This is a genomic window from Rhizobium glycinendophyticum (assembly GCF_006443685.1).
Taxonomy (GTDB): Bacteria; Pseudomonadota; Alphaproteobacteria; order Rhizobiales; family Rhizobiaceae; genus Allorhizobium; species Allorhizobium glycinendophyticum.
On sequence record NZ_VFYP01000001.1, the window covers coordinates 1,850,903 to 2,076,997 of the forward strand.

General features: G+C 60.9%; 222 protein-coding genes, 8 tRNA genes and 1 pseudogene (1 of these 231 running past the window's edge). 136 read left to right on the plus strand and 95 right to left on the minus strand.

The genetic code is table 11. From position 1 onward, the window contains the following. Positions 1-920: the 3' portion of a nucleoside hydrolase gene (locus FJQ55_RS09070; RefSeq protein ID WP_140827328.1), read on the plus strand. 43 nt of this gene lie to the left of the window's left edge; only the last 920 of its 963 coding nucleotides appear in the window; its start codon lies off the left edge, out of view; the stop codon is at positions 918-920. Positions 921-1,031: 111 nt separating this feature from the next. On the opposite strand, the gene FJQ55_RS09075 is transcribed toward FJQ55_RS09070, so the two are convergent. Beyond that, positions 1,032-1,178 carry a DUF1127 domain-containing protein gene (locus tag FJQ55_RS09075; RefSeq protein ID WP_082511230.1) on the minus strand — a complete coding sequence of 49 codons (147 nt, stop codon included), beginning with the start codon at positions 1,176-1,178 and terminating at the stop codon, positions 1,032-1,034. Positions 1,179-1,753: 575 nt separating this feature from the next. Here FJQ55_RS09075 and FJQ55_RS09080 point away from each other — a divergent pair. The 5 genes from FJQ55_RS09080 to FJQ55_RS09100 all read left to right on the plus strand — a co-directional run bounded on the left by FJQ55_RS09080 (position 1,754) and on the right by FJQ55_RS09100 (position 6,186). Beyond that, on the plus strand, positions 1,754-2,863 hold the full coding sequence (locus FJQ55_RS09080; protein WP_140827329.1) for a DUF2157 domain-containing protein: 1,110 nt from the start codon (positions 1,754-1,756) through the stop codon (positions 2,861-2,863). Next, positions 2,860-3,435, plus strand: a complete 576-nt coding sequence (locus FJQ55_RS09085; protein ID WP_140827331.1) for a GDYXXLXY domain-containing protein — start codon at positions 2,860-2,862, stop codon at positions 3,433-3,435. Before FJQ55_RS09080 ends, FJQ55_RS09085 begins: the two co-directional genes overlap by 4 nt. 149 nt (positions 3,436-3,584) lie before the next feature. Continuing rightward, a tRNA-Leu gene (locus FJQ55_RS09090) sits at positions 3,585-3,669 on the plus strand. 180 nt (positions 3,670-3,849) lie between these two features. Next, positions 3,850-5,325, plus strand: coding sequence for a trigger factor (tig, locus tag FJQ55_RS09095; protein ID WP_140827332.1), 1,476 nt, complete (start codon positions 3,850-3,852; stop codon positions 5,323-5,325). A gap of 111 nt (positions 5,326-5,436) precedes the next feature. Next, complete coding sequence (locus tag FJQ55_RS09100) at positions 5,437-6,186, plus strand: MBL fold metallo-hydrolase (RefSeq protein WP_140827334.1); 750 nt, start codon at positions 5,437-5,439, stop codon at positions 6,184-6,186. A gap of 20 nt (positions 6,187-6,206) precedes the next feature. On the opposite strand, the gene FJQ55_RS09105 is transcribed toward FJQ55_RS09100, so the two are convergent. From FJQ55_RS09105 to FJQ55_RS09135, 7 genes are all read right to left on the minus strand, one after another. Further along, positions 6,207-7,226 (minus strand): LLM class flavin-dependent oxidoreductase, encoded by a 1,020-nt coding sequence (locus FJQ55_RS09105; RefSeq protein ID WP_140827336.1) that lies wholly within the window; start codon positions 7,224-7,226, stop codon positions 6,207-6,209. 119 nt (positions 7,227-7,345) lie between these two features. Beyond that, positions 7,346-8,551: an MFS transporter gene (locus tag FJQ55_RS09110; protein WP_140827338.1), complete on the minus strand. Its 1,206-nt coding sequence runs from the start codon at positions 8,549-8,551 to the stop codon at positions 7,346-7,348. 148 nt (positions 8,552-8,699) lie between these two features. Continuing rightward, complete coding sequence (gene sthA / locus FJQ55_RS09115; RefSeq protein ID WP_140829175.1) at positions 8,700-10,124, minus strand: Si-specific NAD(P)(+) transhydrogenase; 1,425 nt, start codon at positions 10,122-10,124, stop codon at positions 8,700-8,702. Between the two features lie 155 nt (positions 10,125-10,279). Then, positions 10,280-11,146, minus strand: coding sequence for a RadC family protein (radC, locus tag FJQ55_RS09120; RefSeq protein ID WP_246085057.1), 867 nt, complete (start codon positions 11,144-11,146; stop codon positions 10,280-10,282). Positions 11,147-11,263: 117 nt separating this feature from the next. Continuing rightward, complete coding sequence (gene map / locus FJQ55_RS09125) at positions 11,264-12,088, minus strand: type I methionyl aminopeptidase (RefSeq protein ID WP_140827340.1); 825 nt, start codon at positions 12,086-12,088, stop codon at positions 11,264-11,266. A 40-nt stretch (positions 12,089-12,128) separates the two neighbouring features. Beyond that, positions 12,129-12,848 carry a DNA/RNA nuclease SfsA gene (gene sfsA, locus FJQ55_RS09130; protein WP_140827341.1) on the minus strand — a complete coding sequence of 240 codons (720 nt, stop codon included), beginning with the start codon at positions 12,846-12,848 and terminating at the stop codon, positions 12,129-12,131. Between the two features lie 19 nt (positions 12,849-12,867). Continuing rightward, a complete protein-coding gene (locus FJQ55_RS09135) occupies positions 12,868-14,697 on the minus strand; it encodes a PHA/PHB synthase family protein (RefSeq protein WP_140827343.1) in 1,830 nt (609 codons plus the stop codon). A gap of 162 nt (positions 14,698-14,859) precedes the next feature. Between FJQ55_RS09135 and FJQ55_RS09140 the strand changes: the two genes are divergently transcribed. From FJQ55_RS09140 to recJ, 4 genes are all read left to right on the plus strand, one after another. After that, a complete protein-coding gene (locus FJQ55_RS09140) occupies positions 14,860-15,264 on the plus strand; it encodes an SHOCT domain-containing protein (protein WP_140827344.1) in 405 nt (134 codons plus the stop codon). Positions 15,265-15,491: 227 nt separating this feature from the next. Further along, on the plus strand, positions 15,492-16,709 hold the full coding sequence (locus tag FJQ55_RS09145) for an LL-diaminopimelate aminotransferase (RefSeq protein WP_140827345.1): 1,218 nt from the start codon (positions 15,492-15,494) through the stop codon (positions 16,707-16,709). 62 nt (positions 16,710-16,771) lie between these two features. After that, positions 16,772-18,091, plus strand: coding sequence for a homoserine dehydrogenase (locus FJQ55_RS09150; RefSeq protein ID WP_140827348.1), 1,320 nt, complete (start codon positions 16,772-16,774; stop codon positions 18,089-18,091). 238 nt (positions 18,092-18,329) lie between these two features. Next, positions 18,330-20,135 carry a single-stranded-DNA-specific exonuclease RecJ gene (gene recJ, locus FJQ55_RS09155; protein WP_140827351.1) on the plus strand — a complete coding sequence of 602 codons (1,806 nt, stop codon included), beginning with the start codon at positions 18,330-18,332 and terminating at the stop codon, positions 20,133-20,135. Positions 20,136-20,172: 37 nt separating this feature from the next. Here recJ and FJQ55_RS09160 read toward each other — a convergent pair. From FJQ55_RS09160 to gloA, 5 genes are all read right to left on the minus strand, one after another. Continuing rightward, positions 20,173-20,247 (minus strand) — tRNA-Glu (locus FJQ55_RS09160). A gap of 180 nt (positions 20,248-20,427) precedes the next feature. Then, positions 20,428-20,502: transfer RNA gene (locus tag FJQ55_RS09165), tRNA-Glu, on the minus strand. Between the two features lie 167 nt (positions 20,503-20,669). After that, positions 20,670-20,744: transfer RNA gene (locus FJQ55_RS09170), tRNA-Glu, on the minus strand. A 164-nt stretch (positions 20,745-20,908) separates the two neighbouring features. After that, complete coding sequence (locus FJQ55_RS09175; protein WP_140827353.1) at positions 20,909-21,874, minus strand: hypothetical protein; 966 nt, start codon at positions 21,872-21,874, stop codon at positions 20,909-20,911. A gap of 108 nt (positions 21,875-21,982) precedes the next feature. Next, positions 21,983-22,423: a lactoylglutathione lyase gene (gloA, locus tag FJQ55_RS09180; protein WP_246085058.1), complete on the minus strand. Its 441-nt coding sequence runs from the start codon at positions 22,421-22,423 to the stop codon at positions 21,983-21,985. Between the two features lie 184 nt (positions 22,424-22,607). Between gloA and FJQ55_RS09185 the strand changes: the two genes are divergently transcribed. The 8 genes from FJQ55_RS09185 to FJQ55_RS09220 all read left to right on the plus strand — a co-directional run bounded on the left by FJQ55_RS09185 (position 22,608) and on the right by FJQ55_RS09220 (position 26,546). Then, the gene (locus FJQ55_RS09185; protein ID WP_140827356.1) at positions 22,608-23,186 is read left to right on the plus strand and encodes a cold-shock protein; all 579 of its coding nucleotides are present in this window, start codon (positions 22,608-22,610) and stop codon (positions 23,184-23,186) included. Between the two features lie 4 nt (positions 23,187-23,190). Beyond that, complete coding sequence (locus FJQ55_RS09190) at positions 23,191-23,679, plus strand: DUF192 domain-containing protein (RefSeq protein WP_140827357.1); 489 nt, start codon at positions 23,191-23,193, stop codon at positions 23,677-23,679. Between the two features lie 93 nt (positions 23,680-23,772). Next, a tRNA-Pro gene (locus FJQ55_RS09195) sits at positions 23,773-23,849 on the plus strand. Positions 23,850-23,935: 86 nt separating this feature from the next. Continuing rightward, positions 23,936-24,241, plus strand: a complete 306-nt coding sequence (locus tag FJQ55_RS09200) for an ETC complex I subunit (protein ID WP_140827359.1) — start codon at positions 23,936-23,938, stop codon at positions 24,239-24,241. Between the two features lie 24 nt (positions 24,242-24,265). Further along, positions 24,266-24,342: transfer RNA gene (locus tag FJQ55_RS09205), tRNA-Arg, on the plus strand. Between the two features lie 190 nt (positions 24,343-24,532). Then, positions 24,533-24,979 carry a GNAT family N-acetyltransferase gene (locus FJQ55_RS09210; protein WP_246085059.1) on the plus strand — a complete coding sequence of 149 codons (447 nt, stop codon included), beginning with the start codon at positions 24,533-24,535 and terminating at the stop codon, positions 24,977-24,979. Positions 24,980-25,343: 364 nt separating this feature from the next. Then, positions 25,344-25,643: a hypothetical protein gene (locus FJQ55_RS09215; RefSeq protein ID WP_140827360.1), complete on the plus strand. Its 300-nt coding sequence runs from the start codon at positions 25,344-25,346 to the stop codon at positions 25,641-25,643. Between the two features lie 177 nt (positions 25,644-25,820). After that, positions 25,821-26,546: a thermonuclease family protein gene (locus FJQ55_RS09220; protein ID WP_140827361.1), complete on the plus strand. Its 726-nt coding sequence runs from the start codon at positions 25,821-25,823 to the stop codon at positions 26,544-26,546. Between the two features lie 83 nt (positions 26,547-26,629). On the opposite strand, the gene FJQ55_RS09225 is transcribed toward FJQ55_RS09220, so the two are convergent. From FJQ55_RS09225 to FJQ55_RS09240, 4 genes are all read right to left on the minus strand, one after another. Further along, positions 26,630-27,403: an amino acid ABC transporter ATP-binding protein gene (locus FJQ55_RS09225; protein WP_140827362.1), complete on the minus strand. Its 774-nt coding sequence runs from the start codon at positions 27,401-27,403 to the stop codon at positions 26,630-26,632. Positions 27,404-27,419: 16 nt separating this feature from the next. Further along, positions 27,420-28,574, minus strand: coding sequence for an amino acid ABC transporter permease (locus FJQ55_RS09230; RefSeq protein WP_140827364.1), 1,155 nt, complete (start codon positions 28,572-28,574; stop codon positions 27,420-27,422). A 1-nt stretch (position 28,575) separates the two neighbouring features. Beyond that, positions 28,576-29,769: an amino acid ABC transporter permease gene (locus FJQ55_RS09235; RefSeq protein WP_140827366.1), complete on the minus strand. Its 1,194-nt coding sequence runs from the start codon at positions 29,767-29,769 to the stop codon at positions 28,576-28,578. A 115-nt stretch (positions 29,770-29,884) separates the two neighbouring features. Continuing rightward, positions 29,885-30,913, minus strand: a complete 1,029-nt coding sequence (locus FJQ55_RS09240; RefSeq protein ID WP_140827368.1) for an amino acid ABC transporter substrate-binding protein — start codon at positions 30,911-30,913, stop codon at positions 29,885-29,887. Positions 30,914-31,273: 360 nt separating this feature from the next. On the opposite strand from FJQ55_RS09240, the gene FJQ55_RS09245 reads away from it, so the two are divergent. Then, the gene (locus tag FJQ55_RS09245) at positions 31,274-32,464 is read left to right on the plus strand and encodes a cystathionine beta-lyase (RefSeq protein ID WP_140827369.1); all 1,191 of its coding nucleotides are present in this window, start codon (positions 31,274-31,276) and stop codon (positions 32,462-32,464) included. A 12-nt stretch (positions 32,465-32,476) separates the two neighbouring features. Here the strand turns inward: FJQ55_RS09245 and FJQ55_RS09250 are convergent, their stop codons facing one another. After that, positions 32,477-33,640, minus strand: coding sequence for an FAD-dependent monooxygenase (locus tag FJQ55_RS09250; RefSeq protein ID WP_140827370.1), 1,164 nt, complete (start codon positions 33,638-33,640; stop codon positions 32,477-32,479). A 25-nt stretch (positions 33,641-33,665) separates the two neighbouring features. Then, positions 33,666-33,911: a zinc-finger domain-containing protein gene (locus tag FJQ55_RS09255; RefSeq protein ID WP_140827371.1), complete on the minus strand. Its 246-nt coding sequence runs from the start codon at positions 33,909-33,911 to the stop codon at positions 33,666-33,668. A 165-nt stretch (positions 33,912-34,076) separates the two neighbouring features. On the opposite strand from FJQ55_RS09255, the gene FJQ55_RS09260 reads away from it, so the two are divergent. After that, positions 34,077-34,862 (plus strand): alpha/beta fold hydrolase, encoded by a 786-nt coding sequence (locus FJQ55_RS09260; RefSeq protein ID WP_140827373.1) that lies wholly within the window; start codon positions 34,077-34,079, stop codon positions 34,860-34,862. Positions 34,863-34,866: 4 nt separating this feature from the next. Here the strand turns inward: FJQ55_RS09260 and FJQ55_RS09265 are convergent, their stop codons facing one another. Next, positions 34,867-35,670 carry an enoyl-CoA hydratase-related protein gene (locus tag FJQ55_RS09265; protein WP_140827375.1) on the minus strand — a complete coding sequence of 268 codons (804 nt, stop codon included), beginning with the start codon at positions 35,668-35,670 and terminating at the stop codon, positions 34,867-34,869. Between the two features lie 72 nt (positions 35,671-35,742). Between FJQ55_RS09265 and cysE the strand changes: the two genes are divergently transcribed. The 8 genes from cysE (at position 35,743) to FJQ55_RS09305 (ending at position 42,023) form a co-directional block, all read left to right on the plus strand. Continuing rightward, positions 35,743-36,567, plus strand: a complete 825-nt coding sequence (gene cysE, locus FJQ55_RS09270; RefSeq protein ID WP_140827377.1) for a serine O-acetyltransferase — start codon at positions 35,743-35,745, stop codon at positions 36,565-36,567. 131 nt (positions 36,568-36,698) lie between these two features. Further along, positions 36,699-36,902, plus strand: a complete 204-nt coding sequence (locus FJQ55_RS09275; RefSeq protein WP_062283471.1) for a DUF3126 family protein — start codon at positions 36,699-36,701, stop codon at positions 36,900-36,902. Positions 36,903-37,106: 204 nt separating this feature from the next. Continuing rightward, on the plus strand, positions 37,107-37,454 hold the full coding sequence (locus FJQ55_RS09280) for a phasin family protein (protein WP_140827379.1): 348 nt from the start codon (positions 37,107-37,109) through the stop codon (positions 37,452-37,454). A gap of 242 nt (positions 37,455-37,696) precedes the next feature. Further along, positions 37,697-38,044: an ATP-dependent Clp protease adapter ClpS gene (clpS, locus tag FJQ55_RS09285; RefSeq protein ID WP_062283478.1), complete on the plus strand. Its 348-nt coding sequence runs from the start codon at positions 37,697-37,699 to the stop codon at positions 38,042-38,044. A gap of 9 nt (positions 38,045-38,053) precedes the next feature. Next, positions 38,054-40,534 carry an ATP-dependent Clp protease ATP-binding subunit ClpA gene (clpA, locus tag FJQ55_RS09290; protein WP_140827382.1) on the plus strand — a complete coding sequence of 827 codons (2,481 nt, stop codon included), beginning with the start codon at positions 38,054-38,056 and terminating at the stop codon, positions 40,532-40,534. Positions 40,535-40,614: 80 nt separating this feature from the next. After that, the gene (locus FJQ55_RS09295) at positions 40,615-41,394 is read left to right on the plus strand and encodes an AzlC family ABC transporter permease (protein ID WP_140827384.1); all 780 of its coding nucleotides are present in this window, start codon (positions 40,615-40,617) and stop codon (positions 41,392-41,394) included. After that, on the plus strand, positions 41,391-41,723 hold the full coding sequence (locus FJQ55_RS09300; RefSeq protein ID WP_140827386.1) for an AzlD domain-containing protein: 333 nt from the start codon (positions 41,391-41,393) through the stop codon (positions 41,721-41,723). Before FJQ55_RS09295 ends, FJQ55_RS09300 begins: the two co-directional genes overlap by 4 nt. A gap of 90 nt (positions 41,724-41,813) precedes the next feature. Then, positions 41,814-42,023: a hypothetical protein gene (locus FJQ55_RS09305; protein ID WP_140827388.1), complete on the plus strand. Its 210-nt coding sequence runs from the start codon at positions 41,814-41,816 to the stop codon at positions 42,021-42,023. A gap of 16 nt (positions 42,024-42,039) precedes the next feature. Here FJQ55_RS09305 and FJQ55_RS09310 read toward each other — a convergent pair whose 3' ends face one another. The 4 genes from FJQ55_RS09310 to FJQ55_RS09325 form a co-directional block, all read right to left on the minus strand. Then, complete coding sequence (locus FJQ55_RS09310; protein WP_167507728.1) at positions 42,040-42,465, minus strand: HIT family protein; 426 nt, start codon at positions 42,463-42,465, stop codon at positions 42,040-42,042. A gap of 63 nt (positions 42,466-42,528) precedes the next feature. After that, positions 42,529-43,728, minus strand: a complete 1,200-nt coding sequence (locus tag FJQ55_RS09315) for a GNAT family N-acetyltransferase (RefSeq protein ID WP_140827391.1) — start codon at positions 43,726-43,728, stop codon at positions 42,529-42,531. 23 nt (positions 43,729-43,751) lie between these two features. After that, on the minus strand, positions 43,752-44,483 hold the full coding sequence (locus tag FJQ55_RS09320; protein WP_140827392.1) for a glycerophosphodiester phosphodiesterase: 732 nt from the start codon (positions 44,481-44,483) through the stop codon (positions 43,752-43,754). Next, positions 44,480-44,950 carry a RidA family protein gene (locus FJQ55_RS09325; RefSeq protein WP_140827394.1) on the minus strand — a complete coding sequence of 157 codons (471 nt, stop codon included), beginning with the start codon at positions 44,948-44,950 and terminating at the stop codon, positions 44,480-44,482. The genes FJQ55_RS09320 and FJQ55_RS09325 overlap by 4 nt, the downstream gene beginning before the upstream one ends. 116 nt (positions 44,951-45,066) lie before the next feature. Here FJQ55_RS09325 and FJQ55_RS09330 point away from each other — a divergent pair, with 116 nt between their 5' ends. The 14 genes from FJQ55_RS09330 (at position 45,067) to lpxB (ending at position 59,309) form a co-directional block, all read left to right on the plus strand. Next, the gene (locus FJQ55_RS09330; protein WP_140827395.1) at positions 45,067-45,894 is read left to right on the plus strand and encodes a cell envelope integrity EipB family protein; all 828 of its coding nucleotides are present in this window, start codon (positions 45,067-45,069) and stop codon (positions 45,892-45,894) included. Between the two features lie 193 nt (positions 45,895-46,087). Further along, complete coding sequence (gene rpsB, locus FJQ55_RS09335) at positions 46,088-46,855, plus strand: 30S ribosomal protein S2 (protein ID WP_140827396.1); 768 nt, start codon at positions 46,088-46,090, stop codon at positions 46,853-46,855. A 250-nt stretch (positions 46,856-47,105) separates the two neighbouring features. Next, a complete protein-coding gene (gene tsf, locus FJQ55_RS09340) occupies positions 47,106-48,032 on the plus strand; it encodes a translation elongation factor Ts (RefSeq protein WP_140827397.1) in 927 nt (308 codons plus the stop codon). Positions 48,033-48,125: 93 nt separating this feature from the next. Continuing rightward, on the plus strand, positions 48,126-48,848 hold the full coding sequence (pyrH, locus tag FJQ55_RS09345) for a UMP kinase (RefSeq protein ID WP_140827399.1): 723 nt from the start codon (positions 48,126-48,128) through the stop codon (positions 48,846-48,848). A gap of 62 nt (positions 48,849-48,910) precedes the next feature. Beyond that, a complete protein-coding gene (gene frr, locus FJQ55_RS09350; RefSeq protein WP_140827400.1) occupies positions 48,911-49,471 on the plus strand; it encodes a ribosome recycling factor in 561 nt (186 codons plus the stop codon). 50 nt (positions 49,472-49,521) lie between these two features. Further along, complete coding sequence (locus tag FJQ55_RS09355; protein ID WP_140827401.1) at positions 49,522-50,265, plus strand: isoprenyl transferase; 744 nt, start codon at positions 49,522-49,524, stop codon at positions 50,263-50,265. 8 nt (positions 50,266-50,273) lie between these two features. Then, on the plus strand, positions 50,274-51,107 hold the full coding sequence (locus tag FJQ55_RS09360) for a phosphatidate cytidylyltransferase (protein WP_140829181.1): 834 nt from the start codon (positions 50,274-50,276) through the stop codon (positions 51,105-51,107). 73 nt (positions 51,108-51,180) lie between these two features. Beyond that, complete coding sequence (rseP, locus tag FJQ55_RS09365; RefSeq protein WP_140827404.1) at positions 51,181-52,305, plus strand: RIP metalloprotease RseP; 1,125 nt, start codon at positions 51,181-51,183, stop codon at positions 52,303-52,305. A gap of 195 nt (positions 52,306-52,500) precedes the next feature. Beyond that, positions 52,501-54,855, plus strand: a complete 2,355-nt coding sequence (gene bamA / locus FJQ55_RS09370; protein ID WP_140827407.1) for an outer membrane protein assembly factor BamA — start codon at positions 52,501-52,503, stop codon at positions 54,853-54,855. 50 nt (positions 54,856-54,905) lie between these two features. After that, complete coding sequence (gene lpxD / locus FJQ55_RS09375; RefSeq protein ID WP_140827409.1) at positions 54,906-55,970, plus strand: UDP-3-O-(3-hydroxymyristoyl)glucosamine N-acyltransferase; 1,065 nt, start codon at positions 54,906-54,908, stop codon at positions 55,968-55,970. Next, on the plus strand, positions 55,963-56,430 hold the full coding sequence (gene fabZ, locus FJQ55_RS09380) for a 3-hydroxyacyl-ACP dehydratase FabZ (RefSeq protein WP_140827412.1): 468 nt from the start codon (positions 55,963-55,965) through the stop codon (positions 56,428-56,430). Before lpxD ends, fabZ begins: the two co-directional genes overlap by 8 nt. Further along, positions 56,427-57,242 carry an acyl-ACP--UDP-N-acetylglucosamine O-acyltransferase gene (lpxA, locus tag FJQ55_RS09385; protein ID WP_140827414.1) on the plus strand — a complete coding sequence of 272 codons (816 nt, stop codon included), beginning with the start codon at positions 56,427-56,429 and terminating at the stop codon, positions 57,240-57,242. The genes fabZ and lpxA overlap by 4 nt, the downstream gene beginning before the upstream one ends. Positions 57,243-57,246: 4 nt before the next feature. Beyond that, entirely contained in the window at positions 57,247-58,134 is an 888-nt protein-coding gene (locus FJQ55_RS09390; RefSeq protein ID WP_140827415.1) for an LpxI family protein, read from the plus strand. Then, on the plus strand, positions 58,134-59,309 hold the full coding sequence (gene lpxB / locus FJQ55_RS09395) for a lipid-A-disaccharide synthase (RefSeq protein ID WP_140827417.1): 1,176 nt from the start codon (positions 58,134-58,136) through the stop codon (positions 59,307-59,309). The genes FJQ55_RS09390 and lpxB overlap by 1 nt, the downstream gene beginning before the upstream one ends. 130 nt (positions 59,310-59,439) lie before the next feature. Here lpxB and znuA read toward each other — a convergent pair whose 3' ends face one another. Beyond that, a complete protein-coding gene (gene znuA, locus FJQ55_RS09400; RefSeq protein ID WP_140827418.1) occupies positions 59,440-60,507 on the minus strand; it encodes a zinc ABC transporter substrate-binding protein ZnuA in 1,068 nt (355 codons plus the stop codon). A 100-nt stretch (positions 60,508-60,607) separates the two neighbouring features. Here znuA and FJQ55_RS09405 point away from each other — a divergent pair, with 100 nt between their 5' ends. Genes FJQ55_RS09405 through FJQ55_RS09415 form a run of 3 tightly spaced genes read left to right on the plus strand, consistent with a single transcriptional unit; the run spans position 60,608 to position 62,778 of the window. Further along, positions 60,608-61,561: an ATP-binding cassette domain-containing protein gene (locus FJQ55_RS09405; protein ID WP_140827420.1), complete on the plus strand. Its 954-nt coding sequence runs from the start codon at positions 60,608-60,610 to the stop codon at positions 61,559-61,561. Then, a complete protein-coding gene (locus FJQ55_RS09410) occupies positions 61,551-62,366 on the plus strand; it encodes an iron chelate uptake ABC transporter family permease subunit (protein WP_140827423.1) in 816 nt (271 codons plus the stop codon). The genes FJQ55_RS09405 and FJQ55_RS09410 overlap by 11 nt, the downstream gene beginning before the upstream one ends. Positions 62,367-62,370: 4 nt before the next feature. Then, positions 62,371-62,778, plus strand: coding sequence for a Fur family transcriptional regulator (locus FJQ55_RS09415; RefSeq protein WP_208758189.1), 408 nt, complete (start codon positions 62,371-62,373; stop codon positions 62,776-62,778). Positions 62,779-62,781: 3 nt separating this feature from the next. Here FJQ55_RS09415 and FJQ55_RS09420 read toward each other — a convergent pair whose 3' ends face one another. The 6 genes from FJQ55_RS09420 to FJQ55_RS09445 all read right to left on the minus strand — a co-directional run bounded on the left by FJQ55_RS09420 (position 62,782) and on the right by FJQ55_RS09445 (position 67,925). Beyond that, positions 62,782-63,309: a gamma carbonic anhydrase family protein gene (locus tag FJQ55_RS09420; protein WP_140827424.1), complete on the minus strand. Its 528-nt coding sequence runs from the start codon at positions 63,307-63,309 to the stop codon at positions 62,782-62,784. A gap of 15 nt (positions 63,310-63,324) precedes the next feature. After that, positions 63,325-63,543: a hypothetical protein gene (locus FJQ55_RS09425; RefSeq protein ID WP_140829185.1), complete on the minus strand. Its 219-nt coding sequence runs from the start codon at positions 63,541-63,543 to the stop codon at positions 63,325-63,327. Positions 63,544-63,642: 99 nt separating this feature from the next. After that, the gene (locus FJQ55_RS09430; RefSeq protein ID WP_140827425.1) at positions 63,643-65,145 is read right to left on the minus strand and encodes a D-alanyl-D-alanine carboxypeptidase; all 1,503 of its coding nucleotides are present in this window, start codon (positions 65,143-65,145) and stop codon (positions 63,643-63,645) included. 98 nt (positions 65,146-65,243) lie between these two features. After that, entirely contained in the window at positions 65,244-66,008 is a 765-nt protein-coding gene (locus tag FJQ55_RS09435; RefSeq protein WP_140827426.1) for a hypothetical protein, read from the minus strand. A 201-nt stretch (positions 66,009-66,209) separates the two neighbouring features. Next, the gene (locus FJQ55_RS09440; RefSeq protein ID WP_167507697.1) at positions 66,210-66,821 is read right to left on the minus strand and encodes a transglutaminase-like cysteine peptidase; all 612 of its coding nucleotides are present in this window, start codon (positions 66,819-66,821) and stop codon (positions 66,210-66,212) included. 492 nt (positions 66,822-67,313) lie between these two features. Next, complete coding sequence (locus FJQ55_RS09445) at positions 67,314-67,925, minus strand: PilZ domain-containing protein (RefSeq protein WP_062283581.1); 612 nt, start codon at positions 67,923-67,925, stop codon at positions 67,314-67,316. A gap of 164 nt (positions 67,926-68,089) precedes the next feature. Between FJQ55_RS09445 and FJQ55_RS09450 the strand changes: the two genes are divergently transcribed. Both FJQ55_RS09450 and FJQ55_RS09455 read left to right on the plus strand, forming a co-directional pair. Next, positions 68,090-68,872, plus strand: coding sequence for a rhomboid family intramembrane serine protease (locus FJQ55_RS09450; RefSeq protein WP_140827428.1), 783 nt, complete (start codon positions 68,090-68,092; stop codon positions 68,870-68,872). Positions 68,873-68,985: 113 nt separating this feature from the next. Continuing rightward, positions 68,986-69,420, plus strand: coding sequence for a CBS domain-containing protein (locus FJQ55_RS09455; protein WP_062283585.1), 435 nt, complete (start codon positions 68,986-68,988; stop codon positions 69,418-69,420). Between the two features lie 53 nt (positions 69,421-69,473). Here FJQ55_RS09455 and FJQ55_RS09460 read toward each other — a convergent pair whose 3' ends face one another. The 3 genes from FJQ55_RS09460 to folE form a co-directional block, all read right to left on the minus strand. Beyond that, positions 69,474-70,430, minus strand: coding sequence for a patatin-like phospholipase family protein (locus FJQ55_RS09460; protein WP_140827429.1), 957 nt, complete (start codon positions 70,428-70,430; stop codon positions 69,474-69,476). Positions 70,431-70,512: 82 nt separating this feature from the next. Continuing rightward, positions 70,513-70,965: a phosphoribosyl-AMP cyclohydrolase gene (gene hisI, locus FJQ55_RS09465; protein ID WP_140827430.1), complete on the minus strand. Its 453-nt coding sequence runs from the start codon at positions 70,963-70,965 to the stop codon at positions 70,513-70,515. 20 nt (positions 70,966-70,985) lie between these two features. Continuing rightward, the gene (gene folE / locus FJQ55_RS09470) at positions 70,986-71,591 is read right to left on the minus strand and encodes a GTP cyclohydrolase I FolE (RefSeq protein ID WP_140827431.1); all 606 of its coding nucleotides are present in this window, start codon (positions 71,589-71,591) and stop codon (positions 70,986-70,988) included. A 269-nt stretch (positions 71,592-71,860) separates the two neighbouring features. On the opposite strand from folE, the gene FJQ55_RS09475 reads away from it, so the two are divergent. The 5 genes from FJQ55_RS09475 to FJQ55_RS09495 all read left to right on the plus strand — a co-directional run bounded on the left by FJQ55_RS09475 (position 71,861) and on the right by FJQ55_RS09495 (position 76,221). Further along, positions 71,861-72,307 (plus strand): iron-sulfur cluster assembly scaffold protein, encoded by a 447-nt coding sequence (locus tag FJQ55_RS09475; RefSeq protein WP_208758190.1) that lies wholly within the window; start codon positions 71,861-71,863, stop codon positions 72,305-72,307. 3 nt (positions 72,308-72,310) lie between these two features. Beyond that, a complete protein-coding gene (gene yidD, locus FJQ55_RS09480) occupies positions 72,311-72,673 on the plus strand; it encodes a membrane protein insertion efficiency factor YidD (protein WP_140827433.1) in 363 nt (120 codons plus the stop codon). 64 nt (positions 72,674-72,737) lie between these two features. Next, positions 72,738-73,166, plus strand: a complete 429-nt coding sequence (locus FJQ55_RS09485; RefSeq protein WP_140827435.1) for a DUF2267 domain-containing protein — start codon at positions 72,738-72,740, stop codon at positions 73,164-73,166. A 115-nt stretch (positions 73,167-73,281) separates the two neighbouring features. Then, a complete protein-coding gene (gene thrS / locus FJQ55_RS09490; protein ID WP_140827437.1) occupies positions 73,282-75,279 on the plus strand; it encodes a threonine--tRNA ligase in 1,998 nt (665 codons plus the stop codon). Positions 75,280-75,381: 102 nt separating this feature from the next. After that, the gene (locus FJQ55_RS09495) at positions 75,382-76,221 is read left to right on the plus strand and encodes a lysophospholipid acyltransferase family protein (protein WP_140827440.1); all 840 of its coding nucleotides are present in this window, start codon (positions 75,382-75,384) and stop codon (positions 76,219-76,221) included. Between the two features lie 7 nt (positions 76,222-76,228). On the opposite strand, the gene FJQ55_RS09500 is transcribed toward FJQ55_RS09495, so the two are convergent. Beyond that, a complete protein-coding gene (locus tag FJQ55_RS09500; RefSeq protein ID WP_140829191.1) occupies positions 76,229-77,179 on the minus strand; it encodes a hypothetical protein in 951 nt (316 codons plus the stop codon). A 109-nt stretch (positions 77,180-77,288) separates the two neighbouring features. On the opposite strand from FJQ55_RS09500, the gene FJQ55_RS09505 reads away from it, so the two are divergent. From FJQ55_RS09505 to FJQ55_RS09515, 3 genes are all read left to right on the plus strand, one after another. Continuing rightward, positions 77,289-77,873 (plus strand): nitroreductase family protein, encoded by a 585-nt coding sequence (locus tag FJQ55_RS09505; protein ID WP_140827442.1) that lies wholly within the window; start codon positions 77,289-77,291, stop codon positions 77,871-77,873. Then, positions 77,873-78,487: a flavin reductase family protein gene (locus FJQ55_RS09510; protein ID WP_140827444.1), complete on the plus strand. Its 615-nt coding sequence runs from the start codon at positions 77,873-77,875 to the stop codon at positions 78,485-78,487. Before FJQ55_RS09505 ends, FJQ55_RS09510 begins: the two co-directional genes overlap by 1 nt. Positions 78,488-78,578: 91 nt before the next feature. Continuing rightward, on the plus strand, positions 78,579-79,718 hold the full coding sequence (locus FJQ55_RS09515) for a DUF2336 domain-containing protein (RefSeq protein ID WP_140827447.1): 1,140 nt from the start codon (positions 78,579-78,581) through the stop codon (positions 79,716-79,718). An 11-nt stretch (positions 79,719-79,729) separates the two neighbouring features. Here the strand turns inward: FJQ55_RS09515 and FJQ55_RS09520 are convergent, their stop codons facing one another. The 4 genes from FJQ55_RS09520 to parE all read right to left on the minus strand — a co-directional run bounded on the left by FJQ55_RS09520 (position 79,730) and on the right by parE (position 87,813). Further along, on the minus strand, positions 79,730-80,149 hold the full coding sequence (locus FJQ55_RS09520) for a hypothetical protein (protein WP_140827449.1): 420 nt from the start codon (positions 80,147-80,149) through the stop codon (positions 79,730-79,732). 138 nt (positions 80,150-80,287) lie between these two features. After that, complete coding sequence (locus FJQ55_RS09525) at positions 80,288-81,517, minus strand: AI-2E family transporter (RefSeq protein WP_425467511.1); 1,230 nt, start codon at positions 81,515-81,517, stop codon at positions 80,288-80,290. Positions 81,518-81,695: 178 nt separating this feature from the next. Then, positions 81,696-85,034, minus strand: coding sequence for a putative Ig domain-containing protein (locus FJQ55_RS09530; RefSeq protein ID WP_161596971.1), 3,339 nt, complete (start codon positions 85,032-85,034; stop codon positions 81,696-81,698). Positions 85,035-85,749: 715 nt separating this feature from the next. After that, complete coding sequence (gene parE, locus FJQ55_RS09535) at positions 85,750-87,813, minus strand: DNA topoisomerase IV subunit B (protein WP_140829195.1); 2,064 nt, start codon at positions 87,811-87,813, stop codon at positions 85,750-85,752. A gap of 222 nt (positions 87,814-88,035) precedes the next feature. Here parE and FJQ55_RS09540 point away from each other — a divergent pair, with 222 nt between their 5' ends. The 4 genes from FJQ55_RS09540 to FJQ55_RS09555 all read left to right on the plus strand — a co-directional run bounded on the left by FJQ55_RS09540 (position 88,036) and on the right by FJQ55_RS09555 (position 92,132). Continuing rightward, positions 88,036-88,911 carry a dienelactone hydrolase family protein gene (locus FJQ55_RS09540; RefSeq protein ID WP_425467530.1) on the plus strand — a complete coding sequence of 292 codons (876 nt, stop codon included), beginning with the start codon at positions 88,036-88,038 and terminating at the stop codon, positions 88,909-88,911. A 173-nt stretch (positions 88,912-89,084) separates the two neighbouring features. After that, the gene (gene tpiA / locus FJQ55_RS09545; protein WP_140827455.1) at positions 89,085-89,855 is read left to right on the plus strand and encodes a triose-phosphate isomerase; all 771 of its coding nucleotides are present in this window, start codon (positions 89,085-89,087) and stop codon (positions 89,853-89,855) included. 107 nt (positions 89,856-89,962) lie between these two features. Further along, positions 89,963-90,361 (plus strand): preprotein translocase subunit SecG, encoded by a 399-nt coding sequence (gene secG / locus FJQ55_RS09550; protein ID WP_140827456.1) that lies wholly within the window; start codon positions 89,963-89,965, stop codon positions 90,359-90,361. A 133-nt stretch (positions 90,362-90,494) separates the two neighbouring features. Further along, positions 90,495-92,132 carry a CTP synthase gene (locus FJQ55_RS09555; RefSeq protein WP_167507698.1) on the plus strand — a complete coding sequence of 546 codons (1,638 nt, stop codon included), beginning with the start codon at positions 90,495-90,497 and terminating at the stop codon, positions 92,130-92,132. A 103-nt stretch (positions 92,133-92,235) separates the two neighbouring features. Here the strand turns inward: FJQ55_RS09555 and FJQ55_RS09560 are convergent, their stop codons facing one another. The 6 genes from FJQ55_RS09560 to gltA all read right to left on the minus strand — a co-directional run bounded on the left by FJQ55_RS09560 (position 92,236) and on the right by gltA (position 99,290). Further along, positions 92,236-93,450 (minus strand): molybdopterin molybdotransferase MoeA, encoded by a 1,215-nt coding sequence (locus tag FJQ55_RS09560; protein WP_140827459.1) that lies wholly within the window; start codon positions 93,448-93,450, stop codon positions 92,236-92,238. Next, positions 93,450-93,947 carry a cyclic pyranopterin monophosphate synthase MoaC gene (gene moaC, locus FJQ55_RS09565; RefSeq protein WP_140827460.1) on the minus strand — a complete coding sequence of 166 codons (498 nt, stop codon included), beginning with the start codon at positions 93,945-93,947 and terminating at the stop codon, positions 93,450-93,452. Before moaC ends, FJQ55_RS09560 begins: the two co-directional genes overlap by 1 nt. Beyond that, the gene (gene trpC, locus FJQ55_RS09570) at positions 93,944-94,759 is read right to left on the minus strand and encodes an indole-3-glycerol phosphate synthase TrpC (RefSeq protein WP_140827461.1); all 816 of its coding nucleotides are present in this window, start codon (positions 94,757-94,759) and stop codon (positions 93,944-93,946) included. The genes moaC and trpC overlap by 4 nt, the downstream gene beginning before the upstream one ends. 10 nt (positions 94,760-94,769) lie before the next feature. Continuing rightward, complete coding sequence (trpD, locus tag FJQ55_RS09575) at positions 94,770-95,792, minus strand: anthranilate phosphoribosyltransferase (protein WP_140827462.1); 1,023 nt, start codon at positions 95,790-95,792, stop codon at positions 94,770-94,772. A gap of 25 nt (positions 95,793-95,817) precedes the next feature. Beyond that, complete coding sequence (locus FJQ55_RS09580) at positions 95,818-97,707, minus strand: peptidylprolyl isomerase (RefSeq protein ID WP_140827464.1); 1,890 nt, start codon at positions 97,705-97,707, stop codon at positions 95,818-95,820. A 293-nt stretch (positions 97,708-98,000) separates the two neighbouring features. Beyond that, positions 98,001-99,290, minus strand: coding sequence for a citrate synthase (gltA, locus tag FJQ55_RS09585; RefSeq protein ID WP_140827465.1), 1,290 nt, complete (start codon positions 99,288-99,290; stop codon positions 98,001-98,003). A gap of 276 nt (positions 99,291-99,566) precedes the next feature. On the opposite strand from gltA, the gene FJQ55_RS09590 reads away from it, so the two are divergent. Continuing rightward, positions 99,567-102,083, plus strand: a complete 2,517-nt coding sequence (locus FJQ55_RS09590; RefSeq protein ID WP_140827467.1) for a ComEC/Rec2 family competence protein — start codon at positions 99,567-99,569, stop codon at positions 102,081-102,083. Here the strand turns inward: FJQ55_RS09590 and lexA are convergent. Next, positions 102,077-102,790, minus strand: a complete 714-nt coding sequence (lexA, locus tag FJQ55_RS09595; RefSeq protein WP_140827469.1) for a transcriptional repressor LexA — start codon at positions 102,788-102,790, stop codon at positions 102,077-102,079. The two genes, FJQ55_RS09590 and lexA, sit on opposite strands and share 7 nt — an antisense overlap. Positions 102,791-103,009: 219 nt before the next feature. On the opposite strand from lexA, the gene FJQ55_RS09600 reads away from it, so the two are divergent. The 13 genes from FJQ55_RS09600 (at position 103,010) to lipA (ending at position 115,160) form a co-directional block, all read left to right on the plus strand. Then, positions 103,010-103,552 carry a DUF1003 domain-containing protein gene (locus FJQ55_RS09600; RefSeq protein WP_140827471.1) on the plus strand — a complete coding sequence of 181 codons (543 nt, stop codon included), beginning with the start codon at positions 103,010-103,012 and terminating at the stop codon, positions 103,550-103,552. 26 nt (positions 103,553-103,578) lie between these two features. Further along, the gene (locus tag FJQ55_RS09605; protein ID WP_140827473.1) at positions 103,579-104,472 is read left to right on the plus strand and encodes a VOC family protein; all 894 of its coding nucleotides are present in this window, start codon (positions 103,579-103,581) and stop codon (positions 104,470-104,472) included. Next, on the plus strand, positions 104,469-105,317 hold the full coding sequence (kdsA, locus tag FJQ55_RS09610; protein WP_140827475.1) for a 3-deoxy-8-phosphooctulonate synthase: 849 nt from the start codon (positions 104,469-104,471) through the stop codon (positions 105,315-105,317). The genes FJQ55_RS09605 and kdsA overlap by 4 nt, the downstream gene beginning before the upstream one ends. Positions 105,318-105,530: 213 nt before the next feature. After that, positions 105,531-106,805 carry a phosphopyruvate hydratase gene (gene eno / locus FJQ55_RS09615; RefSeq protein ID WP_140827477.1) on the plus strand — a complete coding sequence of 425 codons (1,275 nt, stop codon included), beginning with the start codon at positions 105,531-105,533 and terminating at the stop codon, positions 106,803-106,805. 144 nt (positions 106,806-106,949) lie between these two features. Further along, on the plus strand, positions 106,950-107,267 hold the full coding sequence (locus FJQ55_RS09620; RefSeq protein WP_140829197.1) for an FtsB family cell division protein: 318 nt from the start codon (positions 106,950-106,952) through the stop codon (positions 107,265-107,267). A 148-nt stretch (positions 107,268-107,415) separates the two neighbouring features. Then, positions 107,416-108,462 carry a pyruvate dehydrogenase (acetyl-transferring) E1 component subunit alpha gene (gene pdhA / locus FJQ55_RS09625; RefSeq protein WP_140827480.1) on the plus strand — a complete coding sequence of 349 codons (1,047 nt, stop codon included), beginning with the start codon at positions 107,416-107,418 and terminating at the stop codon, positions 108,460-108,462. Between the two features lie 15 nt (positions 108,463-108,477). Further along, entirely contained in the window at positions 108,478-109,884 is a 1,407-nt protein-coding gene (locus FJQ55_RS09630) for a pyruvate dehydrogenase complex E1 component subunit beta (RefSeq protein WP_113377518.1), read from the plus strand. Positions 109,885-109,899: 15 nt separating this feature from the next. After that, a complete protein-coding gene (locus FJQ55_RS09635; protein ID WP_140827482.1) occupies positions 109,900-111,255 on the plus strand; it encodes a pyruvate dehydrogenase complex dihydrolipoamide acetyltransferase in 1,356 nt (451 codons plus the stop codon). 16 nt (positions 111,256-111,271) lie between these two features. Further along, positions 111,272-111,910, plus strand: coding sequence for an SGNH/GDSL hydrolase family protein (locus FJQ55_RS09640; protein ID WP_113377520.1), 639 nt, complete (start codon positions 111,272-111,274; stop codon positions 111,908-111,910). Between the two features lie 111 nt (positions 111,911-112,021). Further along, a complete protein-coding gene (locus FJQ55_RS09645) occupies positions 112,022-112,288 on the plus strand; it encodes an HP1242/YdcH family protein (protein WP_140827484.1) in 267 nt (88 codons plus the stop codon). A 75-nt stretch (positions 112,289-112,363) separates the two neighbouring features. Next, a complete protein-coding gene (gene lpdA / locus FJQ55_RS09650) occupies positions 112,364-113,809 on the plus strand; it encodes a dihydrolipoyl dehydrogenase (RefSeq protein WP_140827487.1) in 1,446 nt (481 codons plus the stop codon). Positions 113,810-113,864: 55 nt separating this feature from the next. Then, positions 113,865-114,140 (plus strand): GlsB/YeaQ/YmgE family stress response membrane protein, encoded by a 276-nt coding sequence (locus FJQ55_RS09655; RefSeq protein WP_140827490.1) that lies wholly within the window; start codon positions 113,865-113,867, stop codon positions 114,138-114,140. Positions 114,141-114,179: 39 nt separating this feature from the next. Then, positions 114,180-115,160: a lipoyl synthase gene (lipA, locus tag FJQ55_RS09660; protein ID WP_140827492.1), complete on the plus strand. Its 981-nt coding sequence runs from the start codon at positions 114,180-114,182 to the stop codon at positions 115,158-115,160. 4 nt (positions 115,161-115,164) lie between these two features. Here lipA and FJQ55_RS09665 read toward each other — a convergent pair. Both FJQ55_RS09665 and FJQ55_RS09670 read right to left on the minus strand, forming a co-directional pair. Then, positions 115,165-115,362: pseudogene (locus FJQ55_RS09665) on the minus strand (type II toxin-antitoxin system RelE/ParE family toxin); the annotation flags it as partial. A 92-nt stretch (positions 115,363-115,454) separates the two neighbouring features. Continuing rightward, positions 115,455-115,700 (minus strand): type II toxin-antitoxin system ParD family antitoxin, encoded by a 246-nt coding sequence (locus FJQ55_RS09670; protein WP_140827495.1) that lies wholly within the window; start codon positions 115,698-115,700, stop codon positions 115,455-115,457. A gap of 85 nt (positions 115,701-115,785) precedes the next feature. Here FJQ55_RS09670 and FJQ55_RS09675 point away from each other — a divergent pair, with 85 nt between their 5' ends. Next, positions 115,786-116,355, plus strand: a complete 570-nt coding sequence (locus FJQ55_RS09675; protein ID WP_140827497.1) for a P-loop NTPase family protein — start codon at positions 115,786-115,788, stop codon at positions 116,353-116,355. 9 nt (positions 116,356-116,364) lie between these two features. Further along, positions 116,365-116,817: a type II toxin-antitoxin system RatA family toxin gene (locus FJQ55_RS09680; RefSeq protein WP_140827500.1), complete on the plus strand. Its 453-nt coding sequence runs from the start codon at positions 116,365-116,367 to the stop codon at positions 116,815-116,817. Here the strand turns inward: FJQ55_RS09680 and FJQ55_RS09685 are convergent. Both FJQ55_RS09685 and FJQ55_RS09690 read right to left on the minus strand, forming a co-directional pair. After that, a complete protein-coding gene (locus FJQ55_RS09685) occupies positions 116,802-117,308 on the minus strand; it encodes a CinA family protein (RefSeq protein ID WP_140827502.1) in 507 nt (168 codons plus the stop codon). The genes FJQ55_RS09680 and FJQ55_RS09685 overlap by 16 nt on opposite strands. Then, a complete protein-coding gene (locus FJQ55_RS09690; protein WP_140827504.1) occupies positions 117,308-118,516 on the minus strand; it encodes a bifunctional 2-C-methyl-D-erythritol 4-phosphate cytidylyltransferase/2-C-methyl-D-erythritol 2,4-cyclodiphosphate synthase in 1,209 nt (402 codons plus the stop codon). The genes FJQ55_RS09685 and FJQ55_RS09690 overlap by 1 nt, the downstream gene beginning before the upstream one ends. Before the next feature lie 158 nt (positions 118,517-118,674). Here FJQ55_RS09690 and dusB point away from each other — a divergent pair, with 158 nt between their 5' ends. From dusB to bchJ, 11 genes are all read left to right on the plus strand, one after another. Then, a complete protein-coding gene (gene dusB / locus FJQ55_RS09695; RefSeq protein ID WP_140827506.1) occupies positions 118,675-119,691 on the plus strand; it encodes a tRNA dihydrouridine synthase DusB in 1,017 nt (338 codons plus the stop codon). Next, positions 119,688-120,827 carry a two-component system sensor histidine kinase NtrB gene (locus FJQ55_RS09700; protein WP_140827509.1) on the plus strand — a complete coding sequence of 380 codons (1,140 nt, stop codon included), beginning with the start codon at positions 119,688-119,690 and terminating at the stop codon, positions 120,825-120,827. Before dusB ends, FJQ55_RS09700 begins: the two co-directional genes overlap by 4 nt. Next, positions 120,827-122,278: a nitrogen regulation protein NR(I) gene (ntrC, locus tag FJQ55_RS09705; RefSeq protein WP_140827511.1), complete on the plus strand. Its 1,452-nt coding sequence runs from the start codon at positions 120,827-120,829 to the stop codon at positions 122,276-122,278. Before FJQ55_RS09700 ends, ntrC begins: the two co-directional genes overlap by 1 nt. 181 nt (positions 122,279-122,459) lie before the next feature. Then, positions 122,460-124,724, plus strand: a complete 2,265-nt coding sequence (locus FJQ55_RS09710; protein ID WP_140827513.1) for a sensor histidine kinase NtrY-like — start codon at positions 122,460-122,462, stop codon at positions 124,722-124,724. Next, the gene (gene ntrX, locus FJQ55_RS09715; protein WP_140827516.1) at positions 124,714-126,078 is read left to right on the plus strand and encodes a nitrogen assimilation response regulator NtrX; all 1,365 of its coding nucleotides are present in this window, start codon (positions 124,714-124,716) and stop codon (positions 126,076-126,078) included. Before FJQ55_RS09710 ends, ntrX begins: the two co-directional genes overlap by 11 nt. 51 nt (positions 126,079-126,129) lie before the next feature. Beyond that, positions 126,130-127,506 carry a Trk system potassium transporter TrkA gene (gene trkA, locus FJQ55_RS09720; RefSeq protein WP_140827518.1) on the plus strand — a complete coding sequence of 459 codons (1,377 nt, stop codon included), beginning with the start codon at positions 126,130-126,132 and terminating at the stop codon, positions 127,504-127,506. Positions 127,507-127,519: 13 nt separating this feature from the next. Beyond that, the gene (locus tag FJQ55_RS09725; protein WP_140827521.1) at positions 127,520-128,383 is read left to right on the plus strand and encodes a D-amino-acid transaminase; all 864 of its coding nucleotides are present in this window, start codon (positions 127,520-127,522) and stop codon (positions 128,381-128,383) included. Between the two features lie 109 nt (positions 128,384-128,492). Beyond that, positions 128,493-128,744, plus strand: a complete 252-nt coding sequence (gene hfq / locus FJQ55_RS09730) for an RNA chaperone Hfq (protein WP_140827523.1) — start codon at positions 128,493-128,495, stop codon at positions 128,742-128,744. Positions 128,745-128,811: 67 nt separating this feature from the next. Next, positions 128,812-130,146, plus strand: a complete 1,335-nt coding sequence (hflX, locus tag FJQ55_RS09735; protein ID WP_140827526.1) for a GTPase HflX — start codon at positions 128,812-128,814, stop codon at positions 130,144-130,146. A gap of 101 nt (positions 130,147-130,247) precedes the next feature. Beyond that, positions 130,248-131,861, plus strand: coding sequence for a magnesium-protoporphyrin IX monomethyl ester anaerobic oxidative cyclase (bchE, locus tag FJQ55_RS09740; protein ID WP_140827528.1), 1,614 nt, complete (start codon positions 130,248-130,250; stop codon positions 131,859-131,861). Next, positions 131,845-132,609: a bacteriochlorophyll 4-vinyl reductase gene (gene bchJ / locus FJQ55_RS09745; RefSeq protein WP_140827530.1), complete on the plus strand. Its 765-nt coding sequence runs from the start codon at positions 131,845-131,847 to the stop codon at positions 132,607-132,609. Before bchE ends, bchJ begins: the two co-directional genes overlap by 17 nt. On the opposite strand, the gene FJQ55_RS09750 is transcribed toward bchJ, so the two are convergent. From FJQ55_RS09750 to FJQ55_RS09765, 4 genes are read right to left on the minus strand one after another with little or no spacing between them, the layout of a single operon-like run. Beyond that, complete coding sequence (locus FJQ55_RS09750) at positions 132,524-133,741, minus strand: FAD-dependent oxidoreductase (protein ID WP_140827532.1); 1,218 nt, start codon at positions 133,739-133,741, stop codon at positions 132,524-132,526. The two genes, bchJ and FJQ55_RS09750, sit on opposite strands and share 86 nt — an antisense overlap. Before the next feature lie 6 nt (positions 133,742-133,747). Further along, a complete protein-coding gene (mazG, locus tag FJQ55_RS09755; RefSeq protein WP_140827534.1) occupies positions 133,748-134,581 on the minus strand; it encodes a nucleoside triphosphate pyrophosphohydrolase in 834 nt (277 codons plus the stop codon). A gap of 14 nt (positions 134,582-134,595) precedes the next feature. Beyond that, the gene (locus FJQ55_RS09760; protein ID WP_140829199.1) at positions 134,596-134,976 is read right to left on the minus strand and encodes a VOC family protein; all 381 of its coding nucleotides are present in this window, start codon (positions 134,974-134,976) and stop codon (positions 134,596-134,598) included. A gap of 51 nt (positions 134,977-135,027) precedes the next feature. Further along, positions 135,028-135,615 (minus strand): deaminase, encoded by a 588-nt coding sequence (locus tag FJQ55_RS09765; RefSeq protein WP_140827536.1) that lies wholly within the window; start codon positions 135,613-135,615, stop codon positions 135,028-135,030. 263 nt (positions 135,616-135,878) lie between these two features. On the opposite strand from FJQ55_RS09765, the gene cysG reads away from it, so the two are divergent. From cysG to FJQ55_RS09790, 5 genes are all read left to right on the plus strand, one after another. Beyond that, complete coding sequence (gene cysG, locus FJQ55_RS09770) at positions 135,879-137,321, plus strand: siroheme synthase CysG (protein WP_140827540.1); 1,443 nt, start codon at positions 135,879-135,881, stop codon at positions 137,319-137,321. Between the two features lie 2 nt (positions 137,322-137,323). Continuing rightward, the gene (locus tag FJQ55_RS09775) at positions 137,324-137,638 is read left to right on the plus strand and encodes a DUF2849 domain-containing protein (protein ID WP_140827542.1); all 315 of its coding nucleotides are present in this window, start codon (positions 137,324-137,326) and stop codon (positions 137,636-137,638) included. 15 nt (positions 137,639-137,653) lie between these two features. Then, positions 137,654-139,324: a nitrite/sulfite reductase gene (locus tag FJQ55_RS09780; protein ID WP_140827544.1), complete on the plus strand. Its 1,671-nt coding sequence runs from the start codon at positions 137,654-137,656 to the stop codon at positions 139,322-139,324. 15 nt (positions 139,325-139,339) lie between these two features. Next, complete coding sequence (locus FJQ55_RS09785) at positions 139,340-139,852, plus strand: DUF934 domain-containing protein (protein ID WP_140827546.1); 513 nt, start codon at positions 139,340-139,342, stop codon at positions 139,850-139,852. Positions 139,853-140,018: 166 nt separating this feature from the next. Then, on the plus strand, positions 140,019-140,831 hold the full coding sequence (locus FJQ55_RS09790) for a ferredoxin--NADP reductase (RefSeq protein WP_140827547.1): 813 nt from the start codon (positions 140,019-140,021) through the stop codon (positions 140,829-140,831). Between the two features lie 84 nt (positions 140,832-140,915). Here the strand turns inward: FJQ55_RS09790 and FJQ55_RS09795 are convergent, their stop codons facing one another. From FJQ55_RS09795 to FJQ55_RS09820, 6 genes are all read right to left on the minus strand, one after another. Beyond that, positions 140,916-142,121, minus strand: coding sequence for an ABC transporter permease (locus FJQ55_RS09795; RefSeq protein WP_140827549.1), 1,206 nt, complete (start codon positions 142,119-142,121; stop codon positions 140,916-140,918). Then, a complete protein-coding gene (locus FJQ55_RS09800; RefSeq protein WP_140827551.1) occupies positions 142,111-142,857 on the minus strand; it encodes an ABC transporter ATP-binding protein in 747 nt (248 codons plus the stop codon). The genes FJQ55_RS09795 and FJQ55_RS09800 overlap by 11 nt, the downstream gene beginning before the upstream one ends. 8 nt (positions 142,858-142,865) lie before the next feature. Continuing rightward, positions 142,866-144,158 (minus strand): efflux RND transporter periplasmic adaptor subunit, encoded by a 1,293-nt coding sequence (locus FJQ55_RS09805; RefSeq protein ID WP_246085061.1) that lies wholly within the window; start codon positions 144,156-144,158, stop codon positions 142,866-142,868. A 201-nt stretch (positions 144,159-144,359) separates the two neighbouring features. After that, positions 144,360-144,695 carry a VanZ family protein gene (locus tag FJQ55_RS09810; protein ID WP_161596972.1) on the minus strand — a complete coding sequence of 112 codons (336 nt, stop codon included), beginning with the start codon at positions 144,693-144,695 and terminating at the stop codon, positions 144,360-144,362. Positions 144,696-144,853: 158 nt separating this feature from the next. Then, the gene (locus FJQ55_RS09815; RefSeq protein WP_140827554.1) at positions 144,854-145,051 is read right to left on the minus strand and encodes a hypothetical protein; all 198 of its coding nucleotides are present in this window, start codon (positions 145,049-145,051) and stop codon (positions 144,854-144,856) included. Between the two features lie 307 nt (positions 145,052-145,358). Continuing rightward, positions 145,359-145,434, minus strand: a tRNA-Lys gene (locus tag FJQ55_RS09820). Between the two features lie 185 nt (positions 145,435-145,619). Between FJQ55_RS09820 and FJQ55_RS09825 the strand changes: the two genes are divergently transcribed. Then, positions 145,620-146,366 (plus strand): cytochrome c biogenesis CcdA family protein, encoded by a 747-nt coding sequence (locus FJQ55_RS09825; RefSeq protein WP_140827555.1) that lies wholly within the window; start codon positions 145,620-145,622, stop codon positions 146,364-146,366. 41 nt (positions 146,367-146,407) lie between these two features. Beyond that, positions 146,408-147,370 carry an AEC family transporter gene (locus FJQ55_RS09830; RefSeq protein ID WP_140827557.1) on the plus strand — a complete coding sequence of 321 codons (963 nt, stop codon included), beginning with the start codon at positions 146,408-146,410 and terminating at the stop codon, positions 147,368-147,370. Here FJQ55_RS09830 and FJQ55_RS09835 read toward each other — a convergent pair. Continuing rightward, the gene (locus tag FJQ55_RS09835) at positions 147,347-148,552 is read right to left on the minus strand and encodes a UbiH/UbiF family hydroxylase (protein WP_140827558.1); all 1,206 of its coding nucleotides are present in this window, start codon (positions 148,550-148,552) and stop codon (positions 147,347-147,349) included. The two genes, FJQ55_RS09830 and FJQ55_RS09835, sit on opposite strands and share 24 nt — an antisense overlap. 190 nt (positions 148,553-148,742) lie before the next feature. Between FJQ55_RS09835 and pcsA the strand changes: the two genes are divergently transcribed. The 9 genes from pcsA to FJQ55_RS09880 all read left to right on the plus strand — a co-directional run bounded on the left by pcsA (position 148,743) and on the right by FJQ55_RS09880 (position 159,485). Beyond that, a complete protein-coding gene (pcsA, locus tag FJQ55_RS09840; RefSeq protein ID WP_140827559.1) occupies positions 148,743-149,471 on the plus strand; it encodes a phosphatidylcholine synthase in 729 nt (242 codons plus the stop codon). 149 nt (positions 149,472-149,620) lie between these two features. Next, positions 149,621-151,195, plus strand: a complete 1,575-nt coding sequence (locus FJQ55_RS09845) for an ABC transporter ATP-binding protein (RefSeq protein WP_140827561.1) — start codon at positions 149,621-149,623, stop codon at positions 151,193-151,195. After that, positions 151,185-152,279 (plus strand): ABC transporter permease, encoded by a 1,095-nt coding sequence (locus FJQ55_RS09850; protein ID WP_140827562.1) that lies wholly within the window; start codon positions 151,185-151,187, stop codon positions 152,277-152,279. Before FJQ55_RS09845 ends, FJQ55_RS09850 begins: the two co-directional genes overlap by 11 nt. Continuing rightward, on the plus strand, positions 152,276-153,193 hold the full coding sequence (locus tag FJQ55_RS09855; protein WP_140827564.1) for an ABC transporter permease: 918 nt from the start codon (positions 152,276-152,278) through the stop codon (positions 153,191-153,193). Before FJQ55_RS09850 ends, FJQ55_RS09855 begins: the two co-directional genes overlap by 4 nt. Before the next feature lie 38 nt (positions 153,194-153,231). Further along, on the plus strand, positions 153,232-154,305 hold the full coding sequence (locus FJQ55_RS09860; protein ID WP_140827565.1) for a BMP family ABC transporter substrate-binding protein: 1,074 nt from the start codon (positions 153,232-153,234) through the stop codon (positions 154,303-154,305). 149 nt (positions 154,306-154,454) lie between these two features. Further along, entirely contained in the window at positions 154,455-155,207 is a 753-nt protein-coding gene (locus FJQ55_RS09865; protein ID WP_140827567.1) for a FadR/GntR family transcriptional regulator, read from the plus strand. Positions 155,208-155,282: 75 nt separating this feature from the next. Then, positions 155,283-156,644 (plus strand): bifunctional UDP-N-acetylglucosamine diphosphorylase/glucosamine-1-phosphate N-acetyltransferase GlmU, encoded by a 1,362-nt coding sequence (gene glmU / locus FJQ55_RS09870; RefSeq protein ID WP_140827568.1) that lies wholly within the window; start codon positions 155,283-155,285, stop codon positions 156,642-156,644. Between the two features lie 137 nt (positions 156,645-156,781). Next, entirely contained in the window at positions 156,782-158,608 is a 1,827-nt protein-coding gene (gene glmS, locus FJQ55_RS09875; protein WP_140827569.1) for a glutamine--fructose-6-phosphate transaminase (isomerizing), read from the plus strand. A 142-nt stretch (positions 158,609-158,750) separates the two neighbouring features. Next, the gene (locus FJQ55_RS09880; RefSeq protein WP_246085062.1) at positions 158,751-159,485 is read left to right on the plus strand and encodes a DUF502 domain-containing protein; all 735 of its coding nucleotides are present in this window, start codon (positions 158,751-158,753) and stop codon (positions 159,483-159,485) included. Positions 159,486-159,491: 6 nt separating this feature from the next. On the opposite strand, the gene recG is transcribed toward FJQ55_RS09880, so the two are convergent. Further along, positions 159,492-161,597, minus strand: coding sequence for an ATP-dependent DNA helicase RecG (gene recG, locus FJQ55_RS09885; protein ID WP_140827571.1), 2,106 nt, complete (start codon positions 161,595-161,597; stop codon positions 159,492-159,494). A 95-nt stretch (positions 161,598-161,692) separates the two neighbouring features. Between recG and FJQ55_RS09890 the strand changes: the two genes are divergently transcribed. Then, positions 161,693-162,007, plus strand: coding sequence for an FAD assembly factor SdhE (locus FJQ55_RS09890; RefSeq protein ID WP_140827572.1), 315 nt, complete (start codon positions 161,693-161,695; stop codon positions 162,005-162,007). Positions 162,008-162,013: 6 nt separating this feature from the next. After that, on the plus strand, positions 162,014-165,520 hold the full coding sequence (mfd, locus tag FJQ55_RS09895) for a transcription-repair coupling factor (protein WP_425467531.1): 3,507 nt from the start codon (positions 162,014-162,016) through the stop codon (positions 165,518-165,520). Positions 165,521-165,537: 17 nt separating this feature from the next. On the opposite strand, the gene FJQ55_RS09900 is transcribed toward mfd, so the two are convergent. The 3 genes from FJQ55_RS09900 to FJQ55_RS09910 all read right to left on the minus strand — a co-directional run bounded on the left by FJQ55_RS09900 (position 165,538) and on the right by FJQ55_RS09910 (position 169,113). Next, on the minus strand, positions 165,538-166,473 hold the full coding sequence (locus tag FJQ55_RS09900) for a DMT family transporter (protein ID WP_140827575.1): 936 nt from the start codon (positions 166,471-166,473) through the stop codon (positions 165,538-165,540). A gap of 57 nt (positions 166,474-166,530) precedes the next feature. Further along, positions 166,531-167,202: a DsbA family oxidoreductase gene (locus FJQ55_RS09905; protein ID WP_140827576.1), complete on the minus strand. Its 672-nt coding sequence runs from the start codon at positions 167,200-167,202 to the stop codon at positions 166,531-166,533. Positions 167,203-167,307: 105 nt separating this feature from the next. Continuing rightward, positions 167,308-169,113, minus strand: a complete 1,806-nt coding sequence (locus FJQ55_RS09910; RefSeq protein ID WP_425467512.1) for an extracellular solute-binding protein — start codon at positions 169,111-169,113, stop codon at positions 167,308-167,310. 268 nt (positions 169,114-169,381) lie between these two features. Here FJQ55_RS09910 and FJQ55_RS09915 point away from each other — a divergent pair, with 268 nt between their 5' ends. Next, positions 169,382-170,014, plus strand: coding sequence for an invasion associated locus B family protein (locus FJQ55_RS09915; protein WP_140827579.1), 633 nt, complete (start codon positions 169,382-169,384; stop codon positions 170,012-170,014). Positions 170,015-170,107: 93 nt separating this feature from the next. Here the strand turns inward: FJQ55_RS09915 and hspQ are convergent, their stop codons facing one another. From hspQ to FJQ55_RS09935, 4 genes are all read right to left on the minus strand, one after another. After that, positions 170,108-170,437 carry a heat shock protein HspQ gene (hspQ, locus tag FJQ55_RS09920; RefSeq protein ID WP_062284430.1) on the minus strand — a complete coding sequence of 110 codons (330 nt, stop codon included), beginning with the start codon at positions 170,435-170,437 and terminating at the stop codon, positions 170,108-170,110. A 77-nt stretch (positions 170,438-170,514) separates the two neighbouring features. After that, positions 170,515-171,447 carry a DMT family transporter gene (locus FJQ55_RS09925; protein WP_140827580.1) on the minus strand — a complete coding sequence of 311 codons (933 nt, stop codon included), beginning with the start codon at positions 171,445-171,447 and terminating at the stop codon, positions 170,515-170,517. A 169-nt stretch (positions 171,448-171,616) separates the two neighbouring features. After that, on the minus strand, positions 171,617-173,026 hold the full coding sequence (glnA, locus tag FJQ55_RS09930; RefSeq protein ID WP_140827582.1) for a type I glutamate--ammonia ligase: 1,410 nt from the start codon (positions 173,024-173,026) through the stop codon (positions 171,617-171,619). Positions 173,027-173,088: 62 nt separating this feature from the next. Continuing rightward, positions 173,089-173,427 carry a P-II family nitrogen regulator gene (locus FJQ55_RS09935; RefSeq protein ID WP_006727717.1) on the minus strand — a complete coding sequence of 113 codons (339 nt, stop codon included), beginning with the start codon at positions 173,425-173,427 and terminating at the stop codon, positions 173,089-173,091. A 349-nt stretch (positions 173,428-173,776) separates the two neighbouring features. Here FJQ55_RS09935 and FJQ55_RS09940 point away from each other — a divergent pair, with 349 nt between their 5' ends. Further along, entirely contained in the window at positions 173,777-175,255 is a 1,479-nt protein-coding gene (locus tag FJQ55_RS09940) for an NAD(P)H-hydrate dehydratase (RefSeq protein WP_246085063.1), read from the plus strand. Positions 175,256-175,274: 19 nt separating this feature from the next. On the opposite strand, the gene FJQ55_RS09945 is transcribed toward FJQ55_RS09940, so the two are convergent. After that, positions 175,275-176,936, minus strand: a complete 1,662-nt coding sequence (locus FJQ55_RS09945; protein WP_140827583.1) for a Na/Pi cotransporter family protein — start codon at positions 176,934-176,936, stop codon at positions 175,275-175,277. A 151-nt stretch (positions 176,937-177,087) separates the two neighbouring features. After that, positions 177,088-177,891 (minus strand): DUF72 domain-containing protein, encoded by an 804-nt coding sequence (locus tag FJQ55_RS09950; RefSeq protein ID WP_140827584.1) that lies wholly within the window; start codon positions 177,889-177,891, stop codon positions 177,088-177,090. 65 nt (positions 177,892-177,956) lie between these two features. Between FJQ55_RS09950 and FJQ55_RS09955 the strand changes: the two genes are divergently transcribed. Together FJQ55_RS09955 and FJQ55_RS23535 are read left to right on the plus strand one after the other, a co-directional pair. Further along, entirely contained in the window at positions 177,957-178,229 is a 273-nt protein-coding gene (locus FJQ55_RS09955; protein ID WP_140827586.1) for a type II toxin-antitoxin system Phd/YefM family antitoxin, read from the plus strand. 162 nt (positions 178,230-178,391) lie between these two features. Then, positions 178,392-178,601 carry a type II toxin-antitoxin system VapC family toxin gene (locus FJQ55_RS23535; protein ID WP_208758193.1) on the plus strand — a complete coding sequence of 70 codons (210 nt, stop codon included), beginning with the start codon at positions 178,392-178,394 and terminating at the stop codon, positions 178,599-178,601. 13 nt (positions 178,602-178,614) lie between these two features. Here FJQ55_RS23535 and uvrA read toward each other — a convergent pair whose 3' ends face one another. Beyond that, positions 178,615-181,536 carry an excinuclease ABC subunit UvrA gene (gene uvrA, locus FJQ55_RS09965; RefSeq protein ID WP_140827587.1) on the minus strand — a complete coding sequence of 974 codons (2,922 nt, stop codon included), beginning with the start codon at positions 181,534-181,536 and terminating at the stop codon, positions 178,615-178,617. 281 nt (positions 181,537-181,817) lie between these two features. Between uvrA and FJQ55_RS09970 the strand changes: the two genes are divergently transcribed. Beyond that, entirely contained in the window at positions 181,818-182,357 is a 540-nt protein-coding gene (locus tag FJQ55_RS09970; protein WP_140827588.1) for a single-stranded DNA-binding protein, read from the plus strand. 150 nt (positions 182,358-182,507) lie between these two features. Here FJQ55_RS09970 and FJQ55_RS09975 read toward each other — a convergent pair whose 3' ends face one another. Next, positions 182,508-183,137, minus strand: coding sequence for a MarC family protein (locus FJQ55_RS09975; protein ID WP_140827590.1), 630 nt, complete (start codon positions 183,135-183,137; stop codon positions 182,508-182,510). 194 nt (positions 183,138-183,331) lie between these two features. Between FJQ55_RS09975 and gyrA the strand changes: the two genes are divergently transcribed. Next, positions 183,332-186,151, plus strand: a complete 2,820-nt coding sequence (gene gyrA, locus FJQ55_RS09980) for a DNA gyrase subunit A (RefSeq protein WP_140827591.1) — start codon at positions 183,332-183,334, stop codon at positions 186,149-186,151. A gap of 184 nt (positions 186,152-186,335) precedes the next feature. On the opposite strand, the gene FJQ55_RS23850 is transcribed toward gyrA, so the two are convergent. From FJQ55_RS23850 to FJQ55_RS23335, 3 genes are all read right to left on the minus strand, one after another. Then, positions 186,336-186,470 (minus strand): hypothetical protein, encoded by a 135-nt coding sequence (locus tag FJQ55_RS23850; protein WP_274533385.1) that lies wholly within the window; start codon positions 186,468-186,470, stop codon positions 186,336-186,338. A 61-nt stretch (positions 186,471-186,531) separates the two neighbouring features. Beyond that, positions 186,532-186,684 (minus strand): hypothetical protein, encoded by a 153-nt coding sequence (locus FJQ55_RS23330; RefSeq protein WP_156378729.1) that lies wholly within the window; start codon positions 186,682-186,684, stop codon positions 186,532-186,534. A gap of 84 nt (positions 186,685-186,768) precedes the next feature. Next, positions 186,769-186,927, minus strand: coding sequence for a hypothetical protein (locus FJQ55_RS23335; RefSeq protein WP_161596973.1), 159 nt, complete (start codon positions 186,925-186,927; stop codon positions 186,769-186,771). 209 nt (positions 186,928-187,136) lie between these two features. Between FJQ55_RS23335 and coaD the strand changes: the two genes are divergently transcribed. The 5 genes from coaD (at position 187,137) to tgt (ending at position 191,098) form a co-directional block, all read left to right on the plus strand. Continuing rightward, positions 187,137-187,631: a pantetheine-phosphate adenylyltransferase gene (coaD, locus tag FJQ55_RS09985; RefSeq protein WP_140827593.1), complete on the plus strand. Its 495-nt coding sequence runs from the start codon at positions 187,137-187,139 to the stop codon at positions 187,629-187,631. 27 nt (positions 187,632-187,658) lie between these two features. Next, positions 187,659-188,228, plus strand: a complete 570-nt coding sequence (locus tag FJQ55_RS09990) for a peptidylprolyl isomerase (protein ID WP_140827594.1) — start codon at positions 187,659-187,661, stop codon at positions 188,226-188,228. A 39-nt stretch (positions 188,229-188,267) separates the two neighbouring features. Further along, a complete protein-coding gene (locus tag FJQ55_RS09995) occupies positions 188,268-188,777 on the plus strand; it encodes a peptidylprolyl isomerase (RefSeq protein WP_140827596.1) in 510 nt (169 codons plus the stop codon). Positions 188,778-188,869: 92 nt separating this feature from the next. Beyond that, on the plus strand, positions 188,870-189,964 hold the full coding sequence (gene queA / locus FJQ55_RS10000; protein ID WP_140827597.1) for a tRNA preQ1(34) S-adenosylmethionine ribosyltransferase-isomerase QueA: 1,095 nt from the start codon (positions 188,870-188,872) through the stop codon (positions 189,962-189,964). Between the two features lie 3 nt (positions 189,965-189,967). Beyond that, positions 189,968-191,098 carry a tRNA guanosine(34) transglycosylase Tgt gene (gene tgt, locus FJQ55_RS10005; RefSeq protein WP_140827598.1) on the plus strand — a complete coding sequence of 377 codons (1,131 nt, stop codon included), beginning with the start codon at positions 189,968-189,970 and terminating at the stop codon, positions 191,096-191,098. A gap of 57 nt (positions 191,099-191,155) precedes the next feature. On the opposite strand, the gene FJQ55_RS10010 is transcribed toward tgt, so the two are convergent. Then, complete coding sequence (locus tag FJQ55_RS10010) at positions 191,156-191,578, minus strand: DUF4864 domain-containing protein (RefSeq protein WP_246085064.1); 423 nt, start codon at positions 191,576-191,578, stop codon at positions 191,156-191,158. Positions 191,579-191,924: 346 nt separating this feature from the next. Here FJQ55_RS10010 and FJQ55_RS10015 point away from each other — a divergent pair, with 346 nt between their 5' ends. Next, on the plus strand, positions 191,925-192,680 hold the full coding sequence (locus FJQ55_RS10015) for a metallophosphoesterase (protein WP_140827600.1): 756 nt from the start codon (positions 191,925-191,927) through the stop codon (positions 192,678-192,680). Between the two features lie 304 nt (positions 192,681-192,984). Here FJQ55_RS10015 and FJQ55_RS10020 read toward each other — a convergent pair whose 3' ends face one another. The 9 genes from FJQ55_RS10020 to FJQ55_RS10060 all read right to left on the minus strand — a co-directional run bounded on the left by FJQ55_RS10020 (position 192,985) and on the right by FJQ55_RS10060 (position 201,200). Next, positions 192,985-193,194, minus strand: a complete 210-nt coding sequence (locus FJQ55_RS10020) for a hypervirulence associated TUDOR domain-containing protein (protein ID WP_140827601.1) — start codon at positions 193,192-193,194, stop codon at positions 192,985-192,987. A 37-nt stretch (positions 193,195-193,231) separates the two neighbouring features. Continuing rightward, positions 193,232-193,534: a hypothetical protein gene (locus FJQ55_RS10025; RefSeq protein ID WP_140827603.1), complete on the minus strand. Its 303-nt coding sequence runs from the start codon at positions 193,532-193,534 to the stop codon at positions 193,232-193,234. A 167-nt stretch (positions 193,535-193,701) separates the two neighbouring features. Then, a complete protein-coding gene (locus FJQ55_RS10030) occupies positions 193,702-194,520 on the minus strand; it encodes an MBL fold metallo-hydrolase (RefSeq protein ID WP_140827604.1) in 819 nt (272 codons plus the stop codon). A gap of 10 nt (positions 194,521-194,530) precedes the next feature. Further along, entirely contained in the window at positions 194,531-195,316 is a 786-nt protein-coding gene (locus FJQ55_RS10035; protein ID WP_140827605.1) for a TatD family hydrolase, read from the minus strand. Positions 195,317-195,320: 4 nt separating this feature from the next. Continuing rightward, positions 195,321-196,937, minus strand: coding sequence for a methionine--tRNA ligase (gene metG, locus FJQ55_RS10040; protein ID WP_281285496.1), 1,617 nt, complete (start codon positions 196,935-196,937; stop codon positions 195,321-195,323). 123 nt (positions 196,938-197,060) lie between these two features. After that, on the minus strand, positions 197,061-198,086 hold the full coding sequence (locus tag FJQ55_RS10045) for a DNA polymerase III subunit delta' (protein ID WP_140827608.1): 1,026 nt from the start codon (positions 198,084-198,086) through the stop codon (positions 197,061-197,063). Next, entirely contained in the window at positions 198,083-198,772 is a 690-nt protein-coding gene (tmk, locus tag FJQ55_RS10050) for a dTMP kinase (RefSeq protein WP_140827609.1), read from the minus strand. The genes FJQ55_RS10045 and tmk overlap by 4 nt, the downstream gene beginning before the upstream one ends. A 128-nt stretch (positions 198,773-198,900) precedes the next feature. After that, complete coding sequence (locus tag FJQ55_RS10055; RefSeq protein ID WP_140829207.1) at positions 198,901-200,010, minus strand: D-alanyl-D-alanine carboxypeptidase family protein; 1,110 nt, start codon at positions 200,008-200,010, stop codon at positions 198,901-198,903. 122 nt (positions 200,011-200,132) lie between these two features. Then, positions 200,133-201,200 carry a septal ring lytic transglycosylase RlpA family protein gene (locus FJQ55_RS10060; protein ID WP_140827611.1) on the minus strand — a complete coding sequence of 356 codons (1,068 nt, stop codon included), beginning with the start codon at positions 201,198-201,200 and terminating at the stop codon, positions 200,133-200,135. Between the two features lie 258 nt (positions 201,201-201,458). Here FJQ55_RS10060 and FJQ55_RS10065 point away from each other — a divergent pair. From FJQ55_RS10065 to FJQ55_RS23855, 3 genes are all read left to right on the plus strand, one after another. After that, positions 201,459-201,548, plus strand: a tRNA-Ser gene (locus tag FJQ55_RS10065). Positions 201,549-201,808: 260 nt separating this feature from the next. Beyond that, positions 201,809-202,393 (plus strand): hypothetical protein, encoded by a 585-nt coding sequence (locus FJQ55_RS10070; protein WP_140827613.1) that lies wholly within the window; start codon positions 201,809-201,811, stop codon positions 202,391-202,393. A gap of 418 nt (positions 202,394-202,811) precedes the next feature. Further along, positions 202,812-202,937 (plus strand): hypothetical protein, encoded by a 126-nt coding sequence (locus FJQ55_RS23855; protein WP_274533387.1) that lies wholly within the window; start codon positions 202,812-202,814, stop codon positions 202,935-202,937. A gap of 34 nt (positions 202,938-202,971) precedes the next feature. Here the strand turns inward: FJQ55_RS23855 and FJQ55_RS10075 are convergent, their stop codons facing one another. After that, positions 202,972-204,426 carry a cobyric acid synthase gene (locus FJQ55_RS10075; RefSeq protein WP_140827615.1) on the minus strand — a complete coding sequence of 485 codons (1,455 nt, stop codon included), beginning with the start codon at positions 204,424-204,426 and terminating at the stop codon, positions 202,972-202,974. A gap of 244 nt (positions 204,427-204,670) precedes the next feature. On the opposite strand from FJQ55_RS10075, the gene FJQ55_RS23860 reads away from it, so the two are divergent. The 6 genes from FJQ55_RS23860 (at position 204,671) to FJQ55_RS10100 (ending at position 210,293) form a co-directional block, all read left to right on the plus strand. Beyond that, positions 204,671-204,799: a hypothetical protein gene (locus tag FJQ55_RS23860; RefSeq protein WP_281285482.1), complete on the plus strand. Its 129-nt coding sequence runs from the start codon at positions 204,671-204,673 to the stop codon at positions 204,797-204,799. Between the two features lie 637 nt (positions 204,800-205,436). Beyond that, positions 205,437-206,435 (plus strand): ABC transporter substrate-binding protein, encoded by a 999-nt coding sequence (locus FJQ55_RS10080; RefSeq protein ID WP_140827618.1) that lies wholly within the window; start codon positions 205,437-205,439, stop codon positions 206,433-206,435. 237 nt (positions 206,436-206,672) lie between these two features. After that, positions 206,673-207,587, plus strand: coding sequence for an ABC transporter permease (locus FJQ55_RS10085; RefSeq protein WP_140827619.1), 915 nt, complete (start codon positions 206,673-206,675; stop codon positions 207,585-207,587). After that, the gene (locus tag FJQ55_RS10090) at positions 207,580-208,632 is read left to right on the plus strand and encodes a quaternary amine ABC transporter ATP-binding protein (RefSeq protein ID WP_140827621.1); all 1,053 of its coding nucleotides are present in this window, start codon (positions 207,580-207,582) and stop codon (positions 208,630-208,632) included. Before FJQ55_RS10085 ends, FJQ55_RS10090 begins: the two co-directional genes overlap by 8 nt. Before the next feature lie 136 nt (positions 208,633-208,768). Next, positions 208,769-209,785 (plus strand): betaine--homocysteine S-methyltransferase, encoded by a 1,017-nt coding sequence (bmt, locus tag FJQ55_RS10095; RefSeq protein WP_140827622.1) that lies wholly within the window; start codon positions 208,769-208,771, stop codon positions 209,783-209,785. A gap of 166 nt (positions 209,786-209,951) precedes the next feature. Then, the gene (locus FJQ55_RS10100) at positions 209,952-210,293 is read left to right on the plus strand and encodes a hypothetical protein (RefSeq protein ID WP_140827623.1); all 342 of its coding nucleotides are present in this window, start codon (positions 209,952-209,954) and stop codon (positions 210,291-210,293) included. A gap of 2 nt (positions 210,294-210,295) precedes the next feature. Here the strand turns inward: FJQ55_RS10100 and FJQ55_RS10105 are convergent, their stop codons facing one another. From FJQ55_RS10105 to FJQ55_RS10115, 3 genes are all read right to left on the minus strand, one after another. Continuing rightward, positions 210,296-211,063 carry a phosphodiester glycosidase family protein gene (locus FJQ55_RS10105; RefSeq protein WP_425467513.1) on the minus strand — a complete coding sequence of 256 codons (768 nt, stop codon included), beginning with the start codon at positions 211,061-211,063 and terminating at the stop codon, positions 210,296-210,298. 66 nt (positions 211,064-211,129) lie between these two features. After that, positions 211,130-211,846, minus strand: a complete 717-nt coding sequence (locus FJQ55_RS10110) for a ferredoxin (RefSeq protein ID WP_140827625.1) — start codon at positions 211,844-211,846, stop codon at positions 211,130-211,132. A gap of 98 nt (positions 211,847-211,944) precedes the next feature. Then, the gene (locus FJQ55_RS10115; protein ID WP_140827626.1) at positions 211,945-213,510 is read right to left on the minus strand and encodes a trimethylamine methyltransferase family protein; all 1,566 of its coding nucleotides are present in this window, start codon (positions 213,508-213,510) and stop codon (positions 211,945-211,947) included. A 270-nt stretch (positions 213,511-213,780) separates the two neighbouring features. Between FJQ55_RS10115 and FJQ55_RS10120 the strand changes: the two genes are divergently transcribed. Beyond that, a complete protein-coding gene (locus tag FJQ55_RS10120) occupies positions 213,781-214,482 on the plus strand; it encodes a corrinoid protein (protein ID WP_140827627.1) in 702 nt (233 codons plus the stop codon). A 24-nt stretch (positions 214,483-214,506) separates the two neighbouring features. Here the strand turns inward: FJQ55_RS10120 and FJQ55_RS23865 are convergent, their stop codons facing one another. Next, positions 214,507-214,641, minus strand: a complete 135-nt coding sequence (locus FJQ55_RS23865) for a hypothetical protein (protein ID WP_281285483.1) — start codon at positions 214,639-214,641, stop codon at positions 214,507-214,509. Positions 214,642-214,704: 63 nt separating this feature from the next. Beyond that, a complete protein-coding gene (locus FJQ55_RS10125) occupies positions 214,705-214,866 on the minus strand; it encodes an entericidin domain-containing protein (RefSeq protein ID WP_140827629.1) in 162 nt (53 codons plus the stop codon). Positions 214,867-214,904: 38 nt separating this feature from the next. On the opposite strand from FJQ55_RS10125, the gene FJQ55_RS10130 reads away from it, so the two are divergent. Further along, complete coding sequence (locus tag FJQ55_RS10130; RefSeq protein WP_140827630.1) at positions 214,905-215,558, plus strand: DUF1638 domain-containing protein; 654 nt, start codon at positions 214,905-214,907, stop codon at positions 215,556-215,558. On the opposite strand, the gene FJQ55_RS10135 is transcribed toward FJQ55_RS10130, so the two are convergent. Then, positions 215,542-215,655, minus strand: a complete 114-nt coding sequence (locus tag FJQ55_RS10135) for an entericidin domain-containing protein (RefSeq protein ID WP_479684749.1) — start codon at positions 215,653-215,655, stop codon at positions 215,542-215,544. The genes FJQ55_RS10130 and FJQ55_RS10135 overlap by 17 nt on opposite strands. Positions 215,656-215,921: 266 nt before the next feature. On the opposite strand from FJQ55_RS10135, the gene FJQ55_RS10140 reads away from it, so the two are divergent. From FJQ55_RS10140 to FJQ55_RS10180, 9 genes are all read left to right on the plus strand, one after another. After that, complete coding sequence (locus FJQ55_RS10140; RefSeq protein WP_140827633.1) at positions 215,922-216,569, plus strand: exopolysaccharide biosynthesis protein; 648 nt, start codon at positions 215,922-215,924, stop codon at positions 216,567-216,569. Then, a complete protein-coding gene (locus FJQ55_RS10145; protein WP_246085065.1) occupies positions 216,569-217,357 on the plus strand; it encodes a formyl transferase in 789 nt (262 codons plus the stop codon). Before FJQ55_RS10140 ends, FJQ55_RS10145 begins: the two co-directional genes overlap by 1 nt. Positions 217,358-217,465: 108 nt before the next feature. Continuing rightward, entirely contained in the window at positions 217,466-217,768 is a 303-nt protein-coding gene (locus FJQ55_RS10150; RefSeq protein WP_140827634.1) for a virulence factor, read from the plus strand. Continuing rightward, positions 217,761-218,360 carry a methylenetetrahydrofolate reductase C-terminal domain-containing protein gene (locus FJQ55_RS10155; RefSeq protein WP_140827635.1) on the plus strand — a complete coding sequence of 200 codons (600 nt, stop codon included), beginning with the start codon at positions 217,761-217,763 and terminating at the stop codon, positions 218,358-218,360. Before FJQ55_RS10150 ends, FJQ55_RS10155 begins: the two co-directional genes overlap by 8 nt. Positions 218,361-218,362: 2 nt before the next feature. Continuing rightward, complete coding sequence (locus FJQ55_RS10160) at positions 218,363-219,460, plus strand: methylenetetrahydrofolate reductase (RefSeq protein ID WP_140827637.1); 1,098 nt, start codon at positions 218,363-218,365, stop codon at positions 219,458-219,460. 81 nt (positions 219,461-219,541) lie between these two features. Continuing rightward, a complete protein-coding gene (locus tag FJQ55_RS10165) occupies positions 219,542-220,516 on the plus strand; it encodes a methyltetrahydrofolate cobalamin methyltransferase (RefSeq protein ID WP_140827638.1) in 975 nt (324 codons plus the stop codon). Between the two features lie 54 nt (positions 220,517-220,570). Further along, complete coding sequence (locus tag FJQ55_RS10170; protein ID WP_140827640.1) at positions 220,571-220,858, plus strand: BrnT family toxin; 288 nt, start codon at positions 220,571-220,573, stop codon at positions 220,856-220,858. Next, a complete protein-coding gene (locus FJQ55_RS10175; protein WP_140827642.1) occupies positions 220,845-221,105 on the plus strand; it encodes a BrnA antitoxin family protein in 261 nt (86 codons plus the stop codon). Before FJQ55_RS10170 ends, FJQ55_RS10175 begins: the two co-directional genes overlap by 14 nt. Before the next feature lie 54 nt (positions 221,106-221,159). Further along, positions 221,160-223,193, plus strand: coding sequence for an ASKHA domain-containing protein (locus tag FJQ55_RS10180; RefSeq protein WP_140827644.1), 2,034 nt, complete (start codon positions 221,160-221,162; stop codon positions 223,191-223,193). A 189-nt stretch (positions 223,194-223,382) separates the two neighbouring features. Here FJQ55_RS10180 and FJQ55_RS10185 read toward each other — a convergent pair whose 3' ends face one another. Next, positions 223,383-225,182: an RNA-directed DNA polymerase gene (locus tag FJQ55_RS10185; RefSeq protein ID WP_140827646.1), complete on the minus strand. Its 1,800-nt coding sequence runs from the start codon at positions 225,180-225,182 to the stop codon at positions 223,383-223,385. Between the two features lie 266 nt (positions 225,183-225,448). Further along, the gene (locus FJQ55_RS10190) at positions 225,449-226,045 is read right to left on the minus strand and encodes an NAD(P)H-dependent oxidoreductase (RefSeq protein WP_140827648.1); all 597 of its coding nucleotides are present in this window, start codon (positions 226,043-226,045) and stop codon (positions 225,449-225,451) included. Between the last annotated feature and the right edge of the window lie 50 nt (positions 226,046-226,095).

Genomic DNA, 226,095 nt, shown 5'->3' on the forward strand with positions numbered 1-226,095 from the left:
CCATGGCGCTCCTCTTCCTGCACCATCATCCGGAGATCGACCTGCTCGGCATCACCACGGTCTTCGGCAATGCCGAGATCGACGTGACCACGCGCAATGCGCTGTTTCTGAAGCGCGAATGGAAGATTGACGCCCCTGTCGCTCGCGGCGCTGGCGAGACCTTCATTCCCCATCGCGTCCACGAGCCTCCGAAATTCATCCATGGCGATGACGGGCTGGGTAATATCGGCGTGCCCGAGGTCACGGATGTGCATCCCGATCCACGGCCTGCCCATCGCTTCATCGTCGAGACGGTCCGCGCCAATCCGGGCGAGGTGACCATCGTCGCCGTGGGGCGCATGACGAATCTCGCCAATGCGCTGAAGGAAGACCCGGAGATTGTCGGTCTCGTGAAGGAGATCGTCATCATGGGTGGCGCCTTCGATTGCAACGGCAATGTCACGCCGGCGGCGGAAGCCAATATCCATGGCGACCCGGAAGCCGCCGATATCGTCATGACGGCAAAGTGGCCGGTGGTCGTGGTCGGGCTCGACGTCACCATGAAGACGGTGATGACGCGTTCGCAGCTCGCCGATATCCGCGATGCGGCAGGCTCTAGCCGCGCCCGGCTGCTCTTCGACCTCTCGCAGTTCTACATCGACTTCTACGAGGGCTTGGTCGACGACGGCATGGTCGTGCATGACAGCTGCGCCTGCGTCTATGTCGTGGCACCGGAACTTTTCAAGACCCGGTCTGGCCCGATCCGCGTCGTCTGCGGCGGCATTGCCGATGGTCAGACGATCCAGAAGCCGGATGGCCGTGGATTCGGTCCCTCCGAATGGGATGGTGATCTGCCGAGCCAGAAGATTTGCACCGACATCGAAGCTGACGCCGTGCTCGAGTTGATCCACGATGTGATCGCCTCGGTCAAGGAGGACTGATCAGGCGGAGCCGGCTGTGAGGCCAGCGATACGATAGACAGCAAAAACCCCGGATCTGCTGCCAGATCCGGGGTTTCTGTATTTTATTGATCCAGCCGAAGCCGGGGCCGATCAGCCGTTGACGGCGTGACGGGCAACGCGACGGATGTCTTCACGGCCGATGCCGAGGTCGCGCAGTTCACGGTCCGACATGCGGCCGAGTTCAGTAATGGTCTGACGATACTTGCGCCAGTTGGTGAGCGAGCGAGCGATGTTCATGGGATCTACCTCTTTGGTGGTTGGACCCATCCGTGGGCCCCTTCGAATTTGTTGAGCTGAATATATGCTGCGTTGCGAAATCATTGAAGACATAATGCAACAGAGCACCCATGCGCCTAGCGCATATCAAACGATTTAACGCATTGTTAATTGATGGTTTTTTGAGCGTTTGCATGAACGACGGCTTCGCCTCTGACCGGGGGGCATTTCAGTCTCGGGGGGATGGAAGCGCAGCGGCGCGCGAAGACAAAAAATAACGCTCACCGGGGGAGGAGGTCCGGTGAGCGTTATTGTTGAGATCGGCGACTGGGAGGAGGAGTGTCGCCGATCAATCGATCCCGCATTGGGAGGAGGAGGTGCGGGTCGAAGCTCTGAGCGCCGTAAACCGCCGCTCTGTTGAGAGTGAATATAAGCGCCACTTACAGTCTTGTGCAGTGCAATATTGGCATGGAAGGCATGCGGTTTGCGCATGGGCGCCGAGAGCATCGAACGAGACGCGGTCCGGATGGCCCAAGGCTTGAGTTTGCCTGAGACCAATAGCAAATTGGCAGCGAACGGCATGGGGGTGACGGCTAATGTATCGCGGTAGACTGAAAAACGATCTGGAGGACTGGACGAAGCGCGGGTTGCTCGACGCATCGACAGCAAAACGGCTGCTCGATGATGTGGATCTAAGAGGAGACCGCTTCAGTATCGGCACCGTCCTCTCAATGTTCGCGGCCGTTTTGATCGCGGCATCCATCCTGATGCTGGTCGCGGCCAACTGGGAGGCCATCCCCCGCTTGGTCAAGGTGGCGGGCATTATCGGCCTGATCTGGATATTCCACACAATCGCGATCGTCGCTCGCATGCGCAGCGCCGACAGGATCGTCGCAGCGTCGCTGGTGCTCGGTGCAGCCGCCTTCGGCGGCGCAATCGCACTGATCGGCCAACTCTATCATCTCTCGGGCGACACCTTCTCGGCGATGTTGCTTTGGTTCGTTGTGACCGCCGTCTCGGCCGGACTCTTCCGCTCCGGTGCGCTCGCGGTGGTGGCCGGCGCCTTGTCCCTTGTCGCCTTCGGCGGCGGGTTCGACAGTTTCGGCTGGGATGTCGGCGGGCATGGTCTCTGGGCTTGGTGGCCAGCCTTCGGCGCTTTGGCAATCTTTGCGCTGGCCCACTGGACGGGCGGCTATCGCGCCAAGCATTTTGGTTATCTTCTGCTGCTTTCGTGGATTTGGTGGATTGCCATCATCGACAGGCAAATCACCTGGTCCCTTTCCATTGCGCTTGCGGCAGGTCTGGTCTTTTTCCTGCTTGCTGTCCCGCGCTCACCGCTGGCAGCGATCCATCAAAGACTTGGGACCTCCGCCACCTTCTACGCGCTGCTGCTGGCGTTCACGGCATTCTCTTTCGTGCAGGCGCAACTCCTTGATGCAATGTCTATCGCCGTTTTGGGCGTCATCATCGTCGCCCTCGCGATCGCCGCCATCGCGCTAGAAGGCCGTGACAACGGTGCGGTGCGGTTTCTGAGCTATGCGGCCTTCGCCGCCGAGGTGCTGTATCTGTCCTACGAGACAATCGACAGCATTCTCGGCACATCTGCTTTCTTCCTGCTTTCGGGTCTCGTCATGGCGCTGCTTGCCTTCGTCGTCGTCCGCCTCGAAAAGCGCTTTTCCAACCGCTCAGCAGAGGTGACCCCATGATCGCCACCAAGCCATTTGCCGCTGTTGCGCTCCTCGTTGCGGTCGCGCAAACCGCCATTCTGGGCTTCATGATCGAGGGGAGGGCGTCTATCCTGCGGTCTGGCACGGAAGTGCTGCTGAAGACGGCCCCCGTCGACCCGCGCGATCTTCTGCGCGGTGATTATGTCGTGCTGTCCTATGACATCGCGACGGTCCCGGTATCCCTGTTCAAAGGGCCGAAACCCACGGACGGAAGCTCAGGCAGTGTGGAGGTTCGCATAAAGCCGGGCGTCGACGGATTCTGGACGGTCGCCGAAGCCTCGACCGAGCCGTTGCAGACTGAAGAAGGTTCTGTGATCCTGCACTCCCAACCAATCCAGTTTTCCGATTGGCAATGGGCTGAGGGGAGCAGTCTTTTTCTGTCTTATGGCATCGAGCGCTATTACGTGCCGGAAGGAGAGGGGCGGCCGATCGAGGATGGGCGCAATGAAGGCCGCGTATCTGTTGCAGTGCGTGTTTCCGACGAGGGCGTCGCACAGATTCGCGCCCTGATGCTCGATGGCGATCCGCTTTACGAGGAACCGCTCTACTGACTGCATTATAGATCGCGCTGCAATGCCTGTGGAACCGGCTTTGGCCGCCCCGCGACCCTGTCATTTTTCCTTTGCGTGGGCAAAAACGGGTGTTATAGAGACGCGCGCTCCGGAGGGGCCATGCGCGAACGCAGCATGCGCTTTTGGACGCGGGTATGGTGAAATTGGTAGACACGCCAGATTTAGGTTCTGGTGCCGCAAGGCGTGGGAGTTCAAGTCTCTCTACCCGCACCAGCTTAGCCGCGCGGGATGGATATGAGACGCAAATATTGTGGCTCTGACCATCCGGCGCCGTTTTGCTTGGCAGAATGTTTGATTGCGACGCAGCCACGTCCGGATAAATGAATTCCGGCGTCGTGCTCAGTGAAACCACCGGCTGCCCGAGCACGGCCGCCACGACATGAAGGTAAGAACATGCAGGTTATCGAAACGCTCGCTGAAGGGCTGAAGCGCGAAATCAAGGTCGTGATCCCGGCCAAGGACATGGAACAGCAGATGAACGAGCGTCTGGCTGATGTGAAGGACAAGGTCCGGATCAACGGCTTCCGCCCGGGCAAGGTGCCGGTCTCGCACGTCAAGAAGATGTACGGCAAGTCGATCATGGCTGAACTCGTCAACGAGATCATCCGCGACCGCCCGAGCGCGATCCTGTCGGAGCGCGGCGAAAAGTCGGCGACCCAGCCGGAAATCGCCATGACCGAGGACGAAGCCGAAGCCGAGAAGATCCTGAACGCCCAGGCCGACCTCGAATTCACGCTCTCCTACGAGATCATCCCCGCGATCGAACTGAAGTCGGTTGACGGCATCAAGGTCACCCGCGAAGTGGTCGAGATCTCGGAAGACGAGATCAACGAGCAGATCCTCAAGATCGCCGAAAGCGCCCGCACCTTCGAGACCAAGAAGGGCAAGGCCGCCGATGGCGACCGCGTCACCATGGATTACCTCGGCAAGGTCGATGGCGTTCCCTTCGACGGTGGCAAGGACGAAGACGCAGAGCTGGTCATCGGCTCGAACCGCTTCATCCCGGGCTTCGAGGAGCAGCTGGTCGGCTTGAAGGCTGGCGACGAAAAGGTCATCACCGTGACCTTCCCGGCTGAATATCCGGCTGCCAACCTCGCCGGCAAGGAAGCCACCTTCGACATCACCGTGAAGGAAGTGGCAGCTCCGGCTGCGACCGAAATCAACGACGACCTCGCGACCAAGCTCGGCGTCGAATCGGTCGAGAAGCTGAAGGAAATCGTTCGCGGCCAGATCGAAAGCCAATACGGCAACGTAACCCGCCAGAAGATCAAGCGTCAGATCCTCGACCAGCTCGACGCGATCTACAAGTTCGAAGCCCCGTCGAAGCTGATCGACGCCGAGTTCGACAACATCTGGCGCCAGATCAACACCGATCTCGCCCAGTCCGGCAAGACCTTCGCTGACGAAGACACGACGGAAGAAGCAGCTCGCGAAGAATACCGCACGCTCGCCGAGCGCCGCGTTCGCCTCGGCCTCGTTCTCTCCGAAATCGGCGAAAAGGCCGGCATCGAAGTGACCGACGAGGAAATGCAGCGTTCGCTCTTCGCACAGCTGCAGCAGTTCCCGGGCCAGGAAAAGGAAATCCTGGAATTCTTCCGCAAGACGCCTGGTGCCGCCGCTTCGCTGCGCGCTCCGATCTTCGAAGAAAAGGTCATCGACAAGCTGCTGGCTGACGTCACCGTCACCGACAAGACCGTGACCAAGGAAGAGCTGCTCGCTGAAGACGCCGAGGAAGGCGACAAGCCGAAGAAGGCCGCTTCGAAGAAGAAGGCCGCTGCCAAGGTTGACGACGCTGCCGAAGGCGAAGAAGCCGCTCCGAAGAAGAAGGCAGCTGCGAAGAAGAAGGCCGCCGAAGGCGACGCCGAGTAATCTTCGTGCTTTGATGCAATTCAGGAAAAGCCGTCCCTTGCGGGCGGCTTTTTCGCATTCTGGCGGCGGGGAATGCAAACGTCGTTACCTTTTGGGAAAGGATGATAGGGGATGCAGATCCAGCTCATTCGAAGTGCGACCCTCATTGTCCAGATGGCCGATACACGCCTGCTGATCGACCCTTGGTTGGCTGGGAAGGGGAAGGGCCGTAGCTATTCCGGTCGCGTGCAATCGCCCTTGGTGGGCCTGTCACTGCCTGTCGCAGACATCCTCGAGGGTGTCGACGCGGTATTGGTCTCCCACCTGCATTCCGACCATTTCGACGAGGTGGCACAGAGGGTGATCCCGAGGGGCATGCCGATTCTCTGCCATGGTCGCGATGCGGATGCGATCAGGGCCATGGGCTTTGAGCAAGTGCTGGAGGTGGGCGAGGGAATTGACTTCGGGCAAGTTCATGTCCGCACGACGGACGGTCAGCACGGTCCACCCGAGGTCCTTGGTGACATGGGCGAGGTGAGCGGCTTCCTGCTCTCAGCCCTCGATGAACCGCTGCTCTACTGGGCCGGCGACACGATCCTCTGTCCACCGGTCGAGGCGGTACTCGAACGCGAGCGTCCGGCCGTGGTCGTGGTGCATGGCTGCGGTGCGCAGTGGGACGGCAAGGGGCCACTGGTCATGGACGGTGATATGGTGCTTGAAACAGCCCGAATGGCGACCGGTGCAACGGTTGTCGTGACCCATCTGGACGCCGTCGACCATGCGACAGTATCGCGTGCCGACATCAGGCGCCTGACTGCGGCCGGCGCGCGAAGCGCCGACCGTCTGCTCATTCCCGAAGACGGCGAGATCCTCAAGTTCTGACCCGGACGCTGTGGTAATTCTCAGCGCCAGCCGAGGGCTGGTGCGACATGGGTTAGGATCGCTTCGATCACATGCGCATTGTAGGCGACGCCAAGCTGGTTCGGCACAGTGAGGAGCAGCGTGTCAGCTTCGGCGATTGCCTCGTCGCGCTTCAGTTCTTCAATCAGCCTGTCGGGTTCGGCGGCATAGGAACGGCCGAAGATCGCGCGCGTGTTCTCGTCGATGAAGCCGATCGAATCTTGGTCCTTGCTTTGGCCAAAATAGGCGCGGTCCATGTCATTGACGATGGCAAAGATCGAGCGGCTGACGGAAACGCGCGGCGTACGGCTGTGACCCGCGTCCTTCCAGGCTTCGCGATAGGCGCGGATCTGCTTGGCCTGCTGCACATGGAAGGCCTCGCCCGTCTCGTCATCCTTGAGCGTCGAGCTCTGTAGGTTCATGCCCTGCTGCGCTGCCCAGACAGCCGTCGCGTTCGAGCCTGATCCCCACCAGATTCGCTCGCGCAGACCTTCCGAATGCGGCTCCAGACGCAACAGGCCCGGCGGGTTGGGGAACATCGGACGTGGATTGGGCTTGGCAAATCCCTCGCCCTTCAGCACGTCGAGGAACACTTCGGCATGGCGGCGTCCCATGTCGGCATCGCTCTGGCCTTCTTCCGGCTGATAACCGAAATAGCGCCAGCCTTCGATCACCTGCTCCGGAGAGCCGCGGGAGATGCCCAGCTGTAGCCGACCGCGGGAGATGAGGTCGGCGGCTCCCGCATCTTCGGCCATGTACAGCGGGTTTTCGTAGCGCATATCAATGACGCCTGTCCCGATCTCGATCTTCGTGGTGCGTGCGCCGATGGCGGCGAGCAACGGAAAGGGCGATGCGAGCTGGCGAGCGAAGTGGTGGACGCGGAAATAGGCACCGTCAGCGCCAAGTTCTTCGGCAGCGACGGCAAGATCGATCGACTGCAGCAGTGTATCCTGCGCCGAGCGTGTGCCCGATTGTGGTGAGGGCGACCAATGGCCGAAGGAGAGGAAGCCGATTTTTTTCATGATGATCAAGCCTGCGTAAACGAGAGTTGCACCCTAGATGGCATCGACCTGCGCCGTGCCATAGGGCCGGCTGGGTGACAGACTGTTTCATCGGCAGAGACGACATTTCGGACGAACGATCAGGCGATCCTGGCGACGCGCCGTTCCACCGACAGCAGGCCAACCACACCAAGAACCGCCAGGATCAGCCCAAGCCAGGCGGTGCCCGAATAGCCGAGAAAATACGACCCGATCGCAAAGGCCGCCGCGTTGAGCCCGTTTCCGAGAAACGAGTTGATCGGTAGGAAAGCGGTGCCGAGGCCTGGCCGTCCGGGAAACAGATCCTGGAAATAATTGAGCGGTATCGCGAGCAGAGCTGCGGCGAATGCCGCCGCCGGCAGCGCCAGCGCATAGATATGCCAGGGCGCTGCTGCGAAGCTGAGTGCGACCATGTAGCCGCCATAGCCGAGCGCTGCTGTGACGATGATGCGGATAATGCTGAGGCGCTTGAGAAGATGCGCCCACATCAACATGAATGGGATCTCGGTCAGCGCCGTCATACCCGCGATCAGGCCGACATCGGCGGTCTTGCCGCCGAGCTTCAGGGTCAGGATCAGCGGCCAGATCGTACTACTCAGGCGCAGCGTCGAGGTGATCGCCGCGATCGAGAACATGCGAATGAGCATATCGGGCGCGGCGAGTTCTTTGAGAGCAGCGAAAAAGCCGGGCGCTTTGGTGTCCCGCACTGGCCGGCTGCCGTTGGGCTTCAACGCGAAAAGGGCACAGATGAGAATGAAGAGGCAGAACAGCGACGCAAGCCCCCAGGCGCCGATCATGCTGCCCGATGCGCCTAGCGCCAGACCGAGCCCCGCAGGTGTCAGCACCCAGGCCGCAGAGACGATGGCGCGCAAGGTGGCGTTGATGGCAGCGGCATCGCCCTGGTCAAGGTCGCCGGTTTCCAGCCGCGCGCTGGCAAACAGCAGCGAACTCGTGGCGTAAAAGAACGGCACAACGAGGGAGGTGGCGCCGAGAAAGACCGGGATGGACGGGAAGAAATAGATCGCGCCGTAACCGACGACTCCCAGTGCCGACATCGCGATCAGCATGTGTCGCCGATTGCCCAGCATGTCCGAGAGAATGCCGAGCGAGACGCTGATGGTGACGGCGGAGACCGACGACACGAGTACCAGCAGCGAATAGGACTGGTCGCTCATCCCCAGACTGCCGATTGCCGTCACCGACAGATAAGGGACCGTTGCCCCGAAGGCCGAACCTTGGGCGAAGATCATCAGAGAGAGGATGAGCAGTTGTGGGCGACCGGCAATCTGGCCGAAGGATGAAAACATGAAAAGGTCTCTGCTGCGGTAGCAGCCAACGTGGCCGAGGACGGCGGATTGAAGGGCGCAACCTTGGCACGAGTCGCGCCGCGCGTCAGCCGTTGCAGGAGGTCTGCAAGGGAGACTTCTGCGCTAAGACAGATCTGCAGCCACAGGTTTATTCGGCCGCCTTGCGATCGATCTTCTCCACCTTCAATTCACCCATCCGGTTCCAGGCGTCGAGCCCGGCGATCTTGTAGGCTTCCGCAAGGGTCGGGTAGTTGAAGGTGTTCTCGACGAAATATTCCACCGTGCCCTTGAGGTTGAGCACAGCCTGGCCGATATGCACGAGTTCGGTCGCCCCTTCACCGACGATGTGGACGCCCAGCAGGCGGCGCGTCTTGTGCGAAAAGATCATCTTCAGCATGCCGCTGTCGAGGCCCATGATATGGCCGCGTGAGGTCTCGCGGAAATGCGCGATCCCAGTTTCATAGGAAATGCCACGCTGGATGACTTCCTCTTCGGTGAGGCCGCAGGTGGAGATTTCAGGTACGGCATAGATGCCATAGGGAAAGAATTGCGGCGGTTCGTGCGCTGGTGCACCGACCGCATGGCGGGCGGCGATGCGGCCCTGTTCCATCGAGGTTGAGGCAAGCGAAGGAAAACCAACGACGTCACCAGCCGCGTAGATATGCGGCACCGCCGTCTGGAAGGTTTCGGGATTGACCTTGAGGCGTCCGCGATTGTCCGCTTCGAGCCCGATGGCCGGCAGATTCAGCGTGTCGATGGCGCCGACCCGGCCGGCGGCATAGAGGACCATTTCGGCCATCAGTACGCGACCGTTCTTCAATGTGACTCGACACTTGCCGTCGACCTTTTCTACGGTTTGCACCGTCTGTCCGAAGATCAGCTTCATGTTGCGGTCACGCAGCTGGTAGGTGAAGTCTTCGACAATTTCCTTGTCGATAAAGTCGAGCATGGTGTCACGCGGCTCGACCACGGTCACGGCGGTGTCCAGCGCCGAGAAAATTGTCGCATATTCGATGCCGATGACGCCGGCGCCGATGACGATCATCGATCTCGGAAGATCCTTGATCTCAAGGATTTCATCGCTGTCGAGCACATGGGCGCCGTCGAAGGGGATATGGCTTGGCCGGAAGGGGCGAGTTCCCACGGCAAGCAGAACCGACTGCGCTTGCACATGCAGGATTTCGCCGTCATCTTTCGTCACTTCAATGGTATGCGGATCGAGGAATCGCGCGGTACCGCGCAACTGAGTCACGCGATTGCGCGAAAATTGATGTTCGAGGACCTCGACTTCATGATCGAGCGTGATCAGCAGCCGGCGCCGAAGATCCTCCGCCTTGATTTCCTGCTTCACACGATAGCTGCGGCCGTAGAAACCACGCTCACGCCAGCCTGTCAGGTTTAGCGCCGTCTCGCGCAGGGTCTTCGAGGGGATCGTGCCGGTATGCACGGACACGCCGCCGACGCGCGTTCCCTTCTCGATCACGAGAACCTTTTTTTCCAGCTTTGCCGCCTGGATCGCGGCCCGGCGGCCGGCTGGTCCGCTGCCAATCACGACGAGGTCATACTGGTTCATGGGGGTGCCTTCGATTCGCCAGAAGTAATGCTGCGGTGCAATGTCGCTCACAAAGCATATCAGGGCAATCTAACCGTTTCATTATCGCCGCAGCGACAATGCCCGGATTTGCATTTTTCTTCGGAACCCGAGGCGGTCCTGAGAGGCGTGCCGGATCAGATCAGCCGAAGCCCACGGAAACTGGCATGGCCGTCCTTGCCGATGATGATGTGATCGTGAACGGTGATGCCGAGTGGCTTAGCGGTATCGACGATCGTACGGGTCATTTCGATGTCTGCCCTTGATGGTGTCGGATCCCCGCTCGGGTGGTTGTGCACGAGGATGATCGCGGTTGCCGAGAGTTCCAGCGCACGTTTCACCACTTCACGTGGATAGACGGGGGTGTGGTCGATCGTCCCACGTCCCTGGATCTCGTCGGCGATCAGCACATTGCGCTTGTCGAGGAAGAGGATTCGAAACTGCTCGGTCGTCTCATAGGCCATGGCGGCGTGGCAGTAGTCGATCACTGACGACCAGGACGAGAGCACCTGCTTTTCGCGCAATTCGCTTTTCAGCATGCGCTGCGCGACACTGGCAATCAGCTTCAGGTCGAGCGCCACGCTTTCGCCGATGCCTTTGACCTCCTGCAAGAGGGAAGGAGGCGCGCCGAGAACGCCGCCGAGCGTGCCGAAGCGGGCGATGAGCGCCTTGGCGATCGGTTTTGTGTCGCGCCGCGGGATCAGCCGGAAGAGCAGCAGTTCGAGGATTTCGTAATCGGCAAGGGCCGTCTCGCCACCGTCACGGAAACGGTTCCGCAGCCGCTCGCGATGGCCGAGGTAATGCGCTTCCGGTTGCAGCGCTGCTCGCGTGGAGGCAGCCTTTGCCAGGTTGCTTTCGCGAGCCGGCTGTTCCGCAAAGAAGCTGCGTTCATCGACGGCGTCGCCCGAAAGCACGCCATCCGGCCCGAAAAGATCGCCTGGTTGTTGGATCGCCGCACCGTCGCCCCGCAACGGTATGTCTGAGAACGGAAGCTTGCTCGTCATGCCACCCCAATCCTGACCGTCATGGTCGAGCGGCACGCGGTCGCGCGGATATAGTGACACGACTGCTGCCGCGCGCAAGTTCAAGTTGCGACGACGTGTGGCGGCGACTTCGGCTGGTCAGCCCAGACCGGGGCGATCAAGACCGGCAGGCGACAGCGTGAAGATCTCGCAGCCGGTGGCGGTGACGCCAACAGTGTGTTCGTACTGAGCGGTGAGCGACCGGTCGCGAGTGACCGCCGTCCAGCCATCGGAGAGCACCTTCACATGCGGCTTCCCAAGATTGATCATCGGCTCGATGGTGAAGATCATGCCTTCGCGCATCTCCGGGCCTTCGTCGGCCTTGCCATAATGCAGGATGTTCGGGCTATCGTGGAACAATCGACCGACGCCATGGCCGCAAAAGTCGCGCACCACCGAGCAACGCTCGGCTTCGGCATAGGTCTGGATGGCTTCGCCGATGGCACCGGTGCGCGCGCCTGGGCGGACGGCGCCGATGCCGCGCATGAGGCACTCATACGTCACTTCCATCAACCGTTCCGCCGCCCGCTTGATCTGGCCGACCGGATACATGCGGCTCGAATCGCCATGCCACCCGCCGAGCAGGAAGGTCACGTCGATATTGACGATATCACCGTCGCGTAGCGGCTTGTCGTCGGGCATGCCGTGGCAAACCACGTGATTGATCGAGGTGCAGACGGAATATTTATAGCCACGATAATTCAACGTAGCGGGCAGGGCGCCATGGTCGGCCCCGAATTCGAAGACGAAGCGATCGATTGCGGCCGTCGTGACGCCGGGCTTCACCATCGGCACCAGTGCGTCGAGACAACGCGCTGTCAACTGGCAGGCGCGGCGCATGCCCTCGAAGGCTTCGGCATCATAGAGCCGGATGGCGCCGGTGTTTTTAAGGGGCGCCGTGGCCGCGTCGATATAGGTGACCATGAAGTCGCTTTCGAACTGTCTAATCTGGGGGCTTGGCCGTTCATAATCCACCAAGACCCGCTTCGTCTATCGGGATCAGCCTTTCGGGGGCAATTTCACTGGGATTGAGCCTGCAGCAGACGGCATAGGCTTCGACGCCCCGGGCAATGGCGCGGCTGAAGGCGCGGCCATAACCGGGGTCGAGATCGCTGCAGATCTTCAGGCGCGTGCAGTCGTTTCGTTGAACGACGAACAGCATGGCGGCCCGATACCCGGTCTCCACCAAATCGCCCATCTCGTCGAGGTGCTTGGCGCCGCGTGTCGTGACGCTGTCGGGAAATTCGGCAAGACCTGACGTCCGGGTGAAATGCACGTTCTTCACCTCGACATGGACGCTGCCCTTTGTCGGATCTTCCAGAAGGATGTCGATGCGGGAATTGCGACCGTAACGCTGTTCGCGCTTGAGGACCGTGAAATCGGCAAGGGCAGGGACTAGACCGGCCAGTATAGCTTCTTCAGCCAGCCGGTTGGGCACGGCGGTGTTGACCCCGACAATCGTGCCATCGGCCTCGATCAGTTCAAACGCGTGCGCGTATTTGCGGTTCGGCGCATCATGCTCTGACAGCCAGATCCGCGATCCGGGGGTGGTCAGGCCCCGCATCGAGCCGGTATTGGGGCAAAATCCGGTGATGGCGCGACCGTCATCGAGCACGGCATCGAACAGGAATCGTTTGTAACGGCGGACGAGCGTGGCTGGCACCAGCGGCGGATCGAATTTCACGGAGATATCTGCCGACGGCTTACACGCGGACAAGCACGTTGCGACCGGGTGCATCGGCTATGGCGTTTAGCGCATCGCCGCCGGGTTTACGGGCCTGAACACGCGCATTATCCAGGCTTTCGATCCACCTCTGCCAATGCGGCCACCACGAGCCCGGCGTTTCCTTGGCCGTTCCCACCCAATCCTCATAGTTTCCGACCGCCGGTCCGTTCGTCCAGTACTGGTACTTGGTCTTGTCGGGGGGATTGACGACACCGGCAATATGACCCGAGCCGGACAGGACGAACTCGACCGGACCGCCGAACAGCGAGCTGCCGACGAAGACCGACTTTGCCGGGGCAATGTGGTCCTCGCGGGTGGCGAGATTGTAGATCGGGATGGTGATGTCCTTGAGCGACAGCCGCTTTCCGCCAAGCTCCATTTTCCCCTGGCTGAGTGTGTTGTTGAGATAGCAGTTGCGCAGGTAGAAGGAGTGGTTGGCGGCTGCCATCCGCGTCGAATCGGAATTCCAGTAGAGCAGGTCGAACGGCGTCGGATCCTGGCCCTTCAGGTAGTTGTTGACGAAGTAAGGCCAGATCAACTCGGAGGCGCGCAGCATGTTGAAAGCCGCCGCCATTTTCGATCCGTCGAGATAACCCGTCTCCTGCATCCGCTCTTCGAGGCTGTGCAACTGCTCTTCGTCGACGAAGACCTTGAGGTCACCCGCATAGGTGAAGTCCACCTGCGTGGTGAACAGCGTTGCGCTTGCGATCCGCTCGCGCTTCTCCTGCGCATGCAGCGCCAGGGCCGCCGCAAGCAGGGTGCCGCCGACGCAGTAGCCGATGGCATTGACCTGTTTCTCGCCCGTCGCCTTTTCGACCGTGTCGAGCGCGAAATCGACGCCCTCGCGGATATAGGCTTCCCAGTCCTTCTTGGCGTGCCGCTCGTCCGGGTTGACCCAGGAGATGACGAAGACCGTCTGTCCCTGATCGACACACCACTTGATGAAGCTCTTCTGCGGGTTGAGGTCGAGGATATAGAATTTGTTGATCCAGGGCGGGCAGATCAGGAGAGGGCGCTTCAGCACCGTTTCGGTCGTCGCCTCATACTGGATGACTTCGCAGACGTCGCTCTGGGCGATCACCTTGCCGGGTGTAATCGCCATGTTCTCACCGACGGCAAATTTGCTGGTGTCGGTCTGGCGGATGCGCAGGTCGCCGCCGCCGGCCGCAATGTCTTCGGCAAACATCTGCATGCCTTTGACAAGATTGGCACCGCTCGTCGCAACTGTTTCGCGGTAGAGCTGCGGGTTGGTGGCGACGAAATTGGCGGGAGACAGCGCTGCCGTGATCTGCCGCATGTAGAAATTCGCCTTGTGGCGAGTGTGTTCATCGAGGCCACCCGCTTCACTCACCATTTTCTCGGCCCATTGCGATAGGACCAGATAAGTCTGGCGCAGAAAATCGAAGAAGGGATTGCGCTGCCAGTCCTCGTCGGAAAACCGCTTGTCCTTAGGCAGCGGATCCTCGATCGGCTGGTCCGGTTCGACGAATCGCGCCATCGATCGGCTCCAGACCCCGAACACCGCATTGAGCAGATGCGTCTGCGCTTCCAAGGTCCGCTTCGGGTCCGACATCCAGTATTCCGCGACCTTACCCATGGTCTTCACCAGCTCCGCCATCGGCTCCGCAGCGGGATCGGGCAGTTCGCCGGCCCGGGGCTCCAGCCAGACCGTTGCCGCCTTGCCGAGATTTTCCAGCGCTTTGGCCGCGTTGACGGCAAGGGCCTGGGGATCCTTGATGATGTAAGGCTCGATCATCTTCGGATCGAATGCGGCGCCGCCACCGGTCTCGTCCCGCACTCTGTCCATGGCGTCCTCCCGGGGATTGTCCTGGCGTCTTTTGTGTTTGCCTATCCTGCATGAAAACGACTACAAGTTCCAGCGATTGGCGCATAGTCTTTCGCAGGTGACCGATCGCTGCGCCCTTGCAGATTGTCAATTTGACCGCGTGAAGAGCGGAATATCGAGGCCATGGTGGAGAGCTTACGCATTATTTTCGGTCGCAGCGGCCAGGCCGCCCTGGTTAGTCTCGTCGCACTCGGCGCCGGTGCCGGCTGCCAGTCGGCGCCTGCGTCGACGACCGTTCCGACAGCAACTGCACTCGAAGTCACCGTTGAGGATGCCGACCAGCCTAAGGCCGCCACGCCGCATCCCACCTATGCGGACGGTTATCCGAGTTTCGCCGGATCGCTGAACGCGGCCAATGTCCAGATGACGAACGAGGAGGCGCAGGCGCTGCAGTTTCGCCTGACGGCGCTGAGCAAGGCGCGTAAGGCCGGAACGATCTCGGAAGCCGAGTATCAGGCAAAGCTTGCGGAACTGCGCAAGCTGGCGGCCGAGCACGGTGCCGATACCCAGGCGCTGATTGCCAAATAGCACTTGCGTTTGAGCGGGATTTTCCGCAAAGCAGCCAGGGCGTTGCAGCGTGTTTTTTTGGTCCGAGCCCGGTTTGGAACCAGAATTGCGACAAGATTTGCTGTCAGCGCTTCGGTTGGGATACCATCACCCGTCTCCGGTTTTGCGGTTCGTTGCGGAGCGTGTGTTCACTGGGAAAACGAGCGCGCCTGCCGCGGAACAGACCCGCGCGGTTTCAGGGGTTGAAGATGGAAGAGTTTCACAAAGTCCGGCGCTTGCCGCCCTACGTTTTCGAACAGGTCAACCGTTTGAAGGCGAGCGCGCGAGCGGGTGGGGCCGACATCATCGACCTCGGCATGGGCAATCCGGATCTTCCGACCCCGCAAGCGATCGTCGACAAGCTCTGCGAAGTGGTTCAGGACCCACGCACCCATCGTTATTCTTCTTCCAAGGGCATTCCGGGCCTCCGCCGCGCGCAAGCCGCCTATTACGCCCGCCGCTTCAACGTGAAGCTTAATCCGGACACGCAGGTGGTCGCCACCCTCGGCTCCAAGGAAGGCTTCGCTAACATGGCGCAGGCGATTACCGCGCCTGGCGACGTCATCCTGTGCCCAAACCCGACCTATCCGATCCACGCCTTCGGCTTCCTGATGACCGGCGGTGTCATCCGCTCGATTACCGTCGAGCCGGACGAAACCTTCTTCCCGCCGCTTGAGCGGGCGGTGCGGCACTCGATCCCGAAGCCGCTGGCGCTAATCCTCAACTATCCGTCGAACCCGACGGCGATGGTCGCAACGCTCGATTTCTACAAGGACGTGATCGCGTTCGCCAAAAAACACGACATCATTGTGCTGTCGGACCTCGCCTATTCCGAGATCTATTTTGACGGCAATCCGCCGCCGTCCGTTCTCGAAGTGCCGGGCGCCATGGACTGCACCGTCGAATTCACCTCGATGTCGAAGACCTTCTCAATGCCCGGCTGGCGCATGGGTTTTGCCGTCGGCAATGAGCGGCTGATTTCGGCGCTGACGCGCGTGAAGTCCTACCTCGACTACGGTGCCTTCACGCCGATCCAGGTCGCAGCGACCCACGCGCTGAATGGCGACGGTTCCGACATTGCGGAAGTCCGCAACGTTTACCATCGCCGCCGCGACGTTATGGTTGAAAGCTTCGGCAAGGCCGGCTTCGAAGTGCCACCGCCGGCAGCGACAATGTTCGCCTGGGCCAAGATCCCAGAGAAGTTCCGCCATCTCGGTTCCCTGGAATTCTCCAAGCTGCTGGTCGAGAAGGCCGACGTCGCCGTGGCGCCGGGCATCGGCTTTGGCGAAATGGGCGACGAATATGTTCGTCTCGCCCTCGTCGAGAACGAGCACCGCATTCGTCAGGCCGCCCGCAACATCAAGAAGTTCCTGTCGACGGCCGACGAGACCATGCACAATGTGATTTCGCTCAACGCCCACCGTTGAGCTTGCGGGCAGCGCGCTCGACGCCGCCCTTTATATCTCCCTTATGACGTCAGGAATGCCCCATGGCTGATGCCCTCAAAATCGGCGTAGCGGGACTGGGTACCGTCGGTGCCTCGCTCGTCCGGATCCTCCAGCAACGGGCCAATGCGCTCACGGTCGCCTGCGGCCGTCCGATCCGTGTCACGGCAGTGTCGGCCCGTGACGCATCGAAGGACCGTGGCATCCTGCTTGACGGCATCACCTGGTATGCCGACCCGGTCGATATGGCTGAGAAGGCGGACGTCGACGTCTTCGTTGAACTGATCGGGGGCGCCGAGGGCGCCGCTGAACTCTCCGTCCGGGAGGCTCTTTCGCGCGGCCTGCACGTCGTCACCGCCAACAAGGCGCTGCTGTCTCGTCACGGCGTGGAACTGGCGAGGATTGCCGAAGAGAAGAGCCGGCTGCTCAACTACGAAGCCGCCGTCGCCGGCGGAATCCCGGTCATCAAGACGTTGCGCGAATCGCTGACTGGCAACAATTTCACCCGGATCTACGGGATCATGAACGGCACCTGCAATTACATCCTCACCCGGATGGAGCGGGAAGGGCTGTCCTTCGCCGATTGCCTCAAGGAAGCCCAGCGGCTGGGTTATGCCGAAGCCGACCCGAGCTTCGACATCGAAGGCAACGACACGGCCCACAAGCTGTCGATCCTGACGACTCTCGCCTTCGGCTGCGAGATCTCGGCCGACAAGATCTATCTGGAAGGCATCACCAATATCTCGATCGAGGACATCCATGCGGCGGCCGACCTCGGCTACCGCATCAAGCTTCTCGGCGTAGCCCAGAAGACCGAGAGCGGCATCGAGCAGCGCGTCCATCCGACCATGGTGCCGCTCGATAGCGTGATTGCTCAGGTCGACGGCGTCACCAATGCTGTGGCGCTTGAATCTGATATCCTCGGCGAGTTGCTGATGGTCGGCCCCGGCGCTGGTGGTAACGCGACGGCATCGGCGGTGCTCGGTGACATCACCGATATCGCCAAGAGCCGTCCCGGCGCTCAGGACGTGCCGGTTCTTGGCCGCCCCGCGCACCTGCTTGAGCCTTATCGCCAGGCCGAGATGCAAAGCCACGAAGGTGGCTACTTCATCCGGCTGACCGTGCAGGACCGCACCGGCGTCTTCGCCAGCATCGCGACCCGCATGGCCGAGAACGCGATCTCACTGGAATCGATCGTACAGCACGCCAAGGAGCCGGTAACACCTGGGCGCCCCCAGACGATCATCCTCGTGACCCATGCCACCATGGAAAGTGCCGTGCGCAAGGCGGTCGGCGCCATCAAGGGTGAGGGCTATCTGGTTGGCGAACCGCAGGTGATCCGCATCGAGCGGCCGAAGGGTTGATGAGAATCGTGGCCGGAGGAGGCCTGGCGTTCTTCGCCCTCGCGGGGGGTGCCCAGCGCTTGTCCGTGCGCTGATCCACAGGGTGGGCGGTTTTCGGTCCGTGCGCCTGTAGCCTCAAGGGCATTCTCGGGTTAGGGATAAGGCGGAGTCGTGAGCGATAGGCTTCGCCGGGAGCCCGACAGTATGCGGCATGAACGGTGCATCTCGTAACGCGCGCCAGGCCCATCAGAGAGCAGGCATGTCCAACGAACCCGTCGATCCTGTCATCCGGTCCTTCCTGAGCGTCGACCAGTCGGCCAGTGGCCAGCGCTGGATGTCCCGTGCGGACCAGGCGGGCCTCAACAGGGCCCTGGCCATCAGCCAGGTGCACGGTATTTCGGAACTCGTGGCCCGCGTGCTGGCAGGCCGCGGAGTAGGCGTGGATGATGCGCCGGCCTTTCTCGATCCCACCATCCGTAACCTCATGCCCGATCCGTCTACGTTGACCGATTGCGAAAAAGCGGCAGAGCGTATCGCAGAAGCCGTGAATGCCAAGGATCGGGTGGCAATCTTCGGCGACTACGATGTCGATGGTGCGGCTTCCTCAGCCCTTATGTTCCGCTTTCTGCGCCATTTCGGCGTCGAAGCGGAAATCTACATTCCGGATCGCATCTTTGAAGGTTATGGCCCGAACGCGGCGGCCATCGACCAGTTGATCGAGCGGGGCGCCAATCTGTTAATTACGGTGGACTGTGGTTCGACCAGCGTCGAGGCACTGGGGGCTGCCGAGCGGCGCGGTGTTGATGTCGTCGTCATCGACCACCACCAGATGGGCCATGAAATGCCGGTTTGCCATGCCCTGGTTAATCCGAATCGCGAGGACGATCTGTCGGGGCAGGGGCATCTCTGCGCCGCAGGGGTCGTTTTCATGGTGCTGGTCGCCACGCTCAGACGCCTGCGCGAGGCTGGCCATCCCTTTGCTCGCTCGCTTGACCTTCTGGCCTGGCTCGATCTCGTGGCGCTGGCGACGGTTTGTGACGTGGTGCCGTTGAAGGGTTTGAATCGCGCTTATGTGACCAAGGGCCTGATCGCCGCCCGCCACCAGAACAATGCGGGCTTGGCAGCTTTGCTGAAAGTCGCCGGCATCGGCGGGCCCGTCACGCCCTATCACTTCGGCTTTCTCGTCGGCCCCCGGATCAATGCCGGTGGCCGAATCGGGGATGCGGCGCTTGGCAGCCGACTGCTTACGCTTGATGACCCCGCTGAGGCCGACCAGATCGCCGCGAAGCTCGACGAGCTCAACCGAGAGCGTCAGGCAATGGAAGCGATTATGCTGGCCGAAGCAGAGGCCGAAGCGCTGGCCGAATACGGCACGGGCGAGACGGCGGGCGTCATCGTCACGGCCAAGGAGGGTTGGCATCCGGGAATCGTCGGCCTTTTGGCTGCACGCCTGAAGGAGCGCTTCAAACGCCCGGCCTTCGCCATCGCCTTCGACCCCATGGGCAAGGGCACCGGCTCTGGGCGCTCGATCAACGGCTTCGATCTGGGGCGCATGGTCCGCGCTGCCGTCGATAACGGGATTCTGGCTAAAGGTGGGGGCCACGCCATGGCGGCCGGGCTGACTGTTGAGCGCGGCAATCTCGGTCGTCTGCGCAGCTTCTTCGATGAGCAGGCCACGGCCCAGGTTTCGGCGCTTGCGGCAAACCAGACGCTGAAGATCGACGGCGCCATCGGCGCATCGGGCGCCACCCTGGCGCTGGTCGATCAACTCGAATTGGCGGGACCCTACGGCTCCGGCCACCCGCAACCAGTCTTTGCCGTGCCACTGCATCGTCTGAAGGATGTCCGTCCCGTTGGCACCACGCATATCAAGGTGACGCTCGAAGGCATGGATGGTTCGCGCCTTGAAGGGATCGCCTTTCGCGCGGCAGACACCGATCTTGGCCACTTCCTGATGAACAGCCGTGGCAACCAGATCCACGTCGCCGGAACGCTGAGCGCCGACCACTGGCAGGGCAACAGGCGCGTGCAGTTTCGCATCCTCGACGCCGCAAAGGCACCGTGACGGTCAGCAGAGATTTCGATGTTTTGGAAGATCGAAGTGGCACGCCCTAGGGGAGTCGAACCCCTCTTCCCAGAATGAAAATCTGGTGTCCTAACCGATAGACGAAGGGCGCGTGCGCTTCGATGGCGCCCTTATGGCTGGAACTTTCACGAAGTGCAAGGGCTTTCCATCGCGCTTCGGCGATTTTTTCCACAGGCATGAAACAGGTTGTGGAAGCTAAGAAATTCCAGCCAAGCCAAGGCTTTAGCCGGTGTTGGCGTCAATGGTTATAGCTGCCTTTGAGAAGTCGAAGTGGCACGCCCTAGGGGAGTCGAACCCCTCTTCCCAGAATGAAAATCTGGTGTCCTAACCGATAGACGAAGGGCGCGTGCGCTTCGGTGGCGCCCTTATAGTCAGGGGGATTTTGGTCCGCAAGCGGAAATTTGCAATCTGGCCACACAAAATTATAAACGCCGGTCGCGACGGAAAACAGCGAACAAAGCTGGCAATTATGCCGGTTCGACAACGGTTTAGCGATGATGTGGGAGATCGAAGTGGCACGCCCTAGGGGAGTCGAACCCCTCTTCCCAGAATGAAAATCTGGTGTCCTAACCGATAGACGAAGGGCGCCTGCGCTTCGTGGCGCTCTTATAGTCAGACCGTGGAAAGACCGCAAGCCGGACAGCGCGGTTTTTTGCAGAAAAATGACAGCCCGCCATGGCCGCCACCTCTGCGCGAACGTCCGCTTGCAAAACAAAGACTTAGGCGATGTTCTTGCACTTTGATCCAGCGCCTCAGGGGACCTGTGTCTTTGCTTTTGAGCCACCTTTCAACAGCTCGGAAAGCGATGGCAGCCACTTCTTCTTCTTCGCCGTCGCCAAATCCGTGGCGTCTGGCGCTGCGGCTGCAACCGTGTCACCGTCCGCCGGCGACTCGGGCACGGCTCCCATGGCCGCCAGTTGCGCCGGCGTCAGTTGAACGCGGCTTGGTACGGCGGCCGTACCCGCATCAACCGGCGCAAGTTGCCCTGTCGGTTCCCTGAGCGCGAGCATCTTTCGCTTCGGGCGTGGGTCTGAAAGCTTGTGCAGGACGGGTGGTCCGTTATCCGGTTCGACGACCGGAACGACTGCCGAGGCGGCCACTGGTTCCGGAGCAGCCAAGGCTTGCTGCTGCTCGGCGGACGGGCTGAACAGGCTCTTGCTCATCGCATTGACGCCGAGTGTTGGCATGTTTCCGGGAACGAGGCTCGTCACAGGCTCTGCCGCGCTCGCCACCGTTTGCGGCTGTGGCTGACTGGCCCGAGGCACGGCCTCGATGGAAACATCACTGGCCGGTTGAGACCGTCCGGCAGAAAACAGACTGTTCTTGCCGGACTGGACGGTGGTCGGCTCCAGAGCGCCAAGATCCTGCGAAGGGGCCTTTTGCCCGGAAGCTGCCTGCTGCTGCAGGGCTAGGACTTCCGGCGGCGGTTCGGCAATATCGGTATAGGCAGCGGCAAGCGGGACCGGCTTGCGCTTTAGACGGCCAGGGCCCTCGGCGAGCGGAAGCGCGCTGTCTGCCGCAGCGATGCGCTGGGCGCCGGTCGTGACCTGGGGGTCGACGTAACCCGGTTTGGCCGAAGGCGCTGTTTGGGGCGCCGATTCCAGAGCGCCGGTCGCGAGAATGTCCCCGGCACTGGTCTGGCAGGAGCCGAGCATCAGCCCGCTGAGGATCGCGAGTGTTCGAAGGCCCGTGCTGCTGCGAATGAAGGTGTCTGTCATGATCGGCTCCGTTGTCCGTCTCACAAGGGAGGACAGGGAAAGCGTCGCATGGTGGCGACGCTTTCGTTTCGGAGCCCGTTCTAGAGCCGCAAACTTGCGCGAGGCGGTTTACCAGGCGCCGGTGTTCGGCATGGAGACCCAAGGCTCGGCCGGTGCGAGATCGGCGCCCTTCTGCAGGATCTCGATGGAGATCCCGTCCGGCGAGCGCACAAACGCCATGTGGCCGTCACGCGGTGGACGATTGATGGTGACGCCGTTGTCCATCAGCTTCTGGCAGATGGCATAGATATCGTCGACCTCGTAGGCGAGATGGCCGAAATTCCGCCCGCCGGTATAGTCTTCCGTGTCCCAGTTATAGGTCAGCTCCAGGCAGGGAGACATCGTCCCCTTGGCCTGGTCGTGATCGCCATCCGCGACCAGGAAGACCAGAGTGAAGCGGCCTTTCTCGTTTTCGTAGCGACGGATTTCCTTAAGCCCGAACAGCTCGCAATAAAAGTGCAGCGAAGCATCGAGGTCCTTCACCCGGACCATGGTGTGTAGATAACGCATAGATTTACCCTCCTGTGAGGCCATGGATATGGAACAAGCACCAGTCTCGGGCAAGGCTGCTCCTGCAAAGCAGTTGGGTATAGACAAAACTAGGGCTTGCGCAGATCCGTTGACGAAATGTTAATCTGACTCTCAAGAATCAGTTGACTGAGCAATGTGACGCGTTTTCGAGGGGCTTGGGGAAATGGCGGACAGGATTTCATCGAAGGGGCTCGATGGTTTCGAGGAACTGTCCAGCGAAGCCGTCGATTTGATTGAAATCACCGGCGTCGTCAAATGGTTCGATGTGGCGAAGGGCTTCGGCTTCATCGTTCCGGATAACGGCATGCAGGACGTTCTTCTGCACGTGACCTGCTTGCGGCGCGACGGATATCAGACAATTCTCGAAGGCACGCGCATTGTCGCGCTGATCCAGAAGCGTGATCGCGGCTACCAGGCCTTCCGCATCCTTTCCATGGATCAGTCTACCGCCATTCATCCCTCGCAGATGCCGCCAATGCGCACCCATGTCCAGGTGACGCCGACCAGCGGGCTCGAGCGGGCTCTCGTCAAATGGTTCAACCGCACCAAGGGATTCGGCTTCCTGACTCGCGGCGAGGGTACGGAGGATATCTTTGTCCATATGGAGACCTTGCGGCGCTTCGGCTTGACCGAACTGCGCCCCGGGCAGACGGTCCTGGTCCGCTTCGGACCGGGCGACAAGGGCCTGATGGCCGCCGAAATTCATCCGGACAATCCGGGTCCTGCGGCAAGGGCGCACTGAACCGATGCGCAGTTTTTTCCAGACCATGACAAGCGCCTTCGTGGCGCTTTTCGTCTTTTTCACTCTAGTTCTGCCGGCGCAGGCCGAGATCTCCTTCGAGAAGGGCAGCCTTACCCTTGTGACAACGGCGGGGCAGCGTGTCGACTTCCACGTTGAATGGGCGCTCACCGCCGAACAGCGTGCCCGGGGGTTGATGGAGCGCGAATCGCTTGCCGACGACGCGGGCATGCTCTTCGATTTTGGCGAGACGCGGATGGTTACAATGTGGATGGCCAATACGCCGCTCTCGCTCGATATGGTCTTCATTGATGAAACCGGCCTTGTCGTGCGAGTGGCAGAAAAGACGACGCCCTTTTCCGAGGCGATTGTCGGCTCTGGCAAGCCGGTCCGCTACGCACTGGAGATCCGTGGCGGTCGGGCTGCAGAAGTCGGCCTAACCTCGGGCGCCCGTCTCGTCCTGCCGCTCGCGCTGCCGGCCGCCAAGGCGCCATGACTTCGATTTTCTTTACGAAATCGGTCCGGGTAAAGCGTGTTTTTGAGGTTGCGGCTGAGGGGTGAACCGTGTATTCCGGCAGCATTGCTGGAACGGAGTGTAGCGCAGCCTGGTAGCGCATCTGGTTTGGGACCAGAGGGTCGGGAGTTCGAATCTCTCCACTCCGACCAGCATTGAAATTCCCGCCTTCCCTTGGCGGTTGCGTTCCCGGCGGTGGGTTGGCTCGCCGTCTACGTTCTGGAGATGGATAGAGACCATGTCTGCGAAGATCTACCGCCCCGCAAAGACTGCCATGCAGTCAGGCAAGGCCAAGACCCATCTCTGGGTTCTGGAGTTCGACCAGTCGGCGCCGCGCAAGATCGATCCGATGATGGGCTACACGACTTCGGGCGATACACGCCAGCAGGTCAAGCTGACCTTCGAAACCCTGGAACAGGCGGAAGCCTATGCGAATCGCGAAGGCATCGAATACCGCGTGATTCTGCCCAAGGAAGCCAAGCGCCAGGCCGTATCCTATACGGACAATTTCCGTTTCAACCGTCTGCAGCCCTGGACCCATTGAGGTCCAAATCGCTGCTTTTTGCACGGTCCCTTAGCTCAGCTGGATAGAGCAAGTGCCTTCTAAGCACTAGGTCGTAGGTTCGAGCCCTACAGGGATCGCCATGCTCTTTTTGAGCTTCACAACCGAGCGGACAAACCTCAATTAATCCGGAATAGAATTCGTTGGTTGAGGCTATCTGCGCATACGCGTCTTCTTCCTTCCTGTGATAACACGCGGCCTTCGATCAGTGCTCGGTTGTACAGAAGCGCGCGAATGTAGCCACCAGGCTAAGGCAGGAGGGAAGACACGAAAATGAATAGCAACACGTCCGGTATGAATCTGATTTTAGTTCATGATGAAATTGCCTGGAAAGCTTATCACAGCATACGCCGCCACGTTCTATTCGAGCTGCGTGGTCGGGTCGACTATGACGAAACGCTTCCTGACGAGTTTAAGAGTGGACACTTTCCATTGCTGTTCAGTGTCGGAGGACGTCCCGTAGGGACAAGCCGCCTGGACATCGCGTCCGAGGAAGATGAGATGGGTACTCTCCGGCTTGTGGCCATCTTACCGGAGTATCAGAGACAAGGCATCGGGAGAGCAATGATGGATGAGGTGGAGAAATTTGCCGCTGCCAGGGGATTGAGGCAACTGAACGTAAACGCTGCTCACGATGCAGTTTCATTCTATCAAAAAATTGGCTGGCATCTCGTCGATGGAACTCGAAAAAGCCCTTTGATGACTAAAACCCTTAGCTAGGAGGCGTGCGTCGAAGCTGCCGGTCAACTCGATTGCATGAGTTCCAGCACCAAACGCCCAAGCTATTCTCCGCCTGGATGTACAGTTTTCAGACTACATTCCGCCCGGACTTGAGGTTCATTCCGAGCGCGCGCGGCCGACAGCACGTTTTTCGCAATCAAGTCAACGAATCTGATTCCGCCTGAATGTGAAGCTGGTCAGCTCTCGTTTGTCCATTTTTGTCAGCAAACAATCCCTACCTGGTCCAAGTCCTTCCTGCAGGCGTGCCCATCTAGGTTCGAGGATTTCCGTAATGGAACAGGAACCGTAAGCGCGTTCCGAGGTTAAGTCCCTGTCAACGCATCGAACACAGGGAGTGAGAACGATGATGAAGATCCTGGCGACTGTAGCAGTCCTGTCCTTGAGCATGACGGGGGTATCGCTGGCCCAAGACACGAACGGCGGCACCGGCAATAACGGCGGCGCAGGCACCGACTCGTCCGATAGCGGCCCAACGAGCGGTGATGTAGCCGCACCGGGCGGCTCGCCCGGCGATGACGACAGCGCTGGTACGGCAAGCGGTTCCGGCAACGGTGCAAGCTCCGGCGGTGAAGCGCCGTGCCCGGCCGGCCAGAAGCCTGCTGACAACTATACCACTGCTGATCCGAAGTGCGTCGCAGAGTAATCAGTTCAGGACGTACCTGAAACGTGACCATGAGGCCGGGGGATATCCCCGGCCTTTTTGCTGTTCATTTGCCGACAAAAAATTCTGTGGTGAGCGACGGGACCCGCTCCATTTCTTCTTCGTGCCAACCTTTCGGAAACCCTTCGACGTCATGATGGCGCTTACGAGAGGTTAACCATGTCCAGTCGCACAGCCAGTTCCCGCCGCGCACCATCGAAGCGCCGCAAGTCCAACCGTTCAGCGTCCGCGGGGCAGGGCATGACGCAATGGATCTTTATTCTGGCCCTCGTGGCCGGCGGCATCGCTCTTTATGACAATCGGCAGGCCGTGGTGAGACAGGTGGCGCCTGTGCTGGCCGACGACCGGCCAGCCGCAGGGCGGGCGGAACGTAAACCTCACGCGACAACCAAAAGCGCGGCAGTGCAAACTCCGGTGGGTGTCGCCAAAGCGCCGGTTCCCCCGGCGGCTGTGGGTGCTGCAAAGACGGCGGTCCCGGACGTGAAACCTGTTGCTCTGGCGGCGGCCAATTCTGCGCTTACGGGGGAAGACTTCAAGGGACGCTTCTATTTCTGCGGAACCTCCGGCCTCGACAACTGCGTCGTCGATGGCGACACGTTCTGGTTTGCCAAGACACGGATCACCCTTGCTGACATCGCGGCACCCGCAACCGACAAGGCCGCCTGCCAGCATGAACGCGACCGTGGCTTTGCCGCCAAAGTGCGCCTCCGTGAACTCCTGAACAGCGGAAAGTTCGACATCGAGGTGTTGAAGGGGCAGCCGCTTTCGGCCGGCTCTTCCGCGATGCGGGTGGTGACCCGCGATGGCCGCTCGCTTGGTTCAATCCTCGTCTCGGAGGGACTGGCAAAACCACGCCTCGCCCCGAACCAGACCTGGTGCGGTTGAGAACAATCCATGTGCGACAGCAACAGAAGGCCCGCTGCGCAGGACGCAGCGGGCCTTTGTGTCTTAGACTGTCGTGGCTGATATCAATGCAGGATCTGGCTGAGGAAGAGCCTGGTCCGCTCGTGCTGCGGATTGTCGAAGAACTCGGCCGGCGAGTTCTGTTCGACGATCTGGCCCTGGTCCATGAAGATGACGCGGTTGGCGACCTGGCGGGCAAAGCCCATTTCATGGGTGACGCAGAGCATGGTCATGCCTTCTTCGGCCAGACCGACCATAGTGTCGAGCACTTCCTTGACCATTTCCGGGTCGAGCGCAGACGTCGGCTCGTCGAAGAGCATGATCTTCGGCTTCATGCAGAGGGCACGCGCGATCGCCACGCGCTGCTGCTGACCGCCGGATAGCTGGCCCGGATATTTGTTCGCCTGTTCCGGGATCTTGACGCGCTTGAGGAAGTGCATCGCCACTTCTTCCGCTTCCTTCTTCGGCATCTTGCGCACCCAGATCGGCGCCAGCGTGCAGTTTTCGAGGATCGTCAGATGCGGGAAGAGATTGAAGTGCTGGAACACCATGCCGACTTCCCGGCGCACTTCGTCGATCTTTTTCAGGTCGTTGGTCAGTTCCATACCATCGACGAGAATATTGCCGGACTGGTGTTCTTCCAGGCGATTGATGCAGCGGATCATCGTTGATTTGCCCGATCCCGAGGGGCCGGCGATGACGATGCGCTCGCCCTTCATCACCTTCAGATTGATATCGCGCAGCACGTGAAAATCGCCGTACCACTTGTTCATGTTGATCAATTCGACGGCGACATCGGTTGTCGAGACGGCCATCTTTGCGGCGGTGGCTTCAGCCATGTTTGTTCCCCTTGTCCTAGTGCTTGTGGCCGGTGTCGAGATGTCGTTCCATGAAAGCAGAATATCGCGACATACCGAAGCAGAAAATCCAGAATACGAAACCAGCGAAGATAAGGCCGGTCAATGGTGTTACGGGCGTGATCCAGCGGGCATCGCCGAAGCTCGCCTTCACGATGCCGAGAAGGTCATACATGTTGATGATCGACACCAGCGACGTGTCCTTGAACATGCCAATAAAGGTGTTAACGATGCCGGGGATGACGAGCTTGATCGCTTGCGGCATGATGATGAAGACCATCTTCTGTCCGTAGTTCAGGCCAAGTGAATCGGCCCCTTCGTACTGGCCTTTCGGAATGGCCTGCAGCCCACCACGAATAACCTCAGCCATATAGGCAGACGCGAAGATCGAGACACCGACCAGCGCGCGCAGGAATTTGTCGATATTGTCGCCCGGCGGCAGGAACAGCGGCAAAAGCACGCTGGCCATGAACAAAACGGTGATCAACGGCACGCCGCGCACCAGTTCGATGAAGCCGATACAGGCCGCTTTCATGATCGGCATCTGGGACCGACGGCCAAGCGCTAAGATGATGCCGAAGGGCAGCGAAACGACAATGCCCACGAAGGAGAGGATCAGGGTCACCATCAACCCGCCCCACAGCGAGGTTTCGACGTGGCTGAGACCGAAGGAGCCGCCGAGCAATAGCACATAGGCAAGGATCGGCAGGACCACCAGCAGCAGGACAGCATTGGTCCCCTTGTAGGGCACCTTCGGGATCAGCATCGGCACGAGGAAGCCAACGAAAAGAAGCGCGATCAGGATCGGCCGCCACAGCTGGTCGCGCGGGTAGGAGCCGACCATGAACTGGGTGAACCAGTCACCGACATAGGCCCAGCAGGCGCCGCTCCAGCCGTCCGGCTGGGTGCCCCCTTGGACAAGGGTGGCGCAGGCGCCCCGCCCGTCGCCGGACCAGACTGCTGAAATAAACAGCCAGTCGAAGACGGAAAGGACGAACCACAGGATGATCGCGCCGAAGACGATCGTCATCAGGCCGTCGAGCGGGGTCGCAAACAGGTTCTTGCGGATCCAGCCGAAAGCGCTCTTGTCTGAGCTCGGTGCCGGCAGCGCCGGCAGAAACTCGCGACGGAGATAGGAAATGTCTTTGCTCATCTCAGCGCTCCACCAGGGCCATTTTCGCGTTGAACCAGTTCATGAACAGCGAGGTTGCCAGGCTGATCGACACATAGATCAGCATCCAGATGGCGATGATCTCGATGGAATGCCCCGACTGGTTGAGGATCGTGCCGCCGACGGCGACGAGGTCGGCATAGCCGATGGCGACCGCCAGGGACGAGTTCTTCGTCAGGTTCAGATATTGTGAGGTGAGCGGCGGGATGATGATGCGAAGCGCTTGCGGCAGGATGACAAGACGCGTGGTGAGGCCTGAGCGGAAACCGAGTGCACCTGCTGCCTCCGACTGCCCCTTCGATACGCCACGAATGCCGGCCCGCACGATCTCGGCAATGAACGCTGCGGTGTAGAAGGACAGCGCCATGTAGAGCGACAGGAATTCCGGTCCGACAACAGTGCCGCCGCGCATGTTGAACTTGCCGAGCTCGGGGATGTCGAATGTGACCGGCGCGCCGATCGCGAGGAAAGCGAGGATCGGCAAGCCAATGATCAGCGCAAGATTGATCAGCAGAACGGGCGGGCGAACACCGGTCGCCAGCTGACGCTGCGTTGCCCATCGGCTGTAGAAGACTGAGCCAATGATACCGATGACAAAGGCCGCGAGAACGAAAATCATGCCTTCGCCGAACACCGGTGCCGGCATGTAGATGCCGCGATTGCTGACAAAAACGGAAAGCGGCAGTGACAGCGATTGCTTCACGTCAGGCAGCAGCGATAGCACGCCTTTGTACCAGAAGAAGATGACGAGCAGCGGCGGAATATTGCGGAAGACCTCGACATAGACGGTCGAGATACGCGCGATCAGCCAGTTGTTGGAGAGGCGTCCGATGCCGACAAGCAGACCGATGATGGTGGCGGTGATGATGCCGGTGAAGGCGACGATCAGCGTGTTCACCAGGCCCAGCATCAGGGCGCGCATATAGGTGGAATCGCTCGTATATTCGATCGGCGTCTGGGCGATGTCGAAGCCGGCGCGGCTGCTCAGGAAGTCGAAGCCGGCAGTCATGTTCGCACGGGCGAGGTTTGCTGCGGCATTGGTGCCGGCATACCAGAACAGCCAGATCACGAAGACGACGGTCAGTGCCTGATAGACGAACTGACGCACGGCGGGATTATAAAGCAACGAGGTCCCGGAGCGCACGGCTCCGCCCCGGTCTGCAGCGTCAACTGCCATATACCTATCCCCTGTACCAAAGCCCGGTTTTTGTTATTGGGCCGGCGTTTTTTATGAAGTCTTCTATGGTCTTGGACAGGAAGGCGCCGTGGCGCCTTCCTGAAATGTTATGGGATCAACGGATCGGCGGAGCGTACTGCAGACCGCCCTTGGACCACAGAGCGTTCAGACCGCGTTCGATCTTGAGCGGGCTGCCCTGACCGACGTTACGCTCGAAGGATTCGCCGTAATTGCCGACCTGCTTGATGATATTGTAGGCCCACTTTTCATCGAGACCTAGGTCCTTGCCGATGGTCTGGTCCTTTTCCTCGCCGAGGAAGCGCTTGATGTCGGGGTTTTCAGACTTCGTCATCTCGTCCAGGTTCGCCTGGGTTATGCCGAAGTCTTCAGCCGTGATCATGGCGTAGTGGGCGTAGGAAACTACGTCGAACCACTTCGAATCGTTCTGGCGAACGGCCGGTCCAAGCGGCTCCTTCGAAATGATTTCCGGCAGGATCACGTGATCGGCCGGGTTGGCGAGCGACAGGCGGATCGAATACAGGCCCGACTGGTCGGTGGTGTAGACGTCGCAACGGCCGGACTGGTAGGCAGCGTCAACTTCTTCCTGCTTTTCGAAGACGACCGGCTTGTATTCCATGCCGTTGGCCTTGAAGTAGTCGGCGAGGTTCAGTTCGGTCGTGGTGCCGGACTGGACGCAAACGGCAGCGCCGGAAAGTTCAAGCGCCGACTTGACGTTCAAAGCCTTGGTGACCATGAAGCCCTGACCGTCGTAGTAGTTGACGGCGCGGAAGTCGAAGCCGAGCTGCGAGTCACGGCTGGCGCTCCAGGTGGTATTACGCGCCAGAACGTCGATTTCGCCGGACTGAAGGGCCGGGAAGCGGTCCTTGGCAGACAGCGGGGTGTACTTCACCTTGGTGGCGTCGCCGAAGACGGCGGCTGCAACAGCGCGGCAAAGGTCGACGTCGAGGCCAGTCCAGTTGCCCGAAGAATCCTGGGCGCCGAAGCCAGCGAGGTTCGAGCCGTTGACGCCGCACTGGACGAAGCCCTTGGCCTTGACGTCATCGAGCGTGCCAGCCTGCGCTGCCACTGCGCCAAAGCCGACGGCAGCGACGCCAATCGCTGCAGACAGAAGTGTCTTTTTCATTTTTCCCAACCTTATTCTCTTGTTTTTGCCATCGACGGCATCCGGCCAAGTTTAGCCCGGCGGCGCTCATCGGCTTGCGGGCCTCCCGGAGCAAGCGAGGCTATCACAGTCGGAAATGGTTGCAGGGTCAAGTCTTTAAGCCATAAATTGGCTCAATCTGTCGTATTTTGACATATTCGCCGAAGAAATGGGCAAAAAACCTGTTTAAGTGCGATTTGGTGCTGAATTTCACGCCTAATCCCTGGGCTTCCCTTGCACTGAATGCATGGCAGAGAGTGATCGCCTCGATCTGCGAGCTGACTTGACCTAGCGATTGGGGAGCGGCAAGAACGACGGATCGAGCATCAGGGATCATCCGTTATGAGCAAGAGCAAAGAATGGCTGGCGACGGCCGGAACCAACACGAAATTGTGCCATGGCGGCTATGAGCCGAGCGACTATCACGGTTTCGTCAATCCGCCGGTCGTGCATGCCTCCACGGTGCTCTTCCCCAATGCGCGTGCCATGGAAACGCGCACCCAGCGTTACACCTACGGCACTCGCGGCACGCCGACCACCGACGCACTTTGCACGGCGATCGACGAACTGGAAGGATCGGCGGGAACGATCCTGGTGCCGTCGGGCCTTGCGGCCATCAGCATTCCCTTCCTTGCATACCTGTCGTCGGGCGATCACGCGCTGATCGTCGATTCGGTCTATTCGCCCTGCCGCCACTTCTGCGACACGATGCTCACCCGACTGGGTGTCGAGGTGGAATACTACGATCCCGAGATCGGTGCCGGTATTGAAGCCTTGATGCGGCCGAACACCCGGCTCGTGCACACCGAAGCACCGGGCTCCAACACCTTCGAAATGCAGGATATCCGGGCAATTGCAGAGGTGGTGCACCGCCACGACTGCGTGGTGACAATGGACAATACCTGGGCGACCCCGCTCTATTTCAAGCCTCTGGACTTCGGCGTCGACGTGTCGATCCATGCCGCGACGAAATACCCGTCGGGTCATTCCGACATTTTGATGGGGACTGTATCCGCCAACGCCAAGCACTGGCCGAAGCTTCTCGAAGCGCATGGTGCCATGGGCATTTGCGGCGCCCCCGACGATGCCTATCAGATCCTGCGTGGCCTCCGGACCATGAACCTGCGTCTTGAGCATCATTTCCGCTCGGCGCTCAAGGTGGCGGAATGGCTGGAGGAGCAGGCCGGGGTAGCCCGGGTGCTGCATCCGGCACTACCGAACTTTCCTGGCCACGAGATCTGGAAGCGAGACTTCAAGGGCGCATCCGGCGTCTTCTCCTTCGTGCTGGCGGCTGATTCACCGGAGAAGGTCAAGCCGAAGGCCCACGCTTTCCTCGATGCACTGCAACTCTTCGGCCTGGGCTGGTCTTGGGGCGGCTATGAGAGCCTGGCTGTCCTCGTCAATCTGGACGATCGCAAGATCCGCAAGGGTCAGAAGGACGGTGCCGTGATCCGCCTGCAGATCGGACTGGAGAATGTCGAGGATATAATCGCTGACCTGGAACGCGGTTTTGCCGCGTCGGCGGCAGTCTGACGAAGTGAGCGCTCAGTCGCCGATCCTGTGGCCATAGAGCCAGTCGAGATCGGCGGCGAGGCTCTCCGGCGCGCGCAGCGACAGCACGATGTCCCGGCCAATCCGGAAAGGCCCGCGAGCGTGATAGGCGAAGCGGTTGAAATCGCCGCGTGCCTTGACCCTGGCAGCGCGCGCTTTGCGCTCCATCTCGAAACGGGCAAGGGCTGGGGGCAGGGCGTCTTTCGAGAGATGATGAGCAAGGCTGAAAGCGTCTTCGATTGCCATCGCAGCGCCTTGCGCCGAAAACGGCATCATAGCGTGGGCCGCGTCACCGATCAGCACCGTGTCTGATCCGTTCTGCCAACGCCCCTCGGAGGCCTGGTAGAGAGGCCAGAAGGTCGGGTTGTCTGCGTCGGCGAGGACTGTGCGGATGTCGCGGTGCCAGCCGGCAAACTGGTCGAGCAGCATGGCACGCCGCGTCGCATCCGCCTGTAGCGCCCAACCCTCGTCGCTTCTCGTGCCGGCGGCGATGGCCACGAGGTTAAAGCCATCGATCTCGTTCAGCGGATAGCTGACGAGGTGGGCCCGGGGTCCGAGATGGGCGGTGACGCCGCTGCGCGACAGAAATCCGGGTGCGGCTGCCGAGGATACGGTGAAGCGCCAGGCAATGTTTCCCGAGAAACTGACAGTCGGGCTGTCCGGAACGGCATCGCGCGCGACCGACCAGGCGCCATCGGCGCCGACCACCAGATCCGGTCGCCGACCTGTCACATGTGCTAACGCCTCTGCGCCGACGCCGTCGATGCGTCGGCCGAGATGAAGCTTGCACAGAGGCTGGTTGAGGACTGCCCTCAGCAGCGCCTGCTGCAGTGTCGAGCGGTGAAGTACCCCATAGGGAGCGCCCCAGCGTTCTCGGGCAAAACTGCCGGCAGGCAGATTGGCGAGGCTTTTCAGGTCACGGCCGGATGCAAGTCGAATGGTCCGCGGCTCGAGCCAATGTTTCTCGATGTCGGGGAGAACGCCAAGGGCAGAGAGCACCCGTGTCGCATTCGGTGAAAGCTGCAGACCTGCGCCCACTTCACCCAGTTGCGGGGCCTGCTCGATGATATCGCTTGAAATGCCCTTGGCGGCGAACGAGAGCGCAGTCGTCAGGCCCGCCACCCCGGCTCCGACGATGGTGGCGTGCGTGATGGACATGGAATAATGCCGATCGTGACGCCGCTTACGCCGCCTTCACGTGAAAGACGCAGCCCGGCGGGTTGGTCTGGTCGGCCTTGAGCGCCGGATTGTAGCGGAAGAGGGTCGAGCAGTAGGAGCAGACCTTCTCGTTGTCGTGTCCCATGTCGATGAAGATGTGCGGATGATCGAACGGAGAGGAGGCGCCCGTGCACATGAATTCCTTCACGCCGATCTCGATCACCTGGTGACCGCCGTCGTTCTGGAAATGGGGAATGCTGTGACCGGCCATGGGAAACTCCGCGAAATGCTCGTGATTTTGCGCGCGACCATAACGTCCTCCTCACCAAATGTGTAGTGCCAATGCGGCGCCGCACCCACAGAAAATGCCCCTGCGGCAATTGATGTCAGCGGCGCAATCACTAAGGATGCCGGCCCGGCCAAACAGGATTTTTATATGAACCTCGATGCTCCCGCTTTTTCCCATTTCCGCAACGACGGCCTAGAGTTGGCCTATTTCGACGATGGCGACCCTGCTGGCGAGCCGGTGCTGATGATCCATGGATTCGCCTCGTCCGCGAGCGTCAACTGGGTCTATCCGGGTTGGCTGCGGACCTTGGGAGATGCAGGCTATCGCGTCATTGCGATCGACAATCGCGGCCATGGGGCGAGCGACAAACCGCATGATCCGGAAGCCTATCATCCGACTTCGATGGCGGGTGATGCCGCCGCACTTTTGAACCATCTCGGCCTGCCGGATGCCCATGTGATGGGCTATTCCATGGGCGCCCGGATATCGGCGTTTCTTGCCGTCGAGCACCCGGACCGCGTGCGTTCGCTGATCTTCGGTGGTCTCGGTATCGGCATGTGCGACGGGGTAGGCGATTGGGATCCCATCGCGGATGCCTTGCTCGCGCCGTCGCTCGACGACGTGAGCCATGAGCGGGGTCGTATGTTCCGCGCCTTTGCCGATCAGACCAAGTCCGACCGGCTGGCGCTCGCTGCCTGCATCCGCACCTCGCGCGATCTCGTCCGGCGCGAAGATATCGCCAAAGTTGATGTGCCGACCCTCATCGGCGTGGGCACCAAAGACGACATTGCCGGTTCTCCGACAGAACTGGCCGCTCTAATGCCGAACGCCCGTGCTCTCGATATTCCGAACCGCGACCACATGCTGGCGGTGGGCGACCGGGTGTTCAAGAAGGCGGCACTCGAGTTCTATGCAGAACTCGCTGACCATTGATCCGTCACTTGCCGGTAAAGACCGGGCGCCGCCGCTCGGCGAAGGCCGCCCGCCCTTCTGCGTAATCGTCGCTGTCGAAGGTCTGCGCGCCGAGGATTTCCGCCTCGCGCAGCATGTCCTCGTCGGAGAGTTCAACGGCTCTGATCGCGAGCTTCGAAGCTCGGAGTGATAAAGGAGCGTTCTGCGCTATGGCCTCGGCCAGCGTCAGTGTCTGTGCCTCGAGTGCGTCTGCCGATGTGATCTCGCTGAGAAAGCCGCAGGCGTGCAGTTCCTTTGCTGTCAGGCTCGCTCCGGTGAAGAGGGCGCGCCTCGCCATCTGGCTGCCAAGGCCCCGAACAAAATCTTGCACGGCATCGGCGGGATAGGCGAGACCGAGCCGCGCCGCAGGCACGGCAAACACGGCATCTTCGGTGGCAATCCTCAAGTCCGCGGCTGCCGCCAGCCCGAACCCACCACCGTAGCATATGCCGCTGATGGCAGCGATCACGGGCACCGGGGCCTCGCGGATCGCGGCGAAGGCGCGGCTGTTGGACGCCTCATAGACCCGGGCTGTCGCGGCATCCTTGCGTAATTCGGTAAATTCCGAAATGTCTGCGCCGGCGCTGAAATCCTTCGCGCCCGCTCCGCGAAGCAGGATGACCCTCACCTGGGCCTCCACATGCAGCCAATGCACCGCTTCGGGAATGGCGCGCCACATGGCGGCGGTTATTGCATTCTTGCGCGTCGGGTTGACGATCTGCATCAGCCCGACACGGGCTGCACTCGTCGCCTCGATCTGACCATTTGCGAATGCCCTGGATTGTTTCATGCGCGTGCCCATTTGAGTTCAATGCGGGTTGGGCTATATGATAGCCTGCAAGTATGAACGAGGAGACCGGCAATGGTCGCACACAATGACGTTCTCAAGAGCGAGATTGTCACGTCGATGGACCCGATCTGGGACAGCCTGCGGCAGGAAGCCCGCCTGGCAGCGGATCGTGATCCGATGCTGGCCGCATTCTTCCATGCAACGGTCCTCAGTCACCGTTCCCTTGAAGATTGCGTGATCTATCGCATTTGCGAAAGACTCGACCATTCGGACCTGCCGGCCATCGTCCTGCGCCAGGCGTTTGAGGCGATGATGGCGGACTGGCCTGAGTGGACGACGATCCTTCGTGTCGACATCCAGGCCGTCTACGACCGTGATCCCGCCTGCACCCGGTTCATGGAGCCGGTTCTCTACTTCAAGGGCTTCCACGCCATCCAGACCCATCGTCTGGCCCACTGGTTGTGGAACAATGGCCGCCGAGACTTCGCTCTTTATCTGCAGAGCCGCTCGTCCAGCATTTTCCAGACCGACATCAATCCGGCCGCACGGATCGGCAAGGGCATTTTCCTTGATCACGCCACCGGATTGGTCGTGGGTGAAACTGCGCGGATCGGCGACAATGTCTCGATCCTCCATGGCGTGACGCTTGGCGGCACCGGCAAGGAGGGGGCCGACCGGCATCCGAAGATCGGTGACGGCGTGTTGATCGGGGCAGGGGCCAAGGTCCTCGGCAATATTGAGGTTGGCAGTTGCTCCCGCATCGCAGCCGGCTCTGTCGTCTTGAAGCCTGTGCCCCGCTGCACCACCGTCGCGGGTGTTCCCGCTCGCGTCGTCGGTGAAGCCGGATGCGCGGAGCCCGCCCGTTCCATGGACCAGATGATCCTCTCGGAGGATTGATCGGGCGCCCACAATTCACCCCGTTTGCCTGCGCGAGGTCTGCGTGGCAAACCTTCCTTTGCGTCTTTACATCGGCGGAAAAGCCGTGTCAGAAGCGGCGCAATTCATAAAACATCCGATGGAGACGCAGTGTGAAGCCTGATGAGATCAAGAAACTCGACGCCTATTTCAAGCGGACCTTGAACCCGACGATGACCGTCAAGGCACGTCCGCGCAAGGATGACTCTGCCGAAGTGTATGTCGGTGAGGAGTTTCTCGGCGTGGTCTTCAAGGATGAGGAAGACGGCGAACTCTCCTACAATTTCTCGATGGCCATCCTGGACGTCGATCTGTGAGCTTCTGTTGAAACTTGCGATTGAAGGTGCCGATGCGCCTTATCGAATTGCCAGTAGCTTAGGGTCGTCAACCTGCAGGCGGCCCTTTGTTTTATCCACGCATACAACTGAAGGACGTTGTGCGGCGCACAAATTCACTTGACCGTCATGCTGCGAGTGCTATCTTAATCATCACTGATATGAAGCGCAGAGGAGTACGCTGACATGTTCAATATCGACGACGCCAGCAAGAAGAGCAAAGAAGCCATGGACGCCATGATGAAGAACTATTCGGAGATCACGAAGGGGTTCCAGTCCATCGCGGCCGAGGCGACCGACTACTCGAAGAAGTCCTTCCAGGACATGACCTCTTACGTCGAGGCACTCACTTCGGTGAAGAGCCCGGAAGCAGCGTTCGAGCTGCAGACTTCGTTCTTCAAGTCCTCCTACGAAAGCTTTGTGGCCGAAGCCACAAAGCTCGGTGAAATGTATGCCGAACTCGCAAAGACCCTCTACAAGCCTTACGAGGCTCCGTTCAGCCGCAGCCTGACGCCGGTCCCGGCGGCTGCCTGATCCAAGCTTGCGTGTACCATGCGAGACCGGCCGCGCCCCGCGCGGCCGGTCTTGTCATTTTTGGTTGCTGGTATAACCTGTTGGTTCGAATTTCCTTGGTTTTCCGCCCCGTGGGACAAATCGTCGTCGCGGTCGTTCGGGGGGCTTAAAATCACCGAATTATGAACTACCTTACTGTGCTGAGTGTTCGTCCGTACCGATGCGTAACGGCTAACCGGCCGGACAACGGAGAATGAACTGAAATGATCGCCAAGCCGGTCTTCATGCAGAGCCAGCGTGACGGGGACAATGCCAATAAGGGCACCTCGGTCATCACGCGCACCAAGCCGAAGACGAAGAAGCCAGATCTGTATCGTGTCCTGCTTCTGAACGACGACTACACCCCGATGGAATTCGTGATCCACATCCTGGAGCGCTTTTTTCAAAAGGACAGGGAAGCTGCCACCCGCATCATGTTGCACGTGCACAATCACGGCGTGGGCGAGTGTGGTGTATTCACCTACGAAGTCGCCGAAACCAAAGTCTCACAGGTGATGGATTTCGCCAGGCAGCATGAACATCCGCTTCAATGCGTCATGGAAAAGAAGTGAGGATCAGACGTGCCAACATTTTCCCCCAGCCTCGAAAAAGCGCTGCACCAGGCCCTGACCTACGCCAATGAGCGCCACCACGAATATGCGACGCTCGAGCACCTTTTGCTGGCTCTGATCGACGACGCCGATGCGGCGGCCGTGATGGGCGCCTGCAACGTCAATCTGGACACGCTGCGCAAGACGGTTCTGGAATTCGTCGACAACGACCTGGCCAACCTGATCACGGGCTATGACGAGGATTCCAAGCCGACGTCGAGCTTCCAGCGCGTCATTCAGCGGGCCGTCATCCACGTCCAGTCTTCGGGTCGAGAAGAAGTGACCGGTGCGAACGTGCTCGTCGCCATTTTCGCCGAGCGTGAAAGCAATGCCGCCTTCTTCCTGCAGGAGCAGGAGATGACGCGCTACGACGCGGTCAATTACATCTCGCACGGAATCGGCAAGCGTCCCGGGGCCTCGCAGGTCCGTCCTGCTCGCGGCGCAGAGGACGGCGAGCCCGAATCCAAGCCGTCTGGCCGCGAGCCGGAGGAAGGCTCCGCCAAGGGCAAGCAGGAAGCTCTGAAGGCTTACTGCGTGAACCTCAACGAAAAAGCCAAGACCGGCCGCATCGATCCGCTCATCGGCCGTCACGACGAAGTCAACCGGACGATTCAGGTGCTGTGCAGGCGTTCGAAGAACAACCCGCTCTATGTTGGCGACCCCGGCGTCGGCAAGACGGCGATCGCCGAAGGTCTGGCGAAGCGCATCGTCGAGGGCAAGGTGCCGGAAGCCTTGGCCGATGCCACGATCTTCTCGCTCGACATGGGCACGCTGCTCGCCGGCACCCGCTATCGCGGTGACTTCGAGGAGCGTCTGAAGCAGGTGGTCAAGGAATTGGAAGATTATCCGGGTGCCGTCCTCTTCATCGACGAGATCCACACGGTGATCGGCGCCGGTGCCACCTCCGGCGGTGCGATGGATGCCTCTAACCTGTTGAAGCCGGCTCTGTCCTCGGGCGCGATCCGCTGCATCGGCTCGACCACCTACAAGGAATACCGCCAGTTCTTCGAGAAGGACCGGGCACTCGTTCGCCGCTTCCAGAAGATCGACGTCAACGAGCCGTCCATCGATGATGCCATCGAGATCATGAAGGGCCTCAAGCCGTATTTCGAAGACTATCACAAGCTCCGTTACACCAACGAAGCGATCAAGTCGGCGGTCGAGCTCTCGGCGCGCTACATTTCGGACCGCAAACTGCCGGACAAGGCAATCGACGTCATCGATGAGACGGGTGCAGCCCAGATGCTGCTGCCAGCCTCTCGCCGCCGCAAGTTGATCACCGAACGGGAAATCGAAGCCACCATCGCGACCATGGCCCGCATCCCGCCCAAGACCGTCTCCAAGGACGACGAGATGGTTCTCGCCAACCTGGAGAAGGAACTGCGCTCCGTGGTCTACGGCCAGGACAAGGCGATCGAGGCGCTTTCGACGTCGATCAAGCTCGCCCGTGCGGGTCTGCGCGAACCGAACAAACCGATCGGTTCTTACGTCTTCTCCGGCCCGACCGGCGTCGGCAAAACCGAGGTCGCCAAGCAGCTTGCGTCGTCTCTCGGAGTCGAACTCCTGCGCTTCGACATGTCGGAATACATGGAGCGTCACACGGTTTCGCGTCTGCTCGGTGCACCTCCCGGCTATGTCGGCTTCGATCAGGGCGGTCTCCTGACCGACGGCGTCGATCAGCATCCGCATTGCGTGGTTCTGCTCGATGAAATCGAGAAGGCGCATCCGGATATCTATAATATCCTGCTGCAGGTCATGGACCATGGGTCTCTGACGGACCACAATGGCAAGAAGATCGATTTCCGCAACGTCATCTTGATCATGACGACCAATGCGGGCGCGTCGGAGATGGCGAAGTCGGCGATCGGCTTCGGCTCGTCCAAGCGTACCGGCGAAGACGAGGAAGCGCTGAACCGCCTGTTCACGCCTGAATTCCGCAACCGTCTCGACGCGACGATCCCGTTTGCGCCTCTGCCCACCGAGGTCATCCATCAGGTCGTCCAGAAGTTCGTCATGCAGCTGGAAGCCCAGCTGTCCGAGCGTAATGTCACCTTCGACCTCTCGGAACCTGCCATCGCCTGGCTCGCGACCAAGGGTTACGACGAAAAGATGGGCGCACGGCCGCTGTCCCGCGTCATCCAGGAGCACATCAAGAAGCCGCTGGCCAATGAGATTCTGTTCGGCAAGCTGAAGAAGGGTGGCGTGGTCAAGGTCGGCGTCAAGAAGGACGAGACCGGAGACGAAGTGCTCGATCTTGAATGCGTCGCTGAAGTAACGCCCGCGAAGCCGAAGCCCGAAGTCGAAGTGGCGACGGCCAAGCTTGCCAAGGCAAAGCGCAAGCCGGCGCCAAAGGCCGCTGCGGTTGAAGACGATGGCGAAGTGGCTGTGATCGATGCGGCGCCGGCGCCCGCCAAGCGTAGCGCCGTGCCGAAGGTGCCGAAGAAGAAGTAGGGCGCATCGGCCTTTACGACCGATTAGACCGTGCCGGGCCTTGTGCCCGGCACATCTGTGTTTGAACCTGAGTGTTCCTTATGCCTGCAGCCGAACGTGATGTGTCCCAAAGCCGCTGGTTCCTTGCCGGGATGCGCGGCCTGTTCAGCCTGCCCGCGATCATCCTGATGATCTCCTTCGTTGGCTTTGCAGCTTTTGCGTTGCAGTCGGGCGTTTCCCGGGGTCAAGCGATGTTCATGACGGCGGCGGTCTGGGCACTGCCGGCCAAGATGATCTTGATCGGCACCATGACCAGCGGCGCAAATCTTTTCGCGATTTTTCTTGCCGTGACCCTCTCGTCCATCCGGCTGATGCCGATGGTGGCCTCGCTCGTGCCGGAAATGCGGACCAGCCGCACGCCAACCTGGTTGCTTCTGCTCCTCTCCCACTTCGTTGCTATCACTGCCTGGGTCTTTGCCATGGGCAGCTTCAAGAACGTGCCGCGTGAGGCCCGTGTGGCGTACTTCGCCGGCTTTGGCATCACCCTCGTGGCGATCAATAGTGCGCTCGTTGGCATCTGTTACGGCTTGGTATCAAGCTTTCCGCCCGTTGTTGCTGGCCTCCTTTTCTTCCTGACGCCATCCTATTTCATCGCCTCGATCTGGGCGACGGGCCGGCAATCGGTGGTCAAGGTCGCGTTCGTTGTCGGCGCCATTTTCGGCCCGTTGCTGGCCGTTGTGATGCCCGGTTTCGATATCCTGGTGGCGGGCCTCGGTGGGGGTACGCTCGCGTATTTCTTCGATCGTTTCATTGTCCGAGCCGGCAAGAAGCCGAACTCTCCGGAGCCGGAGTCCGCCATTTCGATCGAAGAGGTGGTGTGATGACGGAGTACTGGCCCTATCTCGTCGTCCTCGTTGCCGGTTGGTTGGCGACGGACCTCTGGCGCTGGCTCGGCGTGCTGGCCGGCAACAGATTGCAGGAGGGGTCGGAAATCCTCAACTGGGTGAGGGCGGTTGCCACCGCCCTGGTGATGGCCGTGACGACGAAACTCGTCGTTTTCCCGACGGGGGTGCTGGAGGCATCGCCGCTCTGGTTGAGGCTCATGGCCACGGCCCTCGGCTTCGCCGCCTTCCTGCTCTCAGGGCAAAAGGTGATCGTTGGCGTCATCGTCCCGCTTGCAATCCTCGGCACCGGTCTGCTCTGGCTTTAGGATCGGTCGCGATCACAGGAGAGTGTAGGCACTGAAAATGCCACTTTTGTTTCCCAAATCGAGGCTGTTGAGTGATTAACGGAAAATGGAATGGCCCGAGTCCTGCGTTTCCGCCGCCTGAAACACGGCGTCCCGCCGAGGTTCAAGGTGCTGCCTAAGGATCTTGCGCGAAGCCGTGGCGGAGGCTGGTTTGGTGCGGCGCCCGGCATGCTCGGGGTGACCGCGCTGATCGCGACCAGTATCGGTGTCTTGGCACTTCTCGGTCGTATTCTGGGCTGCCCCCGCGACGAGGGTCAGTAAAGACTGGCCGAGTCTCTCAGAGCGCGGCCCTGATCTTCTCGGCATTGGCCTTCAGCACGTCGACGTTTTCCATGCCGCCCGTATGGGGCTTGAGCGGCAGCCCATCATGACGCGGGATGACGTGGAAATGCAGGTGGAAGACGGTCTGACCGGCGGCCGCCTCGTTAAACTGAGCGACATAGACTCCGTCTGCCTCGAAGGCCTCCTTGGCGGCATTGGCCAGTTTCTGCACGACCGGCAGGAGCTTTGCGAGGACGGCGGGATCGGCATCCAGCAGATTGCGTGAACCCTGCTTTGGGATCACGAGCAGGTGCCCCGGCGCTTGCGGCATGACATCCATGAACGCCAGCGTGTCGTCGTCTTCATAAAGCTTCACCGATGGAATGTCGCCGGACAGGATCTTGGCGAAGATGTTGTTGGGATCGTAGGCAGTCATCGATATCTCCTAAATTCGTTGCGCAGTTAGCGGCAATCAGTCCCGTCCTTCAAGCCGCTGCTGCGGTCCTCAACCGTCGAATTCTTCGCCCTCGCGCGGCTGACGGTCACCCTTGCGGAAGGGTGTATGCTCGCCGAGATAATCGCTTATCTGGGCAACTTCCCGTCGCTCGTGTTCGAGATAGTCTGCGACGGCGCGTCGGAGCCCCGGATGGGCGATGTAGTGTGCCGAATGCGTGGTGACGGGCTCGTAGCCGCGCGCCAGCTTGTGCTCCCCCTGCGCGCCTGCCTCGACGCGTGCAAGACCCTTCGACAGGGCAAAGTCGATCGCCTGATGGTAGCAGACCTCGAAATGCAGGAAGGGATGATCCTCAATGCAGCCCCAGTGGCGGCCGTATAGCGCATCGGCCCCGATGAAGTTGATCGCGCCCGCAACATAGCGCCCGTCGCGCTTGGCCATCACCAACAGCACGTCATCGGCCATGCGCTCCCCAATCAACGAATAGAAGCTGCGGGTGAGGTAGGGCCTGCCCCATTTGCGGCTGCCGGTATCGATATAGAAGCGGAAGAACTGGTCCCATATGTCTTCCGTTAGATCGCCGCCGGTCAGCCAGTCGATGATGATGCCGTTCTCCACCGCCGCCCGCCGTTCCTTGCGAAGATTCTTTCGTTTGGAAGAGGAGAGTTCGGCCAGGAAAGCCTCGTGGTCGGCATAGCCGCGATTGATGAAATGGAACTGCTGGTCGGTCCGATGCAGGAAATTGGCATCCGTAAGGGAAGGCAACTCACCTTGCGGAAGAAAGGTGACATGCGCCGATGACGCGCCCATCTTGCGCGTCACCTGGGAAAGCGCCTCGGCGAGAAGACCGGAGACACGCTCGACATCCTCGCCCTGCCGCACGAGCAACCGAGGCCCCGTCGCCGGGGTGAACGGCACCGACGCCTGCAGCTTTGGATAATAGCGGCCACCGGCTCGCTGATAAGCATCCGCCCAGCCATGGTCGAAGACGTATTCACCCTGGCTGTGGTTCTTGAGATAGCAAGGGACGGCGCCGATCAGCCGGCCGTCTTCCTCCAGCAACAGATGATGGCCCATCCATCCGGTCTCGGCAACGGCCGAGCCGGACTCGTCCATCGCCGACAGAAAGGCATGAGAGACGAAGGGATTGTAGCCGGGTCCGGCACGTGACGTGCCGGACAGTGTGGCCCAATCGGACGGATCGATCTCCCGGAAGGAGCCGGCAATGCGGACAGTCACCTCGTCTGCCATGGATCTCCCTGTGCGTGCCAGTCTCAGGCCAAAGCCGGCGCTACGCGCGGGTCAAAACCTTCGAACGTCATTTGGTCTGCGTAGGTATAGGTGCGCTCCCGCATGATTTCATCCCTGACCGTCCAGGTAATCACGGGTGTGCCCTTTTCACGCAGGGCGGTGATGAAGGTGTTCGGCAGATGGGCTGCACAATAGGAGGTAAAGTCCAGGCCGAGCGCCATCGCTTCCTCATGCGCTGCCAGCACTTCTGGCTTGACGCCCTCGGCTGTCAGTCCGACCGGGTAGGGGCAGTCAACATGCTTCAGCGCCCGCAAGAGGTGATAGTCGAAGCTCATCAGCGCGACCTTGCCCTCATAGCCGTCCAGCACTTCCAGCACGCTTTCAACGAATCCATCGTCCTGTTCCGCATCGATGCCCTTGAGCTCGATGACCAGGGGCACCTGTCCCTTGACGAGGTCGAGCATCTGGCGGAGCGTCGGGATCTTGTCCTTCGTGCCGCCGATAGACAGCATCTTCAACTCACCCGCCGTGCGCTCCCGAACTTCGCCAGCAAGCCCGCAGAGCCGCTGCAGGTCATGATCGTGGAAGACCATAGGCACGCTGTCGGAAGACAGCTGGATATCGCATTCAATCGCAAATCCCGCCTCGATCGCGCGCGAGAAGGCAGACAGCGTGTTTTCCCAGACTGTCTTGTTCATGTCATGATAGCCGCGATGGGCGACGGGTAGGTCCTTGATCCAGTCGATCCCGCTCACAGGCTGATCTCCAGGATCGCGTCGATCTCGACCGCGGCATTTAGCGGGAGGGCTGCCATGCCGACGGCGGCACGGGCATGTTTACCCGCTTCGCCAAGGACATTGGCGATCAGGTTGGAGGCGCCGTTGATGACGAGGTGCTGCTCGGTGAAGCCTGGGGCCGAGGCAACGAATCCGTTCAGCTTGATCACGCGGGTGATGCGCGAGAGGTCGCCGCCAAGCGCACTCTTCGCCTGCGCCAGGATGTTAATCGCGCAAAGTTCGGCGGCACGCTGCGCTTCTGCAAGCGCCACGTCCGAGCCGACGAGACCGAGGACCGCCACTTTTCCGCCTTCAATCGGCAATTGGCCCGAGAGATAGAGCAGGTTTCCGCTGATCACGAAGGGGACATAGTTGGCAGCAGGGGCAGCGGCTTCGGGAAGGGTGATTCCCAGCGCTGCAAGGCGGCTGTCGATGGTATCGGACATGGCGAAATCCCGGTTTGTTGAAAAGAGGTGAGAAACTTCTGACGACGAAAAGCATGTCTCGCTTTTGCCGGATGTGTTCTTATAACATCGACGACGAGTCCAACAGGAGGTTGTCGATGTTTCCTTTGCGTATGGCGGCGGCCGCCACATTGACCCTCGCCGCCAGCATGGCTGCCTGGCAGGCTACGGCCGCCACGATCGGCCTTGTGCCGCATCGCGCTGTCTACGACATATTTTTAAAGGAAGCCTCCGACCGCTCCGGCATCGAGGGCGTACGCGGTCGCATGGTCTATGAGTTCTCAGGCTCGTCCTGCAAGGGCTTCAACACCCAGTTTCGCTTTGTCACCCGGATCGATGTCGGCGATGGGGTCCGCGTCACCGATCAGCGCTCGAACACTTTCGAGGACGTGAGCGCCGGAAAGTTTCGCTTCGACAACAAGTCCTTCACCGATGATCAGCTTGACAAAGACGTGAGCGGAGCTGCCGCAGAGGCCGGCGACAAGGTGACGATTGAGCTCACCGGCCCCAATCAGCGGGAACTGGAACTGGCGAACAGCCGCTTTCCGGCAGAACACATGCTGGAAGTGATCGCGAGGGCTCGGAAGGGTGAGCGTGTCTTCGAATCGCGGATCTTCGACGGCTCCGAGGATGGCGACCAGACCTTCCTGACCACGACTGTTGTCGGTGCCCCGCAAAAATCCCTCGATACCGATCCAGAAGCGAAGGCCGTGGCCCCGTTTGGCTCAAGCGATTACTGGCCCGTGTCCATCGCCTATTTCGACGAGAAGAAGAAGGGCGACCAGTTGCCGATCTATAGCCAGTCCTTCAAACTCTACGAGAATGGCGTCACCCGTGATCTGACGCTCGACTACGGCGACTTCGTCCTGGCCGGCAAGCTGACCAAGCTGGAAGTGCTCGGCCCCCCGAACGGCGACTGCAAGTGATCAATTCGGGCCTTCTTGCTTGAACTCTAGGGCAAAGGCTTGATTTTGTGCCGCGACCCCTGTATGGGCCGCATCATTCCACACGCGAAGCTTGGGAAGTTCAGGGAGAAATCCTGAGTTTTCCGCCCGGTGGCTTCCCCGTAAGGGGTGCTGTTTGCTTCGCGGGGGTTAAACCGGAAAAGGAGAAAAAGGCATGGCATTGCCTGATTTTAGCATGCGTCAGCTTCTGGAAGCTGGCGTTCACTTCGGCCACCAGACACACCGCTGGAACCCGAAGATGAAGCCGTACATCTTCGGCGATCGTAACAACATTCACATCATCGATCTGGCTCAGTCCGTCCCGATGCTGTCGCGCGCCCTGCAGGTCGTGTCCGACACCGTTGCTCGTGGTGGCCGCGTCCTGTTCGTCGGCACCAAGCGTCAGGCTTCGGAAATCATTGCCGACAGCGCCAAGCGTTCGGCCCAGTACTACGTCAACTCCCGCTGGCTCGGCGGCATGATGACCAACTGGAAGACCATCTCGAATTCGATCGCTCGCCTGCGCAAGCTCGATGAGATCCTCGCTTCGGAAGCCTCCGGCTACTCGAAGAAGGAGCGCCTGAACCTTGAGCGCGAGCGCGAAAAGCTCGACAAGGCGCTCGGCGGTATCCGTGACATGGGCGGCGTTCCGGACCTGATGTTCATCATCGACACCAACAAGGAAAAGATCGCGATCGACGAAGCCAAGCGCCTCGGCATCCCGGTCGTTGCTGTCATCGACTCGAACTGCGATCCGGACCTCATCGACTATCCGATCCCGGGTAACGACGACGCTTCGCGCGCCATTTCGCTGTACTGCGACCTGATCTCGCGCGCTGCAATCGACGGCATCGCTCGCCAGCAGGGCTCTTCCGGTCGTGACATCGGCGCATCCGCCGAAGCTCCGATCGAGCCGGCTCTCGAGACCGAAGCCGAAGCTTGATGCTTCGAACGCGGCGGATCTGATCCGCCGTACCCGTCAAGGGATACGGCCGCCCGGACGCTCAGTTGAGCCTCGGGCGGCCTCGCAATTCCGGCGACCTGTCACTGATGCGGTCCCGAATGCGCTCAAGGTTTTCGTGGTGACCTGCTTCATCACGTTGTCACACTTCCGGGTACATTTCGTCCCCCAAACAGCATGCTCCGGGATCATGATCGTCTGGTGCATCGCTTGAACAGACAAGAGGCACACAATGGCTGAAATCACTGCAGCACTGGTTAAGGAACTGCGCGAGAAGTCCGGCGCAGGCATGATGGATTGCAAGAAGGCTCTCATCGAAAACGACGGTGACGTCGAAGCCGCCATCGACTGGCTGCGTGCCAAGGGTATCGCCAAGGCTGACAAGAAGTCGGGCCGCACTGCAGCCGAAGGCCTGATCGGCATCAATGGCAATGGCACCTCGGCTGTTGTCGTCGAAGTCAACTCCGAAACCGACTTCGTTGCCCGTAACGAGGCTTTCCAGGACCTCGTTCGCGGCGTGGCTTCCGTTGCCATCACTACCGACGGTTCGGTCGAAGCGATCGGCGCGGCCACCTATCCGGCCAGCGGCAAGACCGTCACCGACACAATCAAGGACGCAATCGCCCATATCGGCGAGAACATGACGCTGCGCCGCGCCGTCAAGCTGTCAGTCGAAGACGGTGTTGTTGCGACCTACGTTCACAACGCCGCCTCTGAAGGTCTCGGCAAGCTCGGCGTCCTCGTTGCGCTGAAGTCGACCGGCAACAAGGACGTTCTGTCCGCGATTGGCCGCCAGGTTGCCATGCACATTGCAGCGACCAACCCGCTCGCCATCCGTTCGGAAGAAGTCGATGCTGCTGTCGCTGAGCGCGAACGCAACGTCTTCATCGAACAGTCGCGCGCCTCGGGCAAGCCGGACGCCATCATCGAAAAGATGGTAGAAGGCCGCATGCGCAAGTTCTTCGAGGAAGTTGCTCTTCTGTCGCAGGCCTTCGTCATCAACCCCGACCTGACCGTCGGCGACGCCATCAAGGCTGCCGAGAAGGATGCCGGCGCCCCGATCGAAGTCACCGGCATGGCACGCCTGCTCCTCGGCGAAGGCATCGAGAAGGAAGAGAGCGACTTCGCAGCTGAAGTCGCTGCTGTCGCCAAGGGCTGATTGAGCCACTCCTTTCGAGGGAAAACATCGGGCATCGCGTGACAACGCGATGCCCTTCGTGTATCCGGCACTGAATTGATTTCGGGAGCACACATGACCGCCAAGCCATTGTTCACACGCGTTCTCCTCAAGGCTTCCGGTGAGGCCCTCATGGGAAGCCAGGGCTTCGGGATCGACGTCGCTGTGGCCGACCGGATCGCCGGTGACATCGCCGAAGCCCGCCGCATGGGTGTCGAAGTCGGCGTCGTTGTCGGCGGAGGCAACATCTTCCGCGGCGTGGCCGTAGCCTCCAAGGGTGGCGACCGGGTGACGGGCGACCACATGGGCATGCTGGCGACTGTCATCAACGCGCTGGCACTTGCAACCTCGTTGCGCAAGCTCGACATCGACACCGTCGTCCTCTCGGCGATCGCCATGCCGGAAATCTGCGAGAGTTTTTCGCAGCGCGCCGCCTTGCACCACCTGGCGCAGGGCCGGGTGGTGATCTTCGCGGGCGGCACGGGCAACCCGTTCTTTACCACCGATTCCGCCGCAGCCCTGCGCGCCGCCGAAATCGGCGCTGAGGCGATCTTCAAGGGCACGCAGGTGGACGGAATCTACTCCGCTGATCCGAAGAAAGACCCGACAGCGACCCGTTTCGACAGCCTGACCCATGACGAGGTTCTGCAGAAGGGTCTTGCCGTCATGGATGTCGCCGCTGTGGCGCTCGCCCGCGAAAACCACATTCCGATCATCGTCTTCTCGATCCATGAGAAGGGTGGCTTCGGCGAAATCCTCTCTGGCGCCGGTCGCATGACCATCGTCACTGACAACTGATCCAATAACCATGGGCGCCCGCCGAATGGGCTGCCGGCTGAACGAGCAATGGGAGAACCATGATGACCGCAGGGGTTGATCTCAACGACATCAAGCGCCGCATGGACGGCGCGATCAATGCATTCAAGAGCGACATCGCCTCACTGCGCACCGGGCGCGCGTCGGCCAATATTCTCGATCCCGTCACGGTCGAGGCCTATGGATCGCGCGTGCCGTTGAACCAGGTGGCGAACGTGACCGTGCCGGAGCCGCGCATGCTCGGTGTTTCGATCTGGGACAAGTCGATGGTAAATGCCGTCGACCGGGCTATCCGCGAGGCCAATCTCGGCCTCAACCCGATCATGGATGGGCAAAACCTGCGCATTCCGCTGCCAGAACTGAACGAGGAGCGTCGCAAGTCGCTCGTCAAGGTCGCGCACGAATATGCAGAAAAGGCGAAGGTGGCGATTCGTCACGTCCGCCGCGATGGCATGGACAGCCTTAAAAAGGGCGAAAAAGACGGTTCCATCAGCCAGGATGACAGCCGTTCACTGTCGGACAAGGTTCAAAAGATGACGGACGACACGATTGTCGACGTCGATCGCTTGCTCGCCGACAAGGAAAAGGAAATCATGCAGGTTTAAGCGAGAGTCGTTCGTTTATACCATTTCCATCGCCGCCCGGATCGGAGCCCATGTCGAGAGCATCACAGCGCATCGTACCCCAGCATGTTGCGATCATCATGGACGGCAATGGTCGCTGGGCGAATGCACGGGGCCTGCCGCGCACGTTCGGCCATCGCAAGGGCGTCGAGACGGTCCGCGAAACCGTCAAGGCGGCCCGCGAGGCCGGCGTGGGCTTCCTCACGCTCTTCGCCTTCTCCTCCGAGAACTGGCGCCGTCCAGAGGCCGAGGTCAACGAGCTCTTCGGCCTCCTGAAGGCGTTTATCCGCCGCGATCTGGCTGATCTGCATCAGGCGTCCGTGCGCATCCGCATCATCGGGGACAAGGTTAACCTGCGCGAGGACATCCGTTCGCTGCTGCTGGAGGCCGAGGAACGCACGGCCGAGAACCGCGGAATGACCCTGGTCATCGCGTTCAATTACGGTTCGCGCGATGAGATCGCCAGAGCTGCTGCGCGCCTCGCTCGCGAGGTTCAAGCCGGCCGGCTCGATCCCTGCGATATCGATGCGCAGAAGATCAACGACAGTCTGGATACGGCCGGCATTCCCGATCCCGACCTCGTTATCCGCACCAGCGGCGAGGAGCGCCTGTCGAACTTCCTCCTCTGGCAGTCGGCTTATGCGGAGCTGATGTTCGTGCCGGATTTCTGGCCGGACTTTACGGCTGCGGTCTTCGATATGGTCCTGGAGCGGTATGCCGCCCGTGATCGGCGCTTCGGCGGCCTTTCGAATAAAGTCGTGGCGGTTGGCTCATGACCTTGTCGATCTCTCGCGAGCTTCAACTGCGGATCTATTCGGCGATCGTCATGGTGATCGTGGTGCTGGCGGCGACCTGGGCCGGCGGCATGGCGTTTCGGCTGCTCGCGGCCGCCATCGGTCTTCTCGTCTATTACGAGTGGTCCAAAATGACACGCCTGGCCGAGACGAGCCTACGGTCGAATTCCTTCGGCTGGCTCGCCATGGCGCTGGTCTGCCTGAACATGTTGGTCGGGTCCGCAGATTTCACCGTGCCGCTCTTTGCCGGCCTGGTGATCACTGCTGCCATTCCAGCTCTGCTGCGTCGGGTAAGCTGGTGGCATCCGGGCGGGCTCTTCTATGCGGGCCTGAGCGCCATCTCGCTCGCCGCGATCCGCGGAGACGATTCGCTTGGTCTCGTTGCCATGCTCTTTGTGTTCGTGGTTGTCTGGGCCACCGACATCCTGGCCTATTTCGTCGGTCGTGCGATCGGCGGGCCCAAACTTGCGCCGCGCATTTCGCCCGGCAAGACCTGGTCGGGCGCGATAGGCGGAACCGTCGCGGGGGTGGTCGGTGGCTATGTCGTTGCCATGGCGCATTTCCACGACGTGGGTATCTGGATCGTGGTTGTCGCGTTCGCGCTCTCGATCGCAAGCCAGATCGGCGACCTGTTCGAATCCTTCATCAAGCGCCGTTTTGGGGTGAAGGATTCAAGCAATCTCATTCCCGGACACGGCGGCGTCATGGATCGCGTCGATGGTCTTGTATTTGCCTGTTTTGCGGCGTTCTTCCTCGCAATAGCTTTCTCTGCGGGCGCAAGCCAGTCCGTGGTATCCATGGGCGCCTTCCTCTTCGGCCTTTGACGGTCGAGAAGGTACGGGTGAGGGGCATAAGCCTCAGTCGCGACGGCAAAAACGAATTGGGACAAGGGATCACATGAGCGCAGTTCTCGGCTTTCTCGGCGGATATATTCTTCCCTATATCCTCATTCTGTCCCTGCTCGTTTTCATCCATGAGTTAGGACACTATCTGGCCGGACGATTGTCGGGCATCCGGGTTCTTGCCTTCTCCGTGGGCTTCGGTCCGGAACTGGTCGGCTTTACCGACGGCCACGGAACCCGTTGGAAAGTTTCCGCAATTCCGCTGGGCGGTTACGTCCGGTTCTTTGGGGATGCCGACGCCGCCAGCATGCCCGATGGCTCCGCCATCGCAGACTTGAGCGAGGCGGAAAAGGCGCAGACGCTGAACGGGGCAAAGCTCTGGAAGCGTGCCGTCACGGTTGCCGCAGGTCCCATCGCCAATTTTCTTCTCGCCATCGTTATCTTCGCGGTCATGTTCGGCACCATGGGCAAGCCGGTATCGGACCCTGTCGTCGCGGACCTGAAACAGGGTAGCGCCGCGGAGGCGGCCGGGATTGAGCGGGGCGATGTCCTTATTGCTCTGGACGGTCGAAGGATCGAGACATTCGATGATGTGGTGCGCTACATCACGATGCGTCCCGAGGTGCCAGTCACGGTGACGGTGCGACGTGGCGAGCAGCAGCTCGATTTCGGTATCGTCCCCAAGCGGGCCATCAATACGGATCGCTTTGGCAATTCGATGGAAGTCGGCCAGATCGGCATCATCACCGATCAGAAAGCCAGCAATTTTCGCATTGTCGAGCTGTCGCCGTTGCAGGCCGTGTGGGAGGGTATCCGTCAGACGGGTCACATCGTGACTGGCACCTTTGACTATATCGGCAACATGTTCGCTGGGCGGATGAATGCCGATCAGCTCGGCGGTCCAGTCCGGGTTGTCCAGGCATCTGGCGAAATGGCGACACTGGGTATTATCGCTCTGTTAAATCTGGCAGCGGTTCTTTCGGTTTCGCTGGGGCTTTTGAACTTGATGCCAGTTCCGGTCCTTGACGGCGGCCATCTCGTTCTCTACGCGATTGAAGCAGTGCGCGGGAGGCCGATGGGTCAGGGGGCGCAGGAGGTTGCATTCCGCATCGGTTTGGCGATGATCCTCTCCCTGATGGTATTTGCCACCTGGAACGATATCAGCCGGTTGATAGGCTGAGCGTCGTCCTTGCAACGGGCGGAAGGATTTGTTTACGATGTTTCAAATTGATAGTGGCGATTGGGCCACGGATTGAAATGAAGTAAACAGAAATTAACGCGCAGTCTTGCTTGTAGGGTAAAACCCGCTAAAACCACACACGGGCCGGAGTCGGGGTTACGACTGCGGGGCAATTGAAGAAGGTAAAGTACACACATGAAGGCTGGTTCAAGATTTTTGAACGCAGTGTCGGCGGTCGCGCTGTCTGCTGGTATCGTGTCTACGGGCGCAAGTGTTGCCGTCATGGCCTCGGCTGTCGCAGCCCAGGCTGCCGTCATTCAGCGGGTTGACGTGCGCGGGGCGCAGCGGGTGGGGCCTGAGGCCGTTCGCTCGAACCTCTCCATCCAGCCTGGCAAGTCCTTCACCAATGCCGACATCGACGAGTCCGTGAAGCGTCTTTACGCCACCGGCTTCTTCTCCGATGTCCAGATTTCCGTTTCCGGCGGCACGCTCATCGTGACCGTCGCTGAGAACCAGCTGATCAATCAGGTGGTCTTCAACGGCAACCGCAAGATCAAGGATGACAAGCTCGTCGGCATCGTCCAGACGCAGCCGCAGGGTCCCTATTCCGACAGCCTGATCAGCTCCGACATCCAGCGCATCAAGGAAGCCTATTCCGCGATTGGCCGCAGTGACGTCGAGGTGACGACCCAGGTCGTTCCGGTTGCTGAAGGCCGCGTCAATCTCGCTTTCGTCATCAACGAAGGCGAGCGCACCAAGATCAGCGCAATCAATTTCAGCGGCAACAATGCGTATTCCGACGGTCGTCTCGCATCCGTATTGCAGACGAAGGAATCGGGCATGCTGTCCTTCCTGACGCGCAAGGATGTCTACAACGAAGACAAGCTGCGCGCCGATGAAGAGGCGCTGCGCCAGTTCTACTACAACCACGGCTATGCCGACTTCCGCGTTATATCCTCGGAAGCTGTGCTCAACGAGGCTGGCAACGAATACACGATCAACATCACGGTTGATGAAGGGCAGCGCTATAAGTTCGGCGCAGTCTCTGTCGAATCGACCGTTGATGGCGTGGATGCTGCCCAGCTTCAGGGTCTCGTTGAAACCCGCGAAGGCAGCACTTACAGCGCGCGCGACGTCCAGAAGTCGATGGAAGCCATTTCCCGCCGCGTTTCGTCGGCAGGTTATCCTTTTGCTCGCGTCGTTCCGCGTGGCGATCGCAACTTCGAAAACAACACGATCGGCGTGACCTATCTGGTGGACCAGGGCGAGCGCGCCTATGTCGAGCGTATCGAGGTGCGCGGCAATACCCGTACTCGTGACTACGTCATCCGCCGCGAGTTCGACATTTCCGAAGGCGACGCCTTCAACCAGGAAACCATCACCCGCGCCAAGCGTCGCCTCGAAGCCCTCGGCTTCTTCTCGTCGGTCAACATTTCGACCCAGGCCGGCAGCTCGCCGGACCGCGTTGTCGTCGTTGTGGACGTGCAGGACCAGCCGACCGGCTCGTTCGGGATCGGCGCTGGCTACTCGGTCGACAATGGCGGTGTGGTTCTGGAAGCCTCTGTCGAAGAAAAGAACTTCCTCGGTCGCGGTCAGTTTATCCGCGTTGCCGCCGGCGGTGGCTTCGACGACACGCAGACCTACAACTTCTCCTTCACCGAGCCTTACTTCCTCGGTTACCGTCTGGCTGCCGGCTTCGATGTCTTCAAGAGCGCGACCAGCAGCAACTCGGAATACGATTACGAGGAGCAGGGCGCGACGGTTCGCGTGACGGCGCCGATCACGGAAGATATCGCGACGACGCTTCGCTATACGTACAAGCAGATCGACTACATCGAAGATGGTGCGTTCGGTGCAGACAACGCGCCTGGCGGCGGCGATGACCAGGTTGCCGATCCTTACATCGATGCCATCGTTGGTAGCACCTGGACCCAGTCGATCCTCGGTCACTCGATCGTTTACAACACGGTCGACGATCGTCAGAACCCGCATGAAGGCATTTATGCCAGCTTCACGCAGGAATATGCCGGTCTCGGTGGCGACTCAGACTTCTACAAGGCCTATGTTCGCGCCAAGATGTTCTATACGCTGTCTGACGAACTCGATGTCGTCGGCTCGCTCTCTGGTTCGGCCGGTCACGTTGTCGCGCTCGGTGACAACCTGAACGTCTTCGACCAGTTCAAGATTGGCGGCAAGGAAGTTCGTGGCTTCGCCAACAGCGGCATTGGTCCGCGCCAGGATGGTGATGCTATCGGCGGTACGACCTACTTCACCGCTTCTGCTGAAGCGACCTTCCCGCTGCCAGCGGTTCCGCAAGACCTTGGATTCCGTGGCGCAGTATTCGCAGATGCCGGCACTCTCTACGGCAGCGAACTGGCGAGAGACGGCACGGCTGTCGGTACCGGCATGTCGATCCGCGCGTCAGTTGGCGCCGGCATCTTGTGGAACTCGCCCTTCGGCGCGCTTCGCTTCGACTATGCTGTTCCGGTCGCCAAGGAAGACTTTGACGACACGCAGGAATTCCGGTTCAGCATGGCGAACCAGTTCTAAGACAAGCGGTCCAGAACTGCTGACAGGTTGACGTTCTGGAGCGTTTTCTGATGGAGCATAACCACTTCTTTCCGCCCCATGCCGGGGTGACCCTGGCTGCACTTGCAGCCCATACGGGGGCGGAATTGGCAGATGAGACGCAGGGCGAGACGATCATCCGGTCGGTCTCGCCCGTTGCTCGCGCCAAGGCGGGCGACGTCTGCTATATCCTGTCCCGTCGCAACCGCGATGATCTTCTCAGTTGCAACGCATCGGCCATATTCTGCGAAAAAGCGCTGGTGTCGCTCATTCCGCAGCACATCCCTGTGCTTGTGGCGAAAAGCGCACAGACCTCCTTTGCTTTGGCGGGCGCGTTGCTGCATCCCGAGGGTCTCCGTCCGGTCCGCATGACCAGCGAGGCGTCTTTGATCTCGGCTGCTGCCCATGTCGATCCGACTGCCCGTCTGGAAGACGGCGTCGAGGTTGAGGCAATGGCGGTGATTGGGGCAAACGCCGAGATCGGCAGCGGGACGCGAATTGGTCCCGGCGCGGTGATTGGCCCCGGCGTGCGCATCGGTCGTGACTGCACCATTGCGGCGGGCGCCACCGTGCAGGTCGCCTTGGTCGGGAACAATGTCATCATTCACAACGGGGCCCGGATTGGCCAGGATGGTTTCGGTTACGCTCCTGGCCCGCGCGGCATGCTGAAAATCGTTCAGGTCGGTCGCGTGATCATTCAGGATCACGTCGAGATCGGAGCCAACACCACGATCGATCGTGGCACTATGGATGACACGGTCATCGGCGAGGGCACGAAGATCGACAATCTGGTCCAGATCGGCCACAACGTGCGCATCGGACGCCATTGCGGCATCGTCAGCCAAGTTGGCATCGCCGGCAGTACGGTGATCGGCGATGGCGTGATGATCGGTGGGGCGGCCGGCGTGAACGGCCATATCAAGATCGGCGACGGTGTGCAGATTGCTGCCATGAGCGGTGTCCTGGCCGACGTGCCGCCGGGCGAGAAATATGGCGGGATCCCGGCCCGCCCGTTGAAGGATTATCTGCGCGAGGTGGCCGAGACTTTGAGCCGCTATGACAGCCGCGCCAAGGACAAAGGAGCCAGCAATGACTGACGCCGCAAAGACTGAATTGGGATCGGCTGATATCTTGGAGATCATGAAGCTCCTGCCGCACCGCTATCCCTTCCTGCTGGTCGACAAGATCGTCGAGATCGACGGCGACGATTCGGCGATCGGCATCAAGAATGTAACAGCCAACGAGCCGCACTTTACCGGACACTTCCCGGATTCGCCGATTATGCCGGGTGTGTTGCTGATCGAAGGCATGGCTCAGACGGCCGGTGCGATCTGCGCCCGTAAACAGGGTGAGGGCGGTAACCTCGTCTACTTCATGACCATCGACAATGCGCGCTTCCGCAAGCCCGTCGTTCCGGGCGACCGGGTCGAATTCCATGTGGTCAAGCAGAAGCGGCGAGGCAATATCTGGAAGTTCCACTGCGACGCCAAGGTTGACGGCCAGCTGGCCGCGGAAGCGGATATCGGCGCCATGATCATGCGCAAGGACGCGAAATGAGCACGATTGCCGCCACTGCCGTGATCCATCCGATGGCGGTCGTCGAGGCGGGCGCCGTCATCGGCGAGAATGTGCGCATTGGCCCATTCTGCCATGTCGGTCCGCGCGTCACTCTGAAGGACGGCGTGGAGCTGATGTCGAACGCCGTTGTCAGCGGCCTGACGGAGATCGGTCCAAACAGCCGCATCTTTCCGATGGCGGTGATTGGTGGCGTGTCGCAGAGCCTGCATGAGGCGGGCGAAGATTCACGCCTCATTGTGGGCGCAAATTGCACTATGCGCGAAGGCGTGACGATGAACTGCGGCACGGTCGGCGGTGGCGGGATCACGCGTGTCGGCGACAATTGCCTGTTTCTCGCCAATTCACACGTCGCCCATGACTGCATCCTCGGCAACAACATCATCCTGTCGAACAATGTGATGCTGGCCGGGCATGTGCGGGTCGAGGATTACGTGATCCTGAGCGGCGGCTGTGCCGTGCACCAGTTCACCCGGATCGGCCGGAACGCCTTCATCGGCGGCCTGGCGGCCGTCAGCTACGATGTCATTCCTTACGGCATGCTGAACGGAAACCCGGGCATTCTCGGCGGACTGAACGTCGTCGGAATGACGCGCGCCGGGATTGAGCGCTCGGTCATTCATCAGGTTCGCCGCGCCTTCAAGCAGATCTTCGAAGGCGAGGGGTCGGCGCGTGCCAATGCCGCCGCGATCCGCGAGGAATATCTCGATTGCCCGCAGGTGATCGAAATTCTTGATTTCATTGCCGCCGAAAGCGACCGGGCGCTATCGTCGCCCCATCGCGGCAAGAATTAACACCATGACGTCCGCCAGCGCAACGCAAGGCCTGGCATCGAAAGGTCGCCTTGCCATTATCGCCGGTGGTGGCAAACTGCCGCTGTTCCTGGCAGAGGCCGCGCGCGCGGCGGGCGAGGACCCGTTCATCCTGCGCCTGAAGAACGAAGCTGACGGCGACTGGCAGTCTTATGAGAATGCAATCGTCGGCGTCGGCGACATGGCGGGACTGTCTGCCCTGTTCGAAAAGTATAGGATCGGCCGCGTCGTCATGTCGGGCGCCGTCAGGAAGCGCCCGGCCTTCGGCGAGATCAGGGTCAATCTCCGATCTATTCTCAAACTGCCCATGGCGCTGAAGACACTGCTTGCGGGCGGCGACGATGCGGTGCTGCGTATGGTCATATCTCTGATAGAGGCGCAAGGCTGCGAGGTACTGGGCGCGCACGAAATTCTGCCGGGATTGCTGGCGACGGTCGGTCCTCTGGGAAAGGTCAGCCCTTCTGCGGACGACCTGAAAGACATCGACCGCGCCGGCGATGCCGCCGAAACATTGGGGCGTCTGGACGTGGGGCAGGGCGCCGTCAGTGTCGGCGGCCGCATCGTTGCCCTCGAGGGCGTTGAGGGAACGGATGCCATGTTGGCGCGCGTCGCCGGCTTGCGCGCCGAAGGACGCATCTCCCAACGCCGCAAGGGCGTGATCGTCAAGCTGTGCAAGCCGCAACAGGACCTGCGCGCCGATTTGCCGACCATCGGGGTTTCTACCGTTGAAAACGCCAGGGCCGCAGGTCTTGCCGGCATTGCAGTTGAGGCGGGACGGGCACTGGTGGTCGAGCGCGAATCGATGATCGCTGCTGCGAACGCGGCCGGCCTCTTCGTCGTCGGCATCGAGCGCACGGGAAAGGACAAGGCCTGATGAGCCAGAAGCCTCTGAAGATCGCCGTGATTGCCGGCGAAGTCTCCGGTGACCTGCTTGGTGCCGATCTGGTCGCGGCCTTGAAGCAGCGCCATGCGGGCCCGACAGAACTGGTGGGCGTCGGTGGTGATGCGCTCCAGGCGCAGGGGCTGCACTCTCTTTTCGACTTCTCCGAACTGTCGATCATGGGCATTACCCAGGTGCTCTCGAAGCTCCCGCGTCTGCTGAAGCTGATCTCGGTAACATCTGACGCCCTCATCGCCGCAAAGCCGGATCTGCTTCTGATCGTCGACAGCCCGGATTTCACCCATCGGGTTGCCAAGAAGGTGCGCAAGCGCCTGCCGGATCTGCCGGTGGTCAACTATGTCTGCCCAAGCGTCTGGGCCTGGAAGGAATACCGCGCCAAGGCAATGCTGCCATACGTTGACGAGGTGCTGGCAGTGCTGCCCTTCGAGCCGGAGGTCATGGAACGCTTGGGCGGCCCCAAGACGCATTTCATCGGTCATCGCCTTACTAGCCATCCCGACATCCTGCGCGTCCGCTCTGTGCGGAGAACGCGTGCGCCGAAACCCGCTGGTGAAGGGCGCACGATCTTGCTCCTGCCTGGCTCACGCGGCGCCGAGATATCCGTTCTTCTTCCGATCTTCGAAAAGGCAATGGAAGAATTCGTCGCGCGCAACGGTCATACCCGTTTCCTCCTGCCGACGGTGCCCCGCCAGGAAGCCCGTGTCCGTGAAATCACGGCGTCATGGGCTATCCGCCCGGACATTCTGTTAGGCGAGGCGGCCAAGTGGCAGGCCTTCGAAGAGGCGGATGCTGCAATCGCCGCCTCCGGCACCGTGATCCTGGAACTGGCACTGGCCCATGTGCCCGTTGTCTCCACCTACAAGGGGGACTGGATCATCCGGACGCTCGCCAACCGGATCAAGGTCTGGACGGGCGCGCTTCCAAACCTCATCGCCGACTACGCCATCGTTGCAGAATATTTCAACGACGTGCTGCGTCCGGCAAGCCTGGTCCGTTGGGCCGAGCGTCTGTCAACAGATACCCCTCAGCGCACCACCATGCTCGCCGGTTATGACGATGTCTGGAGCAGGCTGCAGACCGACGTGCCATCGGGGGAGGCGGGGGCGGAACTGGTTCTTTCGCTTTTACGTCGACGCGGGCGCCTCTGAGCCTCGATCTTCGACCGATACGGCCGCATATCATTGTCCGCATCCTCTCGATTTCTCATGCATGCCCTCGGCAGCGGGACAACAAAAAGGCGAGGCCGAGGCCCCGCCTTCTCATCCGGGGGAGGAGGGCTTATTGCGACAGGCAATCCACAATCGAGGTTGATAAGTTGCGCATCAATTGGCCGTAGAGTTCCGGCCCTTCCGGCAGCGCTCCGCCTTCGGGATCCAGGGTACCCGACTTGGCGTCGGTGCCCTCCGTGACCACATTGATCAGCTTCGGCTCGAACTGCGGTTCGGCAAAGACGCAAGCGGCGCGTAGCGCTGCGATCTTGGCATGAATCTCCGACAGCCGTTCCGCGCCCGGCATGGTTTCCGGGCTGACCGTGACGGAGCCGGCGACGCGGACCTTGTAGCGTCTCTCGAAATACTGATAGGCGTCGTGAAAGACGACAAAGGGCTGGTCGGCCACTGGCGCGACCTGAGCCGCGATATCCTTGTCGAGGGCGTCAAGTTCGGCATAAAGTGCTGCCGTGTTCGCCTCATAGGTTGCCTTGTTGGCGGGATCTGCCTGGATCAGCGAGGTCGCAATGACCGCTGCCATGGCCTTCGCATTGGTGGGATCGAGCCAGAGATGCATGTCTGTGCCACCATGCTCGTGGTCATGCCCATCCTCGTGTTCATGCTCTTCTTCGCCGGCTGCAGCGTGATCGTGTTCATCCGCGTCATGGTCGTGGCCTTCATCCGCATGGGCTTCGGCCGCATCGCCTTTATGATCATGGTGTTCACCCTCAGCATGATCTCCGTCTGCGTGTTCGCCATGATCATGGGCTTCAAAAGCACCACCCTCCCGGAAGGGCAGCTTGTTGAGGCCGGGAGCATCCGCAAGTTCCACCACCTTGGCTTTGCCGGCAAGCGCCTCAAGTGGCTTTTCCAGGAACGCTTCCAGTCCCGGTCCGACCCAGAATACCAGATCGGCATTCTCCAGCGCCCGTGCATTGGAAGGCTTCAACGTATAGGTATGTGGGGAGGCGGCACCTTCGACCACCAGCGTTGGTTCGCCGACACCCTTCATGATCGAGGCGACCAGCGAATGGATAGGCTTGATTGAAACCACAACCTGCGGCTCCGCCATAGCCATGGTGGGGGCGAGGATGAGGGCAGCAACCGAAGCGGTCAATCCGAGGCGGGTGTGGCGCATGAGACGTCCTTCATGGTGGTAATGTAATACTATTACGTCAATTGCGTAATGCTATAACGTGTGGCATAGGTATCCGCAACAGCAAATCTCTGAGAATTGTATGGCAGCCTTCAAAACACGGGATGCGGAGCCGCTGGTATCGCTGGTGGGTGCCGGGGTTTATCGCAATGGACGCTGGCTGGTGCGCGGCGTTGACTTCTCCGTCCGCCCCGGCGAGATCGTCACTCTGATTGGGCCGAACGGCTCGGGCAAATCGACCAGTGCGAAGCTGGCGACCGGTATTCTGCGCGCCGACGAAGGACATGTCACCCGCAGGCCCGGCCTGCGCGTTGGTTATGTCCCTCAACGTCTTGCCGTCGATTGGACCATGCCGCTCACCGTTCGTCGCCTGATGACGTTGACGGCGCCGCTCGCTTCGGACGAGATCGACCAGGCCCTCGACGCCGTCGGCATCCGCCATCTCGCTGGCGCCGAAGTGCAGCATTTGTCGGGCGGGGAATTCCAGCGTGCACTGCTTGCCCGCGCCATGGCCCGCAAACCGGACATTCTCGTCCTGGATGAACCGGTCCAGGGTGTCGACTTTTCCGGCGAAATCGCGCTTTACGACCTGATTACATCGATCCGCAATGCAACCGGCTGCGGCATCCTTCTGATTTCCCACGATCTTCATATCGTCATGGCCGAAACAGATACGGTCATCTGCCTCAACGGCCATGTCTGCTGCCGCGGCACGCCGGCTGCGGTCAGCAGCAGCCCTGAGTATATGCGCCTGTTCGGCGACAAGGCGAGCCGGACGCTCGCTGTCTACAGCCATGATCACGACCATACCCACCTGCCTGACGGTCGCGTGTTGCATGGCGACGGTAGCATCACCGACCACTGTCATCCGGATGATGGGCACCATCACGGTCACTCCGCCAGCGACCATCACCGCCATAGTCATGACCACCATGGCCATCACGATCATGATCATTCTCACGACCAAGATCACGATCCCGGGCATGCAAGGGGGAACGTGGCTGATAACACGAAGGAGCATGGCCATGCTGGATGATTTCTTCATTCGCGCCATGCTGGCCGGAATTGGCCTCGCACTTACCACAGGTCCGCTCGGGTGCTTCGTCATCTGGCGGCGCATGGCCTATTTCGGTGACACTATGGCGCATTCGGCGCTGCTTGGGGTGGCTCTGTCGCTGTTCTTTTCGCTCAATCTGATGCTGAGCGTCTTCGTCGTCGCAGCGCTTGTCTCGCTCATCCTGATCGTCCTGCAGAAACGCCAGGGGCTCTCTGCCGACGCGCTGCTCGGGATTCTCAGCCATGCGACACTCGCGATCGGGCTGGTGATGGTCGCCTTCATGTCCTGGGTCCGCTTCGATCTGATCGCCTTCCTCTTCGGCGACATTCTCGCGGTCACGCCGACCGATGTGGGGATCGTCTGGCTTGGTGGCGCGGTTGTTGTGGCGCTTATTGTTTATCTGTGGCGGCCGCTGCTCGCCGGCACCGTCAATGCAGAATTGGCCGAAGCCGAAGGCATGAACCCGGAGCGCGCCCGCATCGTGTTCATGCTGCTGATGGCTCTGGTGATCGCGATTGCGATGAAGATCGTCGGGATCATGCTGATCACGTCGCTGCTCATTATCCCGGCGGCGGCGGCACGTCGCTTTGCCGTCTCGCCCGAGGCCATGGCGTTGATCGCCTCACTGCTCGGCGCCATTGCCGTGGTGATCGGGCTGTTCGGCTCCCTGACCTATGACACCCCGTCCGGCCCCTCGATCGTCGTTGCGGCCCTTCTGCTCTTCCTGATCAGCCTGTTGCCGCGCCCACGTCTGGCGGCGGCTGGCGACCGTCCGAGAGGTTGACCCCATGGCCAAATTGTCCCACACCGATCTGACCCGGAACCAGTCACTCGTCTTCGACAGTCTCGTCGAAGCCGACGGGCCGCTCTCCGCCTATACGCTGCTGGACCGTCTACGCGACCACGGCTTCCGCGCGCCGCTGCAGGTCTACCGCGCGCTCGACAAGCTGGTCGAATTCGGGATGGTCCACCGTCTGGAGAGCCTCAATGCCTTCGTCGCCTGTGCCCATCCTCATGACGGATGTGCCGGCCACGGAACCGTCGCCTTCATGATCTGCAACAAATGCAGTCAGGTGACGGAGTTTCACGACCACGACGTCGACCATCACCTGAGCGCGATCACGGCCCGGTCGAAGTTCACGCCGGAAAAGACGACGATCGAGATCCGCGGCGTCTGCGCAGCCTGTGCAGCCTGACGATTAGAGCGGTTGCAGATCGCGCCGGAAGCGTTGCGAGTTGACGACGTAATTGTCTGCAGAGAGTCTGAGGCGTGCAACGGCGCTTTCATCGAGGGTGCGGGCCACTCTGGCCGGCGCGCCGACGATAAGAGAATTGTCCGGGAAGATCTTGCCTTCACTGATCAAGGCATTCGCGCCGACAAGGCAGTTGTTACCGATCACGGCGCCGTTCAGCACCGTTGCACCCATGCCAACGAGCGAATTGTCCCCAATGGTGCAGCCGTGAATGATGGCATGGTGGCCGATCGTACAGCCTTCGCCGATCGTCGTGGGGAAGCCGAGATCAGTATGAACCATCACGCCGTCCTGGATATTCGTGCCCCTGCCGACCGTAATCGGATCGTTGTCGCCGCGCAGCACGGCATTGAACCAGATGCCGACATCCTCGCCGATCCGAACATCACCAATGACCTGGGCACCCGGCGCGATCCAGTAGGCGTCTTGCGCCGGGAACTGGGGCCGTTTGTCGCCCAGGGCATAGACCGGCATCACGCGCTCCCTTGATCAGCGGAGGCGAAGGATGACCGGGAAGCGCCCGGCCTGGGCAGAAACATGCAGATGGATATTGGCTTCCGGCTGCGAGTATCGCCAGGCCCGGGCACCATGCGACAGGAGCAAGCCGATCAGGTCCTTCGTCTTAGAGCGCTTGTCTCGATTGCCGATTTCCGCCAGCCGGAAAGCGGCCTCGTGTAGAGGATGAAGGACATGCGCGACCGGAAGCATCCCGCCATTGTCCTGGTCTTCGACCTTGTCGATTCTGAAGTCTTTCGAAGCCATCTCGCTATCCTCGTACACGATACAAATCGAGGTTTGACCGGTGGATTACTGGGCTGCCGCCCAGCAACCGATTCCTTTGCGTTTCAGCTGCTTGCAGGCGTCAACAGCATCCTTCTGCGCGTCGAAGCCACCGAAGCGCGCGCGATAGATCGTCTGTGCGCCGGCGTTGTAGGCGACTGTAAACGGGGTGGCGGAACGCAATACTTGACCGCCTTTCTCTTGCGCCTTGCGCAGGAGTTCCGTGGCAAGCGCCTTGTCCGGCGACGTACCAATCTGGACGATCCAGCCGGAGGAGGGCTTGGTTGAGGCCGTGGTGACCGAGTCGATTTCCTGAGGCGTCGCAGCGGCTGCGGCAACCGAAGCGCTTGTTTCTTGAGGCTCGACCATGGCGCCCGTGTCGGGCATATAGGCGGGCGCCGGCTGGGGCACCGGGACAGAGCCATTCGATACCGGTGCAACGGGATGCAGGGCACCCAGCGCAGCGGTGGCGCCATTGCCAGCCGGCGGCGCGAGATAGGCGGAGGCGGACGCTGATGCCTGTGCAGCGCCCGTATAACGCGGGTCCGGCATCGGGCCGGTCTGCGGCAGGCTCGGGTGTGCGACATCGAGAGAGGCTGTAACCGGAGCAGGCTCTGCGGCGACCGGCGTCTCGACCTTGGCAACAAGGTCACCAGAAGCGCGACCCGAGGAGGCCTGCGGCAGGTAACGCTGGACAAGAGCGGTCATCTGCGCATTGCGCCTTGCCCCCGACGAGGCTCCGAGAATGACTGCGACGATCGAGCGGCCGTCCGCCTGGGCCGACGTGGCGAGGTTGTAGCCTGCAGCGCCGGTATAACCGGTCTTGATGCCATCCACGCCGCGGACCGTACCAACCAGTCGATTATGGTTGCCGATCGTCTGCTTGCCGAAGGTAAAGCTGCGGGTGGAGAAATACCCGTAATACTGGGGGAAGTGCTGGCGAAGCGCGATACCGAGGCGGGCCTGGTCACGCGCCGTCGTCATCTGAGCCGTGTTGGGCAGACCATGGGCGTTACGATAGGTGGTCTTGGTCATGCCGAGGCTGCGGGCCTTGGCGGTCATCATCTGGGCAAAACGCTGCTCTGAGCCCCCAAGATACTCGCCGAGTGCCGTGGCGACATCGTTGGCAGAGCGGGTTACAAGCGCCAGGATTGCCTGCTCGACGGTCACGCTTTTTCCCGCGCCGACGCCAAGCTTCGACGGCGGCTCCTTGGCCGCATTTTTCGAAATTGGAACCTTGCTATTCAAGGAGATGCGACCGGCTTCCAGCGCTTCGAAGGTGAGGTAGAGGGTCATCATCTTCGTCAGCGATGCGGGGTAGCGTAAGCTGTCCGCGTCTTCGCTGTAGAGGACCTTGCCGGTCTTGGCGTCAATGACGACGCCCGCGTATTTCGCGGCACTCGCACCAGACGTCGTCGCCAGCGTGGCGAACAGGACCGCAGTAATGCCGACCAAGACTCGACGAATTGGAGCGGCGAAGGTGAGGGTTCCGAAAATTTTATGCACCACGTAACTCTTCGAACATTGCATTTTAAACCGGGCGCTATCCCCCGGTCGCGACCATTCGAGGCGACTTTAGGGTGCGGGCGTTACCAAGAGGTTTATGATGAATGCTTTGTTGACGGGCTCTACGGCTTTTTAGATATCCCGGACGGGTGCGCGGCTTCGGCGCGTGCCTCGATGAAGCTGCGCACCGCATCGTCGATCTGTCTCCAGGCGGGCAGCATGCGGCTCGAGAACCGGTAGAGGACTGAGAGATCCTCGCCTGCATGAATGTCGCGCTGGCAGTCGCTGCTGCTGGCCAGCTTGTCGTCTGAGGGGATTAGGCAGCGGATGGCGTAGACACCGCCATCCGTGGCTTCGCCGGTCAGGAGAACCTCACCTTCGAAGCCCGTCCCGGGTTTGAAATGATGCATCTGAAGCCCCGCCGGGCCGGCTTCCGTTGGGCCCGTTAGGAGGTGCCTATAGATCGGTTCGACCCGCCCAGACATGTCGCGCGACATCGTGCTTTGTGAAATCTGCAGGAAAATCAACGGCTGTGCCTGTCCGATGTCATCGAAGGCTAGCCGCCTGGCATGGCTGTATCCCTCCATGGATGGCCAGTGCAGCTGGAGGTCCACGCGTTCGGCGGCTCCGGTGCGGCGCTGCGGTTCGAAACGGATGGTATTGGCAGTCAGGTGAACAAGGTCGCGGCCGATGGTGATGTCGTAAGCCTCGAGGCTGTCGCTGTGGCCTGCCAATGCCAGTTGCGCTCCATAAAGTCGGCCATAGATGTTAATGGCGAGTGAGGCTGCGGCCAGCAAGGCGATGACGAAGACCGAGATCAAGAGAAAACGGTGAGAGAGGAGTGGCGTCTCCTCGGTGGCGCCTACGCCGCCCGCCCCATTTCGCATCGTATGCCGCTCCCGTCAGCGCTGCGCAGAACGCAGCAATCGCCTTCGTTCAGCATTCGCCGATTATGGTTAAGTCAAGGTTAATGCGCGACCCCGGCGAAAAGAGAGCCGATCCCGGTTGGACGGGATCGGCTCATATGGCTCCGGTCGGGGGACGGGTATGCGGGGGACGGACCGGGCCAATGGGCAGAACGGCAGTGGTCAGTTCGAATTCACGGACCCTACGTAACTCGCGCGTCCGTCCTGGAGCTTGACCCAGCGGCTGGGCTCCGTGGACGACTGGCGCTTCAGGTAGGTGTATTCGGTGTCCGACCACAGCAGCACCTTGTTGCGCATGTTGTCCAGAATGAAGTCTCCGTGGTCGGTGCGCACGGTCAGGACGGCGTGACCCTCACCATTGGGCTGCAGAACCACGGTGAGCAGCAGGTCGCTCGGGTCGAAGCCGCGATCGATCAGCATCTTGCGCTTGAGCAGCGCGAAATCTTCACAGTCGCCGACAGTGCGAGGATAGGCCCAGCGCTCCTCAACTCCGTAGATTTCCATGTCGGTCAGTGGCGTGATTGATGAATTGACGGTGTAGTTGACCTCTAGCATCGTCTTCCACATCGGCTCGGTCAGGCCCAGCGGGCCCATGTCGCGAAAGCTGCCCGTACATTCCGACGCGTAGGTTTGGCAGAATTCATAGTGGCCGATCGGCGGGTTGGCCTTGCCGACGACCTGCATGTTGGCTGGCGTCGCATGAGCTTGCAGGGCTAGAACTCCAGCAAAGGCGGTCGCCATTAATCCAGTACCGAGAGTTTTCTTTGTTGTCATTGTTTGTCTCCTGGTGATGGAGACAGTAATGACACGGATAATTTGATCGACCGCCAAAAACAGCGCGCAAATTTGAGTATAACAAGCGGCTAGTTCTAATCTATATTTCGGTGTATTTAAGGTAACTTCGCCATAAATTCGATGCAAGTTAGACGAAAATTTTCGCAGTATTTTATGCGTCTGGAACAATCAACCTGATGGAGCTGATGAAAATTGCACTAGAATCAATTGGTTGACCAGTTTCCAAGCGCGCGATCTATCGGCACGGCGCGGGATGGGGGTGTTACGAAGCGGCGATCATGGCCTTGGTTGCTCCGACGGCACATCCAGATTCAAGCGATTGACGGTCGCGCGGCCCGTTCGGGCCAAAAATTATTTTTTCAGTTCTGTGCGATATTGGAACGGCGTCGGCCCCGTTGCGGAGGGCAGGAAAGCAAAAAAGGCGCCTTTCGGGTTCGAAAGGCACCTTTCTCATCTTGCAGCAGGTTCGGTTCAGAGAAATTCCGTAAGCGCTTCTCGCGACTGCAGCGACAGGAACTCGATCGCGACACCTTCCATGAAATGACGTACGACGCGGCCGCGCATGTTGCCAAGACGGATCGGTGTGCCGATCGGTGGGCGAATGTCGATATCGACGGCAGCACCCGAGAGGGAAAGGTCCATCAGACGGCACGGATAGCTCTTGCCGTCCTCAAGCGTTAGCTCGGTCAACACCTGCCGCGGGGTCAGTCGGTCGTGGCGACGGTCTTCGGGAAGGCCAAGCTCGTGTTTGTTGGCGATCCAGGTCAGCTGCGCTGCAAGCTTCTCGCGCTTTCGGGCCGTGGCCGTCAGTTCGATGATAAAGCCGTCTTCGGTGACTTTGGAAACACTACCTTCCAGGCGCCCGAGATGATCAATATAGGCAATGACCCGCTCATTGGGGCGAGGGCAGCCCGCACAAACGAAACGCGCATCACCGGGCGACATGTCAACGACCTTGCAGACATATTCTTCGTAATTGGCAAGCATCAGCCGGCCTTGCAGGTTCACTGCCACGCGCTGGAAAGCACGCTGCTGTCCCGGCGAGGCAATCGTATTGCTGTGACTGGCCTGCGAAGAATACATCATGAGCTGTCTGTCTATCCTCTACGATGGAACCTTAGAACGCCAGCCGTTAACATATCGTTTGCTTTCCCGCTGGGCGCGTATCCCGCGATGCCCGTGCCAGGGCTTTCACTGGTGCGCATAGTCGTTTAACAGGAAGCTCGAACCAGCACGGGAGCCCGCGAATGTCGGACGATAATCTTCGCTCGGACGAAAACGGCGGGAATGAGCGAGAGCACACGCAGGAGACGGCGGTGCTCCCGACGGTGCATACGGTCCGCGGTGAAGCCAATCCGCCGATCTTCAATCTGCCCGCCGGGGTTTTGGTCGCGTTGGCGCTGATCTGCGGGATCTATGCTCTGCAGGCGCTCGTCTTTTCGAGCGACGTCAACGAGTGGATCACGTTCCAGTTCGCCTTCGTGCCTCTGCGTTATGTCTATCCGCTCGGTGAGCAGGGGCTTGCCTGGCTGTGGTCGCCAGTCACTTATTCGCTGCTGCATGGCAGCTTTCAGCATCTCGCGTTCAACAGTCTCTGGCTCGCAGCCTTCGGCACGCCGGTTTGCCGACGCATCGGCGAAGTGCGTTTCGTCTTCTTCTGGATCGTCTCAGCCGTTGCGGCGGCTGTGCTGCACGCGGCCGTGAATTGGGGTGAACCCTCTGTCATGGTCGGAGCCTCTGGTGTCATATCGGCGCTGATGGGGGCAGCTTGCCGTTTTGCTTTCGGTGGGAGGCTGCGTACCGGCCGGGGCTCTGTCGGCCGCGAACCGCCACTGCTCAGCATCCCGGCCGCGCTGTCGGACCGCACCGTCTTGATCTTCATTCTTGTCTGGTTTCTCGGCAACCTTGCGATCGCTGTCGGACTGCCGTTGATGGGACCCGATGCGGGCGCCATTGCCTGGGATGCCCATATCGGCGGATTCCTCATGGGCTTCGTCGGGTTCCGGCTTTTCGACCGTCGCGCCCCGTAAAACTGCCCCTGCCAATCCACATATTGCATTCTACTTGATTAACAGGCACCATTTTCATGCGTTGCCCGGGGAGGGGCCGGCGCACGCCTAGCGTCCAATGCGAGGAGGAAACCATGCCTGCATCAGCCAGAAGCATACTCGAGCAGAAAGGCCGTAACGTCATTACAATCAGCCCGAGCGTCACGCTCGGCGAAGCGGCGCGCGTTCTCGACGACAACAAGATCGGTGCCGTCGTTGTGGTCGGTGTAGAAAAGAGGATCGTCGGCATTTTCACCGAACGCGACGTTGTGCGCGCCCTCGGCTCCGCCGGCCGCGACGCCTTCGACCAACCCGTCTCCAGCTTTATGACTGCGAATGTCTATCGTTGCCGCGAAGAGACAACGGTGGATGAACTGATGGAGATGATGTCCAGCCGGCGTTTCCGCCACGTCCCCGTCGAAGATAACGGCAAACTGTCGGGCATTATTTCGATCGGTGACGTGGTAAAGTCTCGTATCCGCGAAATCGAAGCCGAGGCCGAACATATCAAGGCCTATATCGCGGGCTGACCGGCCCTCAGACTGGAAGAAGCGGGCGTGGCAAAACCCCGCCCGTACTTCCCCTAGCGCAGCACGGCCTCCTGCATGCGGCGGATTTCCGTGACCCGCGCCTTTGTCTCTTCATAGCCACGCTCGATCGCTTCGCCCGCGCGATGAAATTCGGAAAGCCCGATATCGCTCAGCCGGGGGTGAAGCGCCAGATCCGGCGGGTCCCCCGCGAGCCGTGCGCGGGAAATACGGTCTTGGATGATATTGAAAGCCTGGACCATGACACCGGTGAGACCGACCTTGTTGGGTGCCTGGGTCTCTTGAGGCTGGTCGGCGGGCGCCGACGCTTTGTGCTTCACCACGGCCGATCGGCCATAAAGATCGTAATGCAGGTTGACCGCCATCACCAGCGGCTGCTCATAGGCGCGGCAGACGGAGACAGGCACCGGGTTGACCAGCGCGCCATCGATCAGGGTGCGATTGTTGCAACGGACCGGCTCAAAAATGCCGGGCAGCGCGTAGGATGCCCGCAGCGCCGTGATCAGATTGCCGCCATCGATCCAAACTTCGTGTCCGCTGTTCAGCTCGGAAGCGACCGCCACAAAGGGTTTTGGCAATTGCTCGACTGTGAGGCCTTCAAGATGCTCCTGCATGCGCTTGGTTAGCCGCATGCCGCCGAGAAGGCCGCCGCCACCGATCGTCAGGTCGAGAAGGGAAGCGATCCGGCGCATGGTGAGCGAGCGGGCAAAGGCTTCGAGTTCGTCGAGTTTTCCGGCAAGATAGCACCCCCCGACGAGCGCCCCGATTGAGGTGCCCGCGATCATGCCGACTTCGATGCCTTCTTCCTCAAGAGCGCGAAGCACGCCGATATGTGCCCAGCCGCGCGCAGCGCCTCCGCCGAGTGCGAGCGCCACCCTGGCCTTGCTACGGGACGCTACGGGTCCCAGCGGCCCTGACGTTTTGGCCGCACCATCCCTGTTCGGTTGCGCTAGATTGGCGCCGCCGCCTGCCATCAAATTCCAGTTCAGCATCTCCGCATACCCCATTCGCTGAACACTCCGAACGCCATTACGACACTCTATGCTTACGAATTCGTTAGGGCGGCGCCGTTCCTCACGCGCCGTAGATGGCGTCCGGGTCAAAATGCCGGTGGTCGTCGGCGACGGTCAGTGCCGGCGTGCCGTCGTCGAGGCTGGCCGTGCGGTAAAAACAGGAGCGGCGACCCGTGTGGCATGTGGCGTCGTGGCCGGCAACCTCGACCTTCAGCCACAGGGCATCCTGATCGCAATCGACCCGGATTTCCTTGACCGTCTGCAGGTTACCGGAGCTTTCGCCCTTCTTCCAGATTTTGCCCCGGGAGCGACTGAAGTAATGGCCGATCCCGGTTTCGAGCGTAAGCGCGATTGCTTCTGCGTTCATATGGGCGACCATCAGCAGTTCGCCGTCGCGAGCGTCCGTCACCACGGCCGTTACCAGTCCATGCGCATCGAATTTGGGGGTGAAGGCCAGCCCTTCTTCGAGAAGAGCCTTGTCGGAGGAGGGGCTTTCAAATGCGATGGATGGCATAGATATCACTCGCTCTGGTCTTAGCGGAGGCGCACCATGGACATGAAGCGCGCCTGCTCCGCAGCATTGTCCTTGAAGGCCCCGGTGAAGGTGGTGGTCAGCGTCGTGGATCCCGTCTTCTGAATGCCACGCATGGCCATGCACATATGCTCGGCCTCGACGAACACGGCCACGCCGCGGGGCTGCAGCGTCTCGTCGATCGCCTGGGCGATCTGTGCCGTCATGTTCTCCTGGGTCTGCAGGCGACGGGCAAAGACATCGACCACCCGTGCGATTTTAGACAGACCGAGAACGCGCCCCTTCGGCAGATAGGCAACATGCGCCTTGCCGATCACGGGAAGCATATGGTGTTCGCAATGGGAGAAGAAGGAAATGTCGCGCACCAGCACGATATCGTCATAGCCGCCGACCTCCTCGAAGGTCCGGCCAAGGACCTCGTCGATATCGACCTCGTATCCGGAAAACAACTCGCTGTAAGCCTTGGCAACGCGGGCGGGCGTGTCGAGCAGGCCTTCACGTTCCGGATCATCGCCGGCCCACAGAAGAAGCGTGCGAACAGCGGCTTCCGCTTCCTCGCGCGTCGGGCGCCGCAAGTCGGCCGGCAGTTTCGTGACGATGGCATCCATGCCTTTGGTCTCCCGGTCCCGATCCGTGTCGGCCGCGTGTTTGGCTTTTCTCGACTGTAAAGGCGCAATGCGGCTCATAATGCAAGTCCGTTCACGAAAATTGCGGGGGCATGAAAACGCCTGGGGCGGCGTTTCCGTCGTTTGTCGCAGGCCGGCCTATCCGATATAGTGAGACATGAAGCTGAGAAAAAGGCGATCTGCGACATCATGGGGACGGCAAAGCCCTCATTCATCCCTATATACGAGCTGAGCAACAGCGCGGATTGATCATGGACGACATCTACAATGCCAAAATTCTGGATTTCGCCGGCAATATCGGCCGCATCGGCACCTTGCCGGATGCTCAGGCCACGGCCGAGAAGCACTCCAAACTCTGCGGTTCCCGGGTCAAGGTCTATCTGAAACTCGAACACGGCGTGGTGTCGGATTTCGCCCACGAAGTCAAAGCCTGTGCCCTGGGACAGGCTTCGTCCGGCATCATGGCTCGCCATGTCGTTGGCGCAACGCCCGGCGAACTGCGTGCCGCGCGGTTCGATATGCTGGCTATGCTAAAAGAAGGCGGTGAGGGCCCGACGGGACGCTTCGAGGACATGCGCTTCCTTAAGCCCGTGCGCGATTACAAGGCCCGACATGCTTCCACCATGCTGACCTTCGATGCCGTTGTCGACTGTCTCGACCAGATCGAACACGGCAATCGGACGGCCGAGGCGAGCTGAACCATGTGCAACGGCCCCGAATGCCGGCACAACGCATTGCCGCGGCACAGCCGCAACTGGAGCGGGCCTTTTCGCAAGACCCCCGGCCGCCTCTTCGGCATGGGCTTTATCCGCCTCTATCAACTGACAGCGTCGAGCATCATCGGCAGTTCCTGCCGCCACATGCCGACCTGTTCGGAGTATGGCTATGAAGCCGTGGCGCGCCACGGGCTCTGGTCCGGCGGTTGGCTGACGCTGTTTCGCGTCATGCGCTGTGGCCCGGGCGGTACCTGGGGCGTTGATCCCGTTCCCGAGACCCTCTCGAGACCACTCCGGTGGTACACACCCTGGCGCTTCTGGCGCGTAGGACGCCATACTCGGCACTGACTTGACGAATCGGCAGCGCTGTCATTCGCTTCCCAGGACAAGACGGCCTTCCGGAGTGCTTGAGATGCCCATGCCCCTCGAATATCGCCAGGCGTCGGCCGACTTCGATCGTTTCATGAAGGACCTCGTCACCACTTCGATGCTGACCTCGTCTCATCAGGCCTACACCATGCTCCAGGCGGTGTTTTACGTCTTCCGCCGTCGCCTGACAGTGGCCGAGGCGATCGCCTTCGCAGGCGTTCTGCCGCCTGTCTTGCGGGCAATCTTCGTCAGCGACTGGCGTCCAGAAGAGCCACAATTGCCGTTTGTTGCGCGCGACGAACTGCAGAAGGAAATCCGCGCTTTTCGCTACGACCATAACCTCTCGACGGAGACAGCGGTGGAGGATGTCGCGGAAAGTCTGAAACGGCATGTGGATGCCAGAGCCTTCCAACGGCTTTTGGCAGGCTTTGCGCCGGAAGCGCGTCACTTTTGGAAACTTCACCCAGCCTAGCAAGATCCTTTACTCCACAGCGCTTTCGTCCTAAGGAGCGCCGGTAAATCGCGGGTTCGAGCCCGCCCCTTTCACCACCCGCATTCGTTGGCGGGACTGGATCAGGAGACATAGCATGTCCGCTTCCGTATCTCTTACTTTCCCCGATGGTTCCATTCGCGAATACGCCGCCGGCACGACCGGTGCGCAGGTCGCCGAATCCATTTCCAAGTCGCTGGCCAAGAAGGCCGTCGCCATCGCGCTCGACGGCACCGTACGCGACCTTTCCGACCCCGTCATCGACGGTAAGATCGAGATCGTAACCCGCGCCGATCCGCGCGCCCTGGAACTGATCCGCCACGATGCGGCGCATGTTATGGCGGAAGCCGTGCAGGAATTGTGGCCGGGAACCCAGGTGACCATCGGGCCTGTGATCGAGAACGGCTTCTACTACGACTTCGCCAAGGAAGAGCCCTTCACGCCCGACGATCTACCGAAGATTGAAAAGCGGATGAAGGAGATCATCCAGCGCAACAAGCCCTTCACCAAGGAAGTCTGGTCGCGTGACAAGGCCAAGGAAGTCTTTGCCTCCAAGGGTGAAAAATACAAGGTCGAGTTGGTCGATGCGATCCCGGAAGATCAGGAGCTGAAGATCTACTATCAGGGGGACTGGTTCGACCTCTGCCGTGGGCCGCATATGGCGTCCACCGGGCAGATCGGCATGGCCTTCAAGCTGATGAAGGTGGCAGGCGCCTATTGGCGCGGTGACAGCAACAACACGATGCTGAGCCGCATCTACGGCACCGCCTTTGCTGAACAGGAAGAGCTGGACCGTTACCTGCATATCCTGGCCGAGGCCGAAAAGCGGGATCACCGCAAGCTCGGCCGTGAAATGGATCTCTTCCATTTCCAGGAGGAGGGCCCCGGCGTCGTCTTCTGGCACGGCAAGGGCTGGCGCATGTTCCAGACGCTGACCTCCTATATGCGCCGTCGTCTCGAAGGTACCTATCAGGAAGTCAACGCGCCGCAGGTGCTCGACAAGTCGCTGTGGGAGACCTCCGGTCACTGGGGCTGGTACCAGGAGAACATGTTCGCGGTGAAGTCCGCCCATGCTTTTACCCACCCTGATGACGAGGAAGCCGACCAGAAGATTTTTGCGCTGAAGCCGATGAACTGCCCGGGTCACGTGCAGATCTTCAAGCATGGCCTCAAATCCTATCGCGAGCTGCCGGTTCGTCTCGCCGAATTCGGCAATGTCCACCGTTACGAGGCCTCCGGCGCGTTGCACGGTCTGATGCGCGTGCGCGGCTTCACCCAGGACGACGCCCACGTCTTCTGCACGGAAGAGCAGATGGCGGCCGAATGCCTGCGCATCAACGACCTGATCCTTTCGGTCTACGAGGACTTCGGTTTTGGTGAGATCGTCGTAAAACTCTCGACCCGCCCGGAAAAGCGCGTCGGCTCGGACGATCTATGGGATCGCGCCGAAAGCGTGATGATGGAGGTCTTGAAGCAGATCGAGGAACAGTCGGGCGGCCGCATCAAGACCGGTATTCTGCCGGGCGAGGGCGCGTTCTACGGTCCGAAGTTCGAATACACGCTTCGCGACGCCATCGGCCGTGAGTGGCAGTGCGGCACGACCCAGGTCGACTTCAACCTGCCGGAGCGCTTTGGCGCCTTCTACATCGACGACAAGTCGGAGAAGAAGCAGCCGGTCATGATCCACCGCGCCATCTGCGGCTCGATGGAACGCTTCCTCGGCATCCTGATCGAGAACTTCGCCGGGCACATGCCGCTCTGGTTCGCACCGCTGCAGGTCGTCGTTGCCACGATCACCTCGGATGCCGACGACTACGGTCGTGAGGTTGCCGAGCAGCTGCGCGAAGCGGGTCTGCAGGTCGAGACGGACTTCCGCAACGAGAAGATCAACTACAAGGTCCGCGAACACTCCGTGACCAAGGTTCCGGTGATCATCGTCTGCGGCAAGCGCGAGGCGGAAGAGAAGACGGTCAACATCCGTCGTCTGGGATCGCAGGAGCAGGTCTCGATGCCATTGGTCGAGGCGGTGGCGGTGCTGGCGGGCGAAGCAACGCCTCCGGACGTCAAGCGCAAGCTGGCCAACCGCAAGATCTGAAGGGAGGGTGTCTGGCGGGATCTTCAGGTTCCTGTCAGACACCTGTCATCAAATGTGCATATGACAGAATCATGATTGTCGTCAGGCCATCGAGGTGTCTTCGTGAAGTTCAATGAACTGTCTTATGCCAACGCCCGTGATCCCAAGCTGAAGCGCTGGTTCATCCGATCGATCGAGGGCCTCTCGGGCCGGGACCGCTACACGCGGCTATACGAGATCTGGCGCAACGACATCGTCGGTAAGACGGACCGCGTCTTCGGCAAGATGCTCGATCTCATCAACGTCGACCTGAAGGTGCAGGGTAGCTGGCCACCGGAGTACATTCCGGAAGGTCCCATCGTCATGGTGGCCAATCATCCTTTCGGCATCGGCGACGGTATTGCGGTGCTGGCGTTGGCCGAGCAGCTTGGTCGTCCGTTCCGTGTGCTGATCAACAACGAACTGCTGAAGGTGCCGGAGATGGCGCCATATTCACTGCCGGTCTCTTTTGAGGAAACCAAGGAAGCGCTCTCCATCAACATGCAGACCCGCCACGAGGCGCTGCGTCTGCTGAAGGAGGGGGTCACGGTTGTGATATTTCCGGCCGGTGGCGTTGCAACAGCGAAGAAGGGCTTTGGTAGGGCGGAAGACCTGCCCTGGAAGATGTTCCCGGCCAAGCTCATTCAGGCAGCCAGGGCCAATGTCGTGCCTGTTTATTTCGAAGGTCAGAACGGACGGCTGTTCCATCTGGCGAGCAAGATCTCGCTCACCCTGCGCGTCTCCCTTCTCATCCGCGAATTCCGCCGACTGTCCGGTTCGGCGATTTCTGCCCGTGTTGGGCCGATGATAACTTGGGAGGAGTTGAGCGCGCTTGTCGACCGCAAGGACCTGCTGGCCCGTCTATTCGGCGCCGTCTTCAGCATGGCGCCTGTAGAGCGGCGGCGTTTCCGCAAGGCGGCCTGACTTCAGATCAGTTGGTAAGCGGCAGCTCGACGTCGATGTTGCTGCCGGCGGCGACCTCAAAATCCTTCTGGTAGATCTTGTCCTTGTTGCGCGCGACAACCGTGTATTGTCCCTCGGACAGCACCATGACTGGAAAGGCGGAGACGCTTTCCGCGACGATGTCGCCGCCCGATGTTAGAACAGACCATGCCGTGTCCGCGATGGCTTCGCCACCCGGCTCGGAGACCAGCTTGAAGCCCACCTGCGAGGCGCGGTGCTGGATCGTCGCTTCGGTGAGTTCACCGGCCTCGACCGTGATGTCGGCGCGCACCACCGCATTCACCGATCCATATTCGGAAACGACGTGATAGGTGCCTGCATTCAGCCGGACGATGGTGTTCGGTTTGACGTCGGCGAGCACCAGACCCCGTTCGCCGTCTTCGCGCACTTCGGACGAGTAGATGTCGAAGCTGAGTTGCTTGTCGGGGATGTGCGAATCGGCGCCGGACACCGCACTGAGCGTCAGTCCGCCTGCGTCCAGCACCATCACCTGCTCTTCGACATCGCCGACTGCAGGAACGTTGAGTTTCTTTGTGGCGCCAGCGCGGCCAAAGGAAACGTTGACGAAATAATCGCCCGGGGCGAGCTGGAAGGCTGCCGATCCGCCTTCGGCGCTTGCAAGCAAAGGCAGCTTTCCGTCGGCGCCCGGAATGGGACTGAACACGCGCCAGGACAGCCCATGCTGCATGGCGTCGCCCTTGGCCGTCAGCTTGGCTTCCAGCTTGACGCTGCGGCTCTGGTTTACGGGGGCAAGCGCTTCTGCGCCGGGCGCGGAGAAAGCCTTAAGCTTCGGCATCTTGGTCGAACCATTCAACTGCTTGAACGTATCGAACGCTTCCTGCGAACGGCTCTCGGGCGCAGCCGTGAGGACTACGCAAAACCCGACGACGACACGGGCGAGAATTCCTTGGCAGGTCATGCGATGCACTGTCTGTTGACTTCCTTCCCAATGCCGGCAACTTCAAACCGAATGCCGTGGCAATTTCAAGACCGGCTTTGTTCCCACAGGCCGACAAGGGTTATCATCTATGCGAAATGACATCAAACTGCTTGATTATCTGGCCATCCGCCGCTCGGTCCCCGCGTTTCAGATGCGCGAGCCCGGCCCGGACCGCCGGGAAATCGAATCAATACTCTCCCTTGCTGTCCGCGTTCCCGATCACGGCAAGCTCGCTCCCTGGCGATTCATCGTCTATCGCGGCGAAGAGCGCGCGCGGATCGGAGAGGCGCTTCTTGCCATGGCGCTCGACAAGAATCCCGATCTGTCCGATGAAATGATCCAGGTGGAGCGCAGTCGCTTTACCCGCGCCCCCGTCGTCATCGCAGTGGTCTCCACGGCTGCCCCGCATTTCAAGATACCCGAGTGGGAGCAGGTGATGTCCGCCGGTGCCGTCTGCCTCAATCTTTTGATGGCTGCCAACGCCTATGGTTACGTCTCGAACTGGCTGTCCGAATGGTTTGCCTTCGACGAGAGTGCCTATCCGCTGCTGGGAGTTAAGGCGGGAGAGAAGGTCGCCGGCTTCATTCATATCGGCTCAACCGACTTCCCGATCGTCGAGCGACCACGTCCTGCCTTGTCGGATGTCGTCACATGGCAGGGTGGCGAGGATTGATGTTCTACGATACCGCAAGCAATGCTCATCGCATGGCGCACGATCCCTTCAAGGCGATCGTCGCGCCGAGACCCATCGGCTGGATTGGGACGAAGGGCAGGGACGGCAGTCTGAACCTGTCTCCCTATTCCTTTTTCAACGCAGTCGGTGACCGGCCAAAAATGGTGATGTTCTCGTCGAGCGGCCGCAAGGACAGTCTTCGCAACGTGGAAGAGACAGGCGTCTTCACCACGAGTTTCGTTAGTCGGGCCCTGCTCGAGAAGATGAGCCTGTCGTCGACACCGGTCCCCTATGGCACCGACGAGTTTGCCCTTGCCGGATTGACGGCTCTTGAGGGCCGGGTGGTCGACGCACCCTATGTGGGAGAGGCGGTGGCCGTGCTCGAATGCCGTGTCACCATGGTGACGATGCTGCCCGACATTGATGGTAACGACACCGACAGCCACGCGGTTTTCGGGCAGGTCATGGGGATCCACATCGATGAGAGGGTTATTCGCAATGGACGGTTTGATCTCGGACTGGCCGATCCCATCCTGCGTGCCGGTTACATGGATTATGCCGGCATTTCGTCCTTAATCGAACTCGCCCGCCCCAACCAGCGGGCCAGTGGTTAATGAACGTGGTGAACGTTTCTTAAAGACTTTGGCGCTAGGGTCTTCATGACCGGGATCATCCGGTGCGTGTTCGTAGCGAGTGGGTCTGACTGTGATCGTTGCCGCATTTCTGAAATGGGTCGAAACCGCCAGAACGCAGGAGCGGGCCAAAGCTGCCAATGCTCTTGCTCGCGCCTATCTGCGATCTCAAATGTCCGCCGACGAGCGCCAGGCAGCACAGGTGGCCATGACCTATCTGCTGGATGACCCGTCGCCCCGTGTGCGCCTGGCTTTGGCGGAAGTTCTTGCCGCTGAGCCCCGCGCGCCGCGTGCAATCATGGTTTCCTTGTCAGAAGACCAACCCGAAATCGCCTCCACCGTCATTCTACTGTCGCCAGTGCTCACCGATGCCGATCTGGTCGATATCGCAGGCCGTGGTACAGTGGAAACCCGCGCACTCGTCGCTGCGCGAGGGACCGTGAGCGTTGGGGTCGCCGCAGCCCTGGCCGAGATCGGTGATGCCGCAGAGCTGGAAGTCCTGCTCGAGAACCCCGGTGCTCGCCTCACACCTTTCACGTTGCGCCGCATTGCCGAAAGACATGGCCGCGATGAACGTATCCGCGCCCTGCTGTTGGATCGCGACGATCTGTCCGCTGGCCTGCGTCAGTTGCTGGTACAATTCGTCGCCGAAGCGCTGTCCGGTTCAGGGCTGGTGATCGGCGCAATCGGCAGTCGCCGCATCGAACGGATCGCCCGCGAAGCGAGCGACAGTGCGACGGTGGCTCTGCTTTCTGATGTTCATGGCGAAGAATTGCGCCACCTGACGGATCAACTGCGTGATGCCGGCCGCCTGACACCTGCATTCCTGATGCATGCGCTCTGTGCCGGGCGCACCGATTTCTTTGCCGCTGCCGTCGAATCGATCTCTGGCCTCGACGAGCGCCGGGTCCGTGCCATCCTGGCCACCGGCCGTCTGCATGCGGTGCGCGCGCTCCTCGAATCCACAGGCCTTTCCCGCGAGATCAGCCCTCTCTTTGTCGACGCGATCACGCAGTGGCGCAGCCTCATCCAATCCGCCCACGGCCTCGAACTGGATAACATAGCCCACCGCCTGATTGCGCGGCACCGCGGACAGACAGGTCTGAGCGATACGGCTCGCGCTTTGCTTGATATGGTCGAAAGGCTCGCGATCGCGGAGGAGCGTCGTCTCGCCCGCGATTATGCCAGCGGTCTGGCGCTTGCTGCGGCCTGAGTCGCGAGGGCTCAGGGAATGATCTTCTTCGCCACCCAGGAATAACTGTCCGACACAACATGGATCGGCGTCTCGAAGATCATCTTGATTTGCGCACGGCCCGGCAGCACCTCGCGGATCGTGTCGATCGCCCGTGACGTCAACGTCTTGTGCTCCTCGGTCAGTTCTGGCTTTGCCTTGACCGTGGCCGCCGCATCGGCATTTGCCTTTGCCGAGGCTTCCACGGCATCGGCGATATCCGGCGGTGGCGCCTGGCAGACTGCGACCGCGGTCGGAAAGCCGATATTTCCGTACCGCGAGAGAACCGACTCGGATGCCGCATCGCAGAGTTCAATCGACACGAAACGCTCCGGCGGCGTCTCGACGAACTGGCATTGATTGACACTGTCGTCACAGCCGAGGATCGTCATCATGATCAGGGCGGTCTTCATGGGTCAAGGTGCTCCTGTGGATGGCGGATGCGACGGGACACAAGGAATGAAGCCAAAAGAAGGCCTGCGTGATCGCGACACCAGTCTAGGTGGACCAATGTGGCCGTACTCAACATGATGCAGGCTGACAACGCTCGATCAGGGAACAGAAATCTTACGTGGCCGGGACGGGGTTGCCGACGGATCCAGAGCGTCCGGATGAGCCATGGCCGGTTCTGCATGTGGCCCGGTATCCGAAGAAAGGTCTTCCGACAGTTCCACTTCGCGGATCCATTCCCGCCAGATCGAAACCAGCAGGGCCATGAGTACCGGGCCGATGAACAGCCCAAGGAACCCCATGGTTTTGACGCCGCCCACCAGACCGAAGAAGGTGGGCAGGAAAGGTAGTTTGATGGGCCCACCGACCAGCCGCGGGCGGACCGTCTTGTCGACAATGAAGAGTTCGACGGAACCCCAGATGAGAAGCGCAACCCCTTGGATCACGTGGCCGCTGGCTGCGAGATAGATGGAAACGAGTGTGAACGACAGAGGCGCGCCACCGGGAATAAGCGCCATGATGCCGGTGATGACCCCAAGCGTCACCGGCGAGGGAACGCCGGCCAGCCAATAAGCAATACCGAGCACGATGCCTTCGCCGATGGCGATCAGCGTCATGCCTGTGACGGTCGAGCTGATGGTGGCCGGTACCACGCGCGAGATGCGTTCCCAGCGATTGGGGAGGATGCGCTCGCCCAGAAGGTCGAGTTGTCGCGCAAAGCTGGCTCCGTCCCGGTAGACGAAGAAGAGCGCAATCAGCATGAAGAGCAGGGTCAGCACCAGATGGAAGAGCCCGTCGCCCGCAGCGATCACCGCCCGGTAGATATTGCCGATATTGGCACCGCTGACGATCTGGATCATCTCGCCGATCGAGCCGGGCGGCCCGACATGCAGGCGCCACTTCTCCGCAAGCCACTCACCAGCCCATGGCAGCGCTGTGATCCAGGCCGGTGGCGGGGCGCCCAGCCTGTTCGCTTCCAGCGCCCAGGTGATCCACTGGCGGACCTCTTCCACGGCATAGCTGATGGCAATGCCGATGGGGATGACGAGGAAGGCGAGAATGAAGAGAATGGCGCAGGTGGCGCCGATGGTCGTGTTGCCGTTGACACTGTTGAGGAGGCGGCGATAGAGCGGCCAGCTTGCGAAGGCAACAACGAGTGCGGCCAGTACCGGCACGACAAACCCATGGAAGAAATAGATCGCGGCAATGCCGATCAGGACCAGCAGCCAGCGGGCCATGGAGATCGGCGTGATCAAAGCGATTCGGTTGGCCGTCGCCTGACCGAGCCAGCGCGGCCCCTTTTGCGGGTTCTGTTGATCGATCTGGCTCACAATCGTCTGCGCCCCTCTGCCTAATGCCCCTGCATATGGGGCATAATCGGAACCGACACAAGCTGGCAACGACTTCAGCTTGGCCCAGCGACGCAACGGCGCATCGTGCGGGCAAGGGCTTGCAGTCTGTGGCAAGCCTTCGAGGCACTCTTGAGCTTTCGTTCGTGCTTGTCGTCAGTCAGAATTTGCCGCCAAGATCGAGTGCCAGCCTCTGCGACTGCAGTCCGTCGAGATCCAGTGTCGCACTGTAGCGCCCGCGCAGCGTGGCGCCTGTAGCCTGTAGCAGGGTGACGCCAAGCCCGACTGTCAGACTGTCCCGACGGGTCCGGTTACCCGCCACGAGATAATCGATCGTCCAGCTGTCGTCCGCATAGGTGACGGTGGTGTCGCTTGTATCGGAAAAATCATGCGAGAAATCCAGAGACAATTCCGGCCTGACGATTTGCTCGTCCATCTGGAGATCATAGCTGAAGGATGCACCAACAGTGGTGGTCAGACTATTGCTCTCCTGTCGGCCAAACAGCGCGTTCTCCCAATCGGCACCAGATTCCTCGGCGCTATCCAGGATCGAGTGCGAGGCGGCGAGGCGCCCATAAGTGCTGATGGTCAAGTCATCCTGCCGGTAGTCGTAGCCGCCGGAGATGGCCGCAAAGACCTGCCGACCGCTGCGGCTTGCCTCGGCTTCTGCCCCGGTGGATGACGTGATGCGGACAGAATCGAAATCCAGCAACCCGGCGCCGATCAGGCCGTCGACGAAGAGGCCGCCACCGGGTTGATACAGGCCATAGACGGTGGCGCTCGCAGCCCGGTTGATGCTGGTCGTCCCGTCGCTGCCGATCTCTGCGCGATCGCGCGAGTATCCGATCGATATCCCTCCGATCACCGTGTCGCTGAGGCGATAGTCCAGTCCTCCTGTCACGGATACGGTGGCGAAATCGAATGCGCTTTCTCCACTGAGGCTATCTCTGTCGCCCAGATCGATGGAGCCGGCAGACCAGAAGGCGAGATCCCCATCTGCGAGTGGCGAGCAGCCGGCATTTGCACTGACAGGCGCCTTGCCATCACTGCTGTCGCTTAGAGACAGCGAGATGGTGTTCTCCAGGCAGGCTTTGCCGTGCAAGGACTTCAAGTGGTCATTCACGGTGTCCGTCTGTGCTTTCGCCAGCCGTCGCGCTGCGGATGCCTGCGCCTCCAGCAATCCCACAAGGTCGGCATCGGTCGAGAGAATCGGTCTTGCGGCCACCTGCATCTGGACGGATGCCGGTGCCGAGGTGCCACTTGCACTGGTGAGCGTATAGGTGGCGGTGACCGTGCCGGTGAAGTCGACATTGGCGGTGAAGCGAAGCTTGTAGCGACCTGCCGCATAGGCCGCTGAAATCGCTTGTGACGCGCTTGTCGCGGCCGTGTCGTCAAGGACGATGACGGCCGTGCCGGCAGAGGCGGGTGATAGCGAGACGAGATCGGCTCCGGTGAAGGGCCCGCCGGTAGCGCCCTCCGTCAGATCGATGGTGATCGTTCGGCCGGAATTCGTCGAAACGGTAAGCGCTGGGGCCACGGGGAGTGCGTCATCCACCTGCAAGGTAAGGTTCGCCGTCCCCGTAGCGCCATAGGCATCTGTGGCGACCATGTATACGGGAAAGCTGCCGGTTTCGGTTGCTGTGCCCGAAAGAGTGCCGCTTGATGTGTCGAATGTTAAGCCGTCGGGCAAGGTGCCGGTGATCGCATAGCTGTAGGGGGCGGTCCCGTTGGAAGCTATGAATGTCTGGCTGAAGGTTTCGGCCTGACGCAGGGACAATGTGCCATCCGGCGTTATCGCCAGGATCGGCTGGCCGACCGTGATGGAAACTGTCGCCGGGGCGGAACTTCCCGTCGAATTGGTTGCTGTATAGGTGAAGCTATCGTCACCGGAATAGCCGGCTTCAGGGGTGTAGGTGATCGATGTGCCGGTCGCCGTCGCCGTCCCGTGGTTGGGCGCTGATGCGATTTCAACGCTGTCGGCCGCACCGCCTGAAAGATCGAGCGTGATCACGTTGTCGGTGCTGTTGGCGTCGACGCTTGCCACTACGTCTCCGACAGTGGGTGCTGCAATAGCGATCGCGAGCGTATAGCTCTGACTGCCGGTCGCCCCCAGCGAATCCGTCGCCGTGATTTCGAAGGTCTGGCTCCCGTCCGCCGTAGGGCTTCCGGACAGCGTGCCATCCGACGAGAGCGTGAGGCCATCAGGCAGGTCGCCGGAGGTCACAGTGAAGCTGTAGGGAGCCGTCCCGCTCGAGGCGGAGAGTGTCTGACTGTAGCTGCTGTTTGCCACACCGCCGGGCAGGGTTGTCGGTGTGATGCCAAGGGTCGGCTTGGACACGGTTACGGTGACCGTCGCGGCGACTGACGTGCCTGTGGAGTTCGTTGCGGCATAGGTGAATGTGTCGATACCCGAGTAGCCCGGGGTGGGTGTGTAGGCAATTGACGTGCCGCTGGCCACGGCGGTGCCGTGTTGTGGCGAGGTCACCACCGAAACGCTGTCGGCAGTCCCGCCAGCGAGATCGAGCGAGATCGGGGCGTCGGTACTGTTGGCGTCGATGATCGCGCTCACATCTGCGACGATGGGAGCCGCAATTGCAATATCAAGAGTGTAGCTTTGTGTACCCGTGGCACCATAGGTGTCAGTGGATGTTACCTCGAATGTCTCACTTCCTTGCGTCGTCGGCGTCCCCGATAGGGTTCCCGAGGTGGAAAGTGTGAGGCCACTAGGTAATACGCCACCGGTGACGGCAAAGCTGTACGGCGATGTTCCGTTGGTCGCGGACAGGGTCTGGCTGTATGCCACATTGGCCGTTCCACCAGGCAGGTTTGTCGGCGACAGCACCAGCGCAGGCGCAGTGACCGTAACCGTCACCGTTGCGGTATCGGAGAGGCCAGATTCACTCTCGGTGACCGTATAGGTGAAGCTGTCCGAACCCGAATAGCCGGCAGCCGGTGTGTAGCTCAAGGTCGAACCTGAGTAACTCGCAGTGCCATGTGCCGGTGCCGAGACACCGGTGAGCGATTCCGTTCCCGTCATGGGTACGGCGACTTGATTGCCGCTGCTATTGGCTGAAACCGTGGTCGAGAGGTCCGATGTTGAGGGGCCGACCTTCAACGTCATGGATTGGTTCGAGGAGTAGCCGTCGGCATTGATGACCTGATAGGTGAAGGTCCAGCTTCCCGTGGTGCTCGGCGTGCCCGATATGGTGCCGCTCGAACTGTTGAGGTTTAGCCCGGGCGGTAGGGAACCGCTGGTGATCGAGTAGGATACGACAGTCGAGCTGGCACTGTATGAGGCTGTGACGGCCCGACTGTAGACTTCGCCCTTTTTGGCATTTGGCCAACTGCTGGATGAGAAGGTAATCCGGGGTTTCACGGTGATGTGGTGCGTATCGGATGCCACAACCGTGACATAATCTGGCGCGGCCAGGGCCTTGGTCGTGATCGTTATTTCTCCGACAAACCCGGCAGCCGAAGTGTAAATGAGATCATACGACATATCGTGTGGACTATCAGTAGTGCCAGTGTACGTGGAATAAAAGAATTGTACTGACGACTGGCCATAGCTGTTTACGACGATCCGGACAGGCTCGCCGCTATAGGCCTCATAATAGTAGTCTGTTGCGCGGGCATGCGTGTGCAAAAGGCAGATAAAGCATGTGAGCGCAGCAAGTGCTGTCTTGGAGCCGCGTCGCAGCATCGTTTTGATGAAAATCAACATGGAAAATGGACTCTTGCTGGCATGGGCTCGCGTTCGAAATCGAAACGCTGCAGCCGGTTTTGACCCCGGTGTAGCCCGCAACAGAACGTCACGGATCGCCCAACACTGGGCGTAACCGCGCAAGCAATGGCCAATTTTGTGCCTTTTCATCCCCGATTAGAGCGTTGCACTGGGCACATCGTGACACCGGTTTCGGGGAGGCGCCGCCGCTCTTTCAATAGGGAGGCTATCTCGCCATCTCATACGGGCATCGCCCGTCGGACGGTTCTGCCCTTGGCGATCTCCCGCAAGTGGGATGCGGGCGGTAAGGTGCGTGACAGCTAAGCACCGCCGGAACGCGTGCAGTTGACTGCAGAGCACGCTATCATCCGGTATTTCTTATCGTCGATCGATAATTGTTGTTCAAGATGCCGCTTGGCTCGCCGGCACCAATGATATCAGCGGATGGCAACGCCGATGGCGGTTCGACGAATGGAACCGCCTTCGTCTTGCCTCAGATATCGAGATTCTCCGCAAACGCTGCGCGCTCCTGGATGAAGCGGAACCGGGCCTCCGGCTTGGTGCCCATCAGGGCATCCACCGCATCCCGCGTACCCTCGAAATCGACATCATCGATGCCAACGCGCAGCAGTGTGCGCTTGGCCGGATCCATCGTCGTTTCCTTCAGCTGCGCCGGCATCATTTCTCCAAGGCCTTTGAAGCGGCCGATCTCGACCTTCTTGCCCTTGAACACCGTTTCCATCAGTTCGGCGCGGTGCGCGTCGTCCCGGGCATAGACGGTCTTCGCGCCCTGGCGGATCACGTAGAGCGGCGGAACCGCGAGATAGAGGTGATTGCCGCGGATGAGCTCCGGCATTTCCTGGTAGAAGAAGGTGATCAGCAGCGAGGCGATATGGGCGCCGTCGACGTCGGCATCGGTCATGACGATGATGCGCTCATAGCGCAGGTCTTCGTCGCGATACTTCGTTCGCGTACCGCAGCCGAGCGCCTGGATCAGGTCCGCGATCTGCTGGTTTGCCATCAGTTTTTCGCGGCTGGCCGAGCCGACGTTCAGAATCTTGCCGCGCAACGGGAGGATCGCCTGATTGGCCCGGTTGCGGGCCTGCTTGGCAGAGCCACCCGCCGAGTCCCCTTCGACGATGAAGAGTTCGGCGCCCTCGGCCGTATTCTGGGCACAGTCGGCCAGCTTGCCAGGCAGGCGCAGTTTTCGCACGGCCGTCTTGCGGTTGACTTCCTTCTCCTTGCGGCGGCGCAGACGCTCTTCCGCACGCTCGATCACCCAGTCGAGCAGCTTCGCCGCCTCGTTGGGATTGTCGGCGAGATAGTGGTCGAAGGGGTCGCGCAGCGCATTTTCAACGATGCGCTGGGCCTCGACGGTTGCGAGCTTGTCCTTGGTCTGGCCGACGAATTCCGGCTCGCGAATGAAGACAGACAGCATGCCGACGGCAGAAATCATCACGTCGTCGGTGGTGATCTGCTGCGCGCGCTTGTTCTGCGTCAGTTCGGCGTAGTTCTTCAGGCCCTTGGTGAGCGCGATACGCAGGCCAGCCTCGTGCGTGCCGCCCTCGGGTGTCGGGATCGTATTGCAATAGGAATGCAACGCCGGGTCGCCGCCATACCAGGTAACGGCCCATTCCATCGCACCATGGCCACCGGTCTTTTCCGTCTTGCCGGCGAATATCTCGCGGGTGACGGTGAACTCCTTGCCGAGGGTAGCGGCCAGATAGTCCTTCAACCCACCGGGGAAGTGGAAGACCGCCTTTTCCGGGATGTCCCCGCCCTCGGGCACCATGCCTGGGTCGCAAGACCAGCGGATCTCGACGCCGCCGAAAAGATAGGCCTTGGACCGCGCCATGCGGAAGATCCGACCGGGGTCGAACTTTGCATGGTCGCCGAAAATCTGCGGGTCGGGATGAAAACGCACACGCGTGCCACGGCGGTTGTGAACTTCGCCAAGCTCTTCAAGCCCGCCCTGCGGCACGCCGCGCGAAAACCGCTGGCGATAGAGCTTGCGATTGCGCGCAACTTCGACCTCTAGCAGATCGGACAGCGCGTTGACGACCGAGACGCCAACGCCGTGCAGACCGCCTGAGGTCTCGTAGGCCTTGCCGTCGAACTTGCCGCCGGCATGCAGCTTGGTCATGATGACTTCGAGCGTCGACTTGCCCGGGACCTGCGGATGGAGTTCGACGGGGATGCCGCGGCCGTTGTCGGTCACGGTGAGGAAGCCCTCGGCATCGAGATGCACGTCGATGAAGTTCGCGTGGCCGGCTACCGCTTCGTCCATCGAGTTGTCGATGACTTCGGCAAAGAGGTGGTGCAGGGCCTTTTCGTCGGTACCACCGATATACATGCCCGGACGCATACGCACCGGCTCAAGTCCTTCCAGCACCCGAATTGACGACGCTCCGTATTCGTCGCCAGATGATGTGGCAGGCTGGGAGGCCGGTGCCGGGGCCGATGGAGCAGGGCGCGCGACGCGTGCCGGCGCTGCCACAGGTTCGGCATCAGCCTTGGTCGGGATCGGCATTGCCGAAAAGAGATCGTTGTCGTCCATGGCGTCGTTCGATACTCTGTTGATGATCAAGCCGGTTTGTCGGCACCTTCAGAACGCCGCTGCACCTGGCTGATCGCGTCTGCGAATCGGTCGGATTGTGCCAGAAAGGCAGGGCAGGCGCGAAGGGCCAGACAGCCGGCGCATGTTGAATTCGGGCCAGCTTTGCGTGGCACATTTCGCGAAGGCAAGCGTGAGCCGAGAGGAAACCCATCTTCCATGCAGATGTCCACAGCTCATTTCCGCACTGCGGCGATTTCCGGCGTTCTCTTTCCGTTTCTGTTTCTAGCAAACGTCCATGCGGAAGCTCTGGCGCCTTACAAGGATGATCTTTTCTCCGGCCAGAATGTTCTTGAAACCTCCGATGGCGGAGATTTCACCCGGATCGATTATGACGAGATGCGCGACATCAACGGTCGCGACAGCATCCCCGAACGGCGCGTAAAGGATCTCTACGTGTCGCTGAAGGTTCGACGGGCACAGGAGAACCAGACGCTGCCGCTTGCCGCGGGACCGCTCGACGTCGCGCGGGTTGGCAAAGATGGTGGTCAGGCCTTCACCGTAATCTTCATCCACGGCCGGGGAGGGGATCGCCGGCTCGGGATGAACGACATTACGTTCGGCGGCAATTTTAATCGCCTGAAGAACCTCGCCGCCAACAATGGCGGGACGTACTACGCACCCTCTGTCCACAGCTTCGACGAAACAGGGGTCGCCGAGATAGCGGGCTTGATCGACCATGCCTCCGCTCAATCGGGCGGAAGACCTGTGGTACTCGCCTGTGCCTCCATGGGGAGCTTCATATGCTGGGGCATGTCGCGCGATGCGAAGGCTGTAAGCCATCTCTCCGGTATGGCGATCCTCGGTGGCGCGCCTGATCCGGAATTGCCGAAATCGGCTGCCGCCAAGGCGAAACTGCCGATCTGGTTCACCCATGGCAGCAGAGACAGCGTCTACGCCGCCGATGACCAGATCGCGATTTACCGGACACTGCGCAAGGCGGGTCAGCCTGTGCGCTTTACTCTCTATGAAACGGGCTCGCACGGGACCCCGGTGCGCATGTCGGACTGGCGCACCATTCTCAACTGGCTTCTGCAATAGTGGAATGGCGTGAAACCCGGCGGTCTCCTCGCCTGCATTGTGCCGAAGACGCCGGCACGACGGGGTCACATTTTCACCATGTCGCCCGATAAAGCGGCCTATTTTGCAGTGCAATCTTTCCTTCGAGCCTCAGATTTGCTAGTCCCCGATGAAACGCAGGGGCTTGAAAACACATGACACCGGATGTTCGTCCGCTCGTCGCGGGCAATTGGAAAATGAATGGAACGCGGGCTTCGCTCGACCAGATCAAGGCAATCGCCGAGGGCGTTCAGGGAACGCTGGCCGATAAGGTCGAAACCCTGATCTGCCCGCCGGCAACACTGCTTTACGTGTCGACCGCGCTCTGCACGGACAGCCCGCTGCAGATTGGTGCCCAGGACTGCCACCAGAACGCTTCCGGCGCCCATACCGGTGATATCTCCGCTGAAATGATCGCCGATTGCTTTGGTACCCATGTCATCGTCGGCCATTCGGAGCGCCGGACCGATTACGCGGAGACCGACCATTTGGTGCGCGCGAAGGCGGAGGCCGCCTATGCAGCAGATCTGACGGCTGTCATCTGCATTGGCGAGACGGCCGATGAGCGCAAGTCGGGCCAGACGCTGGACATCCTGAAGCGCCAGCTGGCCGGCTCGGTTCCGGATGGCGCCAAGGCAGAGCGTACGGTGATCGCCTATGAGCCCGTTTGGGCAATCGGAACGGGCCTGACCCCGACGACGGCCGACGTGGCAGAAGCCCATGCCTTCATGCGGGCGGAACTGGTGAAGCGCTTCGGCGCCGAGGGCAAGGCGATGCGCCTGCTCTACGGCGGTTCGGTCAAACCATCCAACGCGCGCGAATTGATGGCCGTCGAGAATGTCGACGGCGCCCTCATTGGCGGTGCGAGCTTGAAGGCGTCGGACTTCCTCGCCATATACCGTGTCTATGAAGAACTCACCGCCTGAGGCCGAAAGGTTGAAAAGCGGGGAAGGGGCTTTCAAAGCCCGCCTCTCTCATGTAAAGACCCGCCAACCTCATTGATTTTGCCCATCTCGGGCAGGATGGACATTCCATGCAGACCGTATTGCTCGTTATCTACCTCATGGTCGTCGTCGCCCTCATCGGCGTCGTCCTTATCCAGCGCTCGGAAGGCGGCGGTCTCGGTATCGGTGGCGGTTCCGGCTTCATGTCGGCACGCGGCACGGCCAATGCCCTGACGCGCACGACGGCGATCCTGGCGACGCTCTTCTTTGCCATCTCGCTGGCGCTCGGCATCCTCGCCCGCTACGAATCCAAGCCGACGGACATCCTCGACCGGATCCCGGCCGCCAACGGCACGACCCAGGGCGGTGGCAGCGTTCTTGACCAGCTTCCGGGTGCCGCTGCACCCGCGACCCAGGCTCCGGCGACGACGACGCCTGCTGCGCCGGCAACCGCGCCGGCAGATCCGAACGCTGTTCCGAACAACTGATCGGACCGCATCTCATCGCTCCGGCGGGCTCCAGGGTCCGCCGGTTTTCTTTTGTCTGCATTCCGCCGCCGCCGATGAAAATTGTGCGTGACGCCATTTTGGGCTGGCGGAATCGAATCTGAAACGGTATCCGGTGAAGCCCATGGCGCGATATGTATTCATCACTGGCGGCGTGGTTTCCTCTCTTGGTAAAGGAATTGCGGCCGCGGCACTCGGAGCATTGTTGCAGGCACGGGGTTACCGCGTGCGTCTGCGCAAGCTGGACCCCTATCTCAACGTTGACCCGGGTACCATGAGCCCGACTCAACACGGCGAAGTCTTCGTCACCGACGACGGCGCCGAGACCGATCTCGATCTCGGTCACTATGAACGCTTCACGGGGCGTTCGGCCACCAAGACCGACAACATCACCACCGGTCGCATCTACAAGAACATCATCGACAAGGAACGCCGCGGCGACTATCTCGGCGCGACCGTTCAGGTCATTCCGCACGTCACGAACGAGATCAAGGACTTCGTCATCGAAGGCAATGACGACTATGATTTCGTCATCTGCGAGATCGGCGGCACCGTCGGCGACATTGAAGCCATGCCCTTCATGGAAGCGATCCGTCAGCTCGGCAACGACCTGCCTCGCGGGACCGCAGTCTACGTTCACCTGACCCTGATGCCCTACATCCCCGCAGCCGGTGAGCTGAAGACCAAGCCGACGCAGCATTCCGTCAAGGAACTGCAGGCACTCGGCATTCATCCCGACATCCTGCTGGTCCGCGCCGACCGCGAGATCCCACAGGCCGAACGCCGCAAGCTCTCGCTGTTCTGCAATGTGCGCGAAAGTGCCGTGATCCAGGCGCTGGATGTCGCCAACATCTATGACGTGCCGATGGCTTATCACAAGGAAGGTCTCGACAACGAGGTGCTGGCCGCCTTCGGGATCGAACCGGCCCCCAAGCCGCGTCTCGATGCCTGGGAAGAGGTCTGCAACCGCATCCACACGCCTGAAGGCGAAGTCACGATCGCGATCGTCGGCAAGTACACGGGTCTCAAGGACGCCTACAAGTCGCTCATCGAAGCCCTTTACCACGGTGGCATCGCCAACCGCGTAAAGGTCAAGCTCGAATGGATTGAGTCGGAGATTTTTGAAAAAGAAGATCCGGCCCCATGGCTTGAAAAGGTCAACGGTATCCTCGTCCCCGGCGGTTTCGGCGAGCGCGGGTCCGAGGGCAAGATCCTGGCGGCCCAGTTCGCCCGCGAACGCAAGGTGCCTTACTTCGGCATCTGCTTCGGCATGCAGATGGCCGTTGTCGAAGCCGCCCGCCATCTGGCTGGCATCGACAAGGCATCCTCCACCGAATTCGGCAAGACCGAAGAGCCGGTCGTCGGCCTGATGACCGAGTGGATGAAGGGCAACGAGCTTGAGAAGCGCTCGGCTGTCGGCGATCTCGGCGGCACAATGCGCCTCGGGGCCTATAAGGCTTCGCTGAAGAAGGGCACGAAGATCTCCGAGATCTATGGTTCGACCGATATCTCCGAGCGCCATCGCCACCGGTACGAAGTCAATGTTGACTACAAGGATCGCCTCGAATCCTGCGGTCTGGTCTTCTCTGGCATGTCGCCCGATGGCTTGCTGCCGGAAACCGTCGAGTATCCCGACCATCCGTGGTTCATCGGCGTTCAGTACCATCCGGAGCTGAAGTCGCGGCCGCTCGATCCGCACCCGTTGTTTGCAAGCTTCATCGGAGCAGCCCTAGAGCAGACCCGTCTAGTCTGAGAGACCAGACTTGCGATCGAAAGAGGGACCCGGCCATGTGTGCCGGGTCTTTTCGTTCGATAACGGCTGGTAGGTTTTGCGAAAGTCGAAGGAGATGCTCAGATCAAGGCCGTAGCAGCATGACCTGCACAGATTCACCGGCATTGGCTGCCGGAGCGTTCGGAGGCCGAATGATCAGGCAGTCGGACTGCGAAAAGATCCGCATCATCGAGGAATCCTGTTTCCCGAAGCTCGTGACCTGGAGCGCTCCGTCAGTCTCCAAGAACAGTCGGGCGCGAACATAGTCCTGCCGCTTGTCATTGGCGGGCAGTCCCGCCGTCAGTCGCGCCTGCCGCATGCGATCGGGGGGCGAGCAATGACCGAGACGGCACAGCAGCGGCTCCAGGAACAGAAGGCCGCATACCAGGCTGGAGATCGGATTGCCGGGAAGCCCAAGCACTTGCATGTCCCCAAGTTTGCCCACCATCAGTGGCTTTCCCGGCCGCATGGCAATCCGCCAAAAATCAAGTTCCATGCCAGCGGAGATCAGCGTCGACTGAACGAGATCGTGGTCGCCGACAGAGGCGCCCCCTAACGTCACCAACACGTCCGCACCGCTGCCCCGTGCGCCCTCGACAGCTGAATGAAGTGCCGGGCGGTCATCGGGCACGATGCCAAGATCGATGACATCAGCGCCATTGTCTCTTGCGAGGGCGGCGACGCCGAAGGTGTTGGAACTGATGATCTGGCTCGGGCCAGGCACAGTGCCCGGTGACACCAGTTCGTCGCCGGTAGCGAGGATAGCGACACGGGGGCGGCGGAAGACGGTCAGCCGGGCATGGTTCATCGCCGCGGCCAGTGTCAGATGGCTGAAGTCGAGACGGGTGCCGGCGGTCAGGGTGACTTCGCCTTCGGCAAAGTCCTGGCCTCTTGGGCGAATGTGACGGCCATGCGTGACGGGGAAGGTGGTCCGGATACGCCCGTCATCGAGCTTCTCCGCATCTTCCTGCAGGAGGATGCTGTCGGCACCCTCAGGCACTGGCGCGCCGGTGAAGATGCGGACGGCCTCGCCCACGCCGATGTTTCCGGAGAAGGCATGGCCGGCTGCCGACTCGCCGATCACGGCCAGCACGGCTCCAGTCTCTGCGGCGTCCTGTGCGCGAAGGGCATAACCATCCATCGCCGAGGCGTTGAAAGGCGGCTGGGTCAGCCGCGCAGCGAGGTCCGCGGCGAGAACCCGCCCGTTCGCATCATGGAGCGGCACGCCTTCCGCTTCGGAAATCGGAAGCGCTCCGTCGAGAAGCCGCGCCAGTGCATCTTCAACCGGCAGAAGCGACATCAACTACGCTCCGGGTGGCGAAAGGCACCGGACTTACCACCACTCTTTTCCAAAACGCGGATGCCACCGATCTCCATCGTCTTGTCGACGGCTTTCGCCATATCGTAGATGGTGAGGCAGGTGACAGAGACGGCAGTGAGGGCTTCCATCTCCACGCCGGTCTTGCCGGTAAGCTTGGCGGTGGCCTCGACGCGAAGACCGGCGAGTTCGGGGTCTTCGGTGATGTCGACCGTGACCTTCGACAGCATCAGCGGATGGCAGAGTGGAATGAGACTGGCCGTCTGCTTAGCCGCCATGATCCCGGCGATCCTAGCTGTCCCGATCACGTCGCCCTTCTTGGCGTTGCCGTCAAGTATGGTCATCAGCGTCTCCGGCTTCATCTTCACGAAACCTTCGGCGACGGCTATGCGAACCGTATCGTCCTTGGTCGAGACATCGACCATATGCGCCTCACCGGAAGCGCCGATATGCGTGAGCCTTGGGAACCCGCCAGTCATTCCGCCGCCAGCGCGCCGGACTTGCCGGTCAACAGCATGCGGGTCGCAGCCGAGACGTCGTCCTGGCGCATGAGGCTTTCGCCGACGAGAAAGGTCGTGATCCCGCACGTCTCAAGCCGTTGGCAGTCCTCGAAGGTGAAGATACCGCTTTCGCCGACAAGCAGCCGGTCCGTAGGCACCATTGCCGCCAACTCTTCGCTGACGCTGAGGCTAACCTCGAATGTGCGCAAATTGCGGTTATTGATGCCGACGAGTGGAGATTTCAGCTTAAGAGCCCGCTCCATCTCATCTGCGTCATGCACCTCGACCAGCACATCCATGCCGAGTTCGAATGCGACACCCTCGAGATCGGCGGCTTCTCCGTCTGATAAGGACGCCATGATCAACAGGATACAATCGCCACCCCAGGCGCGGGCCTCATAGACCTGATAGGCGTCGAACATGAAGTCCTTGCGCAAGGCCGGAAGCGAGCAGGCCTTGCGAGCCGCTGTCAGGAACTCCGGCGCGCCCTGGAAGCTCGGCGTGTCCGTCAGAACGGAGAGGCAGGCAGCACCTCCGGCTTCATAGGCAGCTGCGAGCACCGGCGGGTCAAAATCCGGACGGATCAGACCCTTGGAGGGGCTCGCCTTCTTGATTTCAGCAATTAGTCCGAAGCGACCTTCGTCGCGTGTCTTGATCAGGGCACGGTGAAAACCGCGCGGTGCCTCCTCGGCGGCGATGCGGTCCTTCAATTCGGACAGCGAGACGGCGGCCTTGGCGGCTGCAATTTCTTCCCGCTTGTAGGTTTCGATGCGCTTCAGGATATCGGTCATGATGGCAAGCTTAGTCCTGAGTGGGCGAATTGGAAATGGTGATCAGCATTTCGAGAGCGCGGGCAGCACTGCCACTGTCCAGCGACTGGCTGGCGAGGTGCATGCCTTCCGTCACGTCCTTCGCCTTGCCGGCGACGATCAAAGATGCTGCGGCATTACACAGCGCCACATCCCGATAGGCCGTCTTGGCGCCGCCGAGCACATCGCGGAGAGCCGCGGCATTCACCGTACCGTCACCGCCTCTGATAGCATCAAGCGTCACGGTTTCGACGCCGAAATCCGACGGCGTCAGTTCGAAGGTCGAGATCTCACCATCTTTCAGCGCCGCGACCAGGGACGGTCCTGTGTTGGTCAGCTCATCAAGGCCGTTCCCGTGCACGACCCAGGCGCTTGTGAGTCCGAGATCGCGAAGAGCCTCCGCGCCCGGCACCAGCCATTCCGGCGAATAGACGCCGAACAGTTGTTTCTTTACGCGGGCAGGACTGGAAAGCGGGCCGACAATGTTGAAGATCGTCCGCGCGCCAAGTTCGACGCGCGCCGAACCGACATGACGCATGGCCGGATGGTGCAGCTGAGCGAACATGAAGCCGATCCCGGCCTCGCGAATGCAGCGGGAAATGGTCGGAGGATCGATGTCGAGCTTCACCCCGAGTTGGGACAGCGCATCGGCCGTGCCGGATTTCGAGCTAAGCGCCCGGTTGCCGTGCTTGGCAACCGGCACACCGGCACCTGCCACGATAATCGCGGCAAGCGTCGAGATGTTATAGGTATTGGTTCCGTCGCCGCCCGTCCCGACAATGTCGATCGCATCCTCCGGCGCGTCGACCACGACCATCTTCTGGCGCATGATCGAGACAGCTCCCGCGATTTCGTCGACCGTTTCGCCACGCACGCGCAGTCCCATCAGGAAGCCCCCGACCTGCGCCATGCTGGCTTCGCCGGACATCAGGATTTCGAACGCGTCGCTCGCCTCCTGGCGTGTCAGAGGCTGGCGGCTCGCGATCTTCGCGATGAAGGGTTTCAACCCAGACATGGACGTGCTCCCCCTGACGTCGGCGTTAGCGAACGATGGCCTGCTGGGCCAGCGCCTGATTGAACGTCACGCCGTATTGCGCCTGCAACTGGCTGACCATCTGGTCGAGGATGTCGTCGCCGGCCGCATTGGCCATCGAGACGATCTGCTCGTCCTCGTTGCTCAGCACGCCGCCTGCAGCCTGATCACGCACGGCGGTCACGGCGAGCAAAATCTGGGTTGCCGGATCGCCGCCCGATGCGGTCGTGATCGTCCCTTCCGGACCGCTGAAGGCGGCGGTGATCGCAGCAGCACCAAGGACTGCATCTTCCGTGCGACGGCTGATGCCGGCCTTGCTTTCGACGGCAAGGCCGAGCTCGCTCGCGATGTCTTCCAGCTTGACGCCATCGGCGACACGCTTGCGCAGGCTCTCGGCCTTGGCGCCAAGAGCAATCCGCTGCTGCTCTGCCGTCCAGTCGGCCACAGCCTTTTCACGAACTTCCGCCAATTCACGATCGCGCTCCGCCTTAATGTCGGTCACGTCGAACCAGATGTAGCCGTTATTGCCGAGATTAACGGGAAGCGCTTCGACGCCGATATCGGTGCGGAAAACCTCGGCCAGTAGCGCGTCGCGTTCCGGAATGCCCGCCACTTCGGTTTCCCGCATGTCGAGCCCGCGGCGGTCGATATCGGTCACCGTCGCACTCTTCAGTTTCAGCTGGTCGGCGGCTTCCTTGAGCGATGATCCGCCGGCCCGCAGATCTTCGAACTGGTCGTGAACGGTCGTGATGTCAGCGACCGCAGCCGATTCGGCAAGCGCTTCGCGGATTTCCTCCCGGACCTCGTCCAGGCTACGGGTGCGGCCTTCCTTGATGTTCGTGATGCGCAGGATGACCGGGCCGAGCGCGCCTTCCACCACCGGCGTCGTGCCGCCCTCAGCCGTAACGGCAAAGGCAGCATCCGCCAGCTTGACATCCGGGAGCCGGTCCTTGGAAAAGTCGCCGAGCAGGACGTCGCTCGCGGTCTTGCCCTGATCGGTCACAAGCTGATCGAAACTTGTACCCTTGGCGAGTTCCGCAGCGGCGGCGTCAGCCAGCTCGCGCGTCTCGAAGGAAAGCTGCTCGATCGTGCGCGTGCCGGCGATTTCGTAAGAAGCCTTGCGACGCTCGTAATCGGCCTTGATCTGATCTTCAGTGACGGCAGACTTGTCCGCGATGTCGGCCGGTTCCAACTTTACATAGGTGAAGCTGCGGAACTCGGGCGCCCGGTAACGCGACTTCGTCGTATCAAACCAGGCCTGCAGGGTTGCATCATCTGGCGCCTTGATCGGATCGATATTGGCATTGGTCAGCAGAAGGTAATTGATGTCGCGGTTTTCGTAGCGATAGTCCTTGATTGCATCGACCAGCACCTTCGGCGCAACAAAACCGTCGGCCGTCGCGTCGACGATCTGGCTGCGGATGGCGACCTTCGAACGTTCATTGATGTAGTCGTTCTCGCGCAGCCCCGAATTGCGCAGACGAGACGTAAACAGAGCGCGGTCGAAATTGCCCGCCGAATTTTTGAACGCCGGATCATCGGCGATCAGCTGCGCAAGGCGATCCTGCGACAGGCCGAGATTCATATCGACGGCAAGCTGGTCGAGAGCAGCCCCTGCAGCGAGCTGGGAGAACACCTGGGATTCGGCCCCAAAAGCTTTCGCCTGCTCGGTGGTCAGCTGTGTCCCGAAGCGCCTGCTGAGATCGGCGACCTGACGCTGATAGGCGAAAGCAAAGTCTTGCGTCGAGACCGTCTGATCGCCCACGGCCACCACCGTATCGGAATTGCTGGTGAACAGCGAAGCCGAAACGCCCCATACGCCGAACGATGCCACCAGAAGCAACAGCAAGATCTTGGCGAACAGGGTTTGGGAAACTTTTCTCAGAATAACGAGCATCGGGACGCATGAACCTCTTGACTGATCTTCGCCTCGGGCGAAGCGGGTGGACTTCCTTAAATCAAAGATCGACGGAATTGAAGGCATATCGGGCCGAAAAGAGGCGGGATGTGCTTTCACCACAGAAGGAACGTCAAAGTGATCCCAACGGCTGCCCAGAGCCGCCTGTTATTCGACAAACGAGAGGGGATAAGAGAGAGGACTTTACCCGCTGTCGCCCTGGTCGCCACCTGATCGCGCACAAAAAAAGCCGGCGATGAAGCCGGCTTTTTGAAAGGTCAAGACTTTGTGGATCAGCGCTCAGTGATCGGCTTGTAGTCGCGCTTCGGAGCGCCCGTATAGAGCTGGCGCGGACGGCCGATGCGCTGCTGCGGATCTTCGATCATCTCGTTCCACTGTGCAATCCAGCCGACGGTGCGGGCGAGTGCGAAGAGAACGGTGAACATGGTCGTCGGGAAGCCGAGTGCGCGTAGCGTGATACCCGAATAGAAGTCGACATTCGGATAGAGCTTCTTCTCGATGAAGTAGGGGTCGTTGAGCGCAATCTTTTCAAGCTCGAGCGCCACCTTCATCAGCGGGTCATCACCGTGACCGGTCGCTTCGAGGACCTCGTACATGGTCTTCTGCATGATCTTGGCGCGCGGATCGTAGTTCTTGTAGACCCGGTGGCCGAAGCCCATCAGGCGGAACGGATCATTCTTGTCCTTCGCCTTTGCGATGTATTCCGGAATACGATCCACAGTGCCGATTTCCATCAGCATGTTGAGGGCCGCTTCATTGGCACCCCCGTGTGCCGGACCCCAGAGGCAGGCGATGCCGGCCGCGATGCAGGCGAACGGGTTGGCGCCCGAAGAGCCTGCGAGACGCACGGTCGAGGTGGACGCATTCTGCTCGTGATCGGCATGCAGAATGAAGATGCGGTCCATGGCGCGGGCCAGCACCGGGTTCACCTTGTATTCTTCACACGGCACGGCGAAGCACATGCGCAGGAAGTTCGACGCATAGTCCAGATCATTCTTCGGATAAACGAAGGGCTGGCCGACATGGTACTTGTAGGCCATGGCAGCGATCGTCGGCATCTTTGCGATCATCCGCAGCGACGCGACCATGCGCTGGTGCGGATCCGTGATGTCGGTGGAGTCGTGGTAGAAAGCCGACAGAGCGCCGACCGTGCCGACCATGACGGCCATCGGATGCGCGTCGCGGCGGTAGCCGGAGAAGAACTTGCTCATCTGTTCATGCACCATGGTGTGGTGCGTGACGCGGTAGTCGAAGTCCTTCTTCTGTGCCGGCGTCGGCAGTTCGCCGTAGAGCAGCAGGTAGCAGACCTCAAGGAAGTCACCCTTGTCGGCAAGCTGCTCGATCGGATAGCCGCGATGCAGCAGAATGCCTTCGTCGCCATCGATATAGGTGATCTTGGACTCGCAAGACGCGGTGGAGGTGAAGCCCGGGTCGTAGGTGAAGGCGCCGGTGTGCTTGTAAAGGGCTGCGATGTCGACAACGTCAGGGCCGATCGTACCGCCCTTGACGCTCAATTCGACCGTCTTGTCCCCGAGTTTCAAAGAAGCGCTTTTGTCCGTCATGCTAATCCTCCGGAATTGGCGGGAAGGCGTCTCCAAAAAGCCGCCATCGGTGAAGCGTGTTGATGTAGCTATATGATACGGAAGTTAATGCCAAGCTATCCAAAGGGCAAATTGTGCGTTGCGAAAACGGCGATGATCGAACCGAACGGTTCTAATCGATTTGATGCAAGCGCGCAGACTCCCGTGCCTCGAATTCACACGCTTTGATTGTCTCCCGAGAATGGATTATCATGCTCTTCGCTGGCGTTTGTCGCCGCCTCTGCGGGGTTGGGCCACGTGGTGGATCTGCTGGAAGGCAAGCTGGATTTGAATGGGGAGGCGTCACCGCCTGCCTCTGGTCAGGTGTGGCCAGCCCTGTCGCATACCCGTCGGACCTTGCCGCCTTCGATCCGTCCAACCGGCGGAACGCTCGCGCGAGCGGCTGACCAGATCAGCCGATTGCCAGGCGCGACGGCAAAGGCTGTCTCCCGCGAAATCGAGCAAGGGCATCTCTTCTTTTTCGTGCCAGTCTGCCTGGGGCTCGGCGCCGTCATCTGGTTCAACCTGCCGGTACCGCCCGCAGAATGGGCGCTCATGGCACTGTCAGCGATAGCCTTGGTGACTGTTGTGACGAGCATGGCAGGAACCATGCGGCGCTTTGTCTCTGTGGCGGGTTTGCTAGTGCTCGCCGGCATGGCTCTCACGGCGACCGAAATACGGCGCGCCTCTACAACCATCCTCGACACTCCCGTCCTGACTAAGGTGACAGGCCTGGTAGAGCGCCGGGAGGCGGGAGCAAGCGGAGAGTGGCGCTACGTGATCAGGCTTCTCCAGACGGAGGCCCCGATCCTCAGGCGTCCGCCGGAGCGTGTCTCGCTGCTTGCCCGCAGTCGGCACCAGCCTTTGAAAATCGGAGACGCCTTGACAGGTCGGGCGCGGCTTTCTCCGCCATCGGGGCCCGCCTTGCCGGGCATGAACGACTTCGCATTTCAAAGCTACTTTGCCGGCATCGGCGCGGTCGGCTTTTTCATGGGCGCTCCTCAATCCGTTACGGTCGCCTCTCTCCCGGCTGGCGACTACTGGGTCACGCTCGACCAGGCGCTATTCTCGCTGCGAGATCGGATTTCTGATCGCATTCATGCAGTCTTGCCCGGAGATACAGGAGCATTTGCCGCCTCCATCATTACGGGCGAGCGGCGGTCGATGTCGAAGGAAGCGACAGATGCCTTGCGACTGTCGGGGCTGGCGCACATCACCGCGATTTCCGGCCTGAACATGGCGCTCGCCGCCGGGATCTTCTTCGTCGGGTTGCGCGGCTTGCTCTGCCTGCTGCCCGTGTTGGCGCAACGCTATCCGATCAAGAAAGTCGCAGCTGCCGGTGCCTTGCTCGCCGCGACCGCGTATGTCCTCATTTCCGGCTATCAGGTATCCGCGCTCAGAGCCTATTTAATGACGGCAGTTATGCTGGTCGCCGTACTCATCGACCGCCCGGCGATCAGCCTGCGCAACCTCTCGGTGGCGGCGACCCTGATCCTGATCGCCCAGCCATCGGCAGTGATGGGGCCGAGTTTCCAGATGTCTTTTGCCGCGACGGCGGCACTGATCGCCGGCTATTCCGGCTGGCGATCCCGGCCACGCTCGATATGGCCCGCTCCAAAGTCTCCTACTGCCAAACTTGCCAGCTTCATCGTTAAGTTCATCGGGGGCACGCTTGCGACCTCGCTGATCGGCGGGCTCTCGACTGCGATCTTCGCCGTCACACATTTTCATCGCCTGTCGACTCACGGTCTCGAAGCCAATCTCGCGGCCATGCCGCTGATCTCCATCGTCGTCATGCCCGCAGGCTTCATCGCCATGTTGCTCATGCCCTTCGGCCTAGATGCGCCCTTTTTCTGGATCATGGGCCTTGGGCTCGATCTGGTCCTCGTGATGGCCCACACGGTCGCCGGCTGGGGTGACGGAGCGCTCGTCGCGCGGCAGCCTGCATGGTTTCCGATCCTGATCGTGACCGCGCTTCTGCTCCTGACGCTGCTTCACACCTGGTTGCGCCACGCCGGAACTCTGCTGTTGGCAATCACACTCGCCGCAGCAGCAGTCCGTCCCCCCGACACACCCGCAGATCTCTTCATCAGCGAAGACGGCCGACTGGTTGGCTTCTGGCCCAGGGGAAAGAATGAGGGAGAGGCAGGAAGCCTCGCCACAAACCGAAGCCGACCGCCTGCATTCCTCTTCGATCAATGGCAACCGGCGCTCGCTGTCAAACGTAACCAGCCGCCCATCCAGTTGAAATCGCCCGTCTTGCCGCCACCGGCGGACTGGAAAAACGGCAAGAGCTGGGATCAGCAGACAAGCCAGCAGGCCCGGCAAACTCTCACGGAACTGATAGGAGCAGCAAAGTCTGACGCCTTCACCTGTATCCGCGGAGCCTGCTCCGCCATGGTGTCCGGCGGCTGGAGGGTGGTGACCCTTGATCGCGCCGACCTCGCCGGCATTGCCTGCGACGTCGCCGACATTGTCATCCTTGCAGCACGGGCTCGCATGAGAGACTGCCGCTCGGGCGCGCGGTTCATCAGCGCAACGACACTGCGAAGCTCCGGCGCCATGGAACTGCGATTCGGAGAGCCCGGTGACAAGGTGATCAATGCCACGGCCGCATTTACCGGACAGCCGCGCCCCTGGACCATGCACCGCCTATACGACTGGCGAACTAACGCGACGGGCCGCGAACACGTAACGGATTTCCACGCAGCATCGCAAACCTACGAGCCGAATGTCGGGGAGCCGTCAAGCGACCAATACCTTCACTCTCAGTGATAACGGCGGATCAGGCCCACCAGTTTGCCCTGGATCTTCACCCGATCCGGCGGGAAGATCCGGGTTTCATAGGCTGGGTTGGCCGCTTCCAGAGCAATCGAAGCGCCACGCCGGCGAAAGCGCTTGAGCGTCGCTTCTTCGTCGTCGACGAGCGCCACGATGATGTCACCCGGATTGGCATTGGAGGCATTGCGGATGATCACCGTGTCGCCGTCGAGGATGCCAGCATCGATCATCGAATCGCCCTTGACCTCCAGCGCATAATGTTCGCCCGAACCGATCATCTCGGCCGGAACGGTGATGTCATGCGTGTTGTTCTGGATCGCCGAGATCGGCACGCCGGCTGCGATTCGACCCATGACGGGAACGCTGACCGAAGAGGTCTGCTCGGCAGCGGGTGTGCGGGCAGGGGCTGGTGGCGGCGCCTTGCCAAGGCTGCCTTCGATGACGCTCGGCGCGAAGCCCCGGCGCGGCTGCAGGCTCGGCGTATAGGCCTCCGGCAGCTTGATGACTTCGAGCGCACGCGCCCTGTTGGGCAGACGGCGGATGAAGCCGCGCTCCTCAAGCGCGGTGATCAGCCGATGGATCCCGGACTTGGAGGCGAGGTCGAGCGCGTCCTTCATCTCGTCGAAGGAAGGCGGCACGCCCGACTCTTTCATCCGCTCGTGAATGAAGAGAAGCAGTTCCTGTTGCTTGCGCGTCAGCATCGGCGAGGCCCCAATTGGTGAAACAAATCCAGAACAGACACTATATGTTCCATTTGTGTTCCGCAAGTGGATAAATTTCCGTGAACAGCTCACGCGAAAATGCGATAGGCCTCTTGGTCCTTGTCGTGAGAAAGCCATGAAGCGCGTTGTCCATGTGTTCGACTTGCGACGGGGCAAAAGGCTTTCAATTCCCCGAGAAGAACAAGTGAGAAGTCCAACATGCTGAAAGATTTGGAAAAGACCTTGCTTGGCAAGCAGGTTGATGAACTTTCGTCGGCAGAGAAAAAAGTTCTCAAGATAGCCAGGGAGCGGCGCACGGTCTCGACCAATGCCGGCGAGGATTTTCTGGCTGGTTCGAGCTTTGGTCAGCGTCTGGCGGATGCGATTGCCCGCGTGGGCGGCTCCTGGAGCTTCATCATCGGGTTCATGTTCTTTTTGGTGGCTTGGGTTGTCCTCAACACAGTGATCCTGTCGACCCGACCGATTGACGCCTATCCTTTTATCTTCCTGAACCTCATCCTCTCGATGATCGCGGCCATACAGGCACCCATCATCATGATGAGCCAGAACCGTCAGGCCGAACGCGATCGTTTCATGGCGGCGAAGGACTATGAAATTAATCTGAAGGCCGAGATCGAGGTTCTCGCGCTGCATCACAAGATCGATGAGCAGGTGCTGAAGGAACTGCGCGAGACCCGAGCCGAGATCGACGCCCTCCGGCAGTCGGTCGAGACCCTTACAAAACAGTCTGCCCAGCCTTAATTGCACGGGAGAAAAGAGCGTCATTCATGTCCCATGTCTCCCAATCTCCTCGTGCCGTTGATCATCTCGTGCTGCCGGTCGTCGATCTCGATACCGCCCGCCAGCGCCTGACCAGGCTCGGCTTCACCGTCGCTGCAGATGCCACCCATCCCTTCGGCACCCGGAATGCCTGTGTCTTTTTCGCGAATGACACCTATCTGGAACCGCTGGCCGTCGGAAGCCGTGAGGATTGCCTGGAGGCGGCTCGCACCGGTAACGTTTTCGTCGCCCGGGATTTGGCTTATCAGTTTCGTCGTGGCGAGGGACTGTCGGCCGTGGTCGTAAAGACGTCAGATGCCGAAGCGGATCACGCCCGTTTCGTCGCAGAAGGTCTGTCCGGCGGTGAGATGTTGGGTTTTTCGCGCCAGTTCCGCTTCCCGGATGGGCGTGCGGCGGAAGCGGCGTTCAAGTTGGCCTTCGCCGCGGATCTCCGATCTCCGGATTTCTTCGCTTTTTCCTGTGAGCGGGTAAACCCTCTGCCCGTGGATCGCGGGGCATTGCAGGTGCACGCAAATGCCGCAGCCTGCTTATCTCGCATCGTGCTGTCTGAACACAATCCGAGCGACTTCCAGTATCTCCTGGAAGCGGTGCTCGACCAGCGCGACGTCACCGCTCATTCATTCGGGCTGTCGATCAAATGTGCCAATGCCACGGTGGATGTCCTAACGCCTGACGGGTTGTCTGCCCATTACGGACTTGCAGCGCCAGTGACGGAGCGCGGCTTGCTGGGGGCTGCAGTCGTGGTCGTGAGCCACGATCTCGGCGTGACAGCACGTTGCCTCGCTGCTAATGGCATCGCCTATCAAACCATCGGCGCCCGGCTCGTTGTGGCGCCGCAGCCAGGGCAGGGTGTCGCCTACGCCTTTGAGGAGTCGAAATGACCGTTTCTACCAATTCGGAAGTCGTGGTCGGCGAAGGTGCCGGCAAGGCCGTTTTCTCGCAGAAGGGCCGTTTTGCGCTGATTGCCGGCCCGTGCCAGATGGAAAGCCGCGACCATGCTTTCATGATTGCCGGGCGCCTCGTCGAGCTCTGCCGCGAACTGGGTCTCGGTCTCGTCTACAAGTCCTCCTTCGACAAGGCCAACCGCACCTCGCTGTCTGCCGAGCGCGGCATTGGGCTCGAAAAAGCAATGGAGGTCTTTGCCGATATCAAGAAGGAATATGGCATCCCGGTTCTGACCGACATCCATACTGAAGAGCAATGCGCCGCAGTTGCCCCGACGGTCGATGTGCTGCAGATCCCCGCCTTCCTTTGCCGCCAGACCGACCTTCTGGTCGCCGCCGCCAAGACCGGCCGCGTGGTCAATGTCAAGAAGGGCCAGTTTCTGGCCCCTTGGGACATGAAGAATGTGCTGAACAAGCTTAACGCAAGCGGCAACCCCAACGTCCTGCTCTGCGAGCGCGGCGCTTCCTTTGGCTATAACACGCTCGTCTCCGACATGCGGTCGCTGCCGATCATGGCCGCCATGGGCGCGCCGGTGGTGTTTGATGCCACCCACTCGGTGCAGCAGCCGGGCGGGCAGGGCGGTTCTTCGGGCGGTCAGCGCGAATTCGTGGAATCGCTTGCCCGTGCCGCCGTCGCCGTCGGTGTCGGTGGTCTCTTCATCGAGACGCATCAGGATCCGGACAATGCGCCCTCCGATGGCCCCAACATGGTGCAGATCGACAACATGCGCCCCTTACTCGAAAAACTGATCGCCTTTGACCGCATCGCCAAGGCCGTCTGACCGCCTCTGACGGCGGTTCAATCGGTTGAACCGGATGTAGTGCCGGTGCGTCCGCTTTAAATCGATTAGATTTCCCTTACGACGCCCCCGATCCGTCATTGTATTTTCCGGATCATCGGATAAGAGAGGATGACTCAACGGCGGGTCCTGAGGCTTCAAGCCCGGTGGCCGGCCTTCAGAGCCTTGTCCAATTTCCGTCACCAGGGAGCGAACATGACCGCCATCACCGACATCATCGGCCGCGAGATTCTCGACAGCCGCGGCAATCCGACCGTCGAGGTCGACGTCTACCTCGAAGACGGCAGCTTTGGCCGCGCGGCTGTTCCCTCGGGCGCCTCGACTGGCGCGCATGAAGCTGTCGAACTGCGCGACGGCGGCTCGCGCTACCTCGGCAAGGGCGTTGAGAAGGCTGTCGAAGCCGTGAACGGCGAAATCTATGATGCGATTGGCGGCCATGAGGCTGAGAACCAGATCCAGATCGACAACCTGATGATCCAGCTGGACGGCACGCCGAACAAGGCCCGCCTCGGGGCCAACGCCATCCTCGGCGTCTCGCTTGCCGTCGCCAAGGCTGCTGCCCAGTCCGCGGGCCTGCCGCTCTACCGTTACGTGGGCGGCCCGAATGCCCATGTCCTGCCGGTGCCGATGATGAACATCATCAATGGCGGCGCGCATGCCGACAATCCGATCGACTTCCAGGAATTCATGATCGTGCCGGTCGGCGCCGAAACCATCCGCGACGCCGTTCGCATGGGTTCGGAAGTCTTTCACACGCTGAAGAAGCAGCTCGCTGCCGACGGCCACAACACCAATGTCGGTGACGAAGGTGGTTTTGCTCCAGGTCTCGCCTCTGCACCTGCTGCTCTCGATTTCATCATGAAGTCGATCGAGAAGGCCGGCTATCGTCCGGGCGAGGACATGCATATCGCGCTCGACTGCGCCTCGACCGAATTCTTCAAGGACGGCAAGTATGTTCTCGAAGGCGAAGGCCGCACGCTCGAGCCTGAAGCCATGGCAGAATACCTCGCCGAACTTGCCGGAAAGTACCCGATCTTCTCGATCGAAGACGGCATGGCGGAAGACGATTGGGACGGCTGGAAGACCTTGACCGACAAGATCGGCAAGAAGGTCCAGCTCGTTGGTGACGATCTCTTCGTCACCAACTCGGCCCGCCTGCGCGACGGTATCAAGATGGGTGTTGCGAACTCGATCCTCGTCAAGGTCAACCAGATCGGTTCTCTGTCGGAAACGCTTGACGCCGTCTCGACCGCGCACCGCGCCGCCTATACGGCCGTGATGTCGCACCGCTCGGGCGAAACGGAAGACTCGACAATTGCCGATCTGGCGGTCGCCACCAACTGCGGTCAGATCAAGACCGGCTCGCTCGCTCGTTCCGACCGTACCGCGAAATACAACCAGCTCATCCGCATCGAGGAAGAACTGGGCCCGCAGGCAGTTTACGCCGGCACCTCGATCCTGCGCGGCTGATTACAGCTTACAGCGACCACAAATCCAAGCCCGTTCCGGTTCTCCGGGGCGGGCTTTTTGCTTTCGGCCGTTTGCGGTCAACGATCGGTTAAGACATCCCCGCTATTTTGACCGAAAGTTATGCGTTTCAAGGCAGTTGGCGGCATGTGGACCAGGCATCACAAGAAGAAGAAATACGGTCGTCTTGCCCTTCCTGCCATTACCATCGCGTTTCTCTCCTATTTCGGCTATCACTCGGTCCATGGTGACTACGGTCTGAAGGCCGGTCAGCAATTCGATCGCCTGAAGGCGGCTCGCAGTGCCGAACTTGACAAGTTGGTCAAGCAGCGCACGCAGCTCGAAAAAGAAGTGAGCCTCCTGAGTGATGGCTCGCTGGACGAAGATATCATCGACGAAAAGGCGCGCTATCAGCTCAACATGTCGCGTCCCGATGAAATCGTGATCTTCAACACCTATTTCTGATAAACCGAGATCCGGTTAATTCCGATTTTTGCTTTGGAATCATATTCTTGGTGTGAATATGACCTATGCATTTCTGGCATTGCGGATGCCGGTTTTCTTCCCTATTCTACGCTCAACAATAGACCACCATAACCCACGGGAGGGATGAATGGCGCTGCGCAAACCCGCGACTGCGACCGGTCGGAAGCCTTCGGCTAAGCCTGCCAAGAAAGAATTGACCGCCGGTGTGATCGCCGAGTTCGACAAGGCGCAGGAACTCGCGTCCTATCGCGAAATGCTGCTGATCCGCCGTTTCGAAGAAAAGGCCGGCCAGCTCTACGGCATGGGCTTCATTGGCGGCTTCTGTCACCTGTATATCGGTCAGGAAGCTGTCGTCGTCGGTATGCAGATGGCCCTGAAAGAGGGTGATCAGGTCATCACCGGTTACCGCGACCACGGCCACATGCTGGCCTGCGGCATGAGCGCCCGTGGCGTCATGGCTGAGCTGACCGGGCGTCGGGGCGGCCTGTCCAAGGGCAAGGGCGGCTCCATGCACATGTTCTCCAAGGAGAAGAATTTCTACGGCGGCCACGGCATCGTCGGCGCTCAGGTGTCGCTCGGCACCGGTCTCGCCTTCGCCAACAAGTATCGCGGCAACGACAATGTTTCGCTCGCCTATTTCGGCGACGGTGCTGCCAACCAGGGTCAGGTCTACGAGAGCTTCAACATGGCCCGCCTGTGGAACCTGCCGGTGATCTACATCATTGAAAACAACCGCTACGCCATGGGTACCTCGGTCTCGCGCGCATCGGCCCAGACCGACTTCTCCCAGCGCGGCGTGTCCTTCAATATTCCGGGCATCCAAGTCGATGGCATGGACGTCCGCGCCGTGAAGGCTGCGGCCGACCAGGCTGTCGAGCATTGCCGCGCCGGCAAGGGCCCTGTCATCCTTGAGATGCAGACCTACCGTTATCGTGGCCACTCGATGTCCGACCCGGCCAAGTATCGCTCTAAGGATGAAGTGCAGAAGATGCGCTCCGAGCATGATCCGATCGAGCAGGTCCGCGCGCGTCTGCTCGAAAAGGGCTGGGCGACCGAAGACGAGCTGAAGGCAATCGACAAGGATGTTCGTGACATCGTTGCTGACTCGGCTGATTTCGCCCAAGCCGATCCGGAGCCGGATGCATCCGAGCTCTACACCGACATCCTGCTGTAATCGGGGAGGGAACCCATGCCGATCGAAATCCTCATGCCCGCCCTGTCTCCGACCATGGAAGAGGGTACGCTCTCTAAGTGGGTCAAGCAGGAAGGTGACACCATCAAGTCCGGCGACGTGATCGCCGAAATCGAAACTGACAAGGCGACGATGGAAGTCGAAGCCGTTGATGAAGGCGTGCTCGGCAAGATCCTGATCGCCGCCGGGACCGAGAACGTCAAGGTCAACACCGCGATCGCGGTCCTGCTGCAGGATGGCGAAAGCGCCGATGCGGCGGTTGCTCCGAAGAAGGATGCCGATACGCCCGCCGCGACCGCCGACGCCACCGGTGGCAAGGCACGCGAAGCCGCAGACGAGCCGTCGTCAAAGGCCGACAACACCGTTCCGGCCGCACCCAAGGTGGACGTCGCCGCCGATCCGGATATTCCGGCCGGTACCGAAATGGTCACGATGACGGTGCGTGAAGCGCTGCGAGAGGCGATGGCCGAAGAAATGCGCGCCAATCCTGATGTCTTCATCATGGGTGAGGAAGTCGCGGAGTATCAGGGCGCCTACAAGATTACCCAAGGCCTGCTGGCCGAATTCGGTCCTCGCCGCGTCGTTGATACGCCGATCACCGAACACGGCTTTGCCGGCGTCGGCGTCGGTGCGGCCATGGCCGGTCTTCGCCCGATCATCGAGTTCATGACCTTCAACTTCGCCATGCAGGCGATCGACCAGATCATCAACTCGGCCGCCAAGACGCTCTACATGTCCGGTGGCCAGATGGGTGCGCCGATCGTCTTCCGCGGTCCGAACGGCGCTGCTGCCCGAGTTGCGGCCCAGCACAGCCAGGATTATGCCGCCTGGTACAGCCAGATCCCGGGCCTCAAGGTCGTCATGCCCTACACGGCAGCCGACGCCAAGGGTCTCTTGAAGGCCGCGATCCGCGATCCGAACCCGATTATCTTCCTCGAAAACGAAATCCTGTACGGTCAGTCCTTCGAGGTTCCGAAGCTCGACGACTTCGTCCTGCCGATCGGCAAGGCGCGCATTCACAAGACCGGTAAGGACGCGACGATCGTCTCCTGGGGCATTGGCATGACCTATTCGGTCAAGGCCGTCGCCGAACTGGAGAAGGAAGGCATCGACGTCGAACTGATCGACCTGCGTACCATCCGTCCGATGGATCTTCCGACGGTGATCGAATCGGTCAAGAAGACCGGCCGTCTCGTCACCGTCGAGGAAGGTTATCCGCAGTCGTCGGTCGGCACGGAGATTGCCACCCGCGTCATGCAGCAGGCCTTCGACTATCTCGATGCGCCGATCCTGACGATCGCCGGCAAGGATGTTCCGATGCCTTACGCGGCGAACCTCGAAAAGCTCGCTCTGCCGAATGTCGGCGAAGTGGTCCAGGCGGTGAAGACCGTCTGCTACAAATAAGGGGAGGGTAGGTCCATGCCGATCAACATCACCATGCCGGCGCTCTCTCCGACGATGGAAGAGGGCAATCTGGCCAAGTGGCTGGTCAAGGAAGGCGACAAGGTCAAGTCGGGCGATGTCATCGCCGAGATCGAAACCGACAAGGCAACCATGGAAGTGGAAGCCGTCGATGAAGGCACGGTGGCGAAGATCGTCGTCCCGGCCGGCACCGAAGCCGTCAAGGTCAATGCCCTGATCGCTATCCTCGCCGCCGATGGCGAGGACGTTGCTGCCGCCGCCGCTGGTGGCGGTTCTGCTCCGGCGGCCCCGAAGGCGGAAGCCGCACCCGCGCCGAAGGCGGCTGAAGCTGCTCCGACCCAGGCTGCAGCATCTGCTGCCCCGGCACCGGCCGCTGCACCCGCAACGGCGTCTTCCGGCGATCGCGTCTTCGCGTCCCCGCTGGCCCGCCGTCTTGCCAAGGAAGCCGGCCTCGACCTGAAGGCCGTGTCCGGTTCCGGTCCGAAGGGCCGCGTGGTCAAGAGCGACATCGAAAAGGCCGTCAGCACCGGCGGTGCCAAGCCGGCTCAGGCTGCGGCTCCCGTGGCAGCGGCTCCCGTGGCAGCGGCTGCTCCGGCTCCGGTGCTCGCCAAGGGCGCTTCCGATGAAGCCGTCCTCAAGCTGTTCGAAGCCGGGTCTTACGATCTCGTGCCGCATGACGGCATGCGCAAGACGATCGCCAAGCGCCTGCAGGAGAGCAAGCAGACCATCCCGCATTTCTACGTCTCCGTGGATTGCGAACTTGATGCTCTCCTGGCCTTGCGAGCCCAGCTCAACGACGCAGCACCCCGCAAGGAAGGCGCACCGGCCTACAAGCTCTCGGTCAACGACATGGTCATCAAGGCCATGGCGCTTGCCCTGCGTGACGTGCCGGATGCCAACGTTTCCTGGACGGACACGAACATGGTCAAGCACAAGCATGCCGATGTCGGCGTTGCCGTGTCGATCCCGGGCGGCCTGATCACCCCGATCATCCGCAAGGCCGAAACGAAGACGCTGTCCGCCATCTCCAACGAGATGAAGGATCTTGGCAAGCGCGCCAAGGACCGCAAGCTCAAGCCTGAGGAATATCAGGGCGGCACGACCGCCGTGTCCAACATGGGCATGATGGGCGTCAAGAACTTCGCCGCCGTCGTCAACCCGCCGCATGCGACCATTCTGGCCGTGGGCGCGGGCGAGGAGCGTGTCGTGGTCAAGAACGGCGAGATGAAGGTGGCGAACGTCATGACGGTGACGCTCTCGACCGACCACCGCGCCGTCGACGGTGCGCTCGGTGCCGAACTGCTCGGCGCCTTCAAGCGCTACATCGAAAATCCGATGGGCATGCTGGTCTGATCGAAAGGGCGGTGCCATGAAAACCGTTCTCGCTTACGGCGACAGCCTCACATGGGGTTACGACCCGGTAAATCTGGGTCGGCATGCCCACGAGGATCGCTGGACGAGCGTTTTGCAGAAGGCGCTCGGTCACGGGGTCCGCGTCATCGCCGAGGGCCTGAACGGACGCACCACCGCCTATGACGACCATCTGGCGGATTGCGAACGCAATGGCGTCAAGCTCTTGCCGAGCATTCTCGAGACGCACAAGCCGATAGATCTCGTGATCTTCCTGCTCGGGACCAACGACATGAAGCGCGGGATCGGCGGCTCGGCGATCGCCGCGACCAAGGGGATCGATCGGCTGATCAAGCTGGTCCGCCATCATGACTGGGGCTTTGGCTACGAAGGGCCGGACATCCTGCTCGTATCGCCGCCGCCGATCTGCGAAACCGCCAACGTGCATTTCGCCGCCATGTTCAAGGGTGGACTGGAGGAATCCGCAATGCTGGCGAGCTACTACAGTGACCTCGCCGACGAGACCGGCTGTGGTTTCTTTGATGCCGGGTCGGTGGCAAAAACGACGCCGCTCGACGGCATTCATCTCGACGCCGAAAATACCCGCGCCATCGGACGAGGCCTGGAGCCGATCGTCCGGATGATGCTCGGACTTTGAAGAAAAACCCGTGGCCTGAACTCTCCGTCAGGGCGCGTTGATCAAAATCAAGGAGGTCTTGTGCGCTGCGTCTAACCTGAACCCATCAACCCCGACAGAGGAGATGGGATCATGTCGAACACACCGCACGAACTGGCAGCGGAATTTCCGGAACACGTCGCGCTGATGCGCCATCTGAAGGAAACGGATGGACATTTCGCCAGACTGTTCGAGGCCTATCATGAGGTCAACGGACTGATTCATCGGGCCGAAACGAATATCGAGCCTGCGGACGACTTCCATATCGTCGAACTTCGCAAGAAGCGGATGCAGCTCAAGGATGAAATCTACGGGATGCTGGTTCGTCATGAACCGGAGGCCGAGACACCCGCAGCCTGAGGGTCTCGCTTCCAGTCCCGAACCGGGCCTCCGCTTGAGCGGGGGCTCGCAGGAAACCGAGGAGTGGAAGCGCCCATGTCGAATGCTTACGACGTCATCATCATCGGCTCCGGCCCCGGCGGCTACGTCACCGCCATCCGTTCGGCCCAGCTCGGCCTGAAGACCGCGATCGTCGAACGCGAGCATCTGGGCGGCATTTGCCTCAACTGGGGCTGCATCCCGACCAAGGCGCTGCTGCGCTCCGCCGAGATTCTCGACCACGCCAACCATGCCAAGGCCTATGGCCTGACGCTCAACGGCACGATGACCGCCGACGTCAAGGATGTGGTCGCTCGGTCACGCGGCGTCTCGGCCCGACTGAACGGGGGCGTCGGCTTCCTGATGAAGAAGAACAAGATCGACGTCATCTGGGGAGAAGCCAAGCTTTCGAAGCCCGGCGAAATCGTGGTCGGCAAGATGACCAAGCCGGTCGTTGAGCCGCAGAACCCGGTTCCGAAGGGCGTGCTGGGCGAGGGCACCTACACCGCCAAGCACATCATCGTCGCAACGGGTGCGCGTCCGCGTGCGCTTCCGGGCATCGAGCCGGATGGCAAGTTGATCTGGACCTATTTCGAAGCGATGAAGCCGGACTTCATGCCGAAGTCGCTGGTCGTCATGGGCTCGGGCGCGATCGGCATCGAATTCGCATCCTTCTACCGCTCGATGGGCGTGGACGTCACCGTCGTCGAACTGATGCCGAACATCATGCCGGTCGAGGACGTGGAAATCTCCACCTTCGCCCGGAAGCAGCTGGAAAAGCGCGGCCTGAAGATCATCACCGAGGCGAAGGTGTCGAAGGTCGAGAAGGGTGCAAACTCCATCACCGCCCATGTCGAGACCAAGGATGGCAAGGTCCAGACGATCACCGCTGACCGCCTGATCTCCGCCGTGGGCGTCCAGGGCAATATTGAAAACCTCGGGCTCGAAACGCTGGGCGTGAAGACCGATCGCGGCTGCATCGTCATCGACGGCTACGGCAAGACCAATGTGCCGGGCCTCTACGCGATCGGCGACGTCGCGGGCCCGCCGATGCTTGCTCACAAGGCCGAGCACGAAGGCGTCATCTGCATCGAGAAGATCGCTGGCCTGCCGAATGTTCATCCGATGGACAAGGCCAAGATCCCGGGCTGCACCTACTGCAACCCGCAGGTCGCCTCTGTCGGCCTGACGGAAGCCAAGGCAAAGGCTGAGGGGCGCGAGATCCGCGTCGGCCGCTATTCCTTTGCCGCCAACGGCAAGGCCATCGCGCTCGGCGAAGACCAGGGCATGATCAAGACGATCTTCGACAAGAAGACCGGCGAACTCCTCGGCGCCCACATGGTCGGTGCGGAAGTAACCGAGCTCATCCAGGGCTTCGTTGTCGCGATGAACCTCGAGACCACGGAAGAAGAGTTGATGCACACGATCTTCCCGCATCCGACCCTGTCGGAAATGATGAAGGAAAGCGTGCTCGACGCCTATGGCCGGGTGCTCAACGCCTAAAGTCAGGTTGTGAAACGGGACCGTGCCGCCTATATGGGCGGCAGGTTTCAACCAGATGTTTGAAAAGGATTGTGCCGTGGCAGGGTTTGAAGTCGGTATTATCGCGACGATCTTCTTCGGCGGCCTCGCCGGCTGGCTCGCCGGCAAACTCATGGACATGCGTTTCGGCGTCTTCATGAACATCATCATCGGCATCATTGGGGCAGTCATCGCTGCTGCGATCTTTCGCCGGTTCGGCGTCTTCGTCGCGGGCGACTGGCTCGGCTACCTGATCACCAGTTTCGTCGGTGCGAGCATTCTTCTCTTCATCGCCAAGCTCGTCCGGCGGTAATTCACAAGGCCGCGTTCGCGGCGAGACAGGGTCTTCACCATGGTCACCATTCTCGACAGGACGAACCTCGTTCCGGCAGCAGCCGACGAGAAGCGCGTCCGCCACCCGGAAAAGGCCCACAAGCCCGACACCGAAGTGCTGCGCAAGCCGGAATGGATCCGCGTCAAGGCGCCGACCTCCAAGGGTTATCACGAGACCCGTGACCTCGTCCGCTCTCACAAGCTGGTGACGGTCTGTGAAGAGGCCGGCTGCCCCAACATCGGCGAGTGCTGGGATAAGAAGCACGCGACCTTCATGATCATGGGCGAGATCTGTACCCGCGCCTGCGCCTTCTGCAATGTCGCGACCGGCAAGCCGAACCCACTCGATCTCGATGAGCCCGAAAACGTCGCCAAGGCTGTCCGCCAGATGGGCCTCTCCCACGTCGTCATCACCTCCGTCGACCGCGACGATTTGGCCGACGGTGGGGCCGAGCATTTCGAGAAGGTGATCTGGGCCATCCGCGAGGCCTCGCCGGAGACCACGATCGAAATCTTGACCCCGGACTTCCTGAAGAAGCCGGGCGCGCTTGAGCGCGTCGTCGCCGCAAAACCCGACGTGTTCAACCACAACTTGGAAACCGTTCCCGGCAACTATCTGACCGTTCGTCCGGGTGCCCGCTATTTCCACTCCGTCCGCCTGCTGCAGCGGGTGAAGGAGCTGGACCCGACCATGTTCACCAAGTCGGGCATCATGGTTGGCCTCGGCGAGGAGCGGAACGAAGTGCTGCAGCTGATGGACGACCTGCGCACGGCAGACGTCGATTTCCTGACCATCGGCCAGTATCTCCAGCCAACCCGCAAGCACCACAAGGTCGAGCGTTTCGTCACGCCGGAAGAGTTCAAGTCCTACGAAGACATCGCCTATACCAAGGGCTTCCTGATGGTGTCCTCAAGCCCGCTGACCCGCTCGTCGCACCATGCCGGCGACGACTTTGCACGGCTGAAGGCGGCGCGGGAGAAGATGCTCGCCAAGGCCTGACCGGTTAGCCGAGATTGTCCTGCCAATCCTCGCGTGCGTTCGGGACTGCTATGATAAGGACGTCGCCACTGGGCTTGATGCTATAGATCACCATGTGGGATCCGGTGGGATGAACGCGCGCGGGCGGAGTGATTTCTAAACGTTCGCGCGCCATGCGAGGGTTCTCGGCAATCAGAGTGAAAACGTGTTCGAGATGGATATGGTAGGCCTCGGCCTACGCCTCGCCGAACATCTCAACACCGCGCCGATAAATCTTGCGGACATCCTCCGCAGCTCGACGGGTGAGCCGATAGCTCAAGCAGATCTGCTCCGGTGGTCTTTCAGGGAGTGGAGGGTATCCTGCATGCTCTCATCGCTCTCGCCGCTGGCGATCCCCTCGTCGACAATTGCCTGGATACGGGCAACCTCTCTCTGGCGATCCTGGTCCTGACGGATCAGGTCCTGAATATAGGCCTCCTCGTTGGCGAACTGACCCTCATGGGTCTGATCGTCGACGAACTGCTTCACCTTGTCGGGCAGCCGAATGCTGAGCTTGGCCATACATTTGTCTCCTGTGTCCGGATGTTGCTCGCGTCCGAATAAAAAGTCAAAGCTCGGCGCATTGAACGAGAGCGAGACGAATCGAGTGCGCAACCTTCCAATAGCTCAAGAAGCCGCGAATTATCTGCGCCAGGCCCGCCGCATCTGCGTGATCGGCTGCTCCGGCGGCGGCAAGTCGACATTGTCCCGCAAGATCGCCGCCGCACTCGATCTTCCCAACCACTCGATGGATCGCGAAGTCTTCTGGCTGCCGAATTGGATTCAGCGGCCCAGGGTCGAGCAAAGGGCGATACTCTCCGAGATCGTCAAAGCGGACAGATGGCTTCTCGATGGCACCAATCCTTCAAGCTTTGACATCAGGCTGCCGCGCACCGATCTCGTCGTCTGGGTGCGGTTGCCGCGTTGGCGCTGCCTACTCGGCGTGTATCGCCGCGCCAGACGCCATATCGGACGCCATCGCCCTGACATGGCAGATGGCTGTGTCGAAAAATGGCCCGACCGCGAATTCCTCTCCTACATTTGGAATTTCGAACGCCGCTTCGCCCCGCGCATAACTCAGGAAATCGAACGTTACGGACCGAACGTTCCGGTCGTCACCCTGAAATCCCATGGCGAAATGGCGCAGCTGCTTGATCTTGCGGGGCTTCCTCATTAAGTCGCTGGCATGCCTCAGTTCGAAACCCGCCGCCTTGTCAAGCACTCGCCCGATCGCATGTACGCGCTCGTCGCCGATGTCGAGCGCTACCCGGAATTCCTGCCGCTCTGCGAAGCCTTGACCATTCGCTCGCGTCGCGAGCGCGACGGCAAGGAACTGCTGCTCGCGGACATGACGGTGGGCTACAAGGCGATCCGCGAGACCTTCACGACCCAGGTCCTGCTGACGGCTGCGGAGCGAGCCATCGACGTCAAATACATCGAGGGCCCGTTCAAATATCTCGACAATCGCTGGCGCTTCGAAGAAGCGGGCGAGGGCGGCTGCTCGGTTCACTTCTTCATCGACTACGAATTCAAGAACCGCATCCTTGGCGCCTTGATGGGCTCGATGTTCGACCGCGCCTTCCGCATGTTCTCGGAAGCCTTCGAGGCGCGCGCCGACAAGATTTATGCTGGGACCTGAGCCGCAACAGTCAGCATCTCCAATGCCGTCCTGACCGTCGCAAGCCGCACCTGATCGCGCCCGATATCGCCGTAGCGCATCTCCCTTTGATCGATCAACCCGCTTCGGCTCTTGAGCGCAAGATGCACGAGCCCGACCGGCTTCTCCGGCGAGCCACCGCCCGGCCCGGCAATACCCGTCACCGCGACGGCCACCTCTGCATCGGAGCGCATCAACGCTCCATGCGCCATCTGCAGCGCGGTTTCCCTTGAGACGGCCCCGAAACCCTCTAGCGTTTTGGCGGTAACACCGATCAGATCCATCTTCGCCTGGTTCGTATAGGTGACGAAACCCCGGTCGACGACGGCAGATGATCCCGCGATCTCCGTGAGCGCGCCCGCGATCAATCCGCCCGTACAGGATTCTGCCGTGGAGATCATCCAGCCGAGATCGCGATAGGCGGCGATGACCGCCGCTGCCTTGGCTTCGATATCCGCCGGATAGAACCCCATCAGTCCTTCCCCCGGAAGACGACAGTCGCGGTCGCGATCGCCGCAATCCCCTCGCGGCGACCGACGAAGCCGATCGTTTCATTCGTCGTCGCTTTGACAGAGCAGCGATCGAGCGAGATCTCCAAAATTTCCGCGAGCTTCTCTCGCATGGCCTGACGATGTGGTCCGACCTTAGGTGCTTCGGCAATAAGCGAAATATCTGCGTTCATAATCGTGCCGCCGGCATCCCGCACGATCTTTGCTGCATGCTCCAGAAAAATCCGCGACGGCGCCCCTTTCCATTGCATGTCCGAAGGTGGGAAATGATCACCGATATCGCCAGCACCGCAAGTTGCGAGTAGGGCGTCCGTCAGCGCATGCAACGCGACATCGGCGTCGGAATGGCCTTTGAGCTTCTGATCGTGCGGAATGAAAACGCCACAAAGCGCGACCCCGTCGCCAGCTTCAAGCTGGTGCACGTCATAGCCGTTTCCGGTCCTGACATCCGGCAAGGCCGAGCCTTTCAGTTTCTCGTCGGCCATGGCGATGTCCCTTTGCACGGTAAGTTTGACATTGTCGATCGAGCCTTCGACCAGATGCACCGGGATACCCGCCCATTCCGCAATCGAGGCGTCGTCGGTGAAGTCGCTGACCTGATCGGTCGCTGCACGGTCATGGGCTTTGAGGATGGTCTCGTAATGGAAACACTGCGGCGTTTGAGCCGCGTAGAGATCCTTGCGCGGAACCGTCCCGGTCACGACGCCGGTTTTGTCGCCGCGCTTGATCGTGTCCGCGACTGGAAGGGCAGGGAGGACGGCGGCTTTCCCAGAGGCAAGCTCGGTCGCAATTCTGTCGAGCAGTCCTGCGTCGACAAAGGGTCTGACACCGTCCTGGATCATCACGTGATCAACGCTCCGACCCTGCAGTGCGCGCAATCCGTTCAGCACGGACTCCTGCCGCGTTGCGCCCCCGGTCACCACGACAAGCTCGTGACTGTCGCCGAGATCGGCAACCGCGGTATCGAACAAGGCCCGATCGTCCGGGTGGATGACGGCAACGATCGGGCCGGACTTGGGCCAGTCGCGAAACCGCTTCAGCGTATGCCAGATAACTGGCTTTCCGCCGATGCGGCGATATTGCTTCGGTCCCTCGACCGAGGCGCCGGCGCGCTCTCCGCGTCCTGCTGCCACGACGACGATCCCGATTGTCCCGCTCAGCTCTTGCTCCATCGTCCAGCCTGGTCCATGACACATTATCTTCGCAACCGTGCTCTATCGGCTCGGCATCGGCTTTTCCAGCATTTGCACGATTTTTTGTCGATGCGTGAGCTTTGCCTCTTGGCAAGCGTGAGCCGAATGTCTAAAAATCATGCAACTTCGCTCTCTGCCTGAAAGATAATCATTTGATTTCCGTTGCGTTGGACACGCCCTTCAGCATTGGCTCTGTTCCGATCCGGAACAGGATCGTGCTCGCTCCGATGTCCGGCGTGACCGACCTGCCGTTTCGCCGGCTGGCGTTCCGCTACGGGGCGGGCCTCGTCGTGACCGAGATGGTAGCGAGCCGCGAGCTCGTGTTCAACGCCGCGGAAAGCTGGTCGCGGCTGAAGGGTGCAGGACTCACGCCGCATATGGTGCAGCTCGCGGGCCGTGAGGCGAAATGGCTGGCAGAGGCGGCCATCATCGCCGAGGCCAATGGCGCCGACATCATCGACATCAACATGGGCTGCCCGGCGAAAAAGGTGATTGGCGGCTATGCCGGTTCCGCCCTGATGCGTGAGCCGGATCATGCGCTTTCCCTTATCGAAGCGACGGTCAAGGCCGTGAAGATCCCTGTGACCGTCAAGATGCGCCTCGGCTGGGATGAGGCCTCCATGAATGCCCCTGACATCGCCGCCAGGGCAGAAGCTGCGGGCGTGCAGCTCGTGACGGTGCATGGACGAACCCGCATGCAGTTCTACGAAGGTCGGGCCAATTGGGACGCGATATCAGCTGTCCGTGATGCGATCCGAATCCCGCTGATCGCGAATGGGGACGTCGAGACGGTCGAGGATGCCCGGGAGATCCTGCGCCGTTCCGGCGCCGATGCGGTGATGGTCGGTCGCGGTTGCCAGGGCAGGCCTTGGCATGCCGGTGTGCTCGTCGGGCATGCTGGCCCTGATGCGTCCGAGATACCCGGCCTGGTGGTCGAGCATTACAAGATGATGCTGGAGCATTATGGCAACGAAGTCGGCGTACGCCACGCGCGCAAGCATCTCGGCTGGTATCTTGACCGCTACGCACGCGATCTTGCGAGCGAAGCCAAGGCCGCAATCATGACATCGAAGGACGCCGTTTTCGTCGCCGCAGCTCTGGAGCGCGCGCTCTCGGCCAGCGGCGATGCCGGTGCCAGACAGGAGGCCGCATGACGGCGAACGACACTGCGGGCAGCAATGGCCTCGCCATGGCCGTGCTGAACGCCATCCAGAACCCGGTGGTGATGGTGGATGCGAACGGCCATATCGCCTTTGCAAATTGGGAGGCAGAAGCCTTCTTCGGTGCGAGTGCGGCCCATCTGGCGCGTTACCGGCTCTCCACCTTCATTCCGTTCGGCAGTCCGCTACTGTCCCTGATCGAGCAGGTCAGAGAGCGCCGGGCGCCGGTCAACGAATACCGGGTCGACCTGTCGTCGCCACGTCTCGGCCAGGAAAAGCTGGTGGACCTTTATGTCGCGCCGGTTCTGGGGCAGCCTGGCAACGTCGTGGTTGTCTTCCAGGAGCGCTCCATGGCCGACAAAATCGACCGCCAGCTGACACATCGCGCAGCGGCTCGCTCCGTCACCGGTCTTGCCTCCATGCTGGCTCATGAGATCAAGAACCCGCTTTCCGGAATCCGGGGGGCCGCTCAACTCCTCGAGACAGCGGTAACCGACGAAGACCGGGCGCTTACCCGCCTGATCTGTGACGAGACGGATCGAATCGTTTCCCTGGTCGATCGTATGGAGGTCTTCTCCGACGAGCGGCCGGTCGATCGTCAATCGATCAACATCCATTCCGTGCTCGATCAGGTAAAGGCGGTTGCCAAGGCCGGCTTCGCCCGCAACATCCGCATCACCGAGAATTACGACCCCTCGCTGCCACCGGTCTTTGCCAATCGGGATCAACTGGTGCAGGTTTTCCTGAACCTGGTGAAGAACGCATCTGAAGCGATCGGCGAGCGGTCGGATGGCGAGATCCAGTTGACGACGGCTTACCGCCCCGGCATCCGCCTGTCGGTTGCCGGTTCGCGCGAGAAGATTTCGCTTCCGCTCGAATTCTGCGTCCATGACAACGGCCCCGGTGTCCCCTCTGACCTGCTGCCTCATCTCTTCGATCCGTTCATCACGACGAAGACCAATGGCTCCGGTCTGGGCCTGGCCCTCGTGGCGAAGATCATCGGCGGCCACGGCGGTATCGTCGAATGCGACAGCCAGGCGAGCCGCACCACCTTCCGGGTCCTCATGCCAATGTCGAAAGAGACGGCGCTCGATGATGCGCCACTTTCCAATTCCACGGGAACGAACTGATGACGGCGACCATACTTGTTGCAGATGATGATGCTGCGATCCGCACGGTGCTGAACCAGGCGCTGAGCAGGGCGGGTTATGATGTGAGGATCACGTCGAACGCCGCAACGCTGTGGCGCTGGGTATCCGCCGGCGAGGGCGATCTCGTTGTCACCGACGTCGTGATGCCGGATGAGAACGCCTTCGACCTCCTGCCGCGCATCAAGAAGGCGCGTCCGGATCTGCCGGTCCTCGTCATGAGTGCCCAGAACACCTTCATGACCGCTATTAAGGCGTCGGAAAAGGGCGCCTACGATTACCTGCCAAAACCCTTCGACCTGACCGAACTGATCGCCATCATCGGCCGTGCACTATCAGAGCCTAAGAAGCGTCCCGCCCGTCTCGACGACGATATGCAGGACGGCATGCCGCTGGTTGGTCGCTCGGCTGCGATGCAGGAAATCTACCGCGTGCTCGCCCGCCTGATGCAGACGGACCTGACCCTGATGATCACCGGGGAATCCGGTACCGGCAAGGAATTGGTGGCTAAGGCACTCCACGACTATGGCAAGCGCCGCAACGGCCCCTTCGTCGCGATCAACATGGCCGCGATCCCGCGTGATCTGATTGAATCGGAACTCTTCGGCCACGAGAAGGGCGCATTCACCGGTGCCCAGACCCGCTCGACCGGCCGTTTCGAACAGGCCGAAGGCGGCACGCTGTTCCTCGACGAAATCGGCGACATGCCGATGGACGCCCAGACCCGTCTGCTCCGCGTCCTGCAACAGGGTGAATACACGACAGTCGGTGGCCGAACCCCGATCCGCACCGATGTTCGCATCGTCGCCGCGACCAACAAGGACCTGAAGCAGTCGATCAACCAGGGCCTGTTTCGTGAGGACCTCTATTACCGGCTGAACGTTGTGCCGCTGCGCCTCCCGCCGCTGCGCGATCGGGCAGAAGACATCCCGGATCTCGTGCGCCACTTCATCCAGCAGGGTGAAAAGGAAGGACTAGACGCCAAGCGCTTCGATCAGGAAGCGCTGGAAGTGATGAAATCCTACGCGTGGCCCGGCAATGTCCGCGAACTGGAAAACGTCGTGCGCCGCCTGATGGCGCTTTATCCACAGGACGTGATCGCCCGCGAAGTCGTTGAACAGGAGTTGCGTGCCGACATTTCCGACAGCCCGATCGCCAAGGTGGGGGTCGCCAGCGGTACCATGACCATATCGCAAGCGGTGGAAGAGAATATGCGCACCTATTTCGCCTCTTTCGGCGAAGCACTGCCGCCGTCTGGCCTTTACGACCGCGTGCTGACCGAGATGGAGTATCCGCTGATTCTTGCAGCTTTGACAGCCACCCGCGGCAATCAGATCAAGGCAGCCGACCTCCTCGGCCTGAACCGCAATACGCTGCGCAAGAAGATCCGCGAACTCGGCGTATCGGTCTATCGCAGTTCCCGTTCGGCTTGACATCGCGACGGGCTCCGTTGCAATTTCGCCACATTGCGTTGCTCAAAAGCCACGTGTCACTGCGGCCTCCGTCTGACGTTTGTGTCGGTCGGCGCTGTCGGTTGTGCAGCACAACAAGACGTACCGGCCCTCAGGTCGGACATCGTGAAGAGATCCGCTCCGGCGGATCCGGGGGAAATGAATGGCAAGGGTGAGGAGAGCCTCCGCCGCCGATGTTGAAGCGGCGATGGCGCAGGACCGCAGGGCATCTTTTGCGCTGCCTGGCCTGCTGCTCGCCGGTGGTGCATTGCTCTGCGCCAGTTTTACTCTGCCGATCCTCTTGGGCCTGACACCGATCGAGCCGACGTCACGGGTGCTCGTTGCATCTGCCGTTATCAATTCTCTTTTCATCGTCGGCTTGATGTTCCTGATCGGCCGGGAAGTTCTGCGCCTTTTCAAGGCGCGCAACAGGGGCCGTGCCGCAGCCAGGCTGCATGTGCGCATCGTCGCCCTGTTTTCGGTCATCGCCATCACGCCGGCTATCCTGGTCGCAATCTTCGCCTCGATTACGCTCAACGTCGGTCTGGACCGCTGGTTCTCGATCCGCACCCAGTCGATCGTGTCGTCGTCGATGAACGTTGCCCAAGCTTACATGCTGGAAAACGCCAGCTATCTGCAGGGTCAGGCGATCTCCATGGCGAATGACCTGGAGCGGAACCGCGCGCTCTTCTATCTCGACCGCACCGGTTTCGTCGAACTGATGACCCGCCAGGCGCGCGGTCGCGGCATGCTCGGCGCCTTCCTCGTGCGCGAAGATGGCTCCGCCATTACCAAGGCGGATATCGAGACGGAAAAGCCGCTGCCAGCCATCCCGCGCGACGCACTGGAAAGTGCGGCTGCGGGTCAGCCGACGCTCATCCCACCAGGAGTGACCAACCTCGTCGGCGCGATCATCAAGCTTGATTCCATCTCCGGCACCTTCCTCTACACGATCCGGGCGGTGGATCCGAAAGTCATGCAGGCCATGCGCCTGATGGAAGAGAACAATGCCGAATACCAGTCAATGGAAGATGGCCGCACCACGCTGCAGATCGCCTTTGCCATCCTCTATCTTGGTTTTGCCCTGATCGTACTGCTTGCTGCCATCTGGACGGCTATCGCCGTCGCCGACCGCATTGTCCGCCCGATCCGGCTGCTGATTGGCGCTGCCGACAGCATCGCCTCCGGCAATCTCAACGTTCTCGTGCCGGTGCGCGCTGCCGATGGTGACGTCGGCAGCCTGTCGCGCACTTTCAATAAGATGGTGTCGCAGATCCGCTCCCAGCGCGATGAGATCCTGGAGGCGAAGGATGAGGTTGATGACCGCAGACGCTTTATCGAGGCCGTGCTGTCCGGTGTCACCGCAGCCGTCATTGGGGTGGAGGACAATGGCATTGTCACCATCGTCAATCCGTCAGCCGAGTTTTTCCTCGCCCTGCCATCCGATCAGTTGATCGGCGAAAAGCTGTCGCTCGTCGCACCGGAAGTTGATCGCGTGCTCACCGAAGCGACGGTGCGCCATCGCGGTGAGTACCGTGAGCAGATCAACATGATTCGGGGCGGCAAGGAACGCACTTTGAACGTTCAGGTGACCCGCGAGGAAACCCGAGGCTCCGAAGACAGCTACGTCATCACCCTCGACGACATCACCGATCTCGTGGTGGCCCAGCGCTCCACCGCCTGGGCCGATGTTGCACGGCGCATCGCCCATGAGATCAAGAACCCGCTGACGCCGATCCAGCTCTCTGCCGAGCGCCTCAAGCGACGCTACGGTAAGCAGATTGCCGAAGACGACAAGGCGGTCTTCAACCAGTGTACCGATACCATCGTCCGACAGGTGGAGGACATCGGCCGTATGGTCGATGAGTTCTCCGCCTTTGCCCGCATGCCGAAGCCGGCCAAACAACGGGCAGACCTCCGCGAGATCCTCACCGACGCGGTTTTTCTTCGGGAGATCGGCAGCGCGGAGATCGAGTTTCAGCGTGATTTTGGCGACGAGCCGCTGGAGGGCAGCTTCGATGCCCGCATGCTTGCTCAGGCCGTCAGCAACATCGTCAAGAATGCGGTGGAGGCGATCGAGGCGGTACCTCTGGAGGAGCTTGGCAAGGGCAAGATCCTCGTCCGCTCCTATTTCGATCACGCCCATGACCGCTTTGCGGTCGACGTGATCGACAATGGCCGCGGCCTGCCGACCGAAAACCGGCACCGGATCCTCGAACCCTACATGACCATGCGCGAAAAGGGTACCGGCCTCGGTCTCGCCATCGTCAAGAAGATTATTGAAGAGCATGGCGGACAACTCGAGCTGCATGATGCTCCGGCCGATTTCGACCGGGGCAGGGGCGCGATGATCAGGATCATCCTCCCCCGCGCCGAGACGGCCGCCATCGATAGCGAGAACGACAAGGAAAAGGTCTATGGCCTCTGATATTCTGGTAGTCGATGACGAAGAGGACATCCGCGAGATCGTGTCCGGCATCCTGAGCGACGAAGGCCACGAAACCCGTACGGCCCATGATGCCGACAGCGCGCTGGCTGCGATATCCGATCGCGTGCCGCGTCTGGTCTTCCTTGATATCTGGATGCAGGGCAGCCGTCTCGACGGCCTCTCGTTGCTTGACGAGATCAAGCTGCGCCACCCGGACTTGCCCGTCGTGATGATCTCCGGTCACGGCAATGTGGAAACGGCCGTATCGGCGATCAAGCGCGGTGCCTTCGACTTTATCGAAAAGCCGTTCAAGGCCGACCGCCTGATCCTGATTGCCGAGCGTGCGCTGGAGAATTCCAAGTTGAAGCGCGAGGTCTCTGACCTGAAGCGCCGTACGGGCGATGCGGTGGAGCTCATCGGTACCTCGGTGGCCGTCTCGCAATTGCGCCAGACCATCGAGAAGATCGCACCGACCAACAGCCGCATCATGATCTTCGGCCCCTCCGGCTCCGGCAAGGAGCTGGTGGCGCGCATGATCCACAAGCGCTCCAGCCGGTCCGCCGGCCCCTTCGTCTCGCTGAATGCTGCAGCGATCACCCCTGATCGCATGGAAGTGGCTCTTTTCGGCACCGAAGGCACACCCGGCCAGCCGCGGCGCATCGGCGCGCTTGAAGAGGCCCATCGGGGAATCCTTTATCTGGACGAGATCGGCGAAATGCCGCGCGAAACGCAGAACAAGATCCTGCGCGTTCTCGTCGAACAGCAGTTCGAACGGGTCGGCGGTTCGAAGCGCGTCAAGGTCGACGTGCGCATCATCTCGTCCAGCGCCTATAATTTGGAGGGCATGATCGCCGAGGGCCGTTTCCGCGAGGATCTCTTCCATCGTCTGGCTGTTGTCCCGGTCAAGGTGCCGGCTCTTGCCGAGCGGCGCGAGGACATTCCCTTCCTCGTCGACATGTTCATGCGCCAGATTTCCGAACAGGCCGGCATCCGCCAGCGCAAGATTGGCGAAGATGCAATGGCGGTGCTGCAGGCGAATGATTGGCCGGGCAACATCCGCCAGCTGCGCAACAACATCGAGCGTCTGATGATCCTCGCCCAGGGCGACAGCCCCGAATCGGCGATCACCGCCGAGATGCTGCCGCAGGATCTCTCCGACATGCTGCCAAAGGTGTCGGCGAGCAACGACACCCACATCATGACGCTGCCGCTGCGCGAAGCGCGCGAAATGTTCGAGCGGGATTACCTGATCGCCCAGATCAATCGGTTCGGTGGCAACATTTCCCGCACTGCTGAGTTCGTCGGCATGGAGCGGTCCGCTCTGCATCGCAAACTGAAATCGCTTGGCGTATAACCGAGGCAAACGAGTCCGGTCTTCCGATCGGGCGAGCGCAGGAAACACGCCATGAAGGTCATTATTTGCGGTGCGGGGCAAGTCGGCTACGGGATCGCGGAGCGGCTGTCGCAGGAAGACAACGACGTTGCCGTCATTGATACGTCCGCATCGCTTGTCACCCACATCACCGAGACGCTCGACGTGCGCGGCTATGTCGGTCATGGCGCCCATCCAGACGTGTTGGCGCGTGCGGGCGCCGACCAGGCCGACATGCTGATCGCAGTCACGCTCTACGACGAGATCAATATGACCGCCTGTCAGGTGGCACATTCCCTGTTCAATGTGCCGACCAAGATCGCCCGTATCCGATCGCAGAACTATCTGCTGCCGGAGTATTCGGACCTGTTCAGCCGAGACAATCTCCCGATCGACGTGACGATTTCGCCGGAGATCGAGGTCGGCAAGATGGTGCTCCGCCGCATTTCTTTTCCCGGAGCAACCGACATCGTCCGCTTCGCCGACGATCATATCGCCATGCTTGCCATCGAATGCATGGAGGACTGCCCGGTTGTCGATACGCCGCTCAACCAGTTGAGCGATTTGTTTCCTGACCTGATGGCAACCGTCTGTGCCATCTGGCGCAATGGCAAGCTATTGGTCGCACGCTCGCAGGACCATCTGCAGGTTGGCGATCTCGCCTATGTTATCTGCCAGAAGGATCATGCCCGCCGAACGCTTGGCCTTTTTGGCCACGAGGAGCAGGAAGCCGCTCGGATCGTCATTGCCGGCGGGGGCAATATTGGCCACTATGTGGCCCGCACCATCGGCCACATGTCGCCGAAGACACGGTTGAAGATCATCGAAAACGATCGCGACAGGGCGCTTTCGGTATCGGACCAGTTGCCCGATGCAATCGTGCTGCACGGGTCCGCGCTGGACCAGAACATCCTGCATCAGGCCGACATCCAGGATGCGGATCTGATGGTGACGCTGACAAACAACGATCAGACCAATATCCTCAGTGCCGCCATGGCGAAGCGCCTTGGCTGCAAGTCCGGAATGGCCCTGATCAACAGCCCGTCCTTCCACGACATCGCCGGCTCGATCGGCATCGACGCCTACATAAACCCGCGTGCCGTGACGATCTCGCGCGTCCTTCAGCATGTCCGCAAAGGCCGCATTCGCGCTGTCTATGCGGTGCAGAAGGGCAAGGCCGAGGTGATCGAGGCCGAAGCGCTGGAAACCTCGCCGCTCGTCGGCAAATCGTTTCGCGACCTTGAACTGCCTCCTGGCCTGCGCATCGGCGCAATTTACCGCGACAAGGCGGTTCTGCGCCCCAGTGGTGACACCCGCATCAAGGCCAAGGATCGCGTCGTGCTCTTTGCCGCTGCGGACGCCGTGCGGCATGTCGAGCAGCTTTTCCGCGTATCGATCCAGTATTTCTAGAGGTCACAGCCCCATGCCCCGGATTGCCTATGTCAATGGACGCTATCTTCCCCATTCGGAAGCGGCGGTCCACATCGAGGATCGCGGATACCAGTTTGCCGACGGTGTCTACGAGGTCTGCGAGATCCGTCATGGCGTGATTGTCGATCTGACCCGGCACCTTGACCGCCTCGACCGTTCCCTGTCGGAACTGCAAATGCAAAGCCCGATGAGCCGGGCGGCTCTCACCCAGGTCATCCGCGAAGTGGCTAGACGTAACCGGGTGAAGAATGGCTTGTTCTATCTTCAGGTGACACGTGGCGTCGCCCGCCGCGACCACGTCTTTCCCTCTGCCGACACGCAGCCGAGCCTGGTGATCACCGCCAAGATCACCGATCCATCGATTATAGCTAAGAAGAACGAAGTTGGCTTAAAGGCGATCACCCTACCAGACAATCGCTGGGACAGGGTCGATATCAAGACAGTCGGTCTGCTCCCCAATGCCATGGCGCGTCAGGCGGCCAAGGAGAAGGGTGCCCAGGAGGCCATCTACATCGATGCCCGCGGCATGGTGACGGAAGGGGCTGCCACCAATGTCTGGATCGTCGACCAAAATGGTGTGCTCGTCACCCGCCCAGCCGAACACGGCATATTGCGCGGCATTACGCGCACCGGCCTGATGGATGTGACGGAAAAACTGGGGATTGCGGTTGCGGAGCGGGAATTTTCCCGCGAGGAAATGCTGGCGGCCCGCGAAGTCTTCATTACCGCAGCCACCAGCATCTGCTTTCCGATCATCGAGATCGATGGCCAGACGATCGGCAATGGCCATCCCGGTGCCATGTCGGAGCGGATCCGATCCGCCTTTTTCGACGTTGCGGAAAAGACGGTGATTTGATACCACCTTGTTCCGGTGGAGGGGCGAGGGGACCTATTGCCCACCTTGCCAGCAAGAACAATAATCACACCGGTCGGAAAAGACCGGCAAGAAAGAAAGAAGCGGCGCCATGGCGGAACGTTCTCAGAATCTGCAGGATCTTTTCCTCAACACCGTTCGCAAACAGAAGATCTCGCTGACGATCTTCCTCATCAACGGCGTCAAGCTGACCGGTGTCGTCACGTCGTTTGACAACTTCTGCGTTCTGCTGCGTCGTGACGGACATTCCCAGCTGGTGTATAAGCACGCCATCTCGACCATCATGCCAGGCCAGCCGATGCAGATGTTCGAGAGCGAAGATAGCGCTTCCCAACAGGACTGAGATCATCACAAATCGCGACACCAAGAACGATTCGATCATCCCGGAGGACGAAAAGCCCCGGGATGACATGCGAGCCGTTGTCATCGTTCCCGTTCTCAAGCAGGGACGTCCTCAGCCTTTGCCCGAGGGAGCGCCACCGGCGCCAGGCCGCTCGAACGACGCACGGCTCGAAGAGGCCATCGGCCTTGCCCGCGCCATTGATCTGACCATCGTCCAGGGTCTGATCGTTGCGGTCAACCAACCGCGCCCGGCAACGCTGATGGGATCGGGCAAGATCGCCGAAGTGAAGGCGCTGCTCGACGAGTTCGATGCGGGTCTCGTCATTGTCGATCATCCGCTCACCCCGGTCCAGCAGCGCAATCTCGAGAAGGAATGGAACGCCAAGGTCATCGACCGCACGGGTCTGATCCTCGAGATCTTCGGCCGCCGCGCTTCCACCAAGGAAGGCACGCTCCAGGTCGAACTCGCGCATCTGAACTACCAGAAGGGCCGCCTCGTGCGATCCTGGACGCACCTTGAGCGCCAGCGCGGTGGTGCCGGCTTCATGGGTGGTCCGGGTGAAACCCAGATCGAAGCCGACCGGCGCATGTTGCAGGACAAGATCATCAAGCTCGAGCGCGAGCTCGAACAGGTGGTTCGCACCCGACAGCTTCACCGCGCCAAGCGCCGCAAGGTTCCCCATCCAATCGTCGCCTTGGTCGGTTATACCAACGCCGGCAAATCGACGCTGTTCAACCGCATTACCGGTGCGGGCGTTCTGGCTGAAGACATGCTGTTTGCCACGCTCGATCCGACGCTGCGCCGCATGAAGCTGCCGCATGGCCGGACCGTGATCATGTCCGACACCGTCGGTTTCATCTCTGACCTCCCGACCCATCTCGTCGCCGCCTTCCGTGCGACGCTCGAAGAGGTGCTCGAAGCCGATCTCATCCTGCATGTCCGCGACATGTCGGACCCCGACAACGGTGCCCAATCGGCGGACGTCCTGCGCATTCTCGACGATCTCGGCATCGATGAGAAGGAACGGTCGGAACGGATCATCGAGGTCTGGAACAAGATCGATCGTCTCGATCCAGACAATCATGATGGTCTGCTGCAAAAAGCCGCCGGGCGTGAGAATGTCCTGCCCGTCTCCGCGATCAGCGGGGAGGGCGTCGACACGCTGCTCGACGTGATCTCTGAGCGCCTTTCTGGTGTTCTGACGGAGGCAACGATCACAGTCCCGGCAGACAAACACGCCGTTATCTCCTGGCTCTATGAAAACGCCGTTGTCAGCAGTCGCGAAGACCACGAAGACGGCAGCGTCAGCCTCGACGTGCGTCTCACCGACCGTCAAGCCGATGAACTGGAGCGCAAGCTCGGTACCCGGAAGTCGGCCGAAAAAGAAGATTGGGAACGCTAACCCACAGGATGACCGTAAAACTTCGGCGCATTTCTTGATTCACGTCAAGGAATGCCGCGACCGCGTGTGTCAACTTTTGTTTACACACATGGGAGGTGGTCATGCGCGTCGTCTTCATCCATCCGAACTATCACTCCGGCGGCGCTGAGATCGCCGGCAACTGGCCGCCCGCATGGGTCGCCTATCTCGGCGGAGCACTGAAGTCGGCGGGCTTCACCGACATCCATTTCCTCGATGCCATGACCAACGACATGACGGAGGACCGGTTGCACGAGGAATTGCGCCGCCTGCAGCCTGATATGATCGGCTGCACCGCCATTACCCCGTCGATCTATATGGCCGAGCGCTGCCTGGAGATCGCAAAAGAGGTCTGCCCCCAGGCGCTCCGGGTCCTCGGCGGTATCCATGCCACCTTCATGTACCAGCAGGTCTTGACCGAGGCGCCCTATGTCGACGTCATCGTCCGTGGCGAAGGCGAGGAGATCATCGTCGATCTCGCCCGCGCCTTTGCCACCGGCAACTGGAAGGTGGCGAGGGCAGGGATCAGGGGGCTCGCCTATATCACCGATGACGGCAAGATCATCGCGACACCCGCGGCTCCTACGGTCAAGAATTTCGATGCTGTCGTGCCGGACTGGACGCTGCTCGAATGGGAGAAATACATCTACGTGCCGCTCGGTGTCCGGGTCGCCATCCCCAACATGGCGCGTGGCTGCCCGTTTACCTGCTCCTTCTGCTCGCAATGGAAGTTCTGGCGCGACTATCGCATCCGTGATCCGAAGAAGGTCGTCGATGAGATCGAAAAGCTGGTCAACGACCATCAGGTCGGCTTCTTCATCCTCGCTGATGAGGAACCCACCATCAATCGCAAGAAGTTCATCGCCTTCTGCGAGGAACTGATCACCCGTGGGCTGCCGGCCAAGGTCAAATGGGGCATCAACACCCGCGTCACCGACATCATCAGAGACGAGGAATATCTGGCGCTCTATCGCAAGGCCGGCCTCGTGCATGTCTCGCTCGGCACGGAAGCCGCCGCCCAGCTGAAACTCGACCGCTTCAACAAGGAAACCAAGGTCGCCGAGAACAAGAAGGCGATCCGCCTGCTCCGTGAAGCCGACATTTTCACAGAGGCGCAGTTCATCGTCGGGCTGGAAAACGAGACGGCGGAGACGCTGGAAGAGACCTATCGGATGGCGCGCGACTGGAACCCGGATCTCGCCAACTGGGCCATGTACACGCCCTGGCCCTTCTCGCCGCTTTTTCAGGAACTGGGCGACAAGGTCGAGATCTTCGATTTCTCGAAATACAACTTCTTAACACCGATCATGAAGCCCGAAGCCATGGACCGCGCCGAACTGCTCGACCGCGTCATGAACAATTACCGCCGCTTCTACATGATCAAGGCGCTCTTCCATTACCCTTGGCGCGGCAAGGGTTTTCGTCGCCGTTACCTGCTGGGCTGCCTCAAGGCATTCCTCAAGGCAGGCTTCGAGCGTAAGTTCTATGACCTCGGCAAGCACAACTACTGGGGCCCGCAATCCAAGGACAAGGTCGATTTCGGTTTCGACATGAGCCGCAAAATTGCGCCTGCCCAGCTCGACGATTGGCAGGCTGCCGCCGATCGTGCAAGTCAGGCGAAGGCAAGAAGAGCAGGCGCTGCGCAGCCGGTGCTCGCCTGCGGTGGCGGAGCCGAGAGCCATGATGCCCGCCTCTGAGACGTGGGTTGGTCTGGCCGAGACAGAAAACGAAGATGCGGTTCTGTCTCCAGCGGCTCTGCAGACGCCCTCTGCGACAGAGTCGGGTTCGCCGGCAGTGACCGCGAGGATCGGACCGAATGCCCTCGTTCAGACGGGGCAGGCGCTGTCAGCCCTCTTCGGTGAGACCACGGCGCGCGCCCTGTTTGAGCGCGCCGGTCTAATAGATCGCTACACGGCCGCGCCGCGTGTCATGCTTGATGAGGCCGAACCGCGTCGGCTTTTCAACGTCCTTTGCGAGGACCTTTCTCCCGTCGATTCAGTCCAGGTGCTTGCCGATGCCGGCCACCGTACCGGTCACTACCTTCTCACGAATCGCATCCCCAAGCCGGCCCGTTGGCTGTTGCCGCGCCTGCCGCTGGGTCTCTCGACACGGATCCTCGTTCGCGCCATCGCCGCCCATTCCTGGACCTTTGCGGGAAGTGGGCGGTTCCGCGGCCACGTGGAGGCTTGGCGGCGGCCCGTCGTCCGACTCGTAATCTGGTCAAACCCGCTCGCAACGCCCGGCTGCCCGTGGCACGGTGCCGTCTTCGAGCGGCTCTTTGCCACCCTGACCGCCAGCCACGTCACCGTATCGCACCCTCGCTGCTCGGCACGCGGTGACGACTGCTGTGAATGGACGATCACACCTTCTGCCGGCCCCCTGCCGCGCGCGCGAAGCTGTCCGAGAGACGGAGCCGACCGACCGGATCGAGAAGATCGCCTGTGACCAGGGTCGAGATGATGGCCCGGATTCCAGGCAGCGTCGTTACCGGAGCGATCAGGTGGTCGCGCAGGGCAGGCAGGATCTGGCTGTCCGACTGATAGAACGGGGTCAGCACTCGGCTCAGGAACTGGTAGGTACCCACATGCAGTTGCCTTTGCCGCAGATGCCGGTAAATGGCGCTCGATATATCCTCCGCCCGCACCAGTGCTGAAGCGAGCGAGGCTGCATCGAGCAATGCCATGTTCGCTCCCTGGCCGAGCTGCGGGCTCGTCGCATGCCACGAATCACCGATCTTCAGCGCGTGACGTGCGATGACGGGTTGACGCGTCAGATGGCGGTAACGCGCATAGACGGGTTGGGCCACTGCCGCGAGGGACACTGCCTCGGGCCAAAGGCTGCCGACTTCCTCCAGCCAGGCATCCCGACCGGCTTTCTGCCATGCGGCAAAATCCGCAAGGCGCAGGCTCCAGAAAAAGGTCGCCATTTCGGGCGCTCCTTCTCGGGCGGTCCCGACCGGGAGTACACCGGCCATCCGGGAGGCGCGGTCGTAACGCTGTTCGAGCAGGTTGCCCCGAAACGATCCGGCTTCCTCGAAGGGCACGGTCGCCCAGAGCGCGCCGTAAGCAAGTTCAGTGTCGGGACGCGCTCCAAAGGGTGAATTCGCCCCCATGGCATCAATCACCAGATCGGCGTCTGGCAGCCGCCGGCCGCCGACTGTCACGAGATTCGGCCGCGCGCTGGTCTCGACCTCCGTGATTCGCGCCGATGCTTCGAAGTTGACCCCGGCTGCACGGGCGGCGTCAAAGAGGGCATCGAAGAGGGCCACGCGCTGGACCGCGATACCGCATTGACCTGATCGGTAGCGCACGTCGAGCACCGGCTTTCCGCCCTCCTTCAGGCGCCCCACCATGCGCTCGATGCGACGCCCACGCGCGGCGACCGGGGCGAGCAGTCCGAAGGCATCAAGAACCTGAGCGCCCGTCGGCTGCAGAACGAATCCCGAACCCACGGGTCGGGGCTCGTCCATCTGATCATAGACGGTCACCCGTGCCCCGCGACGAGCAAGAATAGTGCCGAGGAGAAGTCCGCCGATCCCGGCTCCGGCAATGGCGACTTCAAGCTTGTCCAGCCGCATCGCCGTTCAACCGATCTGCCGTTCGATCACTTTGGCAGCTTGCCAAAGCTCCTCCATCCGCTCCAGGTCAGCATCGCGCAAATTCTCATCATTTGCCTCAAGTTCCATCTCGATATACCTGAATCGATTTCGAAACTTTGTATTCGTCCCGCGCAGCGCCTGCTCTGGTTCTGCGCCCACATGCCGCCCGATGTTCACCAATGCGAAGATCAGATCGCCCAGCTCATCCTTCACCTTCTCTGGCCTGTTTTCAGCCAGCGCCTCGCGCAATTCGCCGATTTCTTCCTCGATCTTGTCGAGGATCGGGGCCGCTTCCGACCAGTCGAAGCCGACCTTGGCGGCCCGCTCCTGCAGTTTCAGCGCCTCGGTGAGCGCCGGGAAAGACCTCTGGACGGAGCCGAGATAGCCGTTATCCGGATCTGCCGCCAATCCACGTGCAGCGCGGCGGGCGACCCGTTCCGCCTTTTCCTCCTGCTTGATCTTGTCCCACTGCGCTTTCACTGCCTCGGGCGTATCGGCATCGGAGCGCGCAAAGACATGCGGATGCCGACGGATCATTTTTCGCGTGATCGCCTCGACCACGTCGCCAAAACTGAACTGTCCTGCCTCTTCAGCAATCCGGGCGTGAAACACGACCTGCAGCAGCAGGTCGCCGAGTTCTTCACACAGATCGTCCGGATCCTGCCGCTCGATCGCATCAGCCACTTCATAGGCCTCTTCGATCGTATAGGGCTTGATCGTCTCGAAGGTCTGGACAATGTCCCAGGGGCAGCCGGTCTCGGGTTGGCGAAGTGCCGCCATGATTTCGAGCAGGCGGGAAATGTCCTGTGAAGCTTCCATTGAAGTGCTTTCGTTTATTCGGGTGCGCGATGGCAGACCGCCTCGATGCGGCGTCCATCCGGATCGATGACGAACGCCGCATAATAATTAGGGTGATATCGAGGACGCAGGCCAGGCGCCCCATCGTCCGTTCCGCCATGGATGAGAGCCGCAGCATGGAATGCATCGACGGCAGCCCTTGATGGGGCCGAGAACGCGTAGTGAGTCTTCGGATTGTCGGTGACCGAGCCATGCTCCACCAGATTGACGTAAAAGTCATCCTGACCATCTACGGCCCAGCCGGCGGAAACATCGGTAACCGCCACCTCCACCGCACCCAGGGGCGCGAGAGCGGCCGTGTAGAAGCAACGTGCCCTTCCAAGATCGGTTGTCGCGAGAGAGATGTGGTCGATCATCGGCATGCGCAGAAATCCTCGATTGCAGAACTGCCCGGAGACGCCGCTGGCTCAGTTGAGCGGAATGGCGTTGTCGTCCTTGGAGGACTGATAGGCTTCGGACAGCCGTTCATATGCCGCCTTGATGCGGCTCACCTGTTCGAAGAGCGCCGGCCGCTCGTCGTCGCTGGCCGATGCCACCATCTCGATCATCGCGTGGCTGAGCCAAAAGGCGTTCTGGCGTCGGTAACCGCCCGGCTCCAACCCGAAAACCTCTTTGAGGATCTTCAGGTCATGCGGGATCGCGAAGGCATCACGGCTGTCTTCGTGACTGAAGAAATAGTAAAAATTGTCGAAGCCTGCCCAGGTGATCGCCGACATGCACATGGTGCAGGGTTCATGCGTCGAGAGGAAAATCAGGTCCTTTGTGTCCGGCCGCACCCCGAGCTCATAGAACCTCTTCAGCGTATGGACCTCGCCGTGCCACAGCGGATTTTCCAGCTCATTGTTGGTTTCGGCCATGACCAGAGACAGGTCTGACTTGCGCAGGACGGCGGCACCGAACACCTTGTTGCCGGCAGCCACGCCCTTGGCCGTGAGCGGGAGGATGTCGTGCTCGATGACGTCGAGCAGTCGGCGGGTGATTTCTATTGTGGTCACGTGATGCTCCGGGTCCAGGATGCCTCGACACTAACGCCTGCGCGACGGTCACCGAAGCAAAATGATTGGCCGTCTCGAAGTTTTTCCACATCGCGCAGCATCACTTCACAACACAGCGGCCCCGGGTGCGCTGCGGTGAGTTTTGCTCGCCAAAACGGGATGCCTAGGAAAGAAATACGCTCGCACAGAGGGTAGGGGATTTCTGTTTCTTCAATGGCTGGCCTATAAAGGCCATTATGCGTCCCACTGGAATTTGGGCAGTCATGGCAGATAACGAGAAACAGCTTTCGGTTTTCCCGGCTTTCTTCAAGGTCGAGAATGCAGTCGTCGCCGTATTCGGCGAGGGCGACGAAGCCTATGCCAAGGCCCGCCTCTTGAGGAATACGGAGGCCCGCATCGTCGCCTATGCGGTTCATCCGGAGCCCGACTATGCGGCGTTCCTCGCGAGCCAGCGCATCGATCAGGTTGCGCGTCCTTTCGAGCCTTCCCAGGTGCAGGGCGCCCGTCTCGTTTTTGCCGCGACCGGCGATGCTGCACTCGACAGGGCGATTGTTTCAGCCGCACGGGAAGCGCGCATCCCGGCCAATGCCGTCGATCAGCCGGAGTGGTGCGACTTCTACACGCCGGCCCTGGTGAATCGTGCGCCGATTGCGGTCGCGATCGGGACCGAAGGTGTCGGCCCGGTGCTGGCACAGATGATCAGGGCGGATGTGGATCGGCTGCTTCCGCGTTCGCTCGGCAAGCTTGGACGTCTCGCCAACTCCTATCGCCGCGCCGTGGACCGCCTCGTACCGCGCGGCGCGCCACGACGCCTCTTCTGGCGCGATTTCTTCAAGGGCAAGGTGGCCGATCACGTCGAATCGGACGAGATCAGCCTGGCCCGCCGCGAGGCAACGCGACTTTTGAAGGGTGTGGCTGCAGATCGGCTTGAAGGCCGTATCTTCCTGGTCGGGGCAGGCCCCGGCGCCGAAGATCTGCTGACGCTTCGCGCCCATCGTCTGATGATGGAATGCGATGCCATCGTTTACGATGCGCTTGTCCCGCGCGAGGTGGTCGACATGGGACGACGTGATGCCGAGCGCATTCCGGTCGGAAAGCGCAAGGGCTGCCATTCGAAGTCGCAATCTGAGATCAACAACCTGCTGGTGGAGCTCGGTCGGCAAGGGAAGCGGGTGGTTCGCCTGAAGTCTGGTGACCCACTGATCTTCGGCCGGGCGGGCGAAGAAATGGCGGCGCTTCGCGACGCGGGTATATCTTACGAGATAGTGCCCGGCGTCACCTCGGCGCTCGCCGCCGCCGCAGATTTCGAGCTGCCTTTGACCTTGCGCGGCGTCTCGTCATCACTGGTATTCACCACAGGCCACGATCTGCAGGGCAACGTTCTGCCGGACTGGGCACGCCTGGCGCTGTCCGGCACCACCGTCGCCGTATACATGGGCCGCACCGTCGCCGCTTCCGTCGCAGAGCGCCTTATGCAGGGCGGGCTGGCGGAGGATACGACGGTCGCCGTCGTCGAGAATGCCGGCCGCCGCGATAGTCGTCTGCTGCACGGCACGCTGAAGGAACTCCCGGGTCTGGAGGCTCGCGAAGAGCTCACCGGTCCGGTCATGGTAATTATCGGCGACGCTGTCGCCGGCGCCGATTTCAGCCGTTCCGAGCCGCTCGGGCTCAGGCTGCCGGCTGAACTGGAAACTGCGAGGAACTAACCATGGTTGATCACGTCTTGACTGCCAACCGACTGACCGATGGCATCGCCGTGTGGCTGGATGCCAATGGCCAGTGGACTGAGCGCCTGCAGGACGCCATTGTGGCGCGCCACGCCGAAGCGGTTGCTGCTCTCGAAGCGGCCGGTAAACAGGCATTCGCCAGCAATCTCGTGGTCGATGTCAACGTCATCGAGGTCGAGGAAAAGGAAGGCCGGCTGCGCCCCTTGCGCCTTCGCGAGCGCATCCGTGCCGAAGGACCGACCATTGCATATGCGGAAGGGCACGGTTATGCCGATCCCGCATTTATCGCCGCCTGAGGCTTGAGGTAACAGATGTATCGTTATGACGAATTCGACCACGCCTTCGTATCGGCGCGCGTAGAACAGTTCCGCGACCAGGTCGCCCGCCGCCTCTCCGGCGAACTGGCGGAGGACGCCTTCAAGCCGCTGCGCCTGATGAACGGTGTCTATCTGCAGCTGCACGCCTATATGCTGCGCGTCGCGATCCCATATGGCACCCTGAATTCCAAGCAGATGCGCATGCTGGCCCACGTCGCGCGCAAGTATGACCGGGGTTACGGCCATTTCACCACGCGCCAGAACATCCAGTACAACTGGCCGAAGCTCTCCGACACGCCGGATATTCTGAAAGATCTGGCAAGCGTCGAGATGCACGCCATTCAGACATCCGGCAACTGCATCCGCAATGTCACCGCAGACCATTTCGCGGGCGCCGCTGCCGATGAGGTGGCTGATCCGCGACCCTATGCCGAGATCCTGCGCCAGTGGTCGTCGCTGCATCCCGAGTTTTCGTTTCTGCCGCGCAAGTTCAAGATCGCTGTCACCGGCGCGCCGAGTGACCGCGCCGCGATCCAGGTGCATGACATCGGCCTGCATCTGAAGAAGAACGAAGCGGGCGAGCTCGGCTTTGCCGTTTATGTCGGCGGTGGTCAGGGCCGCACGCCGCTGATTGCCAAAAAGGTGCGCGACTTCCTGCCGGAGGCCGACCTCTTGACCTACATCACGGCGATTGTGCGCGTGTACAATCTGCACGGTCGTCGCGACAACAAGTACAAGGCCAGAATCAAGATCCTCGTGCACGAGACCGGCGTCGAGGAACTGACGCGGCAGTTCGAAGCGGAGTTCGATCAGATCCGTGATAGCGAGTTGAAGCTGCCGGAAACCGACATTCGGGCGATCGCAAACTACTTTGCCCCGCCGGCGCTCCCTGACCGCGCCGATGGCTGGGAAGCGGTCGCCCGCGCCAAGAAAGCCGATCCGGCATTTTCGACCTGGGTCAACCAGAACGTCAAGCCGCACCGGCATCCGGATTACGGCATGGTGACGATCTCGTTGAAGCCGATCGGCGGCACGCCGGGCGACGCAACGGACGCCCAGATGGATCTTGTCGCCGACCTCGCCGAACGCTTTGCCTTTGACGAAATCCGCGTGAGCCACGAGCAGAACCTCATTCTGCCGCATGTGGCCATGGGTGATCTCTACACCCTATACCAGTCTTTAGAGAAGGCGGGGCTTGCTACGGCCAACTCCAACCTGATCACCGACATGATCGCATGTCCCGGGCTCGACTACTGCGCTCTGGCCAATGCCCGCTCGATCCCTGTTGCGCAGGCGATCTCCGAGCGTTTCGGATCGCAGGCCCGTCAGGAAGAGATCGGCGAGTTGAAGATCAAGATCTCCGGCTGCATCAATGCCTGCGGCCATCACCATGTCGGGCATATCGGCCTGCTGGGGGTCGAGAAGAAAGGTGCCGAACTCTACCAGATCACGCTTGGTGGTTCCGGTGACGAGAATTCGTCGATCGGCGAAATCATCGGCCGCGGCTTCGAGCCGGAAAAGGTCACTGATGCGGTGGAGACGATCGTCGACACTTATCTCGGCCTGCGGCTCGATCCGAAAGAAACCTTCCTGGAAGCCTATCGTCGCGTCGGTCCCAAGCCGTTCAAGGACGCGCTCTACGGCAACGCCGTCCAAGCCGCCTGAGGATCGAGAGACAACATGACCAAGATCTGGAAAGAAACCGGCTTCGTCGAAGGCGATAGCTGGGTCATCGAGACCGAAGAGGTGAAGGCAGCCGAGGGGCAGAAGCCCGTGCTCGGACTTGACGCCTTCCTCAACGCGGTGGCGGAAACGAACGACGTTGGCCTCGGCGTTCTGATCGCTCCGGCCGACGACGTCCGCAAACTTGAGCCTCATCTGGCGCGCATTGATCTGATTGCCGTTGCCTTCCCGGCTTTCAACGATGGCCGCGGCTTCAGCCACGCGACGTTGCTCAGGGAGCGCCTCGGATACAAAGGCGAGATCCGCGCCGTTGGTGACGTTTTGATCGACCAGGTGCCGCTTATGCTCCGGACTGGCTTCGATAGTTTTTCGGTCTCGAATGCGGTCGCCCAGCGCCGCCTCGCTGAAAGCTGTCTGACGGGCGTGGCCCAGCGTTATCAACCGACGGCCAGGGCGTCCGGGACCACTGGCGGGTTCAGCTGGCGTCGCATCGGCTCGACAGGCGCCTGAGAGTGTAAATCGACACACTGGAGGCGGCATTTGACCCTGGTCAATGTTGCCGCTTTCGATTTGATGGATATATCGGCTGCAGAATCTGCAGGCCGGCTGAATTGTGGAATGGGAAAGTCTGGATTATAGGCTGATCCCGATCGCCAAACGATAGGACCGACAGCCTATGAATGCTCCCGTAAAGACCGACAATGCCGAACTGATCGTGCCCGAAGGCGTGTTTGCCGAGACGGTGCTGAGCGTGACGCATTATACCGACCGCCTGTTTCGCTTCCGCATGACCCGTCCGGCCGGCTTCCGCTTTCGCTCGGGGGAGTTCGCCATGATCGGCCTCATGGTCGAGGGCAAGCCGATCTACCGCGCCTATTCGATCGCCAGCCCCTCCTGGGACGAGGAGCTCGAATTCTTCTCGATCAAGGTTCCGGATGGGCCGCTCACCCAGCACCTGCAGCGAATCCAGCCGGGTGACAAGGTGCTGATGCGCAAGAAGCCGACCGGCACGCTGGTGCTTGATGCGCTGACCCCGGGCAAGCGCCTCTACATGTTCTCGACCGGCACCGGCATCGCGCCGTTTGCGAGCCTGATCCGCGACCCGGAAACCTATGAGAAGTTCGAGGAGGTCATCCTCACCCATACCTGCCGCGACGTCGCCGAACTGAAATACGGCTTCGATCTGGTCGACGAGATCAAGAACCACGAGTTTCTCGCCGAACTGGTGGGGGACAAGCTGAAGCATTATGCGACGGTGACGCGCGAGGATTATCCCTTCAAGGGCCGCATCACCGACCTGATCGAGAACGGCAAGCTCTTCACTGATCTCGGCGTTCCCCCGCTTGATCCGGCAGTCGACCGCGGCATGATCTGCGGCTCGACCGCGATGCTGAAGGACACCAAGGAACTCCTGGAAAAGGCCGGCCTCACCGAAGGCGCCAACAACAAGCCAGCGGAATTCGTCATCGAGCGGGCGTTCGTCGGGTAAGCTGCAGTAAATCTTGAAAGTTGAGAACGCCCGGTGTTGAACCGGGCGTTTGCGTTTCTGGAGTTTCGTCAGAAGCGCGCGCGCTTATTCGTGCCTGAGCGCATCGATCGGGTTCAGTTGCGCAGCGCGCCTTGCCGGGAAATAGCCGAAGATCATGCCGATTGCGGCGGAAAAGGCGAAGGCCAGCAGGATGATCGAGGGGCTGGCCGCGAAGGGCACGCCGAGCAGGGTGACTGTGCCATAGGCAATGGCAAGCCCCAGTGCGATGCCGACGATTCCCCCGAAAACCGACAGGGTCACCGCCTCGACAAGGAACTGCATCAGCACCTGGCTTTCGACGGCGCCAATCGCAAGCCTGATGCCGATCTCGCGCGTCCGCTCGGTCACCGATACCAGCATGATGTTCATGATCCCGATGCCGCCGACCAGCAGCGACACGGCTGCGACGGCGCTCAACAGCCCGGTCATCAGCGTCGTCGTGCCGGTGAGCGTCGCCGCCATCTGCGTCATGTCGTTCACCGAGAAATCGTCCTCGCGGCCCGACGCGATCTTGCGCCTTTCGCGCAGCAAGCGCTCGACATCCGACTGCACCTTCGAAGTCGAGACGCCATCTTTGGCCGAGAGCATGATACTGGAGACATCCGTCGAGCCGCCGATGCGCCGCTGGAACACCTTGAGAGGCATCATCACGACATCATCCTGATCGTTGCCCATGCCGCTCTGTCCCTTCTTGCCCAGAACCCCGACAATCTGGCAGGCGACGGTCCCGACGCGGATTGACTGTTCCAGCGCCGGCGTCGAGCCGAAGAGCTTGGCCCGAACGGTTTCCCCGATCAGGCAGACAGCCTGTCCGCCGCGTTCCTCAGAGGTCAGAAATGTGCGGCCGCTGGCCAGTGTCCAGTCCTGTGCCACAAGATAGTCGGCCCCGCTGCCGATGATCGTGGTCGACCGGCTCTGCCCGCCGAAGATAACGGTTTGTGTCGACTGGTTGACCGCAGCCACGGCCCTCAATCCGCCGATCTGGTCCCGGATTGCCTCGACGTCGCGGATGGTGAACTTCTTCGCATCGGTCGAGGCGCGGCCGGGACCGAACTGTCCAGGACGTACGAAGAGAAGATTTGTGCCGAGTTTCGAGATTTCGGCGGACACCTGCGCCGTCGTCCCATTGCCGATCGTGACCATGGCAATGACGGCAGCGACACCGATGACGACGCCGAGAACGGTGAGGAAGGAACGCAAGAGATTGCGGCTGATGGCACGAAGCGCAAGCTTGATGGTCTCAGTGAACATCGGCAGTCCCTTCCGCAGTCGCCGCGCTACCGTCGGATAATGCCGCGTTCAGACTGTCCGACTGGATCTGCCCGTCGACAAAACGCAGGTTTCGCTTGGCGTAAGCTGCAATGTCGTCCTCGTGCGTGACCATGATGACGGTAATCCCCAGGTCGCGGTTGAGCGAGGTGATCAGGTCCATGATCTCGCGGCTGGTTTTTGTATCGAGATTGCCGGTCGGTTCGTCGGCGAGAAGCACGGCCGGACTGGTCACGATGGCGCGCGCTATGGCCACACGCTGCTGCTGCCCTCCGGAGAGTTCCTGCGACGTATGGTTCTCGCGCCCGCTGAGCCCCACCTGCCCGAGGGCCCGCATCGCTCGCTGGCGCCGTTCTCGGCTGTCCATGCCACGATAGATCAGGGGCAGCTCGACATTTTCGACCGCAGAGGTCCGCGCCAGCAGGTTGAAGCCCTGAAAGACAAAGCCCAGCATATGCCGCCTGAGGAGCGTATACTGCGCCCGATCAAAGCCGGTCGTATCGATCCCTTGAAACAGATAGTGCCCGGAACTCGGCACATCGAGGCAACCGAGGATGTTCATCGCGGTGGACTTGCCCGAGCCGGACGGCCCCATGATGGCGACGAACTCCTGCGCTTCAATCTGCAGATCGATCTGTTTTAGCGCATGGATTGTCGCTTCGCCCTGGCCATAGGTGCGCGAGATCCGCCGAAATTCGAGGAGTGGGGCAGGGGTCATGAGCCGCCTCAGCTGGTTTGCGTGACGGAATCAGTGATCACCAGATCACCCTCCTTCAACTCGCCGCGCTCGAGCACCGTGTTCTGCCCGTCACTGGCACCGACCTCCACATTGACGGCAACCGGCTCGCCATTGCGCAATACCCATATCGTCCGCTCGCTGCCGCTTGGCTCGGGCGCGCTGATGGGCTTCTCGCGAGGCGGGCGAAACAGGCTGAAGATGCCGCCACCGCCTTGCGACTTTTCGGTTGCAGCGGTCATTTGTGGCGGCGTGAAGCGCAGCGCCGCGTTTGGCACCAGAAGGGCATTCTTGATCGATCGCACCACGATGTCGGCCGTCGCCGTCATGCCTTGGCGCAGCAGCAGGTCGTCGTTGCGCACCGACAGGATGCCCTTGTAGGTCACCACGTCGTTGACGGTCTCCGACGCATAGCGCACGTCGGTAATCTTGGCGGGAAAACGCTTGTCGGGGAAGGAGTCGACCGTGAAGCTTGCGTCTTGCCCGACGGCAATCTGACCCACATCGGCCTCGTCGATGGACACCTGCAACTCCATCTGGCGAAGGTCGCCAGCCAGCGTAAACAGGGTCGGGGCTTCCAGCGAGGCGGCTACCGTCGCCCCGCTGTCGACATCACGAGACAGGACGATGCCATCGATGGGAGATACGATCGTCGCCTTGCGCAGCGACAGTTTCGCCTGTTCGAGATCCGCCTCCGCCGCCGTCACATTGGCCTCGGCGCTCGCGCGAGTTGCCTGGGCCGCCTGATAACTGAAAACCGCCGAATCAAGATCCTGCTGCGTGGAGACACGGCTGCCGACCAGTGTCGTCAACCGATTGACGGTCGCCTGCGCCGACAATTCGTCAGCCTTGGCCTTGGCGACATTGGCGTGAGCTGCAGCAAGGGCCGCCTCCTTGCTCTTCAGTTCGGCGTTGAGCTTCTCGGTGTCGAGCCGCGCCAGCACGTCACCTTTCTTCACCACGCTGTTATAATCCGCCAGCACATCGCGCACGGTGCCCGATTGTTCGCTCGACACGTCCACCTGCACCGTCGGCTCCACGGACCCGGTCGCTGTGACAAGGACCGTAAGGTCGCCGGCTTTTACAGCGGCCGTGCTGTAGCTATACGTGACCGACTTGCTCGTCAGAAGATAACCGCCGTAACCCGCACCGAGGAGAAAGGCGAGGATCAAGAGCCGCATTCCCCAACTCGATTTGCGCTTGCCGGTCTGGGCGAGCAGACCGCGCAGTGCGTCGGTGTCGGGGGAGGTTTGAGGATCGCTCTTGTTGCTGTCGGTGGTCACGCCGGCCTCGCTGAAATGATGTCGGTGGGACAATGGCTGAACGGCCTTGCCCCGCAATTGATCCGGGTCAAGCCTTTGTAATCCCCGGTCCCGCAGCCATAACCGCTTTGGCCTCAACTCCCCAGTGAAAGATTGGTAAGGTTATCGCGATAGCCGGGTAAAGGCTCAGGGAGCGTGCCGCGCGTCATCAAAAGTTTACCGTCAGGCTTGATGACGCAAGCGCAGAAGCCGCAGCACACCATGGGCCAAGACCACTCCAAAAACTGCGCCGAGCGCCTTGATGATGGCGTCAGGCAAGGCCGGATGCCGGCTGGGCGAGAAAAACTGCAGCGACTCAATCGAAAAGGCCGCCAGCACGAGAAAGAGACAAATGGTCAGCCATCGACGCGGATGAGCGAGACCAAAGGCCATACCCAGAACTGTAAAGGCGAGCGCTCGATCAGCATCGGCAGGCATCGCCATATGCGGTCGAAACCCAATCGGCACAACCGTGGCTGCAATGCATAGGCCGAGCAAAACCCAGGCGATGATCCGCAAATATTGTGTCCGCATCCGCGGGTCTTACCGGCGCAGCCCGTCCTTGGCAACAGCGTGTCATGGCGGTCGCGTTCTTGTGATGTGCGCTGCAGCATCAAGCACCACTAAGGACAAGTGGGGCTAGCACTTTCCCAATCGCCGTTCGAGGCGCTCCTACCCTAATTGTCGCTTTCTTCCTGTTTTGCGCCGGCACTCTTGCCGTCAGAGCTCTTAGAACGCTCCTCAAACCGGTCGGCGCCCTTCGCTAGGTCACGCCCCATCGAGGCCTCCGTTTTGCGCTCGTCCGCTTCTGCGCTCTTTTGAAGACCTTCTGCGGCATCCTCGCCGACTTTGGTCTCTGCGTTTTCGATTCCCATGTCTGCTTCCTCCGTTAATCATTTTCAACGAGTGCGGGCAGGGGAGGTTCCCAGGAATTGAGAACTAGGGACGGGCTGAAATGCGCGTCAGGTTCAATTGCAGGAAATTCGTCGGGATCGCACCACGTCAGCCCAATGGTAACCACCGGGGTTCACCAGTCGCGTCGATAACGGCGCGACACGCCGAACCCGGCGATGGCATGTTCCGTGTGCTGCAAAAGGGTCAGCAAGGCGAAAAAAGCCGTAACGCTGCAAATCTTTCACGGCTTCTTGCGATGGTTCACCATTGAAATCGTTGAGAGTTCGGTGGTGAGAGCGCAGGGATTCGAACCCTGGACCTACTGATTAAAAGTCAGTTGCTCTACCGGCTGAGCTACGCTCTCCCAAGCGGCTTGGCGCCGCCTTCAGAAGTGCGCGGAACATAGGCAGGTGACCACACCGGGTCAACCGGAAAAATGCACCCTCCCGGGCAAAAATCTGCGTAATTGTCACAGGCTACACAAAGGTGATTGGCAAGCCAGGGGTCGCGGGATTACGTAGGGCCCGATCCGAGCCGCAGGAGCATTTGGTGTCCATTGCCGAAATATCCTTCTTGAGCGCCCTTTTTGCCGGGGCCCTCTCCTTCCTGTCGCCCTGTGTCCTGCCGTTGGTGCCGCCTTACCTCTGCTACATGGCTGGAATCTCGGTGGACCAGTTCCGAAGCGGTGCAGAGGCCGAAAACGCCGCCGCTCGCCGAACCGTATTTCTGACCTCGCTCGTGTTCACCCTGGGATTCGCGACGGTCTTCGTGGCGCTCGGTGCCGGCGCCTCCACCATCGGCGGTCTGTTGCGCCAGCACATGGATCTTCTGTCGAAAATCGGCGGCGTCATCATTATCATCATGGGTCTGAACTTCCTCGGCGTGTTCCGGCTCGGGCTTCTATCCTCGGAATATCGCTTCAATGGTGGCGGCAAGCCGGCGACCCTCTCCGGCGCCTATGTCATGGGCCTTGCCTTCGCCTTCGGCTGGACGCCCTGTATCGGGCCGGTCCTCGGCGCCATCCTCGGGGTTGCAGCGTCGAAGGATACCGTTGGCGACGGCGCGCTCCTGCTCGCTGTCTACTCGCTGGGTCTCGCCGTACCCTTCTGGATCGCTGCCGGCTTTTCCGGAGCCTTCATGCGCTTTCTGGTGCGTTTCAGGCGTCATCTCGGCCTGGTTGAAAAGCTCATGGGCGGTCTGCTGGTCGTGACCGGGCTGGCTTTCATCTTCGGTTATGTCTCAGATATGGCGATCTGGTTCCAGCAGACCTTCCCAATCCTGTCGCAAATCGGATAAGCCGGACGGGGCGCGCGGGGGCGCTCGAGAGGAGAGAGCCGATGGCGGACATCGTCGCGCTGGTATTGCCGTTTTTTGGCCTAATCCTCATCGGCTATGTCTCGGGCCGGCTCGGCGACCACTCCGCCCAGGCGCTCGGCTGGCTGAACTTCTTCGTCATCTATGTCACCCTGCCGGCTCTGTTCTTCAAGCTCGTCTCGCGAACCCCGATCGAACAGCTCACCCGCATCGACTTCATCGCCGCCTGCCTCGCGGCGACCTACACGATCTTTGTCCTGGTCTTTGTCATCGGCCGCTATATCAGAGGTAACAACATCGCCGAATCGACCGTGCAGGCGCTCGCCGGCGCCTATGGTAATATCGGGTATATGGGCCCGGGCCTTGCTCTTCTCGCCTTCGGCGAAAAGGCCGCCGTCCCCGTCGCGCTCGTCTTCTGCTTTGAAAATGCCGCCCATTTCATCGCGGCCCCGGCGCTGATGGCCTTTGCTGGCGGCGACGAGAGACCACCGGCGCAAATGGCTCTGGACGTTGCCCGCAAGATCCTGACGCATCCCTTCATCATCGCGACGTTGATCGGTTTCCTCGCGGCGGCCTTCGCCTTCGAGCCACCGCTCGCCCTACAGCGGCTGATCGATTATCTCGCCCAGGCTGCGGCCCCGTGTGCGCTCTTTGCCATGGGCGTCACGCTCGCATTGCGACCGCTGAAGCGGATCCCGGCCGAGATCGGCTACATCGTGCCGATCAAGCTCCTCCTCCACCCGATCCTGGTCTACCTGGTTTTGAGCGCCGTCGGGAATTTTGATCCGCTCTGGGTCCAGACCGCCATCCTGCTTGCGGCCCTGCCCACTGCCACCAATGTCTTCGTCATCGGCCAGCAATATGGTGTCTGGCAGGAGAGGGCGTCCGCCACCATCCTGATCACCACAGTCATTTCCGTCTTTTCTGTCTCGGCGCTGCTATTCGCGATCAAGGGCGGAATGTTACCGCCGGATCTTTTCCCGTAACATCGTCGGCAGGCTCTTGAGGCCTCGGCCTGGCGCCACACCCTCCTGCATCACAAGATTGCGCAAGGGCGCAACGGTTGCCAGGACCTGCAAGCTAGCGGCGCGCAGCATGTGAACCGGCAGCAGCGACGACAGCAGTGAACGGTTCAAAAGATCGACACTGGCAGTGCGGCTCGCAATGTCGAGGCGCCGCCGCGCATGGAACCGGTCCCCGACGGCTGCCGCGATCGGAGCGGACTGCCTGTCGATAAGCAGGTCTTCAAGCGCGGCAATGTCCCGGAGGCTGAGGTTCAAACCCTGGGCGCCGATCGGCGGAAACGCATGGCCGGCTTCACCGATGAAGGCTGCACGACCCCGGCCATAGTGGAGAGCCGTCATTCCGGACAGCGGCCAGGCCTGTACGCCGTCCTCGACCGTCACCTTTCCGAGCATCGACTGCATGCGGGCCTCGACCTCGCCAGAAAGGTCGTCCCTCTCGAGTGCCAGCAACCGGTCCGCCTCTTTCGGCGTCACCACCCAAACGAGGCTGGAGCGCTGGCCGGGCAGGGGGACCTGGGTAAACGGCCCGGACTCGGTATGGAACTCCGTCGATATGTTTTGATGCGGCAGGCTATGGCCGAAATTAAGGACCACCGCCGTCTGCGGGTAGGACCAGGTCTTGACGCCGACGCCGGCACTCTCCCGGGTCGCCGACCGCCGTCCATCTGCACCGATGACGAAATCGGCTGTGATTTCCGCATCTGCCGATAGAACAATCCGGACCTCCCGGTTGTCGATGATGATGGATTTGGCTGTCTCGTCGAATCGAGAGATCAACGGCTCCCGCCCGACAGCCTGGGCAAGCGTCGAAAGCAGCGCGGCATTCGGGATGTTGTATCCGAAAGCAGGCAGGTCGATCTCGGCGCTTCGGAACGCAACGGTCGGTGCCCGAAGCAGCCGCTTCGTGCCATCGATGATCTGCATGGTCTGGAGGGCCGCTGCTTGCGGCTTCAAATCGTCCCAGAGGCCCAGACGTTCCATCATATCAAGCGACTGATGCATCAACGCGGTCGTTCGGCGGTCAGACCCGTCCGGCTGTGGTCCGACCAGCGCGACCCGTCGACCGCCACGCGCCATGGCGATGGCGGCGATCTGGCCGGCCGGTCCCGCGCCCACGACGACGATCTCGAATCTCTGCTGCATCTGTTTCATTCCCGTCTTGTGCTGGTCTCTATGTATGCCGACCCTCCGCTGAAATCCATGGGCCGAAATGGCGCAGTCGGATCGCCGGTCTCTTGGCCGAAATTCGGGCATAGCCGCCAAGCGTGGTTGCAAATGATGCCAATTCGGTCGATACCGGGGGTCGCCAAAGGACGGTGGACGTGGAGCCGGCATGAAGATCTTCAACTACAAGCGCGTGCCTTATGCCGAAATCCGGGCCTTCTCGGTGCATATGCTGACGGCCTCTGGCTCCTTTCTCGCCTTTCTCGGCGTCGTTGCTGCGGGTGAGCGCCGCTTCGTCGACATGTTCTGGTGGCTGGGTTTGGCGCTGCTCGTTGACGGAATCGACGGCCCGATCGCCCGCAAGGTGCGCGTCAAGGAAGTCCTGCCCAACTGGTCGGGCGATACGCTCGACAACATCATCGACTATGTCACCTATGTCCTTCTGCCGGCCTTCGCGCTCTATCAGAGTGGCATGATCGGGGAGCCCTGGTCCTTTGTTGCTGCCGGCCTGATCGTCGTGTCGAGCGCAATCTATTACGCCGACATGGGCATGAAGACAGCCGAGTACTTCTTCTCCGGCTTTCCGGTCGTCTGGAACATGGTGATCTTCACCCTCTTCGTCATTGATGCGAGCGCCACGACGGCTCTCATCGTTGTGCTGCTTTCCGTTTTCCTCACTTTCCTGCCGATCCACTTCCTGCATCCCGTGCGGGTCAAGCGGCTGCGGACGCTCAATCTCACGGTCTTCTTGCTCTGGTGTGCCTTTGCCGGCTATGCCCTCCTCCTGCATTTCCAGACGCCGACCTGGGTTGTCGCAGGCACGATCGTCACGGGCGCTTATCTTTATGTTATCGGCGGCGTCCTCCAGCTTTTCCCGCAACTTGGGCGCGCCCGCTAAGGCGCCGCTGCATAAGCTTGCTGAAAACGAAAAAAAACCTCTGCCTATATATTGTGCGTTGCCGCAAACCGGTTATGAATTGAGCGACGGACCAGGCAACAAGACTTGGCCGGAAGCCTGCGAAAGCGAGGGGACCTGTGTCGCATCAAATGCCCGAAGGGCAAGAACCGCTCTTGTCCGTAACCGGCCTGACGAAGTTGTTCGGCAGTTTCAAGGCCTGCGACGGCATTGATCTTACGATCGGTCACGGCGAAATCCACGCGCTGCTTGGAGAAAACGGTGCCGGCAAGTCCACGCTGGTGAAGATGCTCTTCGGCATCCTCGCGCCCTCGGCGGGTGAGATCTCCTGGCTCGGAGGTGAAACAGCCATCCCCAATCCAGCCGCTGCCCGTCGTCTGGGCATCGGCATGGTCTTCCAGCATTTTTCATTGTTCGAAGCGTTGACGGTCGCCGAGAATATCGCGCTGTCGCTCGACGAGAAGATCTCGATTGCCGACCTGTCAAAAAAGGCCGCGGAACTCTCCGTCGCCTATGGCCTGCCGCTCGACCCCGACGCCCATGTCGCCGATCTCTCTGTCGGCGAACGGCAGCGGATTGAGATCGTGCGGGCCCTCTTGCAAAACCCGAAGTTGATCATCCTTGACGAGCCGACGTCGGTGCTCACCCCGCAGGAAGCGGACAAGCTTTTCGAAACGCTCTTCAAGCTCAAAGCCGAAGGTCGTTCCGTCCTCTATATCAGCCACCGCCTCGAAGAGGTGCAGCGCATCTGTGACCGGGCGACAGTGCTCCGTCACGGCAGGGTCACCGGCGCCTGCGATCCGCGCCAGCAAACGCCCGCATCGCTTGCTCGGATGATGGTCGGCGCTGAAGTCGCTGGCGTTGAGAAGGTCGAGCCGCCGGCGGATGGAGAAATCCAGCTGCAGGTGACGGGTCTCTCGGTCACTCCGCGCACACCATTCGCTATGCCGCTGAAGAATGTCTCGATGACTGTTCGCGCAGGCGAAGTTCTGGCGATCGCCGGTGTCGCCGGCAATGGCCAAAGTGAACTGTTCGACGCCTTGTCGGGAGAATATCCGGTGCGTGACGCGGATGCCATCCGTCTACGCGGCCGGTCTGTGGGCCGGCTTGGCATCAACGAGCGGCGTCTACTCGGTGCGGGATTTGTCCCCGAAGAACGCCACGGCCATGCCGCCGTGCCCGCCATGAGCCTGTCGGAAAATCTCTTCTTGTCGCGAAACGCCTCCGACCGCTCCGCCTATTTGTCCGGCGGCAAGCTCGGCCTTATCCGTCACAGCCGCGTGCAGCAGGCCGCTCGCCGCATTTCTGAAATGATGGACGTACGCAAGAGCGGTGAAGACCCCGCCGCGGGCTCTCTGTCCGGCGGCAATCTCCAAAAGTTCATCGTCGGGCGCGAACTCGACCGTCAGCCGTCCGTGCTCGTCGTTAACCAGCCGACCTGGGGCGTCGATGCCGGCGCCGCAAGCCGGATCCGTCAGGCGCTGGTCGATCTGGCAAAGAGCGGTTCGGCCGTCATCGTCATCAGCCAGGATCTCGACGAGATATTCGAAGTGGCAACCAGCATTGCAGCCATCTCCGAAGGGCGTTTGTCTGACGCCTATCCGGCGGCCACCATGACGCGCGAGCGCATCGGCATCCTGATGGGCGGCGTGCATGGTCAAGACACTGCCCCGTCGACTGTAGCGGAGAGCGCCCATGCGCATTGAACTCGAGCGGCGCGCGCGCCAGTCAGCCGTTTTCGCATTCGTATCGCCGCTGCTCGCTCTGGCGCTGACCGTGCTGTTCGGTGGCATCATGTTCGCGCTTTTGGGCAAGGACCCGGTTTCGGCTCTCTACAGCTTCTTCATCGAGCCATTGCTCGAGGTGTGGTCTTTGCATGAACTGGCGATCAAGGCAGCGCCGCTGATCCTGATCGGAGTCGGTCTCTCGGTCTGTTATCGCTCGAACAACTGGAATATCGGCGCCGAAGGCCAGTTCACCGTCGGCGCGATCGTCGGCTCGATCGTACCGATCATCTTCTATGACTGGCACTCGCCGTTGCTGCTGCCCATCATGATGGTGATGGGCGCGATCGGTGGCGCCGCCTATGCCGCCATTCCGGCCCTGCTGAAGACCCGCTTCAACACCAACGAAATCCTCACCAGCCTGATGCTGGTCTATATTGCCCAGCTCTTCCTCGACTGGCTCACCCGCGGCATCTGGAAGGATCCGGCCGGGTACAATTTTCCGCAGTCGCGCTCCTTCGTGACAGAAGCCGTTCTGCCGGAAGTGCTGGCCTCCGGCCGCGCCCATTACGGCATCGTTTTTGCCATCCTCGCCGCCATCGCCGTCTGGTTCATGATGCGCTACACGCTGAAGGGTTTTCAAGTGAACGTGCTCGGCCAGTCGGAACGGGCAGGGCGCTTCGCGGGGTTCTCGGGCCGCAAGATGGTCTGGTTCTCGATGATGTTCTCCGGCGCGCTTGCCGGTCTTGCCGGCATTGCCGAAGTCTCAGGATCGATCGGTCACCTGCAGCCGGCGATCTCGCCCGGCTATGGTTTCACTGCGATCATCGTCGCCTTCCTCGGTCGCCTCAATCCCCTCGGGATCATCGCCTCCGGCTTCGTCCTGGCACTGACCTATCTCGGCGGCGAAGGTGCACAGTTGTCGATCGGCGTATCCGACAAGGTGACCCGCGTCTTCCAGGGCCTGCTGCTGTTCTTCGTGCTCTCCTGCGACACGCTCATTCTCTACAAGGTGCGCATCGTTTTCGATCGCGTCCGCTCTGCACCGACGAAGGCCGCGTCATGATCTTCGAAGCCATTTTGCTGACAGTCATCACCGCCTCCACGCCACTTGTCATCGCTGCGATCGGTGAACTGGTGACCGAGCGTGCGGGCGTGCTCAATCTCGGTGTCGAGGGCATGATGATCGTCGGCGCCGTCTGCGCCTTCATCGCAACGAAGACGACGGGTTCGCCCTATGTCGGCGTCCTCGCCGGCATCGTCGCTGGTGCGGCCTTCTCGCTGCTCTTCGGCTTCCTCACACTCACGCTGGTCGCCAATCAGGTTGCTACAGGTCTGGCGCTCACCATTCTCGGCCTCGGTGTTTCGGGCATGGTCGGCGAAAGCGTCGTCGGTCAGCCGGGCATCAAGATGCAGCCCATCGCCATTCCGCTGCTGTCGGACATCCCGGTGCTCGGCACCATTCTCTTCCGCCAGGACATTTTCTTCTACCTGTCGATCGCCCTCGTCATCGGCGTCAACTGGTTCCTGTTCAACAGCCGCACCGGTTTGAAGCTCCGCGCCATCGGCGACAGCCATGGCTCCGCCCATACACTCGGCCTGCCGGTCATTCGCACGCGCTATCTTGCCGTCATGTTCGGCGGTGCCTGTGCAGGCCTGGCCGGCGCTCAGCTGTCGCTGGTCTACACGCCGCAATGGGTGGAGAACATGTCCGCCGGCCGCGGCTGGATCGCGCTGGCTCTCGTCGTCTTCGCCGCCTGGCGGCCTTGGCGTGTACTCGCAGGTGGCTATCTCTTCGGTGCGGTCACCATCGGCCAGCTCCACGCCCAGGCGCTCGGCATCGGCCTTCCCTCGCAATTTATGTCGGCACTGCCCTATGCGGCCACCATTGTCGTGCTGATCATAATTTCCCATAATCGCCGCACGACACTGATCAACACGCCGGCCTCCCTTGGCAAGCCGTTCGTGCCGGACCGATAAGAAACACAAAGTTCAATCCAACCAGACAGGGGTACACCATGAAGAACTTCCTCTTCGCGCTCGCTGCATCCGCAGCCGCCATCGTGGGCGTTGCGGCGCCCGCCGCAGCACAGGACAAGACCAAGATCTGCTTCGTCTATGTCGGCTCGAAGACCGACGGCGGCTGGACGCAGGCCCACGAACTCGGTCGCACGACCCTGCAGGAGCATTTCGGCGACAAGATCGAAACGCCTTACCTCGAAAACGTTCCGGAAGGCCCGGATGCCGAGCGCGCGATCGAGCGCATGGCCCGTTCGGGTTGCGCCGTCGTCTTCACGACCTCCTTCGGCTTCATGGATGCGACCCTGAAGGTCGCCGAAAAGTTCCCGGACGTGAAGTTCGAGCACGCCACCGGCTACAAGACGCTGCCGAATGTCGCGACCTACAATTCGCGCTTCTATGAAGGCCGATTCATCAACGGCCAGATCGCTGGCAAGATGTCGAAGAACGGCGTCGCCGGTTACATCGCCTCCTTCCCGATCCCGGAAGTCGTTGCTGGTATCAACGCCTTCCTGCATGGCGCCCGCACGGTTAATCCGGAATTCAAGCTCAAGGTCATCTGGGTCAACACCTGGTTCGACCCCGGCAAGGAAGCCGACGCTGCCAAGGCTCTGATCGACCAGGGCGTCGACGTTCTGACCCAGCACACCGACACGACCGCGCCGATGCAGGTTGCCGAAGAGCGCGGGATCAAGGCCTTCGGCCAGGCTTCCGACATGATCTCTGCCGGCCCGACCGCACAGCTGAGCTCGATCGTCGACACCTGGGGTGCCTATTACATCAAGCGCACCCAGGCTATCCTCGACGGCACATGGACCTCGCAGCAGACCTTCGACGGCCTGAAGGACGGCATTCTCACCATGGCGCCCTACACCAACATGCCGGATGACGTTAAGGCAATGGCCATGGACACCGAAGCCAAGATCAAGTCGGGCGAGTTGAAGCCCTTCAGCGGCCCGATCAACAAGCAGGACGGCACGCCCTGGCTCAAGGAAGGCGAAACCTCCGACGATGGCACCATCCTTGGCATGAACTTCTATATTGAAGGCGTCGACGACAAGCTGCCGCAGTAAGCTCAGAGTTTACGAATCAAGTTGAAGGGGCGCCTCGGCGCCCTTTCATTTCTCTGTTTCAAAAACCATAAATTACGCATACGAAACTCTTCACCATCCTCTGACCTTCGTATAACAAACCGCACGACACGCGTTGGAGACAAGTGGGCATGCGGAAGGACGAAGTGCGGGATCTGATGGCCGTCTTGCCGCTCAAGACGAGCCACTCGAAGGTCGTTGAGCAACTGGGTCTGGCGATTGTTGCCGGCAAACTGGCAGTCGGCGAAACGCTGCCGGGTGATATCGAGCTGGAAAAACAATTCGATGTCTCTCGCTCGGTTTTGCGAGAAGCCATGAAAACCTTGGCAGCCAAGGGACTGGTGGTGGCGAAATCGCGTGTCGGCACGAGGGTGACCGACAAATGCAACTGGAACCTGCTCGATGAATGTGTCTTGCGCTGGCATTTTCGCGCAGGCGTCACGGCCGAGTTTCTCAACCATCTCTATGATCTTCGCCTCGTCCTCGAGCCTGCGGCGGCAGCATTCGCTGCCGACCGTGCGTCTCCGGACGATTGTGAACAACTCCGCGGCTATGCCATGGCGCTGGGTGCGCCTGACCTGACCTTCCGCGAGCAGGTCGAAGCGGACCTGAAATTTCATGTCCTTCTGTCTCTCGTGGGAGCCAATCCCTTCATGGAGAGCATGGTCGGTTTCATCAAGACCTCGCTCGACGGCGCCTTCACCCTCGCGCACAGCCAATATGTCCGCCAGTCGGGCAATGGCATCACCCAGTCTCATCTGGCGGTAGTCGAGGCGATCGAACGCCAGGACGGCAAGGCTGCGAGGGACGCCATGCGACACCTGATTCAGCTCGGCCGCCGCAGCGCGATCGCCGCCCTCGAACCGCCGCCTTCGCGGGGGTGATGCCGCTCTTTCGGCTTGCGGGCATTCGGTACGGACGCTACTGAATTGGCGCCGTTCAACATGCCGGAGTAAGCCATGAGCCGTAGATGTCTCGCCGTTGTTCTCGCTGCGGGCGACAGCACCCGTATGAAGTCGTCGGTGTCCAAGGTGCTGCACCCGGTCGCTGGACGGCCGATGATTGCCCATGTCATGGCCTCGATCGGCGCATCCGGCGTGTCCGATGTGGTCTTGGTGCTCGGACGGGATGCTGAAAAGGTCGCAGCAGCAGGCGCGCTCCCCGGAATGGCAGTGGAAAGTGTCCTGCAGACCGAGCGACTGGGCACGGGCCACGCAGTGCTGTCGGCACGTGAAGCAATCTCCCGCGGCTATGACGAAATTCTGGTGGCTTACGGCGACGTCCCGCTGATCACACCCGCACCGTTGAAGGCAGCGCGCGAAGCCTTGGCCTCCGGCGCGGATGTCGTGGTGATCGGTTTCCATACGGCAAATCCGGCCGGTTACGGTCGTCTGCTGGTGGAGAACGGCGAACTTGTTGCGATCCGCGAGGAAAAGGACGCAACTGACGCCGAAAGGGCTGTGACCTGGTGCAACAGCGGCCTGATGGCAATCAATGGTGAGAAGGTGCTCGACTACCTTCAGCAGATTGGCAATGCCAATGCCAAGGGTGAGTACTACCTCACCGATGTCGTCGAGATCGCTCGTGCGGCCGGTGGCAAGGTGGTCGCGGTCGATGCTCCGGAGTCCGAACTCACCGGCTGTAACAATCGCGCTGAACTCGCCGTCTTGGAGCGCATCTGGCAGGAGCGTCGCCGCCACGAACTGATGGTCTCCGGCGTCACGATGATCGCGCCGGAAACGGTTTTCCTGAGCCACGACACGGTCATCGGTCAGGACGCACTGATCGAGCCCAACGTCGTCTTCGGCCCTGGTGTTATCGTCGAGGGTGGTGCGGTGATCCACGCTTTTTCGCACCTGGAAGGTGCCCATGTCGCCGCCGGCGCGACAGTCGGACCCTTTGCCCGTCTGCGCCCGGGTGCCAATCTGGCTGAAGGCTCCAAGGTCGGCAATTTCTGCGAGGTGAAGAAGGCCGAGATCGGTCGTGGAGCCAAGGTTAACCACCTGACGTATATCGGCGATGCGACGGTCGGTGCAGAAACCAATATCGGCGCCGGCACGATCACTTGCAATTATGATGGCGTGAACAAGCACGAGACCCATATCGGGGCAGGAGCCTTCATTGGTTCCAATTCGTCGCTGGTTGCTCCTGTCTCCATCGGGGACGGTGCCCTGATCGCCTCCGGTAGCGTCATCACCGAGGACGTAGCCGCTGATGCGCTCGCCTTCGGTCGCGCACGCCAGGAGATGAAGCCGGGACGCGCCGCCGTGATCCGCGAACGCAACCTTGCGATCAAGGCTGCCAAGAAGGTCTCCCAGTAACAGCGTCAACAGACCCTTCACCACTTGTTATGCTGCGTTGCATTACGAGACGAAATGCAATTTGACCTCTCGCTCAATTGCCTATTGCGGCAAAACCGCTAGGAAAAACCCGTATTGATTACGGAACGGAGAATTTCATGTGCGGCATCGTCGGCATCGTCGGTAACAAGCCTGTGGCGGAGCGTCTGGTCGACGCCTTGAAGCGGCTCGAATATCGCGGCTATGATTCCGCCGGCGTCGCCACGATCCACGACAACACGCTCGACCGGCGTCGCGCCGAGGGCAAGCTGTTCAATCTCGAGACGAAGCTTGCCGCTGATCCGCTCCCCGGCAATATCGGGATCGCCCATACCCGTTGGGCGACCCACGGTGTTCCCAACGAGACAAATGCCCACCCGCATTTCGTCGATGGGGTGGCGGTCGTCCACAACGGCATCATCGAGAACTTTTCCGAAATCAAGGAAGAGCTGCTGTCCTTGGGTGCGGTGTTCTCGACCCAGACCGACACTGAAGTCGTGGCGCAATTGCTGGCCAAGTACCGCCGCGATGGCCTTGGCCGCCGCGAGGCCATGCACAAGATGCTCAAGCATGTCACCGGCGCCTATGCACTGGCCGTGATCTTCAACGACGATCCCTCGACCATCATGGCGGCCCGGTCCGGCCCGCCACTCGCGATCGGCTATGGCGACGGCGAGATGTTCTTGGGCTCTGACGCGATCGCGCTGTCGCCCTTCACCAACCGCATTGTCTATCTGCATGACGGCGATTGGGCCATCATCGGCAAGCAGGGTGCCCATATCTTCGACCTGGACGGCAACCCCGTGGACCGGCCCGTGCAGATATCCTCGGCTTCCGCCTACATGATCGACAAGGGCAATCATCGCCATTTCATGGAAAAGGAGATCTACGAGCAGCCGGAGGTCATCTCCCACGCGCTGTCGCATTACGTCGATCTCGCCGAACACATTGTCCGTCCCTCCGACGGCGGCATAGATTTCGCATCTCTGAGTGGCCTTGCCATCTCCGCCTGTGGGACGGCCTATCTCGCGGGCCTCGTCGGCAAATACTGGTTCGAACGGTATGCCCGCCTGCCGGTGGTAATCGACGTGGCCTCCGAATTCCGCTACCGCGAAATGCCGCTACGTCCTGATCAGGCTGCCCTGTTCATCTCCCAGTCGGGGGAGACAGCCGATACGCTTGCCTCGCTGCGCTACTGCCGCGACAACGGCCTGAAGATCGGCGCCGTGGTCAATGTCAAGGAATCGACCATCGCCCGGGAATCGAATGCCGTCTTCCCGATTCTTGCAGGACCTGAGATTGGCGTCGCCTCGACCAAGGCCTTCACCTGCCAGCTCGCCGTGCTCGCCTCTCTCGCCATTGCAGCAGGCAGGGCGCGTGGGACGTTGACCGAGACGGAAGAAAAGCAGCTGGTCAAGAGCCTGTCCGAGATGCCGCGCATCATGAGCCAGGTGCTGAACGCCGTGCAGCCGCAGATCGAGGCTCTGTCGCGCGATCTTTCGAAATACAAGGATGTTCTTTATCTCGGCCGCGGCACGAGTTATCCGCTCGCCATGGAAGGCGCGCTGAAGCTCAAGGAAATCTCCTATATCCATGCGGAAGGCTATGCCGCGGGGGAGCTGAAGCACGGCCCTATCGCGCTCATCGACGAGAACATGCCGGTGATCGTCATTGCGCCCTTTGATCGCTTTTTCGAGAAGACCGTGTCGAACATGCAAGAGGTGGCAGCCCGCGGTGGCAAGATCATCTTCATCACCGACGAGAAGGGGGCTGCCGCCTCCAAGCTCGAGACCATGGCGACGATCGTGTTGCCTGTTGTGGCCGAGATCGTTTCGCCAATGGTTTATTCGATCCCGATCCAGCTGCTCGCCTATCACACTGCCGTCTTCATGGGCACCGACGTCGATCAGCCGCGCAATCTGGCGAAGTCGGTCACAGTCGAGTGACCACCGAAACCGAGAGCCCACGGGCTGCGGGCGTTCCCGCTGTCCGTGATCTGCCATCCCAGATCTAGCTATTGCGTGACCTCGCCGGCTCGGGCATGGTCGCGCACATCGACGCATTCCCGCATTGCACAATGACGGTCTCATGAGCGACATCAAGGATAGGATCTCGGTGGCCACCCGCCTCAGGAACAATTTCCTGACCGGATTGATCATCTGCGCGCCGATGGCGATTACCATCTATCTGACCTGGACCTTCATCCACTGGGCCGATAGCTGGGTTAAGCCGTATATTCCGGATCGCTACAACCCGGAATCCTATCTGAAATTCGCTGTCCCCGGCACGGGGCTGCTGATCGCCCTTCTGTTCATCACACTCGTAGGTTTCCTCGGCCGCAACCTGATCGGCCGCTCGATTGTTGGTTACAGCGAAAACATTCTGAACCGGATGCCGCTCGTCCGCACGGTCTACAAAAGCACCAAGCAGATCTTCGAAACGGTTTTGAAGGAGCAGGGCACCTCCTTCAAGAAGGTCGGCCTGATCGAGTTTCCGCGCGCTGGCACCTGGGCGCTGGTGTTCATCTCTTCGGATGCCAAGGGTGAGATTGCCGTAAAGCTCAATCAGAACGGCGAGGAAATGGTCGCCGTCTTCCTGGCCCCGACACCGGTCCCGACAGCCGGATTTCTGATGTTCGTGCCGCGCAGCAAGCTGATGCTGCTCGACATGACGCCGGAAGAGGGGGTGAAGCTGTTGATCTCGGCGGGTCTGGTGACGCCCGACTACAAATCGGCTGAGCCGGCGGCTGCGATGCAGGCTTTGGTCGAGGAGGCGGTTGCCGATACTTCGCCCGGCGAGGATCGTGTCGCGAGACGCCAGTAACCTCTTTTACCCGGCATGCAGGAAGCGGATCGCCTCGTCGCGGCGATGGAGGTAGAGCAAGGTTCGCACCGCCTGTCCACGCTCGGAGGTCAGCTCCGGATCCCGTTCCAGCAGATAGGCCGAATCCTTGCGGGCAATCTCCAGCAGATCGCCATGATGCTCCAGACTGGCGATCTTGAAGCCCGGCGTGCCCGACTGCCGCGTGCCCAGCAATTCGCCTTCGCCGCGCAGCTTCAGGTCCTCCTCGGCGATCAGAAAGCCGTCTTCCGAATCGCGCAGGATCGACAGCCGCGCCTTGCCGGTCTCGCCCAGCGGTCCCTTGTAGAGCAGGATACAGCTCGACGTCTCGTCTCCACGCCCGACACGGCCGCGCAGCTGATGCAACTGGGCAAGCCCGAAGCGCTCGGCATGTTCGATCACCATGATCGTCGCATCCGGTACATCGACGCCGACTTCGACCACGGTGGTGGCCACCAGCAGCCGCGTCTCGCCATTCTTGAAGGCAAGCATGGCGGCATCCTTCTCCGGTCCGCTCATCCGCCCGTGCACGAGCCCGATCGGCGCCTTGATGAACTGCGAAAGCACCGCCTGACGCTCCTCCGCCGACATCAGCTCGCTTTCTTCCGTCTCCTCGACCAGCGGGCAGATCCAGTAGGCCTTCTTGCCCTCTGCGATTGCTGCCCTCAACCGCTCGATGACGTCGGGCACACGCTCGGTCGGCACCGTCACCGTCTGGATCGGCTTGCGACCGGCCGGCTTCTCGGTGAGCTTGGACACATCCATGTCGCCGAAGGCGGCGAGCACCAGCGTGCGCGGGATGGGCGTCGCTGTCATGACCAGCATATGCGGCGAGATGCCCTTGGAGGTCAGCCGGAGACGCTGATGCACGCCGAAGCGATGCTGTTCATCGACCACCGCGAGCGTCAAATTCTTGTAGTTAACGGCATCCTGGAAGAGCGCATGCGTGCCAATGACGATCTGCGCCTCGCCGGAAGCAATTCGCTCCAGGATCGCCTCACGCTCCTTGCCCTTAGTGCGACCGGTTAGCACTTCGATCCTGAGACCCGCCGGTGCCCCGAGCTTGGCCAGCGTGGCATGATGCTGCCGCGCCAGGATTTCCGTCGGCGCCATCAGCACCGCCTGACCACCAGCCTCGACCGCAGCCGCCATGGCGAAAAGCGCAACCAGCGTCTTGCCGGCCCCGACATCGCCCTGGACCAGCCGAAGCATGCGTTGGTCGGAGGCCATGTCCTTCAGGATGTCGTCGATCGCCGCCAGCTGGCTGTTGGTCGGCGTGAAGGGCAGGGTGGCGCGGATCTTCCCGCTGATCTCGCCCGTTGGCTTGATGGGCGTGCCTGGCACCCGCCGCAGCTTCTGCCGCACAAGCGCTAGAGACACTTGACCCGCCAGAAACTCGTCATAGGCAAGCCGGCGCCGGGCCGGCGCCTGAGGGTCGATATCCTTCTCGTCGCGCGGATTGTGGAGCGCCACGAGGCTGTCGCGCACACTGGCAAAGCCCTGCTTTGTCGCAAGCGTTGCATCCGACCATTCCGGCAAATCTGGCATGCGTTCGACCGCAGCCTCCACCGCCTTGCGCAACACCTTGGGTCCGAGTCCCGCCGTCATCGGATAGACCGGCTCGACCAGTGGCAGGTTCTCCGCCTCGCTCGCCTTCACCATCAGGTCCGGATGCACCATAGAAGGGCGGCCGTTGAACCAGTCGACTTTCCCTGAGACCATCACGATCTCGTCGACCGGCAATGCCTTTTCCAGCCAGTTGCCCTTGACCCGGAAGAAGGTGAGCGCCAGTTCCCCCGTCTCGTCATGCAGCATCACGCGGTAGGGCAGGTTGCTCTTGCCCGGCGGTGGCGGAAGGTGGCGATCGACGCGGCCGGTGATTGTCACCAGCGAACCCTGCTGGGCATAGGCAATGCCTGGCTGGTGGCGACGGTCGATCAACCGGTGCGGGGCCAGGAACAAGAGGTCGACGACCCTTGCATCCTCTGCATCTTCGCGCCCGAGCAGTGTGGCAAGAAGCTGGGCGAGCTTGGGGCCCACTCCGCTGAGCGAGGCGACGGAGGCGAACAGGGGGTCGAGAAGATGGGGACGCATGATGCGGGCAAAATGCCCCGTTATTTGCCCCTTTGGCAAGCTGACATTTGCCGGTCGCTGCTCTATAGAGGCCCAAGAATTGGAAGGATGCCGAAATGACTGGACTGGTGAAAAGCAGTGCCGACCTCGATCCGCGCCGTCGGCGCATCCTGTTCCGCTGCTGGCATCGCGGTATCCGCGAAATGGACCTGATGCTCGGTCAGTTCTGCGAGGCGGAGATCGAGGGCCTGAGCGATGTCGAGCTTGACGAACTCGAGCACATCATGGCCGAGGAAGACAACGACCTCGTCAAATACATCACGGGCGCCGAACCCGTTCCCGCCCATCTCCAGACGCCGCTCTTCGAACGCATTGCCGCTCTCCGGCCGGATTTCTCTCCGGTCACGGGCGAAGAAACCGCTGCAAAGTAACTGATGATGCCACTGATCGATGTGAAGCGGATTGTCGGCGCACACTCCGCCCTGACGCTCTCCCATGTGCCCGACGGCATGGATGCCTTCATCCTCGCCGACCTCGCGCGGGAGGGAAGACCCGTTGCCTATGTGGTGTCGGATGGTCAGCGGCTGCAGAACCTTGAGCAGACATTGAGCTTTGCCGCGCCAGACATCCCGGTGCTTACACTTCCGGCCTGGGACTGTCTGCCTTATGACCGCGTCTCACCCTCTGCCGACGTCTCTGCACGACGTCTTGCAGCACTTTCGGGCCTGATCGCGCTCTATCTCAACCCGCATCCCGCAATCGTGCTGATAACCGTTAATGCCATGTTGCAGAAGGTGGCACCGGCGGATGTGATCGACAGCCTCGGCTTTTCGGCAAAACCCGGCAACCAACTGCGAATGGACGACATCGCCGCGCGCCTGGAGCGCAACGGTTTCGACCGCGTCGCGACCGTCCGCGAAGTCGGTGAATTCGCCGTGCGCGGCGGTATCCTGGACGTCTTTGTCCCCGGTTCAGAGGAACCCGTCCGCCTCGATTTCTTCGGCGACACGCTGGAGAGCATCCGCTCCTTTGACCCCGCAAGCCAGCGGACGATCGGCCAGGTCCGTTCGCTCGACCTCAATCCGATGAGCGAGGTCACCCTGACGCCGGAGAGCATCAGCCGCTTCCGCAAGAACTACCTGTCGCTCTTCGGCGCCGCGACCCGCGACGACGCGCTTTATGCCGCCGTCTCCGAGGGTCGCCGCTATGCCGGCATGGAGCACTGGCTGCCCATGTTCTACGACAAGCTGGAAACGACCTTCGACTATTTGCGCGGCTTCCGTATGGTCACCGACCATACCGTGCGTGAGGCAGCCGAAGAGCGTGCCAAGCTGATCCGCGATTACTATGAAGCGCGCCTCAATTCCGCGACACCCGGCAAGGGCCATCTCTCCCAGGGCACGCCCTACAAGCCGGTGCCGCCGGAGCGGCTTTATCTGGGCGCCGGCGAATTCGGCAAGGCGCTCGACGCCTTCGATCCCATACGCATTACACCGTTTGCGGAGCACGGTGGCGAGAGCCGTCTGGTCATCGAGGTCGCCGCCCGCCCGACACCGCGATGGGCAAAGGCCGCCAATGAGTCGGGCGAAGAAAATACCCGCACAAATGTCTTTGGTCAGGCCGTTTCCTACATTGCCGAAAAGCGCGCCTCCGGTGTCAAGGTCGTCGTATCCGGCTGGTCGGAAGGCTCGCTCGACCGCCTGCTCCAGGTTCTCAACGAACACGGGCTCGAAAAACTGGTGCCTGTCGCCGCCCTCAAGGATGTCGACAAGCTGAAAAAGGGCGAGGCGGGAACAGCCGTTCTCAGCCTCGAAGGCGGTTTCGAGACGAACGGTCTCGTCATCGTCGGCGAGCAGGATATTCTCGGCGACCGCATGGTCCGACGCTCCAAGCGTCGCAAGCGCGCCGCCGACTTCATCTCGGAAGTCGCGAGCATCGATGAAGGCTCTATTGTCGTCCACGCAGAACACGGTATCGGCCGTTTCGTCGGCTTGCGTACCATCGAAGCCGCCGGCGCACCGCGCGCCTGCCTCGAACTGCAATATGCGGATGACGCCAAACTCTTCCTGCCGGTCGAAAACATCGATCTTCTCTCCCGCTATGGCGGCGAGGCGACGGAAGTCCAGCTCGACAAGCTGGGCGGCGGCGCCTGGCAGATGCGAAAGGCCAAGCTCAAGAAGCGCCTGCTCGACATGGCGGGTGCCCTGATCCGCATCGCTGCCGAACGCATGACCCGCACGGCGCCAGTGCTCACCACTCAGGAAGGCCTATACGACGAGTTCGCCGCCCGCTTCCCCTATGACGAAACGGAAGATCAGGACGCGGCCATTGAGGCCGTCCGCTCTGATCTCGGCCAGGGGCGGCCGATGGATCGCCTCGTCTGCGGCGACGTCGGTTTTGGTAAAACGGAAGTGGCGCTGCGGGCTGCCTTCATCGCGGCGATGAACGGCATTCAGGTCGCCGTCGTCGTACCGACAACGCTGCTCGCACGTCAGCACTTCAAGACCTTCTCCGAACGCTTCCGGGGCCTGCCGATCCGCGTCCAACAGGCCTCGCGTCTCGTCGGCACAAAGGAACTGAACCTCGTCAAAAAGGAAGTCGCCGAAGGCAAGACCGACATTGTCGTTGGCACCCATGCGCTACTCGGCACCGGCGTCAACTTCGCCAATCTTGGCCTCCTGATCATCGACGAAGAGCAGCACTTCGGTGTGAAGCACAAGGAGCGGCTGAAGGAGCTTAAGTCGGACGTGCACGTGCTCACGCTCTCGGCAACGCCCATTCCGCGCACCCTGCAGCTCGCCATGACGGGCGTGCGCGAACTCTCGCTGATTACCACGCCGCCCGTCGACCGCATGGCGGTCCGCACCTTCATCTCACCCTTCGATCCGCTAGTCATTCGCGAGACCTTGATGCGCGAGCATTATCGCGGCGGCCAGAGCTTCTATGTCTGCCCGCGCCTCGCTGATCTTGCCGATATCAAGAGCTTCCTCGACGAAAACGTGCCGGAGTTGAAGGTTGCCGTCGCCCATGGCCAGATGGCTGCCGGCGAGCTCGAAGACATCATGAACGCCTTCTATGAAGGCCGCTACGACGTGCTTCTCTCCACCACGATCGTCGAATCCGGCCTTGATGTACCCACAGCCAACACGCTGATCGTCCACCGCGCCGACATGTTCGGCCTCGCCCAGCTCTACCAGATCCGAGGCCGCGTCGGTCGCTCCAAGGTGCGCGCGTTCGCGCTCCTGACACTGCCCGTCAACAAGGTGCTGACGGCGGGCGCTGAACGGCGTCTGAAGGTCCTGCAATCGCTCGATACGCTGGGCGCCGGCTTCCAGCTCGCCAGCCACGACCTCGACATCCGCGGCGCCGGCAATCTGCTTGGCGAGGAACAGTCCGGCCACATCAAGGAAGTCGGCTTCGAGCTGTACCAACAGATGCTGGAAGAGGCGGTCGCCGAGGTGAAGGGCGTCGATGAAGTTGTCGACACTGGCTGGTCGCCGCAGATCCAGGTCGGCACATCGGTGATGATCCCGGAAAACTATGTGCCGGATCTGCATCTGCGCATGGCGCTCTATCGCCGCCTCGGCGAACTGGACGATCTCAGAGAGATCGACGGCTTCGGCGCGGAATTGATCGACCGCTTCGGTCCGATGCCGATCGAGGTCCAGCACCTGCTGAAGGTGGTCTATATCAAGGCGCTGTGCAGGGTTGCGAACGTCGAGAAACTGGAAGCCGGTCCGAAGGGCGTCGTCGTCCAGTTCCGCGGCAAGCAGTTCCCGAACCCGGCGGCCCTTGTCGGTTACATCGCCAAGCAGGGTACGATGGCCAAGATCCGACCGGATCACTCGGTGTTCCTGACCCGTGACCTGCCGACGCCGGAAAAGCGGCTGGCAGGTGCGGCGGTGGTCATGACGCAGCTGGCGGAACTGGCGAAGGCGGGTTGAGAGGCCGACTCTATGCGTTAAGCGCCGGACTCTTCCGGCTTGATCGCCAGCGCCGCATCCGTCTTGCCGGCCACTGGTGGCGGGAGCGGCGTGTCGCGCTTGCGTTCGCGGACCAGTGTCAACAGGCCGGATCCGACGATGAGCGCAATGCCGATGCCCATCGGCCAGTCGACCTTGTCGCCGAAGACGAGATAGCCGAGCAGGATAGCCCAGAGCATCTGGCTGTACTGGATCGGCCCCACGATGGGGGCGGGCGCATAGAATGATGCCAGCATCATGAAAATGTTGCCGACGGCCGCCAGCAGACCGAAAGCAGCGAGCAACATCAGGTCATACCCCTCAGGTGCCTGAAAGTCCGGCAGCGAGAAGGCCGCACAGATGATAACGCTGCCGAGCAGGCCCGCGCCATAGAGCGAGATGTTCTTCTCCTGCGGCCCCATAGCGCGGAAGATGATGATCGTAACGGCCCCGGCAAATCCCGAGATCAGAGCCGCCAAGTGTCCGAACTGCAGTTCCCGAAAACCGGGGCGCAACACCACCAACACCCCGAGGAAACCGATCAGAACGGCCGCCCAGCGCTTGGCGCCGACCCGCTCCTTCAGAAAGATCACGGACATGATGGTCGCGAAACTCGGCAGCAGAAAGATCAGGCAGAAGGCCTCCGCCATCGACAGCTGGGTAAAGGCGATGATGCTACCAACCGTGCCGACAGCCGAACAGACGAAACGAAGCCCCCAGAGCAGCCAGTTGGTGCTGCGCACGAGGTCGGTGTAACGATCACCGCGTTTCATCAGGAACGGGATGGCGACGAAGCCGAACAGGCTCCCGATGAAGCCCGCCTCGAAGGGCGGCACGCGCCCCTCGACGAGTTTCACCGAGGCATCGCTGAAGGAATAGGCGGCAAAGCAGATGAAGGCGAGAAGGACGCCTTTGAAGGTCGTGTCGGAAGACAAGGTGCTGATCCCGGGGAGGAGGTTACTCCACCGGGATAGTTGTGTTCGCGCACAGCGTCAATTGAGATTGCGCAGCGCCTCTGCCTTGGCTTTCGCGATTTCCCGCAGAGCATTGGCAAGGTCCGATGGCGGCTGTGCACCACTCACCGCATATTGCTGATCGAAGATGAAGAAGGGCACGCCGTTCACGCCCATCTGCCGAGCCGAATCAATTTCTGCCAGCACGTGGCTCACATCCGCATCGCCCGACAGCAGCGTCTCGATGACAGGCCGCGACAGGCCGGCCTTCTCGGCGATGTTCAGCAACACGTCCTTGTCGCCGACATTCTCGCCTTCTTCGAAATTCGCCTTGAACAGCAGGTCGACCACGCGGCCCTGCGTCTCGCGACTTTCCTGTCCCGCCCAGTGAATGAGGCGGTGCGCATCGAGCGTATTGGGTCCGACCTTGATGGCCTCGAAATCGAAGGCGATGCCGACCTCGGCCCCCAGTGCGCGCAGCTGCGCATGTGCCCGATCCATGTTCTCCTTGCCACCGAGCTTCTTCGCCAATTCCACCTGCTGGTCGACGCCTTCCGGCGGATAGTCGGGATTGAGCTGATAGGGTCGCCAGTTGATGTCGACACTCACCTCGTCCTGCACTTCGGCCAGCGCCAGTTCCAACCGCGCCTTGCCGAGATAGCACCAGGGGCAGACCACGTCGGATACGAGGTCGATGGTGATGCGGTCCATGATGTCTTCCTTCCTGTGGGGTAAGGCTCGGTTGTGAACCGTCACTTAAATCAAAACGGGCCGGGAACAAGCCCCGACCCCAGTAACGCTTTGTCGTTGTGCTGTTTACTGCACGCGCGCGTCAAACCATGTCGGGCGCTGATAGCCATAGAGCGGCACGGCCTCGGGCCGACCGATATGCTTCCAGCGCGCCACCCACTGTTCGCCCAGATGATAGAGCGGGACGACATAATGGCCGGCGACCAGCAAACGGTCATAGGCGCGGACCGCCGCCTGGAAATCCTCGGGCTCCCGCGCCTGCAGAAGCGCCTCGATCATTCGGTCGATGTCCGGATCGGCAACGCCGGCATAGTTGAAGCTGCCTTGGGCATCCCTGGATTCCGATCCCCAGCGGTTGACCTGCTCGGCGCCCGGCGACAGCGACGAGGTGTAGGACTTGATGATCATGTCGTAGTCGAAGCTGTTGGAGCGTGCCTGATACTGCGCGTCATCGACCGTACGGATGCCCATGTCGATGCCGATCAGTTTCAGCGTGCGCTGGAAGGCCAGCGCCATTTTCTCCTGGCCTTCGTTCTGTGTCATCACCTCGAAGGAAAGCGGCTTGCCGCTGACGTCCAGCATCTTGCCGCCCTGGATCTTGTAGCCCGCTTCGGCGAACAATTTGACTGCCTTGGACAGCGCCTTGCGATCACCACCAGACCCGTCGGTCGCCGACTGCGTATAGGTGCCGGCCAGGATCTCCGGCGAAAGTTTGTCCTTAGCCTTGCCCAGCAGCGCCAGTTCCTTCTCGTCCGCTGCATTCCCGTAAGCGCCGAGTGTCGAGTTCTGCCAGTAACTCTGCGTGCGGGTAAAGGCACCGTTGTAGAGTGTCTTGTTCAGCCACTCGAAATCAAAGGCCGTGCTGATCGCCTCGCGCACCTTCACGTCGGCGAACATCGGGCGGCGGGTGTTGAAGACAAAGCCGAGCATGCCCGAAGGCAGGCCGGGCTTGAAGCTCTCCTTGATCACGTCGCCCTTGCTCACGGCCGGAAAATCATAGGCCCGCTGCCAGTGATTGGCGTCGCCTTCCGGATAGATGTCTATGTCGCCCTTCTTGAAGGCCTCGAACATCGTCGCTTCCTGCAGGAAATAGGTAACGCTGATCTCGTCGTAATTGTCGAAGCCGATCTTGGACGGGATATCCTTGCCCCAATAGTCTGGATCGCGAACCCATGTCACCTTCTCGCCCGGCTTCAGGTCTTTCACCTTGTACGGACCGGAGCCGACCGGGATCGCGAGGCCCGCCTGATCGAAGGTCGACGCGTCGATCGCATGCTTGGGCAGAATCGGCGTTGCCGACGCGAAGATCAGGGGCGTTTCGCGATTGGCCTTCTCGTTGAAGGTAAACTTGATCCCGTGCTCGCCGACCTTCTCCATCTTGGCAACCGAGGCGAGGCGCGAGTTGAACGGCGGCCGTCCCTTGTCCCGCAGGAGTTCGAAGGTGAAGATGACGTCTTCAGGCGTTACCGGTTGTCCGTCATTCCAATGCGCCTTCGGATTGAGGTTGAACTGCACGGTGGTCCGGTCCGCATCCCATTCGACGCTCTCGGCGAGCAGTCCGTAGAGCGTGAACGGCTCGTCGGCCGAACGCGTCATCAGGCTCTCATAGAGCAGATTGCCGAATTCCGGATCCCACACGCCCCGGGCGGTGGTGCGCATGCCCTTCAGCACGAAAGGGTTCATTGCGTCGAAGGTGCCGACGACGCCGTAATTGACCTTGCCGCCCTTCTTCACCCCAGGCTGCACATAAGGGAAACTCGGCGCATCGGCGGCGAGGGCCGGCGCACCATGCATGGCGATCCCGTGAACGGGCTCGGCCTGGGCGAGAGGCGCAAGCGGCAGGAAAAGCAGGCTGAACAACAGTCGACGCAAGATGACGATCCTCCCGGACATGGAATCTCAAAGGTGCCCGAGGCTAGCACAGTCACCACAAATCCAACACATGCCCGTGTGAATTAGACGAGGCTTGAGTCGCGGCCACGTCAAAGAAAAGCTGGATATTCCAATCGCCGCGATGTAACACCATGGCCGGATCGCCAGGCCATGCATTTGCCTCATTTGGACGACAGGTGAGCGGCAAGCAGGATCGGTGACGCGGCTTAAAGTCCGCGCGACAGGGGTTTCAGGAGACGGAATACGAATGATGTTCACACTTAGCAATGCAACGCGGACGGCTGTGTCTGCACTCGCACTGTCCTTCGCAGCGGCCGCCATGCCAGCCGTTGCCCAGGCTCAGGACGCTGCGGCGCCGGCGCCGGCCAAATGGTTCAAGACCTGCTCCAAGCAGGAAGAGTCGGACATCTGCGTCGTCCAGAATCAGCTCGTTGCCGCCAATGGCCAGCTGATCACCGCCGTTGGCCTGATCACGGTCGAAGGCAAGGTCAACCGCAAGCTTCTGCAGGTTACCGTCCCCTCCGCACGACTGATCCCGCCGGGCGTTCTGATGCAGATCGATGACGGAAAGGGCACCAAGCTCGACTACGCCGTCTGCCTGCCCGACCGTTGCACCGCTGAAATCCCGCTCACGGACGCGATGGTCGCCAGTCTGAAGAAGGGCGGCAACGTCGTCTTCACTTCGATCAACTTCCGCCGCGCGCCGAACCCGATCAAGATCCCGCTGGAAGGCTTCACCGGCGCCTTCGATGGGGAAGCGATGTCGCAGTCGCAGGCCGAAGAGCGCCAGCGCATGCTGCAGGAAGCCATGCAGAAGAAGCAGGAAGAGCGCAACAAGGCGATCAACGACGCCCAGAACGCCGCCAAGCAGGGCAACTGATCCTTTTCTGATCAGATGGATGAAACAAAAAGCGCCCGCGTCGGAGAGACGCGGGCGCTTTTGCTTGGAAGGGGGGCTTTGTCCAGACAGGCGTCAATGCGCGTAGGTCATGCGCGGCTTGTAGCGGCCAGTCTGCTGCGGTTCGAAGATCTGCTGGATCTGCGGATTGCGCAGCGGCTCCTGGCTCTCGTCCGTCTCTAGGTTTTGCTCCGAGACATAGGCCACATATTCGGTTTCAGCGTTTTCCGCGAGCAGATGGTAGAAGGGTTGATCCTTGGCGGGCCGAACTTCGGCCGGGATCGCATTCCACCACTCCTCGGAATTGGCGAATTCCGGATCTACATCGAAGACGACGCCGCGGAACGGAAAGACCTTGTGCCGAACGACATCCCCGATACCAAATTTTGCGCTTCGTTGTTTCATGGCTTTACTTCCTTTCCCTGCCTTATTTGGGAACCGAGCCCTCGGAAATCAAGACATGCAGTTTCCATGCCGGATACTCAGGCTTTGCGTTGCGGCGCAGTCGCCAGCACAAGTCCGGACGTGACCAGAACGATCCCGAAGGCGTTGTAGCGCTCGAAATGCTCTCCCAGAAAGATCACCGCCATCAGGATCGACATCGGCGGCATCAGATAAAGTGTCATGCCTGCGATCCCCGGACCGAAAACATGCACGGCATGCTGAAAGCTGTAGAAGGCTGCAAGAGAAGCAAAGAGGATGATGCCTCCCAGCATGGCAAAGTCCCTCGCCGTATCCGGTAGCAGGCCTCCGGCGAGGATCTCGGCAAGCGCTGGCGGCATCAGGACGATCGCGCCTGACAGCGCCAGAAGCCCGAAGAGGGGAAGCGGCGGCATCGCCCGAATGCCGGGCCTTCTCAGCAGGATGGAATAGAAGGCGAAGGATATCGCCGCTACCAGGATCGCGAGGTCCCCGAGGTTGAAGCGCATGTGCAGCATCGCCGAAAGATCGCCCTTAAGCACGATTGCGGCCACGCCGGCAAAGGCGATGACCATTCCGGATATCTCGCGAAAACTGATCCGCCGCCCGGCAAACAGCCATTCGAACAGGATGATGAATAGCGACGACGTCGTGTAAATCAGCGTCGCGTTCGAAGCGGTGGTCAGCGTCAGTGCCCAGTAGACGACCCCGCCACAAATCCCCATGCCAAGCACGCCCAGCACCAGCCACAGCAGCGTGTGGCGGCGCACGAAGGCGAGACATTGCTGGCGATGATGCCAGACGATCGGCGACATGATGAGCGCCGATCCTGCCCAGCGGATGAAGGCCGTCGTAAACGGTCCCATTTCTCCCGTGATCCCCCGACCGAAGATTAGGTTCGACGAGAAGAACACGGGCGCGAGCAGGAACAGCGTCCAGTCGATGAGGCGAGGCGAGGGGCTATCAATCGAGGCGGGTTTCATATGGATGGTCATCGCGTCATGCGGACTTTCACGAGAGGTGCGACGCAGGCAGTCGCACGAACATCAGAGGCTATCCCGCCAAGGCGACGGGCGAAAGGACAGTTGCCGGCAGATCCGTCACCTGAAACGAAAAACGCCGGCGGTGGCCGCCGGCGTCGTTACTTTCATCGGCACCCGTCGATCAGACGGAGTAGTACATGTCGTATTCGACCGGATGCGGGGTCATCTCGAAGCGCATGACTTCCTGCATCTTGAGCTCAATGAACGAATCGATCTGGTCATCGTCGAAGACGCCGCCGGCGGTCAGGAACTTGCGATCCTTGTCCAGGCTTTCGAGCGCTTCGCGCAGCGAACCGCACACGGTCGGGATCTTCTTCAGTTCCTTCGGCGGCAGATCGTAGAGATCCTTGTCCATGGCCTTGCCCGGATGGATCTTGTTCTTGATGCCATCGAGGCCGGCCATCAACATGGCGGCGAAGCCGAGATAGGGGTTGGCCGTCGGGTCCGGGAATCGGATTTCGACGCGCTTCGCCTTCGGGTTCGAGCCGAACGGAATGCGGCAGGAGGCCGAACGGTTACGGGCCGAGTAAGCGAGCAGAACAGGTGCCTCATAACCTGGCACCAGACGCTTGTAGGAGTTGGTGGAGGGGTTTGTGAAAGCGTTGATCGCCTTCGCATGCTTGATGATGCCGCCGATGAAGTACAGGCAGCTTTCCGACAGGCCGGCATATTCGTCGCCGGCGAAGGAGGGCTTGCCGTCCTTCCAGATCGACATATGCACGTGCATGCCCGAACCGTTGTCACCAAAGATCGGCTTCGGCATGAAGGTCGCGGTCTTGCCATAGGCATTGGCAACCTGGTGCACGACATACTTGTAGATCTGCATCTTGTCGGCGTTACGCACCATCGTGTCGAACTTGATGCCGAGCTCGTGCTGGGCAGCCGCCACTTCGTGGTGATGCTTTTCAACAACCACGCCCATCTCGCCGAGCACGGTCAGCATCTCGGAACGCATGTCCTGCAGGCTGTCGATCGGCGGAACCGGGAAATAGCCGCCCTTGACGCGCGGACGATGACCGAGGTTGCCGGTCTCATAGTCCGTGTCGTCATTGGACGGCAGCTCGGACGAGTCGAGCTTGAAGCCCGTGTTGTAGGGGTCGGCCTTGTACTTTACGTCGTCAAAGACGAAGAATTCGGCTTCCGGACCAACAAAGATCGTGTCGCCAATGCCCGATGCCTTGAGATAGGCCTCGGCTTTCTTGGCGGTGCCACGCGGGTCGCGATTATAGGCTTCGCCCGAAACCGGGTCCAGAATGTCGCAGAGGATGACCATGGTCGACTGGGCGAAGAAGGGGTCCATATGGACCGTCGCCGGGTCGGGCATGAGCACCATGTCGGATTCGTTGATCGCCTTCCAACCGGCGATGGAGGAGCCGTCGAACATGACGCCATCGGCGAACATGTCTTCATCGACGCACGCGATGTCCATGGTGACATGGTGCAGCTTGCCCTTCGGATCGGTGAAGCGCAAGTCGACGAACTTGACGTCGTTGTCCTTGATCTGTTTCAGAATATCGTTTGCGGTCGTCATGTTTTTTTCTTCCTCGCAAGAGCTGACGATATGAACCCGACCTCCCTAGGTGTCGGGTCTGATTAGATGGCGTCGATGCCGGTCTCGCCGGTCCGGATGCGAACCACTTCCTCGACGTTGGAGACGAAGATCTTGCCGTCCCCGATGCGGCCGGTCTGGGCGGCGTTGCGGATGGCGTCGATCACCGCTTCCACGTTTTCATCGGCCAATACAACTTCGACCTTCACCTTCGGCAGGAAGTCCACCACATATTCCGCGCCGCGATAGAGCTCCGTATGGCCCTTCTGGCGACCGAAACCTTTGGCTTCCGTCACGGTGATGCCCTGCAGGCCGACTTCCTGAAGGGCTTCCTTCACTTCGTCGAGCTTGAAAGGCTTTATGATCGCTTCGATCTTTTTCATGAGAAAATTTCTCTCCGCTTCCCTCAATGAACAGGATGAGCCCCGTTCGCCGGATTGAATGCATGGAACGTGCCAGTCTTCCGCGAAAATTTCGCAAAATCTCCCGCTTCCTCCAGCCGGCGGGCCAAATCTCTGTCAAAACGGAGCGAAAAGCCAGCCCGATAAGGTCGAAATATGGATTTTCGTCGATCTTTTTTCGGAAGATTCGCTTTTGCTAAGTCTTTGCAGGAGAGCTCATATTTGCAACGAGGGTGATTAATTGATAGGCAATTGCGCATTATTAAGGCGCTTGAATATGCCCAAAATTGTGCCGGTTTGAATTTCCCGCGATTTCTGCTCTAACGTCACCATGATCCCTGCGAACCACTCACTTCTGCTCACGCCCGAAGCCATGGCTCGGGTGGATGCGGCTGCTGCAGCGACTGGCCAGGACAGTTATGGCCTCATGCGACGTGCGGGAGAGGCGGTCGCCGCGTCAGCTCTTCGCCTGTATCCCGGTGCCTTGCGATTTGTCGTACTGTGCGGTCCGGGCAACAATGGCGGCGATGGTTATGTCTGTGCCGCAGCCCTACGGCGCGCAGGAGCAGCCACCGCCGTGTTTGCCCTCGTCGATCCTGCCAGACTGAAAGGCGACGCCAAACGCGCACAAACGGATTATAGTGGCACATCGCAAGGCATGACCGCCTTTGAACCGGTGTCGGGTGACGTGGTCATCGACGCCCTGTTCGGCGCGGGGCTTGCCCGCGAGGTACCGGCCGAGGTGTCGGAACTGATCCAAAAGGTGACGGCAGCCGCGCTCCCCGTCATCGCTGTCGATCTGCCCTCAGGTCTTGACGGAGGGTCCGGCCAGGTGCGCGGCGCCGCCTTCCGGGCCAGCCATACGGTCACATTCATGGCCCGCAAACCCGGACATGTTCTTCTGCCTGGCCGCGACCTCTGCGGTGAGGTCGAGGTGTTCGACATCGGCATCCCCTGGCGTTTGGTGGAAGCCGAGGCTGGCCCGCTTCACGTGAACAATCCGGCAATCTGGCGCGCAACCCACAGGGTTCTGGGAACATCGGACCACAAATACCGCCGCGGCCACCTGACCGTCTTTTCCGGCCCGGAAACGGCGACCGGAGCCGCACGCCTCAGCGCCATGGCGGGGCTGAAGGCGGGGGCAGGGCTCGTCACGATCGCCTCTCCCCAAGCGGCGCTCGCGGCCAATGCTGTCCACCTCACCGCCATCATGCTGGCTTCCGTTGACAATGATCGCGATCTTCAGGTTTATCTGGAAGATGCCCGCCGACGGACTTTCGTGCTAGGGCCGGGCTTTGGTGATCCCGAAAAGGCCAGGGCTTTCGCCGTCCGCATGGGTCAGGCCGGCCGCCACCTCGTCCTAGACGCCGACGGTATCACGGCTTTTCGCCTGGATCGCCACCGGCTCGCAACCGCCTTCGAAGGGGAGGCAGTTCGCCTCGTGGTGACGCCGCATGAAGGCGAATTCGCGCGGCTCTTCCCCGAGATCGCCGAGGACGGGACCCTTGCAAAACCGGCAAAGGCGCTTGCCGCCGCGGCCGCAGTGGGAGGTGTCGTCGTCTACAAGGGTGCCGATACGGTGATCGCATCCCCGGACGGCCGTGCCGCGATCGAGGAGCATGCGCCGCCGAGCCTTGCGACTGCCGGGTCGGGTGATGTGCTTGCGGGTATCGTCGGCGCTCTCCTGGCGCAGGGCCTGCCGGCATTCGAAGCCGCCTGCGCAGGCGTTCATCTGCATGGTCAGGCGGCCCTCAGTGTGGGGCCAGGCCTTACCGCCGAAGATCTGGCAGGTGCCGTCCTCCCCGCCTAGAAACTCCCGACGCAGGCCGCTACAACTCCGCCGGCTGCACCAGACGGCTGCGCCGCAAAAGGCCTTCACCCTCAAGCAGCGGATAGCCGATCGACACGAAAAGCGAGTTGATCTCTTTCAGGTCCCGCATCGTGTCGATATGCAGCGAGCTTGAATCGAAGCTTGCCGCGTTGCCCTGACGCAAACGCTGGAGATGTTTCTCCTCGCTCGCCTTCACCAGGTTGCGGATCGCCTCCTTGCGGGCGACCAGTTGGCGGGCATGCTCGACGTCGCGCGTGACCAGCAGGTTGAACGCAAGATGCGCGTTCTGCAGCACCTCATTGTGCATGGCACAGAGTTCCGCCCAGCCTTCTGCCGAAAAGGACGCCTTGCGCTCACTCTTCTTGCGCGCCCGCGTTAGCATGTTCTGCGAGATGATGTCGGCGGCCTGCTCGATCTTGATCGTTGCCCCCAGCAGGTTCTGACACTGCGCCGCGGATGTCTGATCGAGCGCTGTCTCCGAAATGCGGGCGAGATAGAATTTGATGTCGCGATGGATCGCGTCGATCTGGTCATCGAGAGTTTCGATCCGCTGCGTCTTCTTCGGGTCCCATTCTTCGAATAGCTCGAAGATGCCGTTCAACATCACTTCGGTCTTGTCGCAAACAGTCAGCACCTCGCGTGTCGCGTTGCTGATGGCTTGCGTCGGGCTGCCGAGGTCAGCCGGGTTCAGCGCCGACAGCCGGTCATCGTTGGCGGCCGGCACCTGGCTCACCGACACGAAGCGCTCCAGCATCGTCGCAACGAGACCGGCAAACGGCAACCCCAGCACGAGCACGGCCGCGTTCATCGCCAGATGCACCAGCACCACGGCCTCGCCTGGGTGGACGGAGAACAGTGACGGGCCCGCGGTCACCGCAAATTGCAGCGCCAGGGCCAGGAGCGTCATCAGTCCGCGGATGACCACATTCCCGAGCGGCACGACACGCGTCAGAGGATCGGCATTCTTGGTCAGAAGCGCGGCGATGACGGCGGCGCCGAAGTTGATGCCGAGCACCAGCGGGATGATCAGTGCATCTGGGATCAGATGCTGGTCGGCGAGGGAAGCGGTGAGCAGAACGGCAGCGACGCTCGAATGGAAGGCCCAGGCCAATAGGGCCGCCAACAGGAAGGCGCTGATCCAGTCGCCGGCCAGATAGTTGAACAAAACCGGCAGGATCCGGCTTTCTCTCAATGGCTCGGAGGCTTCACCAATCAGCCGCAGCGACAGCAGCAGGAGTCCGAGACCGAACAGGATGCGGCCGAGCTGGCGCCAATGGCGCGCATTGGTCGCGCGAAAGGCAATGGTCCCTGCCAGCAGCAGGATCGGCATGAGAAGCGAAAGATCATACCGCAGGATGCGCACGACAAAAGCCGAGCCGAAATCCGCGCCAAGCAGCGTTGCAATACCGATGGCCGAGGTAACATAACCGGCGGCGGCAAAAGATGCGACGATCAGGGCAACGGCGGTGGCACTCTGCAGCGCAACTGCGAACAGAAAGCCCGCCAGCGCTGCCGAAAAGCGGTTGCCGATCGCAAGCCGCAGCTTGTCCTTCAAGATGCCGCCATAGGCACGCTCTATCCCGGTTCGTACCAGGCGTGTCGCCCAGAGAAGCAGCGCAACCGCGCCCGCGAGATGGATGAAGACGGCGATACCCGACATGGCTGTGCCCCGAACCTGAAAAGCCTGGACGCGCACGTCCGAACGGGAAACATGCCGGCCCAGATCGCGGTCATGACCGCGACTCTGCGACCGAGCCTAGTCCAGTTTCGCCAATGTCACAAATTGATGAAGATCAGGCACAGTCGCAGCGTCAGCCGACGCGCTTCTGCAGTTCCATGGCACCGCGCGGCGCGTTCACCTTGCCCCCGGAAATAAAGAAGGCAAAGACATCGCGCGGCGTCTTTTTTGCCGGCTGCTCCTTCGCGATGAAGTCGAGATCTTCAGGCATGCCGCCCGCAGCAAAAATCTTCAAACGCTCGGCCCAGTGATCGATCTCCTTCGGCGGATAACAGGTCGGCATCTCGTCCGTGCCCTTCTGCAGCCGGGCATAGACGAAGTCTGCCGTCGGATCGGCAAACATCGGATAGTCATGGTGATCGGCACAAACGGCAGCGACTTCGTGCCGCCGCAACATGTCGATGAACTCCGGCACGAGGAAACTTTCATGGCGCGGCTCGACGACATGGCGCAGCGGCAGCCCGTTCAATGTCTTCGGTAACAGATCGAGAAACGCCTCGAAATCTTCAGCATCAAACTTCTTCGTCCCCATGAACTGCCAGAGGATCGGCCCCAGATGGGGTCCAAGCTCTTCGATCCCCTGATGCAGAAACTTCTCCACCGACGGGCCGGCTTCGGCCAGGATCTTGCGGTTGGTGCAAAACCGGCTCGCCTTCAGCGAAAATACGAAATTCTCAGGCACGTCCGCTGCCCATTTGGCAAACGTTGCCGGCTTCTGGCTGGAATAATAAGTGCCATTGACCTCGATGGCGGTCAGTTGCCGGCTCGCGTATTCCAGTTGCCGCTTCTTCGGCAGGTCGGAGGGGTAAAAACTGTCGTCCCAGGGATCGAAAGTCCATCCCCCGATACCGCAGCGGATCGTACCGGATTTGGTCATGAAATGCCTCCCATTGAAGTTAGCTAGGCGATTAGCTAATATAAAATTCGGCTCCGGAGCGAGCGATGACGATCGTCACCATTCACAAGGCCAAGATGGAACTCTCAAAACTCCTCGCCCGCGTCGAAGCCGGCGAGGAAATCGTTATTGCGCGCGGCGAGGAGCCGATTGCGAAGCTGGTGCCGTTCGAGCTGCAAAAAAAGCCCGTACGCGGATACGGTCGGTTCGCGCACCTTCGTGACAAGATCCCGACCGACCTGTTTTTACAACCCATGTCAGAGAACGAACTGGATGCATGGGAGGGGAAGTATTCTTTTCCGGGTGACAATGGCGAATAAGCTTTCTCCTTGATACCCATGCATTTCTCTGGTGGATCACAGCAAATCCAAGACTGAGTGCCTCGGCAAAGCCGCGCCCGGCTTCGCCCGCCCGCGCCGCTGCGTCAGTTCCGTCACCGCATTCGAAATTGCCAACAAGTTCCGCATCGGCAAGCTCGCGAGATGATCGAGCATTTCGATGCTGTCCTGGATGACGCGGGCTTTGAAAAGCTTCCGGTCACCCCCAGACACGCCTTACTTGCTGGCCAGATGCCATCAGATCACAAGGACCCGTTTGACCGCATGCTGGCTGCCCAGGCAAGGCTCGAAACCCTCGCCCTCGTCACCATCGACAAAGCTTTCGACGATTTCGGCATCGAACGCCTCTGGTAGCCGGTGCGGCGGATCACTCCGCCGCCTGAACCTTCTTCACCGGTCGACGCTGCAATAACTCCTTGAGGAACTGCCCCGTATAGGACGCCTCCACCTTCACCACTTCCTCAGGCGTGCCCTGCGCCACGATCTGGCCACCACCGTCGCCGCCTTCCGGGCCGAAGTCGAGGATGTAGTCGGCGGTCTTGATGACTTCGAGATTGTGCTCGATGACCACGACGGAATTACCCTGATTTACCAGTTCCTGAAGCATTTCCAGCAGCTTGGCGACATCGTGGAAATGCAGGCCGGTGGTCGGCTCGTCGAGGATATAGAGTGTGCGTCCCGTCGAGCGCTTCGACAGCTCCTTGGCCAGCTTGACGCGCTGCGCCTCGCCACCCGACAGCGTGTTCGCCTGCTGGCCGACCTTGATATAGCCGAGGCCGACATCGAACAGCGCCTGCAGTTTGTCGCGCACCGCCGGCACCGCCTGGAAGAACTCGACACCCTCCTCGACCGTCATGTCGAGCACGTCGGCGATCGACTTGCCCTTGAAGGTCACGTCCAGTGTCTCGCGGTTGTAGCGTTTGCCATGGCAGACGTCGCAGGTGACATAGACATCCGGCAGGAAGTGCATCTCGATCTTGATCACGCCGTCGCCCTGGCAGGCCTCGCAGCGGCCGCCCTTGACGTTGAACGAGAAGCGTCCGGCCTGATAGCCGCGCGCTTTCGCTTCCGGCAGTCCGGTGAACCAGTCGCGGATCGGCGTGAAGGCACCGGTATAAGTCGCCGGGTTCGAGCGCGGCGTGCGGCCGATCGGCGACTGGTCGATATCGATCACCTTGTCGATGAATTCGAAACCGTCGATACGGTCGTGCTCGGCCGGGTTCTCGCGCGCACCCATAACTCGGCGCGCCGCCGCCTTGTACAGCGTCTCGATCAGGAAGGTCGACTTGCCGCCACCGGACACACCCGTCACCGCCGTGAACACGCCAAGCGGGATCGAGGCCGTGACATTCTTCAGGTTGTTGCCCTTGGCCCCGACCACCTTGATCTGCTGCCCCTTTTTCGGCTTGCGCCGCTGGGCGGGCACATTGACCCCCAACTCGCCCGTCAGGTACTTACCTGTTAGCGATTTTGGGTTGGCCATGATCTCCTGCGGGGAGCCCTGCGCGATGACTTGGCCGCCATGAATACCGGCCGCCGGACCGATGTCGACGACGTAATCGGCCGTCAGGATCGCGTCCTCGTCATGCTCGACGACGATCACCGTATTGCCGATGTCGCGCAGGTGCTTCAGCGTGTCGAGAAGCCGCGCATTGTCGCGCTGATGCAGGCCGATCGACGGCTCGTCCAGCACGTAGAGCACCCCCGTCAGACCTGAGCCGATCTGGGAAGCCAAACGAATGCGCTGGCTTTCGCCACCCGACAGCGTCCCGGAATTGCGCGACATCGAGAGATAGTCGAGCCCGACATCGTTGAGGAAACGAAGGCGTTCGCGGATTTCCTTCAAAATGCGGACCGCGATCTCGTTCTGCTTGTCGGTGAGCTTGGCCGGCAGGTCCTCGAACCAGGAACCTGCATTGCGGATCGCCATGTCGGTCACCTGGCCGATATGCAACCCGTTGATCTTCACCGCCAGCGCCTCCGGCTTCAGGCGGAAACCGTTGCAGGCCGGGCAGGGGGCGGCCGACATGAAGCGCTCGATCTCCTCGCGCGCCCAGGCGCTGTCGGTCTCCTTCCAGCGTCGCTCGAGATTCGGCACGATGCCTTCGAATGTCTTGGTCGTGGTGTAGGACCGGGCGCCGTCGGCATAATGGAAGTCGATCTTTTCCTCGGTCCCGTGCAGGATCGCCTTCTGTGCGGCCTCCGACAGATCGGACCATTTCGACGTCAGCTTGAAGTTGAAGGCTTTGCCGAGCGCTTCGAGCGTCTGGTTGTAATAGGGCGAACTGGACTTGGCCCAGGGCGCAATCGCGCCGTCATTCAGCTTGCGATTGGCCTCCGGCACGATCAGTGCCTCGTCGATCTTCTGCTGGCTGCCGAGACCGTCGCAGGTCGGGCAGGCGCCGAACGGGTTGTTGAACGAGAAGAGCCGCGGCTCGATTTCCGGAATGGTGAAGCCGGACACCGGGCAAGCAAATTTTTCCGAAAACAGAACGCGCTCATGCGTCTCGTTCAGGGACTTGTTGGCCGAACCGCCAGCAGCCGTTTCCTCCTGCGGCAGCGGCTTGTCGGCATATTCGGCAACGGCCAGACCGTCGGCGAGACGCAGGCAGGTTTCCAGACTGTCAGCCAGGCGACTCGCAATGTCGGGGCGCACCACCACCCGGTCGACCACCACATCGATGTCATGCTTGTATTTCTTGTCGAGCGTCGGTGCCTCGGCGATTTCGTAGAACTGCCCGTCGATCTTGACGCGCTGAAACCCCTTCTTCATCAGCTCGGCGAGTTCCTTCTTGTACTCGCCCTTGCGGCCACGGATCATCGGCGCGAGGATATAGAGACGCGTGCCTTCCTCCAGCGCCAGCACGCGATCGACCATCTGGCTGACCGTCTGGCTCTCGATCGGCAGCCCCGTCGCCGGTGAATAGGGCACTCCGACGCGGGCGAACAACAGGCGCATGTAATCGTAGATCTCGGTGACGGTACCGACCGTCGAACGCGGGTTGCGCGAGGTCGTCTTCTGCTCGATCGAGATCGCCGGCGACAGGCCCTCGATCTGGTCGACGTCGGGCTTCTGCATCATTTCCAGGAACTGTCGGGCATAGGCCGACAGGCTCTCGACATAACGGCGCTGCCCTTCGGCATAAATGGTGTCGAAGGCGAGCGACGACTTGCCGGAGCCAGAGAGCCCCGTCATCACGATCAGGCTGTTGCGAGGCAAATCGAGGTCGATACCCTTCAGATTGTGCTCGCGCGCGCCACGGATGGAAATGGTCTTGAGTTCGCTCATGTCAGGCTCTGATCGGCAAAGGGAAGGGGACTGTCCTTGGGAGAACTGTCCTTATGTAGTCAACGTTGCCCCCGAGTCGAGGCGGAAGAGGCGGTCACTGCGCAATTTCGATTCTGTTGACAGGATCATACGGAAATATTAGAACAAATAAAGAACAAATTTTCAGCTTGCCACATTCTGTGGATTATAGTCCCGAAGCGCCCAATCGCGCCGGCGATGGGATAAGGTGCAAATTGATTGAATTTTGAACGCCGCGGCGGCGCGGCAGTAAGGTGAGTGTCATGGCTGGTAGCGTCAATAAGGTCATTCTGATCGGCAATCTCGGTGCCGATCCCGAAATCCGCCGGACCCAGGACGGTCGTCCGATCGCCAACCTGCGCATCGCGACCTCGGAAAGCTGGCGCGACAAGAACAGCGGCGAGCGCAAGGAAAAGACCGAGTGGCATCAGGTCGTTATTTTCAATGAGGGCCTGTGCAAGGTTGCCGAACAGTATCTGAAGAAAGGCTCCACGGTCTACGTCGAGGGCCAGCTCCAGACTCGCAAGTGGCAGGACCAGAACGGCAACGACCGTTACTCGACGGAAGTCGTTCTGCAGGGGTTCAACGGCAACCTGACCATGCTCGGCGGTCGTGGCGATGGCGCCGGGGCCTCGCGTGGCGGCAATGACTTCGGTGGCGACAGCTACGGCGGCGGCGGTTACGACGGCGGCTATGGCTCGCCTACTCCCTCGCGCGGCGGCTCCTCCGGCGGTGCGAGCCGTGGCGGCAGCGCCCCCTCCGGCGGCTTCTCGCGCGATCTGGATGACGACATCCCGTTCTGATCTCGGGTTGTTGGCCTTTTGGAAAGGGAGCTTCGGCTCCCTTTTTTAATGAACTGCCGACAGATGCTGAGGCAAGGGACTATAAAGGCTTGTTTGCAGAATGAGGCAATTGCCGAAGAGCCTGTTCGGGCAGAATGTCGGAAACACGCGTCAGGCCCCGAACGCCGATTTGATCCCGTCCACCACGAACTGCACCGAAAGCGCCGCCAGCAGCACACCCAGAAGCCGGGTCAGTAGCGCCCGTCCTGTAACGCCGAGGAAGCGGTTCAGCCTGTCGGCGAGGTAAAGCGAAGTGAACACAAGCCCCAGGACGACGGCAATGACTGTGATCAGTTGCAGCTTGCCGACCCAGCCGTCCATCGTGCCGGAAATAAGCACGGTCGCCGAAATGGCGCCTGGTCCCGCAATCAGCGGTATGGCCAGCGGAAAGACCGCGAGGTTGTGGATGTGATCCTTGGTGATAGCGTCGCCAGTCGTCTTCTCCTTCCGCTCGTTCCGCTTTTCGAAGATCATCTCGAAGGCGATGGCAAACAGCATAAGCCCACCGGCGATGCGAAACGCGCCCATCGAGATTCCGAGTGCGCCAAGAATGCTGGCGCCGAACAGCGCAAAGACCGTGAGGATCGCGAAGCCCATCACCGCGCCGCGCACGGCGACCTGCTGGCGCTGCGCGCCTGTCATACCCTGCGTCAGTCCTAGGAACAAGGGCGCCAGGCCCGGCGGATCGACCGTGACCAGCAGGGTGGTAAGCGCGCTGATCATCGTTTCGGTGGTGGCCATGATGGGTCTCCCTGCAGGTTCGAGTCCATAAAGTCAAAGCCGGCTCCGGCTGGCAAGAGACCGGCTTGCTCTAATCTGCCGAATGCCTTTGCGTGGCCGCAAAAGCCTGTTTATAACCCGGGTCAAAATTGGCGCTTCCGCGCCTGTTCCGCTATAAATTCCCCAGTGATTCCGAACAGAGATCGTGACCTGATTTGACTGAGCAAAGCACTCCCGGCAGCGGCAAGTTCCCTCAAGGCATTGAGCCTATTTCCATCATGGAGGAAATGCAGCGGTCTTATCTCGATTACGCGATGAGCGTCATCGTGAGCCGTGCACTTCCCGACGTGCGTGATGGTTTGAAACCGGTACATCGGCGCATCCTTTACGGGATGAACGAGCTCGGTCTCGACTGGAACAAGAAATACGTCAAGAGCGCCCGCGTTACCGGCGACGTCATGGGTAAGTACCACCCGCACGGCGATGCCGCGATCTATGATGCGCTGGCTCGTATGGCCCAGCCTTGGTCGCTGCGCATGCCGCTGATCGACGGTCAGGGCAATTTCGGCTCGGTTGATGGCGATCCGCCGGCCGCGCAGCGTTACACGGAATGCCGCCTTGAGAAGGTTTCGCACGCGCTGCTCGACGATCTGGACAAGGAGACGGTCGACTTCCGCGACAACTATGACGGCACCATGTCGGAGCCGGTCGTCGTTCCCGCGAAATTCCCGAACCTTCTGGTCAATGGTGCAGGCGGCATTGCCGTCGGCATGGCGACCAACATCCCGCCGCACAATCTCGTTGAGGTTCTCGATGGCTGCACGGCACTCATCGACAATCCGGCGATTGAGCTGCCGGAACTGATGCAGATCATTCCGGGGCCAGACTTCCCGACCGGTGCCATGATCCTCGGCCGCTCCGGCATCAAGTCGGCTTATGAGACGGGCAGGGGCTCCGTGGTCATGCGGGGCGTGGCCCGCGTCGAGCCGATGCGCGGCGATCGCGAGCAGATCATCATCACCGAGATCCCCTTTCAGGTGAACAAGGCGACGATGATCGAGAAGATGGCCGAACTCGTGCGCGAAAAACGCATCGAGGGCATCTCCGACCTGCGCGACGAATCCGATCGCGACGGCTACCGCGTCGTCATCGAGCTGAAGCGCGATGCCAATGCCGATGTCATTCTGAACCAGCTTTATCGCTACACGCCGTTGCAGACATCCTTCGGCTGCAACATGGTGGCGCTGAACGGCGGCAAGCCGGAACAGCTGACCCTGCTCGACATGCTGCGCGCCTTCGTTGCCTTCCGCGAGGAAGTCGTCAGCCGCCGCACCAAATACCTGCTGCGCAAGGCCCGCGAGCGCGCCCATGTCTTGGTGGGTCTCGCGATTGCTGTCGCCAATATCGATGAAGTCATCGCGCTGATCCGCAAGGCACCGGACCCGGCCACCGCCCGCGAACAGCTGATGACGCGCCGCTGGCCCGCCCATGACGTGGAATCGCTGATCCGCCTGATCGACGATCCGCGTCATCGCATCAACGAGGATCTGACCTACAATCTCTCCGAAGAGCAGGCCCGCGCCATCCTCGAACTGCGCCTGGCTCGCCTGACCGCTCTCGGTCGAGACGAAATCGACGAGGAGCTCAACAAGATCGGCGCCGAGATTTCGGATTATCTCGACATCCTGTCGTCGCGCGTCCGCATTCAGTCCATCGTCAAGGACGAGTTCGCCGCCATCCGCGACGAATTCGGCACCCCGCGCCGCACCCAGATCGTCGATGGCGGTCCCGATATGGACGACGAGGACCTGATCGCCCGCGAAGACATGGTCGTGACCGTGTCCCATGCCGGCTATATCAAGCGCGTGCCGCTGACGACGTATCGTGCGCAGCGCCGCGGCGGCAAGGGCCGTTCCGGCATGGCCATGAAGGACGAGGATTTCGCGACCCGCCTGTTCGTCGCCAATACCCACACGCCTGTTCTCTTCTTCTCATCGCGCGGCATCGTATACAAGGAAAAGGTCTGGCGCCTGCCGATCGGCACCCCGACGTCGCGCGGCAAGGCCATGATCAACATGTTCCCGCTGGAGCCCGGCGAGCGCATCACCTCTATCATGCCGCTGCCTGAGGACGAGACGAGCTGGGAAAACCTCGACGTGATGTTCTCGACGACCCGTGGCACGGTTCGCCGCAACAAGCTGTCCGACTTCATCCAGGTCAACCGCAACGGCAAGATCGCGATGAAGCTCGAGGAGGAGGGTGACGAAATCCTCGCGGTCGAGACCTGCACCGAGCGTGACGACGTGCTGCTGACGACCGCGCTCGGCCAGGCGATCCGTTTCCCCGTCGATGAAGTGCGCGTCTTCGCCGGCCGCAACTCGATCGGTGTGCGCGGTCTGACCCTCGCAGAGGCCGACCGTCTGATTTCGATGACCATTCTCGGCCATGTCGATGCCGAGCCGTGGGAACGGGCGGCCTATCTCAAGCGCTCCGCCGTTGAGCGTCGTGCAAGCGGCGTCGAAGAGGACGATATCGCTCTGGTCGGCGAGGAAGTGGCAGAAGAGGGTGAACTGGCCGAAGACCGTTACCAGGAGCTGAAGGACCGCGAACAGTTCGTCCTCACCGTCTCGGAAAAGGGCTTCGGCAAGCGCTCCTCGTCTTACGACTTCCGCACCTCCGGCCGTGGCGGCAAGGGCATCCGCGCCACCGACACCTCGAAGACGGGCGAGATCGGCGAACTTGTCGCCGCCTTCCCGGTCGAGGAAAAGGACCAGCTGATGCTGGTCTCCGACGGCGGTCAGCTGATCCGCGTGCCGGTCAATGGCATCCGCATCGCCAGCCGTGCGACCAAGGGGGTCACCATCTTCTCCACCGCCAAGGATGAAAAGGTCGTCTCCGTCGAACGCATCAGCGAGCCGGAAGGCGAGGATGAAGTGGTTGAGGGCGAGGCCGTGGCAGAGGCTGGCGTCGAAGGCGGCGCTGAAACTTCGGCCGCCGCAGAGGCTGCAGGCGATGGTGAACCAATCACCGAATAAGACGAAGCCCGGCCCTTGATCGGGGCCGGCCCATGGCCGCCCGCAATCGACAAGCCGACTAAACGAAAAGCCCGCCAGACATGGTCCGAGCGGGCTTTTTGCTGGAGGTCTGCATCAAGTTCGATGCGGTTTTCTATGAGGCCTGGCGTGTGGATCCACCGGCTTGACCGCTTGGTATTGGGGCTCAGAAGGCCTTGCGGCGCTCCACCATGGCCCGAAAATCCTGGTCTTCGCGCTTGAGGGCGGTGATCGTCGAAGCGACCGAGGCCACAAACATACCACTGATGAGAGCGGCGAGTACCGTGAGCGTTACAAACATGGTCTTCCCTTTCTTCTTCAGCGTGACGTTTCGTTTCTAGCGGCGAAGATTTGATTTCCGATTAATGGCCGAAGCTGTGGTAGCGCGCGGTCATCGGAGGGCCGTAAAACTTGGCGTCGTTGCTATCCTTGACATAGAAGGCTGCCGAAGTAGCAACCATGGCAGTCATCATCATCATCCAGACGAGGTTGATCAGGGTAACTTTGTCATGCATTGCGATAGTCCTTCAAAAGCCGGCATTCGCAGCCGGTAAATGGTTGTGCGCGGAAATGGTTCCCCGTGCAGTGTAGGAAGAGGTTTACCAAACTTTGCCTGAAGTGCTCTTGAACACCTTGTTCATCTGGCGTTCATCTTCGAAATCCGAATTCGCGGCCTCCAGAAGATCGCGTGCGACGGCAAGACCGAGTTCGACGAGGAGCGAAGCGGCGAGGGCAGAGGTGATCAGGAGAACGAGCATTGGAACGTCCTTGTCTTGTCGGTGGTTTGAGGCACGATTCATGAATACCGGTCCCGCCGTGAAGCCGCCTTGAACAGGCCGTTCATCTGCCGTTCACGGCGAAAAGGCGGCGGAAAAGTGTAACGCGGATACGGGTTCGACCAGGGCAAGACGCTTGCGATATGCCGGCTTCCATGACAAAAGGCGTCGAAACGAAAGATCGTGCATCCATGGCAACCGCGTTCTATCCTGGCTCCTTCGATCCGGTGACCAATGGTCATCTGGATGTGCTCGTACAGGCACTGAACCTCGCCGAGCGTCTCGTCGTCGCCATCGGCACCCATCCCGGAAAGACGCCACTGTTCTCATACGCAGAGCGCGCGGACCTGATCCGGGCGTCGCTGGATACGGTATTGCCGAACCGAGCAGGGGACCTAAAGGTCGTCTCCTTCGCTGATCTAGCCATTGACGCAGCCCGGCGCGCAGGCGCGAAGTTCCTTGTCCGCGGCCTGCGTGATGGCACCGATTTTGATTACGAGATGCAGATGGCCGGCATGAATGCGCAGATGGCGCCGGAGTTGCAGACGGTCTTCCTGCCCGCCGCCGCCACCTCCCGGCCCATAACCGCCACATTGGTCCGGCAGATCGCCGCCATGGGGGGCGATGTGAGCGCTTTTGTACCCGGTCCCGTGCTGGCCGCCCTCAATTCCAAATACGGGCGCTAAGCCCGCAAGCCCCGAACTGGAGTGATTATGAAGCTCGTCCATATTGCCACTGCTTTGTTCTTTGCCGTCGTCGGTTTCGGCTCCGCCCAGGCCCAGTCGAACGATGATTACCTGACCATACAGCTCAAGGACGGCCCTGTTGTCATCCAACTCATGCCGGATGTGGCACCGAAGCACGTTGCCCAGATCAAGAAGCTCGCTTCTTCGGGTGAATACGATAACGTCGCCTTCCACCGGGTGATCGACGGCTTCATGGCGCAGACCGGCGACGTCCAGTACGGCGACATGGAGAACGGCTACGACGCCCAGCGCGCCGGCACCGGCGGCTCGAATCTGCCGGACATCCAGGCCGAGTTCTCGAACACGCCCTTCGAGCGCGGCACGGTCGGCATGGCCCGCAGCCAGGATCCGAACTCTGCCAATTCGCAGTTCTTCATCATGTTCGCCGAAGGCGGCTTCCTGAACGGCCAGTACACCGTCGTCGGTAAGGTCGTGTCGGGCATGGAATATGTTGACAAGATCAAGCGCGGCGAAGGCGGCAATGGCGAAGTGACGGATCCCGATCGCATGATTAAGGTCACCGTCGGCCGCAACTGATATCTACCGGGCGCCAAGCCCCAACCAAGGAGAACCCCCATGGCCGAGATCAAGGATCCGGAAAACACCATCCTGATGGAAACCACCAAGGGCAAGGTCGTCATCGCGCTCTTCCCGGATCTGGCCCCCGGCCATGTCGCCCGCATCAAGGAATTGTCGCGCGAAGGCGCCTATGATGGCGTCGTCTTCCACCGCGTTATCGCAGACTTCATGGCCCAGACCGGCGACGTGAAGTTCGGCAAGAAGGGCGGCGACAGCTTCAACCCCGGCCGTGCTGGCATGGGCGGATCGGAAAAGCCGGACTTGAAGGCTGAATTCTCGGCCACCCCGCATGTCCGCGGCACCTGCTCCATGGCCCGCTCGCAGAGCCCGAACTCGGCCAACAGCCAGTTCTTCATCTGCTTCACCGATGCACCCTGGCTCAACAAGCAGTACTCCGTCTGGGGTCAGGTCATTGAAGGCATGGACATCATCGACCAGATCAAGAAGGGCGAGCCAGTCTCCGATCCGGATTCGATCCTGTCGATGAAGGTTGCCGCCGACGCCTGATCGGCTTAAAGCCACACCAAGCCCGCCTCGGTGCACGGCACCCGGGCGGGTTTTCGCGTTTAGACCCGCCACCTCAATCCTTGCGAACAGTGATGCGTGTAGACCTCTTCGACTTCGACCTGCCGGATGACAACATTGCGCTCAGGCCCGCAAGCCCGCGCGACCATGCCCGTTTCCTGGTGGTGCGCCCTGACGCCGATCCTGTGCTCGAAGACCATCATGTCTACGATCTGCCGTCCTTCCTGAGGCCCGGCGACGCCCTCGTCTTCAACGATACCAAGGTCATCCCGGCCCAGCTCGAAGGCATCCGCCATCGTGAGGGGGCCGAGGAGATCGCCGTCTCCTGCACGCTGCATATGCGCGTCGGCGGCTCAAGATGGAAAGCCTTCGCCAAGCCGGGCAAGCGCATCAAACCCGGCGACCGCATCGATTTCGGCGTAGGGCAGGGCGACAGCGCCACCTGCCTGATGGGTTCTCTCGTCGCGACTGTCGCCGAAAAGGGGGAAGCCGGCGAAATCGAGCTTGCCTTCGACTTCTCCGGCCCCGACCTCGATCAGGCGATCGCCACCGTCGGCCACATCCCGCTTCCGCCCTATATCGCCGCCAAGCGGCCGGAAGACGAAAAGGATCGCGCCGACTATCAGACCATCTATGCCCGTGAGGAGGGCGCCGTGGCCGCGCCGACCGCCGGCCTGCATTTCACGCCAGACCTCTTCGCCAAACTCGACGCCGCCGGCATAGAGCGCCATTTCGTCACGCTGCATGTCGGCGCCGGCACCTTCCTGCCGGTCAAGGCGGATGATACCGCCGAGCACAAGATGCACGAGGAGATCGGCTATATCTCGCCCTCGACGGCTGCTGCCCTCAATGCCGTGCGCGCCCGCGGCAACCGTATCGTCGCCGTCGGCACCACCTCGCTGCGTCTTCTCGAAAGCGCCGCGGAGGAGGGGGGCCACATTCCCGCCTGGTCGGGTGCCACCGGCATCTTCATTACGCCCGGCTATCGCTTCAAGGCGGTGGACATGCTGATGACCAATTTCCACCTGCCCAAATCCACGCTCTTCATGCTGGTTTCCGCCTTTGCCGGCCTCGCTACGATGCGGGACGCATACGCCCACGCCATCAAAACCGGCTACCGCTTCTACTCCTACGGCGATTCCAGCCTGCTCTTCCGGAAAGACGACTGACCGATGTCCGAGAATTTCACGTTCAATCTGAAGGCCGTAAGCGGCAAGGCCCGCCTCGGCGAGATCACCATGCCGCGCGGCACGATCCGCACACCGGCCTTCATGCCGGTCGGTACCGTCGGCACCGTCAAGGCCATGTATCTCGACCAGGTCAAGGAAGGGGGCGCCGATATCATCCTCGGCAACACCTATCACCTGATGCTGCGCCCCGGCCCGGAACGGGTCGCCCGCCTTGGCGGTCTGCATGAACTCATCCGCTGGCCCGGCCCGATCCTGACCGATTCGGGCGGTTTCCAGGTCATGTCGCTGTCTGGCCTGCGCAAACTCGACGAACAAGGCGTGACCTTCAAGAGCCATGTCGATGGTAGCTTGCACCACATGTCGCCGGAACGCTCGATCGAGATCCAGGGACTGCTCGACAGTGATATCCAGATGCAGCTCGACGAGTGCGTGGCACTGCCCGCCGAACCACGCGAGATCGAACGCGCCATGGAGCTCTCGCTGCGCTGGGCCGAACGCTGCCGCATCGCCTTCGGCACCCAGCCGGGCAAGGCCATGTTCGGCATCGTCCAGGGCGGCGACCAGCCAAACCTGCGCATCCGCTCCGCTGAAGGCCTAAAACAGCTCGATCTCAAGGGTTATGCAGTCGGCGGTCTTGCGGTCGGTGAGCCGCAAGCGGTGATGCTCGACATGCTGCGCATCACGCTACCGGTTCTGCCCACCGAAAAGCCGCGTTACCTGATGGGGGTCGGCACGCCGGATGATATCCTGAAGTCGGTCGCCGAAGGCATCGACATGTTCGACTGCGTCATGCCGACGCGCTCCGGCCGCCATGGCCTGGCATTCACCCGACGCGGCAAGGTCAATATCCGCAACGCCCGCCACGCCGAAGACATGCGCCCGCTCGACGAACAGTCGAATTGCCCGGCGACCCGCGATTATTCGCGTGCCTATCTGCACCACCTCGTGCGCTCCAACGAGGCCCTCGGCGGCATGCTGCTCTCCTGGAACAACCTCAGCTACTATCAGGAACTGATGCAGGGCATCCGCCAGGCGATTGCCGAAAATCGCTTCGAGGACTTCAAGGCCGAGACGATTGAGATGTGGAACCGCGGCGACATCGACCCCGTCTGAACGACACCGGTGAGGCGAGGGCGGGGCAACAGCTCCGCTCCACCGCCGCAGCGACCGTCAGATGCCCTGGCTCGACGTCTCCCGCTTCATGCGCACGCCATTGATGGCGAAGCTGCCGTCCTTCTGGCGTTTCAATTCGTAATAGACCGCCCAGTCTTTTCCGTCAGGCGCTGAAATCAGAACCTCCTGGAAGGCAACCTGGCCATCGGGCGAAATCTGGTTGCGGCCGAAGGCATAGTTGCCGGGCCGATAGACCGGTCCGTAACTCTTCTTCACCATCTCGAAGAAACGGTCGGCATTGGGAAAGACCGACTTGATCTCCGGGGACGCGAAGGAATAGGCGGCCGCCGCATCATCGTTCAGAAAGGCGGTGATCTGTCGCTCGATCACGCCTTTCGCCAAACCAGCCGGATCGCCGGTCACAGCCTGTTGAGCGACCGCCAATGTCTGCATCCCTGCCATCAGAAGAAAAAGGGCCATTCCAATCCGCATGCGCATCATGATTCCCCTCGCGTTTCAGTCATCGCACCTAGAAGAATAGGACGATTCGCGCGGCCGGGAAGATCCGTATCTGCGATCTCGCGACAATCGCGGATTTGTGAACATCGCTCGCTACGCCTGTATTGAGGGGCGAAACGCGGACAGATCGGAGCCGATGAGAAATTTTCCGGGGACTTGGGCGAGAAAAACGGAGATCGGGCAGGGGACGATGACAGCGTCGGAGAAGCGAAAGACGGCTGTATCCAAACGCTGCCCACGCTTGCCGCCGCGCAGATTTACAGTAGAAGGCAGACATGACTTCGAAACCCGTGCGGATCCCTGAAAAATGCGCCTTTTCCTAGGATCCGATTTCCATGTCGATTATCGTCAGAACCTCGACTGGCTGCGCGCACTGTCGCGCGCCGATTTCACCGATGACGTCCTGATCGTTGCCGGCGATCTCTCCGACGAACTCGATCTCGTCAAAACCTGTTTCGACGAACTCGTGCCGCGCTACCGGAAGCTTCTTTTCCTTCCCGGCAATCACGATTTATGGACGGCTCGAAGCGGGAAGGGGCCATCCTTCGACAAATTCGAAACACTGAAAACGCTCTGTCAGGGGTACGGCATCGAAACCAGCCCCATGGCAATCGGCAAGACCCTGATCGTCCCGCTACTCGCCTGGTATGACTATTCCTTCGGCGAGCCGGGGCCGACCATCAAGCGCGGCTGGATGGATTTCTACAAGTGCAACTGGGAAGGCTTGAACCCGGCAGAAGTCGCTGAACGCTTCGACGCGATGAACGTGATCCCGGACACGTCGGGCTTCGACACCGTCTACAGCGTCTCGCATTTCGTGCCCAGGCTCGACCTCATGCCGGCACGCTATCCGGAGAAGCACAAGGCGCTGTTTCCGGTCCTCGGCACCGATCGGCTGGAGCGCCGAATTCGCGAGCTTGGCTCATCCAAGCACTTCTACGGCCACAGCCATCTCAACCGCAACAAGATGCTCGACGGCGTGACCTACATCAACAACGCCTTCGGCTATCCTTCGGAGACCGAGATTTCAGCCAAGACGATCCTGCAGGTGGCGGATCTCTGAGAGAGCTGAGGGAATGATCTGCATGTCATGCGCAGTGACGCGCCAACATCCGCGCGATGATACGACGCTCATCAAGGTCAATGTGGGAGTAGGTGCGTTCCATTGCAGTCTCCTTGCGAGTGACAACCCATTGGTATCATTCGCAAGTCGCACTTCATCCTTGAACCCACCCTGGGAATACAAAAATCGCATAAGATAGATTATGGAACTTAGATGACAACCGAGGTGCGCAAAGCGCCTACAGGTCGACCGCCACATACTCCGCTATCTCTGCGCCGACGTCGACGGTCCTCTAGCCCCGCCGTCAACTCTTTCGCAGCGCATCCGGCTTGTGCGCGGCCTTCTTACCCGTCTTGTCGCTCTTGACGATGTACTGCGGATCCGCAGCGGACGCCTTTACCGCGTGTCCCTTGATTTTCGTCTGGCTCGTTTGTTTCTTCACGACCTTGCCTTCGGTCTTGCCCTGGCTCGTTTCCCAGGTCACCTTGTCGCCTTTATGCAGTTCTTTCGTCATCTGCAGGTCTCCGATCGCTATGGCGCCAGTTCTTCGATCACTGAAGTTTCTTCTCTGCCCAGTCTCGTCCCGCGTCGCCGCCCCAGAGCAGCCATGCGATATAGCCGGCGGACGGATCGTCGGGATCTCCGAACCGGGCCGCATCCTTGTCGACGGCGTGGCGGGCGAAATAGCTTTTCATCCGCTTGACGGTGTCCTCGGAAAGGTTGCGCCGGTTCTTGATGTCTCGGGCCCTTGCCACGCCCACATCCGTGCCGCCCCGTTTGAACTCGCTGCGCAGCGCGAGGCCTTTCTCGGCGGCCCGCGCCATGGCTTCCGTCGGCTTGAACCTGTCGTCCATTCCTGTCGCTCCTCGTTAGATGATTGAAGCGTGACCACGCTCCAAATCCGCTAACGGGATCCAGACTTTACGGTTCCATACGAGCCATTTCGGATGCTACGCGCTCTTCGCCCCGAGACTCCCGGCAAATTGGCGCCACCTGATCTTCATGCGAAATATCAGAAAGTTCAATTATCCATCTGAACCGATACGGAAAAGAGGTCGTATCCTGGCTCGACGCTAGCCGGTGTCTCAGCCATCACCGTGTCGTAATCGAGCGGTGTGTGCATATGTGTGAGAACGGCACGTTTCGGTGCGAGCCGCTCGATCCAGCCGAGCGCCTGCTCGAGCGAGAGATGGCTCGGATGCGGCCGGTATTGCAGAGCGTCGATGAACAGCAGGTCCAGTCCGGACAGCTTGGCCACGGTCTCGGCAGGGAAATCCGAGACGTCACAGCAATAGGCCACGTCGCCAACACGAAGCCCGACGGATAGGATGTCGCCATGCTGCTGTTTGAGCGGCGTGAGCGAGATGGTGCCCCCGGCGCCACCGATATCGATCGGCTGCGACAGGTCCTCGATGACATGCGGCTCCACGATCGGCGGATAAGCGCTCCCCGGCGGTGTCTTCAGGCAATAACCGAACCCTTCCTCGATGCGGCTCATCGTATAGGGCTCGGCATAGATGGGAATGCGCTTGTGCTGGCTGTGAAAATAGCCGCGCAGATCGTCGATGCCATGGAGATGATCGGCGTGCGCATGGCTGTAAATGACAGCGTCGATATGTTCGACCTTCGAACGGATCATCTGCTCGCGGAAATCCGGCCCCGTATCCACGACGACCACGGTCTTTCCGCCATCCGGCGCGATTTGCTCGATCAGAAAGGACGCCCGAGACCGCCGGTTTTTCGGATTGCCCGGGTTGCAATTGCCCCAGTCGCCATTAATCCGGGGCACGCCGGGAGACGAGGAGCAACCGAGCAGCGTGAACCGGCGCGTGACCTTCATCAGGACTCCCTCAGCTCAGCCTGGGCATCTTCGAGAAGCACCGGAAGGCATTCTCGGTCGTGATCTCAGCCATTTCTGCGTAGCTCACGCCCTTCACCTCCGCCAGAACCTCCGCCGTATTGACGACATAGGACGGCTCGTTGCGTTTTCCACGCCAGCGCTTCGGCGCCAGATACGGCGCATCCGTCTCGACCAGCAACCGGTCCATCGGCACGGTCTTGGCAATCGCGCGCAGCTCTTCCGATTTGGGAAAGGTCACAATGCCCGAAAAGGAGACATAGCCGCCGAGCGAAACGCCGGTATCGGCCAGAGCCTGGCCGGAGGAGAAGCAATGCAGGATGAAAGGGAAGGCCCCCTTCCCTGTTTCCTCGGTCAGAATCGCCGCCATGTCCTCATCGGCGCTGCGGCTGTGGATCACCAGTGGCAGACCGGTGCGCCGTGCCGCCTCGATATGGCGGGCCAGGCCCGTTTTCTGGTCCTCGGGCGTCTGCGTGTCGTAAAAATAGTCGAGCCCGGCCTCGCCGATCGCCACGACCTTCGCATGCCTTTCCGCAAGCTTCACCAGCTCGTCCGCCGTCACATCCAGCTCGTCACCGGCATTGTTCGGATGCGTGCCCACCGAGCAGAAGACGCTCGGATAGCGCTCGGTGAGGGCCAGCAGTGTCTCGAGCTTCCTGACCCGCGTCGAGATCGTCACCATCTGCTTCACGCCAGCTTGGTGCGCCCGCGTGACCAGTTCGTCACGCTCGCTGTCGAAGTCCGCGAAATCCAGGTGGCAATGGGTATCGATGAGCATGGTGTCAGGCCTTGCCCGCGTCCGGGGCGACGTAACGCGGGTAAACCGGCGAGGGTGCCGGCAGTTCCGTGCCTGGCTGCAGGCGACCGGCAGCGCCGAGCTTCGCAAACACCCGGTCTTCCCCGGCGACGGCCACGAGATCGAGGATCTTCGCCGAGGTTTCCGGCATGATAGGCTGGAAGAGAATCGCGATCTGGCGCACCACGTCGGCCGTCACGTAAAGCACGGTCCCCATGCGCGCCTCGTCGGTCTTCTTCAAGACCCACGGCGCCTGGGCCGCGAAATAGCGGTCGGCCTCGTTGACGATGTTGATGATCGCAGCGACGGCCTTATGGATCTGCTGCTTGCCCATCTCCTCGCGACAAATGTCGATCGCCTCGTCGGCAATCTTCAGGATCGCTTCGTCTTCCGGCGTCAGCGCACCCGGCGTCGGTACCCTGCCCTCGCAGTTCTTGTTGATCATCGACAGGGAGCGCGAGGCCAGATTGCCGATGCCGTTGGCGAGATCGGCGTTGATGCGTGTCCCGATGCCCTCTTCCGAATAGCTGCCGTCCTGGCCGAAGGAAACTTCGCGCAGGAAGAAGTAGCGCACCTGATCGAGGCCGAAATGGTTCACCAGGTTCACCGGATCGACGACATTGCCGAGCGACTTCGACATCTTCTCGCCCTTGTTGAGCAGGAAGCCGTGGGCATAGACACGGCGAGGCAGCGGTAGGCCTGCCGACATCAGGAAGGCCGGCCAGTAGACGGCGTGGAAGCGGATGATGTCCTTGCCGATGATATGCACATCAGCCGGCCAGTATTTCGCACGCGGACCGTTCTCGTCTTCGACGTAACCGGTCGCGGTGATGTAGTTGGTGAGTGCATCCACCCAGACATACATCACATGTTTGTCGTCACCCGGCACCTTGATGCCCCAGTCGAAGGTCGTGCGCGAGATCGACAGGTCCTTGAGCCCCGACTTGACGAAGGAGATCACCTCGTTGCGGCGCTCGTTCGGGCCGATGAAATCAGGCTGGTCCTCGTAAAGCTTCAAGAGCTTGTCTTCATAGGCCGAGAGCTTGAAGAAGTAGCTCTCCTCTTCCACCCATTCGACCGGCGTACCCTGCGGACCGTAGCGCACGCCGTCGGGCCGCACTTCGGTTTCCTCTTCCTGATAATAGGCCTCGTCGCGCACCGAATACCAGCCGGCATAACCGCCCTTGTAGACGTCGCCGTTCTTATCCATCCGCCGCCAGACTTCCTGCACGGTCTCGTGATGGCGCTTTTCGGTCGTGCGGATGAAGTCGTCGTTCGAGGAATTGAGCAGCTTGCCCATCTCGCGGAATTCGTTGGAATTCCGCTCGGCCAGCGCTTCCGGTGAAATGCCTTCGGCGCGTGCCGTCTGCTGCATCTTCTGCCCGTGTTCGTCCGTGCCCGTCAGGAAGAACACGTCCTTGCCGTCGAGACGCTGGAACCGCGCCATGGCGTCGGTCGCGATCAGCTCATAGGCATGGCCGATATGCGGCTTGCCGTTCGGATAGGAGATGGCAGTGGTGATGTAGTAGGGATCGCTCATGGCTTCTTGTTGTCTTTTCGTCGGTTGCGATTGGCGTGTGCGATTTGTCTGGGCGCCGGGCAGAGGCAGCACGAAAGGCGAGCCACGAACGGCGACATCGAATGGGGTCGAATGCTCTTAAAACATTCCTTGCCCTTTAGGAACATCCGTTTTGCTGCAGCGCCACCAAGATCCGGCACGCGCTGATCAGCGCGTCACGGCCGCCAGCACGTCGAGGATCGTCTGCTTGCGGTCGAGATTATAGGCGCCAGCCACCGTCAGTTGCTCGCCGATGGTGGACGTCAGCCGTGCATAATGTTCGGCAGCGGCGAGGTTTCCCGCATGCGCGAACTGCCGTGCCGTCTCGGCCAGATGATCGCCCAGATGCTCGATGAAGAAGCCGAAGGCGACATCGCTGTCCTTGCCTGACAAGGCGTCGGCGATTTTGAACATCATCTTGCGCTGCGATGGCCCTGATGAAGCAAGCATCTGCTCGAACGCCTCGAGAATGTCGGCACCACCGTAATTCACCAGTTTCAAGGCACGCGCCACACTGCCCTTGGCAAGCGACAGCACCGCCTCACGCTTCTCGGTGGGCATCGACAGCCCCAATTGCCCAAGCGCCTGATCCATCGCGGTCGGTGACAATTCGTGCAGCCGAAGGGGCAGGCAGCGCGACCGGATGGTGGGCAATAGTTTCCCCGGCGCGTGGGACAGCACCAGGAACATTGCCCGCTTCGGCGGCTCTTCCAGAATTTTCAGAATCGCATTGGCCGCGTTGCGGTTCAGGTCATCGGCGGGATCGATGATGACGATCCGCCAGTTTCCCGTACCCGATGTCTGGCTGAAGAAATGCCCGGCCTTGCGCACTTCGTCGACCGTGATCGCCTGCTTCACCCGACCGGTCTTCTCGTCGACAGGCCGCGACAGATGCAGGAGATTGTGGCTGGCACCTGAGGCGATCTGCCGGCTGATCGGGTGCTCCGGATCAGGGTCCTCGATCGCCTCAGGTGCGGACAGTGGGTCGGGATGGCGAAGGATGTGATTGGCGAAGCGGAAGGCAAGCGTTGCCTTGCCGATTCCCTCCGGTCCCTCGATCAGCACGGCGTGATGTCCCTTGCCGGACTTGTAGCTGCGCGCGAGAAATTCTTCCGCTTCGGCATGACCGAAAAGCCGGGTATTGAGTGCCGGCGCCACCGCACCATCCAGCAGCCCTGCCTTCTCCTCGCTCATCGGCCCGCCACCTGATCATTGCGCTCGCTACGACGCTGCGCCATCACCAGCAACACGTCGGCGAGGACATCGCGGGCGATCCGCTCGACATCGAGACTGGCATCGATGACCCGGCAACGCTCCGGCTCGCGCGCGGCGATGTCGAGAAAGCCCTGGCGACGTTTTTCATGCACGTCCGTGCGTTCCTTCTCGAAGCGATCCGGCTGCGCCGGTGAGGGTGCGGCCCCCGCACGACGCCTTGCACGGGCAAGGCCGATGCTGGCAGGCAGATCGAGAATCAGGGTCAGATCCGGCATGGTCCCGGCAACCGACACCCGCTCGAGCGCTGCCATCAGCTTCGGCTCCAGATTGCCGGTCACGCCTTGATAGACACGCGAGGAATCGACGAAGCGGTCGCAGAGAACAACCTGCCCCCGCGACAACGCCGGACGCACGAAACAGGCGAGATGATCGGCCCGGGCGGCTGCAAAGAGCATGGCCTCCATCCGGATGCCGAACGGTTCGGCCGCGCCGGACAGCAGCACATGGCGCAGCGCCTCGGCCCCGGGAGACCCGCCGGGCTCGCGTGTGACCACGACGTCGTGGCCACGTTCGCGCAAGGCTTCGGCCAGCAGGCGGATCTGGGTCGATTTCCCGGCCCCCTCGCCTCCCTCGAAACTCACGAACAATCCGGGACCGGTCGCCAATGCCTTGCCTTCTTCCCACGCCTTCAGAAGTGCGTATCGCAAACTGCCCTTACGGGCACTTCCAGTGGCTCTACCGCAAGACGCAGTCAAACGAAACCGTCCTGCGCGTGATCGGATGGCTTTTTGCGTCAGAGCCAGAAGAACAGGAGTTCGATCAGCGCGTCCCATGCCCGTTGACGCAGTGTACCCACCTCGACGGCTGCAGCACTTTGTAGTGGAACCGAAACCAGCGGCCGCTCACCGGACAAAAGATTGAGGACTGCAATCTCGGCCCCCGCTAAAACAGGCGGCCTCAGCGGCCAGCGATAAACGATCCGCGCCTGCAGCCGCTCGGGATTGTTGACCGGCACATAAACTTCGACTGGCTTGGAAGCAACCAAAGGCACGGTCGACTGCGCGCCGCCATAGACGCTCGCCTCGCCGATCACCTCGTCCTTCTTGAACAACTGCCGCATCTCGAACCCGTCGAAGCCCCAGTTGAGGAGCCGTGTCGCTTCTTCAGTGCGCTCCTTGTCGGTTGCAAGCCCGCCGAGTCCGAGGAACAGCCGCCGTCCGTTGCGCTCGACAGAGGCGACGATGGCGTAACCGCTCCCCTCGGCAAATCCGGTTCCCAGCCCGTCCGCGCCGATGCCGAGCAGCGGGTTGCGGTTGCGCTGAAGGATCTTGTTCCATTCGAATTCAGGGATCGAAAACGTAGCGTAGAGTGCCGGATACTCCCGCTGCAGATGCTGCGCCAGCGTCACGAGATCGACAAGCGTCGATCGATTGTCCGGATGGGGAAGCCCTGTGGAATTGCCGAAATGGCTATCCTTCAAACCCAGTTCTGCCGCCCGCCCATTCATCCGCTCAACGAATTTCGCCTCCGAACCCGCCATGCCCTCGGCAATGATCAGGCAGCCGTCATTCGCCGTCTGCACCGCAATGCCCTTGACCAGATCGGCCACGGGAACCTGGCTCTTCACCGCCGCAAACATCGTCGAAGTTCTGGAGGGCGCCCCGCCCGTCCGCCAGGCGAATTCGGAGACGGGGTAAATCGTGCCGGGCCGGATCTCCCCCTCGGTCAAAGCCTGGAAGACGATTTCAAGCGTCATCAGCTTGGCAAGCGAGGCCGGCGCAAAGCTTTGCCGTTCGTTCTTGGCAAGGAGCACCGTGCCGGTGGAAGCCTCGATCAGATAGGCCTGCCCAGCCTTCGTCTCCATCACGCCCGGCTTCGGCGCATCCTGGGCCCGCACCGGCATAAGCGTCCCCGCAATCAAGCAGAGCGCGCCGAGGAGAGCGGTGAAGGGGAAGCGAGAACGCATGGTCACATTTCGGCTCGGCTGGCGCTGTCAAAGCAGGATATCGCTCCGGGCCGCCGCAGTCAGAGCCCCTTGGAGAGCGTGATCCCGCCTTTGGCAACCGAAGAGAGAATCGAGCTCTCGGTGAGACCGCCATTGCGCACGAGAATGGCATCGAAGGCAAGCGTGCCGGCAGTGCTTCTCTCTTCCGCATAGGCCGCTGCGTAACCGGAACCGTCATATCCGGGCACGTGATGCGGGCGCAGGCCGGGGACGGGTCCAATCTGTGGAAGCGCGACGAAAACCTGCCCATCGGCAGCCGCCATACCCGGCGCTATGGCCGGCTGCGTCATCAGAAGTTGCGCGTCGAGCGTGTGGGGTGCTGCCCCGCCACTCGGCGTGGAGCCCGACAGCGCCGTCTGATACACCGGCTCAGGCTGCGGCCTGTATTGCGGCACGGCCACGTCGTTTGAAGCGACCATCACGCCAGATGCGATTTGACCTTGCGGATCGATGACCGGACCGCGCTCGCCCTTCTTGACGTAGGAGGCCATCAGATAAGGCATGTCATGCCCATCCATCCGTGCCGGTCCGACATACTGCACCCGCACCTTGCCGGTGCCGCTATGGGCCATGTCCAGCATGTCGGCGGTCTTGTTGGAGAGGTCGATCAGGCGACCCCGATGAAACGGTCCCCGGTCGTTGATCCGGACGATGACGGAGCTGCCATTGGTGAGGTTGGTGACCCGCGCATAGCTCGGAAGTGGCAATGTCGGATGGGCGGCCGAAAGATATTCCTTGTCGTAGAGTTCGCCATTCGCGGTCAGGCGACCATGGAACGCGTCGCCATACCACGAGGCGATGCCGATCTCGTCGTAGCGCGGATTCTCCTTGGGCACGAAGGTTTCGCCCTTCACCACATAGGGCTTGCCGACCATGTAGCGGCCGCCGCCTTTCGGCACAGGCCCACTCGCCACCAGCCGGGGGCTCGCCTTCACGCCATACACCGACTCGGCAAAATACTCCTTCGAGCGCTTCGGCTTCTCCGCCGTTTCCTTGGTGGTCGAACAGGAGGCGGTAAAGGCGCACATCAGCGCCACGCCCAGCCATTTTCCACCCATGGCCAGCCGGCCGCCTGTGCTCGAATGCATATGTCCCACTTCTGATCAGACGGGCCGCGCGACATCCCCTGCCTCGCCGGGGAAGCCCCGCCCGTTCGCCTGCGCAAGGAGAAGGCTGTGGAAAAGTGGCCAAAATGGGAAATGAGGCGGCTGAGCGCCCGACCAAATAGATTCATGGTTAGCCCATGGTTAATGCGCAGACCCCTTGCTGACCCGCACGGCAGCTTTCACTTGACCGACAACAGCCCTTGCCAAATCGAAAGCCTTTGCGCATAACCCCGTCCACGGGGAAGTGTGTCCGAGTGGTTTAAGGAACCGGTCTTGAAAACCGGCGTGCGGGAGACCGTACCGTGGGTTCGAATCCCACCTCTTCCGCCATCCCACAAGTTGTCTACACCGAAAACTTGAGCAACGCCTCGTCCTGAGAGGCAGTCTGATGGCATGTCCTGGGGCAAGTGGCAGGCCATCGCCGGAAACGGCTCCTTTTCCCGTTTTGCCACACATCCGACGGCCGGGCAGATCATCCGGTAAGGATCCTTACCGATCGACTTGTTTCATTCGAAACTATCCGTGGGAATCCGGGTTGGATTTTGACCGGTTACCTCCCGGTGGCCGGTTAAGCCTTAGGAGGAGATATCATGCGAAAACAAGTGAGAATCTGCCTGATTTCGGCTGGCCTGATGGTCATGTCCGGAGTGGTTGTCGAAGCGGGAGGGCTAAACATCGGCGGTGATCGCGGCATCAGCCTTGATGTCGACACCAGCGACGGTGTGGGCGCCCGCGCCTCGGTCGCCGGCAGCCGAGGGATAAATGCCGACGCCAAACTTGGCGGCAGCCGGGGCCTTGCGGATGCGGACGCATCCGTCGGCGGCACCCGGGGCATCAACACCGGCGTCAATGTCGGCACGCATGACGGGCTCACCGCTGACATAGATGCTTCTGTCGGCGGCAGCGGCGGTCTGAACGCTTCGGTCGGAGCTACCCTCGGCGGGAGCAGCACTGGGGCAGACATCGACCTTGGGATCGGCGGCAACACGCCGGGCACTGACCCTGGCGCCCCCGGCGGCGGTGGCCTGACGGGACCCCAACGTCAAGCCTTCCAGAACATGTCCAGGGATGACCGTCGCAAATTGCTCGTCCGCTGCGACAGCATCACCGGCGCCAGCTATGATGCGCAACTGGTGGAACTTTGTCGTCTGCTGCGGTTGAGTGCGGCACGCTGACGCGCGCGGGGTCGACTGCCATGGCGCTCGGCCCCGCATTCTCCGCCGGTGCGCCACGCCGAAGACATTTTCAGACGATCACTAAAATACAAGCAATGGACTTAGCAGCCCTCGAAGCGATGAGCAGGTATAACTGCTCCCAGGTTTCGATATGGGATCCAAGATGCGTGTCATGATCCTCGTAATGATTGCTGCGGTGTTCAGCATTCTGGCGATCAAATTTTCGAACGGCGCCTTCGGTAGCGGCCGTCTGACTGCGTCGCCAAGCGAAGTGGCGCTAGGATAGCGCTCTTGATCGCTAAGTTGCAGATATGCCACGGCGATAGTATATCTCCCCGAGAACCTCCGACTTCTTTGCCACATCGGAACTGCTTTCGCCGCAATTGCATTGTTGATCGACAGGCAGGAGTACAACACAATGAGAATGATCTTCGTCCTGCTGGTCGCTTCGGTGCTCAGCATATTGGCGTTTAAATACGCCAACAATTCCATGGGCGGCGGCGAACTGATGGCCTCGCCCATGGACGCCGCGCAAGAGTCCTGACACATCGACGCGCGCTCACGGGCGCGCCGCCCATTCAGCCAAGCAGGGCTCCCAGCCAGTCTTTCGACAGATGCGTCTCGAGTTCGGCCGCGACATCGTCGAGCGCCGCATCGACAAGGCTTCGATAATCGGTCCCGCCGCCGCGAATACCGAAACTCTCCAGAAGGCGCTCGCGATAGGCATCGCTTGAAAATAGCCCATGCAGATAGGTGCCGGCTATTCGTCCGTCAGCAGAGGTGGCGCCATCCGCTCGGCCATCGATTGCAACCGGCGCCCTCGCCCGGTCGGCCCCCTCGGTCACCCCAAGGTGGATCTCGTAGCCGGAAAGCGGCACGTCGTAATCGAGGGAATGCGCCCGGCTGTTGCGCACCGTCTTCTCCGCCGCCATCACTGTATCGACGTCCAGCAGGCCGAGCCCCTCCACTGTGACGGGTGCCCCTTCCAGGCCGAGCGGGTCTGCAACCGTGCGGCCCAGCATCTGATATCCGCCACAGATCCCGATCACGCGCCCGCCCCGTCTGACATGCAGCGCGAGATCGCGGTCCCAGCCATTCGCCCTGAATTCCGCGAGATCGCCGATCGTCGATTTCGACCCAGGCAGGATGACCAGCCCCGCATCGACGGGCAACGGATCACCGCCCCGCACGAAGACAAGATCGACTTCAGGCTCGAGGCGGAGCGGATCGAGGTCGTCGAAATTGGCGATCCGCGAGAGAACGGGCACGGCGATCTTCAGCGCTCCACCCTCGCCCCGGGCGAGCCTCTCCAGCACAACGGAATCCTCGGCGGGCAACCGGCTTGCCGCCTTAAGCCAGGGCACGACGCCGAAACACGGCCAGCCGGTAAAGCCGCCAATGGCCGAAATCCCTTCGTCAAACAACGTCACGTCGCCGCGAAACTTGTTGATGATGTAACCGGTGATCTGCCGCCGGTCCTCCTCCGTCAGGATCGTATGCGTGCCGACCAGCGAAGCGATCACCCCACCCCGATCGATGTCGCCGACCAGAACGACCGGAACATCCGCTCGCGTCGCAAATCCCATATTGGCGATATCGCCGGCCCGAAGGTTGATTTCGGCTGGCGAGCCCGCACCCTCGACGATCACGAGATCACGCCCCGCAGACACTTGCCGAAAGCTGTCCAGCACGGCCGCCATCAATTGCGGCTTCAGCCGCTGGTAATCGCGCCCCTTCGCCTGACCGAAAACCTTGCCCTGTACGATGATCTGGCTGCCCGTCTCGGTCTGCGGCTTCAACAGAACCGGGTTCATGTGCACGCTGGTCGGTATGCGCGCGGCCAGCGCCTGCAACCACTGCGCCCGGCCGATCTCGCCTCCATCATCGGAAACGGCAGCATTGTTCGACATGTTCTGCGGCTTGAACGGCGCGACATTCAGGCCTCGGTTTGAGGCGAGCCGGCAGAGGCCGGCGACCAGTATCGTCTTTCCGACATCCGAGCCCGTTCCCTGCAGCATTATCGCTTTCGTCATGCCGTCCTGTCCTGTCTGCGTCGCAAACCCGTTGCCCTGTTTTCGCTGCATTTGCCGCGCTTCCGCCATGAAGGCAGCCGCAGATACGACACTGCGACAGCCTGTCGCGTCGATCCCGCTCGCAATCGTCAGTTTGCGACAACCGATGGCGGTTTGTGATCTGGCGCAATCACGACGGAAGGATTATCTGCGACATCAAGACCGGCGCTCCGGAAGAGAGCGCGGCACCTTTGAGGAAACACCCATGCTCTACATCCTGCACAACCGCAATAGCCTCGCCATCGCCTGGAACGGCCGCGCTCCGTCGGCGGCACCCGTCGCCCGTTGGGAAGTTCGCGACCCGCGCAAGCCGCTTGGTCTGAAGAAGGCCTGATCTCTGGGTTGGAACGTTTCTGCCGCTGGGCGGCATCTGGGATCCGTAACGGCTCTCCAGAAAAATAAACGCCCCGGGACGCGATACAGGATCCGGGGCGCAACCGCTGAGCAACATCGACGGCCCGTCCATCTATCGCGACAGGCGTTACCGGATCGTTATCGCGCCACCTTTCATTCACTTTTTTTGATTTTTTTTCATCGGCGTCCAAAGGGGCGCCGAACCTGCGTTAGCGCCGCAGTTGAGACAGCCGACGTCTCAACTGGGAACGCGGCCACACGGCCTTGTCGCTCCAACCGGTCCGGCTGCCTCACACTTGTGCGTTATGGCCTCCAACACCGCACAAAATGCGGCATATTAAGTCGCTGCAATGATTAGCCGCGGGGCGGCCGCACTCCGCACCGCATGTCGGGAGGTTGATTTCTGAAATCAAAGACGTAGGCTGGACGAGCGATACGTGATCGGCCGGGGCTTTTGCCCTCCAAGACAAGATCCGAACGCGAGGAGTGCAGCGGCCGACCAGACGCGATCGGACCGGGCATTCCATGATGGATAACCATTGGCGGAGCGGTCAGCAGTAGCCGTAGCCGCCCGTCCCGATGAACGCTGCTAGATAAGACTGGGAGGTCTTAACTCCATGAAGAAGCTCCTCGCTGCCACGCTTTTCGCCGCGGGCATTTATGCAGCCGCTGGGTCCGCCCAGGCTGCCGAATGTGGCGATGTTTCGATCGCCGAAATGAACTGGGCCTCGGCCGGCGTCGCCGCCTATGTCGACAAGATCATTCTGGAAAGCGGCTATGGCTGCACCGTGACCGTCGTCACCGGTGATACCATGCCGACCTTCGCTTCGATGAACGAGAAAGGCCAGCCCGACATCGCCCCGGAATTCTGGGTCAACGCCGTGCGCACCGCGCTTGACCAGGCGATTGCTGAAGGCCGTCTGATCCAGGCCGCACCGCTCCTCTCCGACGGGGGTGTCGAAGGCTGGTGGATTCCGAAGTTCATCGCTGATGAACATCCAGACATCAAGACGGTCGAGGACGCCCTGAAGCATCCGGAACTGTTCCCGGCTCCGGAAGATCCGTCCAAGGGCGCAGTGACCAACTGCCCGTCCGGCTGGAACTGCCAGGTCTCCACCGCCAACCTCTACAAGGCGCTCGGCGCCAAGGACAAGGGCTTCGAACTGGTCGACACGGGCTCGGCTGCCGGCCTCGATGGCTCGATCGCCAACGCCTTTGAAAACAAGAAGGGCTGGCTCGGTTATTATTGGGCTCCGACCGCCATCCTCGGCAAGTACGAGATGGTCAAGCTCTCCTTCGGCGTAGACCATGACAAGGCCAACTGGGATGCCTGCACCGCGGTTCCGGATTGCCCGGATCCGAAGGTCAATGCCTATCCGGTCTCCGACGTCTACACCGTCGTCACCAAGGGCTTTGCCGAAAAGGCCGGCGTTGCCATGGACTACGTGAAGACCCGCAAATGGGACAACGCGACCGTCGGCAAGGTTCTGGCCTGGATGGAAGAAAACCAGGGCACCAATGAAGATGGCGCCAAGCACTTCCTTGAAACCTATCCGGAAATGTGGACCACCTGGGTTGCTCCGGAAGTTGCCGAAAAGGTCAAGGCTGCCCTCTGACCTCACGGTCTATCGACAGAATGCGGCGGGTGTCTCACCCGCCGCAATTTTCACGAAGCGGCGTGCCGCATTGCGCCATTCGAAAGCTCCCGACGTCGCAGATGGCATGAATTCCCAAGAGGAACTCGGTTAGCCTGTCGTTCGTGATGCGGACCGAGGCGACAGATGCAACGCCGCGAACGCCCTCGCCGCACCCCCGGGTGTCTTCAACGAGCAAGGGTCGATAAGGGGACAAAAATGGCTTCGACTTTATGCAATTATCTGCCGGAACTGCTCTGCAAGTTTCCGGCGATCGACCAGACGCTCATGCGCGGTGTGCGCAAGACCGTCGATGACAGCTTCAAAAGCTTTGTGCGCGCCTACGGCAACGTCATCGACGCGCTGACAACGCCCCTGCAGCACTTCCTCAACGGGCTGGAATCACTTTTCGTCAATACCCCGTGGTTCATCATCCTCGCCGTCATGGTTCTGGTGGTATATTTTGCAAGCCGAAACATGCGCATTGTCGCGGTCACCGTGATCGGCATGCTCTTCATCGGCCTGGTCGGCCTGTGGGAAGACACGATGATTACGCTCGCGATCGTCACCGTCTCCACCCTTCTTGCCATTGTTATCGGTATCCCGATTGGCATCCTGATGGCCCGCTCCGACCGCGCCCAGTCGGTGGTCAATCCCATCCTCGACGTCATGCAGACGCTGCCGAGTTTCGTCTACCTGATCCCCGTCGTCATGATCTTCGGCATCGGCAAGGTCCCGGGCGTCATCGCCGTCGTGATCTATGCCGTACCGCCAATGATCCGCCTCACCAATCTCGGTATCCGGCTTGTCGATCGCGAGGTGCTCGAAGCTGCAGACGCGTTCGGCTCTTCGCCGGGCCAGAAGCTGATGAACGTGCAGATCCCGCTGGCGCTTCCGACGGTCATGGCCGGCATCAACCAGACCATCATGATGTCCCTCGCCATGGTCGTCGTCGCCTCGATGATCGGCGTCGGCGGTCTCGGCAAGAACGTGCTTCAGGCGATCTCCAACCAGTTCCTGACGATCGGTTTCCTCAACGGCTTCGCGCTTGTCGCGATCGCCATCATCTTCGACCGCACCAGCCAGGCATATGGCAAGCGCCTTCAGCGCCACACGGAGGTAGTCCATGGCTAGTCACGGCATTGAAATCAGGAACCTTTACAAGATTTTCGGCCCCAATGGCGCTGCGCATATCGAAGCGGTCAAAGCAGGGATCTCGAAGTCGGAGCTGAACGAGAAGCACGGCCATGTGCTGGGCCTCAAGGACATCAACATCTCCATGCCCGCCGGTGGCATCACCGTCGTCATGGGACTGTCGGGTTCCGGCAAGTCGACGCTGATCCGTCACATCAACCGGCTGATCGAGCCAACATCGGGCGAAGTGCTCTATGACGGTGTCGATGTCTGTCAGATGAACCAGCTGGAACTGCGCGAATTCCGCCGCCACAAGACGGCAATGGTCTTCCAGAAATTCGCCCTCCTGCCCCATCGCACGGTGCTAGAAAACACGGTCTACGGCCTCGACATTCAGGGTATTCCACGCTCGAAAAGCGAGGAGATCGGTCGCCGCTGGATTGACCGGGTCGGCCTCGCCGGTTTCGAGGGGCATTATCCAAACCAGCTGTCGGGCGGCATGCAGCAGCGCGTCGGTCTTGCCCGTGCGCTGTCCAACGACGCCGACATTCTGTTGATGGACGAAGCCTATTCCGCTCTCGACCCGCTGATCCGCGTCGACATGCAGACCGTGCTGCTCGACTTGCAGCAGGAGTTGAAGAAGACGGTGGTGTTCATCACCCACGATCTCGACGAGGCGCTACGCCTCGGCGACAAGATCGCCATCCTGCGGGATGGCCAGGTTATCCAGCAGGGCTCCGGCCAGGATATCGTGCTGCAGCCGGCCGACGACTACATCTCCGCCTTCGTCAAGGAAGTGAACCGCGGTCGCGTCATCATGCTCGGCACCATCATGTCGCCCTCGACAATGGCGGCCGAAGGCTTGGCACTGCCGAGTGACATGGTTCTGGAAACAGCAGCCCGGATGATGACCGAGGCCCGCCAGACCAGCGCAAACGTCGTTGATGAGGCGGGCAAACCCGTCGGTCATGTCGATCTACAGCAGATCATCGGCGCCATGGTCACGCCCAAAAGCCACGAAGACAACCAGATCGCCGCCGCGTAATCGCTGGTATCAACACGATGACACGGCCTCGCCATCGGCGGGGCCGTTTCGCTTTCTGCCGTCTGCTGGAAAACCGCAATTGAAATCACATAAAGACTTCTTTATATGATTGGTCAAATCATCAGAGGAATTCACCATGGCAACCGCGTCCAATCCGCTCTCCGAACTCCTGGCCGAAAAGGGTGTGCTGCTCGCCGATGGCGCAACCGGCACAAACCTGTTTGCGCAAGGGCTTGAGGCCGGTGAAGCGCCGGAATTATGGAACGAGGCGGAGCCGCACAAGATCGTCAAGCTGCATCAGGATTTCGTCGATGCCGGGGCTGACATCATCCTCACCAATTCCTTTGGCGGCACCCGCCACCGGTTGAAGCTGCACAACGCCCAGGATCGCGTCTTCGACCTCAACAAGAAGGCGGCCGAAATCGCCCGCAGCGTCGCCGACAAGGCCCCCCGCAAGGTCATCGTCGCCGGCTCCGTCGGCCCGACCGGCGAACTGCTGATCCCGCTCGGTGCCATGAGCTACGAGGATGCGGTCGCCGCCTTCGTCGAGCAGATGGAAGGTCTCAAAGCCGGCGGCGTCGACGTCGCCTGGATCGAGACCATGTCCTCGCCGGACGAAATTCGTGCCGCAGCCGAGGCCGCGGTCAAGGTCGGCCTGCCCTACACGTTCACCGGCTCCTTCGATACCGCCGGCAAGACCATGATGGGCCTCGACCCGAAGAACATTCACGGCGTTGCGCCTGACATCGGTTCCGGCCCGCTCGCTGTCGGCGCCAATTGCGGTGTGGGAGCCTCGGATATCCTCGCGAGCCTCCTGGATATGACCGAAGCCGATCCGGCCGCCACGGTCATCGTCAAGGGCAATTGCGGTATCCCGGAATTCCGCGGCTCGGAAATCTTCTATTCCGGCACCCCGCCCCTGATGGCCGACTACGCCCGCCTCGCCCGCGATGCCGGCGCCAAGATCATCGGCGGCTGCTGCGGCACCTCCTGCGGCCACCTCGCCGCGATGCGCGCAGCACTCGACGACTACACGCCCGGCCCGCGTCCGACGATCGAAACCATTGTCGACCGCATCGGTCCGCTGCGCAACAAGACGGCAAGCGAATCGAGTGCCCAGGACAGTGGCCGCCGCAGCCGCCGTCGCGGCTGACGTTGAGTGGGTTGAGCCGCCTCGTCTGTCACCCACAGCATGGCGGAATAAGCTCAACCAGCCTCGGGCAATCTTGCCATGCTGTAGCTGAACCTAATGGATGTGGCATCCGATGCCGCATCCGTCAGACATAGTTACGAGCCTGAGCAAACCGAGGAGTGCCTCCATGTCCGCCGCCATCGACCGCGAAACCGTCGCCGAAAAGCTCGCAAGCCTGCAGGCCACCGACCAGGATTTTGTGAAGCTGCTTTTCGACAACCCGGCTCAGGACGAACTGACCATCGAGGGCCTTTATCTTTACCTCGAGCGCGCCGCCGAAGCCCGCTTTCTCAATACGCTGAAGCTTGAGAAGGCCGGCGAGTGGATCGGCCTCAATGCCCCTGCCCGCCTCCAGATCCGCCTGACGGAAACGGCAAAGTCCAGCCAGCATCCGGCCTATGCTGCCTTCCGCGCCGGCCTTACCCGCTCCGGCGGCCTGGAACGCGCCTATCCGAAGGCAGCCGTCTGACGTCATTGCCGGATTGGCGCGCTGACCGAAAGAATCGGCCCCATCGGAAACAGTCGGTCATCGCGGTTCTGATCTGCGATGAAGGCGCTTGAAATCGACCCGTCGAGATAAAGCGCATTCCGGCAGCCGAGCCGATCGCGAAACAAGGTGGCGAAATCGTAGAACCGCACCGGCACCTTTGAAATCACCATATGCACCCGGCCCGCCGCATCGACGCCCACCCCGTTGCGAATCTTCAGACTGTCGCTGTCGGCCAGAAACCGCGGGTGCAGCTTTCCGTCGATCACCAGCATTGGCCCGGACTGCGTCGCGAAATCGGGTGTCACCCCGCGCTTCTGATGGGCCATTGTCTCCATCACCTCCGCGCGCCCATCTTTCATCAGGAAGACGCCATTCGGCAGAAGATGGAAATTGCCAAAGCCACTGCCTGTCACGGCCGGCTTCACGACATGGCCGTATTCGACGAACAACCCGACCGGCGACCGGTCGTCGTGATACATCCCGGCATTCATGGCAAACAGAAGCACCCGGCGCTCGGCCCAGAGCTGCCGCCTGAGCGGATCGAAGCCGCCATAGATCTTTCCTTCGGGGTCGGCAAGATGCAGCCTGATATCGACCGTTTCGGGATCGAACTGGCACCCGATATAAATGCCCGTCGGCTCGCGTAACTCCGAACAGGCACCCTGCGCCACCTGAGCGAAGGCCGGCCCGGCGAGACTGCCCAGGAAAAACCCCGCAAGCGGGCAGAGAATCCGAAAGATAAAGCGCACCGTTCCTCCCTAGGTTTTCCGCGCTGCTTGCCGTCGATTCCCGGCAATTGCAGGGCAGCGCCGTGATCAGTGTCCCGGCAAGGTCAGTGCCTGCATGTGAAATCTCACCTGTGCCTGTGGATACCGGTAGGCGACGCCGATCGGACAGGCATCCCTCGCCAGACAGCCGCCATCAGTGCAACCCGACTGCCCGGCAATGGTTGCGAGATGAATTCGACAACCGGTCACGTCGAATCGGTCGGGCATCACCGCCCCGGCGGGGCAGGCAGAAAGACAAGGTTTCTCCGCGCAATCATCGCATGGATGCCGGCCTTGAGATCGTGAACCTGATGCGTCGACATCGTCGGCATGCCACTCCGCAAACGCCAGCGCCCCACGAAAACTAAGCCATAGACCAAACGCCGGATGGATCAGCAAACCAAGCGGCGAAGCCCGCAGCCCTTCGGCCTGCATCGCCCAGGACTGGAACGGTTGGTAAGGCGCCCGTGACGGATAGAAGGCGTGCGCACCAAGGTCTGCGGCAATGGGGTCGAGCACGACCTCTGACCACCGGTCGAGCGGGTCGGATCCTCCGCCATCGACCTGCCTGTCCCGCCAGGCCGTAAACGCCGACCACATGGCCCCACCCGTCACTCCAATCAGCACCACAGCCTGAGCGTTCTGCCCCCCTTCCAATGCCGGCGCAGCCTCTCCCGGTTGAAACCGCACCACGCCCCGCCGCATTAGCCCCTGCGGCTCCAGCAACGCATCGAGCCGTTCTACAACGTCAAAAGGGCCGCTCATCGCGGCCCCTCGAATTTATAATGTGGGCGCCAGACTTCTTCCTGGATCATGTCCGCCACCCGATGACCTCCGCCTTGCTCCCTGGCAACGGGACCCTTTCAGGAGAAGGCGTCCGGCATGGAATTCTTCCGGTCAGCGACATAGGCAAGCAGCGCCTCGTCGATGGCAGGGTCGAGCGCCGGGGCCTCGTAAGCGTCGAGCCAGGAGCGGCAAAGCGCGTTCGCCCGGTCCTCGATCCGCTTGCGTCCCTCGATTTCCCACTGTTCGAAGGAATTGTTGTCTGCGAGCGCCGAACGATAGAAAGCCGTCTGGAAGTTGGCCTGGGTATGGGCGCAGCCGAGATAATGGGCGCCGGGGCCCACTTCGCGGATGGCATCCATCGCCTGACCGCTCTCAGACAGATCAACGCCTTCTGCCATCTTCTGCATCATGCCGAGCTGGTCCTGGTCGATCATGAACTTCTCGTAGCAGGCGGCCAGACCGCCTTCGAGCCAGCCGGCCGCATGCAGAACGAAGTTCGCGCCGGCCAGGAGCGTCATGTTGAGCGTATTGGCGCTCTCGTGTGCCGCCTGGGCATCCGGAACCTTCGAGGCACAGAGCGAACCGCCCGTACGGAACGGCAGGCCCATGCGACGTGCGAGCTGAGCTGCGCCATAGGAGACCAGTGCCGGCTCCGGCGTGCCGAATGTCGGCGCGCCGGACTGCATCGAGATCGATGCCGCGAAGGTGCCGAACAGCACCGGTGCGCCCGGACGGATGAGCTGGGTGAACGAGGCGCCCGCGAGAACTTCGGCGAGGATCTGCGTCAGCGTGCCGGCGACGGTGACGGGGCTCATGGCGCCGGACAGGATGAACGGCGAAATGACCGAAGCCTGGTTGTGCCGCGCATAAACCTTGGCCGCCCCCAGCATGGTCTCGTCGAAGACCATCGGCGAGTTGGCATTGATGAGGTTGAGCATGACGCAGTTGTTCTCGACGAACTCGTCACCGAAGACGAGTTTCGCCATCGCGACCGAATCTTCCGCACGCTCGGGCGCCGTGACCGAGCCCATGAACGGCTTGTCGGAATATTTGATATGGCTGTAAACCATGTCCAGGTGGCGCTTGTTCACCGGGATGTCGACCGGCTCGCAGACCGTGCCACCCGACGAGTGGATCGATGGCGCCATATAGGCGAGCTTGACGAAATTTCGGAAATCCTCGAGCGTCGCATAGCGCCTGACGCCTTCGAGGTCGCGCACGAAGGGCGAACCATAGACCGGCGCGAACACCGTCGCATTGCCGCCGATGCGCACATTGCGCTCCGGATTGCGGGCATGCCAGGTGAATTCGGAAGGTGCCGTCTTCAAAAGTTCGCGGCAAAGGCCCTTGGGGAAATGGACCCGCTCGCCCTTCACGTCTGCGCCCGCCTCTCTCCACAGCTCCAGCGCTTCCGCGTCGTCTCGGAACTCGATGCCGATTTCTTCCAGAACCGTATCGGCATTGCGCTCGATCAGTTCCAGGCCTTCCTCGTCCAGGACCTCGTAGGTCCGGATCTTGCGGGTGATATAGGGCATGGCCGGACCGGCACCGCCACCGCTGCGCGATGCCCTGCGGGCCGCAGCCCCACGTCCTTCGCCGCGTTGGCGGCGGCCTGTGCTCGGTTCTGCCGAAATATCGTCCATGTCTGTTTCCTCACTCGAGCGCTCGTTTGCGCTGCTTCTCTCCTTCAATATGCTATTCCAATCCGCCTGTGAAACCATCCTTTATGCGCCAACCGCTTGTGTCCCACAGACATCGGCTTTTGTGCGGCTTGTCTCTCACCGTCGCTTTTCAGGGTGGCCACGTCGTAATCGAAAAGAGTTTTTCACGAACTTGAGGTTTAACTTCCAATCGGGCAGTCTCATGCCCGGCGCGACCGGAATCGCGTTGAAAAAGAAGCGGGAAGCACCATCATGGCCGACGACGACATCATTCTTTCCGAACTCTCCGACGAAGAGCTCGTGCAGCAGATGCATGACGACCTGTACGACGGTTTGAAGGAGGAGATCGAGGAAGCGACACAGATTCTCTTGGATCGCGGCTGGGCTCCCTACGACATCCTGACCCAGGCGCTCGTCGAAGGCATGCGCATCGTCGGCATCGACTTCCGCGATGGCATTCTCTTCGTGCCCGAAGTCTTGCTGTCGGCCAATGCGATGAAGGCCGGCATGACGATCCTGCGTCCGCTGCTTGCCGCCACCGGTGCCCCGAAGCAGGGCAAGATGGTCATCGGCACCGTCAAGGGTGACATCCACGACATCGGCAAGAACCTCGTCGGCATGATGATGGAAGGTGCTGGATTCGATGTCATCGACCTCGGCATCAACAATCCGGTCGAAAACTATCTCGAGGCGCTCGAACGCGAAAAGCCGGATATTCTCGGCATGTCCGCGCTGCTCACCACCACCATGCCTTACATGAAGGTGGTCATCGACACGATGAAGGAGAAAGGCATTCGCGACGATTACGTCGTTCTCGTCGGCGGTGCTCCGCTCAACGAAGAATTCGGCAAGGCCGTCGGTGCCGATGCCTATTGTCGCGATGCGGCCGTGGCGGTCGAAACCGCCAAGGAATTTATAAGCCGCAAGCACAACAGCTTGGGCGCCCGCGCCTGAGGCTGAAAAGAAGAAAGCCGGCCCTTAGAGGCCGGCTTCTGTGACGAGACCCGCATGGCGGGCGGGTGCGAGTCGTTCGACCGCGACCTGCCCGCCTGCAATCAGGATGGCCGCCAGCATATAGATGGCACTGGCCTTTGCGATACCGGTGAGCGTCATGCTCGTCTCCTGATGGTTGAAACCTGTTTCTGACGGGGCGCCGGCTAAGCGCCCCTCTCAGCATCAGTTCGCAGCAGCGGAGTCGACATTGTTCGCGGCCGACTGGGTTGCGTTGACCGTATTGGCGGCATCCTGGCCGACGCCACGGATCGTGTTGCCGCAAGACGACAATGCGAAGACGGTGAGAACGAGGGCTGCGCCGGCGGTCAGTTTTTTCGCCATCATGTGAGTATACCTTCTGTCGGTGTGACGGGTGAAATGCGATGGAACAACGCATCACAACGGAAAAAGTTCACGTGATCGCATGCGGTGCGATCGCGAGGGAGATCCTAGCCGTCAAGACGTTGAACGGGCTCGATCATCTGACGCTCGAATGCCTGCCGGCGATCTGGCACGTCCACCCGCAAAAGATCGCGCCGGCGCTGCGCGAAAAGATCGCGGAGGCCCGCGCCGCCGGCCACGAAAACATCTTCATCGGTTACGCCGAATGCGGCACACAAGGCGAAGTCGACAAGATCTGCTCTGAAGAGGGCATCACCCGCCTCTCCGGCCCTCACTGTTACGCCTTCTTCACGGGGACGGAAAAATTCCTCGCCGAATGCGACAGCGAATTCACCGCCTTCTATCTCACAGATCTCATCACCCGCCAGTTCGAGGCCTTCGTGATCGAACCGCTGAAGCTCGACCGCCACCCCGAACTGCGCGACATGGTCTTCGGCAATTACACGAAGATCGTCTACCTCGCCCAAACGGAAGACGCCGAACTCCAGGCCAAGGCGAAATGGGCGGCCGACTACCTGAAGCTGGATTACGAATACCGCTTCACCGGTTATGGTGATCTCAATCCCGAACTCGTCGCTGCGGCGCGCGGATCGTCCCGCGCAACCGTCTCAAGCGCGATCAGTTCACCGAATTGACGACGCTGCGTCCGGCATCCTGCGTCGCATCGACCGCATTGCCGAGGTCGTTGCCGATCCCGCGGATCGTATTGCCGCAGGACGACAATCCGAGCATGAAGGCAACGATAAGCGCCAGTCGCGCAGAGTGGTTGAACGACAGATGAGCCATGACGAATCTCCCCGGTCAGGCGGCAATTGAGCGTCCATTCGCTCGCAAAGGATCGGGGAAAAATCAAGGCAGGACGGTAAGCCGATCTTTGCTTTCATCATCCCTTCACCATGCTTGCGGATCCCCATGCGTAACAGCCACCCCTTAATTGCCCTGTAATCATCCCCGGCCACACTGCTCCACAGGTCAACAAGAAACCAAGAGAAGCAGAAATGACCGACGGGGCGGAAACGTGGAGCGCAAAGATTGCGGCCACGACGGAAAGACAGACGACGGAGAATCTCTCGGACCTGCTGGTCCGTCTGGCGCGCACCACCGACCGCAAGGTGACGATCCGCGACATCGCGATCGCCCTGCAGGATAGGTCCTTCGGTGCTTTCCTCCTGGTCTTTGCGCTTCCCAATCTCGTGCCCCTGCCCCCGGGCAGCACCTTCATCCTGGCTCTGCCGCTCGTCTTCGTCGCCTGGCAGATGGCGATGTCTCCCGGTGGCCGCGTCTTCTTCCCGCGGGTCGTCAGCGACTACGGCGTCGAACCGCAGACCTTCGAGGCGATCGTCAAGCGCCTTGTCCCCTGGATGCGTTGGGCTGAAAAGCTTGTCATTCCGCGCTTCTGGCTGTTCGAAAGCCGGTTTGCCGAACGTCTGATCGGTCTCCTGGCGCTCATCCTCGCCATCGTCGTCTTCCTGCCGATCCCGCTCGGCAACTGGCCGCCGGCCTTTGCGCTCGCCGTGCTCGGTTTCGCCCATTCCCAGCGCGATGGCCTCGGTGTCGTCGTCGGCTGCCTGATCGGCCTGCTCTCCCTCGCCGTCGCCGGCTTCGTCGTCTACACGGCCTTCGCCGTGGTCTCTCTCGTCGTCTGATGTCTGTGAAAACCACTGAACCTGCTGGCCGCAAGGTGCTCGTCATGACCGCCGGCGGCCTCAATCCGTCCATCGTCGTCCAGCACCTGGTTCGCTCGGGATTGGACGTCGAAGTCATTCTCGAACAACCCGAAGGCAAGGGCGAGATCACCCGTCGCCGGGCGAAGCGACTTGGCTGGATCGAGGCACTCGGCCAGCTCGGCACGATGATGGCCGCTCGTGCCCTGCGACGCCTCGCCGACCGCCGTGTCGCAGAGCTGGTTCAAAGACATGGCTTTGACCGGAGCCTGCCCGACACCGTCCCGATCCATCCCGTCACTTCGATCAACGCGGCAGAAACGCGCGAACTCGTCGATGAATTGAGACCCGGCGCCATCCTGCTCGTCTCGACCCGCCTGATGACCGCCAGACAGCTCGGCGCCCTGCCCTGCCCGGTCATCAACCTGCACGCCGGCATCAATCCCGCGTATCGCGGCCAGATGGGCGGCTACTGGTCCTTGCGTGAAAACGACGCGAATAATTTCGGCGCCACCCTGCATCTGGTCGACGCCGGCACAGATACCGGTGGCACGCTCTACGAAGTCCGCACGCGGCCCGGACCCGGCGATTTCATCTCCACCTATCCGCTGCTGCTGACGCTCGCTGCGCTCGATATCACGCGAAAGTCGCTGGAAGACGCCCTGGCCGGCCGCCTCGCCCCCGTTCGGCCCTCGGGTCCCTCCGCACTGCGCTTCCCCCCCACCCTTTGGTCGTGGATCTGGTGCGGCCTCACGCGCCGAATCTGGTAAAAACATCCGCGATCGTGGCAGCGTCGTTTTTGGCGACTTGCGACGTCGTGAAGAGCGCAGTCCGGCGAATGCCCCCCGTGCATTCTGCTGGCAAAGGGAGTGAGTGGCATGGCAGACAAGATCGTCGTTTACTGGCGGGACATCCCGGCCCAGGTGATCGTCAAGCAGGGACGTAAATCCGCAAAACGCGAGCTCTCGCTCCGCTTCACCGAAGCCATCGACATGGCCGCGATGCGCACAGGTGCCGCCGAAACCGACGCCTATCTCGCCGACTGGCGCAAGGCCGATCCGGTGCCGGTCGGTGACGACCTGGATGCGGAAGCCGAAGCGGCTGCCGCAGAAATTGAGGCCGCCTACGACAAGGCCCGCCTCGTCGCCCTCGTCCATGCCGGAGGCCGCGACAATGGCTGAACCCGTGCTCGTCGATCCCGGCCCACCGAAAAAGGGAAACGCCGCCCCGGCCGCCAAAGCCAAGACCGGTGCCTTCACGCCGGCTGGCGTCTCGCCCAATCGCCGCGCCCGCCGCTCTTATACGATCCGCCTCTGGGCCGTGCGCAATTCGCGCTTCCTCGAATGGTTCTACCGCAATTTCGCCAATGCCTTTCTCTTCCTCCACCCGGTCTGGAAGAAGCTCGGCTATAACAGGGTCGAAAAACCGATCACCTTCGTCGAGCGCAATGTGAAGGGCCTGCTCTTCGACTGTCGCATGTGCGGCCAGTGCGTGCTGTCGTCGACCGGCATGTCCTGCCCGATGAACTGTCCCAAGCAGCTGCGCAACGGCCCCTGCGGCGGCGTGCGCGCCAATGGCAATTGCGAGGTCGAACCCGACATGCCCTGCGTCTGGGTCCAGGCCTGGAGCGGTTCGCGCAACATGGTCGCAGGCGACGCGATCCTGAAGGTGCAGAAGCCGGTCAACCAGTCGCTGCGCGAGACATCCTCCTGGCTCCGCGTCACGGCAGAAGCCGCCGCCGAGCGCGAAAAGAATACGGCAAAGGAAGCCTGAGCATGGCCCAGATCGACGAAAATCCGCTTGGGCCGCACCTGCCGCTCGATCCCCTGCCCGGCCATTCCTCCCTCGGCCGCCTGGAGCGCGTGCTCCGCCGCGGCGAGTTCGCCGTCACCGCCGAACTCAATCCGCCCGACAGCGCCGACCCGGAAGACGTCTACGAGCGCGCCAAGGTTTTTGACGGCTGGGTCGACGGCATCAATGCGGTCGACGCCTCAGGCGCCAATTGCCATATGTCTTCGGTCGGCATCTGCGCCCTTCTGACCCGCATGGGTTATGCGCCGATCATGCAGATCGCCTGCCGCGACAAGAACCGCATCGCCATCCAGGGCGACGTGCTGGGGGCTGCCGCCATGGGTGTCGCCAACATCATGTGCCTGACCGGCGACGGCGTACAGGCCGGCGACCAGCCGGGCGCAAAGCCCGTCTTCGACCTCGACTGCATGTCGCTGCTCGAAACCGTCCGCACCATGCGCGACGAGCAGAAATTCCTCTCCGGCCGCAAGCTGACCAGCCCGCCCAAGGTTTTCCTCGGCGCCGCGATCAATCCTTTCGCGCCACCCTACGATTTTCGCCCCTACCGGCTCGGCAAGAAGATCGAGGCCGGCGCCCAGTTCGTCCAGAGCCAGTACTGCTTCGACGTGCCGATGTTCCGCGACTACATGAAGAAGGTCCGCGACCTCGGCTTCCACGAGAAATGCTACATCCTCGTCGGCGTCGGCCCGCTCGCCTCCGCCAAGACCGCCAAGTGGATCCGCTCCAACGTGCCCGGCATCCATATTCCCGACCATGTGATCGCCCGCCTCGAAGGCGCGCAGGATCAGAAGAAGGAAGGCAAGCAGCTCTGCATCGACATCATCAACGAGGTGAAGGAGATCGAGGGCGTCTCCGGCGTGCATGTCATGGCCTATCGCCAGGAAGAATATGTCGCCGAAATCGTCCATGAATCCGGCATCCTCAAGGGCCGCAAGCCCTGGAAACGCGAACACGCCCGGGCCGACGACATCGCCGCCGAGCGCATGCGCGAGATCGGCGCCGATCCCGTCCAGGACCAGCAGGAAATGGCGGCGAAAGCCGCCCATGGCGAGCCCCACTGAAGAGCCCATTGCCTTTCGTCGGCTTTTGCCGACACATCCCATTCTCGCCGCGCAACAGCCGGCATCGACCGGAGGACTGAAATGACCCGCACCATCGTCGCATCCGCCACCAAGGAAATCATCATCGGCTTCGACCAGCCCTTCTGCGTGATCGGCGAGCGCATCAACCCGACGGGCCGCAAGAAGCTCGCCGCCGAGATGATCGAGGGCAATTTCGACACCGTCATCAAGGATGCGCTGGAACAGGTCGCCGCCGGCGCCACCATGCTCGACGTCAATGCGGGCGTCACCTCCGTCAACCCGAACGAGACCGAGCCGGGCCTGTTGGTCAAGACCATGGAAATCGTCCAGGGCCTCGTCGACGTGCCGCTCTCGATCGACAGTTCCGTCACCGCCGCCATCGAGGCCGCACTGAAGGTCGCCAAGGGCCGCCCGCTGGTCAATTCCGTCACCGGCGAAGAAGAAAAGCTCGAAGCCATCCTGCCGCTCTGCGCCAAGTACAACGTCCCGGTCGTCGCCATCTCCAACGATGAAACCGGCATTTCCCAGGATCCGGACGTCCGCTTCGCTGTTGCCAAGAAGATCGTCGAACGTGCCGCCGATTACGGCATCAAGCCTGAAGACATCGTCGTCGATCCGCTCGTCATGCCGATCGGCGCCATCGGCTCGGCCGGCCTGCAGGTCTTCGCCCTCATCCGCCGTCTGCGCGAGGAGCTGAAGGTCAACACCACCTGCGGCCTCTCCAACATCTCCTTCGGCCTGCCGCACCGCCACGGCATCAATGCCGGCTTCATCCCCATGGTCATCGGCGCCGGCATGACGTCGGCCATCATGAACCCCTGCCGCCCGCAGGAAATGGAAGCCGTCCGCGCCGCCAATGTCCTCAATGGCACCGACGAGAACTGCTACAACTGGATCAAGACCTACCGTGACTACAAGCCCGCCGAAGGCGGCGCCCATGCAGCCCCCGCTGCCGCCCCGGCCTCAGCCTCGACCGGCGGCGGCCGCCGCGGCGGCCGTGCCGCCCGCGTGGGCGGTGGTGCACCGACGGAGTAACAGCACAAACCCTGCCGTTTTACATTTGCCTATACAAACGTGTAGTATGGAGAGATGAAGCGATCGATTTCCGGCTTTGATTGGGACAGCGGCAACTGGCCTAAATATGCCAGGCACGGCCTGACGAAACCGGAAATCGAACAGGTGTTCATGCGAACGCCATCGATCCACCCCGACCCGACGGTTGGCGAGGACCGAAAGCGTGCGATCGGAACCACTGCGGAAGGCAGATACGTCTTCATCGTCTTCACCTTGCGCGAGAGCGAGCCCGGAATTCTCATCCGACCGATCAGCGCGCGATACATGCACGAGCGGGAGATCAGGCGCTATGAGCAACGGTAAAGGCAAGCAGATGCCGGTGCTGCATTCCGACGAGGAGGCTGAGGCCTTCGTCGCGAATGCAGACCTTTCCGAATACGACCTGTCCGGTTTCAAACCGGTCCAGTTCGAGTTCGAAAAGAAATCGGCGCAACTGAACATGAGACTGCCGGAAGCCCTGCTTTCCGCAATCAAGGCAAAGGCTCAGGAAAGGGGGATTCCCTACACCCGCCTGATCCGGGAAGCACTTGAAAAGACAGTGGCCAAGTAAGGCCGAAGCAGACAGCCATGCCCCGGGGAATGCCCCAGATTTTGAAAGACCCTGATGACCGAGACCGCAGATCCCCTCGTCCTCTTCATGCCCTCCGGCAAGCGTGGCCATTTCCCCGTCGGCACCTCCGTGCTGGAGGCGGCCCGCACGCTCGGCGTTTATGTCGAGAGCGTCTGCGGGGGTAGAGCCACCTGCGGGCGCTGCCAGATCGAGGTCCAGGAAGGCCAGTTCGCCAAACATGGAATCACCTCCTCCAACGACCACATCTCCCCCATCGGCCCGAAGGAAGAGCGCTACGATCGCGTCCGCGGCCTACCCGAGGGACGCCGCCTCTCCTGTTCGGCCACCATCCAGGGCGACCTCGTCGTCGACGTGCCCCAGGATACGGTCGTCAATGCCCAGGTCGTGCGCAAGGCGGCTTCAGACCGCGTCATCGAGCGCAACCCGGCCGTCCATCTCTGCTATGTCGAGGTCGACGAACCCGACATGCACAAGCCGCTCGGCGATCTCGACCGCATGAAGGTCATGCTGGAAAAGGACTGGGGTTACACCGATCTGCAGATCGAACCCTACCTCTTGGCCCAGGCGCAAAAGATCCTGCGCAAGGAGAATTTCACCGTCACCGCCGCCATCCACCGCGATAGCCCAACCTCGCGCCCGACGGTGATTGCGCTCTGGCCCGGCCTGCACAACGAGGCCTATGGCATCGCCTGCGACATCGGCTCGACCACGATCGCCATGCACCTCGTCTCGCTGCTCTCGGGCCGCATCGTCGCCTCCTCCGGCGCGTCCAACCCGCAGATCCGCTTCGGCGAGGATCTGATGAGCCGCGTCTCCTATGTGATGATGAACCCCGATGGCCGCGAAGCCATGACCAAGGCCGTCCGCCAGGCCGTGTCCGACCTCGTCGATCAGGTCTGCGCCTCCGGCGGCGTTGCGCGAACAGACATCCTCGACGCAGTCTTCGTCGCCAACCCGATCATGCATCACCTCTTCCTCGGCATCGACCCGACCGAGCTTGGCCAGGCGCCCTTCGCGCTCGCCGTCTCCGGCGCCGTCTCGTGCAAGGCCTCTGACATCGAGCTTTCGCTCAATCCCGGCGCCCGCACCTATCTCCTGCCCTGCATCGCCGGCCATGTCGGGGCGGACGCTGCCGGCGCCACGCTGTCGGAAGGCCCGCACCGCCAGGACAAGATGATGCTGATGGTCGATGTCGGCACCAATGCCGAGATCGTGCTTGGTAACCGCGAACGCACGGTTGCCGCCTCGTCCCCGACGGGTCCTGCCTTCGAAGGGGCCGAAATCTCCTGCGGCCAGCGCGCCGCCCCCGGCGCCATCGAACGCGTCCGCATCGACGCGCAAACCCTCGAACCCCGCTTCAAGGTCATCGGCGTCGAGCAGTGGTCGGATGAGGAAGGCTTTGCCGAAGCGGCGGAAAAGACCGGCATCACCGGCATCTGCGGCTCCGCCATCATCGAGGTCGTCGCCGAAATGTATCTCTCCGGCGTCATCTCCGCCGATGGCGTCGTCGATGGCGCGATGGCCGCCAAAAGCCCCCGCATCCTCGAAAACGGCCGCACCTTCTCCTACCTGCTGCATGACGGCGCCCAGAAGATCACGGTGACGCAGAACGACGTGCGCGCCATCCAGCTCGCGAAAGCTGCCCTTTATGCCGGCATCAAGCTCCTGATGGAAAAGCTCGAGGTCGAAACCGTCGACACCATCCGCTTCGCCGGCGCCTTCGGCTCCTTCATCGATCCGAAATACGCAATGGTCTTGGGCCTCATCCCCGATTGCGAACTGTCGGACGTCAAAGCCGTCGGCAACGCCGCCGGCACCGGCGCCCTGATGGCCCTCCTCAACCGCGACCACCGCCGCGAAATCGAGGACACCGTCACCCGCATCGAAAAGATCGAAACGGCGCTCGAACCCCACTTCCAGCAACTCTTCATCGACGCCATGGCGCTCCCCAACAAGGTCGATCCGTTCCCGAAGCTCGCATGCGTCGTGACGCTGCCGGAGCGGAAGGTGCTGGCGGAGGGGGATGGCGAGGGTGTTGGGCGCAGGAGAAGGAGGAGCAGGGAGTAGGTACCGGTCCCAATCTTAGCAGTCCTAGAGACTTTTTTAGTGTCCAAATCGGACCTGCGTTCCACCTGGCTCGCTTGACACCGTATAGTGGGCGTGTCTGAATCTTCGCACTCGTCAGCGACCCGCACCCCGTTTGATCATTCGACTACAACTCTGAAAGGCAGAATTGCTGACGGCAATCTAGTTCATTTAGATCCCAAGCCGCTTACCTATTCCTTTGTAGTAGGTGTCTTCAAAGGCCAGTAAATGATTGTTTTTCAGCGTCGCAATCTGAGTGGGCGGTGCAGCAGGGTTTCTTAGCGCTGACACTAGACAAAGAAACTTCGCATGCGTGATTCCCGTCCCACGGGATGGATTAGAAGCCTTCAACGCGTCGAACATGGCCCTGAAGGTTGGTAGATCCTTAGCCAGATTTACATGAAATTTGTAAGCCTCGCGCACACCCGCATTCAGAGTACCTGAAAGAAGGTCTTTGAAGGAGGATTCTTCGGGAGAACCTAAAAATAAGGGGAAGAATGACGCCACCAGACGTCCCAGACGGTCATGAGGAACCCAAATCTTCCGCGCATCATAAATAGTAGCAAAAAGCTGGGCAGTCGTTCCGTACTTCGACTGAAGCCACAACCTCGAATAAAGTCCGAAATAGGTGGTAGGATCGTTGCTTGCGATGACTGTCTCCAGCGTCGTATGGCAGCGCCTTGTCTTAACAAGTGTCTCAACAAGATAATTCGACATTTCAACCATTGCTGCGTCGTCCACCAGCAAACCTGATTGACCTGCCCTTGCCAAAACTCCTGCGACCGACGGGGTAAGGGGGCGGCTCCTGATAAAAGCGTAAACATTTTCCCGGACAGCGGGCCGCCGCTTAATCAGATCTTCGAGCACATCCGGTTTCACCACAGCGCCAGTCTTTGTCGCAAGGCCCAACCATCGCTTCAGGACTTTCTCCCCGTTGCCTGCCTCAAAAGATTTCTTCCTAAATCCCTGCCGAACTCTGGCTTCGATGTGGGCGCGCTGTCTGTCTAATGGAAGTCCATGCTTTAGGCGATGGTCTACGCTTGCCTGCACGGCATCCAAACGCGCGTTTTCAAAAATCCGAAAATGACGAATAGCCTCGGACTGGGTTAAGATAACCGTCTTGCCGCTGTTTAAACGAACCTGTTTTGTCTGGAGGACCAGATCAACCGTCTTCAGCGCCCGCTTAGCATCGACTATTGTGTCGACGCCAATATCGATATCGTCCATGTAACGTACGAAGTCTCGTCCGGGGTCGCTGGCGAGGTAAGCATCAAGCTCGTACAGAAAGCAATGCGCGAGCAAGCGGGGCGCATCAAGATTTATTTGCGGTAAGCCAACTTCGATACGTGGAGTATAGTCAGGCTGCCAAAGCAAATCTGCCAGAACGTAAATCAACATATCGATTACACATTCATCGACGCCGCTTATGGAAGAAATCGCATCACGCAGATGGACGTAGGAAATGCTATCGTAGTAATTCGCGATGTCAGTCACAACGATGAACTTGCGCGTCTTTGAAAACTCGAAGAGCTCTCTTTGGAAGTTCAGCCAAGCAGCAAACGTGCCATACCCGCTAGGGGGCGACGAAAATTTATGATCCTTCGGCTCAAAGAATGCCTTATTTGTGGGAGCTTTGCCTTTGATCTCAGAATAGAGGGCATCGGATAAACACTGCAAAACAATAGCATCCCGGACGCTCGGAATGACGAGTTGCCTGCAAAGGCCTTTACTTTTCTCAACAAGTATTCTCTGCGCCTTCTGCGGAGCGTAATCACCTGAAAGTATCAGGTGTGAGAGTTTCTGGCTTTCGACCTTGCGCGATACGTGAAAGTCGAAGTTCTCGATTCCATCGCAGATGAATTGATCGCGCATGGAAACTTTTACTTTGTCCTTCCAGATGCGTTCGATGTTTTGTGGCGAAAAGATAGAACGCAGCTTTTTGGCGCGTATGTCAAAGCGGGGAGATCTCATGACGACCGTCTAATGATTATCTCAGCACAATCTCGAATATTCATTGAGAAGTACTTAAGCGCCACCATAAGGCGAACACGTGCAGAACAAGTCTGGAAAATAGGATAACCCTTCTTGAATCTGATCGTTCGGCAAGGTCGTTGTCGAGCATCTACAGGCGACAACACCTTTCAAAACTCGCTGCTAGCGTTTCCGCTGATTCCTTTGGCGAGCTTACAGAGTATGCTCTACCCTATCCCCAAACCAGACCAGCCCGCGGCCACCCCTCACCCCAAAATCCCCGCCGCATCCTCCACCATCTTCGCCAGCGCCTCGGGCTTCGCCCCGCGCACGGGGCCAAAATACTTCACCTTCAAATCCTTGAACCCGCAAAACGCCAAAATCTGCCGCCGCAGCACCTTCACCCAGCCATTGCCATAGATCCATTTGAGGAAGAATGTCGGCGTATCCGAGGTGATCACCACCCGCGCCTTGCGACCCGCAAGCAGCGGCTTCGGCAGCGCCTTGCCGTCGATATACTGGAAGGCAAAACCCGGCATCAGCAGCCGGTCGAACAGGCCTTTCAGCCTTCCCGGCGCCGAACCCCACCAGAGCGGATGCACGAGGACGAGCCGGTCGCACCAGGTGAGGCTGTCGGCGAGTGCTGCGAGATCCGGCTCCCAGTCCATCCGGGCGCGATAGCCCTGGCGCAGATTGGCGTCGAAATCGAGATCTTCCAGATGCACCAGCCGCACCGTCTGGCCGCGTTCGCGCGCCACGGCCGCAATCTTTTCGGCCATCGCCCCGCAGAACGTATCGCGTGCCGGGTTGCCGTTCAGCACGAGCAGGCGCGACGGGAATTTGCCTGAAGAGAGAAATGCCATGAACCAGCCCCTTTGAAAGTCGCCCCATCAATAGGTGGCAACTGGCGCCA

Coding starts and splice junctions, on each gene's coding strand:
- FJQ55_RS09075 (WP_082511230.1), bottom strand. CDS start 1,178: ATGAACATCGCTCGCTCGCTCACCAACTGGCGCAAGTATCGTCAGACC.
- FJQ55_RS09080 (WP_140827329.1), top strand. CDS start 1,754: ATGTATCGCGGTAGACTGAAAAACGATCTGGAGGACTGGACGAAGCGC.
- FJQ55_RS09085 (WP_140827331.1), top strand. CDS start 2,860: ATGATCGCCACCAAGCCATTTGCCGCTGTTGCGCTCCTCGTTGCGGTC.
- tig (WP_140827332.1), top strand. CDS start 3,850: ATGCAGGTTATCGAAACGCTCGCTGAAGGGCTGAAGCGCGAAATCAAG.
- FJQ55_RS09100 (WP_140827334.1), top strand. CDS start 5,437: ATGCAGATCCAGCTCATTCGAAGTGCGACCCTCATTGTCCAGATGGCC.
- FJQ55_RS09105 (WP_140827336.1), bottom strand. CDS start 7,226: ATGAAAAAAATCGGCTTCCTCTCCTTCGGCCATTGGTCGCCCTCACCA.
- FJQ55_RS09110 (WP_140827338.1), bottom strand. CDS start 8,551: ATGTTTTCATCCTTCGGCCAGATTGCCGGTCGCCCACAACTGCTCATC.
- sthA (WP_140829175.1), bottom strand. CDS start 10,124: ATGAACCAGTATGACCTCGTCGTGATTGGCAGCGGACCAGCCGGCCGC.
- radC (WP_246085057.1), bottom strand. CDS start 11,146: ATGACGAGCAAGCTTCCGTTCTCAGACATACCGTTGCGGGGCGACGGT.
- map (WP_140827340.1), bottom strand. CDS start 12,088: ATGGTCACCTATATCGACGCGGCCACGGCGCCCCTTAAAAACACCGGC.
- FJQ55_RS09135 (WP_140827343.1), bottom strand. CDS start 14,697: ATGGACAGAGTGCGGGACGAGACCGGTGGCGGCGCCGCATTCGATCCG.
- FJQ55_RS09140 (WP_140827344.1), top strand. CDS start 14,860: ATGGTGGAGAGCTTACGCATTATTTTCGGTCGCAGCGGCCAGGCCGCC.
- FJQ55_RS09145 (WP_140827345.1), top strand. CDS start 15,492: ATGGAAGAGTTTCACAAAGTCCGGCGCTTGCCGCCCTACGTTTTCGAA.
- FJQ55_RS09150 (WP_140827348.1), top strand. CDS start 16,772: ATGGCTGATGCCCTCAAAATCGGCGTAGCGGGACTGGGTACCGTCGGT.
- recJ (WP_140827351.1), top strand. CDS start 18,330: ATGTCCAACGAACCCGTCGATCCTGTCATCCGGTCCTTCCTGAGCGTC.
- FJQ55_RS09175 (WP_140827353.1), bottom strand. CDS start 21,874: ATGACAGACACCTTCATTCGCAGCAGCACGGGCCTTCGAACACTCGCG.
- gloA (WP_246085058.1), bottom strand. CDS start 22,423: ATGCGTTATCTACACACCATGGTCCGGGTGAAGGACCTCGATGCTTCG.
- FJQ55_RS09185 (WP_140827356.1), top strand. CDS start 22,608: ATGGCGGACAGGATTTCATCGAAGGGGCTCGATGGTTTCGAGGAACTG.
- FJQ55_RS09190 (WP_140827357.1), top strand. CDS start 23,191: ATGCGCAGTTTTTTCCAGACCATGACAAGCGCCTTCGTGGCGCTTTTC.
- FJQ55_RS09200 (WP_140827359.1), top strand. CDS start 23,936: ATGTCTGCGAAGATCTACCGCCCCGCAAAGACTGCCATGCAGTCAGGC.
- FJQ55_RS09210 (WP_246085059.1), top strand. CDS start 24,533: ATGAATAGCAACACGTCCGGTATGAATCTGATTTTAGTTCATGATGAA.
- FJQ55_RS09215 (WP_140827360.1), top strand. CDS start 25,344: ATGATGAAGATCCTGGCGACTGTAGCAGTCCTGTCCTTGAGCATGACG.
- FJQ55_RS09220 (WP_140827361.1), top strand. CDS start 25,821: ATGTCCAGTCGCACAGCCAGTTCCCGCCGCGCACCATCGAAGCGCCGC.
- FJQ55_RS09225 (WP_140827362.1), bottom strand. CDS start 27,403: ATGGCTGAAGCCACCGCCGCAAAGATGGCCGTCTCGACAACCGATGTC.
- FJQ55_RS09230 (WP_140827364.1), bottom strand. CDS start 28,574: ATGAGCAAAGACATTTCCTATCTCCGTCGCGAGTTTCTGCCGGCGCTG.
- FJQ55_RS09235 (WP_140827366.1), bottom strand. CDS start 29,769: ATGGCAGTTGACGCTGCAGACCGGGGCGGAGCCGTGCGCTCCGGGACC.
- FJQ55_RS09240 (WP_140827368.1), bottom strand. CDS start 30,913: ATGAAAAAGACACTTCTGTCTGCAGCGATTGGCGTCGCTGCCGTCGGC.
- FJQ55_RS09245 (WP_140827369.1), top strand. CDS start 31,274: ATGAGCAAGAGCAAAGAATGGCTGGCGACGGCCGGAACCAACACGAAA.
- FJQ55_RS09250 (WP_140827370.1), bottom strand. CDS start 33,640: ATGTCCATCACGCACGCCACCATCGTCGGAGCCGGGGTGGCGGGCCTG.
- FJQ55_RS09255 (WP_140827371.1), bottom strand. CDS start 33,911: ATGGCCGGTCACAGCATTCCCCATTTCCAGAACGACGGCGGTCACCAG.
- FJQ55_RS09260 (WP_140827373.1), top strand. CDS start 34,077: ATGAACCTCGATGCTCCCGCTTTTTCCCATTTCCGCAACGACGGCCTA.
- FJQ55_RS09265 (WP_140827375.1), bottom strand. CDS start 35,670: ATGAAACAATCCAGGGCATTCGCAAATGGTCAGATCGAGGCGACGAGT.
- cysE (WP_140827377.1), top strand. CDS start 35,743: ATGGTCGCACACAATGACGTTCTCAAGAGCGAGATTGTCACGTCGATG.
- FJQ55_RS09280 (WP_140827379.1), top strand. CDS start 37,107: ATGTTCAATATCGACGACGCCAGCAAGAAGAGCAAAGAAGCCATGGAC.
- clpS (WP_062283478.1), top strand. CDS start 37,697: ATGATCGCCAAGCCGGTCTTCATGCAGAGCCAGCGTGACGGGGACAAT.
- FJQ55_RS09295 (WP_140827384.1), top strand. CDS start 40,615: ATGCCTGCAGCCGAACGTGATGTGTCCCAAAGCCGCTGGTTCCTTGCC.
- FJQ55_RS09305 (WP_140827388.1), top strand. CDS start 41,814: ATGGCCCGAGTCCTGCGTTTCCGCCGCCTGAAACACGGCGTCCCGCCG.
- FJQ55_RS09315 (WP_140827391.1), bottom strand. CDS start 43,728: ATGGCAGACGAGGTGACTGTCCGCATTGCCGGCTCCTTCCGGGAGATC.
- FJQ55_RS09325 (WP_140827394.1), bottom strand. CDS start 44,950: ATGTCCGATACCATCGACAGCCGCCTTGCAGCGCTGGGAATCACCCTT.
- FJQ55_RS09330 (WP_140827395.1), top strand. CDS start 45,067: ATGTTTCCTTTGCGTATGGCGGCGGCCGCCACATTGACCCTCGCCGCC.
- rpsB (WP_140827396.1), top strand. CDS start 46,088: ATGGCATTGCCTGATTTTAGCATGCGTCAGCTTCTGGAAGCTGGCGTT.
- tsf (WP_140827397.1), top strand. CDS start 47,106: ATGGCTGAAATCACTGCAGCACTGGTTAAGGAACTGCGCGAGAAGTCC.
- pyrH (WP_140827399.1), top strand. CDS start 48,126: ATGACCGCCAAGCCATTGTTCACACGCGTTCTCCTCAAGGCTTCCGGT.
- frr (WP_140827400.1), top strand. CDS start 48,911: ATGACCGCAGGGGTTGATCTCAACGACATCAAGCGCCGCATGGACGGC.
- FJQ55_RS09355 (WP_140827401.1), top strand. CDS start 49,522: ATGTCGAGAGCATCACAGCGCATCGTACCCCAGCATGTTGCGATCATC.
- rseP (WP_140827404.1), top strand. CDS start 51,181: ATGAGCGCAGTTCTCGGCTTTCTCGGCGGATATATTCTTCCCTATATC.
- bamA (WP_140827407.1), top strand. CDS start 52,501: ATGAAGGCTGGTTCAAGATTTTTGAACGCAGTGTCGGCGGTCGCGCTG.
- lpxD (WP_140827409.1), top strand. CDS start 54,906: ATGGAGCATAACCACTTCTTTCCGCCCCATGCCGGGGTGACCCTGGCT.
- fabZ (WP_140827412.1), top strand. CDS start 55,963: ATGACTGACGCCGCAAAGACTGAATTGGGATCGGCTGATATCTTGGAG.
- lpxA (WP_140827414.1), top strand. CDS start 56,427: ATGAGCACGATTGCCGCCACTGCCGTGATCCATCCGATGGCGGTCGTC.
- FJQ55_RS09390 (WP_140827415.1), top strand. CDS start 57,247: ATGACGTCCGCCAGCGCAACGCAAGGCCTGGCATCGAAAGGTCGCCTT.
- lpxB (WP_140827417.1), top strand. CDS start 58,134: ATGAGCCAGAAGCCTCTGAAGATCGCCGTGATTGCCGGCGAAGTCTCC.
- znuA (WP_140827418.1), bottom strand. CDS start 60,507: ATGCGCCACACCCGCCTCGGATTGACCGCTTCGGTTGCTGCCCTCATC.
- FJQ55_RS09405 (WP_140827420.1), top strand. CDS start 60,608: ATGGCAGCCTTCAAAACACGGGATGCGGAGCCGCTGGTATCGCTGGTG.
- FJQ55_RS09410 (WP_140827423.1), top strand. CDS start 61,551: ATGCTGGATGATTTCTTCATTCGCGCCATGCTGGCCGGAATTGGCCTC.
- FJQ55_RS09415 (WP_208758189.1), top strand. CDS start 62,371: ATGGCCAAATTGTCCCACACCGATCTGACCCGGAACCAGTCACTCGTC.
- FJQ55_RS09420 (WP_140827424.1), bottom strand. CDS start 63,309: ATGCCGGTCTATGCCCTGGGCGACAAACGGCCCCAGTTCCCGGCGCAA.
- FJQ55_RS09425 (WP_140829185.1), bottom strand. CDS start 63,543: ATGCTTCCGGTCGCGCATGTCCTTCATCCTCTACACGAGGCCGCTTTC.
- FJQ55_RS09430 (WP_140827425.1), bottom strand. CDS start 65,145: ATGCAATGTTCGAAGAGTTACGTGGTGCATAAAATTTTCGGAACCCTC.
- FJQ55_RS09435 (WP_140827426.1), bottom strand. CDS start 66,008: ATGCGAAATGGGGCGGGCGGCGTAGGCGCCACCGAGGAGACGCCACTC.
- FJQ55_RS09440 (WP_167507697.1), bottom strand. CDS start 66,821: ATGACAACAAAGAAAACTCTCGGTACTGGATTAATGGCGACCGCCTTT.
- FJQ55_RS09445 (WP_062283581.1), bottom strand. CDS start 67,925: ATGTATTCTTCGCAGGCCAGTCACAGCAATACGATTGCCTCGCCGGGA.
- FJQ55_RS09450 (WP_140827428.1), top strand. CDS start 68,090: ATGTCGGACGATAATCTTCGCTCGGACGAAAACGGCGGGAATGAGCGA.
- FJQ55_RS09455 (WP_062283585.1), top strand. CDS start 68,986: ATGCCTGCATCAGCCAGAAGCATACTCGAGCAGAAAGGCCGTAACGTC.
- FJQ55_RS09460 (WP_140827429.1), bottom strand. CDS start 70,430: ATGCTGAACTGGAATTTGATGGCAGGCGGCGGCGCCAATCTAGCGCAA.
- hisI (WP_140827430.1), bottom strand. CDS start 70,965: ATGCCATCCATCGCATTTGAAAGCCCCTCCTCCGACAAGGCTCTTCTC.
- folE (WP_140827431.1), bottom strand. CDS start 71,591: ATGGATGCCATCGTCACGAAACTGCCGGCCGACTTGCGGCGCCCGACG.
- FJQ55_RS09475 (WP_208758190.1), top strand. CDS start 71,861: ATGGACGACATCTACAATGCCAAAATTCTGGATTTCGCCGGCAATATC.
- yidD (WP_140827433.1), top strand. CDS start 72,311: ATGTGCAACGGCCCCGAATGCCGGCACAACGCATTGCCGCGGCACAGC.
- FJQ55_RS09485 (WP_140827435.1), top strand. CDS start 72,738: ATGCCCATGCCCCTCGAATATCGCCAGGCGTCGGCCGACTTCGATCGT.
- thrS (WP_140827437.1), top strand. CDS start 73,282: ATGTCCGCTTCCGTATCTCTTACTTTCCCCGATGGTTCCATTCGCGAA.
- FJQ55_RS09500 (WP_140829191.1), bottom strand. CDS start 77,179: ATGACCTGCCAAGGAATTCTCGCCCGTGTCGTCGTCGGGTTTTGCGTA.
- FJQ55_RS09505 (WP_140827442.1), top strand. CDS start 77,289: ATGCGAAATGACATCAAACTGCTTGATTATCTGGCCATCCGCCGCTCG.
- FJQ55_RS09510 (WP_140827444.1), top strand. CDS start 77,873: ATGTTCTACGATACCGCAAGCAATGCTCATCGCATGGCGCACGATCCC.
- FJQ55_RS09520 (WP_140827449.1), bottom strand. CDS start 80,149: ATGAAGACCGCCCTGATCATGATGACGATCCTCGGCTGTGACGACAGT.
- FJQ55_RS09530 (WP_161596971.1), bottom strand. CDS start 85,034: ATGTCGTATGATCTCATTTACACTTCGGCTGCCGGGTTTGTCGGAGAA.
- parE (WP_140829195.1), bottom strand. CDS start 87,813: ATGGACGACAACGATCTCTTTTCGGCAATGCCGATCCCGACCAAGGCT.
- FJQ55_RS09540 (WP_425467530.1), top strand. CDS start 88,036: ATGTCCACAGCTCATTTCCGCACTGCGGCGATTTCCGGCGTTCTCTTT.
- tpiA (WP_140827455.1), top strand. CDS start 89,085: ATGACACCGGATGTTCGTCCGCTCGTCGCGGGCAATTGGAAAATGAAT.
- secG (WP_140827456.1), top strand. CDS start 89,963: ATGCAGACCGTATTGCTCGTTATCTACCTCATGGTCGTCGTCGCCCTC.
- FJQ55_RS09560 (WP_140827459.1), bottom strand. CDS start 93,450: ATGTCGCTTCTGCCGGTTGAAGATGCACTGGCGCGGCTTCTCGACGGA.
- moaC (WP_140827460.1), bottom strand. CDS start 93,947: ATGACTGGCGGGTTCCCAAGGCTCACGCATATCGGCGCTTCCGGTGAG.
- trpC (WP_140827461.1), bottom strand. CDS start 94,759: ATGACCGATATCCTGAAGCGCATCGAAACCTACAAGCGGGAAGAAATT.
- trpD (WP_140827462.1), bottom strand. CDS start 95,792: ATGTCTGGGTTGAAACCCTTCATCGCGAAGATCGCGAGCCGCCAGCCT.
- FJQ55_RS09580 (WP_140827464.1), bottom strand. CDS start 97,707: ATGCTCGTTATTCTGAGAAAAGTTTCCCAAACCCTGTTCGCCAAGATC.
- gltA (WP_140827465.1), bottom strand. CDS start 99,290: ATGACGGACAAAAGCGCTTCTTTGAAACTCGGGGACAAGACGGTCGAA.
- lexA (WP_140827469.1), bottom strand. CDS start 102,790: ATGCTGACGCGCAAGCAACAGGAACTGCTTCTCTTCATTCACGAGCGG.
- FJQ55_RS09600 (WP_140827471.1), top strand. CDS start 103,010: ATGCTGAAAGATTTGGAAAAGACCTTGCTTGGCAAGCAGGTTGATGAA.
- FJQ55_RS09605 (WP_140827473.1), top strand. CDS start 103,579: ATGTCCCATGTCTCCCAATCTCCTCGTGCCGTTGATCATCTCGTGCTG.
- kdsA (WP_140827475.1), top strand. CDS start 104,469: ATGACCGTTTCTACCAATTCGGAAGTCGTGGTCGGCGAAGGTGCCGGC.
- eno (WP_140827477.1), top strand. CDS start 105,531: ATGACCGCCATCACCGACATCATCGGCCGCGAGATTCTCGACAGCCGC.
- FJQ55_RS09620 (WP_140829197.1), top strand. CDS start 106,950: ATGTGGACCAGGCATCACAAGAAGAAGAAATACGGTCGTCTTGCCCTT.
- pdhA (WP_140827480.1), top strand. CDS start 107,416: ATGGCGCTGCGCAAACCCGCGACTGCGACCGGTCGGAAGCCTTCGGCT.
- FJQ55_RS09630 (WP_113377518.1), top strand. CDS start 108,478: ATGCCGATCGAAATCCTCATGCCCGCCCTGTCTCCGACCATGGAAGAG.
- FJQ55_RS09635 (WP_140827482.1), top strand. CDS start 109,900: ATGCCGATCAACATCACCATGCCGGCGCTCTCTCCGACGATGGAAGAG.
- FJQ55_RS09640 (WP_113377520.1), top strand. CDS start 111,272: ATGAAAACCGTTCTCGCTTACGGCGACAGCCTCACATGGGGTTACGAC.
- FJQ55_RS09645 (WP_140827484.1), top strand. CDS start 112,022: ATGTCGAACACACCGCACGAACTGGCAGCGGAATTTCCGGAACACGTC.
- lpdA (WP_140827487.1), top strand. CDS start 112,364: ATGTCGAATGCTTACGACGTCATCATCATCGGCTCCGGCCCCGGCGGC.
- FJQ55_RS09655 (WP_140827490.1), top strand. CDS start 113,865: ATGTTTGAAAAGGATTGTGCCGTGGCAGGGTTTGAAGTCGGTATTATC.
- lipA (WP_140827492.1), top strand. CDS start 114,180: ATGGTCACCATTCTCGACAGGACGAACCTCGTTCCGGCAGCAGCCGAC.
- FJQ55_RS09670 (WP_140827495.1), bottom strand. CDS start 115,700: ATGGCCAAGCTCAGCATTCGGCTGCCCGACAAGGTGAAGCAGTTCGTC.
- FJQ55_RS09680 (WP_140827500.1), top strand. CDS start 116,365: ATGCCTCAGTTCGAAACCCGCCGCCTTGTCAAGCACTCGCCCGATCGC.
- FJQ55_RS09685 (WP_140827502.1), bottom strand. CDS start 117,308: ATGGGGTTCTATCCGGCGGATATCGAAGCCAAGGCAGCGGCGGTCATC.
- FJQ55_RS09690 (WP_140827504.1), bottom strand. CDS start 118,516: ATGGAGCAAGAGCTGAGCGGGACAATCGGGATCGTCGTCGTGGCAGCA.
- FJQ55_RS09700 (WP_140827509.1), top strand. CDS start 119,688: ATGACGGCGAACGACACTGCGGGCAGCAATGGCCTCGCCATGGCCGTG.
- ntrC (WP_140827511.1), top strand. CDS start 120,827: ATGACGGCGACCATACTTGTTGCAGATGATGATGCTGCGATCCGCACG.
- FJQ55_RS09710 (WP_140827513.1), top strand. CDS start 122,460: ATGGCAAGGGTGAGGAGAGCCTCCGCCGCCGATGTTGAAGCGGCGATG.
- ntrX (WP_140827516.1), top strand. CDS start 124,714: ATGGCCTCTGATATTCTGGTAGTCGATGACGAAGAGGACATCCGCGAG.
- trkA (WP_140827518.1), top strand. CDS start 126,130: ATGAAGGTCATTATTTGCGGTGCGGGGCAAGTCGGCTACGGGATCGCG.
- FJQ55_RS09725 (WP_140827521.1), top strand. CDS start 127,520: ATGCCCCGGATTGCCTATGTCAATGGACGCTATCTTCCCCATTCGGAA.
- hfq (WP_140827523.1), top strand. CDS start 128,493: ATGGCGGAACGTTCTCAGAATCTGCAGGATCTTTTCCTCAACACCGTT.
- hflX (WP_140827526.1), top strand. CDS start 128,812: ATGCGAGCCGTTGTCATCGTTCCCGTTCTCAAGCAGGGACGTCCTCAG.
- bchE (WP_140827528.1), top strand. CDS start 130,248: ATGCGCGTCGTCTTCATCCATCCGAACTATCACTCCGGCGGCGCTGAG.
- bchJ (WP_140827530.1), top strand. CDS start 131,845: ATGATGCCCGCCTCTGAGACGTGGGTTGGTCTGGCCGAGACAGAAAAC.
- FJQ55_RS09750 (WP_140827532.1), bottom strand. CDS start 133,741: ATGCGGCTGGACAAGCTTGAAGTCGCCATTGCCGGAGCCGGGATCGGC.
- mazG (WP_140827534.1), bottom strand. CDS start 134,581: ATGGAAGCTTCACAGGACATTTCCCGCCTGCTCGAAATCATGGCGGCA.
- FJQ55_RS09760 (WP_140829199.1), bottom strand. CDS start 134,976: ATGATCGACCACATCTCTCTCGCGACAACCGATCTTGGAAGGGCACGT.
- cysG (WP_140827540.1), top strand. CDS start 135,879: ATGGCAGATAACGAGAAACAGCTTTCGGTTTTCCCGGCTTTCTTCAAG.
- FJQ55_RS09775 (WP_140827542.1), top strand. CDS start 137,324: ATGGTTGATCACGTCTTGACTGCCAACCGACTGACCGATGGCATCGCC.
- FJQ55_RS09780 (WP_140827544.1), top strand. CDS start 137,654: ATGTATCGTTATGACGAATTCGACCACGCCTTCGTATCGGCGCGCGTA.
- FJQ55_RS09785 (WP_140827546.1), top strand. CDS start 139,340: ATGACCAAGATCTGGAAAGAAACCGGCTTCGTCGAAGGCGATAGCTGG.
- FJQ55_RS09790 (WP_140827547.1), top strand. CDS start 140,019: ATGAATGCTCCCGTAAAGACCGACAATGCCGAACTGATCGTGCCCGAA.
- FJQ55_RS09795 (WP_140827549.1), bottom strand. CDS start 142,121: ATGTTCACTGAGACCATCAAGCTTGCGCTTCGTGCCATCAGCCGCAAT.
- FJQ55_RS09800 (WP_140827551.1), bottom strand. CDS start 142,857: ATGACCCCTGCCCCACTCCTCGAATTTCGGCGGATCTCGCGCACCTAT.
- FJQ55_RS09815 (WP_140827554.1), bottom strand. CDS start 145,051: ATGGGAATCGAAAACGCAGAGACCAAAGTCGGCGAGGATGCCGCAGAA.
- FJQ55_RS09830 (WP_140827557.1), top strand. CDS start 146,408: ATGGCGGACATCGTCGCGCTGGTATTGCCGTTTTTTGGCCTAATCCTC.
- FJQ55_RS09835 (WP_140827558.1), bottom strand. CDS start 148,552: ATGCAGCAGAGATTCGAGATCGTCGTCGTGGGCGCGGGACCGGCCGGC.
- pcsA (WP_140827559.1), top strand. CDS start 148,743: ATGAAGATCTTCAACTACAAGCGCGTGCCTTATGCCGAAATCCGGGCC.
- FJQ55_RS09845 (WP_140827561.1), top strand. CDS start 149,621: ATGCCCGAAGGGCAAGAACCGCTCTTGTCCGTAACCGGCCTGACGAAG.
- FJQ55_RS09850 (WP_140827562.1), top strand. CDS start 151,185: ATGCGCATTGAACTCGAGCGGCGCGCGCGCCAGTCAGCCGTTTTCGCA.
- FJQ55_RS09855 (WP_140827564.1), top strand. CDS start 152,276: ATGATCTTCGAAGCCATTTTGCTGACAGTCATCACCGCCTCCACGCCA.
- FJQ55_RS09860 (WP_140827565.1), top strand. CDS start 153,232: ATGAAGAACTTCCTCTTCGCGCTCGCTGCATCCGCAGCCGCCATCGTG.
- FJQ55_RS09865 (WP_140827567.1), top strand. CDS start 154,455: ATGCGGAAGGACGAAGTGCGGGATCTGATGGCCGTCTTGCCGCTCAAG.
- glmU (WP_140827568.1), top strand. CDS start 155,283: ATGAGCCGTAGATGTCTCGCCGTTGTTCTCGCTGCGGGCGACAGCACC.
- glmS (WP_140827569.1), top strand. CDS start 156,782: ATGTGCGGCATCGTCGGCATCGTCGGTAACAAGCCTGTGGCGGAGCGT.
- FJQ55_RS09880 (WP_246085062.1), top strand. CDS start 158,751: ATGAGCGACATCAAGGATAGGATCTCGGTGGCCACCCGCCTCAGGAAC.
- recG (WP_140827571.1), bottom strand. CDS start 161,597: ATGCGTCCCCATCTTCTCGACCCCCTGTTCGCCTCCGTCGCCTCGCTC.
- FJQ55_RS09890 (WP_140827572.1), top strand. CDS start 161,693: ATGACTGGACTGGTGAAAAGCAGTGCCGACCTCGATCCGCGCCGTCGG.
- mfd (WP_425467531.1), top strand. CDS start 162,014: ATGCCACTGATCGATGTGAAGCGGATTGTCGGCGCACACTCCGCCCTG.
- FJQ55_RS09905 (WP_140827576.1), bottom strand. CDS start 167,202: ATGGACCGCATCACCATCGACCTCGTATCCGACGTGGTCTGCCCCTGG.
- FJQ55_RS09915 (WP_140827579.1), top strand. CDS start 169,382: ATGATGTTCACACTTAGCAATGCAACGCGGACGGCTGTGTCTGCACTC.
- hspQ (WP_062284430.1), bottom strand. CDS start 170,437: ATGAAACAACGAAGCGCAAAATTTGGTATCGGGGATGTCGTTCGGCAC.
- FJQ55_RS09925 (WP_140827580.1), bottom strand. CDS start 171,447: ATGACCATCCATATGAAACCCGCCTCGATTGATAGCCCCTCGCCTCGC.
- glnA (WP_140827582.1), bottom strand. CDS start 173,026: ATGACGACCGCAAACGATATTCTGAAACAGATCAAGGACAACGACGTC.
- FJQ55_RS09935 (WP_006727717.1), bottom strand. CDS start 173,427: ATGAAAAAGATCGAAGCGATCATAAAGCCTTTCAAGCTCGACGAAGTG.
- FJQ55_RS09940 (WP_246085063.1), top strand. CDS start 173,777: ATGATCCCTGCGAACCACTCACTTCTGCTCACGCCCGAAGCCATGGCT.
- FJQ55_RS09945 (WP_140827583.1), bottom strand. CDS start 176,936: ATGTCGGGTATCGCCGTCTTCATCCATCTCGCGGGCGCGGTTGCGCTG.
- FJQ55_RS09950 (WP_140827584.1), bottom strand. CDS start 177,891: ATGACCAAATCCGGTACGATCCGCTGCGGTATCGGGGGATGGACTTTC.
- FJQ55_RS09955 (WP_140827586.1), top strand. CDS start 177,957: ATGACGATCGTCACCATTCACAAGGCCAAGATGGAACTCTCAAAACTC.
- FJQ55_RS23535 (WP_208758193.1), top strand. CDS start 178,392: ATGATCGAGCATTTCGATGCTGTCCTGGATGACGCGGGCTTTGAAAAG.
- uvrA (WP_140827587.1), bottom strand. CDS start 181,536: ATGAGCGAACTCAAGACCATTTCCATCCGTGGCGCGCGCGAGCACAAT.
- FJQ55_RS09970 (WP_140827588.1), top strand. CDS start 181,818: ATGGCTGGTAGCGTCAATAAGGTCATTCTGATCGGCAATCTCGGTGCC.
- FJQ55_RS09975 (WP_140827590.1), bottom strand. CDS start 183,137: ATGGCCACCACCGAAACGATGATCAGCGCGCTTACCACCCTGCTGGTC.
- FJQ55_RS23850 (WP_274533385.1), bottom strand. CDS start 186,470: ATGTTTGTAACGCTCACGGTACTCGCCGCTCTCATCAGTGGTATGTTT.
- FJQ55_RS23330 (WP_156378729.1), bottom strand. CDS start 186,684: ATGCATGACAAAGTTACCCTGATCAACCTCGTCTGGATGATGATGATG.
- FJQ55_RS23335 (WP_161596973.1), bottom strand. CDS start 186,927: ATGCTCGTTCTCCTGATCACCTCTGCCCTCGCCGCTTCGCTCCTCGTC.
- coaD (WP_140827593.1), top strand. CDS start 187,137: ATGGCAACCGCGTTCTATCCTGGCTCCTTCGATCCGGTGACCAATGGT.
- FJQ55_RS09990 (WP_140827594.1), top strand. CDS start 187,659: ATGAAGCTCGTCCATATTGCCACTGCTTTGTTCTTTGCCGTCGTCGGT.
- FJQ55_RS09995 (WP_140827596.1), top strand. CDS start 188,268: ATGGCCGAGATCAAGGATCCGGAAAACACCATCCTGATGGAAACCACC.
- queA (WP_140827597.1), top strand. CDS start 188,870: ATGCGTGTAGACCTCTTCGACTTCGACCTGCCGGATGACAACATTGCG.
- tgt (WP_140827598.1), top strand. CDS start 189,968: ATGTCCGAGAATTTCACGTTCAATCTGAAGGCCGTAAGCGGCAAGGCC.
- FJQ55_RS10010 (WP_246085064.1), bottom strand. CDS start 191,578: ATGGCCCTTTTTCTTCTGATGGCAGGGATGCAGACATTGGCGGTCGCT.
- FJQ55_RS10015 (WP_140827600.1), top strand. CDS start 191,925: ATGCGCCTTTTCCTAGGATCCGATTTCCATGTCGATTATCGTCAGAAC.
- FJQ55_RS10020 (WP_140827601.1), bottom strand. CDS start 193,194: ATGACGAAAGAACTGCATAAAGGCGACAAGGTGACCTGGGAAACGAGC.
- FJQ55_RS10025 (WP_140827603.1), bottom strand. CDS start 193,534: ATGGACGACAGGTTCAAGCCGACGGAAGCCATGGCGCGGGCCGCCGAG.
- FJQ55_RS10030 (WP_140827604.1), bottom strand. CDS start 194,520: ATGAAGGTCACGCGCCGGTTCACGCTGCTCGGTTGCTCCTCGTCTCCC.
- FJQ55_RS10035 (WP_140827605.1), bottom strand. CDS start 195,316: ATGCTCATCGATACCCATTGCCACCTGGATTTCGCGGACTTCGACAGC.
- FJQ55_RS10045 (WP_140827608.1), bottom strand. CDS start 198,086: ATGAGCGAGGAGAAGGCAGGGCTGCTGGATGGTGCGGTGGCGCCGGCA.
- FJQ55_RS10055 (WP_140829207.1), bottom strand. CDS start 200,010: ATGCCGGTGCGGGCCCAGGATGCGCCGAAGCCGGGCGTGATGGAGACG.
- FJQ55_RS10060 (WP_140827611.1), bottom strand. CDS start 201,200: ATGCATTCGAGCACAGGCGGCCGGCTGGCCATGGGTGGAAAATGGCTG.
- FJQ55_RS10070 (WP_140827613.1), top strand. CDS start 201,809: ATGCGAAAACAAGTGAGAATCTGCCTGATTTCGGCTGGCCTGATGGTC.
- FJQ55_RS23855 (WP_274533387.1), top strand. CDS start 202,812: ATGAGAATGATCTTCGTCCTGCTGGTCGCTTCGGTGCTCAGCATATTG.
- FJQ55_RS10075 (WP_140827615.1), bottom strand. CDS start 204,426: ATGACGAAAGCGATAATGCTGCAGGGAACGGGCTCGGATGTCGGAAAG.
- FJQ55_RS23860 (WP_281285482.1), top strand. CDS start 204,671: ATGCTCTACATCCTGCACAACCGCAATAGCCTCGCCATCGCCTGGAAC.
- FJQ55_RS10080 (WP_140827618.1), top strand. CDS start 205,437: ATGAAGAAGCTCCTCGCTGCCACGCTTTTCGCCGCGGGCATTTATGCA.
- FJQ55_RS10085 (WP_140827619.1), top strand. CDS start 206,673: ATGGCTTCGACTTTATGCAATTATCTGCCGGAACTGCTCTGCAAGTTT.
- FJQ55_RS10090 (WP_140827621.1), top strand. CDS start 207,580: ATGGCTAGTCACGGCATTGAAATCAGGAACCTTTACAAGATTTTCGGC.
- bmt (WP_140827622.1), top strand. CDS start 208,769: ATGGCAACCGCGTCCAATCCGCTCTCCGAACTCCTGGCCGAAAAGGGT.
- FJQ55_RS10100 (WP_140827623.1), top strand. CDS start 209,952: ATGTCCGCCGCCATCGACCGCGAAACCGTCGCCGAAAAGCTCGCAAGC.
- FJQ55_RS10110 (WP_140827625.1), bottom strand. CDS start 211,846: ATGAGCGGCCCTTTTGACGTTGTAGAACGGCTCGATGCGTTGCTGGAG.
- FJQ55_RS10115 (WP_140827626.1), bottom strand. CDS start 213,510: ATGGACGATATTTCGGCAGAACCGAGCACAGGCCGCCGCCAACGCGGC.
- FJQ55_RS10120 (WP_140827627.1), top strand. CDS start 213,781: ATGGCCGACGACGACATCATTCTTTCCGAACTCTCCGACGAAGAGCTC.
- FJQ55_RS23865 (WP_281285483.1), bottom strand. CDS start 214,641: ATGACGCTCACCGGTATCGCAAAGGCCAGTGCCATCTATATGCTGGCG.
- FJQ55_RS10125 (WP_140827629.1), bottom strand. CDS start 214,866: ATGATGGCGAAAAAACTGACCGCCGGCGCAGCCCTCGTTCTCACCGTC.
- FJQ55_RS10130 (WP_140827630.1), top strand. CDS start 214,905: ATGGAACAACGCATCACAACGGAAAAAGTTCACGTGATCGCATGCGGT.
- FJQ55_RS10135 (WP_479684749.1), bottom strand. CDS start 215,655: ATGCTCGGATTGTCGTCCTGCGGCAATACGATCCGCGGGATCGGCAAC.
- FJQ55_RS10140 (WP_140827633.1), top strand. CDS start 215,922: ATGACCGACGGGGCGGAAACGTGGAGCGCAAAGATTGCGGCCACGACG.
- FJQ55_RS10145 (WP_246085065.1), top strand. CDS start 216,569: ATGTCTGTGAAAACCACTGAACCTGCTGGCCGCAAGGTGCTCGTCATG.
- FJQ55_RS10150 (WP_140827634.1), top strand. CDS start 217,466: ATGGCAGACAAGATCGTCGTTTACTGGCGGGACATCCCGGCCCAGGTG.
- FJQ55_RS10155 (WP_140827635.1), top strand. CDS start 217,761: ATGGCTGAACCCGTGCTCGTCGATCCCGGCCCACCGAAAAAGGGAAAC.
- FJQ55_RS10160 (WP_140827637.1), top strand. CDS start 218,363: ATGGCCCAGATCGACGAAAATCCGCTTGGGCCGCACCTGCCGCTCGAT.
- FJQ55_RS10165 (WP_140827638.1), top strand. CDS start 219,542: ATGACCCGCACCATCGTCGCATCCGCCACCAAGGAAATCATCATCGGC.
- FJQ55_RS10170 (WP_140827640.1), top strand. CDS start 220,571: ATGAAGCGATCGATTTCCGGCTTTGATTGGGACAGCGGCAACTGGCCT.
- FJQ55_RS10175 (WP_140827642.1), top strand. CDS start 220,845: ATGAGCAACGGTAAAGGCAAGCAGATGCCGGTGCTGCATTCCGACGAG.
- FJQ55_RS10180 (WP_140827644.1), top strand. CDS start 221,160: ATGACCGAGACCGCAGATCCCCTCGTCCTCTTCATGCCCTCCGGCAAG.
- FJQ55_RS10185 (WP_140827646.1), bottom strand. CDS start 225,182: ATGAGATCTCCCCGCTTTGACATACGCGCCAAAAAGCTGCGTTCTATC.
- FJQ55_RS10190 (WP_140827648.1), bottom strand. CDS start 226,045: ATGGCATTTCTCTCTTCAGGCAAATTCCCGTCGCGCCTGCTCGTGCTG.